Here is a 228733-nt window from a genome sequence, read left to right as displayed (position 1 = left end):
TGCGTCCGTCCACGCCCGCCCCGCCCCAGGCCAAGCGGGCAGTTGTCTCCGGGACCTTCGGGTCCGCCCTCGAGTGGTTCGACTTCGCCGTCTACGGCGCGATGTCCGCCACCGTCTTCCCGGCGCTGTTCTTCAACGAGCTGGACCCGGCGATGGGGATCCTCGCCTCCTTCGCCACGTTCGGCGTCGGCTTCTTCGCCCGTCCGCTGGGCGGCATCGTCTTCGGTCACCTCGGCGACCGGATCGGCCGCCGCACGGTGCTGCTCACCACGTTCATCTCGATGGGCGTCGCCTCCCTGATCATCGGTCTGCTCCCGCCGTACTCGGCGATCGGGCTCGCCGCGCCGCTGCTGCTCGTCGTCATGCGGTTCATCCAGGGCTTCGCCCTCGGCGGCGAGGCCACCGGCGCCCAGCTGATGACGATGGAGCACGCCCCCACCGACCGCCGTGCCTTCTACGGCGCGCTCATGGCCATGGGGTCGCCCATCAGCCAGGTGGCCGCGAACCTCATGCTCGCCGTGCTCTCCGGGGTGCTGAGCGAGGCGGCCTTCATGTCGTGGGGCTGGCGCGTGCCGTTCCTGCTCAGCATCGCCCTGGTCGCTGTCGGCGTCTACATCCGCCTCAAGGTCGAGGAGACGCCCGTCTACCAGGAGGGCATGAAGGAGCTCGCGCAGGAGACCAGCAGCCCGGCCCAGGTCATCAAGACCCACTGGGTGACAATGCTCCGCCTGATCCTGGCCTTCTCGCCGATCGTCCTGACCTTCTACATCGTCTCCGTCTTCGGCATCAGCTACCTGACGACCCACGGCTTCACGCGCAGCCAGACCTTCACCATCATCATGATCTCCAACTTCCTCTCGGTGATCGCCATCTGGTGGGGCGGGCGTCTGGCTGACGTCTACGGCCGCCGCAAGATCCTCATGGTGGGCTCCATCGGCACGCTGATCGCCTCCGTGATGTTCTTCGCGGTCGTCGACCTGGGCAGCTTCCCCGTCACCCTGCTGATGGTCGCCTTCGCCCTCGTCTCCGCGCAGTTCGGGAACGCCGGCCAGGGGGCCCTGTTCGCGGAGGCCTTCCCCACCCACGAGCGCTACACGGGCTCCGCGCTCGCCCTGACCGGCGCGAACCTCATCTTCGCGGCACCCGCCCCGTTCATCGCCTCCTGGCTGACCGGGCTCAGCGGCGGCAGCACCATCAGCATCACGATCTTCTGGGTCGTCACGATCGTCGCCGCCATCATCAACATGCTGCTCATGGGGGACGGCAAGACCCTCGAGGGCGGCACCCACCGCTTCGGCCGGTACGTGTCTGCCGACGAGGTGGCGTCCGGGGCGGCTGCGCCCGCCGCCAGCACCACGCCGATGGAGGTGGCCCGATGATCGTCGAGCAGCGCACCTACGTCCTGCACACCGGCGCCAGCCTGGCCGAGTACCTCGACGCGTACGAGAACATCGGCCTGCCGGCCCAGAAGCCGATTCTCGGTGGGTTCCTCGGGTACTTCGTCACCGAGTTCGGGCCCCAGAACGAGCTCAACCACTTCTGGGCCTACACCGACCTGGAGGACCGACGGGCGCGGCGGGCCGAGCTCGCCAAGAACGAGCGGTGGCAGGAGTGCCTGTCCATCATCCGCCCGATGATCATGACGATGGCGAACAAGATCATGTACCCGACGACGTTCTCGCCGATCAGGTCGCTGCCCGTCACCGTCACCGACGCCGACACGGCGTTCTCGAACAGCTGACGCCCGCGCGTCACCGAAGGAGAGACAAGCATGGCAACCCTGACCGAGCCCCTCGTCCACGAGCCGTCGACGACGGCGACCCTGACCCAGACCGCCATCGTCACCGGCGGTGCCGGTGGCATCGGCGCGGCGATCTCGCGCCGCCTCGCCACGGCCGGCTACGCCGTCGTCGTCGCCGACGCCGACGCCGCGGCCGCCCAACGGACCGCGGCCACGCTGCCCGAGGTCGACGGCGCCGACCATCGCGGGTTCTCCGGCGACCTCACGGAGAGCGACGTCAACCGGGCGCTTGCCGAGGCCGCGGCCGCACAGGCGCCCATCGGCGTCATCGTCAACGCCGTCGGGATCTCGCCCAAGCGTGACGGGCGCAAGATCTCCTTCTTCGAGATGAGCGACGAGGAGTGGAACCGGGTCATGGCGGTCAACGTCAGCGCCCCGTTCTTCCTGATCCGGGAGGCCTACCGCTACATGCCGACGGACGGGACGGCGAGCATCGTCAACCTGCTGTCGATCACCGCCAAGCTCGGCACCGGCGGGGCGCCGGACGCGATCTTCCCGCCGTTCCTGCCCTCGACCGTGGCGTACGCGGCGTCGAAGGCTGCCCTGCAGAACCTCACGGCGAGCCTGTCCCGCGAGCTGGCCGGGTACCGGATCCGCGTCAACGGGGTGGCCCCCGGCTTCGTGCAGACCCCGATGATGGGCGAGGTGCCGCCCGAGGGTCCGCTGCTCGACCAGGTGCCCATGCACCGGTTCGCCCGGCCCGAGGAGATCGCCGACGCCGTCGCCTTCCTCGTCTCCAACCAGGCGTCCTACATCACCGGCACGAGCCTCGACGTCAACGGCGGCTGGCTCACCTGCTGACGTCCACCTCCGGCTGACCGGCCGCCCCCCGACGTGCGGCCGGCCGTGTACCCCTGCGAGCGGCCGGCCGTACACCCAGAACCGAGAGAGCGAGTTTTCACCATGTCCGTCACCCACACCTTCGACCTGGTCGTCGTCGGCTCCGGCATCGCCGGGCAGACCGCGGCGACCGCCGCCGCCGAGGCCGGCCTGAGCGTCGCCCTGCTGGAGAAGACCGAGAAGCTGGGCGGGTCCTCCGCGATGAGCGGGGGCTGGTTCGCCTTCTCCGGCACTCCGGAGCAGTCCGAGCAGGGCATCGAGGACTCCGCCGAGCTGTTCCTCAGCGACATGCTCGAGGCCGGCGAGCACCTCAACGACCGGGCCCTGCTGGAGGCCTACCTGGCCAACCAGGAGAACACCTACCGGTGGCTGAAGGACCACGGGGTCCAGTTCCGCGAGGTCGAGATCAGCTCCGGGATGTCCGCCCGGCGCGGCCACAACGCCGCCATCAAGGACGTGCTGGCCACCCTCCACCGCGACTTCGAAGCGGCGGGCGGCGAGACGCACCTGGAGCACCGGGCGGTGCGGCTGGTGCGCGATGGTGACCGGGTGACCGGCGTCGTCGCGGACACCCCGGACGGCGAGGTGCTGTTCGGCGCCCGGGGCGGGGTGGTGCTGGCCACGGGCGGGTTCTCCCGTGGGACGGACTTGCTGAAGATCTTCGCCCCCGAGCAGCTCGCCGCCATCCCCTACGGCGGGAAGGGCAACACCGGCGACGGGCTCAAGATGGCGTGGAAGCTCGGCGCGGGCATGGCCGACATGTCGTTCGTCTCCGCCACCTACGGCTCCCACCCGGAGACGGGGGAGGAGTTCCACGAGCTGCTCACCGCCTACTACATGGGCGCGATCATCGTGAACAAGGACGGTCGCCGGTTCGTGGATGAGTCCGTGGACTACAAGACCTTGGGCCGGGTGGTCCTCGACGAGCCCGAGGGCCTGGGCTTCGAGGTGTTCGACGCCAAGGTGCGGGCGAAGTCCCACCGCGGCATCCCGCTGAAGGACATCGACACCCTGGAGGAGATCGGGCACGTCTTCAGGGCCGACACCATCGAGGAGCTCGCCGAGGCCGCCGGCATCGACCCGGACGCGCTCGTCCAGACCGTGGCCCGGTACAACGCCGCCGTGGCGGGCGAGGCCGAGGACGAGGTGGGGCGCACGAACCTGTGCAACGGGGTGGGCGACCTGCTCCCGATCGACACCGCCCCGTACTACGCCTACCCGGCCAAGGCGCTGATGACCACCACCTACTGCGGGGTGACCATCAACCCGTCCGGCCAGGTCGTCGACGTCGACGGCGACGTCATCGAGGGCCTGTACGCGATCGGTGAGGTCACCGGCGGGTTCCACGGCGCCGCCTACATGACCGGCACGTCCCTCGGGAAGGGGGCCGTGTTCGGCGGCATCGTGGCCCGCCACGCCGCCGGCAGGCTGACGGCCGACCGGCTCGTCACCGACCGGACGGGCGCGGCCGAGCCTGCCGCCCCGGATCGGGTCGACGCCGTCCCGGTCGCGTGACCCTCCCACCTGCCGTTCCCGCCACTGATCGCTGCGCAGCCAGGCGCCCAGCGTCGAAGGAGCCCGAAGTGATGAACCACCACCATGTCGACGAGGTCCGCACAGCGGACGTCGTGGTCGTCGGGTCCGGCGTGTCCGGGTCCGCGGCCGCCATGACCGCCGCGCGGGCCGGGGCCCGGGTGGCCCTGCTGGAGAAGCAGGACACCTTCGGCGGGTCGGCGGCCCTGTCGGCCGGGATGTTCTGGACCGCCCCCACCGTCGAGGCCTACCAGGCGCGCATCCCGCTGGGACGGCTCGACCTCGGCCGCCGTCTCGTGGCGGACTACGAGGACGCGCTGGCCGAGCTGCGCGCCTCGGGGGTGCGGGTCTCTGACGAGCCCAAGCGGGACATCATGACCTTCGGCATCGGCTACTCCACCGACATCAAGGCGATCCTCGCCTGGTGCCGGGACGAGGTCGTCGTCGCCGGCGGGGAGGCCCGCACCGGCACCGCCGTCGTCGCGCTTGTCGACGACGGAAGGCGGGTGACCGGCGTCGTGGCCCGCGAGGCCGACGGCCGCCTGGTGCGCTACGACGCGTCCGCCGTCGTCCTGACCACCGGTGGGTTCCAGGGCGCCCGGGACGAGCTGACCCGGCACATCGGGCCGAACGCCGACCGGCTGCTGCTGCGCTCGAACCCGGGCAGCGTGGGCGACGGGCTGCGCCTGGCGCGTGCCGCCGGGGCCGGCGGGACGACGGCGATGAGCACCTTCTACGGCCACCTCATCGGTCACCCGGTGAACCGGTTTGAGCCGCAGGACTTCCTGCCCTCGTCGCAGTACTACTCCGGCTCGACGGTGCTCGTGAACCTGCGCGGGGAGCGGTTCGTCGACGAGACCCAGGGCGACGAGCTGCTCAACCAGGCGGTGACCTTCCAGCCCGAGGCGCGCGGCGTGCTGATCTTCGACGACCACGTCCGCCGCACCGAGGGCACCGAGGAGCCCTTCCCCGGCCTGGGCACGATCGACCGCTTCGCCCTGGCCGTGGAAGCGGGCGCGACGCACGCCGTCGCCGACACGCTCGGGGACCTGCTCGACGTCGTCGCCTCCTGGGGCGTCGACCGTGCCAACCTGGGCGACACCCTCGAGCGGTACACCGCCGTGGCCGGCGCCGGCGGGGGAGTGGCCCGCGGGATCCCGGTCGCGGCCGGGGCGCGGGCGCCGCAGACCGGGCCTTTCTACGCGCTGATGGTCCAGCCGTCCATCACCTTCACCTTCGGCGGGATCCGAACCAACGCCGACGGCGAGGCGCTCGACCACGACGGCCGGCCCGTCCCCGGTCTGTACGCCGCGGGCGCCGACATCGGGGGACTGTCCAACTACGGCTACGCCGGCGGACTGGCGCCCGGCTACATCACCGGACGCTGGGCAGGCGCGGCCGCCGCACGGGCCGCGCGCACCGCCGTCGGGAGCTCCGCGGAAGGACTGGACCCGGCCGTCGGGACCGCTGCCCTCGCCGGCGCCCGCTGACCCGAACCACGAACGAACGAGGAACACATCATGATCTACACGGCAGACGTCCTGGTCATCGGCGGCGGCGGGTCGGGCATGAGCGCCGCGATCTCGGCCGCGACGTCGGGGGCCTCCGTCATCATCCTGGAGAAGTGCGCCGAGGTGGGCGGCTCGACCGCGATGTCGGTCGGTTCCTTCACGGCCGCGAACACCTCTTACCAGTACCGGGCGGGGGTGAACGACAGCATCGACCTCTTCGTTGAGGACATGAAGGTTGCCAACGGGGAGTTCGAGGCGCGCGAGAACAAGGAGCTGCGCCGGATCCTGGCCGAGAACGCCGGGCCGACGGTGGAGTGGCTCTCCAGCATCGGTGTGCAGTTCCTCGGCCCCACCCCGGAGCCGCCGTACGAGAAGCCGCGCATGCACAACGTGCTCCCGAACTCCAAGGCCTACCGGGAGGCGCTGCTGCGCGAGTGCAGGAAGCGCGGGGTGGCCATCTACACCTCCATGCGCGTGGAGAAGCTGCTGCGCAACGCGGCCGGCGAGATCATCGGCGCCTCCGCGAACGGGCAGAACTACTTCGGCCGCCGCGGCGTCATCCTCGCAACCGGCGACTACTCCGCCTCCACCGAGCTGAAGGCCAGGTACGTCGGCGAGGCCGCGGCCAAGGTGCCCCCGGTGAACCCGAACAACACCGGTGACGGGTTCTACCTGGGCACCGAGGCCGGCGGCGTCATGATGCAGATGGACCGCCTGTACGAGGGGCTGCGGTTCGCGCCGTCCACCCGCCCGGACCCGATCAAGATGCTCCCCTCGGTCCCCGGGCTGACGAAGCTCATGCGAGTGGTGGTCGAGCGTCTCCCGAAGAGCCTGCTCGCGTACGTCATCCGAGGCGCGCTGACATCTTGGATCGGCCCGAACAACACCATGTACGGCGCCGGGGCGATCCTGGTCGGCCCGGACGGGCAGCGGCTGGCGAACGAGGACTCCGACAAGCTGATGGCCCGCGCGGTGGCGGCCACGGACGCCAACACGGGGTACATGATCTTCGACGCGAAGGTCGCCAAGAAGTTCTCCGCATGGCCCAACCCGGTCTCCACCTTCCCCGGTGTGGCGTACGCCTACGTGCAGGACTACAAGCGGTTCCGTCCGGACGTCTACCACCAGGCAGACACGCTCGAGGAGCTCGCCGCCAGCACGGGCATCGCCCCGGCGGCACTCAGGGCGTCGGTGGCGCGGTGGAACGAGCAGGTGCGCGCCGGCGTGGACGCCGAGTTCGGCCGCGAGCGGCTCGGAGAGGGCGTCACGGAAGGGCCCTTCTACGCCCTCGGCCCGATGAACGCCTACGTCACCCTCGCCGACGGCGGACTGGCGGTGGACACCCAGCTCCGCGTGACAACCGAGGACGGAGAGGTCGTCCCCGGGCTGTGGGCCGCCGGCTCCACCGGGCAGGGCGGGCTGCAGCTCCTCAACCACGGCCTGCACATCGGCTGGGCCATGATCTCCGGCCGGCTCGCCGGGAGGCACGTGGCCCAGGCCCAGAACCGCGTCGACCTCAAGGTCGCCGAGCCGGTCCTGGCCCGCTGACACCCGAGGGGCCGCCGGCCACGTGAGCCCGGCGGAGAGAGGACGGCATGGACGCGATCGAGGCCAAGGACCGCCGCGACGGACTGGTGGCAGGGCTCGTCAGCTACGTGACGTGGGGCTTCTTCCCGCTCTACCTCATCCTGCTGTGGGGCGTGCACCCGCTGGAGATCGTCGCCCACCGGGTGGTGTGGGCCGTCGCCGTGATGCTCGTGATCATGGCCGTCACCCGGCAGTGGGGGGCGCTGCTCCGGGCGCTCGCCGATCGCGTCTCCCGGAACCGGCTGGCCGTCGCGTCCGCCCTCATCGGCGTCGTGTGGTTCTTCTACGCCTACGGTGCGCTGACGGGACGCGCCGTGGACGTGGCGCTGGGCTACTTCATCTGCCCGCTGGTGACGATCCTCCTCGCGGTGGTCGTCAACCGCGAGCGGCTGCGGCCGGCGCAGTGGGTCTCCGCCGGCATCGGCGCCGTGGCGGTCGTGGTGGTGACGGTCGGGTACGGGAAGCTGCCGTGGATCTCGGTCACCGTGGCGCTCGCGTTCGGGCTGTACAGCCTGGTGAAGAACCGGGTCGGGCGCGGCGTGACTCCCACCGTCGGGCTCACGGTGGAGTCCCTGCTCCTGGTGCCGTTCGCGGCCGTCACCGTCGTCGCGATGTCCCTGGCGGGGACGGCCACCTTCGCGGGCGACGGGTGGGACGTCACGGACCTGTTCCTCGTGCTCTCGGGCCCGATGACGATGTTCCCGCTGCTGACGTTCGCGGCTGCCGCGAACCGGCTGCCGCTGTCCCTCCTCGGCAACCTGCAGTACCTCAACCCCGCGCTGCAGCTGGTCTCCGCGGTGCTGGTGCTCCAGGAGGACATGCCCGTGGCGCGGTGGGCCGGGTTCGGGCTGGTGTGGGTGTCGCTGCTCGTGCTCGTGGTCGACGGTGCTCGCGCAGGTGCCCGGGCGCGAGCAGGGCGGCCGCAGCCGGCGGGCGCGCCCGAGGAGTCGGAGGCTCAGGGCCCGGGGCGTCCGCCGACGCACCGGGCCCTCGCCTGACTGTTGTCCGCCGTCGGCCCTACTCCCGCGACTGCTGGACCGGCATGGTGTCCCACACCGAGACGTCCGCGGAGTCGATCGAGCCGTCCGCGATGGCGCGGGCCGTGGCCTCGAGCGTGACGACGGTCTGCCGGATCAGGTAGCCGTTGCTCTTCTGGCCGAGCACGCGCGAGGGGTCCTCGTGGTCGGACATGCCCCGCATCTCGAACAGCAGGGTGGCGATGCCGTACTGCGACGCGACGCCGTTTCGGGCGATCGTGTCGGCGCTGCCGCCGACGTCGTACATGGCGACGTGGCCCCAGCCGTAGGAGTTCACCGCGTCGTGGACGACGGCGCCGAGCCGCTTGGAGTCCTCGACCACCGCGGGGTCCACGGTGGGGCTGGTCGGGTAGAGGATGGCGCCGGAGACGAGCCGGCCGTCGGCCTCCCGGTCGGTGCCCTGGTGGTGCAGGTCGACCGCGTAGTCGATGTCGTAGGCGGCGAGGACGTTGGTGTGGAGCGCCTGGGTCTCCGGCTGGGACCTCGCCACGTGGTCACGGTTGAGGTCGATCTCGTTGGCGTTGTACCGGGTGAGGTGGCGGTCGCCGGCGGCGAGGTAGCCGTCGAGGGAGAAGTTCACGTCGCCCATCGCGCCGTCGGCGTTGAGCATCGGGACGATGAGGATGTTGACGTCCTGCAGCAGCCCGGCGTTCTTCCCCGTGCCGAGGGACCGGATGAACTCCATGGTGGCCTCGGTGGTGAGCTGCTCGTTGCCGTGCTGCTGCGTGAGGTAGAGGATCGTCGGGTTGTCCGGGTCCGTCAGGTACTTCACGAGGTGGAGGTCGCGGCCCTTGACGCTCTGCCCGATCACCTCCAGCTCCATGGCGTCCTGCCGGGCGTCCTGGTCCTGCAGGAAGGCGACGAGCTCGTCGTAGGTGGTGAGGATCGACGTGTTGACCGTCTCCTTTCCGCCGTAGTTGGGCCCCTCGCCCGCCAGCGCCGGCGTGCAGAGGCCCGCGCCGAGTGCGAGCGAGCCGAGCAGGACGACCGCCGATGCAGACTTCTTCATGCGTGCTCCCCATGGTTCGGACGGTGCCGCGACGGGCGCGGCCGTGGCCCCGGATCCTGCGGGCGGCCCTGCCGCCCCGGCTGCCGGGTGGAGGTCATCGTGGCCCGGGCGGGAGGCGCCGCGGCAGGGGTGCGGTGCGGCCGGTAGGGGACATGGCCGCTAGTGCGCGGCCCCAGGGTGCCCGGCCACGAGGTGCCCGGCCTCACGTCCGTTACCCCTAGTAATTAGCATTGCTAATGACCTAGACTAACTAACCGTATGAGTGAGACGACCGCAGCCCCGCACCGCGCCGACCGGCGCCCCGACCTGGCGACCAACGTGCGCATCGCCGTCCTCCGCCTCTCGCGCCGGCTCCGCACCGAGTCCACGCTCGAGGTGACGGAGGCGCAGCACTCCGTGCTGTCGGCGCTGTACCACCTGGGCCCGATGACGGCCGGGACGCTGGCCGAGCACGACCACGTCCAGCGCCCCTCCATGACCCGCACCATCGCGTCGCTCGAGGAGCGCGGGCTCGTCACCCGGGGGACGGACCCGCGCGACAAGCGCTGCGTCGTCGTCACGCCGACCGAGGCCGGCAACGAGCTCGTCCGGGAGATCAAGCGGCGGCGCAACGCCTGGCTGGACAAGCGCCTGGCGAGGCTCACCCCGGACGAACGGCAGGTGGTCGCCGAGGCCGCGACGATTCTGCGAAGGATGGTGGAGGAGTGAGTCGCACCTTCTACTCGCTGCGGTACTTCAACTACCGCCTGTGGTTCGTCGGCGCCCTGGTGGCCAACATCGGCACCTGGATGCAGCGCGTCGCGCAGGACTGGCTCGTGCTGGCGATCCTCCCCGAGGGCTCGGGCTTCGCCGTCGGCATCGTCACGGGCCTGCAGTTCCTCCCGATGCTCCTGCTCAGCCCGTACGCCGGCCTGCTCGCGGACCGCCTCGACCGCCGCAAGATGCTGATCGCCACCCAGGGCTCCATGGGCCTGCTCGCCGCCGGCCTGGGCGTGCTCGTGCTCACCGAGACGGCGCAGCTGTGGCACGTCTACGTGTTCGCGCTGCTGCTGGGCGTGGTCGCGGCGCTCGACTCTCCCGTGCGCCAGACCTTCGTGGCCGAGATGGTCCCGGCGGCCGACCTGCCCAACGCCGTCGGGCTGAACTCGACGTCGTTCAACGCCGCCCGCCTCATCGGCCCTGGCGTGGCGGGCCTGCTCATCGCGGCCGTCGGGCCCGGCTGGATCTTCATCATCAACGCGGTCTCGTTCGCCGCGACCATCTTCTCCCTGACGCTCATGCGCACCCGCGAGCTCAACCAGCTGCCGCACGCCACCCGGGGCAAGGGTCAGGTGCGCGAGGGGATCGCGTACGTGCGCCGGCGCTCTGACATCATCACGATCCTGGTGGTCGTCGGCGTCGTGGGGGCGTTCGGCCTGAACTTCCAGCTCACCTCCGCCGTCATGGCGCGCGAGGCGTTCGGGCTGGGCGCCGGGCAGTACGGCGTCCTGGGCTCGATCCTGGCGATCGGCTCCCTCAGCGGCGCGCTCATGGCGGCCCGACGGCGGAACCCGCGGGTCGGGCTGGTCATCGCCGCGGCCCTGGCGTTCGGCGTCACCATGGGGCTGCAGGCGCTGATGCCCACCTACGAGCTGTACGCGCTGCTGTGCATCCCCGTCGGGTTCTTCTCGCTGACGATGATGACCGCCGCCAACACGACGGTGCAGATGAGCACCGAGCCCGCGATGCGGGGGCGGGTCATGAGCCTGTACATGATGGTCTTCCTCGGCACCACGCCGCTCGGTGCGCCGATCGTGGGCTGGGTGGCGGAGGCGTTCGGCCCCCGCTGGTCCGTGGGGATCGGTGCGATCGCGTCGATCCTCGTGGCCGTCGTCGCCGCCCTGTGGGCGAAGCGGTCCTGGGACGTGGAGGTGCGCTACTCGCTGCTGCACCGCCCGCACCTGGTCATGACCGGGCCGCGGGAGCGGTTCGCCCGCGAGGCCGAGCGCGCCGAGCGTGAGCAGACCCGTGCGGCGCTCGCGGCGCAGGAAGCCCGCCACGGGAGCGAGACGGCGTAGCTGACGGTGCCGCACGGCGGCACGTCGGTCCCGCGGGCTCTACGGCACGTCGGCCCGGACGTCCTACGGGACGTCCGCCCGGACGTTCTACGGAACGTCCGCCTGGACGAGCGTGCCGGCGCCGCGCCCGCGCAGCGCGCCCTCGTCCGCGCGGACGAAGTACGCGTCGCCCCGCTCGAGGACGGCGGAGTCGGTCCGGGAGCTCACCTCGACGCGGCCGTCGAGGCACACCAGCACCCGCGGCCCGCGGCCGGGGAGCGGGTGGTCCGGGCCGCCGTCGGTGTCGGTGAGGGTGGTGACGGCGAGCTCGAAGTCGTCCACCGGGGCGTAGAACACCCGGGTGGCGCCGTGGAACACCTCGGGCGCGATGCGGATGGGCGGCGCGGCGACGTAGTCGACGCACTCGAGCATCTCCGGCACGTCGACGTGCTTGGGGGTCAGGCCCGCGCGCAGCACGTTGTCCGACGCGGCCATCAGCTCCACGCCCAGCCCGGCCAGGTAGACGTGCACACCGCCGGCCGGCACGAAGAGGGCGTCACCGGGCTGCAGCGTGACCGGGTTGAGCAGCAGCGAGACGACGACGCCGGGGTCGCCGGGGTAGGCGTCGGCCAGCTTCACCACGGTGGTGTCCGCGCGCGGCGACGGCGACCCGTCGGCCAGGCGTCGCGCGCACGCCCGGGCCACCTCGTGGACCGCCTCGGCGGACGGGCGGGTGGCGTCGTCGAGGAGCGAGGTGAACGCGGCCCGGACCCCCTCCGCCGTCGGGTCCGCGCGCAGCATGGCGTGGAGCTCCTGGGCGAGGGGGGCGTCGAGCCCGGCGAGGAGCTCGGCGGCCCGGCGCGGCGCCCGGAAGCCGCACATCGCCCGGAAGGTGGTGAGGGCGAAGACGAGCTCGGGCTTGTGGTTGGGGTCGCGGTAGCTGCGCGTGGGGTCGTCCAACGCGATCCCGGCCGCGGACTCCGCGGCGAAGCGCTCGCGGGCGCGCTCGAGGCTGGGGTGCACCTGCAGCGAGAGCGGCCTCGCGGGCGCGATGAGCTTGAGGAGGAACGGCAGCTCGGGGCCGAAGCGGGAGACGACGTCCTCGCCGAGGGCGCCGACCGGGTCCGCGGCGATGTGCGTGCGCAGGTCCGGCCCGGTCTCGCCGAACGTGGCGGGAAGGCGCGCGGGGGCGTCCGGGTGGGCACCGAACCACAGCTCGGCGACGGGGGAGCCCGTGGGCTGCCGCCCCAGCAGCGAGGGGATGGCGTCGGGCGAGCCCCAGGCGTAGTCCCGCTCCACGCCGACGATGCGCTGCACTCTCTTCATCCCCCTGTCGATGCCGTCCCGGCATCATAGGGAGACCCGGCATCGACGGGGCGAGGGAAGGCGGCGTGGTCCTGGTCACGTGGTCAGAACGCGATGACCACCTTGAGCGGGTCCCCGTCGCGCTCGCGGACCACGCGCAGCGCCTCGGCGATGTCGTCGAGCGGGAACTCGTGCGTGACGAGCTCCTCGCCCCTGAGCCGGCCCATCTCCGCCAGCGCCACGGCCCGCTTGACGTTGTTCCCGCCCTCGCCGCGCGTGGTGTACATGGTGACGTCGTTGCGCACCGCCGCGGTGAGGTCGAACGTGACCGGCTCCGGGTAGAAGGCGACGAAGAGGATCTTCCCGCCCCGGCGCACGGTCTCCACGCACTGCTGCGGCGTGACCGTCGCCCCGGAGGTCTCGATCACGAGGTCCGCGCCGCCGCCGGTCAGCTTCCTCACCGTCTCCACGACGTCGGCCTCACGGCTGTTGACCACGTGGTCCGCCCCGAGCCGCCGGCCCATCTCGAGCCGGCTCGGCCGGGTGCCGACGAGGATGACGTTCCTCGCCCCGAGCTGCTTGCACGCCTGGACCGTCATGAGACCCACGGGGCCGGGCCCGAAGATCACGACGTTGTCGCCGGCGACGTACCCGCCCGTGGCGTCGAGCCCGTACAGGCCGGTGCCCGCGGTGGTGATGAGCACCGCGTCCTTGAAGGAGACGCTCTCGGGCATCTTGTAGACGGAGGCCACGTTGTGCAGGGCGTACTGCGCGAAGCCGCCGTCGGTCGTCATCCCGGAGGCGCGGTGGCCCTTGGCGCGGTTCCCGTAGTTCAGGCAGGCGGTGTACAGGCCCACCAGGCAGTTGTCGCAGCGGCCGCAGCCGTGGTGCGCCTCGATGCACACCCGGTCCCCGGGGGCCACCTCGTCCACGGTCTCCCCGACGGCGAACACGGTGCCGGTCCACTCGTGCCCCGGGGTGTACTCGCCGTACGGGGGAGTGCCGGGGAAGTGGCCGTCGTAGATCTTCAGGTCGGTGCCGCACATCCCGCACATCGCGACCTTCACCAGCACCTCGTCGGGGCCGGGGCGGGGGACGGGCTTGTCGACCACCCGGATGTCGCCCGGCCCGAACAGCACGGCGGCCCGCATCGTGTCGGGGATCTGCTCGTCGGTGCGCCGCCCGGGGGCGGCTGACGTCGTGGTCATCTCTTCACCTCACGGCGGTGGGGGCTCCCACCATGTCGGTCAGGGTCTGCGCCGCGGTCACGGCGAACTCTTCGTCGTTGATGGACAGGTCGAGCAGCGTCAGGGGGATGTCGCTCCTCAGGCGGGCGCTCAGGACGTCCACGAGCGCCTGGTTGGCCGCCGGGTCGTGCAGGATCCCGCCCGGGCTGCCCACGTGGGACCAGCCGCGCAGCGGGACCAGGACGGCGGCCGGGCCCGTGGCGGCGTTGAGCCGGGCGGCCATGAGCTCGCCGACGGCGGCCAGCTCCTCCGCCGTCGCCCGGACGTTGGTGTTGTAGGGGTTGTGGACGTGGGTGGGGCGGCCGCGGTAGCGCTCCGGGATCTCGTCGAGACCGCCGAAGCACAGGTACTCCAGGCCGCCGGGGACGACGACCTGCGGGATGCCGGCCTCGCCCGCCGCCGTCAGGCGGCCCGGCCGCACGGGCGCGTAGATGTCCCGCGGGTGCAGCTCGCCGAGCAGCTCGTGCGTGGTCATGTCGAGCACCGCCTGGATGGTGCCCTGGCGGATCAGGCGCTCCATCGCCGAGCCGCACGCGCCGGAGGCGTGGAACGGCACGATCTCGTAGCCCTGCTCCCGCAGGACGGAGATCGCCCGGACGACGGCGGTCTCGGTGTTCCCGAAGGCGGTCACCGCCACCGCGCTCGCCCGGGGGCGGGCCTCGGCGCGGTGCCGCGCCCCCGCCCGCGCCATCGCGACGATGCCGGCGGCGCAGGTGTCCAGGATCGAGGTGGTGACGATGTTCGGCCCGCCGAGCAGGTCCGCCACGGAGAACTGCATCGCGATGTCGGAGTCCATGACGTACTTGCGCACGTTCCCGGAAGCCACCGTCGAGATCAGCAGCTTCGGCACGCCGACGGGGACCGCGCGCATCGCGATGGACGCCACCGCGGTGCCCTGGTTCCCGCCGACGCCGATCATCCCGTCGAGCCGGCCGCTCTCGTACCAGCGGGTCAGGTGGGCGGCCGCCCCCGCGCCCATGGCCGCCATGGCCTCGTCCCGCGGCCCGGCCCGCAGCCCCGCGACGTCGCGGCCGGCGGCCCCGGCCACGGCCGAGGCGGGCACGGTGGCGAGCGGCTCGTCCGCCGTCGTCAGGCCGATGTCGACGACGACGGGCTCGCCGCCCTCCGCCGCGACCCGGTCCCGGAGGAAGCGGGCCTCCTCCCGCTTGGTGTCGAGCGTCGCCAGGACGGCGACGACCGGCGTCGTCGCGGGCCCGGCGGGCGGGGCGGCGGCCACCTCAGGCGTCCTCGGCCAGCGGCGCGAGGTCCTCGGCGAGGTGGACGTGGTCGTGCGGGGAGAGGGCGACCGCCTGCGCCGCCAGCAGCGCCACCCGCGCGTTGTCCTCCAGGTACTCGGTCCGGTAGTAGGCGGTCCGCAGGTCCGGCCCGACGGCGACCGTGCCGTGCTCGCGCATGAGGGCCACGCGCAGCTCGCCGTCGGAGAAGAGCTCGGTGATCTGGTTGGCCAGGTCCTCCGAGCCGGCCGGCAGCAGGTCCACCAGGGCGATGCGCCGCAGGTGCCCGCGCGCCGCGGTGTGGACGACCGGCGGGACCCGGTTCGCGACCGCGAACGCCACCGCGTACGGCGGGTGCTGGTGGACCACCGCCCCGACGTCGGGCCGGGCCCGGTAGATCGCCGAGTGCCACCGCCACTCCTTCGACGGCTGCCGCCCGGGCTCGAGGACCTCCCCGTCCAGCGTCATCACGGCGGTGTCCGCGGTGTCCATGTCGCCCTGGCAGCAGCCGGTCGTCTTGATGAGCAGCAGGTCGGTGCCCGGGACGCGCAGGCTGTTGTTCCCGCTCACCCCCGGCACCAGGCCCCGCTCGTAGCACCGGCGCGAGACCGCGACGAGCTCCTCGCGCAGCAGCCTCAGGAGCCGCGGGTCGACGGCGTCGAGCGGGCTCTGTCCGGCCATGTGCACACCTCCTCGGTGCTCGGCCCCGCCGGTTCAGGCGCGCTCGGGGTAGTCGCTGTACGCGACCTCGACCTCGAACTTGCGCACCTCCTCGACGTAGGCGCCGAGGTGGTCGGCCATCCGCTCGAACATCGCCAGGCCCTTCTCCTTCGTGGCGCGGAAGGGGTTGCCGATGGTGGCGGTGTCGGAGTACTCGTGGTGGTCCATCGGGACCCAGATGTTCTCCGAGTTCTGGAACTTCACGGTGCCCACGCCGTCGATCTTGGAGAACGAGCCGCCCATGTAGGCCGGGGCGTGGGCGCGGTCCTCTACCGCGCGCTCCATGTGGACGAGCCCGTCCGCCGTCGCCATGAGGCAGGACGTCTCGAGCTCGGAGGAGTGCCAGCCGGGTGTCTCCTCCGGCGGGTTCTCGAAGAGGTCCGCGACGACGTTGGCCTCACGCTCGGTCGGCGTCTTGTAGAAGGAGATGTACGCGCCGGTCTGGTAGCGCAGCTGGCGCATCACCTCGTCGATCGGCTTGGTGTTGGAGCCGTGGTGGCTGACGAAGATGACCTTCTTGACGCCGTGGTAGATGAGGCTGCGGGCCACGTCGTTGAGCACCCGCCGGTAGGTCTCCGCCTGGAGCGTGATGGTCCCGGCGCCCTCCTCGTTGCGGCCCATGTGGTGCGGGGAGTAGCCGAACGGCTCCAGCGGCGTGAACAGGACGTCGTGCTTCTCGGCGGTCCGGTAGACCACCTCCATGGTCACGTAGCTGTCCGTGCCGAGCGGGATGTGGGCGCCGTGCTTCTCGGTGCTGCCCATCGGGACGAGGACGGTGTCCTGCCCCGGCTCCTTCAGCCGCTCGGCGACCTCGGAGAACGACATGCCGAGCATGTTGTGCTTGCGCTCGGAGCTCGCGTCGTTCTTGGCGTAGTCCTTCGTGGTGGACATGTGGATCTTCCCTCTGTCGTCGTTGACTCTCGGGAGACACCACGCGAGCGGTCAGTTGCGCCGCGCGCCGCAGCTCTCCCTGATGACCATCCGCGTACGGACGCGGAGGTGCTGCGGCCGCGCGGGGCGGCCGGATCCGTCGAGCAGGAGGCGCATGGCCTCCGTGCCGAGCCTGTGCGCGGAGACCGAGACGGTGGTCAGTGCCGGTCTGAGGTACTCCGCCATGGGGATGTCGTCGAAGCCGACGAGCGCCACGTCGTCCGGGACACGCAGCTGCATGTCCCGCAGGGCGGCCAGCGCCCCGATCGCCATCCGGTCGCTCGCCGCGAAGATGGCCGACGGCGGAGCGGCCGCGTGCATGAGCCGCCGGGTCGCGTCGTACCCGCCGGCCTCGGTGTAGCCGCCGCGCTCGACGTGCTCCGGCCGGTGCTCCACGCCCGCCTCCTTCAGCGCCCGGCGGAAGCCACGCAGGCGCTCGTCGGAGGCGGTGGAGCCGGGGTGGCCGGCCACGTAGCCGATGCGGCGGTGGCCCAGGGCGATCAGGTGGCGCCCCACCTCGTGGCCCGCCTGGACGTTCTCCACCCGGACGGTGGAGAAGCGGCGGGTCGCGCGCCCGATCATGACCACCTCGGTGCCGAGGGCGTCGAGGTCGCGGTCCGGCAGGACCACCTCGTCGCCGCCGCCGATGACCGCGAGGGCGGCCACCCGCTTGGCGAGCAGGGCGTCGATGGTGGCGCTGGCCCGGGCCGGGTCGCGGTCGGTGCTGCAGGAGAGCACCTGGTACCCCTTGGCCCCGGCGACATCCTCGATGCCGCGGGTGACCTCGGGGTAGTAGGGGTTGGACATGTCCGGCGCGATGACGCCGACGAGCCGGCTGTTGCGCTGGGTCAGTCCCTTCGCGATGCCGTTGGGGCGGTAGTTGAGCTTCTCGATCGCCGCGAGGACCTTGGCCTTCGTCTCGGCGCCGATCGGGTAGTCGCCGCCCGAGGCCACCCGCGAGACGGTGGCGACGGAGACTCCCGCCTCGGCCGCGACGTCACGGATGGTGGCAGGCATGGTCCCTCGATTTCTGTAACCGGTTTCTATGACGTCGACCGTAACGACCCGCCGGGAAGGGTGTCAAGGGTCTCGTGGCGGACGAGCTCGGTGAGCGCCCGCCCGTACACCGCGTCCGGCGCCAGGTGGCGCAGGTCCTCGGCGAGGCACTCGGCCAGGCTGCGCAGGGGGAGCAGGACGGTCTGGTCGGGGGAGCCGGGCAGGTGCAGCGTCGCCGTCGTGCCGTCCGGCTCCCGGCCGAGGGTGACGGCGCCCGCGCCGGTCTCCAGGCCCACCTCCGAGATGCTGCTCGAGCGCAGCGTCCGGGTGTGCACCGCGCAGCCGAGACTGCTGGCCAGCCAGCCCGCCACGAGGTCGACCGTGGGGCGCAGGCCCTGGCCCGCCACCCAGGCCGCCCGGACGTCCTCCACGGCCACCAGGTCCAGTGCGGACGCGAGCTGGGCCCGCCACGGAGTGCTCCGCGCCCACGACAGGTCGGTGTCGCCGGGCGTGTAGACGCGCGCCATCCTACGGATGGTGGCCGCGGGGTCGGTCGAGGAGAGGCTGTCGGTGATGCGTCGCTGCGCGAGGGCGCCGACCGGGTCCTTGGCCGGTGCGGGCGGCGGGTCGGCCGGCCACCACACCACGGTCGGCGCGTCCGGCAGCAGCAGCGGCGCGACCAGCGTGTCCGCCGCCACCGCCGCGCGCCCGCCGGCGCGCAGGACCACGATCTCGCCCGCCCCGGCGTCGTGACCCACACGGATCTCGGCGGCGAGGCCGTCCGGCGCAGCGCGGTCCGTGACGAGGGCGACGATGCGGCTCGGGTGCTCCAGGGAGGCCGTCCGGGCCGCGGCGAGCGCGCCCGTCAGCCTCTCCTCCGTCGTCGGGACCACGAGGGAGAGGACGTGACCGAGCGCGACCGCCCCACCCTCCGCGCGCAGCCGCACGAGAGTGGCGTCGACGTCGCTCGCCGTCGTGCCGGAAAGGGTGATGATCACGCCGGGCTCCCGTCACCGAGTCGTTGCTCTTGACACTGGAAGGGGTCGTGCCGCACGTTTGTGTAACCGGTTAACTCTAACCGGGTGCTCCGGGGTCCGGCGCACGGCCGGCCTCCTCAGCGACGACGAAGACGCAGGAGGAGCTTTGACCTACAGTCTTGAGGTCGAGGACGTCAACGTCCGTTTCCGCGACCACGTCATCATCGACGGGCTCACCCTGCGGGTGGAGAACGACGAGTTCGTCAGCATCGTCGGCACGTCCGGGTGCGGCAAGACCACCCTCCTGCGCACGATCGGCGGGCTGCTCCCGCAGGCGCAGGTGGGGCGGATGACGCTCCACGGCACGGAACTGCGCACCCCCGAGCCGCGGGCCACGATGGTGTTCCAGCACTTCGGTCTCTTCCCGTGGAAGACGGTCGAGCAGAACATCCGTTACGGCCTGGACGTCCAGGGCAGGTCGAACGGCATGGACGCGCGCGTCGAGCAGCTGCTCGACGTCATGAGCCTGACCGCCGCACGAGACAAGTACCCGTACCAGCTCTCGGGCGGCATGAAGCAGCGCGTCGGTATCGCGCGGGCCCTGTGCCTGGAGCCCGAGCTGCTGCTCCTCGACGAGCCGCTCAGCGCCGTCGACGCCATCACCCGGGAGATCATGCAGCGCGAGGTGCTCGGCATCATCGAGCGCGAGACGCGCACGGCGCTGCTGGTCACCCACGACCTCGACGAGGCGATCATCATGTCCGACCGCATCATCGTCCTCGGCGGCCCCCCGGCGCGCGTCGTGCTGGACGTCCGCTCACCCATGCCGCGCCCCCGGGACATCGACTCGGTGCGCAGCCACCCCGACTACATCCCGCTGCGCTCCCAGCTCTGGGACAGCCTCCAGTCAGGGCGGGTGGCAGCATGACCGGTGCCACGACCCCCGCGGACCGGGACCGGTTCACACCCGCCGACCGGGACGGGTCGGCGGCGACCACGCCGCGTGCCGGCTCGCACAACGGCGCGGCGTCTCACGACGGCGCAGCTTCCTACGGCGGCGCCACCTCGCACGACGGCGAAGGGGCACGGCCCGGCGCGACGCTTGCCGACGGCACCGTCTCGCGGCCGGGTGGGACGGATCCTGCCGGCACGGCGCCGGCGGGCACCGCGCCGGCGGGCACCGCGCCGGGGAGCGCCGGCGCGCCCCACGACATGCTGGCCCACGTCCCGCCGCCGCAGGAGATCAAGGCCCGCCGCACCGTGCGGCTGGGCACGATCTCGAAGAGCCGGAAGCGCGCGATCCGCTACGGCTCGCTGCTCGTCATCCTGATCGCCTGGGAGATCTACGGGCGCAGCGTCAACCCGATCGTCTTCACCTACCCGACGGCGATCGTGCGGGCGTTCTTCGACATGATCGCGGACGGAACGCTGACCGCGGCGCTCGTCGACACGGCGACCGTGCTGCTGATCGGCTCGGTCATCGGCACCGTCGCGGGGGTGGCGCTGGGTCTTCTCGCCGGGCGCAGCGAGGTCGTGCGGCAGGTGATGGACATCCCGATCAACGCCCTCTACGCGCTGCCGGCCGTCGCGCTCATCCCCGTCATCGTGCTGTGGTTCGGGTTCGGGGCCTCGGCGAAGGTTTTCGTCGTCGCGTTCTTCGTGTTCTTCCCCGTCGTCATCAACACCCAGCGCGGCGTGGCCGAGGTCGACCCGGAGCTGCTGGAGGTCACGCGCTCGTTCTGCTCCACCGAGAGCCGCGTCTGGCGCGACCTCCTCCTTCCCGGGGCGCTGCCGTACATCTTCACCGGTATCCGCCTGGCGATCGGCCGTGGGCTCGTCGGCGTCATCGTCGCAGAGTTCTTCACCGCGATCTCCGGTCTGGGCAACCTCATCGTCACCAACGCCAACACCTTCGAGACGGCGCGGATGTTCGTCCCGATCGTCATCCTCTCCCTCATCGGCGTGGTGCTCACCGCCGCGCTGAGCGGCGTGGAGAGACTCCTCGCCCCGTGGCGCCGCGAACGGTGAGAGGCCGTCCCGCTGCGCCTGCTGCCACGAAAACCACACGGAAGTGGGTCTGTCATGAACGACAATCTCGGACGCCGCCGTCGTCGTCGCGTCGTCGCGGCGCTCGCCGCCCCGGTCCTGCTCGCGCTCGCCGCCTGCGGCGGCGGTGGGGGAGGCGGGGCCGCGGGCGGGCCCAGCGGCACCGGCGGCAGCGCCGCCGGCGGGACCACCACCCTGCGCATCGCCATGCCCACCAGCACGACGAGCTTCGCCAACTCCGACGTCGCCGTCGCCGACGCGATGGGGTACTTCGACGACGTCGGCCTCGACGTCAAGATCTCGAACCTCCGCTCGGGGTCCTCGGTGACCACGGGCGTGGTCGGCGGGCAGTTCGACATCGGCGGCGCCAGCATCGAACCGGTCGTCAACGCGTTCGCGGGCGGCGGGGAGGTGAAGGTCATCGGCAGCTACACCGACCGCCTCGAGGTCGAGATGGTGGTGCCCAAGGAGGTCCAGAAGGTGGAGGACCTCAAGGGCAAGCCGGTCGGCATCCAGGAGATCGGCGCCTTCCGCGAGGTGATGACGCGCATGGTGCTGGAGAGCGCCGGCATGAGCCCCTCCGACGTGCAGTACGTCTCCGTCAACGCCAACGCCTACATCGGCGCCCTCGTCCAGGGGCAGATCGACTCGGCCATCCTGCACCCGGAGCAGGCGATCGAGGCGAGCAACCAGGACGCCGGCCTGCACTCCCTCGTCAACCTCTACGAGGTGGAGCCCGACTACTTCTACGGCGTCTACTTCGTCGACGCCGGGTGGCTGAAGCAGAACCAGAAGGCCGCCGAGGGGTTCGCCGAGGCGATCACCCGGGCGCACCGCACGATGTACGACAACCGCCAGGACGTGGTGCCCGTCATCGCCAAGGCCACCGGCTTCGACGAGAAGGTCATCGACGGCGCGTGGAAGGTCTACATGGAGGACGTCCAGGCGTACCCGAAGAACGTGGGCCTCGACAAGGACCGGCTCCAGTACACGGTCGAGCGGATGAAGGAGCTCGGCACCCTGCGTGGCGGGCAGGTCCCGGACGTGGAGAAGCTGGTCGACCGTGCGCCCATGGAGGCCGCCGTGAAGAAGCTGGGTGAGGTCCAGGAGCGTTCGTGACAACCCTGGGGCCGCGGCTCGGCGTCCTCGCCGACGACTACACCGGCGCCGTGGACGTCGCCGCGACGCTGCAGGAGTCCGGTGTGCCCGTCGAGCTGCACCTCGGGGTGCCACCGCCCGACCGGGCCTGGGACAGGAGCGAGGTGGTGGTCGTCGGGCTGAGGTCCCGCTCCGTCGACGTCGCGACGGCGGTGGCGTGGTCGGGCGCCGCCGCCTCCTGGCTGGTGGGCCTGGGAACCGCCCAGCTGTTCCAGAAGTACAGCTCGACGTTCGACTCCACCGACGCCGGCAACATCGGCCCGGTCGCCGACGCGCTGCGGGCCGCGCTCCACCGCAGCGTCCCGGACCCGCAGCTCGTGCTCTTCTGCCCGGCGGTGCCGCACTACGGGCGCACCGTCTACCAGGGCCATCTCTTCGTCGGGGACCGGTTGGTCTCCGAGGCGGGGACCCACCCGCTCACGCCCCGTGACGACCCCGACCTCGTGCGTCGGCTGTCCCAGCAGACCGCCGAGCAGGTCGGCCTGCTGCCGCACCAGACGGTGGCCGCGGGCGTCGCCGCCGCGCGGGCTGCGCTGGACCGGCTGGTGGCCCGCGGGGTGCGGTACGTCGTCGCGGACGCGGTGGACGACGGCGACCTCGCCGTGCTCGGGCAGGTCGCCCAGGCGCACCGGCTGGTGACCGGCGCGGTGGGCCTGGCGAGCGCCCTGCTCGCCGGCGGCCGGGAGCTGCCGGAGCCTCGCGAGGGGGCCGAGGCGCCCCGACGCTCGGGGCCGTCGCGGCCGGAGGCGCCGCCCCACGCCCTGCCCGGCGCCTTCGTGGCCGGGAGCTGCACCGTCGAGACGCTCGAGCAGGTGCGCCGCTTCGAGGAGCGGTGGCCGGTGCTGCGGTTCCGGCCCACCGAGGTCGCGGACGGGCGCGACGTCGTCGCGGAGGCGCGGCGGCTCGCTGTGGACCAGCTCGCCGACGGCCCGGTCGGGGTGGCGGCCGGCGCGCCGGCGGACGTCGTCCGCGCCGAGCAGGAGGCGCTCGGCCGTGCTCGCGCGGCCGAGCTGACCGAGCGGACGCTCGGCGAGGTCGCCGAGGCGCTGGTCGAGCTGGGGGTGCGCCGGCTCGTGGCGGCAGGCGGGGAGACCGCGGGCGCCGTCGTGGACCGCTGCGGTATCTCGCGGGCGGCCGTGGGCGCCACCGAGGCGCCCGGCATCCCGTGGTTACGTGTCGACGGCGACGGCGATCCGCTGTGGGTGCTGCTGAAGTCGGGCCCCCTCGGCGATCCCGACCTCCTCCTCCGCGCGCTCGATCCCGCGGGGACTCGCGCCGTCGGCAGCGAGACGGGCACGGTCGACGCCGCGCTACGTCGTCGGACCCGTCGGCCGTCCGTCTGAACGAGAGCCGCGGAGCTCTGAACGAGAGCCGCGGAGCTCGCGCCGAGCGCTCGTGCGTTGACGGTGCCGGGTGATACGCGCGTCCGAAGGCACGCCGGTGACGCCCGCTAACGAGGCCGCCAGCCCTGGTCGTAGCTCGGATGGTCGGCGTAGACGGCGGCGAGCGCGCGGATCGTGGGGCACGGGAAGCCGTCCGTGGTGTCGGCGACGTTGCCGCACGTGAGGCAGCCGTGAAAGCCCCAGATGTCGGAGAGCCCCTGGTGCAGCTCCACGATGGCACGCTTGGCGCGCAGCTCCGCCCGGCCGCGGCGCAGCGCCCCCTCGTCCTGCTGGGCCGAGGTCTCGTCGAGGCGCAGCGACTCCTCGTCCTCGGCGAGGCGGTCGCGCAGGAACTCGGTGACGTTCATCCCCCTGATGGTCTCAGGTGAGCTCGGCGAGCACCTGCGCGGCGGTGGCGACGGCGACGGCCGCGAGCAGCAGCCCGAACGCGAGGGACAGGGTCCGCGGGCGCACGCGGGCAGAGACACGTGCCCCGAGCTGTCCCGCCACGATCGAGGCCGCCGTGAAGGTCGCGACGAGCACCCAGTCGACGTCGGGATGCGTTCCCAGGCGCGCCACGAGCCCGACCGCCGAGTTCACGACGATGACGAGGAGCGACGTCCCCACCGCCGCGCGCATGCCGAACCCGAGCGCCAGGGTCAGCGCCGGGACGACGGCGAACCCGCCGCCGACCCCGAAGAAGCCGGTGAGAACGCCGACCAGGCTCGCCCAGAAGACGATCTGCGCCGCTCGTCGCCAGACAGGCCCCGGAGCTGGAGCGGGCGAGCGGATGGCTGCGGAGGAGCTGGTGCCAGCGGGGGAACCGTCGGCTGCTGGGGAACCGCTGGCAGCTGGGGAACGGGCGGCCGTCGGACCGGTGCTCGTGTCCCGTGGCCGGCGCGCCCGGGCGAGCATGAGCGCCGCGACGACGAGCAGCAGCACCGCGAAACCCGCCATGAGGGTGGTGCCGCCGACGAGCCGCGAGAGCGCCGCACCCGCCACCGTGCCCACCGTGGCGAGCAGCGCGAAGGCCGCCCCCGCCCGCCACCGGACGTTCCCGGCGCGTGCGTGGGGGATGAGGGCGGTCAGCGAGGTGAAGCCGACGATCACGAGCGAGCTCGTGGCCGCGACGTGCGGATCCTGGTCGAGGAGGTAGACGAGGATCGGGACCGTCAGCACCCCGCCGCCACCGCCCAAGGCACCGACGACGAGTCCCACCACCGCCCCGACGACCAGAGGCGTGATCACCCCCGCCACACGACCTCCGACCCAGGTGCGGTCTCACGGCTGCTGGTCGTGGGAGGGCAGGCCATGGCGCCACGGTATCCAGGCGCTCGAGCTGTCGCGCCTGGTGGTCGGGGTCACCGTGGCGTCCTGTGGTTCAAGGACACGCGGGTCCGGTGGTGCGAGATCACGGTCGGGCTCGCCGCGCACCCGGGCGCCGTCGTTGGAAGCTGGCCCCGGGGATTCGCGGGACCGGTCGCGCCGCGCCCCGTTCCCCGGGTGTTCATGATGTTCTTCCACGCGGACGTCGCGCGTCATGCGTTCGGCGCGGCCGGAAGCGGACATGGCCACTTGTGGCCGTCGTAGCGCAGCGTGCAGCGGTGGTGAAGGCACCCGCTCGGCCTCCGGTGCGTCGGCCCGCCGAGCCGCCAGGACTGCTCTGCCGGCCGGCCAGGCGCCCGGCGGCCAGGCGAATCCCGCTTCCCGACGACGACACAGTCTTTTCGGCGACACAGTCTTTTCGCAGTATCCAGGTGGGCCCGCACCGTGCGAGGTCAGCTGGCCGAAATCCCGGCACGCGCAAACCGGCGCGCTGAACGGGACGGGTGCGTGCTGTGCTGGCACGGCTCGCGCTCAGCGCGCACGATCGCGCGCCGCAGGAGTCACGAGCTCTCAGCTGGCACCGATCGCGCTGAGCTGGAACTCGCGAAAATACTGTGTTCGCCGAGCCGCCGAGCCGCCGAGCCGCCGGGCCGCCGGGCCGCCGGGCCGCCGGGCCGCCGGGCCGCCGGGCCGCCGGGCCGCCGGGCCGCCGGGCCGCCGGGCCGCCGAACCGTGCGCGGCGAGTCGCCTCGGACTACGGGCTCGGCTGCGTCGTCGTCCCTTCGCTCTTGCGGCGGAAGGGCCTGGTCGCGGACCTCACGGCCGAGTACGCGACCGCGCCGGCGAGCACCCACGGACCGGCGACGACGATCGGGTCGAGCCACAGGTGCTTGACGTCGGCACGGTTCTGCCCGAACCGGGAGGCGATCGGGCGGTGGCGCAGCTCGGAGAGGACGCCGGTCTGCGTGACCGGGTTGTCCGGCCGCAACGTCAGGAAGGACCTGAGGTGGCTCTCCTGGGCGTCGACACGGTCGGCGGCGAGCAGCAGGAGCCAGTGGGCGGCACGAGCCTCGCTGAAGCGGCGGTAGGCGTACTTCCGGATCACGCCGGAAAGGCCGCGCGGCGGCGCCGACGTCCCGAAGACGGGCGGGAGGAACTTGTGCTCCATCGACCGCTCCCGCGGCCACTTCTCGGGCTGCCGCTCGGGGAAGTCCCAGTGCGCACCGGTGGGCTCGAAGCGCTCACGCGGCACGGACGGCCGGTCGGCGGGGTCGAGGTCGGCGCCCCACCCGGGGATGCGGGCACGCAGCTCCTCGGACGACGGGGCGAGCGCCGGCTTGTCGGCGGTGTAGGTCATCGTGGAACTCCTCTCAGGCGGCGCCAGGCACGATCAGCGGCTTGATGACGCCGTCGAGCTTGGCGGAGAAGATGTGGTACCCCTCGGCGATGTGCTCGAGCGGGATGCGGTGGGTGACGAGCTCGCTGGGCTTGAGGTACCCGTTGCGGATGTGCTCGAACAGGCGGGGCAGCGCTGCCCGGAAGGCTCGGTCGGCCGTCGCTCGATCCGCCGTCGTCCGGGTGCGGCACGGTCGAGGAGGGAACGGATCGGGCGTCGTCCGGGGACGGACGGACCGGCGGCTCAGTCGCGGACGCGGCGGAGGCTGTGGTCTGCGGGGTCCGTCTTCTCGCTGGCCATGGCCTCCAGGCGGGCGAGGTCGTCCGGGTGCAGGTGCGGGGTGTCCCGCAGGGCGTCGAGGAGGAGGTCGATCTGGTCCTGGAGCGCCGGCACGTACTGGTCGAGCCCGTGCTGCTGCACGTGCGAGATGAGCATGCGGAGCACCCGCAGCAGGGCGGCGGCCACGTTGGGCTGGGACGGGGCGGCCTGGCGGAGCTGGTCGAACCCGTGCTCGATGTACTCCTCCTGGTCCAGGTCCCACGGGCGCACCAGGACCCGGCCGTCGTCATGCACCACGGCGCGCGGGAGCGGCGGCACCAGCAGCAGGCGGCGCAGGAGGCTGCCGATGCGCAGGATGATCTCGATCGCGGTGCTCGGGTCGTTGATCGCGGAGCTGAGCGCCCGCAGGCCGATGTCGACCAGCTGACGGATGGCGAAGTCGACGTCCTGCTGCATCGTGCGCGCGTCGCTGATGACGATGTCTCCGCCGACTCGCCGGGCGACCGCCTCGCCGTCGTCCGGCCGCGGCCAGATCAGCACGAGCGGCTCCCCGCGGTGGATGTAGGCGCCGATCCGGGTCTCGAGCCGGACGGTGGTGCCCGGCGGCACGGCGGCGAGCAGACCTTTCGTGTCGACCTGGCTGATCCAGCCGTCGAGCGCCGCCTCGACGGTGAACGCGTCGGGCGGGACGGGGGCCTTCTCGAGCTCGTGGTCCGTGGCCCGCTGCTCCTCCTCGAAGGCCCTCAGCATGGCGTCGATGACGGCGTGGCCCTCGGCCGCGATGTCTCGCGCGACGTGCCCGACCTGCAGCCGGCGGGCGAGGTGGTCGAGGTGGGCGATGATCAGGACGACGGTGACCACCGTGAGCACGACGGCGACGGTCAGGGAGATCCGTGGCGCCGGTTCGCTCGCCTCGCCGCTGATGTTGGGCAGCGTCAGGACGCAGTAGACGAACGTGGACACCAGCATCCCGATGACCACCTGGCTCACCCGGTCGCGGATGAACGAGCGCATCACCCGCGGGGAGAACTGGCTGCTCGCGAGCTGCAGGCTGACGACGGTGAGGGAGAAGACCACGCCGACGGTGGTGATCGTCGCCCCCGCCACGGTGGAGAGCAGCCAGATGGCGGCGTTGCTGCTCATCCCCAGGGTCATCGGGATCGGGTCGGCGCCGAGCGACCTGTCGAGCGCCGCGGCGACGAGCGCGAGGACGATGCCCACCGCCACCAGGAGCAGCGGCAGGAGGAACAGGCTCTCGCGGAACCGGTAGGAGCCGGCGGAGAGCGCGAGCCGCAGGGCCGGCCCCGGACGCCCTCTCATCGCAGACCTCTCTCGACCAGCATGACCGGGATGACGGTGCACCTCCTGCGCGCGGCGGTCCGGAGACGCCGGACCGGGGCCGGCGGGTGCCGTGCCTCCGCTGGCAGGGTAGGCCGACCGCGGAGCGGCGGCCATCAGAGGTGCGGACGGTCACAGCCCCGGGGGGCCACCGGTTGCCGGGCGTTCGTCGGGGCCGGACGATCTCCCTACGGACGCGCGTGCACGAGGTGGGTGGGACGGATGGATGCCGACGAGCACGCAGGCCGGGTGCACCGCTTCCTCGACGACCGGGCGGGCGACGTGACCGGCATGCTGCAGGACTGGGTCCGCATACCGTCCGTCGCCGGCGGTGACGACGGCGCAGCACAGGTGGAACGCTCCGCCGTCTGGCTCGCCGACGCGCTCCGTGACACCGGCTTCCCCGAGGTCGAGCTGTGGCGAGCCGACGGGACCACGGCCGTGCACGCGCAGTGGTGCGCCGCCCCGGGTGCGCCGACCGTCCTCGTCTACTCGCACCACGACGTACGTGCCGCCAAGAGGCAGAACTGGGAGGTCACCCGGCCGTTCGACCCGGTGCTCAGGGACGGGCGCGTGTACGGCCGCGGGACCTCCGACGCCAAGGGGCAGGTGCTCGCGCACCTCTGGGGCGTGCGCGCCCACCTTGCCGCAACCGGTGCGGACGCCCCGGCCGTGAACCTCAAGCTGCTCGTCGAGGGCGAGGAGGAGACCGGGTCGGCCCACCTCGCGGAGCTCCTGGCGCAGCACCGCGACCGTCTGGCCGCGGACCTGGTCGTCTTCTCGGACACGCTGCTGTGGAGCGCGGACCACCCAGCCGTGTGCACCAGCATGCGCGGGACCATGCTCGCGAGGCTGGAGGTGCGGGGCACGGAGGTGGACGTCCACAGCGGGGACGTCTCGGGGGCTGCGCCCAACGCGGCCCTCGAGCTCGCTCGACTCATCGCCGGGCTGCACGACGGCGAGGGCAGGGTCGCCGTGCCGGGCTTCTACGACGCCGTCGCAGAGCCCGACGCGAGCCGCCGGGCCGAGCTGGCTGCGCTGCCGTTCGACGAGGCCGACTGGTTGAGACGGTCCGGCACGGGCGCCGTCGTCGGCGAACCGGGATACACGGTCCTGGAACGGCTGTGGCTGCGGCCGGCGGTGGAGGTCCTCAAGGTCGCGGCCGGGGATCCCGGCGACACCGCACGCGCGGTGATCCCCTCGACCGCGTCGGCGGACATCAGCATCAGGTACGTCCCCGACCAGGACGCCGCCACCATCGCCGACGAGCTCGAGAGATGGGTGGCCCGCACTATCGGCCCGGGCGTCCGCTACGAGCTCTCGGTCTCCGAGGGGACGGCGCAGGACCCGTACGTCACCCCTGACGTGCCGGCCGTCCAGGCGCTGTCCCGTGCCATGGCGCGGGGCTTCCGCAGCGACGGCGTGGGCCGGATGGGCAACGCGGGCGGCGGTCCCGCCGTCCTCCTCGGCGAGACGATCGGCGCGCCGGTCGTCTTCTTCGGCACCGGACTGGTCGAGGACCGCTGGCACGACAGCGACGAGAGCGTCTCGAGCTCGGTGCTGCACGCCGGTGCGGCGACGCTGGCGTGCCTCTGGGAGGAGCTGGGGACGCGAGCGCCTGGCGGGCCGTCGGTGCCGTAGACCGTCGCTGCCGCGGACCGACGACCGTCAGAGCTGGCCGGCGCCGCCGGCGACCGTGCCGTCACGGCGGTCCGGCCACAGGGCGATCGCGAAACCCGCGAGCGCGCTGACGACGTGCAGCCAGTTGTCCGCCTGGTTGATGTTGAGGATGTCGGCGTCCGGGTTGTTCACCACCAGGAAGCCGTAGACCGCCGTGGCGCCGTAGCCGATGCCCAGCAGCCAGCCGTACAGGCGGGCCCCGTTGCGCGTGCGCCAGAGCAGGATGCCGGCCAGGCCGATGATCACGTGCACGATGTTGTGCAGCGGGTTGATGGCGAAGCCGAGCAGGGTCTGGGAGTGGTCGTGCACGGTGAAGTTGTCGAACCCCGTGACGAAGAACCCGAGGATGCCGACGAGCAGATAGACGACCCCGATGATCAGGGCCAGCGTCTGGTAGGGGGCTTTCGTGCGATGCGCCGTGGGTGTCTGAGACATGTCGCCCTCCGCACTCGACGATGAGTTGTCAGGACCAGCCGTCCCTACAAGGGTCACCCGCCGTGCGCCGCTCCGCATCCGGGGACGGCCCCGCCGTGCGATCGACTCAGCTGTCCGCGAGCTCCGCCCAGACGTGCTTGCGCGGGGTGCTGTTGGTGTCGACGTACCAGCCCCACCGCACCGAGAGCATCGAGACGATGAGCAGGCCGTTGCCGCCCGCCCTTCCGGGCTTGGGCAGCTGGGGCCGGGGGGCCTGGTCGGCCCGTCCGTCGGCGACGTCGACCATCCACCCGGAAAGCAGGCGGTGGAGGCGCACAACCCCGGGCTCGACCCCGTACTTCAGCGCGTTCGTCGCAAGCTCGGTGGTCACGAGAGCGAGGTTGTGGTGGATCGTGGAGCCCGAGAGCCGGTCGGTGTTCAGCTCCACCGAGCGGGCGGCAGCCTCGAGGACGGCACGCCGCAGCGCCGGCAGCTCGTCCGCGTCGGTGAACTCCCAGCGTCCGGCAGGGCGCGCCACACGGACGTCGGGCCGGTGGTCCGTCGTCGGCGGAGTGCGTTCAGGCAGCTGATCGGTGCGCATTTCAGGTCCACGATACGGGGGGACGGGCGGTCAGGGCAGGTTGAGGGGCGTCTGGGCTCGTCGACCGGGTCGTGCTCGGTCGCTCCCGAGCGTACGTGGCGGCTCGGTTCCTCGCCCGTCGGGCGGCGGTCGGTGAAGGTCCGCGCGGTTCGCGACATGCGCCCGGTCAGACGGCGTCGCGCTGGCTGCCGAGCCCGACGACGTCGGGGGAGGGATCGTCGTCGGGGAACCCGGGGTCCTTCTCGACGACGTCGAGCACCTCGTCCATGCGGGTCACCTCGAGGAGGAAGCGGACAAACTCGGGGGGCTCGATCAGGCGGGTCCGGGAGATCGAGCTGGTGGCGAGGCGGACCAGCTTGCTCAGGCCGCTGGAGTCGAGGAACGTCACGTCACGCACCAGGACGTCGACGGGCATCGCCAGCGCGAGGACGTTGTCGACCGCCGCGGAGAGCTCCTCCGCGAGGCTCATGTCCACCTCACCGGCGAGGACCAGGCGGGACCGGGTCGGCGACGTGCGCACGGTGACCGATCCGATCGGCTCGCTCATACGGTCTCCCAGTTCCTCGTGGCTCCCGGACCCGGTCGGTCCACAGCCTTATGGTGTAAGCACCTCACCTTACGGTGCTGAGCCCCAAAACCTGAAACACCCGGGGCTCACCGCCGCTGGCTGGCGCTGCCGGACCCGTACCCTGAGGTCCCATGAGTCATCCCAAGGACCTCCACGACCAGATCCTCGCCGAGGAGGCCGAGTTGCGGCTGGACGGGTTCGGTGTCGACGACGCCTGGGCGCTCGGGTCGCAGATGCGGCAGGCCGCCGCGGACCGCGCTCTGCCGATCGCCATCGGCATCGTCCTCGGCCGCCAGCGCGTCTTCCACACGGCACTGCCCGGCTCGTCCGCGGACAACGACGACTGGCTGGAGCGCAAGACCGCCGTCGTCCTGCGCTACGGCCGCAGCTCGCTCGGGGTGGGCGAGCAGTTCCGCGTCGGCGGCAAGGACTTCGACGTCGCCAGCCGGCTCGACCCCGCGCGCTACGCCGCGCACGGCGGCGTCTTCCCGCTCGTGCTGCGCCGGGGCGGCGCCCTCCTCGGCGCCGTCGGCGTCTCCGGCCTGCCGCAGCGTGAGGACCACGCGTTCGTCGTCGAGCAGCTGCGGGCGTTCTGCGCTGCCTGAGCCCGCGCGGTCAGGCCTGCTCGTGCCCGAAGATGAACTCCTTCGCGTGCGCGACGGCCTTGCGGAAGGCGTCGTTGCGCAGGACCGCCTGCTCCTCGGTCAGGGCGTCGCCGGCCTCCACGTACTCCGTGAGACCCGGGCGCAGCACCCAGATGTCACCGGACGGGGGCAGGTAGAACACCCCGAACGAGCGGTGCCGGCCGTTCTCGTCGGCCCAGATGGGGACGACCGCCACGGCGGCGCCGGTGTCGACGTTGACCCACTGCGCACGCGGACGGGGCTGGTCCTCGAAGAACACCCCCGGATCGAGGAACGGGGCGGAGCCCTTTCCCCACTTCTGCTCGAAGCGCTCGTGGAAGATGGGGAACAGGGTCGCGTCGTACCGACGCCAGCTGGACATGATCCTCTCCTGTGAGTGACGGTCCGGTGAGCAACTAGATAGCACTGGTCGGCGCTCGTCGCGAGAGTTCCGAAGCGCGCGGTTCGCGTCCGTCGCCTCCGGTGTTCCGGACCGGTGGTCGCCGGTCCGTTTCGGGGGGCGTCGTGCCCGTGAGCACGGGAGACTGGCGCCATGCCCGGCTCCCGATCCCTCCTCGTCCTGGCGAACGCCGCCGCCGGCTCGGCCGACGACGCCGCGGTAGCCGCCGCGCTGGGCGTGCTCCGGGCGGGCGCCGAGATCGAGGTCGTCGTGCCCGACGGGCCCGAAGACACTCTCGAGGCGGTGAGCCGTGCCGCCGGGCGGGAGATCGTCGTCCTCGGCGGCGACGGCTCCGTCCACGGCTGTCTCGACGCGCTCGTGCGCCTGCGTCTGCTCGTCGAGGCCGGCCCGGTGTCCGTGGTCCCGCTCGGCACGGGCAACGATCTCGCCCGCGGCCTCGGCCTCCCGCAGGACCCGGAGGAGGCCGCGCTCGTCGCGCTCCAGGGCGTGCCACGGCCCATGGACCTCCTTCGCGACGACGTGGGCGGCGTCGTCGTCAACGTCGTCCACGCCGGGGTCGGGGCCGAGGCGACCGCCGGCGCGGAGAACGTCAAGGGCCCGCTCGGCACCGCCGGGTACGCGATCGGCGCGATCCGGGCGGGCGTCTCGGCTACCGGCTGGTGCATGCGGGTCATGGTCGACGGCGAGGTGGTGCACGACGGCGGCGAACGGCTCCTCATGGTCACCGTCGGCCTCGGGCCGACGATCGGCGGCGGCGCCCGCGCCGTGCCGCAGGCCACCATCGGGAACGGCATGGCCGACGTCGTTCTCTCCGCGGCCACCGGACCGCTCGCCCGCGCGGCGTTCGCGCTCCAGCTGCGCCGGGGGCACCACCTGCGACGGAAGGACGTCCGGGCGGTCCGCGGCCGCACCGTCACGATCGAGGCCGTCGACGGCGACAACGCCTTCCGCGTCAACGCAGACGGCGAGGTGGCGGGCCCGGTCACGTCGCGCACCTGGGAGGTGCTGCCGCACGCGTGGAGCTGCCGGGTGCCGGCCGCGGCGGGGCTCACCGCGGGCCGCTGAACGCCCGCCGGGCAACCCGGCGCCGAGGTCGTTGGCCGTCCGGCCCGGCTCGCCGGCTCGCAGGCTCGAAGCGTCGGCTCGGCGCGTCGGCTCGACGCGCCGACGCCGCGCCACGCCGGAGGTTGTGGCCGCGGGCCCGTTTCCGTGAGCCGTGTCACCGGTCGGCGTTACGCTCGGGGCATTCACCGCCGACCCGGTCCGGTTCGAAAGTCCCCGGTGCCGGACCCACAGGAGGACCCATCGTCATGCGCCGTGCACTCACCGGACTTGCGTCCGTCGCCGCCCTCTCCGTGGCGGTGATCCCCGCCGCCCACGCCGCGGGCCCGAAGATCGGCGTGAACGTCGTGCTGAGCACCGACCTCACGCCGCGCATCGAGCGCGAGCTGCGGACGTTCGGCGCGATCAACGAGACGTACCCGGAGATCGACGCGCTGACGATGAGGATCTCCGCAGCGGACCTCGCCGGGCTCCAGGCGCTGCCGTACGTCGACGCCGCCAACCAGGACGTGCAGTACGTCGGCAAGCCCGTGGCCCCGGCGCCGTTCACCAGCACGGTCGACGGCATCGCCACCTGGAACACCGACCAGATCGACGTCTACGAGCAGGGCGAGGAGGGCATGCCGGACACCCGTGAGGTGGAACAGACGGGTGAAGGCGTGTACGTCGCGGTCCTCGACACCGGCCTGCACTCCAGCTGGCCCCACTACTTCGGCACGGAGGCGGTGGCGGCGGACCTGGGCATCGCCTTCGGTGGTGGCGGCGGCGAGAAGGGCAGCATCTCCACGCAGCCGAACAAGTGGTCCACCGACCAGAACGGCCACGGCACCCACGTCACCAGCTCGATCCTCGGCTACAACATCGGCGGGTTGCCCGTGGCGGGCGTCGCGCCGGAGGCCACGATCATCCCGGTGAAGGTCCTCAACCAGAACGGCTCCGGCTGGTCCTCCATGGTGGCGGCCGGCATCGACTACGTCACCGACCTGAAGGTCTCCGGCGCCCTCGGGAACGCTCCCGTGGTCATCAACATGTCTCTCGGCGGGCCGGCGCCCGACGCCCTCACCCAGGCCGCGATCGAGCGGGCCGTCAGCAGCGGTGTCCTCGTCGTCGCCTCCGCCGGCAACGAGGGGACGGCCGGCATGGGCTACCCGGGCGCCTACCCGGAGGTCATCTCGGTGGCCGCGTCCGGCTGGACCGGGCAGTGGACCTCGCGGACGTGGTGGAACACGGGCGACGTCGCCGACCCCACCTCTGCCGAGGACGCCTACATCGCTGACTTCTCCTCCCGCGCGCTCCCGGGCCAGGACCTCGACATCGCCGCGCCGGGCTCCTGGGTGCTCGGCCCGTACCAGACGAACTCGCAGCTGAGCCACTACTACCTCAGCGGCACCTCGATGGCGTCGCCGCACGTCGCCGGAGCCGTGGCCCTGATGGCCGAGGCGAACCCCGGCCTGACCCAGGCCGAGGCCGAGCAGGCCCTGGAGGCCACCGCGGTCCCGCTCGCGGCCGGGTCGCGACAGGTGCTCGACCCCACCGGTGCGACGACGACGATCACCTGGGGTGCCGACGCCACTGGTGCGGGCCTCATGGACGTCCCCGCCGCGATCGCCGCCGTCTCCGGCGCGGAGGCCGCTCAGCAGCCGGCGGCCACGGCGAAGAACGGGCGGGACTCCGCGCCCGGCCGCAACCGCTGAGACGCTGAACCTCGCGTCGGCCGCCCCGCTCCCGGGGCGGCCGACGTGCTTACCGAAGGTTTGCCGGGCCGTTCGCACGTCCGTCGAGGCGAGATGACTTTTCCGGCACCTTCCACCGTTGCCGGAGTTTCGCCATCCCTGCTGGCGCCAATCCCGCGCAGTTAGAACCTGCGCGCTCAACTGGCCCACGACGTGCTGTGCTCGCACCGATCGCGCCCTGCTCGCCGATGTGAGCAGCGGTGGTCCCGAGCGTGGTGTCCTCGCAGCGATCCCGCTGAGCTGGAACCCACCAAAAAGGTCACGTCGCTGCACGCCTCGAAGATCATGGCCGAGCGCCCGGCATGCGACGGACGAACCCGGGTGCGTCGCCCCGGGGCGAGCACTCGGCCCCGCCCGCGCCCCGGCTCGCGACGACGACGACAAAGGGGCGCTCACCGTAGCGATCCCCGCGACGGCGACCGCAAGGTTTTCGCGACAACCGGGCCAAGGATGGGTCAAGCCACCTGGTCGCCGACCAGCCGGTCGGTGCGGCGCGCGGCGAGTCGCCCCGACGTGCCGCCCTCAAGGTGCCGTATCGGCCAGCGTCGCTGAGAATCGAACCCATGAATGTCGTGCTCGCCGGTCGTTACGAGCTGGACCAGAGGCTCGGCCGGGGCGGGATGGCTGAGGTGTGGCGAGGTCGCGACCTCGTCCTCGGCCGCCGCATCGCCGTCAAGACGGTCAGCGTCGCCGACGCCACCGACCTCACCCTCGGGGACCGCCTGCGCCGTGAGGCGGTCGCCACCGCGGCGCTCGACCACCCGGACATCGTCACGGTCCACGACGCCGGTGTCGACGGCGAGACCGCCTTCCTCGTCATGGAGCTGGCGACCGGTCAGACGCTCGCCGCCCTCCTCGCGGAAGGGCCGCTGCCGCTCGCGGAGGCCGTGCGCATCGGGGCACGCGTCACCGGCGCGCTCGCCGCCGCCCATGCCGCCGGCATCGTCCACCGAGACATCAAGCCGGCCAACATCATGGTCGACGGCGAGAGGATCACCGTCGTCGACTTCGGCATCGCGGCGATCGAGTTCCAGGCCGTCACCTCGCTCACCGCGCCGGGCACCACGCTCGGCACGGCGGAGTACATGGCGCCCGAGCAGGCCCGCGCCGAACCCGCCACCTCGGGCACGGACATGTACTCGGTCGGCTGCCTCCTCACCACGATGATCGCCGGGCGGCCGCCGTTCACCGCGGAGTCGGCCGTCGCGATCCTGCACCACCACGCCTACATCCAGCCGCCGCGGCTGCGCAGCCTCCGGCCCGACGTCCCCGACGAGCTCGACGCGCTGGTCGGGGCGCTGCTGGACAAGGACGCGGACGCCCGACCCACCGCTGTCGAGACCTACGAGTGGCTGGTCCGGATCGCCGAGGCGCTCCTCGCGCCCGCGCCGGTCCGGCCACCGTCGGGCGGGGCCGGTCCTGCCTCCCCGGCCGCGGCCAGCACTGCCGTGCCGCCCGTGCCGGTGGCGAAGTTCTCGCCACCGACCGCAGCTGGTCCCGCTCTCTCCGCGGCCGCGCAGACCCGGGAACCGAGGACGGGCACGACCACTCGTCTCGACGGGGTCAGGACCGCCACCCTCGCCGGTGTCGCGGCGTCCGCCCGCGAGCCTCAGCGGCGTGCCCGGACCCGGCACGTGCCGCGACCGCATCGCCGCCGGGTGCTGGTCGGCACTCTCGCCGCCGCGCTCGCAGGAATCGGTGTGTCCGCCACGGTGACGGGATTCGCGCCGGCGGAGCCTGTCGGCAAGCAGCTGGTCGCCAACTCGGCGAAGGTGACGGTCGTCGGTCCCGCCGTCGCCGGGGAGATCGAGGCGCCGCTCGCGACGGCGGTGCCGGCCCTGCCCGCCACAGACGAGCCCGCGCACCGCGTGGCCGACGAGCAGCATGCGCCGGCCGATGAGGCTCCGCCCGTGGCGGCGACCAGGCAGGAGCAGGGGGGCGTCAACGCCAACGCCGTCGAGAACAACGGCAACGGGAACGGCAACATCGGCAAGGGGCAGGTCAGCCCGCCCGGACGCGGCAACGGCGCGAACGGGAACGGGAACGGCTGAGGGGCGTCACACGCTTCGGCCGGTCGCGCTCAGGCGAGCCGGCTGCGGCCGGTCCCGCTCAGGCGAGCCGGTTAGGGCCGTCGGGCTCAGGCGGCCAGCTCCGGCCGGCAGCGCTCAGGCCAGGCGCTCGACGACGTAGTCGACGCACGCTGTCAGTGCCCGCACGTCGTCGGGCTCGACCGCCGGGAACATTCCCACCCGCAGCTGGTTCCGGCCCAGCTTGCGGTACGGCTCCGTGTCCACGACGCCGTTCTCCCGCAGCTGCGCCGCGAGCGCCTTGGCGTCGACCGAGTCGGCGAAGTCGATCGTGCCGACCACGGGGGAGCGGTGCGCGGGCTCGGCGACGAACGCCGTCGCCACCTCGCTCGCCTCGGCCCACTCGTAGAGGATTGCGGCCGACCTCGAGGTGCGCCCGACCGACCAGGACAGGCCGCCGTTCTCGTTCAGCCAGTCCAGCTGCTCGGCCAGCATGACCAGCGTGCCCACGGCCGGGGTGTTCAGCGTCTGGTCCTTGCGGGAGTTCTCCACCGCGAGCTGAAGGTTGAGGAAGTCCGGCACCCACCGGCCGGCCGTGACCTCGGCGATCCTGGCCACGGCGGCGGGAGAGACGACGGCGATCCAGAGCCCGCCGTCGGACGCGAGGACCTTCTGCGGCGCGAAGTAGTAGACGTCGGTGGCGGCGAGGTCCACCTCGCGGCCCCCGGCGATGGAGGTGGCGTCGACCACCGTGAGCGCGTCGTCGGCTCCGAAGCGGGCGATCGGGGAGACCACCCCGGTGGAGGTCTCGTTGTGCGGGTAGGCGTAGACGTCGACGCCCTCCACGGTCTCGCACACCGCGAGGCGGCCGGCGGGCGCGGTGCGGATGTCCGAGGCCGCCAGGAACGGCGCCCGGTCGGTGCCCGTGGCGAACTTGTGCCCGAACTCGCCGAAGTCGGCGTGCTGGGCGCGCTCGCGGACGAGGGAGAACGTCGCGGCGTCCCAGAAGGCGGTCGAGCCGCCGTTGCCGAGGATCACCTCGTACCCGTCCGGCAGCCCGAGCAGGGCGGCCACGCCCTCCTTGACCCGGCCCACCAGCGAGCGCACGGGGGCCTGGCGGTGGGAGGTGCCGAGCACCGTCTGCCCCAGGGCCGCCACCGTGTCGGTCTGCGCGGCGCGCACCTTCGACGGCCCGCAGCCGAAGCGGCCGTCGGCGGGCAGGAGGTCCGTGGGGATCGCGATCGTCTCCATGGGGGCTGATCCTCCCACCAGCAGCCGGGCCGCCACACCGCGGTCCACCTGGCAGCGCCGGACGTGTTCAACGGCACACCCGATACCGCCACCCGGCCCACGCGAGCGGAACGCCGCCTCCCTAGCATGGGAGGCACGGGCGACATCAGCGACGGCACTGCCGCACTGGTCCGGCCCGGTCGAGGCCGCCTGAGGCCGTCGACCCGGACGCCGATCCCGTCACCGATCAGGACCGGGGCGCGCCCGCGCCCGGGATCACGGATGAGCGACCCCGTCGAGGGGTCTGGAGGCAGAATGACCCCGAAGCACCTGGCCGAGGCCGCCGCGCGCACCCTGGAGGCGCCGGTGACGACCGTGTCGGTCGCCAGCATCGTCGACCACACCCTGCTCAGGCCCGAGTCCACCGCCGACGACGTCGCCGCCCTGGTCGCCGAGGCCCGGCGCCTCGGCACGTACTCGGTCTGCGTCTCCCCGAACCAGCTGCCGCTGGGCGACACCGGTGACGTCAAGGTCGCCACCGTCTGCGGCTTCCCCTCCGGTGCCCACCACGCGGACGTCAAGGCCGCCGAGGCCGCCCGGTCGGTGGCTGACGGCGCCGACGAGATCGACATGGTCGTCAACCTGGCGCTGGCCACCACCGGCCGCTACGCCGAGGTCCAGGCCGAGATCGCCGCCGTGCGCGCCGCCGCCCCCGCGCCGGTGGTGCTGAAGGTCATCATCGAGTCCGCCGCCCTCACCGACGAGCAGATCGTCGCGGTGTGCCGGGCCGCCGAGGCCGCGGGCGCCGACTTCGTCAAGACCTCCACCGGGTTCCACCCGGCCGGCGGCGCCTCGGTGCACGCCGTCGAGCTCATGGCGCAGACCGTGGGCGGCCGCCTGGGCGTCAAGGCCTCCGGCGGCATCCGCACCGCAGAGGCGGCGCTGGAGATGATCGCCGCGGGCGCCACGCGCCTCGGGCTGTCCGGCACCGCGACGGTGCTCGAGGGCCTGACCCGCTGACGCTTCCAGGAGCAGCAGGGTGGGCCGCCGGGTAACCGGCGGCCCACCCTGCTCTCACGGTCCGACGGACGTGGCGGCCCGGGACGGCCGTAACCCGACCGTCCGTACCGCCCTACCGGGTCCTGGGCTCCTCGCCGCCCTCGAACTCGATCTGCTCCTTGCGGACGTCCTCGGTGACCTGCTCCTGCTCGGTGACGGTCTCGGTGTCGAGGCGCACCCGTTCGACCGGGCGGGCCTCCTTGGACACGACGGGGACCTCCTCGTGGAGGACCACCTCGTGCTCCTCCTCCGAGATGGTGGGCCCGTCCGTGGCCGCCCCGACGTTGGCGTCGGTGATCGGCTCGCGCTCGATTCGGACCTCCTCGTGGGAGACCGGCACGGAGACGGTCTGCTGCTCGGTGACCACGTACTTGCGCAGTCGGGCGCGGCCGGCCTCGCGGCTTGCCGTGCCGACGTTGAGCTGCTCCTCGGAACGGGTCATCGCGGTGTCGGTGGTGGGGCCCGACGTGTCGTAGCCGGTGGTGCCGGCTGCGTCGGTGGTGCCGGTCCCGGCAGTGGCGTCCGCGGTGCCGATGCCGGCGGCGGGCGCCGCGTACCCGTCGCTGAGACCGTAGTAGCGGTACAGCTCGTCCTCCTCCGTGGGGGAGAGGTGGCCGTCCGCCTCGACGCGCGGTGCGCCCTTCACGAGCTCCTTGTCGTAGGGCACCTGCAGGTCGTCGCCGGCGACAGTGGCTCGGTCGAGGGGGACGAACGAGTGCGAGGTGCCGAACAGGCCGGTGTTGACGGTGGCCCACTGCGGGGTGCCGCTCTGGTCGCCGAAGTAGATGTCGCCGAGGGTGCCGAGCTTCTCACCGCCCGTGCCGACGACGGTCGTCCTGCCGGTCATGAGGGTCTGGTACTGGTCGTTGGAGATCACCATCTGTCCTCTTCCTTGGGGGATGCGCAACGCTAGGTACCGATCCGGTCGCCCGCATCGGGACGTCGGTCACCGGAAACGGCGCGCTGGTCGTGCCTCGGGCTGGAGCTCGATGAGAACCGGAAGGTCGGGTCTGCCGAGGACCTGCCGGACGTGCGGGACTACCTCTCCCTCGAGTCGGGCGCGCACCTGCGCGAGGTCCGCGCGATGGGCCAGGGTCGCCGTCAGGTCGAGGCGGGAGCCGCCGCCGTGCGAGCGCAGCCGAGCGGTGGCCCCCTCGACCCCGGCGATGCTGGTCGCCTCCTTCTCCACGGCGTCGGTGATCACGCCCGCCGGCACGGTGGTGATGCCGTCGCGGGGGTCGGTGGTCAGGTCCAGGGCGGCCACGCGGTTGGTCCTGGCCTGCGCCAGGAGCCAGCGCAGACCGAGGAGGGCCACCAGGAGCGCCGCGACGGCGAGGATCCACCAGAACCACGGGTTCTGGCCCGCGAACGTGCGGACCTGGAGGGGCAGCACCGGCCCGGTGGCAGGGCGGTCGAGCAGCGCGTAGCTCAGCAGCAGCCCGATCACGCCGCCCGCCAGCAGCAGCACGCCCAGGAGGGCGAGGATGACCCGGTTCGCCCGGCCCGGCCCCGTGCTCATCGTCGCCCCTTGCCGGTGACCGAGACCGCGGGGCGCAGGCGGTCGAGCCCGAGCTCGCCGAGCTCTCGTGTGACGGTCTCGGTGACCTCCGTGGGCAGCTCCGGCTCCGAGCGAGTCGGGGTGCTGGCTCTGACGCGCGCCCGGCGCCGGGTGATGGCCACGGCGGCGCCCTCGACCCCGCTGACCCGGTTCGTGGAGGCGGCGAGGATGCGCTCGACGCTCCGGCGCGACGCGTGCGTCTCCACCCCGGCAGGCGTCTGCCCCTCCCGGGGCGGCAGCGCAAGGGTGCGGGGCCGGCCCCTGCGGAGCGCGACGAGGACGAGGAGCAGGCCCAGCAGCACCATGGCGGCGAGCACGGCCCGGGTCGTGGGGCTCTCCCACACCTGGACGCGCAGCCAGGCGGCCCACTGCCGGTGGGGGACCAGCAGCGCCGGCTGCCGGAGCTGGGCGAGCCCGATCTCGGCGGCCGCCAGCAGGCCCCCGAGGAACAGGACCAGGGCGAGCAGCACGGAGACGATCCGGACGAGCAGGCTCATGGTCACCTCACCCTGGGGCGGGCCGCCGTGGGGATGTCGGTCCCGGCGACGTCGATGTCGATGTGGTCCACCCGCACCCCGGTGATCCCGGTGACCTCCTCCCGGATCCGGCGCCTGACCTCGCCGACGACGGTCGGGACGGGGGCGGGCCAGCGGACCGCGATGATCACCTCGATCGAGGCCGTGGTGCCATAGACGTGCGCGGTGACGTTCGCGGCCTCCTCGGTGTCGGCGTCACCGACCTTGACGCCCAGCACCCGGCGCGGTGCGGCCGCGGCGTCCGGGACGAGCGTGACGGCGTAGCCGGCGACGCGCTCGACCACCCGGTCGGCCACCCTCAGCTCACCCCGGTCGGCGGGGTCCGGCAGGGAACCACCGGTGCGCTGCGCGGTCGCACCGGCCGGGCCGGGGAGGGTGTCGGTCGTCATCGTGACCGGCGGCTGCCGCCGCCCAGGTACGGCGTCAGGTCGATCTCGCCGGCGACGACCTTGCCGACGAGGAACCCGATGGCGCCGAGCACGGCCGTGCCGACGAAGGCGTAGAAGCCGCCGACGACCCAGGCGATGCCGAGCAGCAGCCCGGTGAAGAGCCCCACGACGGTGGGTGACATGACGGACCTCCAGGGAAGGGGCGGAGCAGGTGCGGGGAGTGTCGCCGCGGGTCCTCATCGGACCCGGCCGGTGGTGCGCCGTCGACGGCGCCGAAGGACGGACCGCCGACGGGGGTGCGAGGTCCGGCGTCGCCGACGACGGCGGAGCCAGGCCCGGACGGCCCGCAGGCCCCGCGGGGGAAGGACGAGGACGACCTCCTCGGCGGGGCGGTCGAGGAGCTGGAGCTGGCGGATGAGCTCCTCGGCGTCGCCGCCGAGGTCCGGGTGGTACGCCCGGAGCACGGCGCGCCGACGGCGACGTGCCTCGCGGTCCGCCTCGGCAGGCATCGCCCCGTCACCCCTCCATGTCGATGTCGGCGACGTGGACGTCCACCGCACGGCCGCGCGCGAGCGGGGCGAGAGCTGCCCGGACCTCGGTGTCGAGGGTGGGGACCCGCACGCCGGGCCGCGCCACGACGGCCACCTCGATCGCGGAGTCGGTGAGGCGGACCCCCGCGACCCGACGGCCGGGCAGGTACGTCGCCACCGGCGGGATGCCGCCGGCGTGCATCCGGGCGACGCCGGCGCAGCCCAGCACCGCGGCTGCCACCGTGTCGGCCTCCGTCACCTCGAGGGGCGGGTCCTTCCCGGTCGTCGCCACCGGTCGGCTCACTGCACGCGTGGTGGTTCGGACTGCTCGGCCGGCTCGTCCGTGGGCAGGTGGATGTCGTTGACGGAGACGTTGACCTCGGTGACCTCCAGGCCGGTCATGCCCTCCACCGTCCGGATGACGTTCTGCCGCACCGAGCGGGCGACGTCGGCGATGGAGACGCCGTACTCGGTGACGATGTCGAGGTCGACCGCGGCCTGCGTCTCGCCGACCTCGACGCTGACGCCCTGCCCGGCGGACTGGGAGGCCCCGGGGATGCGTTCGCGGAGCGCGCCGATGGTGCGGGCCGCGCCGCCGCCGAGATCGTGGACGCCCGAGACCTCCCGGGCGGCGATGCCGGCGATCTTCTGGACCACACCGTTGGCGATGGTGGTGCGTCCCTTGGGGGACTGCAGCGCACTGGGTGCGGCCTCGGTCATCTCGCCCGAGCCGGTCGGACGGCTGCTGGTGGAGCTGGTGGGGGTGCTCACTGGATCTCCCTCGATGCCCTGCCGCGCGCACAGGCGGCGGCCTGCTTACCGTGAATGGACGCTCACCCTCTTGGACACCGACGTCGGCGAAGGGTTACAGGCAAAGTTGGGCGACCGTCGCACACCCCGGCCGGGCGCCGGCGATCCCGCCGCCGCCGGGTGGCAGGCCGCGCTCGTGCGCCAGGCCAGGGCCGGGGACGAGACCGCATTCGAGGCCCTGGTGCGGACGCACCAGGACCGCGCCTTCGCCGTCGCCCTGCGCATGACCGGCAACGCCGAGGACGCCCGGGACGTCACCCAGGACGCCTTCCTGCGCGCGTGGCAGGGCCTGGCGAGCTACCGGGAGGACGCCGCGTTCGGGACCTGGCTGACCCGCATCGTCATCAACCGCTGCCACAACCTGCGCCGCGCCGCACGCCCGACCGCGGCCCTGGCCGAGCACGACGTCACCGACCCGGCCCCGCAGACGGAGGCGCGGGTCGAGCACGCCGCGCGGCACTCCGCCACAATGGCTGCCGTGCTGGCCCTGCCCTTCGACCAACGTGCCGCCCTCGTGCTGCACACCCTCAACGGCTACTCCCACGCCGAGGTGGGGCGCATCCTGGGCACGAGCGAGGCCGCGGCGAAGGTGCGCGTGCACCGGGCCCGCAGGGCGCTGATCGACCAGCTGCAGGACTGGAGGTGAGCCGCGTGCCGACGTCCCGCCTGCCCTGCGGCGCCTCCTACGACGACCTCGTCGTCCAGGTCACCGAGCGCGCCCCCGCCGCCGACCCGGGCCATCAGGGCACCTGCCCGCACTGCCGGGCGACGCTGGCCGAGCTACGCCGGCTGTGGGCGCCCGTCGACGACCTCGCGGCCGAGGACGTCAGGGCGCCGGACGCCCTGCTCGCCGCGGTCATGGCCCAGGTGCGGCACCTGGCCGGCGACAGCTGGTACGCCACCATCGACACCGGCCGCGGCCGGACCCGGATCGCGGCGCGCATCGTCGGGGCCGTGGCACGGCTCGCGGCCCAGGAGGTCCCCGCCGTCACGCTGGCGCTCGGCGCGGGCCGCACCCCCCGCACGGCCTCCGCCCGGGACGTCGCCGGACCCGCGGGCGAGCCGGCGAGCGACGTCGGTGTCGCCGGCCCCCACGTCGTCGTCGACGTCCAGATCGCCGTGCAGCTCGGTGCGCCTCTCGGCGAGGTCGCCGACCAGGTCCGTCACCGCATCGCGGAACGGATCGCCGGCGATCTCGGGCTCACGCCGGTCGAGGTCAACGTCACCGTCGTCGACGTCCTCACCCCCTGACGTCCTCGCCCCCCGAGCGGGTGAACCGGCGACTCAGCCGGAGAGCGAGGCGTGCACGTCCAGCACGTGCGCGGACCACCCCGCCGAACGACCGCACAGGTACAGCGCGCACATCAGGGGAGCGGCCACCCCGAGGTGGTCGAGCAGGATCGCGCCCCAGAACATCGTGTTCGCCGCGGACTCCTCCGTCGTCCGTCCCTGCTCGAGGAGCATCTCGTGCGCCGCCCGGGCGATGGCCTCGCCCGCCTCCAGGTGCCGCGCGCCGACGTCGACGCACGCGTCGCGCAGCAGGCGGGCCCGCAGGTCCGTGGGCAGCCCGTCGGTGAAGCCCGGCAGGGAGCCGCCGTTCGCGTCGGCGTAGGCCTCGACCACGCGGCGGGCGTCACCCGCGCGGTCCACCTCCTCCACGACGGCGAGCCCGCGGGCCACCGCGCCGCCGAGGAACGGCCCCCCGCCGACGGCGACGCTCGCGGCCAGGCAGGAGGCGGCGTCGGCCCCCACCTCCGCGGCCAGGCGGGCGGTCTGGGTGGACGGCGTGACGCCGTTCTCGGCGACGGCGAGCCAGAACGTGTCGAGCGCGCGCACCGCCGTGGGGTCGGCCTCGCCGCGCCAGCGGACGAGGAAGCGCTCCGTCGCGGTGTCGGCCAGGTCCACCTCCCGCTGGGGGACCGCGGGGACGTCGTAGCCGCGGGCGGACTGGGCCACGAAGCTCAGCATCATCGCCGACGCGCGGGCGAGGTTCTCCCGCGCCAGCGCCTGGTCGATCTCGGGCAGCGGCCGGTACGACCACGCCGGGGTGAGCTGCGCGAGCGCCGAGAGCACGTCGGCGCGGGTGTCACCCGTGCGCACGGGCAGGTTGAACGGCTCGGCCCGCGGCAGGGGGTCGCCGTCCCCGGCGAGGAGGCCCCACACCCGGTCGAAGGACGTGCCGGCCAGCCCGCCGACCGCCCGTCCCCGGTAGACCGGGCCGCCGTCGTCGTCGACGGAGAAGATCGGCGGGCGGGCGCCGTCCGCGTCGCTGGGTGTGGTGGGCGTCACGGCCGCAGGATAGGCACCGGCCCGGACGCGGACGAAATCGCCGACGCGCGCCCTCCCTCCGTCGGCCACCCGTTTGGACGTCGCGGACCGCCGGTCGGCCCAGTTCGTAAGGTCGGTCGCACCGCCCCTTGCGCACCGGGTCGGCCCGAGAGCACGAGACCGGAACGAGGACGAAGCCCGATGACCGCCACCGAGCACCCCTACGACGTCGAGGCCACGCGGAACGCCGCCGACCGGGCACCGGACGCCGGTCTGCTGACGGGCACGGCTCCCGCGGGGGAGGAGGGGTCGAGGGTGCGCCGCGTGGCGCTCACCGGGGCGGCCGGGAGCCTGGGCTCCGACGTCGCACCCGGGCTGCTGGAGCTCGGGTACGAGCTCGTGTGCATCGACCGGCGCGCGCCGGAGCACCCGGCCGGCGCCACCTGGGTGCGTGCGAGCGTCAACGACCGCCCGGCGCTCGCCGAGGCCATGGCGGGGTGCGACGCCGTCGTCCATCTGGCCGGCATCCCGCAGGAGGACGACTGGGAGCCGATCATGACGGCGAACATCGACGGCACCCAGGCCGTGCTCGAGACCGCGAACCGCCTGGGTGTCCGACGTGCCGTGCTCGCCAGCTCGATCCACGCCGCCGGGTTCGTGCCGGTGCCGCCGGACGGGGAGCGCGTGCCCGACGACGTGGTGATCCGCCCCAACACCTTCTACGGGGTGACGAAGGCTGCGGTCGAGGCGCTGGGGAGCCTGTACCACGACCGCTACGGGATGGATGTGATCTGCCTGCGCATCGCCTCGCGTCAGGCGCGGCCCACCGACACCCGCATGCTCAGCACCTGGCTGTCGCCGGCGGACGCGGTGCGCCTGCTGGACGCCGCCCTCTCGCCCGCGGCCACCGGCTTCCGCACGGTGTGGGGCGTCTCGGCGAACGCGCGCAGCTACCTCTCGCCCGACGGCGGGGCCGCCATCGGCTTCCGTCCGGTCGACGACGCGGAGGCCTGGGCCGCGGAGCTGCTCGCCGCACGGACCGAGCCCCCCGCAGGTTCCACGGACTGGAACGCCAGCTTCATCGGGGGCGTCTTCTGCTCTCCTGAACCTCCGAGGTACGCGCCACCGACCGCCGACGGCCAGGTGCGCTGATGACACCGGTGCATCAGGAGGAGCAGGAATGACCGAGACGACGGCGGCCGTTGACGCCGGCCACGCCTTCCAGACCCAGGGAGTCTCCAAGGTCTTCGTCGGCCGTCAGAACGTCCACGCGCTCTCCGACATCAACCTGAGCTTCGAGAAGGGCTCCTTCACCTGCATCGTGGGGCCGTCGGGCTGCGGGAAATCGACGCTGCTCCGCATTCTCGGCGGCCTCGAGACGGCGACCGCCGGAACGGTCACGGACAGCCTGCCCGCGTCGAACGTGCCCAAGTCCGCCTTCGTCTTCCAGGAGCACGGTGTCTTCCCGTGGTTCGACGTGCTGCAGAACGTCGCCTTCGGCGAGCAGATGGCCGACGTCCCGCGCCGCGTGCGCGAGGAGCACGCCCGCCACTGGATCGCCGAGGTCGGGCTCAGCGGCTTCGAGCGCGCCTATCCGCACCAGCTCTCCGGCGGCATGCGGCAGCGCATCGCGATCGCGCGCGCCTTCGCCACAGGGTCGCCGTCACTGCTCATGGACGAGCCGCTCGGAGCGCTGGACGCGCAGACCCGCACGATCATGCAGGAGTTGCTCGTCCGGCTGTGGGAGGGCGAGCGCAAGACCGTCGTGCTCGTCACCCACTCCATCGAGGAGGCACTGCTGCTCGGTGACCGCATCGTCATGATGACCGCCCGCCCCGGACGCGTGAAGGAGATCCTGGACGTGCCGTTCCCGCGCCCGCGCGAGCTCGCCCTCGAGGGCACCGCGGAGTTCGCCGCGGCCAAGCAGACCATCTGGGAGTCCCTGCGCGACGAGGTCCAGGCGTCGGTGAGACTCGCATGAGCGCCCCGACGACGCCCACGACCTCGCGGGCAGCCTCGCCGGACCCGGGGGCCGCCACCGCCGAGCTCGAGGAGGCCATCGCGCGCGACTTCCGACGCGAGCGGCGCCTGCGGATGCGCGACGTGCTCCTCGCCGTCCTGACCCCGATCCTCCTGCTCGCGGCCTGGGAGGGCGCCGCCCGCAGCGGCGTTCTCGATGCTCGCCTCTTCACCCCGCCGACGGCGATCGTCGGCAAGGCGTGGGAGATGGTCCAGGACGGCACGCTCTGGCAGCACTCGATCGCGACGGTCGCGCGCCTGGTCGCCGGCCTGGTCGCGGGCTCGTTCTTCGGCGTCGCGTTCGGCCTGCTGATGGGCGTCTGGCGCCCGCTGCGCGCCGCCCTCGGCCCGACGTTCACCGCGCTCTACGCACTGCCGAAGATCGCGATCCTCCCGCTGCTGCTCCTCATCTTCGGGCTCACGGAGACGCCCAAGGTGCTGTCGGTGGCGATCTCGGTGTTCTTCGTCGTCCAGATCAACACCCTCGCGGGCATCGTCTCCATCGACGCCCGCATCCTCGAGGCGGCCCGTGCCTACCGGGCCACGGGCTGGAAGCTGTTCCGCCACGTCCTGCTCCCCGGCGCGCTGCCGAACATCATGACCGGCCTGCGCGTCTCCGCCGGCATGGCGGTCATCGTCATCACGGCGGTGGAGTTCGTGGCGTCCAACGACGGCCTCGGGTACCTCATCTGGAACTCCTGGCAGCTCTTCCAGCCGGAGAAGATGTTCGTCGGACTGATCGTCGTCTCCCTCATCGGGGCCCTGGTCACAGGGCTCGTCATCCTGCTCGAGCGAGCACTGCTGCCGTGGAAGCGCACCGGCGGCGCCAACAGAAAGGCGAAGTAGCCCATGAAGAAGATCCCTCTCCTGGCGTCCGCGCTCACCGCGAGCCTCCTGCTCGCGGCCTGCTCCGGGGGTGCGGCCGACGAGGGCGCCAGCGCCGGTGGTGCAGGCGACCTGCAGACAGTTGACGTCGGCCTCGTCCAGCTGGCGATCTTCGCCCCGCTCTATGTCGCGGACGCCAAGGGCTACTTCGCCGACGAGGGCATCGAGCTCAACCTGGAGACCGTGAAGTCCGGCCAGGACGCCATCCCGCTCGCGTCCTCCGGGCAGCTCGACGTCGTCGCCGCCGGTTTCTCGGCCGGCATGTTCAGCGCCATCGAGTCCGGCCTGGACGTCAAGGTCGTCGGCTCCATGGGCGTCTCGGACGGCAACACCGAGTCCTCGCCCACCGACCTGGTGGTCAGCTCGAAGCTGGTGGACTCCGGCGAGATCGCCTCCGTGGCCGACCTGGAGGGCCGCAAGGTCGGCGCGGCGGGCGGCCCCGGCGGCACGGGCGCCTACCTCCTCGCCCTCGCGCTCGAGGAGGCGGGCCTGACGATCAACGACGTCGAGATCGTCAACCTGGGCAACCCCGACATGCCCACCGCGATCGCCAACGGCAGCATCGACGCCGGTCTCATCAGCGCCCCGTTCTCCACCCTCGCGCTCGAGGACGGCACGGGCGTCTCGTACGGGGTCCCGCCCGAGGGCACCTCCGGTACCGGCGTGATCTACGGAGGGGACTTCGTCTCGTCCGATCTGGCCCAGCCTTTCTTCAACGCCCTGGCGCGCGCCGCGAAGGATCTGCAGGGCGAGGACAGGTACTCCGACGAGAACCTCGAGATCATCGGCGCCGCCACCGGCCAGACCGCCGAGGAGGTTGCCGCGGTGCCGCTGTACACGTGGCTGCCGGACCTCGCGCCCCTTCCCGACCAGCTGGCCGGGATGGAGCGGATCTGGATGGAGTCCGGCGCGCTGGAGTACGCGGAGGCGCTGCCCCAGGCCGACTACGTCGACCCGACGTTCTCCGAGAACGCCGAGTGACCCCGTCCTGAGTCAGCGGGGGCCCGGCGTCTGCCGGGCCCCCGCCGTCGTCCGCCTCGCCCCCGGGGCTGGACGAACGCCCCGGTCGCCGTGGTTCGTCCCTATCCTTGGGGGTCGGAGGCTTGGGCGCCGGCTCAGGCGGTGCCGGCGCTGGCAGAAGGAGCGGCTGATACGTGAGCGACCTGATCGACACCACGGAGATGTACCTCAAGACGGTGTACGAGCTTGAGGAGGAGGGCGTCGTGCCGCTGCGCGCCCGCATCGCCGAGCGTCTCGGGCACTCCGGGCCGACCGTCTCGCAGACCGTCGCACGCATGGAGCGGGACGGGCTGCTGGTGCTGACCGGCAACCGCCAGCTCGAGCTCACCGACGAGGGCCGCGAGAAGGCCACGAAGGTCATGCGCAAGCACCGGCTCGCGGAGCGGCTGCTCGTCGACGTGGTCGGCCTGGACTGGCCCCACGTCCACGAGGAGGCGTGCCGCTGGGAGCACGTGATGAGCGAGCGGGTGGAGCGCCGCCTCCTCGACCTGCTCGACCACCCGCACGTCGACCCCTACGGCAACCCGATCCCCGGCCTGGCGGACCTGGACCGGAGCATCGTGCCGACCCCGCCGCAGCCGGCGGTGCGATCCCTCTCCGACGTCGTTGCCGAGCTCCAGCCCGCCGGTGCCCCCTCCGCCGCGGCCGGGGGAGCCGAGGCCGACCACTACGTCGTGGTCCTCGAGCGGATCGGCGAGCCGCTGCAGGTCGACGTCGACCTGCTCGCCCGCATGGCCGAGGCCGGGCTGCGTCCCGGCCGGCGGCTGGAGCTGCGGATCCGTGGCGGCGTGGACCTGGTGTCCCTGCACGCGCCGGGCGCCGAGGTCGAGCTCGACGTGCCGGAGGAGATCACCCGGCACCTGTTCGTCACCCGCTGAGCCTTCGTGACCCGCTGAGCCGTCCCTACCCCGCTCAGGCGTCCCTACCCCGCTGACCGTTCACGGGCTGAGGCTGCTCACGTGACGGCCCTCGTGGCCCGCTGCCCCGCTCCTCGCCGAGCTCCTAGGCGAACCGGGACATACGGGGACATCTGTCCTGCTGCGGGCGTGCAGATGATCGCGACGTGACGACGACGTTCGCCGGGTCGGTGCCGTGGGCTATGTCACAGGACGTCGTCCGGTATCCCGTCACGCGGGCTCTCGGAGCGAACCCCTCGCCCCTCCGACTCCGCACTCGCGCCCGCGCGACCTGGGCCTTTTGTCCTGGCCCGATACGGCGGCGGTGTGTCCGGGAAACGGGGCCTGACCGGTGAGGTGAGACACGGTCGTGATCCAAACGTGACATCCGGCGATCTCCCTGGGTAGTGTCCTACTCGCTTCACGAACCCTCCTCGTGGAGTCTCCGGGCGGGATGCCGAACCCTGCCGCCGCCCGGGGTCGGTGCGAGATCCCGCGGCAGGGACGGGGGACCCAGTGTTCGTGGCCCGGATCGTGGTCCGGGTCTTGGGGTGAAGTGCGTGGCCGGTCCTTCGGGGCCGGGTGCGTGCCGGGCGTTCTCCCGCCCGAACCCGACAGCTCACCTCGTAGGCAGCCAGGAGAGGCCTTCGTCTTGACCAGCACCGCCATGACCTCCGCCGCGCGTGCGCGGCACCGCGCCGCCCGGCGCCCGTCCACCCCGCTGTCGTCCCTGGTCTCCGGTCCCACGGCCCGCCGCTCGCTGCTGACGGTGGCGTCCTCCGGGCTGGCGATCACCATGGCCGCGACCACCGCCGCGGCGGCCCCGGAGTCCGGGTCCACCCAGGCCCTGCCCCAGGTCGACGTGACCTCGCTGACCTCCGAGGCGCTCTCGGCGATGGTGACGACCCCGTCGGTGTCCGTGCCGGCGGACGTGACCTGGTCGGTGGAGGAGGTCGCCGCCGAGGCGACCCCCGCCCCCGAGCCCGAGCCCGAGCCGGCCCCGGTCGTCGAGCGCGCGTCCGCGCCGGCCCGCACGGCCGAGCGGGCCCCGCTGCCCGCGGCGGCCGCCCCGGCCGCGGCCGCGGCCCCCGCCGCCGCCCCGGCCGCGCCGGCCCCCTCGGCGTCGGCGTCGGCGATCGTGAACATCGCCCGCCAGTACGTCGGCACCCCGTACGTCTCGGGCGGGACGACCCCGGCCGGGTTCGACTGCTCGGGGTACACCCAGTACGTCTTCGCCCAGGTCGGCATCAGCCTCCCGCGCACCTCCGGGGAGCAGCGCTACGCCGGGACCGTGGTCTCCGCCGCCGAGGCCCGTCCGGGCGACCTGGTCTGGGGCCCGGGGCACGTGGGCATCTACACCGGCAACGGCCAGCACATCGCGGCCCGCAGCCCGGGCACCGCCCTGTACGAGTCCCCGATCTACATCTCCAACCCGGTCTTCATCCGCGTCGCCTGACGCACCCACCCGGGTGACCCGCGGCCCACGGCCGCCCACCGCACACGCCGGCGGCCCGCCCCCTCGAGGGGCGGGCCGCCGTCGTCGTGTCCGGCCGCGGAACGCCGGCTCCGCCCAGGCCGCGGAACGCCGGTTCCGCGTGCTCGGTCTCCGCCACCCGGGCTCCGTCGCTCTCGACCGGGCCACACCGCCGTCTCTGAGCGCCGGAGCTCCCTCGGCCGTTCGGCGACATGCCCTCCAAGGTCCCGGTGTCGAGGTCGTCGGGTGCCGATAGGGTTCCGGAAAAGGCACCTGATGGTCAACGCTCGGTCAACGAAGGAGGCGGAACCATGACCCGCGAAAAGGTCGTCGTGGTCGGGGTGGACGGTTCGGAGGCGAGCCTCGGTGCCGTGGACTGGGCGGTCGCCGAGGCGGGACGCTCGGGGTGGCGCCTGCACGTCGTGTGCGCCTACGCGCTGCCGTCGTTCACCGCCGCCTCCCTCGACGGCGGGTACGCCGCGATGGACGACACCGCGATCCAGCAGGGCGCCCAGGCGGTCGTCGACGAGGCGGTGGCCCGCACAGCCGGGTCAGGCCTGGTCGTGACCTCCGCGCTCGAGACCGGCGACCCCGCCGGAGTCCTCGTCGACCTCTCCCGCGAGGCGAGCATGGTCGTCGTCGGCACCCGCGGCGGCGGCGGGTTCACCGACCGGCTCCTGGGCACCGTCTCCTCCGCGCTGCCCGCTCACGCCCACTGCCCGACCGTGGTGGTGCCGTTGCGCGCCGGCCGAGAGTTCACACCCGTCCGGCGCATCGTGGTCGGCGTCGACGGCTCCGAGTCCGCCCGCATCGCGCTGCGCCGCGCCGTCGACGAGGCGATCCTGTGGGACGCGGAGCTCACCGCCGTCGCCGCCGTCCCGATCGCGACGGGCGCCGGCGCGATGGCCTGGCTCCCGGCCGCCGTCGACCGTGACGAGGTGCTCGCCGATGTGCGCGAGGGGCTGAGCGTGGCCGTCGAGTCCGCGGTCGCCGGTCGAGAGGTTCGCGTCCGTCAGCACGCGCTGGACGGCAACGCCGCCGCGCTGATGGCCGAGTTCTCCACCGCCGTCGAGCTCATCGTCGTCGGCTCCCGCGGCCGCGGCGGCTTCGCCGGGCTGCTGCTGGGCTCGACGAGCCAGGCGGTGCTGCACCACGCGATCTCACCCGTCATGGTCGTGCCGGCCCGCGCCGGGGACGAGGGGCGCGGCCCCGCCGACGTGCCCTGGAACCGCTGAGCGGGCGGTCGGTCAGTCGCGCAGTGCGCGGGCGGCGTCCAGCCAGCCCGGGTCGAGGTCGTCCCGCCCTGCACCGGCGACGTCGATGACCCAGCGGGCCCGGTCGACGTCGCCGGTGAGCACGTCGACGACGCCGTCCCACGCTCGGCGAAGCAGCCCGCGCGCCGACTCCGCCTGCTCGGCCACCCACTCCCGCGCCGCGTCGATCAGCGCGAACGTCTCCCGCACCTCCTGAGCCTGCGTCCGCAAGTCCGTCTCCAGCGCCCGGACGAGGGACACGGTGCGCTCCGTGTCGGCGGCGGTGCGGGCCAGGTCCTCACGGAAGCTGTCCGCCGCGACCGACGCCCACGGGGTCTGCTCGCCGGCACGCAGGAGCTCCTGCCCGACGGCACGGGCGCGGGCGGCGACGTCGGCCATCTCGTCGGCCAGCGCCTCGAGGCGCAGCGGGAGGTCCCGGTCGCTCACGGCGTCGGCTCCTGCGTCGCCTCGTAGGACCACGTGGCGGACGCGGTCCCGGTGAAGAACGGCGCCAGCCCGTCCCGGGCCTGCGCGACCGCAGGGTCCTGCGAGGCGTCCACGACGGCGCCGGTGCGGCGGTAGAGCTCCAGGTCGTGGGCGGTGGCCGGGTTCTGGGCGCCGTGCAGGTCGGCAGGCACCTCGCCGGCGATGTCGCGGACGACCGTGGTGACATGGTGCCGGGGCGCGTTGGATACGCCGTCGAGCCGGGGCACCGGGTCCTGCTCGTGCTCGAGGGCGAGGACGTGGACGGACTCCGGCACGTCGGCGAGGGAGATGGGGGAGCCGCCCACGAGCACGTGGGAGTACCGGAAGGCCGGGTCGGGGTCGCTGGCGAGGTTGACGGCGACGATGCCGGCCTGGCTGTGCCCGGCGAGCAGCACCTCCGGTCGCCCGCGCTCCCCGGGCGGGATCCCGGCCGCCTCCATCGCGTCGGCCAGGGCGAGCTCCACCGCGGCGCGCATCGCCGACTCCTGCCCGGCGATCTCCTGGAGGTTGGTCTTCACGTCGGCGGGGTTCGTCGTCGAGCGTGGCTCCCAGGACTCCGTTCCGGGGATCTCCACGACGAACCGTGACTCGCCCGCCGGTCCGACGACGTGGGTCACCCGGATCTCCTGGCTCTCCGCGGGGCCGGACATGGTGTCGAGGTTGGCGAAGACGTCGGCCACGGAGCGCGGTGCGGCCCCCTCGAGCCGGCGGCGGCGGGAGATGGCCACCGGACCGTGGTGGAAGAGGCCGGCGCCGGTCCCGGCGGCCAGCAGCAGCGCCACGACGGACTCGTAGGAGAGCGGGTGCTCCTGGAGCCCGAACAGGTCCCCGGGGCTGTTGACCAGCGCGGGGACCCCGGCGAGCACCGTGTCCGTGACCCACGGCTGGTCGAAGAGCAGCTGGGCGCCGCCACCCACCAGTGCCGGGCCGAGCGCCGCGGCGAGCTGCGCGAGCCAGGCGTCGACGTCGTCGCGGGCGCCGCCCGGCAACGCCCTCGTCGCGGCCCAGCCCGCGCCGCCGACGGCGAGGGCGCCGAGACCGGCGAGGAGCAGGGTCGAGAGGATCGCCTCGCCCGCCGCGGCACGAAGGCCTTCGGCGGCCTCGGCCAGCGCGGCGTCGACGGCGTCGTACGCGTCCGCGGCGCCGCGCAGGTAGCAGCCGGTCGCCTCGTACTCCAGGGCCAGCCACGCCAGTCCCGCCGGCGGGAGCTGGGCGGCGACGGCGGACGCCTGGATGCGGGCCAGGCCGACGGGGGCGTAGAGGCCGGAGGCGAGGACGGCCGGGTCGAGGGGGACCCCGGCCACCCGGGCCGCGAGGTCGCGCACGTCCTGGGCGAGGTCGTCGAGCACGCGCGCCTGGGCCCGCATGTCGGTGGTGCGGGCATCGAGGGACCCGCCGCCGCCGGAGACCGTCAGCGCGGTCACTCGATGTCAGCCGTCCGGCCGGCCTGCTCCCGGGCGAGCCCCGCGAGGGCACCCAGCAGCTCGGCACGCAGGGTGCGGCGGCCGCTCAGCTGCAGCCCCACGGCCTCGGGGGTCGCCTCCGTCAGCCGCACGATCTCCTCCGCCGTCCACAGCCACGAGCTGCGGTACGGCGGCGTCCGGTGCTCGGTGCCCAGAACCGCGAGGTCGACAGCCCCGGTGAGCCGGCGGGCGACCGCACCGAGCGCGACGAACGCCTCCTCCGGCAGGTCCGCGAGGTGGTGGGCGACGTCCGGACGGTCGTCGCGGAGCGCCTGGACCATCGCGACGGAGCGTGGCCACGGCACGGTCACCGGCGCCCCGGGCCAGTACCGCTCGCCGGGCGGCGCCGGCGGCACGGCGCGCAGGAGGTGGGCGAGCAGATCCTCGGACCGGAGGAACGCAAGCTCGACCGCCGGCTCGTCGACCGCCGGCGCCCCGACCGCCGGTGCCTCGACCGCTCGCTCGCCGAGCACGGGGCCGTCGGCGTCCATGTCCGCCGTGCGACGTCGCCGGGCGAGAGCGACGGCGCGCGTGCCGTCCCAGGCGGCGACCTCGGTGACCGCCGTCGAGCCGTGGAGAGAGCTGACCCGGGCCCGCACTCCGGGCCTGCCGAAGAGCGCCAGACCGGTGACGACGGCGGGCAGCAGATCAGCCGGCGTACCCGCACCGTCGGGCGGGACCGTCACGGCCAGGCCCTGGGCGGCGAGCCGTTCCCAGGCGGCGGCCCGCTCGGCGGGGGAGAGGCTGGCCGCAGGATCGGGCGTGAAAGCGCTCGGAACTGCGAGGGCCGGGCCCTGGTCGAGCGCGCCGAGCAGGACGTGCCAGGAGGCAAGATCAACAGACAGGAGGAGGGGGCCCGTGATGTCGTGCAGCCGCAAAGCTCTGACCCCCAACGGAGCCCCCTCCCGGGTCGACGCAGAGGCGTCGTCCACCGGACGCCCCCTGCGTCCGCTGTGGCTCTATGTCTACCCGGGTGTCCGGTGGGCCGCCATGGGGAGAACTCCCCATGGACATCCCGTGTCGGAGTCACCTCAGGACACTGGTCGTCGGATACGGCCCTCAGGCTGGCCGGACAACCGCTCAGCAGTCCCCTCAGTGGCACACCGACGCCCCCGCACCCGGTGGGTGCGAGGGCGTCGTGGGCGACGGCGAGCCTCCCGTGCGCGCTACCGCTTGGGCTGGCGCAGCGGGATCGACGGCCGCCGCGGCGGTGCCTGGCGCGGGGCCGGCTGGCGCACCGGCGTGCTCTTGCGGCGCCGCAGGTCGGTCGTCGGGCGATGGGGCTGCTCGGCGATGTCGGCCATACCGCGGCCGAGGCTGTTGAGCGCGAAGGCGTGCAGAAGCGGTTCCAAGGGGTACCTCCTGAAGGGGCGGGGCCCGGACGGTCACGGGCCAGGGGCGATCCGTGCCACGTGTGCCGTGGCCGCCTGGGGCAGGGTCCCGTCGGTGAGAGTTGGACGGTCGCCGCAGGTCGGGCGCTGCCGGCGCCAGAGCGCCGGCCGGCTTCAGGAGTTCTTCTTCATGGCCGCCAGCCTGGCAGGAGGCGGAGCGGCACGTCGAGCGATTATTCGGCCGCCCGGCGCTCCCGGAGCACCTTCGTGAGGATGTCGAGCGCGAGGTCGAGGTCCTCGCGCTCGATCGTCAGCGGGGGAGCGAGCCGGATCGTGGACCCGTGCGTGTCCTTCGCCAGCACCCCGTGCGCGGCGAGCAGCTCGCACGTCTCCCGACCGCTCAGGCCCAGCGACGGCTCGACGTCGAGGCCGGCCCACAGCCCCACCGTCCGCACCGCCGCCAGCAGCCCCTCGGCCACCATTGCCTCGAGGCGCGTCCGCAGCTCCGAGCCGAGCGTGGCGGCCCGCGCCTGCAGCGTGCCCGGCACGAGCAGGTCCACCACCGCGATGCCGACCGCGCACGCCAGCGGGTTGCCGCCGAACGTGGAGCCGTGGGTGCCGGGGGTCAGGACGCTCAGCACCTCGCGCCGTCCGACGACGGCGGAAACCGGGAGGATCCCGCCGCCGAGCGCCTTGCCGAGCGTCGTGAGGTCGGCGCGGACGCCGGCGAGGTCCTGGGCGAGCGTGGTGCCCGTGCGGCCCAGGCCGGACTGGATCTCGTCCAGGACGAGCAGCACGTTCCGCTCGTCGCACAGCGCCCGCAGACGGGGGAGGTAGTCGGCGGGCGGGATGATGACGCCGGACTCGCCCTGGATCGGCTCGACCAGCACCGCGACGGTGGTCTCGTCGACGGCCTCGGCCACGGCGTCGGCGTCGCCGAAGGGCACGATCCGGAAGCCGGGCGTGTAGGGCCCGAAGCCGTCGCGCGTCTCGGGGTCGTCGCTCATCGAGACGATGGTGGTGGTGCGGCCGTGGAAGGCGCCGGACGCGACGACGATGCTCGCAGTGCCGTCGGGGATGCCCTTGACGTCGTAGCCCCACTTGCGCGACGCCTTCACCGCCGTCTCGACAGCTTCCGCGCCCGTGTTCATCGGCAGAAGCATCTCGGTGCCCGTGAGCGACGTGACGGCGCGGGCGAACGGCTCGAGCAGGTCGTGGCGGAACGCGCGCGAGGTCAGGGTGATGCTGTCGAGCTGCTCCTGGGCGGCCGCCACCAGTCCGGGGTGGCGGTGCCCGAAGTTCAGCGCCGAGTAGCCGGCCAGGCAGTCGAGGTAGCGCCGGCCGTCGACGTCCGTGACCCAGGACCCCTCGCCGGAGACCAGGACGACGTCCAGCGGGTTGTAGTTGGGCGCCAGGACGCTGAGGTTCGCAGCGTGCTTCGTCACCCCGGGAGTGGCCGTCCGGGGGGTGGCGCTCGGGACATCGGCGTGCTTGCGCAACGGTTCCTCCTCGTACCGATGATGGTGCTGACGCTAGGGCCAGCGGCGCCGGTTGGGAAGGACATGGGAGCGGCGTGGGTCACAATCCGGCCGCGATCCCTACTCAGGCCCGGGTCTGCTGCGTTACGGTGGGCGCCGGCCCGCATCTGTGCGGTCCGTGTCCGATTCAGGAGCGTTCGTGCTGAACCCGTGGAACCTCACCGTGCGTCACGCCGTCGACCTTTGTCGTCAGGCGAGCATGATGTGTGCGCCCGCGGCCTGCTGTTGTCGCTGAGTCCCGCTGATCGCGACTCGTTGACCGGCGCGTGAGAGTCCACGCGCCCCTCGCACCGCTCCTGGCGCTCCTGCGCCTCTGACCGTTGGGGCCGGCTCCCTTCGCCGTCCTCGCTGCCTTCTCCTCCGCCGTCGCCGTGCGGCGTCCTTCCCCGTGCGCCCCCTGCGCGCCCGGGCCCCTCCCCATCGAAAGGTCACACCCGTGTCCTCCACCCCGTCCCCGACGGCGACCGAGCCGAGGCGTCGGCTCCGTCTGCCCTCGTTCAGCACCCAGATCCTCCTCGGCCTCGTGCTCGGCGTTCTCGCCGGGTGGGCGGCGCTCGAGATCGGCCCCACCGCGGCCGGCGAGGACAACTGGCTCACCGTCACGCTGACCACCATCGGCAGCTCGTTCGTCAACCTGCTCAAGGCGGTCGTCCCGCCGCTGGTCTTCACCGCCATCGTGGCCTCCATCGCGAACCTGCGCGGGGTCGCCAACGGCGCCCGCCTGGCCGGTCAGACCCTCCTCTGGTTCGCGATCACCGCGCTCGTCTCCGTGGGCATCGGCATCGGCCTCGGCCTCCTGCTCCAGCCCGGCGCGAACGCCGCGGTGGACGCCGCGGACGCGGCCGCACCGAGCCGGACCGGCACCTGGCTCGACTTCCTGCAGGGCCTCATCCCGGCCAACTTCCTGGGCCTGGGCGCCTCCTCCAGCCTGGAGACCGGTGACGACGGCGCCATCGTCGGCATCACCACCGGCGTGAGCTTCAACGTGCTGCAGATCATCGTGATCGCCCTCGCCGTCGGTGTCGCCGCGCTGAGGTCCGGCAAGAAGGCCGAGCCGTTCCTGGCCTTCAACAAGTCGCTCCTGAAGGTCATCCAGACGGTGCTGTGGTGGATCATCCGCCTCGCCCCGCTGGGCACGCTCGGCCTCATCGGCCGCGCCATCGCCACCTACGGCTGGAGCTCGCTGACGAACCTCGGCACCTTCGCCGTGGCCATCTACGTCGGTCTGGCGCTCGTGCTGTTCGTGCTCTACCCGGTGCTGCTCAGGGCCCACGGACTCTCGGTCGGCCGGTACTTCCGCGGCGCGTGGCCGGCCATCCAGCTGGCGTTCGTCTCCCGGTCCTCGATCGGCACCCTGCCCGTCACCGAGCGGGTGACCCACCGCAACCTCGGGGTGCCGCGCGCCTACGCGTCCTTTGCGGTGCCGCTGGGCTCGACCACGAAGATGGACGGTTGCGCCGCGATCTACCCGGCGATCGCCGCGATCTTCGTCGCGCAGTTCTTCGGCGTGGACCTGGGCGTGACCGACTACCTGCTCATCGCCTTCGTCTCCGTGGTCGGCTCCGCCGCCACCGCCGGCCTGACCGGGGCGACCGTGATGCTGACCCTCACCCTCTCGACGCTCGGCCTGCCCCTCGAGGGCGTCGGCCTGCTCCTCGCGATCGACCCGATCCTCGACATGGGCCGCACCGCGACGAACGTCGCCGGCCAGGTCCTCGTGCCGGTCATCGTGGCCAAGCGGGAGGGCATCCTCGACCTTGAGCAGTACGCCTCCGCCGACGCCGAGGACCTCTTCGAGGACGACGACGAGGACGAGCCCGAGCTCGTCGCCGCCGGCACCGGCAACGACGGCGCAGCCGCCCCCGCGCTCGCGGCCAGCCGGGCGTAGCCCCGCCGCGCCTAGCCCCGCCGCGCCTAGCCCCACCGCGCCTAGCCCCGCCGGCGCGCGGCCCCGGGCAAAGCCCCATGCCGGGCCGCGGGCCGGGCGCAGTCCAGATACGCAGACGGGCCGGCGGCGGAGAGAATCTCTCTCCGCCGCCGGCCCGTTCCGGCTTCTCAGGCCTTGACGGCGAGCACGGGCGCGGAGGTGTTGAGCAGGATCTTCTGGGAGTTGCTGCCGAGCACCAGCTTGCCCACGGGAGTGCGCCTGCGCAGGCCGATCACGACGAGGCTGGCGCCGACCTCCTGGGCGATGGCGCCGATCTCGTCGGCGGCGTCCTTGCCCCGCACGAGCTGGCGCACGGTGCCGTCGATCCCGGACTCGGCCAGCTCCCGGCGCACGGCCTCGAGCTCGTCCTCGCTGGCGAGCAAGGGGTCGCGCACACCGTCACCCTCGGAGACGTTGAGGACGACGACGTCCTCGTCGTGCGCGCGGGCCTCGGCGATCGCTCGCTGGAGCGCGGCCTTGCCCTCGGGCTTGGTGGTGTAACCGACGACGATGGTCATGCGGGAGTCCTTCCTCGGACCGGGCAGGATGATCACCTGGCGTTACGGGCATCATGGCGCAATCCGGACCGCTTTCGCACAGGACCTGCGTCCCGGTGTCTCGGTGTCGGCACCCGCCGGGCGTCTCGGTGTCGGCACCCGCCGGGCGTCTCGGTGTCGGCTCCCGCCGGACGTCGCACGTCGGTACAGCGTCGCCGGCCTCCCGCCCCGTGCCCCGGGCCTGGAATCCTGGCCGTGGGCCGTGGGCCGTGGGCCGTGGACCACGGGCCGTTAGACCCGGTTCCAGGGCTCAAGGGACGAGCTTCACCAGGCCCGTGACGCCGGACGCGGCGGCGTCATCAGGTCGCCCGGCCGGATGCCGAGCGCCTGCGACAGCCGGCCCACCTCGTCCAGCGTCCACGGCACCCTGCCCGTGGAACGCAGGGAGACCGCCGACCGCGAGATCCGCACGATCCCCGCGATGTCGTTCTGAGCCAGGCCGTGGCGTGCCGCCTCCAGCCGGATGTTGGCGGCCACGACGGCAGCGAGCCCGTCGTCGTCGACGTGCGGGAGCTGGAACGGGTCGGCCATGGGAGTCATTCCGGGCTCCCGCGGCGGCCGTCGCCCGCCGCGCGAGCGCCACGCTCGGCAGCCGCGATCGAATGGCGTCGCTCGGCGGCGGCGATCGGATGGCGTCGCTCGGCCGCGGCGTTCGAGGTGACCTTTTCCGTGACTTCTACCCTCGCGCGAATCCGGGCAGCCTGCCTCGCACGGATTGCGCGCCGCTCACATCTGACACCGGGGCACGAACGCCACCAGCTCAGCGAGCACGAGGTGAGCGGGGCGCGCGGGTTCTCGCGCCGGTGGACTGATGAGCGCAGAGCTGGCTCCAATCGCGCTGTGCTGGATGTCGCCGAAAAGGTCATGTCGCCGCACGAAGTCGGCGAGGGGGTCGTGTCGCCGCATGATGTCGGCGAGGGGGTCGTGTCGCCGCATGATGTCGGCGAGGGGGTCGTGTCGCCGCATGATGTCGGCGAGAAAGTCACGTGACTTCGGCGTCGCGTCCCGGAAAGTAGATCTTCGGTCATGGCGGCGATAGTGGCTGGGCCGCTGCCCTGCCGCACGAGCGATGCACAGCCCGCCGACGCGACGAGCCCGATCCACAGGTCAGGTGCCGGAACCCGCGAGATGCCGTTCGACCTTGCGCAGCGCGAGTGCGGTCATGCCCTCGAGCACCGGAGTCAGCAGCAGGCGCGTCAGGGCACGGGGCAGAGGGCCGCGCAGCCACACGTCCTCCCGCCAGTCGGCCACACAGGTCCCGGGGCCGGCCGGCGTGACCGTGATCGTCACGTCGCCCAGGAGAACGGGTCCCAGCTTGCGCACCCTGAGCTCGCCGTCCTGGCGGACGGCGTCGGGATGACGTACGTGCTCGACCCTCATCCGGTCCGGGAAGAAGCCGGCCGTCACGGCCGTGAGCACGTCACCGCGCCGGGCGGGCGGGGGAGGGGCGTCGGTGGTCGTCAGCGGGATCCACCGGTGGTGCCCGCGGAGGTCCGCAAGGAGCGCGAACGCCTCGGGAGCGGGGGCGGGAAGGGTGCGGCGCACGCGGTCATCTTCACCCGGGCCACTGCTGCGCGCCTCCGATGGCCTGCTGAGACGCGTCACCCGACCGGTCGACACGGTGCAAACCTTCAGGAAAGAATCGCGACCTAGGTCCACGGGCCTGCAGCAGGTGAGCGACGGGGCAGCGGAGCTCCGGATCTCCTGCGGCCCCGACGAGGAGGACGTCTGATGCGAGACCCGGAGCAGGCAGCGGAGCACCTCGCGCGCGCCGTCGAGCTGGCCACCGCCAACGTGGCCTCGGAGGGCGGACCGTTCGCGGCCGTCGTCGTCACGGCGGACGGTCGCAGGTTCGAGGGCACCAACCGCGTGACCGCGACGCTGGACCCCACGGCGCACGCCGAGATCGTGGCCATCAGGACGGCGTGCCGGGAGACCGGGTCGCCAGACCTGGCCGGTGCCACCTTGTACAGCAGCTGCGAGCCGTGCCCGATGTGCCTCAGCGCGGCGCTGTGGGCGCGGGTCGACGCGGTCTACTTCGCCGCCGACAGGCACGACGCCGCCCGCGTCGGCTTCGACGACGCCGAGTTCCACAAGTACGTCACCAACCACGACCAGCGCGACCGCATGCCCCTGATCGAGCTGCGGCCCGACAACGCCACCGCCCCGTTCGAGGCATGGGAGGCGTTCGAGGACCGCGTGCACTACTGACGAGGTGCGGCCGCGCTCACGAGGTGCGGCGCAGCAGGTCGTGCTCGGCGATGAGCTCGCGCGACAGGGTCTTGTACCCCTCGTGCTCGAAGAAGATGGTGATCCTGTCCTCCTCGTGACGCATCACCACGCCGTCGCCCCACTCCGGATGGACGACGGCGGCCTGGAGCGGGAACGGGTCGGGCTCGCCTGACCGGCCGCTCCCGTCGCTCCGCTGCTCGCCGCCCGGGCCGAGCCCGTCGCCGTCGGCACCGGTGCCGCCGGTGCGCTGGGAGTCGACGTCGTGCTCCGAGACGCGCGGGCCGTCGACGTCGTGCTCCGAGACGGGCGGGCCGTCGGCGTCGTGCTCCGGGGCGCGCGGGCCGTCGACCTCGTCCGAGCTCAGCGACGCGGCCGGAGGGAGCGCGACGGTGGCGGGGGCCACGGGCGGCGACTCCGCCGTCGGCGGCGCCGAGACGGCCGACGGGGCCGACCCGCCGCTCGCGGCGACGGCCGGCGACGCGGACGGCCCCAGGTCGATCCCGCCGTCGTCCAGACAGACGTCGCAGGCCCCGCACGAGCCCTCGTGCGGCTCGCCGAAGTAGCCGAGCAGGAACTGGCGGCGGCAGCCTTGCGTCTCCGCATACCCGCGCACCATCTCCACGCGCGAGCGCTCGATGCGCTCGCGTGACTCGGTGAGCTCGACGACCTCGGCGACCACCGAGCGCGGGGCGGCGCGTCCCTCGGCGCTCACCCCGCGCCGGGTGCGCCGCGCGGCACCGACCTCCTGCAGCAGGTTCACGATGCCGGTGACCTTGCGGGCGGAGAGGCCGGTGCGCTCGCGCAGGGCCGCCAGCGTGAGCGGTCCGGTGGCTCGCCGGGCGGTGGTGAGGACGGCACGGAGGGCGTCCTCGTCGACCTTGGCGGAGGCGAAGAACCGGCGTAGGCCGAGGTCCTCGGGTCGGTAGTGCAGGACTGCCCGTGCCTCCTCGCCGTCGCGTCCGGCGCGGCCGATCTCCTGGTAGTACGCGTCGAGGGAGTCCGGCGCGTCGACGTGGACGACGAAGCGCACGTCGGGCTTGTCGATGCCCATGCCGAACGCCGACGTCGCGACGACCACGTCCACCTCGCCGTCGAGGAAACCATGGTGGACCTCCTCCCGCCGCCGTGCCGGCAGCCCGGCGTGGTAGGCCGCGACCGTGCGTGCAGGCACGCCGTCGCCGCCCTGGGCGAGCCGTTCGGCGAGCGCCTCGGCGTACCGCTCGGTGTCCTTGCGGGTGGCCACGTACACCAGGCCGGACCCAGGGAGCGCGGGGACCTGCTCGAGGACGGCCCGGCGCTTGCTCTCCGCGTCGGTGTGGCGCACCACGGACAGCTGCAGGTTCGGACGGTCGAAACCGCGCGCCACCACGAGCGGCTCGCGCAGCCTCAGCCGCTCGATGATCTCGGCCTGGACGGGCGTGGCGGCGGTGGCGGTCAGCGCCACGACGGGCGGGCGCCCGACGCGTTCGGCGACGTGCCCCAGGGCAAGGTAGTCGGGCCGGAAGTCGTGGCCCCAGGAGGAGATGCAGTGCGCCTCGTCCACGACGAACAGCGACGGCCCGAACGCGCGGATGCGGTCGACGACCTCGTCCTTGGCGAGCTGCTCGGGCGAGAGGAAGAGGAACTCGGCGTCCTCCTTGCCCACGGCCCGCCATGCGCGGGCGTTCTCCCCCTCGCCCTGGGCGGAGTTCAGCGCCACGGCCTCGGGAGCGCCCTGCGCCTCCAGCCCGGCCACCTGGTCGGTCTGGAGCGAGATGAGCGGGGAGACGACGACGGTCGGACCCCGGCGCAGCACCGCGGGCACCTGGTAGATGCCGGACTTGCCGTACCCGGTGGGCATCACGGCCAGGACGTCGCGGCCCTCGACGACCGCGACCATCGCCTCCTCCTGACCGGGGCGGAGCTGCTCCCAGCCGAAGGAGTCGCGGGCGACGGACCGGACGGCGTCAGCGGTGGCGCTCATGCGAGCTGCCCGACGAGCGCGGCGTCGGCGTCGGCCAGGACCAGCTCGCCGTTGATGCCGATGGCGGCGCGGGACCCGAGCTCGGCCGCGCCCAGCACCTGGGCGGAGAGGTCCGCGACGTTGCCGACCGCCCACAGCCCCGGGACGGAGGTGCGGCCCTCGGGGTCGGTCGCGAGGAAGGTGCCGAGGTCGTTCTGGGTGGTCTGCGGTGCCAGCTCGTCCCACGGCCCCTGGTCGAGCACGAAGCGCGGCGAGACGAAGAGCGCGTCGCACGGCAGGACGGAGCCGTTCGCCAGCCTCACGCCCGCGAGCCGGTCGTCCTGCTCCTCGACGCCCTCGACCCGTCCGGGCACGACGGTGACCCCCCGGGCGGCGAGCAGGGCGCGCTCCCGGTCGCCGAGCTCGTCCGCGTCGACGTCGTGGAGCACCACGGTGACGTCGTCGGAGAGCTGGCGCAGCAGCAGGGCCTGGTGGACGGCGCCCTCGGCGCTGCCGGCGACCACGCCGAGCGCCTGCCCGCTGACCTCGTGACCGTGGCAGTAGGGGCAGTGCAGGACGTCGCGGCCCCAGCGGCCGGGGAGCCCGTCGATCTCCGGCAGGACGTCGGTGATGCCCGCCGCGACGACGACGCGCCGGGCGACCACCGGGCCGCCGTCGGCGAGGATGACGCGGAACCACGGTCCCGGGACGCCGTCCGGGGCGTCCTCGGTCGTGGCCCGGACCACCTCGTCCCGGGCGATCTGGACGCCGTAGCGCTCCACCTCGGACCGAGCGAGCTCGAGCAGCTCGGCGGGGTCGATGCCGTCCCGGGTGAGGAAGCCGTGCAGGCTGGCGGAGCAGGCGTTGCGGGGACGGCCCGCGTCGACCACGAGCACCCGGCGGCGGGCGCGCCCGAGGACGAGGGCCGCGGAGAGGCCGGCGGGACCTCCTCCGACCACGACGACGTCGTAGCGGGGGAGGGAGGCGGTGGGGGCGTCTGTCACTGGTTCACTCTGCGGCCCGAGGGCCGGGGCGGCAATCGGAACGGGCATGCCCGAGAGGCCGGGCTCCGCCGTCGGCTCATAGGGTGGGAAGCATGACGGAGCAGCCAGCGGCAGCCGTACGGACCGACGAGGGAGCGCCCGCGCCGGCGCACGGCCGGGAGTGGTGGCGCACCGCCGTCGTCTACCAGATCTACCCGCGCTCCTTCGCCGACTCCGACGGCGACGGCGTGGGCGACGTGCGTGGGATCATCGGCAGGCTGGACTACCTGCAGCAGCTCGGGGTCGACGTCGTGTGGCTCTCGCCGATCTACTCCTCGCCGCAGGACGACAACGGCTACGACATCTCCGACTACCAGGACATCGACCCCACGTTCGGGACGCTCGCGGACGTCGACGAGCTGATCGCCGGCCTGCACGCCCGCGGCATGCGCCTGGTGATGGACCTGGTGGTCAACCACACCTCGGACGAGCACCCGTGGTTCGTCGAGTCGCGCGCGGGCAAGGACTCGCCGAAGCGGGACTGGTACTGGTGGCGCCCGCCGCGCCCGGGCACCGTGGGCGGCACGCCGGGGGCCGAGCCGACCAACTGGCACTCGTTCTTCTCCGGGTCCACCTGGGAGTGGGACGAGGCGAGCGGGGAGTACTACCTCCACCTGTTCTCCCGCAAGCAGCCGGACCTCAACTGGGAGAACCCCGAGGTTCGCCACGCCGTCTACGACATGATGCGCTGGTGGGTGGCCCGCGGCGTCGACGGGTTCCGCATGGACGTCATCAACCTCATCTCCAAGGTGGTGGGCGAGGACGGCTCGCTGCCCGACGGCGCGGTGGACCCGGCGCTCCCGGCGGGGGTGCGGTTCGGCGACGGCTCGCCGCACTACACCAACGGGCCGCGGCTGGAGGAGTTCCTCGCCGAGATGCACCGCGAGGTCCTCGCCGACGGCGGCCGCGACGGCGACGTGCTGCTCACCGTGGGGGAGATGCCCGGCGTCACCCTGGAGCTGGCGCGCTCCGTCACCGACCCGGCCAGCCGGGAGCTCGACATGGTCTTCACCTTCGAGCACATGGGCGTCGACCACGGTGAGCGCGGGAAGTGGCAGCTGCGGCCGCTCCACCTGCCCGACCTCAAGGCCAACATGGCCGCGTGGCAGGAGGGCCTGGCGGACGCCGGGTGGAACTCGCTGTACTGGAACAACCACGACCAGCCCCGCGTCGTCTCGCGCTGGGGCGACGACTCCGCCGAGCACCGGGTGAGCTCCGCCAAGACCCTCGGCACGGTGCTGCACATGCTCCGCGGGACGCCGTACGTCTACCAGGGCGAGGAGCTCGGCATGACGAACGTCGGCTGGGCGGAGATCGAGGACTACCGCGACATCGAGACGCTGAACTACTACCGCGAGTCCGTCTCCGGCGGCGCCTCCGACGGCGAGGTCATGGCCGGCATCGGGCCGGTCAGCCGTGACAACGCCCGCACGCCGATGCAGTGGGACAGCGCCCCGAACGCCGGATTCACCACCGGCACCCCGTGGCTGTCGGTGAACCCCTCCTACGTCGAGATCAACGCGGCGGACGCCGTCGCGGACCCCGACTCGGTGTTCCACCACTACCGCCGGCTCATCGAGCTGCGGCACGCCCTGGACGTGGTGGTCGACGGCCGGTTCGAGCTCCTGCTGCCGGAGCACGAGCAGGTGTTCGCCTACACCCGCACGTCCGACGGCGGTCCCACCTCCCGCGGGCGCACGCTCCTCGTGGTGGCCAACTGGTCGAGCGAGCCGGTCGCGGTGACGCTCCCCGGGCAGGCCCGGGCGCTCGCCGGGGAGCTCGTCCTCACCACGCATCTCGACGGCGCCCCCGCCGACGGCGAGGCGGTCACCCTGGCGCCGTGGGAGTCGCGGGTCTACCTGGCCTGACCGCGTGGCCGGCGATCGCGCCGGTGGGCTGCAGTCACCGCGCCTGGCGGCTGCCGTCCCGCTCCGCGCGGCGCGCCGAGCCGGCGCGGCGGACCCTCAGCGGCGGGGCCGGAGGCCCTTGGACCAACGGGCGGACCAGCTCGACCATCTTGGCGGAGGCTGCGATGCCCAGCTCGCGGCGCAGCCGTTCGGAGAAGTCCCGGTAGACCGTCACCGCCTCCATGTGGTTCCCCTCCTGCAGGTGCACCTGGATGAGCGTGCGGTGGGCGCTCTCCCGCAGCGGCTCCAGGGTGGCGGCCGTCATCGCCGCCTCGAGGGCGGCGTCGAGCTGGCCGGTCCCGATGAACTCCTGGGCGAGCGTCTCGAGGCAGCGCAGCTGCTGCTGGTGGAGATGGGCGCGCTGCTCCAGGACCCAGTCGTCGTACCAGCCGGGCAGCAGCGGACCCCGCCGCAGCACGTCCAGGGCGGTGGCCGGGCTCTCCAGCGGCTCCCGGTCGACCACCCGGTGCGTCAGCGCCCGGAGCTCGTGGACGTCGACGTGCGTTCCCGGCGCCAGGCCGAGGAGGCCGTCGGCCTCGGTGAGCAGTCCCTGCGCGAGGTGCTGGATCCGCCAGATCGCGGCCCGCAGGGACGCCTGCGCCCGCCGTTCCTCGCTGTCCGGCCACAGCAGGCCGCTGAGGTGGGCGCGCGGCCGGCGGCCCTGGAGGGCCAGCGCGGCCAGCACCCGACGCTCGCGGGACGGCACGGCGACGGCACGCTCGCCGTCGAGCAGGCGGAAGCCGTCACGCAGAAGGAGGGACCACCGTCGGGTGGGCCGGGGCGGCGGGGCAGCGGGCATCAAGACTCTCCGCAAGGATGTGTGGCCCCCATGCCCCCGGTCGGGACCCTGGACCGGATGAACAGCCGGGTCACAACCTCCGTCTCGTGTGCGGACGTCGACGACTTCCGTCTCACCAACACCATCTTCACCAGGGCTGGGCACTGTCAAGGCATAACCGGCAGGTTCACCCCGGATCACCCGACGCGCGGAGACGGTCATCCGCCGAAACCCGCGCGCCGCGCCGCGGACTGTGCTCGCGACAGCGAGCCGGGTGCGCCTCGCCGCCGCGTGCGGTGGCGTCACGGTGCGCGGCTGGTGCGCTCCGGGTGCGGTCGCGGTGACGCGAACGGCACGCCCGGATAACGGGACCGGAACGCCGGTGCCGCCACCCTCGGCGAGTCCGGCAGCGCAGCGGTGACACCGACGTCTCGCCCAGGAGGTCCGACCATGAGCCCTCAGCAGCAGCCCGGGCCGTTCCGCCTCGCGACGACGGAGGGCCGGATCGGTCCGGTGACGTCGCCCCTGCCGCCGGTGTCGCCGGCCGGTCCGTCCGGCGAGCGGACCGCTGCCACGCAGCCGTCGGCGTCCTCTCCCGATCGGTCGGTCGGCGCCCCGCAAGCACTCGACGTCGGCATCACTGACGTGCCGACGACCGACGTGCTGGCGGCAGACGAGCCGACGACGGACGTGCTGGCGGCCGATCCGGGAGTGACGGACCCGCCGTCGGCCGGGACGACGCCCGTGCCGCTCGACGCGTCCGCCTTCACGGAGGAGATGATCGCGGGGAAGCGGCCGGCACCCACCCGCGGCTGGCAGCGGCTCGTCCACTCACTGACCCGCGGGCAGGTCAGCCCCGGACCCGGGGCCGCCGAGCGGGCGCGGCTCGAGACGCTCGCGCGCGTGCGCACGCCGATCGAGGGGTCGCGACGGGTGGTGGTGATGTCCCGCAAGGGCGGCGTCGGCAAGACGACGGTGACCCTCGCGCTCGGCTCCACGTTCGCGGTCCACCGCGGCGACCGTGTGGTCGCCGTCGACGCCAACCCGGACGCCGGCAACCTGGCGCACCGCGTGGCCGGACGGGACGGCGCCCGTGGCCGGTCGATCACCGACATCCTCGCCGCCGCGGACCGCATCGGCACCTACTCCCAGCTGCAGGCCTTCCTGTCCCAGTCGCCGGAGTCGCGCCTGGAGGTGGTCGCGTCCGACGACGACCCGCACATCAGCGACGCCCTCTCGCGCAGCTCCTACCACCGGGTGATCCAGCTCCTCGACCACTTCTACAACCTCATCGTCCTCGACACCGGGACCGGGATCCTCGACAGCGCCAACCAGGGCCTCATCTCCGAGGCCGACCAGCTCGTCCTGGTGCTCCGGCCCGGCCTGGACGGTGCGCGGGCGGCGGCGCTGACGCTGGACTGGCTGGACGAGCACGGCTACGCCTGGCTGGTCGAGCGCGCCGTCGTCGTCCTCAACGGCGTGCGGCGCGGCGTGGGGATGCCGCTGGACCAGGTCCGCGCCCACTTCGAGCAGCGCTGCGCCACCGTGCTCGAGGTGCCGTGGGACCGAGCCCTGGAACAGGGCGGGCAGAGCGAGCTCTCCCGGCTCGCGCCGGCGACCCGTGACGCGCTGCTCGAGCTGGCTGCCGCCGTCGCCGACAACTTCGATGAGGTGCGCGGCACCCGCTGACCCGGCCACCACCGGGGTGCCGGGTACCCGTCCCGGCGCTCGCCGTCGGGGGACCATCGTCTCGGTCGAGGGCAAACCGGGCGTGCGAACCTGGACGTAGCGGACGGGCCGCCGTCGGAGCGCCCGCCCGGAACGAGGGGTGGTCGCCATGGGCGCACTGGTCGTGTACGAGTCGATGTTCGGCAACACCCGTGCCGTCGCCGACGCCGTCGCCGAGGGCCTGCGGAACTTCATGCCGGTCGAGGTCGTGGAGGTGAGCGAGGCGCCGGAGCTCGAGACGCTCGAGACGGACCTGCTCGTCGTGGGCGCCCCCACGCACGCCTTCGGGCTGAGCCGGCCGGAGACCCGCCGCGACGCCTACGAGCGGGTCGGGCACCCGGTCGTCTCGGAGACCACCGGCGTGCGCGAGTGGCTCGCGTCGGCCTACAGCGTGCGGGAGCACCTGCCCGTCGCGGTGTTCGACACGCACGTGCAGGCCCGGGTCCCCGGGTACGCCCACGCCGCGGCGGCCAAGCGGCTGCGCCGGGTCGGTGCCGAGCCGCTGGGGCCGGGGCTGAGCTTCCGCGTCCACGGGTACGAGGGACCGCTCCTCGACGGCGAGCTCCACCGGGCCCGTGCGTGGGGCATGGAGCTGGCGCGTCTGATGGGGGAGCGGGTCGCGTAGCCGTCCCGGGTTTGGGCGAGGGGGCGGCCGGGCCGGTAAAGTCTTCCCCGGTCCCCGCCCTCGTAGCTCAGGGGATAGAGCACCGCTCTCCTAAAGCGGGTGTCGGCAGTTCGAATCTGCCCGAGGGCACCGAGCGTGTCGTCACGATTCCCGGACCGAACGCAGCAACGGTTCCGCGTCGGTCGACCCTTAGAAGCGGGAGCAGGTGTCACTCCGCCGGCGCGGGCTCCGGCACGATCTGCGGCGGGACCTCGGACGTCCCCTGCTGTCCGGTCCCGCTGCCCGGGGCCTGGTCCCCGGGTGCCTGGTAGTCGGGCACCGGCGGCTGCTCGGGCGTGACGCTCCCGGGCGGGGTCGGCGACGGCGACGGGGTGGCCCCGTCGGTGTCCTCGCCCGGCGTCGCGTCGGACGTCGGGGTCGGCGCCGGGGTCTCGCCGGAGTCGCCGGGCTGCTGGTCGCCGGTGTTCGACCCTGTCTCGTCCGTCGTGCGGTCCGGGGCCGTCCCCTCGCGGTCGGTGCCTGGCACCGGGTCGTTGCCCGCGTTCTCGCCCTGGTCCGTGGTCCCGGTCGTGTCCGTGGCCGACCCGCCGCCGAAGAGGGAGGTGCCGGCACCGTCCTCGTTGCGGACGACGTTCGCGAGCGGTTTGCCGGCCGCCAGCTCGATGAGGGTGACGGCGGCGAGGACGGCCGCGAAGAACGCGAGGACGGTGACGATGATGCGGCGGCGGCCGTACCGGTCGACGACCGCCTGCCAGGCCGCCCGGAGGCGGGCGAGCCTGCCGCCGGCGGCATCCCCGGCGGCATCTCCGGCGGCGGTCGCGCCGGCGTCCGCGGTGTGACCGGCCTCCGCCGGCTCGGTGCCGACGCCCCCGGTCACGGCCTGCGCGGACGCAAGGGCGACGGTGGACGTGGGCCGCCCGTCGGCCGCTCCGCCGTCGGCGGGCACCTGGAGGACGGCCGTCGTGCCGACCCGGGTACGGGCGCGAACCTTCTGCACGGGCGGTGCCGTGGCCACCCGCTCCGCGGTCCGGCGCAGCGAGCTGCTGTAGAGGTAGTTCGCGAAGACGGTGACGATGCTCGAGAGCGCCGCGCCGATGAGGGTGCCTGCGACGCCGAGGGTGGAGAGCAGGGCGGTGGCGGTCACGGCGGCGAGGGCGCTCGCGGTCACCTGGACCCCCGACGGCCGGTCCGACCCGCCCTTCGCAGGCTCCTCGCCCGCCTCGTGCACGTCGTCGTCGTACCCGGACCGGTCCGGGGACGGCACCTCGTGCTCCCCGAGTGCGTCGTCCCGCTCGGTCTCGCGGTCGCCCGGGAGCTCTTCGGTCGGGTGGCCGTCGCGGTGGATGTCCCTCGTAGGTTCGTCTCCCTGGCGCGGGCCGGTGGCACGGTGCTGGCTGTCGACAGTCATTACCCCAACACGTTACTGACGTTCCACCGGCAAGTGTCAGGTCGGGCGAGATCGGGTGCTGTCGGTTTGCTCACTCGGCCACGCGCGACGCTCGGTAGTGGGACGCCACGCCCGTTGACGACCGCCTGGCGCGGGACGTGGCAGCCTCCTGCCACGTCCACTTCCGGCCGCGTCAGAAGCGGGTCAACCGCTCCTGCGGGCGGCTGCCGCCGGTTACCTTCGTCGTGTCCCGGGCTTCCGGAGGGACGTTCCGCGAGGAGCGTGGGGGCCCGGGGCCGGATCTTCCCGGTGCCGGCACCGCTGCAGGGCGCGTGCCGGCGCTGGGACGTGCTTGCGCGCGGAGCGTTCGAGGCGCCATGATCTGCGCCAGATGGAGCGCGTCGCCTGCCCCCCCCTGCGCGCCGCGCTCCATCCACCACCGCCGGCGTGCCGGCCTCGTCGGCGTCGCCCGACGTCCCGGCCGGTACCTGTGAACGACGTGCCCGACTTCCCACAGTGACGTCACGGCGCGGCTCCTCGCTCCGCGCGCCCGCGCTGCCTACCGTGGAGAAATGACCCCTCCTGCGCTCTTCTTCCGCGGCGGGTCTCAGCGCCGTCATGCCGCCGCCCCGACCGCTCAGGACAGCCGCCCCCGCAACTCCGGGGCCGTCCGCCCCGACGCGCCTGCGCCCGGCACGGCGTTCGGGCGCGGCGCCGCCCGCCCGGTCGCGCCCGGCCAGCCCCGGCCCAGGCCGGTCACGGCCGAGCGGGCCGACGCGGTGGAGAAGGCCGTCGCCGGCTGGCGACGCTCCCTCGTCAAGCTCGGGGGCACCAGCACGCTCGCCGACATCACCCTGCTCGGCGACGCCGTCATCGACCTCACGGCAGCCCACCCGTCCGGCATCGCGCAGCTTTACGCGGGGCGCACCACCCGGCTGAGCAACCTCGTGCGGGAGGGCAGCGCGCAGCTCGCCGCCCGGCGTGCGGCCCGTGTGGTGCGCGCCCGCGCCGAGGAGATGGCCCAGCGCTACGGGCTGGCGCCCACCTACCTCGCCATCGGCGTCGCGACCTGGACCGAGCTGCCCGAGCCCACCGAGCCGGACCGCACCGAGGACGGCGCGGTCGCGCTCGAGGTCTCCACCGACCCGGGCAACGCTCACGCCGACCACGGCGCGTCCCCCGCCGGTCACGCGCCCGCGAGCTCCGGGACCGTCCCCGCGTCCGGGGGGTCCGACGGCGCAGCCGCGTCGGCGGACGCGTCCCGGCCCGTCGCGCCCACCTCGGCCGTGCAGGTGCTCACGGCCTCCCCGGAGAGTGCTGCTTCGTCGCCCGACGAGCCGGCCGGTGACGAGCGGGCCGCCGGCGCGCCGGTCGACGGGCCGACCGCCGACGGGTCGGTCCACCCGGCGCAGCCGGAGCCCCCGCTCACCCGGGTGCGCACCATCCACGCCCCCGTCCTCCTGCGGGCCGTGCGGCTGAACCCGCACCCCGGCCCGGAGGCCGACTTCGACATCGACCTCGAGGCCGCGATCGAGGTCAACCCGGTGCTCGTGCGGGCCCTGCGCGCCGCCGGGGTCGCGGTCGACGTCACCGCCATCGCCCGCGCCGCCTACACGGAGCACGGTTTCTCCCCGCGTGGGGCGCTGCTGCGCCTGGCCGAGCTCGGCCGGGAGCACCTGGCCGGCTTCGAGCTGTCGGAGCGCATCGTCGTCGGCCCGTTCGTCCACCCCGGCCAGGTGCTGGTGGACGACCTGGACGCGATGCGCCCGTACCTGCCGGGCTCCGACGTCGTCGCCGCACTCGCCGGCGACGAGGACGCCCGCACCTCCCTGGACGTGCCGCTGCCTCCCCAGGTGCCCACCGACCGGGCACCGGAGGACGAGCGCGGCGTCGGGGACCTCGACGTCGACCAGGCGCACGCCGTCGACGCGGTGGCCTCGGGACGGCACGTCTTCCTCGACGCGCCGCCGGGGGCCGACGTCGCGGGCACGCTCGCGGCCGTCGTCGCCGACGCCGCGGCCTCCGGACGCCACACCGTGTACGTGCCGGGCACCCGGCGGACCGGCCGCATGCTGCTCGCCCGGCTGGAGGAGCTGGGGCTGGGGGACCTGGCCCTGGACCTGTCGACGGACTCCCGGTGGCGCTCCACCGCGGCCGAGCGCCTGCGACAGGGCCTGAACCCTGCCCCGGTCGAGGTCGACGACGACGGCGTGCGCGCCGTGCGCCGCGAGCTCACGGAGGTCCGTACCCGCCTGGGCAGCTACGTCTCCGGGCTGCACGCCGCCCACGAGCCCTGGGACGTCTCCGCGTACGACGCCCTGCAGGCGCTCGCGCGCCTGACCTCCGCCCGGCCGGGCCCGCGCACCCGCGTCCGGCTCGACGGCGCCACCCTGCGGCGCCTCGGGGGCGGCGGGCTCGAGGACGTGCGCGAGTCCCTCGCCCGCGCCGCGGCGCTCGGCGCGTTCACGCTCCGCCCGCACGACACCCCCTGGTACGGCGCCCGCCTCACCGACGGGCCCTCCGCCTCGGCGGCCCTGGAGCGGACCCAGCGCCTCGGCGAGCTGACGCTGCCCACCCTGCTCGGCCAGGTGGACCGCGTCGCCGCCCAGACCGGCCTGGAGCGCGCCACCACCCTCGACGCCTGGAGCGAGCAGCTGCGCATGCTCGACGGCGTCGCAGAGGCCCTCGACGTCTTCCTCCCGCAGATCTTCGAGCGCTCCGCCGCGGACATGGTCATCGCCACCGCCACCTCCGCGTGGCGCAAGGAGCGCGGCGTGTCCATGAAGGGCTCGGTGCGCCGTCGTCTCCGCAAGCAGGCGAAGGACCTGCTGCGGCCCGGGCGCCCCGTGGCGGACCTGCACGCCGAGCTGGTCCGGGTCCAGGAGCAGCGGGAGATCTGGCGCCGCCACAACACCGCCGGTGGCTGGCCCCGGCTGCCCGACGGCCTCGCGGAGATCAAGGCCACGGAGGCCGAGGTCCGCGCGGACGTCGAGGCGCTCCAGCGCGTCATCGGCGCCGGCGCGGGCAAGGACGACCTGTTCGCGGTCCCGCTCGCCGAGCTCGCCGAGCGGATGAAGGAGCTCGGCCTCGACGCCCCCGCGCTCCGGCTGCTGCCGGAGCGCACGCGACTGGTCGGCGAGCTGCGCGACGCCGGCCTGGGCGGCCTGGTGGACGACCTCGCCCAGCGCCGTGTCCCCACCGCCCTCGTCGGCGCGGAGCTGGACCTCGCGTGGTGGAGCTCGGTGCTCGAGCAGATCCTGCGCACGGACCCGGCGCTCGCCGGCCTCGACGGGCCCGCCCTGAGCGCCCTTGCGGCCCGGTTCCGCGAGCTCGACGAGGCCCAGGTCGCCTCCCTGGTCGGCCCGGTGCGGCGCGCCGTGGCCGCCCGGGTCCGCACCACCGTGCGCGACCACCGCGACGAGGCCGTGCGGCTCTACGAGGCGCTCGGCACCGACCACGGGGCGAACCTGCGCGAGACGCTCGGCGCCTACCCGCACGTCGCCGGCGCCGCCCGGCCGGTGTGGCTCGTCGCCCCGATGCTGGTCCCGCCGGTCGTGCCGGAAGGGCCGACCATCGACCTGCTCGTGCTCGACGGCGTCCAGCACCTGCCCGTCGAGCAGGCCGTCTCCCTGCTCGCCCGGGCCCGTCAGGTCGTCCTCGTCGGCGACTCCCGCCGCGGCGGCGACGGCCTGGTCGGCGCCCTCGCGCCGCTGCTGCCCGCGGTCACGCTGCCCACCGGCCGCGCCGAGCGCGACGAGGGCATCTCCGCCTTCCTCGCCGCCCACGGCTACGACGGCGTCATCCGGTCGGTGCCGGCCCCGCCGTCGGCCTCACGGATGCGGCTGGACATGGTCGAAGGCTTCGGCATGCCCTCGCCGGGCGGCGACGCGGTCGAGTCCGTGCAGACCGAGGTGGACCACGTGGTCGACCTCGTCGTCGACCACGCGCTCTCGCGGCCGGAGCAGTCGCTCGCCGTCGTCGCCCTCAACCCCCGCCACGCCGAGCGCGTGCGCGAGGCGGTGGGCGCCGCGGTGACGGGCAGCCCGGCGGTCGCCGACTTCTTCCGGGCCGACCGCGACGAGCCGTTCACGGTGGTCGACGTGGACGCCGCCGGCGGGCTGCGCCGCGACGTCGTCATCCTCTCGGTCGGGTACGGCAAGACCCCGCACGGGCGGGTGCTGCACCGGTTCGGCACCATCTCGGGGCCGGACGGGCTCGCCTGCCTCGTGGACGCCCTCGACGCCGTGCGCCACCAGCTGGTCCTCGTCAGCTGCATCGGTCCGGGGGACCTCGACCGCTCCCGGCTGCGCCAGCCGGGGCCGCAGCTCCTCGCCGACCTCATCGAGCAGTCCGCCACCGGCGACCTGCCCCGCGCGGAGGCCGACTCCGAGCCGGCCGAGAGCCCGGACCAGCTCCTCGTGGACCTGGCGGAGCGTCTCTGGCGCCTCGGCCTGACTGTGGTGCCGCGCTACGGCGTCGAGGGCGGCGTGCGCATCCCGCTCGCCATCGGTCACCCGGAGCTGCCGGGCGAGCTGCTCGTCGCGGTGCTGACGGACGACGACGAGTACGTCGCCGAGCAGTCCCTGCGGCGCCGCGACCGGCACTGGGTGCAGCGGCTCGCCGCACGCGGCTGGCGGGTGCGCATGGTGTTCTCCACCGCGGTGTTCATGGACCCGCAGGCCGAGGCGCAGGCCATCCTCGACACGGTGCTCGAGGTCGTCGAGGAGCGTCGCGCGGCGGCGCTGGCCGCCCAGGCCCCGGCCCCCGAGATGACCGCGCTGCCGCACACCTACGACACCACCGGTTCGCGGGCCGCCGGCTCCGCCGACGGAGCCGCCAGCCCCGATGCGGCGTCCGACGGCGGACCGGGCGCCGGTCCCGACGGCGCCCCTGCTGCCGGGGCCGACCGTGGCCCGGACGGCGGACCCTCCGCCGGTGATGCCGCCGCCGTGACCGGCGGTGCGCCGCGCGGCGGCCTCGGCGAGGGGCCGGACGGGGGTGCGGGTGACGCCGGTGCGGAGGGCGCGGAGGCGCCGCGTCCCCGTGCGGTGCCGGTGCGCGAGCGCGGGCCCCGCCCTGCCGTGGTGCGGGGACTGCCGCTGGCGGCCTACAGCGACGACCAGCTCGACGACCTCGTCGCGTGGATCGAGTCCGACGGCGCCGGCCGTGACGACGTGGAGCTCGTCGAGGAGCTGCGCGCCGAGCTGGCGCTCAAGCGTCGCGGCGCCCAGGTGGACGCCGTCCTTGGCCACGTGGTGCGACGGCGGGCACGATGAGCGGCGAGGCCGGATGAGCGACGAGAACGACGAGAGCAGCGGGACCCCGCGTCCGCGTCCACGCCGGCGGCACCGCCGTGTCGTGGCGTTGTCGGACGTGGATCGGCGCCGGCTCGAGGCCGGCGAGATCGCGAGCCCCGTCGACGCCCTGCACACCGGCGACGCCGGACCGGTCGAGGTGTCCGGCACACCGGAGAGCGGCGAGGGGCCGAACGACGCCCGTCTGCTCCGTGACGTCCCGCCGCACTGGGGCAAGCGCTGACGGACGCGCCGGCTCCTGCGAGCATCGCCGTGATGCGACCTCTCCTTCGCCGGTGGAGCACCGCAGACGCTGCGGCACTGCATGCTGCCGTCGCCGAGAGCCCCGATCTGGCGACGCACCTGGGTGATGCCGACGTCAGGGGAGTGGGTGACTGCGCGGCGTTCATCGACGCTCAGCTCGCGCGCTCGTCCCCGTCGTTCCACAACTTCGCCGTTGCGGTCGACGGCACGGCCGTGGGGAACGTGGGGATCAGCAACATCGAGACCGTTCACGACACTGCCTGGGTGTACTACTGGCTGACGAGGGTCAACAACCCGGCGTCCTGCCGCGTGGCGGCTGGAGCTGGGTTCCCGGCGGACGGCGTTCGGAGAGCGGGCCAGCTGGAGGACGCGCGCGCTAGCTCGACCGGGTGATGGTGACGGTCGACCCACCGTTGCCGCTGCCGCCGCCGTCACCCGTGCGCGCACCGGTGCCGCCCCGCTGCTGAGCCGCCAGGAGGTCGCGGATCTCGGTGAGGACGCGGACGTCCTCGGCCGGTGCCTCCGGATCTGCGTCCTCCACCTTCCGGCGTGCCGCGAGCTTGTTCAGCGGCATGACGACGAAGAGGTAGATCGCAGCGGCGACCAGGAGAAAGTTGACCAGCGCCGTGATGACAGCACCGGGCTGCACCATCGCGCTGCCGAGCCTGAACTGCAGGAAGGTGGTGAAGTCCGGCTTCCCTACCAGGCCGGCGACGAGCGGGTTGAGCAGCGAGTCGACGATCGAGTTCACCACCGATGTGAACGCCGCACCGATGACCACGCCGACCGCCAGGTCGACCGCGTTCCCGCGGGAGATGAACTCCTTGAAGCCAGCCAGCATCCGATGTTCCTTTACGTCGTTCGCGCGACGCACGGTCCGGCGTCACGGGCTTCTGAGGACGGCGCGCAGGGGAGCCCAGGCGCTCGATCCGACAAGAACCGTAGCGACCCGCTCGCCCGCCGCAACGTAGAGGTACGTGACATCGCCCATGCCGGGCTCCAGCAGCCCGCCCCCGGACTCCGGCGTCCAGATCGCCAGCACGACGACGTCCCGCGCGACGACCTCCGCCTCCGCCTCCACGCCCGTGACGTCGCTCCCGGCCGCGACGAGGTCGATGCGCTGGCCCGGTTCGGCGAGCCGGGCCGTGGCGGCGTCAGCCACCGGCACAGGGACGACCACGGTGCCCGCCGGCACCGCCGACGCCAGCCCCGGACCGGTGAGCATCGCGGACTGCAGCGCGGTGCCCGCCGCGAGGCCGACGGCGAGCGGGCGGCCCACGGCCTCGTCGGGGTGACGGAGCGACCCGGCGGGCCGGCTTCCGGCGGGGAGGTCGCGGACGCGCACGTCGTCGGCGGTGAGGACGTGCCCGGCGGGCACGTCACCGGTGAGGGTGAGCACCCGCTCGACGGGCGGGTCGGGCGGGCGGAGGGCGGTGACGGTCACCGCGGCCGCGCAGGCGAGGCACAGCGCGGCGAGGAGGTGGCGACGTCGCCACAGGAAGCGCCGCGCGCGGGCGGCGGGGGAGCGGGACGGCGGGACCGGGGAGCGAGCGCGCATGCCCGGACGCTAGGTCGGCGCCCTGCCAGGCGGCGACGTCGTCGTCGCTGCCTGTGGAGACAGTGGCGGGCGCCGGGGGTGTGGAGAGACGGGCCCGCGCGGGGGTGTGGACGGTTCCGGGCTCCGGAGGCGGCCCGGAACGTCCCTCCCCGACCCGGCCGGGACAGAGCCCGGCGGGTGGATCAGCTTGCCGCGGCGGCCTTGGCGGGCGCGGACGAGGAGCCGGAGCTCGAGCCCGAGGAGGAGCTGCTCGACGAGGTCGACGAGCTCTCCTTGGCGGGGGCGGCGCTCGAGGAGGAGCTGGCGGAGGAGCGGGAGTCCGTCCGGTAGAAGCCTGAGCCCTTGAAGACGACCCCCACCGAGTTGAACAGCTTGCGCAGCGACCCACCGCACTCGGAGCAGACCGTGAGGGCGTCGTCGCTGAAGGACTGCTTGACCTCGAACTCGTTGCCGCACACCGTGCACCGGTAGGCATACGTGGGCACTGATGACCTCCGTCGGGACGAGGGCGGATTCTGGCACTCCGCCGCACCGAGTGCCAATCGTACTCCTTTCACCGGTGCGGCCGCGCGGTGACGCTGCCCACCACGGTTACGCTCGGCACGTGGAAGGTGGTTCTGCCCTGCGCAAGGTGCTCATCGTCGTGCCCGCCGTGATCGTGGTGGTCCTCGTCGCCGGTCTCGTCCTCGGCGCCGGCCTGGTGCGCCGCCCCCTGCCCGACCACACGGGCACCCAGCGGCTGCCTGGTCTCGACGCCAGCGTCGAGGTGGTCCGGGACGACCGCGGCGTCCCGCAGATCTACGCCAGCACCGACGCGGACCTCATGCGCGCCCAGGGGTACGTCCACGCCCAGGACCGCTTCTTCGAGATGGACTACCGCCGGCACGTGACCGCCGGCCGCCTCTCGGAGCTGGTGGGGGAGAACGAAGCCGCGCTCTCGGCCGACCTCGTCATCCGTACCTTCGGCTGGCGCGACGTCGCCGAGAAGGAGTGGGACCTGCTCAGCGACGAGTCGCGCTCCCTGTACGAGGCCTACGCCGAGGGCGTCAACGCCTACCTGCGCTCGCGCGAGGCCTCGGAGCTGGGGCTGGAGTACACGGTGCTCGGGACCACCACCGAGCTGCGGGACATCGAGCCGTGGAGCCCCGTCGACTCCCTCGCGTGGCTCAAGGCCATGGCGTGGGACCTGCGCGGCAACTACGACGCAGAGCTCGGGCGCGCGGCCGCGCTGCGCACCCTCGGCGACGTCGGCCGCACGGAGGAGCTCTACCCCGACTACCCCTACGAGACGCACACCCCGATCGTGGCCCCGCCGGTCCAGACCGATCTGCCCGCCGCCGAGGACCCGGCCGAAGCGGCCGAGGGGGACACCGCGGCCGCCGGGGCCCCGGGATCGACGGCGCAGGGGGAGACCGCGGCCGCTGCCACCACCGCGGGCACGACGGCGGAGGGACAGACGGTCGCTGCGCCGTCGGCCGCAGAGACGCCGACGGCCGCCGAGACGCCGACGGCCGCCGAGACGGCGACGGCCCTGGGCGGACGCGGCGCCGAGCAGGCCCTCGCCAGCGCCGCCGCGGCGCTCGACGCGGTGCCCGTCCTCGTCGGCCAGGGGGAGGGGATCGGCTCGAACTCCTTCGTCGTCTCCGGCGAGCACACCGCGAGCGGCAAGCCGCTGCTGGCCAACGACCCCCACCTCGGCCTCGACGCGCCGAACCTCTGGTACCAGGTCGGGCTGCACTGCACCGGCGAGGCGGAGAACTGCACCTTCGACGTCGCCGGCTTCTCCTTCTCCGGGCTGCCGGGCGTCGTCATCGGCCACAACGACCAGCTCGCGTGGGGCCTGACGAACCTCGGCGCCGACGTCACCGACTTCACCCTCGAGCGCCTCTACGACGACGGCACCTACCTGCGCGACGGCGCCCGGGTCCCGCTCGACACCCGCCGGGAGACCATCGAGGTCAACGGGGGCGAGCCCGTCGTCACCACCGTGACGACCACCGTGCACGGGCCGATCGTCTCCGAGGTGCTCGCCGACACCGGCGTGGCCGGCAGCGTCCCCGTGCCCGAGGGGGCACCGCCCGCCGGGTTCTCCGGCTACGCCGTCGCCCTGCAGTGGACCGCCCTGACCCCCGGCCGCACCGGCGACGCCGTCTTCGCGATCAACCGCGCCCGCAACGCCGACGACATCGCGGCCGCCGCCGCCCTCCTGGAGGTGCCTGCGCAGAACATCGTCTTCGCCACGGCCGACGGCGACATCGGCTACCAGGCGCCCGGGAAGATCCCGGTGCGCGCCGTGGTGCCCGACTCGCCGGTGCCCTCCGACGGCTCCTGGCCCCGGCCGGGGTGGGACTCCCGGTACGACTGGCAGGGCTTCGTCGCCCCGGAGGACATGCCGCGCGAGGTCAACCCCGCCGAGGGGTTCATCTCCGCCGCCAACCAGGCCGTGATGCCGGTCGGTGAGGGACCGTTCCTCACCACCGACTGGGACGCCGGCTACCGCAGCCAGCGGATCCGCTCGCTGCTCGAGCAGAAGATCGCGGACGGCGACCCGATCGACGTCGGGGACATGAACGACATCATGCTCGACGACGCCAGCCCGTTCGGTCCCGCGGTCCTGCCGGCGCTGCTGAGCGTCGACGTCGACGACCCGTTCGTCGAGGAGGCGGTGGACCTGCTGCGGGAGTGGTCCGCCGAGGGGTTCCCCACCGACACGTCCTCGGCGGGCGCCGCCTACTTCAACGCGGTGTGGACCAACCTGCTGGAGCTGACCTTCACCGACGACCTGCCCGCCTCCCAGGCGCCCGACGGCGGAGCGCGGTGGCTCATGGTCGTCCAGCGTCTCCTCGAGGACCCGCAGGACCCGTGGTGGGACGACCGGACCACGGTCAACATCGTCGAGGGTCGTGACGAGATCCTGCGCCAGGCGCTCGTGCTCGCCCGCCAGGAGCTGACCAACACCATGGGCAAGGACCCCGGCGGCTGGGAGTGGGGCAAGCTGCACCCGTTCGCCCCGAAGCACCCGGTCCTCGGCGGGGAGGGCGTGCCCGCGCTGGTGCGCCGCGTGTTCAACCCCGGCGCCGTCGAGGTGGCCGGCGGGACCTCGATCGTCAACGCGACGTCCTTCAGCACCGCCGTGACCGACGACCTGGGCCGGCCCGACTTCACCGTCACGGCCGGGCCGTCGATGCGGATGGTGGTCGACCTGGGTGACCTGGACCGCTCCACCTGGGTGACCAGCACCGGCACCTCGGGCCATCCCGGCTCCGACCACTACACCGACCAGATCGACGCCTGGGCCGCGGGGGAGACGTTCCCGTGGCCGTTCAGCCGCGACGCGGTCGAGGAGTCCCGCTCGGTGACGATGACGCTGCAGCCGCCGGAGTGACCGGCGCGGCCGGTCTCAGAGCTCGGTGGGCTGCTTCGGGGGGCTGTGCAGCGCGCTCGCCTGACCGGCCAGCGCGTCGTTCTGGAAGCGCGACCCCTCCAGGAGGAACCACCGCTCGGGCGTGATGACCGCGGGGACCGCGACGTCGTGCTCGTCGGCCGGCAGCAGCACGTCCGCGATCAGCTCCTCGTCGAAGACCATGCCGAACACCTGGGTGCCCGGCCGGACGAGCTTCAGCACGCGGTCGTACCAGCCGCCGCCCTGACCCAGCCGGGTGCCGACGGCGTCGATGGCCAGCGCGGGGGCGACGACGACGTCGGCCTCGGCGACCGCCTCGCCCGGCAGCACGGGACCGGAGGGCTCCGGCGGGCGCCCCGGTGCGCGCACCGCCAGGTCGTCGGTGCCGCGGTACTCGGCCCACTCCCGGTTCAGGCCGGGGCCCAGGACGGGCAGCAGCACCCGGGTGCCCCGTTCACGCAGCGCCTCCAGCAGCGGGAGGGAGTCCGGCTCGGTGGAGCGGGAGACGTAGGCGGCGACGCACGCGGCGTCCCCGACCGCCTCGAGACCGTTGGCGGCGAGGGCCCTGCCGGCCCGTGCGCGCTCGCCCTCTGAGCGCTGCGTGCGGGACTCCCGGACGATGAGCCGGAGCACCTGCTTCGCGTCCTCGGTCTCGTAGCCATCCGTCCTCGGGAGCGCGAGCTGCGTGCGGTGCATGGTCGTCAGTGTCGCAGCCGTGCGGCACGGAAACCACCAGTTCCGGAGGTTTTGCCCGACGTGTTCGGCGGGTTTCGCCCATCGCGGAAGGCGGCGTGCCCTGCCGGTGCCGGACGGCTCCGCGTCGTCGCGGCCGTTAGCCTCGGGCTATGTCAGCACACGAGAACGCGCCCGTCGTCCGGGTCCGCAAGGCCGTCGTGCCGGTGGCGGGCCTGGGCACCCGTTTCGCCCCCGCCACCAAGGCGATCCCCAAGGAGATGCTGCCGGTCGTGGACCGGCCGGCCATCGAGTACGTCGTCGAGGAGGTGGCCGAGTCCGGCATCGACGACGTCCTGCTCGTCACCGGACGCGGCAAGGGTGCCATCGAGGACCACTTCGACTCCGCCCCCGAGCTGGAGGGGTCCCTGGAGCGCAAGGGGGACGCCGCCCGGCTGGCCTCGGTGCGCCGCTCGAGCGAGCTCGCGCACGTGCACTTCGTGCGGCAGGGCGAGCCCAAGGGACTGGGCCACGCCGTGCTGCAGGGCAAGGACCACGTGGGCGACGAGCCCTTCGCGGTCCTCCTCGGCGACGACCTCATCGACGCCCGCGACACCCTGCTGACCGACATGATCGCCGTCCAGGAGCGACTTGGTGGCTCGGTCATCGCCCTGCTCGAGGTGGACCCCGAGCAGATCAACCTCTACGGCGCCGCCGCCGTCGAGCCCACCGACACGGTCGTGGGCACGCTCGGCGAGGGCGACGTCGTCAAGGTGAGCGAGCTCGTCGAGAAGCCGCCGGTGGAGGAGGCCCCGTCCAACCTCGCCGTCATCGGCCGCTACGTGCTCCACCCCGCCGTCTTCGGGGTGCTCGAGCTGACCGGGCCCGGCCGCGGCGGCGAGATCCAGCTCACCGACGCCCTGCAGACCCTCGCCCGCATGGACCCGGCCGAGGGTGGGGGCGTCCACGGCGTCGTCTTCCGCGGCCGCCGCTACGACACCGGGGACAAGCTCGACTACCTCAAGGCCGTGGTGCAGCTGGCCGCCGACCGGGAGGACCTCGGGCCCGACTTCTCCGCGTGGCTGGAGTCCTACGTGCACGGCCGGCGCGTCGAGCTGGGCTCCACCCCTGCGGCGGGCCCGGAGGCGACGGAGCCGCACGCGCCCGTCGGGCCGTGAGGACCGTCCAGGAGCACCTCGCGGCGTGCCTGGCGGCCGTCGGGCCGCTGCCGCCGCTCGAGGTGGTCCTGCCGGACGCCGTCGGCTGCATCCTCGCCGAGGACGTGCTGGCCACCTCCGACCTGCCGGTGGCCGACCTCGCCGCGACGGACGGCTACGCCGTCCGGGCCGCCGACATCGCCGGGGCGCGCCCGGACGCGCCGGTGACCCTGCGGGTCATCGACGAGCTGCGCGCCGGCGCGGTGGACCCCATCCACCTCGTGCCGGGCACCGCGGTGCGGATCGCGTCCGGCGCCCCGCTGCCGACGGCGGCCGACGCCGTCGTGCCGATCGAGCAGACCGACTTCGGCCAGGCCACGGTCGCCGTGCGCACCGCGTCGGTCGAGGGCGAGAACGTGCGCCGGCGCGCAGAGGACCTGCGCGCCGGCGAGGTCGTGCTGCCCGCGGGGGAGCGGGTCGGGGCCCGGCAGGTCGCCCTGCTCGCCGCCGCCGGGCGCGGCCGGGTGGCCGTCCACCCGCGCCCGCGCGTGGTGATCGTCTCCGTCGGCGACGAGCTGGTCGAGCCCGGCCGCCGGGCCGAGCCGGGCCAGGTCTACGACGCCAACGGCCACGCCCTGGCCACGGCGGTGCAGGACGCCGGCGCGGCGACGTACCGGGTCGCCGCCGTGCCGGACGCCCGGCGGGAGCTGCGCGAGACCCTCGAGGACCAGCTCGTCCGCGCCGACCTGGTCCTCACCACCGGCGGGCTGAGCTACGGCGGCAACGACACCGTCAAGGAGGTGCTCGCGCCGCTGGGGACGGTGCGGTTCGACAACGTGGCGATGTGGCCGGGCCGCCAGCTCGGCGTCGGCCACGTGGGCGACGGCACGCCTATCTTCGCGCTGCCGGGCGACCCCGTCGCGGTGCAGGTGGCCTACGAGACCTTCGTGCGCCCGGCGCTGCGGGCGATGGCCGGCTACGCCGACCTGTACCGCGACTCGGTCCCGGCGGCCGTCACCGACGGCTGGTACTCCCCGTCCGGCCGGCGGGAGTTCGTCCGTGTCCACGTCACGGGCAGCCCGGCGGAGGGGTACCGAGCCGCGCCGGTGGGCGCGCCCGCCTCGCTGCTGGTCTCTGCGCTCGCGCGGTCCAACGCCCTCGCCGTGGTGCCGGAGGACGTCACGGACGTGCGGGCCGGCGACCGGCTCCACTGCCTGCTCCTCGACTCGTGAGCCGATCGTCGACGGTGGGCGCGTCGTGAACGTCGCCGTGCAGTGGCCGGTCACCCTGGTCGAGGACCGGGTGACGCTGCGGCCGCTGCGCCAGCGTGACCGTTACGTGTGGGAGGCGCTCCGGCGCGCCAACGCCGCCTGGCTCGAGCGGTGGGAGGCGACCTCGCCGACGGGAGAGCCGCCGACGAGCTTCCGCTCCTACGTGCGCTCGCTCGACCGCAGCGCACGGGCCGGCACCACGCTGCCGTTCGTCATGGAGCTCGACGGCGAGCTCGTCGGTCAGCTCACGCTCTCCTCCATCACGCGCGGGTCGTTCTGGTCGGCGACCATCGGCTACTGGATCTCCCAGCACGTCGCCGGGCGCGGCGTCACGCCCCTGGCCGTGGCCATGGTGAGCGACTTCGCCTGGTTCGAGGCGGGGCTGCACCGCATCGAGATCAACATCCGGCCCGAGAACGCGGCCTCCCTGCGGGTGGTGGACAAGCTCGGGTTCCGCGACGAGGGCCTGCGCCGGCGGTTCCTGCACATCCAGGGGGACTGGCGCGACCACCGCTCCTTCGCGCTGACCGCCGAGGAGGTCCCCGGCGGGCTGGTGCGACGGTGGCGGGAGCGCGGCGGGACGCTCCGCTGAGGAGGGGCGATGGCGGAGCCGGGGTGATCGACGGCTGCCGGAGCGGCAAGTTTTCGCCTCGGAGGCTCCAAAAGCACAACGGTGCAAGACACACCGGACCTTGATCACGTGGCGGACGCCTTCGCGCACCTAGCGTTGAGCCGTGGAGCTTCAGGGGTATGTGGTCGTCGCACTGACCCTGATCCTCCTTGGCTACCTGCTCCCGCACGTGGTGCGGACCCGGCAGCTGCTGCTCGAGTCACGCGTGGAGGACCGGTTCTCCGGCGACCTCCGGATCGTCGCCACGGCGGGGAGTCCGGACACGGCCCAGAGTCGGGCCGAGCACGCGCGGGGCCACAGCAGCAACGCACGTCCGTACCTGCACGACCCCGCACGACGACCGGAGGCACCCATGAACAGGCCCCGCGCCCGCAGCGAGCGCGCCACCGAGGACGCACGCGCCCTGGCCGCGGCCAGGGCGGCGCGTGCCGCCCGGGTCTCGCGCCGTGCGGCCGCCGCCCGCCGCCGACTCATCCTGACGGTCCTGCTCCTGGCGGCCAGCGCCGGCGCCTGGACCGCGGTGGGTGTCGCGGGCCTGAGCTGGGCCCTCGCCGTCGTCCCGACCCTCCTGCTCGTCACCGTCCTGGTGCTGGGCCGGCGCACCGCCGTGCGGGTCGCCGAGCTCAACCGCCGCGACCGGGCGGAGATGGCCCGGCTCGAGGCGCGGCTGAAGGCCGTCTCGCGCCGCGCGCAGGCGACGCCGCCGCGCCGTTCCACCAGCGGTGCCACGTCCGCCCGGGGGACCGGCACGGCGGGCCGTGCCGCGGTCTCGCGCGGCGCGACGACCCGTGACGCGGCCGCAGCGGCAGCCAGCGCTTCCGGCGCGGCGGTGGAGCACGACGACGCCCGCATCGCCGACGCCGAGAGCAGCAGCGCCGTGGTGGCTGACGCCCCGGTGGCCGACGCGCCTGACGCTGAGGTCCGAGGCGACGCCGCCCCCGTCCAGGCCGGCGAGGTCGTCCAGCCGCAGGCCGCAGAGCCCGTGTGGCAGGCCCCCCCGGCGGGGCCCGGTGAGGACGACGTCGAGGCGCCGGTCCTGCAGGCGGACGTCGCGCGCGGGGGAACGTCCGTCGCGGTGGCCGAGGACATCGTGGAGGCGGAGGTGGTCGAGGACGAGGCGCCGGTGAACCACGGCGCCGAGGAGAGCACCCCGGACGACCGGCCGTGGACCCCCGTGCCGGTCCCCGCGCCGTCGTACACGCTCAAGCAGGAGGCGCCGCGCCGCGACGTCGCCCCGTTCGCGCAGGAAGCGGCGCCGACGGCGGCCGTGCCGCAGCGCCCCACCGTCGCCTCCCCGGCGAGCGCCCCGGCACCGGCCGTCGAGGAGCCGGTCGCGATCACCCTCGACCTGGACGCCGTGCTGGCCAGGCGCCGCGCCGCCGGCGAGTGAACCGGCGGAGAGTGACGAAGGCAACGCCGGGATACGGGCGGCCGATTTAGCGTGCGCGGCGGGGCCGGTGCTATCGTGTTCCGGTACTCGCGAGAGTGCGATGGGGCTATGGCGCAGTTGGTAGCGCGTCTCGTTCGCAATGAGAAGGTCGGGGGTTCGAATCCCCCTAGCTCCACCCGGTGAAGGCCGCTGAACCGCACGCAGGTGCGGTCAGCGGCTTTCTGCTTCTCAACGAGGGCGCCGGGCACGGGATCGTGACGAGGACCTCGTCGCCCAGCACCGGCGCACGGGGACGTTCGTCCCGTAGGGTTGACGACGGCTCACGAGCCGCAATGGCGCATCGATGACACGACACGCGAGGTGCTCCGCAGCAACTTCTGACACGGCACGGTCGACCGCCCCGTCCCCGTACCCCACCGTCAGGAACACCTCCTTGTCCTCTCACCACGCCCAGGCGCAGGGCACCTCCCGCGCCGCGATCGGCATGATCGCCGTGGCCGCCGCGGCGGCCTTCCTCGCCACGTTCAACGAGACCTTCCTCAACGTCGCCCTCACGCCGATCATGACGGACCTCGGCGTCGACGTGTCCACCGTGCAGTGGCTGGCCACCGGCTGCCTGCTGGTCGCCGCCGTCTTCGTGCCGGTCTCCAACGTCCTCTACCACCGCTTCCCCACCCGGCCGCTGTTCGTGGGCGCCGTGGCATTCCTCGTGGTCGGCTCTGTCGTCGGGGCCCTCGCCCCGAGCTTCGGCGTCCTGCTCGCAGGCCGCCTGCTGCAGGCGATCGGGACCGGTCTGCTCACCCCGATCGGCATGAACATCACCCTGGCGGTCGCCCCGCGCGAGAAGCTCGGCCTGGCCATGGGCATCATGGCCGCGATGACCACGCTCGGCCCCTCGATGGCGATCGTGGTCTCCGGTGCCCTGCTCTCCATCGCCCCGTGGACCACCCTGATGTGGGTCTTCGGCGCGCTGTCGCTGATCGTCCTGCTGGCCGGCGCGGTGCTGCTGCGCAACGTCGCCGAGCTCGGCCGCCCCGTGCTCGACGTCCTCTCCTTCCTGCTCGTCGCCGTCGGCCTGGTGGGTCTGCTCTACGGCATCTCGACTGCGTTCAGTGGCTCCGCACCCGTCGCCGCGCTCGCCGCGGTGGTCGGCGTCCTGGCGCTCGCGGCGTTCGTCGTTCGCCAGAAACGGATCGAGCACCCGCTGCTGAACCTGCGGCCCTTCCGCAGCACCCCCTTCGTCCTCGGCGTCTCCATGACCATGCTGGGTCTGCTCTTCGTGTTCGCCATGAACGTGGTGATCCCGATCTTCCTGCAGTCCGTGAAGGGGCAGACCCCGCTGGGTGCCTCCCTCATCCTGGCCCCCGGCATCCTCATGACCGTGGTCCTGGGCCCGGTCGCGGGTCGACTGTTCGACCGGCACGGCGGTCGCGTGATGATCCCCGCCGGCTTCACGATCATGGCCGTCTTCGCCCTGCTGGTCGGCGCTGCCGCGGGCCACGAGTCGGTGCTGCTGTTCGCCGCGCTGTACGTGCCCGCGGTGCTGGCGACCTCGCTGGTCATCGGCCCCTCGCAGACGTTCGCGCTGTCCAGCCTGGACCGTGAGAGCAGCCCCCACGGCGTGACCGTGGTCAGCACCAGCTTCCAGATCGCCGGGTGCCTGGGCACCTCGCTCGCCGTCGGCGTGTACAACGCGATGACTACCCTCGGCGTCGAGAACGGATCCGATCTGCTGGCAGCGTCGACCCTCGGTTTCCGGGGCGCCGCCGTGCTGGTCGCGCTCACCTCGGTGATCGGCGTCATCCTCGCTCTCGCGGCCACCAGGGCCGCTCGCGCGGCCCGTGCCGCGCGCGCCGCCGACGCGGAGGAGACCGCCCGGTCCGGCCGTGCGCGCACCGTCGTGGACCTCATGAAGAGCGATGTCTACGCCCTGAGCACCGAGCAGAACGTGCTCGAGGCCCTGCAGATGTTCACCGCGCGCGGGATCTCCGGGGCCCCGGTGCTGCACCCCGACGGGTCGCTGGCCGGCTTCCTCTCCGACGGCGACGTCATGCGGTACCTGTCGGCCAAGCACCCCAGCTCGACGAACATCTACTCCTTCGCGATCGGCGAGTCCGACGATCTCGAGGACGCCCTGGCGGACCTGGTGTCCCTGCCCGTGATGCGCCTGGCCACCCCCGAGGTCGTCACGGTGGACGCGAACGCCTCGATCGCCGACGCCGTGGCCGTGCTGTCCGACAAGCACCTCAAGAAGGTGCCGGTGCTCCGCGGCGAGAACGGCCCGGTCATCGGCATCGTCAGCCGCTCCGCGGTGAACCGACTGGCAATCTCGTCCTACCTCGCCTCCCGCGAGGGTCAGGTCCAGCGGGCCGACGGCGAGACCAGCACGGCCGAACGCGTGCCGCAGCTCGTCTGAGCCGGAGGACGTCTCGTCGGTCACGACGAAGCGGGTGGGGTGCCGGGTGGCACCCCACCCGCTTCGTCGTCCCGGCGGGGCCGGCGCCGCCGGCGCGACCGTTCGTCAACTTCCTCCGACGCGAGGTTCTAGCCTGGATGGCAGAGGTCCTCACGACGAGGAGGGCACATGCCGCGGACCCAGGACCTCCTGCGGCGCTTCCGCCCGGCCGGTGCGCCGGGCGCCGCGGCCGCGGCCGGGGTGCCGGCCGACCGGGTGGCGGAGCTGACCAGCGAGCTCGAGCCGGTGCTCCAGCTCCTGGCCGAGACGCAGGACGAGGTGGCGCGGATCCGTCACGAGGCCCAGGACGCCGCCGACAGACGACGGCGCGAGGCCGCGGCCGAGGCCGGTGCGCTCGTCGCCCGCGCGCACCGCGACGCGGCGGGGGAGCGTGCCGACGCCGCGCTGCAGGTGAGCAGGGAGGCCGCGCGCGAGCGGGAGGAGCGGCTCCGGGCCGCCGAGGAGGAGGCCGCCGCGATCCGCACCCGGGCCGCAGCCCGCATGGACGACATGGTGGCCCGCGCGCTCGCCGAGGCTCGCCGGGCGCTGGTGGCCGAGGCGGGGCCGTGAGCACCGGCTGGGTGGCCGGTGCCGTCCGCGCCAAGGCGCTGGCGCGCCGCCGGCTGGGTGCGGCGGGCGCGCGTGAGCTCGCCGGCCACCCGAACCTTGCCGCGGCGGTCCGGACGCTCGCGCGCGGGCCGTACGGCCACGACGTGCGGCCGGGCCAGAGCCTCGCCGAGGCTCAGCACGCCGCCGGTGCGGCCCTGCTGTGGAACGCCCGGGTGCTGGCGGGCTGGCTGCCGCGGGAGGGCGCCGAGACGGTGCGCGTGCTCATGGCGGGGTTCGAGGTGGCGAACGTCGACGCCCACCTCGCAGCGGTCGCCGGCGTCCCCGGCGCAAGCCGGGCTGCGGACCGCCCGGTCGGAGCGGCGTCCGGTGCCGCAGCCTCGTCCGACGCCGCGTCGGCGTCCGCCGCACCGGCGTACGACCTGGGCACCCTCGACACCGCCGGGCAACGGGCGGCCCGCACCACCACGCTGGCAGGCGCCGCCGAGGTGCTGGCCGCCTCGCCGTGGCGGGTCCGCGCACCGGCCACCCGACGGGCGCTCGCCCTCGGCCTTCGTATCGCCTGGGCGGACGCCGTCGTCTCCGCCGCGCCCGACGCCGCGGGCTGGGCCCGCACGGGCGCCGTCCTCGTGCTCGCCCGGGAGGTGCTGGCCGAGGGGCGGTCGCTGCCGCCGTCGCTGCTGCCGCGCACCCGGCAGCTGCTCGGCGCCGGCCCGGCGGAGGCGATCGCGGACGGCGCCCCGGTGCCCGGCCTTCGCGCGCGCCTGCCGCAGGAGGAGCGCTGGGTGCTCGAGGGCGTGGACGAGGTCGACGACCTGTGGCGGGCCGAGGTCAGGTGGTGGCACCGGCTCGAGGACGACGGCTTCGCCCTCCTGCGCGACTCCCGCCACGGCCCGCGGCCCGTCGTCGGCGCGCTGGCGGTGCTCGCCGCCGACCTGTGGCGGGTGCGTGCCGCCCTGGAGACCGCCGCGCGCGGTGGCACCGGCTGGGCGTTGGAGGCCTTCGATGCCGTGGCGTGACCTCGCCGAGCCGGTGCGGATGCAGCGCGTGGCGCTGGTCGCCCCGGCCACCGCCCTGCGCGCGATGCTGGTGGAGGTGGCCGACGCCGGCACCGTCGAGCTCGAGCGGCCGGGGGAGCGGGCCCGCCCCACCACGGCGGGCCACCCGGCACGACTCGCCCGCGAGCCCGCGGACCCCGCCGCCCTGGAGGCGGCCGGCCGCTCCGACCTCCTCGCCGGCGAGCACGAGCTCACCACCTACGCCCGGGCGGCCGTCCTGCGCGGCGAGGTCGCGGCGCTCGCCGGCTGGACGCCCGCGACCGAGCTGCCCGGGCTCGGAAGCCGACTGGCCCCCGTGGGCGGCGCCGTCGTCCCGCTGGCCCCGCCCCGCGGGATCGACCCGCCCACCCTCCTGCGCGACGGCGGCACCGCCCGGCGGTCCTTCACGCCGCTGGTGGAGACCTACGGCACCGTGCCCTACGCCGACGTCGACCCCACCGTCGTCGCCGCCGGCGCGTACATGCTCATGTTCGGGATGATGTTCGGCGACGCCGGCCACGGACTCCTGCTCGTCCTCGCCGGCCTCCTCATCCGCGCCGGCCGGCCGGCCGCCCTGGCACGCCTGCGGCGGGTGTGGCCGTTCGTCGTCGGCGCCGGGCTGTTCGCCGTCGGGTTCGGCGTGCTCTACGGCGAGTTCTTCGGGCCCACCGGGGTCCTGCCCGTGCTGTGGGTCAGCCCGCTGGACGAGCCGCTCACCCTCCTGGCCGTGGCGCTCGGGGTGGGCGCGGTGCTGCTCGCCGTCGCCCAGGGGATCGGCACCGTCAACCGGTGGCGGGAGGGCGGCTGGGCGTTCGCGCTCAGCTCGGCCTCCGGCGTCGCCGGCGCGGCGCTGCTCGCCGGGCTGGGCGTCGTCGTCCTCGGCGCCGTCGGCGAGCAGGGGCGACTGGTCGGCGTCGGCGTCGTCGTCATGGTCGCCGGGGTGGTGCTCGCCTTCCTCGGGTTCCTGGCCGCGTCCGGCGGCGGCGGGGCCGGCGTGACGCAGGCCGCCGTCGAGGTCTTCGACGCCGTCCTGCGGCTCGGCACGAACCTCGTCTCCTTCGCCCGGCTGGCCGCCTTCGGGCTCACCCACGCCGCCCTGGGGATGGTCGTGTGGGACGGCACGACGACGCTGGCCGGTGCCGGGACCCTCGGCGTGGTCGGCGCCGTGGTGCTGTTCGTCGTCGGCAACGCCGTGACCTTCACGCTCGAGGCGCTCGTCGCCGGGGTGCAGGCGCTGCGCCTGGAGTACTACGAGCTCTTCTCCCGGATCTTCACCGGCGAGGGACGGGCCTTCCGGCCCTGGCACGTCCCGCTCGACGGCGTGGAACCTGGAGGCGACACCCCTCCCGTCCCGCGGAGCTCGCCATGATCGCCTGGGTCCTCGCCGTCCCCGCCGTGCTGGGCGTGTACGCCGCCACGCACCTGCTGCTGCGGCACGGCGGCCGGGCGGCGGTGCGGACCCTCGTGGCCGTCGACGTCGCCGTTCTCGTGGGTGCCCTGGTCGTCCTGGGCCTGGCGGTCACCGGATCCCCGGGGGCCGCGGAGCCGGCCGCTCCGGCCGCAGAGGTCACCACCTCCAGGGCGGAGGACGTCCCGACGGCGGCAGAGCCCGCCGCGGAGTCGGCGACCTCGGCCGCGCCCGCCCAGGGGACGAGCCAGGCCGGCGGGGACAGCTGGGCGGCCCTCATCGGGGCGGCGATCGCGGTCGCCGGCTCCTCCCTCGGCGCCGCCGTCGCGGTGGCCTACACCGGGTCGGCGGCCCTGGCCGCGATGAGCGAGCGCCCCGAGATCTTCGGCCGCGCCATGGTCATCGTCGGCCTCGCCGAGGGCATCGCCATCTACGGCCTCATCGTCGCGATCATCCTGCTGGGGCGGGCATGACGGGGCGCGTGGCGGTCCTGGGGGAGGGGACGGCGGTGAGCGCCTTCGCCCTCGCCGGCGCCCTCGTCCTGCCGGCCGACGACGACGCCGCCGTCCGGTCCGCCTGGGCGGTGCTGCCTGCCGACGTCGAGGTGGTCGTCCTCACCGCGGCGGCCGCGCAGGCGCTGGGACCGGTCCACGACCGACCGCTCCCGCTGACGGTCGTCATGCCGGAGGCCGGGCCGTGACCACCACCCAGGGCGCCGCCGGACCGCCCGTCACCCCGGAGCGGCCCGGGACGCCGCCCGACCCGCTGGCCCCGGTCCGGGCCGCCCTCCTCGAGCAGGCCCTCGCCGACGCGGCGGCCACCGGCGCACGCGCCGACGCCGACGCCGAGGCCCTGCTCGCCCGCGCCCGCAGCGAGGCCGAGGCCGTGCGCGAGGCGGCCCGCGCCGAGGGCCGGGCGGACGGCCTCGCCCTGGTCGGCGCGGAACGGGCCCGCGCCCGCAGGGAGGCGCGCGGCGTGGTCCTGGCCGCCCAGCGTCAGGTGTTCGAGGACCTGACCGCGCGGGTGCGCGACGCCCTGCCCCGGCTGCGCGACGACCCGGCCTACCCGGCCTGGCACGACCGCGCCGTCGCGCAGATACGCGCAGCCCTGGGGCCCGACGCCGCCGTGACCAAGCTGCCGGAGGGCGGGGTGTCCGCCGAGGCGGCCGGGCGGCGCGCCGTCGTCCCGCTCGCCGCGCTGGCGGGGCGCGCGGTCGAGGCGGTCGGGCCCGAGGGGCTCTGGGCGCCGTGAGCGTCGTGCGCGTGTCCGGGTCGCTCGTCGAGGCGGAGCCGGTGCCCGGCGTCGCGATGGACGACGTCGTGCTGCTCGGGCCGGCGGGCGTCCCCGGCGAGGTCGTCGCGATCACCGGGCACCGGCTCACGATCCAGGCCTACGAGGACACCGGCGGGCTCGCGCCCGGCGCGGCGGTGCAGTCGCAGGGGGCGCCGCTGTCCGCGCCGCTCGGACCCGGGCTGCTCGGCGCCGTCTTCGACGGGCTGCTGCGCCCCCTCTCCGCCGCCGGCCCCTGGCTGGTCCCCGGCTGGGGCGCCGGCCAGAACGACGCGCGCCGCTGGGAGTTCACGCCCGCCGTCACCGCCGGCGCCGTCGTCGAGGCAGGCCAGGAGGTCGGCACGATCGACGACGGACCGGTCCGGCTCCGGCTCGGGGCTCCGGTCGCCGGGGTGGTGGGCGACGTGGCGCCCGCAGGACCGGTAGCGGCCGACGCCGTCGTGGCGACGGTCGGCGGCCGGCCCGTGCCGGTGACCACCCGGTGGGCGGTGCGCCGGCCGCGCCCGTACCGCGAACGGCTCACCACGGCCGAGGGCCTGCACACCGGCCAGCGGGTCCTGGACCTGCTGTACCCGGTCGCCCGCGGCTCTAGCGCCGCGGTCCCGGGCGGTTTCGGCACCGGCAAGACGGTGCTGCTCCAGCAGATCGCCAAGTGGTGCGACGCGGACGTCATCGTCTACGTCGGCTGCGGGGAGCGCGGCAACGAGATGGCCGACGTCGTCGCCGAGCTCTCCGAGCTGCAGGACCCGCGCACGGGGGACCGGCTCGCCCGGCGCACCGTCATCATCGCCAACACCTCCAACATGCCGATGATGGCGCGCGAGGCGAGCGTCTACACCGGGGTGACGGTCGCGGAGTACTTCCGGGACATGGGGTACCACGTCGTGGTCATCGCGGACTCCACCTCCCGGTGGGCCGAGGCGCTGCGCGAGTTCGCCTCGCGCACGGGCGCCCTGCCCGCCGAGGAGGGCTACCCCGCCGGGCTGCCCTCGGCGCTGGCCGCCTTCTACGAGCGGGCCGGCCACGTCGTCACCCTCGGTGGACGGCGCGGCTCGGTGACCATCGTCGGGGCGGTCTCCCCGGCCGGCGGGGACCTCACCGAGCCGGTCACCGCCCACACCGAGCGCTTCGTCCGGTCCGTGTGGACGCTCGACCGGGACCTCGCCTACGCCCGCCACTACCCGGCCGTGACCTGGGAGGGGTCCTTCTCCCGCGACGCTGAGACCCTCGGCCCCTGGCACGCCGAGCAGGGGGACCCGGCGTGGGCGCGCCGGCGCGAACGGGTCGTCGCCCTGCTCGCCGACGCCGACCGGCTGAGCGCCCTCGCCGAGCTGGTCGGGGTGGGGGGCCTGCCCGGGGTGGAACGGGTGAGCATGCTCGGCGGGCGGCTCCTGCGCGAGGGCGTCCTCCAGCAGAGCGCGCTCGGCACCAACGACGCGCACTGCTCCCGGGAGAAGGGGGCGGCGCTGGTCGACGCGGTGCTCGCCGTCGTCGACCGGTGCGAGGCGCTCGTCGCCGCCGGGACCCCCGCGACCGCCGTCGAGGAGACCGACTTCGGGCCGCTGCTGCGCGCCGCCCGGGAGACCGGGCCCGACGACGCCGCCGGGGTCGCCGCGCGGCTGGAGGCCGTGCTGGCTGGGCTGGGGGCGCCGACGTGACGGCGCTCGTCGAGTACACCGACGTGGCCGAGCTGCGCGGCCCGCTGCTGGTGGTGCGCGGCGTCGCCGGGGTCGGGTGGGACGAGTCCGCCACCGTCGCGGCCGGGTCCGGGGCGCCGCGGCACGGCGCCGTGCTGGAGGTCGACGGCGACCTCGCCGTCGTCCAGGTCCTCGAGGGGACCGAGGGGCTGCGCCCGGGCGGCACGCGGGTGCGCTTCGCCGGCGAGGTCCTCCATGTGCCGGTGGGGGAGGCCTGGCTCGGGCGCGTGTGCAACGGCCGCGGGGAGCCGCTCGACGGCGGACCGCCCGTCCTCGCCCGGCGGCGCGCGCCCGTCTCGGGCTACCCGCTCAACCCCACGTACCGCGAGCCGCCCGCGGAACCCGTCATCACCGGGGTCTCCGTGATCGACGCCCTCACCACCCTCGTGCGGGGCCAGAAGCTGCCGGTGTTCTCCGTGGCCGGTCTGCCCCACCTGGCGCTGGCCACCCAGATCGCCGCCCAGGCGACCGCGGGCGGGGAACCGTTCGCCGTCGTCTTCGCCGGCATGGGGCTGACCCACCTCGACGCCGCCACGGTGCGGGACGTCCTCGAGGAGCGGTCCTCGGCCGGGGACCTCCTGCTGCTGCTCAACACGGCGGACGACCCGGTCGTCGAGCGGATCCTCACGCCGCGGATCGCCCTCACCGTCGCCGAGCACCTCGCCTTCGAGCTCGGCCGGCACGTGCTCGTGGTCATGGCGGACATGACGAGCTACGCCGAGGCGCTGCGGGAGGTCTCCGCCGCCCGCGGCGAGATTCCGGGCCGGCGCGCCTACCCCGGCTACCTCTACAGCGACCTCGCCTCGATCTACGAACGCTGCGGGCGGATGCGCGGCTCGCCGGGCTCGGTGACGATCGTCCCGGTCCTGACGATGCCCGCCGGCGACATCACCCACCCGGTGCCGGACCTCACCGGCTACATCACCGAGGGACAGATCGTGCTCTCGGCGCAGATGCAGGCCAGGGGCGTCTACCCGCCGGTGGAGCCGCTGAGCTCCCTGTCCCGGCTCATGCGCAAGGGCGCCGGGCCGGGCCGGACCCGGGAGGACCACCTGGACGTCGCGGCGCAGATCCTCGCGGCGCTGGCGCGCGCCCGGCAGACCCAGGAGCTCGCCGAGCTCATGGGCACGGACGCGCTCTCCCCGACCGACCAGCTCTACCTCGCGTTCGAGCGGGAGCTCCGCGAGCAGCTCCTCGACCAGCGCGGGGACGAGGCGCGCACGCTCGAGCAGACGCTGGAGCGGGCGTGGCGCGCCCTGCTGACGCTGCCGCGCCGCGAGCTGACGATGCTGCCCAGCGCGCTCCTGGCCGAACGGGGGGTGTGAGCGGTGCCCGGCGCACTGCACGCCCCGCCCGGCCGCGCCGGGCGCCTGTGGCTCCAGCACCGGCTCGCGACCGCCAGGCACGGCGCCGAGCTGCTCGACCACAAGCTGCGGATCGTGAGGGGCGAGCGGGAGCGGTACATGCTTCTCCGCGAGCGGACAGCCGACGCCTGGGCGGGGACGGCGGCCGAGGCGCAGCGGTGGTCGGTGCGCGCCGCGCTGCTCGCGGGCGAGGAGGGCCTAGGGCGGGCCTCGGCCGCTTCGCCCGCCACTGTGGAGATCGCCTGGGAGGAGCCGATGGGCGTGCGCTACCCGGCCGGCGCGCGCTGCATCGTCCCGGAGCCGGCCGAGGATGCGGCCCCGCTGGACACCGCGGCGCTCGCGGCGGCGCGCGCGGCGTGCGGCCGGGCCCTCGAGGCCGCGGTGGCCCACGCCGCCGCCGAGGCCGCCGTGCGGGTGCCCGAGGAGCAGGAGCGGGCGACGCGACGGCGGATGCGTGCGGTCCGGGAGCGCTGGATCCCACGCCTCGAGGCGGCCTTGGCCGAGGCCGAGCTGCGCCTGGAGGAGGACGAGCGGGCCGAGGGCCTCCGGCTGCGGTGGGCCGCCGGGCACGGCCCGGGGGAGCGGCCCAGCCCGGGGGAGCGGCCCGGCCCGGGTGAGGGGAGCGGACGGTCATGAGCGGTCAGGTGTTCGGCCGGATCCTGGTGGCGGTGGACGACTCGCCCGCCGCCCTGGCCGCCGCCCGGCTCGCCGTCGCGCTCGCCGCCCGCACCGGTGGGGGCGTGAGGTTCGTCCACGTCGGCGGGAACGGCGAGGTGACGAGCGCTCTGCGGGCGATGGGTCGTGACGGGGCGCTCGCCGCCCGGCGCAGCGCCGCCGTCGACGCCCTGCTGCAGCACGTCGCGGCACAGGCGGAGCACGAGGGGATCACGGCGGAGACCGGCAGCGGCTCGGGGCAGCCGGCCGCCCTCGTGCTGGCCGAGGCCCGCCGGTGGCACGCCGACCTTGTGGTCCTGGGCCGGTCGGACGCGGGTGGGCCGGGCCGCACCCACATCGGCTCGGTGGCACGGGAGGTGCTGGAGTTCGCCGACGTCCCGGTGCTGGTGGTCCCGCGCCCCTGACATCCCCGGCGCCGGCGTCACTCCACGGTGAACGGCGCGCGGATGCCGTCACCCACCATGCCCGGCTTGCACGCCGTCTGGTACATGCCCGCGACGGCGTTGACCTTGAGCTCCCTGGTCAGGCCCGGGCCGATGTTCTCCACCTCGCCGACGACCTGCTGACCGTCCTCCTCGTAGAGGTAGAACTCCGTCGGCTCGGTGCCGTCGTTGGTGACCGAGAGAAGACGATCGGGCCCTCCGGGGCCGTGCCGGCCGAGACCTTGCACGAGTCGGCGGTGCTGCTCACCGTGACGGTGGTGGCTCGGCCGGCCGCGGTCGCCTCGGTGGAGGCGCCGTCGGTCGGCGCGCCGTCGGTGGAGGCACCACCGCCGGCGGAGGTGGCTCCGCCCGCGGGACCGGCCGGGCCGCCGGAGTCGTTCGGCGTGCAGGCGGCTGCGGTGAGCGGGAGCGTCACGGCGAGCACGGGAACTGCGGTGCGGCAGAGCGACGGGGCCACTGGACCTCCCGGGGCCGGGGGACAGGACGCGAAGTGCGCACGCCTCCAGAGCGATATGGGGCCGCGGCGGTCAGGCGACGACCCTCTGCGGAGCGGCCGCGCGCGAGGGAGCGCCGGCGCCGGGCCGACGGAACGCGGAGCGGGCGAAGAGGATGAGCGTCGGCACCACGTAGAGCACCCAGGCACCGGCCTCCAGCCAGGTGGTAGCGGGGGAGAAGTTGAAGATGCCCTTGAGCAGCGTGCCGTACCAGGACGACGGCGGGACCTGGCCCGAGACGTCGAAAGCCAGTGAGTTCAGCCCGGGCAGGATGCCGGCCTCCTGCAGGTCGTGGACGCCGTGAGAGAGCACGCCCGCGGCGACGACGATCAGGAAGAGTCCGGTCCACGAGAAGAAGGCCCTGAGGTTGAGGCGCAGGGCCCCGCGGTAGACCAGCCAGCCGAGCACCACCGCGACGGTGAGCCCGAGGACGGCGCCGAGCAGCGGCCGCGTCGATGTCCCGGTCGCCTGCGCGCCCGCCCACAGGAACAGGGCGGTCTCCAGGCCCTCACGTCCCACGGCGAGGACGGCCATGACCGCGACGGCCCACCTGCCGGCGTCGACGGCGTCGTCGAGCTTGTGCTGCAGGTCGGCCTTGAGATGGCGGGCGGTCCGGCCCATCCAGGTGATGAGCCCGACGGCGACGATGGAGAGTGTGCCCCCGATCGCCTCCTGCGCCTGGAACGTCAGGCCCTGCGGACCGAAGGTCAGCAGCGCCCCGAACCCGAGCGAGACGGCGACCGCGATCCCTATGCCGGCCCACAGCTCCGGCAGTCGCTCGCGCCGCCCGGTCCGCACGAGGTACGCCACCAGGATGCCGACGACGAGGGCTGCCTCGAGCCCCTCACGAAGGCCGATGAGGAAGTTGGCGAGCATGTCCACCCCTGGGGGGTCCGACTCAGGTATGCCTTACCTAAGTTCCTCCGCACCGTATGTCGCCCGGCGTGCGCCCCGCAAGAGTCTCGGCCGAAGGACCTCAGGTGTGCAGCGTCCGGGGCCTGCCGACGCTCAGCCCGACGGCCAGGAGGATCGCGGCGACGACGGCGACGAGCAGCAGCACGGACGCCCCCGGGCCCGTGAGGTCGCGGATGGCGCCGGCCAGGACGAGGCCCACGGCGGCGAGCCCGTACCCCACCGCCTGGGACATGGACGAGAGCTGGCTCGCGGTGGTCGGGTCCGCGGCGCGCAGACCGACGAGCGAGAGGGCGACCACGAACGCCGACCCGGTCCCGAGCCCGACGAGGGAGACCCACAGCCAGATCAGGCCGGGCGCGAGCCAGATGCCCGTCATCGCCACCAGCACGAGCACCGACACCAGGCTCGCGGCGAGCCGCTGGTCGCCGCCCACCCGCATGAGCGAGGGCACCGCCAGGTTCCCCACGATCCCCACGGCCAGGAACAGGAACAGGTGCCAGCCCGCCGTCGCGGGGTCGATGCCGAGGTCCTGCTCCACGGTCGGGAGCCAGTTGAGCATGGTGTAGTACACCGTCGACTGCAGCCCCATGTAGGCCGCGACGAGCCACGCGAGCGGGCGGCGGTACACCGAGGCGTGAGGGGACGACGGCGCAGCCGCGGCGGAGGAGCCTGCCGGGGCGGGGAGTCGCACGGCCGCCGTCGTCCTGCGTAGGCGCGGGAACCACACCGCGAGCGCCAGCGCGACCGGCACCACCCAGATCCCCACCGCGAGCTGCCAGCCACCGAGGTCGGCCAGCGGGACCGCCACGCCGGACGCGGTGGCCGCGAACACGCTCTGCGTGGCGACGTACCAGGCGGTCGTCGCGGGCACGCGAAAGGGGAAGTCCTTCTTCACCACCACCGGGAGCAGCACGTTCCCGACAGCGATCGTGGCGCCGATGAGCGCGGTGCCCACCCAGAGGCCCGCGGCCGGACCGGGTGCCGAGCGCAGCAGCGTCCCGATGGCCAGGACCACCAGCGCCACCGCCACCGTGCGCTCCACCCCGAAGCGACGCCCCAGCGGGTGCACCAGCGGCGAGACGACCGCGAACGCGACGATCGGGACGGCGGCCAGCACGCCGAGGGCCGCGCTGCCCAGTCCGACGTCGGCGCCGATGACCGGCAGCACCGGGCCCACCGAGGAGATCACCGGCCGCAGGTTGACGGCCACCAGGAGGATGCCCGCGAGCAGCAGCCATGCGGGCAGCCGGCTCGAGGGACGGGCGAGACCACTCACGTTCTGGGGGCTCCATTGGCTCGGCTGGCGGACGACGTCGTACCGCGGGGCGGTACGGCCCGCCCACCGTAGCGGCAGCGCCCTGAAGGGCGTGCGGCCGACCACGTCGCTGCTCGACCGCCCGACCGCTCGACCGCTCGACCGCCCGCCCGCCCCGCCCGGCTCGACTGCTCGACCGCTCGCCACCATCTGCGGCCCTCCCGGCACTTCTGGACGGGTTGTGAGACTGCTGCACTGCGCGCAACGACGTGAAGACGTACAGAACGGCTAGGAGTCGTCCTGGTGTGGCCGGAATCCGAGTCGTCCTGGTGTGGCCGGAATCCGAGTCGTCCTGGTGTGTCCCGGATCCGAGTCGTCCTGATGACCGGACTACGCTCGCGGCTGGTGCCGCCGACGCCGGGGTGACGTGCACCCATGGACTGCTCCGAAAGCGCAGGATTCCGCGGTTGAGGGCAGCCTTACCTTGCTATACAGAGGGCCGGGAAAGGCCTACAAATGAGGTATGGCCAGCGTCGTCGGGTTCCTTCGTGAGTACCGGGTGGTCACCGCCACCCTGCTCGTCGGTCTGCTCGGAGGGATCCTCGAGCTGGCCGGCCCGCCGGACGCGGCACGCTGGACGATCTCCGTCTTCGCGCTCGTCGTCGCCGCGCTCCAGGCCCGCGGCATGATCGCGGACCTGCGCGCCGGCAGCTACGGCATCGACCTCCTGGCCGTCACCGCCATCGTCTCCACGGTGCTCGTGGGCGAGTACTGGGCGGCGCTGGTGGTCTGCCTCATGCTCTCGGGCGGTGAGGCGCTCGAGGACTACGCGGCCGGGCGCGCCCGCCGCGAGCTGTCCGCGCTCCTGGAGCGGGCCCCTCAGATCGGCCACCGCTTCCTGCCCGACGGCACGGTGGTCGACGTACCGGTCACCGAGCTCGTCGTCGGCGAGGAGGTGCTCGTCAAGCCCCACGAGCTCGTCCCCGTCGACGGTGTCCTGCTCTCCGAGGACGCCACGTTCGACGAGTCCTCCCTCACCGGCGAGTCCCTGCCCGTCGACCGTCGCCGCGGTGACGACCTGCTCTCCGGGTCGGTGAACGGCGGCGAGGCCGTGCGGGTCCGGGTCACCGCCGCCGCCGCAGACTCCCAGTACCAGCGGATCGTGGAGCTGGTCCGTGAGGCGCAGGACTCCAAGGCCCCGTTCGTGCGCCTGGCCGACCGGGTCGCGGTGCCCTTCACCGTCGTCGCGTTCCTCATCGCCGGCCTCGCGTGGTTCCTCTCCGGGGAGGCGACGCGCTTCGCCGAGGTGCTCGTGGTCGCCACGCCCTGCCCGCTCATCATCGCCGCGCCCGTCGCCTTCATGGCCGGCATGTCCCGCTCCGCGCGCAACGGCGTCATCGTCAAGGGCGGCGGCACCCTGGAGCAGCTCTCCCGCGTGCGGACCGTCGCGTTCGACAAGACCGGCACCCTCACCTACGGCACCCCGCACGTGGCCCGCGTGGACGTGGCCGACGGCCTGGGCCCCGACGAGATCCTCTCGCTCGCCGCCGCCGTCGAGCAGTACTCCTCCCACCCGCTGGCGGCCGCGATCGTCGCCGCGGCGCGCGAACGGAGGCTGACCGTCCCCGCCGCGACCGACGTCGAGGAGGTGACCGCCCACGGCGTCCGCGCGCGGGTGGACGGGCGCGCCGTCGTCGTCGGCAAGGCCTCCTTCGTCGCGGACGAGGTGAGCGGGGTCCGCGACGTCCCGCTCGAGCCGGGGCAGACCGGCGTCCACGTGGGCGTGGCCGGGCGCTACGCGGGCGTCGTCGCGCTCGCGGACGAGATCCGCGCCGAGACGTCCGAGACGCTCGCCGGCCTGCACCGCGCCGGCGTGCGCACGACGATGATGCTCACCGGTGACGCCGAGCCGACCGCCCGCCACATCGCTGCCGGCATCGGCATCGACGACGTGCGCGCCGGCCTGCTCCCGGAGCACAAGGTCGACGCCGTCCGGGCGGTCACCGCACGCCCCGTGATGATGGTGGGCGACGGCGTCAACGACGCCCCGGTCCTCGCCGTCGCCGACGTGGGGGTCGCCATGGGGGCGAAGGGGTCGACGGCGGCCAGCGAGTCCGCGGACGTCGTCATCATGCTCGACGACCTCTACCGGACCGTGCGCGCCGTGCAGATCGGCCGACGCACCATGCGGGTCGCGTGGCAGGCCATCGGCATCGGCCTCGGCTTCTCCCTGGTCCTCATGCTCGTGGCCGCCGCGGGCCTGCTGCCCGCCATCGTCGGCGCGTGGATGCAGGAGGTCGTGGACCTCACCTGCATCCTGTGGGCCCTCCTCGCCTCCCGCCCGGGCCGCGAGGAACGCGCGGAGCAGAACCGCGTGGAGGCGCTGCGTGCCGAACGGGTCCGGACGGCGGGTGCGCCGGTGGGGCGGACCGAGCTCGCGCGCCAGTAGCGTGTGTTCGCGTCGGTGGCCGTCCGGGTCGCCGGCGTGCCGCCCGTGCACCGGTCAACGGAGGTCCCGATGCTCCCGCTCGTCCCCGCGCCCACCCACCTGCGCCTGCAGGAGGGCCCCGGGTTCCGCCTCGTCGCACCCGTCCGGCTCGTCGCGCCGGACGCCGCACGGCTCGACGCGGCGGCGGTGGCCGGCCTCGCCGACTTCATCGGCGAGGCGTCCGGCGGGCCCAGCGTGCTCGTCCACGGCTCGGCCGACGGGTCGCCGACGGTGGTGCTCGAGCTGACGGAGGACGCCGGCGAGCGGACCGACGTCGAGCCGTCGCCGCTGCCGCTGACCCGCGAGGCGGCCGCCGCGGAGGCCTACACGCTGACCGTCGACTCCGACCGGGTGCTCGTGCGGGCGGCCCGGCCGGCCGGGCTGTTCCGCGGCGCGACCACCCTCATCCAGCTGCTCCAGACCGCGCTCGTCCGCGAGGAGGGCGGGGCACCGGTCTTGCCCGCGCTGCACATCGAGGACTCGCCCCGCTACGCCTGGCGCGGGGTGATGATCGACGTGGTCCGCCACTTCTTCGACGTCGACGTGCTCAAGGAGGTCATCGACCTCGCAGCGCTCTACAAGCTCAACGCCCTGCACCTGCACCTGACGGACGACCAGGGCTGGCGGCTCGAGCTCGCCTCCCGGCCCCGGCTGACCGAGCTGTCGGGCACCAGCCAGGTGGGCGGCGGCCCGGCCGGCTTCCTCACGCGCGCCGACTGGGAGGACCTCCTCGAGCACGCGGCCGCCCGGCGCATCACCCTCGTGCCGGAGATCGACGTCCCCGGCCACGTCAACGCGGCCCTGCACGCCTACGGCGAGCTGACGCCGTCGGGCGAGCCGACGCCCGTGTTCACCGGGGCCCACGTCGGCTTCTCCAAGATCACTCTCAACGAGCCGGCCACCCTGCCCTTCGTCCGCGACGTCTTCACCGAGTTGGCGGAGCTGACCCCCGGCCCGTACGTCCACGGCGGCGGCGACGAGGTCGACACCATCACGTCCGCGGACTACGCGGACTTCGTGGAGGTGCTCGGCGAGATCGTCACCGGCACGGGGAAGACGCTCGTCGTCTGGCAGGAGGCCGCCGCGGCCGACCTGCCGGACGGTGCCGTCGTGCAGCTCTGGGCGTCCACGCTCGACCCGTCCGGGGTGCGCGAGGCCGCGGGGCGCGGGCACGACGTCATCATGTCGCCCTCGAACCACGTCTACCTCGACATGAAGTACACCCCCGACTTCCCGCTCGGCCTGGACTGGTCCGGGTGCGTGGACGTGCGCCGCTCCTGGGAGTGGGACCCGGACACCCATGTCGACGGCGTCGAGGCCGCGCGGGTCCGCGGGGTGGAGGCGCCCCTGTGGACGGAGACGGTCGCCACCCGCGAGGACCTCTTCACGATGCTGCTGCCGCGGCTGGTGGCGGTGGCCGAGGTGGCCTGGAGCGATCAGGCCGTGCGGGAGCGCGACGGGTTCGACGGGTTCTCGCGCCGGCTGGCGGGGCAGGTCCCCGTGTGGCGGGGACGGGACTGGGCGTTCCACCCGTCGCAGGACGTGGACTGGGACCAGGCGGGCGTCGCGCCGGCCTGAGGGCTGGCGCCCCAGGCGCCCGCGCCCTGGTGACTGCGCCGCCCTCCGCCTAGTATTTCGGCATGCCGAAACTTTGGTCTCGGGTGGGCCGACGACGCCTCGCCGTCGTCGTGGCCCTCGGCATGCCCCTGCTCGCGGGCTGTGCCGTGACCGAGGGGGCCGCGGAGCGGCCGGACGCCGGGCCCGACGACGGCCGCCCGCTGGTCCTGACGACGTTCACGGTCCTGGCAGACATGGCCCGCAACGTCGGCGGGGAGCACGTGCGCGTCGAGTCCATCACCGACGTCGGCGCCGAGATCCACGGGTACGAACCGACCCCCGACGACCTGAGGCGCGGTGAGGGAGCGGACCTCGTCCTCGACAACGGTCTCGGGCTGGAGGCCTGGTTCGCGCAGTTCATGTCGGACGTCGGCGCGAGGCACGTCGTCCTCAGCGAGGGCGTGGAGCCGATCCCGATCGCGGGGCGGAAGGACGCCGTCAACCCGCACGCGTGGATGTCGCCGCGGGCGGGCCAGATCTACGTGCAGAACATCGTCGAGGCCCTGAGCGAGCTCGACCCCGCCCACGCCGACGACTACGCCGCCGACGGGCGGGCGTACGCCGCCGAGCTGGAGAAGGTCCGCGAGGAGCTCGTGGCCGAGCTGGCCACGCTGCCCCCGCAGCACCGCGTGCTCGTCACGTGCGAGGGCGCGTTCTCGTACCTGGCGCGCGACGCCGGCCTGGAGGAGGCGTACCTCTGGCCGGTCAACGCCGAGCGGCAGTCCACCCCGCGGCAGGTGGCCGCGGTCATCGACCGCGTGCGGGCCGACGACGTACCCGCCGTCTTCTGCGAGTCCACGGTCAACGGCACGGCGCAGCGCCAGGTGGCCGCCGAGACCGGCGCCCGGTACGGCGGCACCCTCTACGTCGACTCCCTCTCGAAGCCGGACGGGCCGGTCCCCACCTACCTCGACCTGCTGCGGCACGACGCCGCGACCATCGTCGCCGGGCTCACCGGGAAGGAACCGTGATGGAGACAACTCTCGCCCCACCCAGCCTGGAGGTGAGCGGGCTGACCGTGCGCTACGGCGCCGTCACCGCGCTCGACGGCGCCACATTCTCCCTCGCTGCGGGGCGGGTCACCGGGCTCGTCGGCATGAACGGCTCCGGCAAGTCGACCCTGTTCAAGGCCGTCATGGGACTGGTGCGCCCGGACGCCGGGACCGTCCGGGTCCACGGCCGCGGCACCGAGCACGCGCGCCGTCACGGGACGGTCGCCTACGTGCCGCAGACCGAGGACGTCGACTGGACCTTCCCCCTCTCGGTGCGCGACGTCGTCCTCATGGGCCGCTACGGACACCTCGGCCTGACCCGCCGGCCCCGCCGCGCCGACCACGGCGCCGTCGACGCCGCCCTCGCCCGGGTCTCGCTCACCGACCTGGCGGACCGCCAGATCGGTGCGCTCTCGGGCGGGCAGCGCCGGCGGGCGTTCGTCGCGCGCGGTCTGGCGCAGGAGGCGAGCGTGCTGCTCCTCGACGAGCCGTTCGCCGGCGTGGACCGGCGCACCGAGGCGACGCTGACCACGCTGCTGCGGGACCTCGCCGCCGGCGGCCGCACCGTGCTCGTCTCCACCCACGACCTGCAGCGGCTCGACGAGCTCTGCGACGACGCGGTGCTCCTGCACCACCACGTCATCCTCCACGCCGCGCCCACCGAGGTGCTGCGCCCCGAGAACCTCGCCCGCGCGTTCGGCGTCGACCCGGCGGAGGTGCCGCGATGATCGAGCTCCTCGCCGAGCCGCTGGCCTACGGGTTCATGCAGCGGGCCTTCGCCGTCTCCGTCGTCGCCGCCGTCGTGTGCGGGGTGCTGAGCTGCTGGCTCGTGCTCATCGGCTGGTCGCTCATGGGCGACGCCGTCTCCCACGCCGTCCTGCCCGGCGTCGTCCTCGCCTACCTCCTCGGCACCCCGTTCGCCGTCGGCGCGCTCGTGTTCGGCCTGCTGGCCGTGGGGCTGATCGGGGTGGTGCGCGACAGATCGGTGATCCGGGAGGACGCGGCCATCGGCGTGGTCTTCACCGTCCTCTTCGCGCTGGGGCTCGTGCTGATCTCCGTGGTGCCCAGCCAGACCGACCTTAACCACATCCTCTTCGGCAACCTTCTCGGCGTCTCGACGGCGGACCTGGCGCAGGTCCTCGTGCTCGGGGCCGTCACGCTCGCCGTGCTGCTCCTGAGGCGGCGCGACCTCACGCTCTTCGCCTTCGACCCCACGCACGCCCAGGCCATCGGGCTCAGCCCCCGGCGGCTCGGCGCGATGCTCCTGGGCCTGCTGGCGCTCACGGTGGTCGTCGCGCTGCAGGCCGTCGGCGTGGTGCTCGTCGTCGCGATGCTCATCATCCCGGGCGCCACGGCCCGGCTGCTGACCGACCGGATCGCGCGCATGCTCCTCGTGGCGCCGGCCCTGGCGGCCGTCTGCGCCGTCGTCGGGATCTACGCCAGCTACTACCTCGACACCGCGTCGGGCCCGATGGTGGTCCTCGCGCAGGGCGCCGCCTTCACCGGCGCCTACCTCTTCGCGCCGCGCGGCGGGCTGCTCCGCCGTCGGCGGCGGGCAGCGACCCACCGTCGCGTAGCGTGGGCGCCGTGATCGACGAGCTGACCGCCGCCAACCAGGACTACCTCAAGGTCATCTGGTCGGCGCAGGAGTGGTCGGACGACCCGGTCACCACGACGTTGCTGGCCCGGCGGATGGGCTTCTCGCCGTCGACGGTCTCCGAGGCCGTCAAGAAGCTGACCGCGCAGGGGCTGCTCGCCCACGCGCGCTACGGGGCGATCGAGCTCACCGAGGCAGGTCGGCAGGCCGCGCTCGCCGTCGTGCGGCGGCACCGGATCCTCGAGACCTTCCTCGTGGTGGAGCTCGGCTACGGCTGGGACGAGGTCCACGACGAGGCGGAGGTGCTCGAGCACGCCGTCTCCGACCGGCTCGTCGACGCCCTGGACGCCCGGCTTGGGTACCCGGGGCGGGACCCGCACGGCGACCCCATCCCGAGCCGCGAGGGCTCGGTGCCCGCCCCGCCGGCCAGCCAGCTCCACCTCGTGCCAGGCGGTGCCCGCGTCCGCGTGGCCCGCATCTCAGACACCGACCCCCAGGTGCTGCGCTACTTCGACGACCTCGGGGTGGCCCTGGACACCGAGCTGCACGTGGTCGACCGCCGCGACTTCGCCGGCACCCTCACGGTGCAGATCGGCGACGAGCCGGGCCCCGTCGAGATGGGGCTGACGGCGGCGGAGTCGGTGTGGGTCGTGCGGCCCTGACCTTCGGTCGCGGACGGTGCGCCCGTGGCGTCCGCCGGGTCAGCGGTCGCGGCCGGTGAACGTCTCCATCGAGCGGTGGACCCCGAACACGGAGGCGAGCGCGTCCCACGCACGTGACGGCAGCACCCCGCGCGCCGCCCGGGCCACGTGGACCGTGGGCGGGGTGACGATGTGCGCACGTCCGGCCAGCATCGCCCGCCATGCCTGGGCCACCGCACGCTCCGGGGTCAGCACCGGGGTCAGCCGCACCGGGCGGGTGCCGGAGAACATCCCCGTGTCGACGTAGGAGGGGCTGAAGGTCGTCACCGCGACCTGCTCGTGGCCCGCCTGCGCCAGCTCGAGCCGGAGCGTGTCGGACCACGTCAGCAGCGCCGCCTTGGAGGCCGCGTAGACCGACATGCGCGGGTTGGGGACGATGCCCGCGGCCGAGGCGACGTTGAGAACCCGCTTGGCCCTTCCGCCGTCGTCGATCATCGCGGGGAGGAGGTGACCGACCAGGCGCATGGGCGCGAGGGTGTTCACGCGCAGGGTGCGGGTGGTGTCGTCGGCGGCGAGTTCCCAGAAGAACTTGTTGCCAGTGATCACGCCGGCGTTGTTGATGAGCACGTCGGGGACCAGGCCGTCCTCGAGGAGGCGGGCGGCGGCGTCGTCCAGCTGGGTCGGCTCGGTGAGGTCGACGACGTCGGTGCGCACCTGGAGCCCGGGCCGGGCCAGTGCCGCGGCGGTTTCGTCGAGGGCCGCGGGGTCGCGGCCCCACAGGACGATGACGGCGGCTCCCTCGTCGGCGGCACGCTCGGCGAACAGGCGGCCCATGCCGCGGGTGGCGCCGGTGATCAGGACACGGGCGCCGCGGACGGAACGGCTCACAGGTACTCCTCGATGTCGGGGCTGCCCATCCTCGCAGGTCAGCGGGCACGGTCGTCGCCGCAGCACGTCAGGCGCTGCGACTCTCGGTCAGATCCAGCTCGGCAGCCACATGTGCCAGTGCCAGAAGTCGTAGGAGACCGTCTGGCCCGTCCAGATCGGCCACCAGAACGCGGCGGCCAGGACTGCCAGGCCGACGACGACGCCCAGCACGACCCAGGACCGGCGGGTCAGCCGGACCGACCCCTCGTTCGTGAGGAGCAGGTCGAGCGTCGACGGCGCTCGCGGAACGCTTGCCCCGGGACGGGCGCCGGTGGGTGCCTCGCCTCCTGTCGCGGACGGAGCTCTGCCGGCTACCGGGGCTCCGGCTGCCGCCGGGGCCGTGGCGGTCACCGGCGCACCGGAGAGCCGCTCGGGCGAAGGCTCCGCCGTCGTCCTGGGGTCTGCTGTCCCATGCTCCGCCGTCCCGTGCTCCGCCGTCCCGTGGTCCGCCGTCCCGGGGCCTGTCGTCCCGTGAATTGCCGTCCCGTGGTTTGTCGTCCCGAGGTCCGCCGTCGTCCCGTCGTCCGGTGTGGGCACCCCGTGCGACTCGGTGTCACGCGCCGCGGCGCCGCCCGACGCGCGCAACGGTCGGGGCGGGCGCACGAGACCCATGACCCGGCCCAGGACGTACACGAGGCAGAGGACCACGTACGGGACGAAGGCGACGGCGTAGAACGTGAAGATCGTGCGGTGCGCGTAGGCGAACCAGGGCAGGTACATGGCGGCGTACCCGGCGAGGATCGCCCAGGCGCGCCAGTCGCGCCCCCGCACGGCGATGTAGATCAGCACCAGCAGGGCGAGCGCGGCGAGCCACCAGACGACGGGGTTGCCGATCGAGGTGATCGCCTCCACGCACCGCTGCGCGCCGCAGGCCTCGGGCGGCGGGGCGGGGTCGGGCCAGTAGAAGGAGGTCGGCCGCCACTGGATCAGCCAGCCGACGGGGTGGGAGGCGTAGGCGTGCTCGGGCGTGAGGTTGTTGTGGAAGTCCCACATCACCAGGTGGTACTCCCACCAGGAGTTGAGGGAGTCCGGCAGCCACGAGCGCGGCACGGTCGCCCCGCTCGCCCGCAGGTCCGCCGCCCACTGCCGCCGGTAGGCGTCGGGGTGAGTGAACCAGGAGAACCAGGTCGCCACGTAGGTGAGCGCCGCCGTCGGGACGAGCGCGAGGAACGCCGGCAGCCCGCCGCGGAGCACGCCGTCCGCGAGCCAGGAGCGGGCCCCGACGGCGCGGCGGGCGCACGTGTCCCAGACGAACACCATGACGCCGAAGACCGCGACGGCGTAGATACCCGACCACTTCACCCCGCACGCCAGGCCCAGGGCGACGCCGGCGCCCACCAGCCACCACCGCGGTCCTACCTTGGGGGCGAGCCGGTTCGTCAACGTCGCCCGGGCTCCGGTGGCCGCCTCTTCGGCGGCCACCTGCTCCGCCGTCCGACGGGCGAGGACGGCCCGCGTGGCGTCTCGGTCCTTCAGGACGAACCAGAACCCGACCAGCACCCAGAACATGAGGAAGATGTCGAGCAGCGACGTGCGTGACTCGGTCAGGTGCATGCCGTCGATCGCGAGGAGCAGCCCGGCCACCGTCGCGAGCAGGACGGAGCCGAACATCCGGAACGCGATCCGGGCGAGGAGCAGCACGGAGATCGTTCCGACGACGGCGGCCGCGAACCGCCAGCCTGCGCCGTTGTCCGCGCCGAAGAGCCGCAGCCCGACGGCGATCATCCACTTGCCGACCGACGGGTGGACCACGTAGTCGGCCACCGTGGAGAGGTCGGAGTAGTCGCCCCGGACGAAGCGGTCGTTGGCGTCCTCCGCCTTCCACTCGCCCTCGTAGCCGAGGGTGAGCATCGAGAACGCCTGCTTGACGTAGTAGGTCTCGTCGAAGATGAGGCGGGACGGGTGGTTGAGGTTCACCAGGCGCATGACGGCGGCCAGCACCGTGACCAGGAGCGGCCCGAGCCAGCCCCACAGCCGCACGGTGGGGTCGAGCCGTGCGGCGAGCGCGGGCAGGCCCAGCCGGCTGCGGAGGTCGGCCTCGATCTCGACGGCGGATCTCGGGCCCCGGGCGGCGTGGGACCCCGGGCCGGTCGCGCGGCGCTCACGGAAACCGCGACGCAGCACCGACCGGGCGAGGTCGCGCCGCTCGTCGTCGCTGAGGTGCCCGGTGCCGCCGTCGTCGGTCGGGGCGTCGCCCAAGGATCGTGGTGACCGTGCCGACTGGGTGGTGCCGCCCACGTGGGGCGTCCGGTCAGGCATGGTCACCCGGCGAGTGTAGGGCGATGGGGGAGACTGGGGAGCGTGACTGTCCCCGCCGCTCCCGACCCTGACGTGGCGACGCCGTCGCAGGATCCCGCGGACGCGCCCGCCGTACCTGACGCGCCCGCCATACCTGACGCGCCCGCCATGGCCCCGGGCGTGATCCTGCTGGCCGCCACCCCCATCGGCGACGCGGCCGACGCGCCCCCCCGGCTCCGCCGAGCCCTCGCCGAGGCGGACATCGTCGCGGCCGAGGACACCCGACGGCTGCGGGCGCTCGCCGGCCGTCTCGGTGTCCAGGTCACCGGTCGGGTCCTCAGCTACCAGGAGCACAACGAGAACCAGCGTGCGCCGGAGCTCGTCCGCGCCGCCCAGGAGGGCGCGAAGGTGCTGGTGGTGTCCGACGCCGGGATGCCGTCGGTCTCCGACCCGGGCTACCGCCTCGTCACGGTCGCCGCGGACGCCGGGGTGCGCGTGAGCGTGGCGCCGGGCCCGTCCGCGGTACTCACCGCGCTGGCGATCTCGGGTCTGGCCACCGACCGGTTCTGCTTCGAGGGCTTCGTCCCCCGCAAGGGCGGGGACCGGTCACGCGCGCTGCAGGCGCTTGCCGACGAGCCGCGCACGATGGTGTTCTTCGAGTCGCCCCACCGGCTCGCCGCCACGCTCGCGGACATGGCGGAGGCCTTCGGTCCCGACCGCCGGGCCGCCGTGTGCCGGGAGCTGACCAAGACGTACGAGGAGGTCCGACGCGAACCCCTGGGCGACCTCGCCGCCTGGGCGCAGGACGGGGTCAAGGGCGAGATCACGGTGGTCGTCGCGGGTGCGGAGCCGGCGACGCCGTCGGTCGCCGACCACGTCGGTCGTGTCCTTGCGCTCGCCGACGGCGGAGCTCGCCTCAAGGACGCCGCGGCGACCGTCGCGGGGGAGACAGGGCTGGGCAAACGCGACCTGTACGAGGCCGCGCTGGACGCGCGGCGCTGACGGCGGAGCTCGCAGCGTTCGGACGCGGAGATCAGGGCACCTGGCGGCGCCATCCATAGCTGCCGCACCGGGACCGCTCGCGGCTCTGCGACGGCCGGTCAGCCCGTGCGGGACTGCCCTGGACCGGAACGGGCGAACGCCAGACTCTCCTCGATCACCGAGACGACCGCCTCGAGCTCGTCCTCGTCCCGAGGACCGTAGATCAGAACCCTAGTGACGCCATGGAGTCATGGCCCACTGCATGAGGGAGCCGCAGTTCGACGTCGCCACATGGCGTGCCGCGTCGTCCACAGCTCCGCCTGATGATGGCTTGTCCCCAGCAGAGGGGCGGTCCGGGGCGGATGTCGGTGGTCGAACGTATGTTTGATGCATGAGCGATGATGCTGAGATTCCGGGGGACGACGACGTCGCAGGGGCGGCCGGTCCGGACCGGTGCCTGTGGTGCCGGCTGGGGGTGGGCTGCGCCCGGCACGCGGGCTCGGCCGTCCCGGACGCGCCGGTCGATCAGGACGACCACGACAGTGGGCCGGCCGGCCCAGAGCGCACGGCCGGGCCGGCGGATCGCCGGCAGCTCGTGCCCGCCCTACGCCCGGTGGGTGCGGTGCCGGGCCGGGTCGGGGGGCGTCCGGTCGGGGCGGTGCTCTCGGAGTCCGAGGAAGGCGCGGGCCTGCTCGCGCACGCGGCGCCGGACGGGGAGCTGCTCGGCCTGCTGCTCGCGGTCGAGCCCGACGAGGTCGACGACTACACCGCGGTCGAGGTCGTGGCCGCCTTCCGCCGGGTCGAGGCCGCCGCCGCGGCCGGCGCGGCCCGCGCCGCGGCCGCCCTCGCGGGACGGGACTCCATGCACGGCCGAATGCCCACCCGTCGCGGCGTGAGCGACGTCGACCTCGCCGCCGACGAGCTCGGCATGCGCCTGGGGGTCACCCGGCAGGAGGCCGGCAAGCTGGTCGACCTCGGCCAGGCCTTCACCGGCGTCCTCGCCCCCACCGGGGACGCGCTGGCGGCGGGGCTGATCGACGCGCGCAAGGCCCGCATGATCGCCACCGCCCTGTCCGGCCGGCCCGGCCCGGTCGCCTGGGGCGTCCAGGACACCGTCCTGCCCACCGCGCCCCGGCGCACCCACCCCCAGCTCCAGCGCGACCTGAACGCCGCCCTGGTCGCCGCCGACCCGCCCGACGCCCACGACCGGCAACGCCGCGCCGCCGCCGCCCGCAAGGCCACCCACCTGCGGCCCGGGCGGGACGGCACCGCGACGATGCTGCTCGACGGCCCCGCCCACGAGCTCATCGTCCTGGACGCGACCCTGCAGGCCGCCGCGGTCGCCGCCCGCGCCGCCGGCGACGCCCGCACCACCGACCAGCTGCGCTTCGACGCCGCGGTCGCCATGGCCGCCGGCGCGTTCGCCGCCGGCCGCATCGGCGAGGCGCCCGGACCGGGCGGCCCCACCGGTCCGTTCGCCCTGTCGGACAAGATCACCGTCAACCTCACCGTCCCCCTCGCCGTCGCCCTCCCACCGGACCTGCCCGCCACCGGAGTCCTCGTCGGCACCGCCGCCCAGAGATCCCAGGGCGCGGCCGCCTGCGGCACCGGCGCGGAACCAGACGCCGGTGCTTCACCGGGCCCGGCCGGCACCGGCAGCCCGGGCGACAGCGGCGGCCCGCCCGGCGGTACGTGGGGGTCGGCGTTCTTCCCGCCCGCCCCGGACGGGGACCCGCTGGACACCTACGGCGACGAACCCGACGGGCCGATCGCCCACCTCGACGGCGTCGGCCCCATCACCCACGAGGCCGCCCGCGCCCTCGCCCTGGGCGGGACCTGGCGCCGCGTCGTCGTCGACCCCTTCACCGACACCGTCCTCGACGTCGGCCGCACCACCTACCGGCCCCCGGCCGACATGGCCCGCCTCGTCCGCGAACGCGACCGCACCTGCATCGCCCCCGGCTGCACCGTCCCGGCCCGCCACTGCCAGCTCGACCACTCCGTCTCCTGGGCGAGCGGCGGCCACACCGCCGTCTACAACCTCGCACCCATGTGCGAGCACGACCACCCCCGCAAGACCTGCGGCGCCTTCCACGTCGAACAACCCCAACCCGGGACCTTCATCTGGACCACCCCCAGCGGCCACCGCTACCGCCGCACCCCCGACGGACACGTCACCACCCTGCCCCGCCACGAACACCCCGACGACGAACCACCCTTCTGACGGGGCCCACGAACCCCGGCGCCTCGTCGACGGATTCTTCCGGTACGCCGAACGGATTGAGGTAGAAGCTAGGAGTCCGACCCGAGCCCCGACTCCTCGAGCGTGATGCCGGCGGCGGTCATCTGCTCGCGGGCGAGCGCGCCCAGCTCAGGGCTCACCGGGACGGTGAGATCGGTGAACACGCGTGTCTGCAGGCCCAGCTTCTTGGCGTCCAGGGCTGTCTCCTTGACGCAGTGCGACTCCACGAGCCCCACCACGTCGACCGACGCGATGTCGGCATCGCGGAGGATCTGGGCGAGGGTGCGTCCCTCCTCGTCCGTGCCCTCGAACCCGGAGTACGCGGCGGCGTACTGCCCCTTCTTCACGGAAGCGTCGAACGCGAGCCCCGAGAGCGCCGGGTGCAGCTCGGCCTCCGGGGTGCCGGCCACCCCGTGCGGGGGCCAGGTGTCGACGAAGTCCGGGTCGTCCGAGAAGTGGGAGCCCGGATCGATGTGCCAGTCCTGCGTCGTCACCACTGCCGCGTACTCGTCACGATGACCAGCGGTGTAACGCGCCACCCGCTCCGAGACGGCGTTGGCTCCTGGGGAAGGTAAGGCGCCCCCCTCGCAGAACGTGGGCTGGACGTCCACGAGGATGAGGGCCCGTCCGCCCTGGTCGGCGTTCTGGCTCACAACGACCTCCGATCCCGGCCCGCCTGGGGGAGGCGGGGCGCTTTGCGGCTCATTCTCCCGGTGGACCGCCTGGCGCCAAAATGCGCGGCGACCGGGAAGACCCGCGGCACGCGAATATTCGCTTTTCAGACACCGGCACGCCGACCACAATCGAGTGGTCGCCGACCGCCGACGAAGCATGCCGCGGACTCGCGAGTGATTCGAGGCGCGGAAGTGTCCCGAGTGCACGACGCGCGCACACGACGCAGTCGGGGCGACCGACCGACCGACCAAGGTCGCCATCTGTGTGCAGTACGGGCGAACCGTCTGCCTCAGTGATGAGCCATCCGTAGAACCCAGACCGGAGGACCTGTGCCTGACAACCGCCTCGCCACCGAGGTAGCGCCTGACGGCGTGGAGAGCGGCGCCGTTGCTCCGACCGACCGTCTGGAACCGTCCACCCGGCTCGTCATCTCGCTCCTGCTCGTCTCGGCGTTCGTGGTCATCCTCAACGAGACGGTCATGGGCGTGGCGCTGCCTCGCATCATGGACGGGCTCGGCGTGCCGGCGACCTCGGCGCAGTGGCTCACCACCGCGTTCATGCTCACCATGGCGGTGGTCATTCCGATCTCCGGCTTCCTGCTGCAGCGCTTCAACACGCGGCCGATGTTCCTCGCAGCCATGTCGCTCTTCAGCCTGGGCACCTTGCTGTGCGCGATCTCGCCGGGGTTCGCCGCGCTCGTGCTGGGGCGGGTGGTGCAGGCCACCGGCACGGCGATCATGATGCCGCTGCTGATGACGACGATCATGACCCTGGTCCCGCCGAACCTGCGGGGCCGCACCATGGGGAACATCTCGATCGTGATGTCCGTGGCGCCGGCACTGGGCCCGACGATCTCGGGGCTCGTCCTCAGCGTGCTGGACTGGCGCTGGCTCTTCTGGCTCGTGCTGCCGATCGCCCTGTTCTCGCTGGGCCTCGGCGCTGCGCGGATCCGCAACGTCACCGCCACCCGACCGGGCTCCATCGACGTGCTGTCGGTGCTCCTGTCCGCGACGGCGTTCGGCGGGCTCATCTACGGGCTGAGCGCCATCGGTTCCGCCGCCCACGGGGCGCCGACCCTCCAGCCGTGGATCCCCCTGACCACCGGCGTGATCGCGCTCGTCGCCTTCGTGCTGCGGCAGCTCGCGCTCCAACGTTCCGACCGCGCGCTCCTCGACCTGCGGACCCTCCTGGCGCCGATGTTCGCGATCGGTGTCGGTCTCATGTTCGTCCTCATGGCGTCCCTCTTCGGCACGATCATCCTGCTGCCGATCTACGCCCAGGACGTGCTCGGCCTCGACCCGCTCTCCACCGGCCTGCTCCTGCTCCCGGGCGGTCTCCTCATGGGGCTGATGGGCCCGGTGGTCGGGCGCGTCTACGACCGGCGCGGGCCCCGGGTGCTCGTCGTCCCCGGTGCCGTGCTCACGAGCGCCGCTCTCTGGTCCCTGACCTTCCTCGGCGAGAGCACGCCGTCGCTCCTCGTGCTCGGCATCCACGTGGTCCTGAGCGTGGGGCTGGGGCTGATGTTCACGCCGTTGTTCACCACATCGCTCGGTGCCGTCCGGCCAGAGCTGTACGCGCACGGCAGCGCGCTGGTCGGCACTTTGCAGCAGCTGGCCGGCGCGGCTGGAACTGCCCTGTTCGTCGTCGTCATGGTCACGCGCGCGTCGGGCCTGTCGGCGGACGGGCTGGGCCCGGAGGCGGCCCTGGCGGGCGGGATCCGCACGGCCTTCCTCTGCGGGGCGGTGCTGTCGCTCCTCACCGTCGTCGCCGCCCTCTTCCTCCGACGGCCGGAGGAGATCAGGTCCTCCACCCGTTGACCCCTACCCGCGGGGCGGGTTACCAAGGAAGGCATGCGAAAGGTCGACGACGCCCTCATCGCACCGCGACGCAGCGTCGCCCCCGCCGGACTCACGTCCGCCGGACGACAGCTCGCCGCCGCGGTCGCCGCCCTGCTCATGCTGGTCGCCGCGGCGGTCACGGCGACGGCCGAGCCACGCGACGCCGACCGACCTCCGGGTGATCGGACAGTCCGGTCCCAGGCGGTCCCGTCCCTGACCTGGGGCAGCTGCGGGGCAGGCCTCGAGGCGTTCCAGTGCGCGACGGCGGAGGTCCCGTCCGACTACGACGACCCCGCCGCCGGCACCACGACCATCGCGCTGACCCGACTCCCGGCCACGGCGCCCAGCCAGCGCATCGGCAGCCTCTTCCTCAACTTCGGCGGTCCCGGCGGGCCTGGCGTAGCCACCCTCCACGCCCTCGGCGGCGACTTCCTGGCCCCGTCGGTCCGGGCGAGGTTCGACGTCGTCGGCTTCGACCCCCGCGGCGTCGGCGCCTCGGACCCGGCCACGTGCTTCCGCGACGCCAAGCAGGAGTCCGCCTTCCTCTCCACGCTCCCGGCCTTCCCGGTCACACCCGAGGAGGAGCCCGGCTACATCGCGTCCATGGCCGCCCTCGGCACCTCCTGCACCGTGCTCTCCGCCGATCGGATCTCGGTCGCCTCCACCGCCAACGTGGCCCGGGACCTGGACCTGCTCCGCGCCGCCGTCGGCGACGAGAAGCTGACCTACATCGGTTACTCGTACGGCACGTTCCTCGGTGCCACCTACGCGAAGCTCTTCCCCGACCGGGTCCGTGCCCTCACGCTCGACGGCACCGCCCTGCCCGAGGTGTGGGTGGGTGAGGGGGACGACCGCGTACTCACGCGGCGCCTCGGCCAGCACGTCGCCGGCGAGGAGGTGTACGGCGAGTTCCTCCGGCTCTGCAAGGAGGCCGGCCCGAACGGCTGCGCGCTCGCCGCGCTCGGTGACCCCGGCGACGTCGTCGAGTCCGTCCTGGCCCGCCTCCGCACCGAACCGGCGAAGGTCCCCGGCCCGGACGGGACGACGACGGAGTTCGGCTACGACGACGCGGTGTCCGTCCTGTTCCAGACGATGTACGACCCGAGGTTCTGGGCCGACGTCGCCGCAGCGTTCGCGTCGCTCGCACCGCAGCCCCCGACCACCCAGTCCGAGAGCGCTGACCCCGGTCACCACGCCGTCGGTGACCTGCTGCGACGCCTGCGGCTGATCGAGGACTACCCGTCCGTCGGCGGCGCGTACGCCAGCCTCTGCGTCGACACCGAGGACCCGGCGGGCCCCCTCGGCTACCCGGCCCAGGCCGACGAGGCCGAGCGGGAGGCGCGCCACTTCGGCCGCATGCGCGTCTGGGCGACCCAGCCGTGCGCGTTCATCCCGGTCATCGACGAGGACGCCTACACCGGTCCCTGGGACCAGACCACCGACGAGCCGGTGCTGGTGATCGGCACGCGGTTCGACCCCGCCACCCCGTACCGGGACACGGCGCCGTACGCCGAGCACTGGCCGGACGCGCGGGTGCTCACCGTCGAGGGGTACGGCCACACCACCATCGTGCCGAGCACGTGCGCCAGCGCGGCGATCGCCACGTACCTCGTCGACCTCGAGGCGCGGGACGGGGCCGTCTGCCGCCAGGACGTCAGGCCGTTCGGCCCGGCCCCTCAGGACCTGCGCTCGGAGCGCGCGGTCCCGCACCTGCTCGGCATGCGCTGACGGACCCCGCGCTCAGACCGGCCGCCTTCTGAGGCAGCCACGTCCTGAGGCCGACGCCGTCCTCAGGCCAGCCGCTCGCGCAACCACGCGATGTCGGCACTGTGCTCGGCGACCCCGCCCGGCGTCTCGACGACCACCGGCGCGCCCGCGGCCCGCACGACGTCGGCGAGCTCGTCGGGGTCGAGGCTGCCCTCGCCGAGGTTGGCGTGCCGGTCCGCGCCGGAGTCGAAGGCGTCGCGGCTGTCGTTGGCGTGGACCAGGTCGATGCGGCCCGTGATCTCCCGCGCCCGATCGACGATGCCCGACAGGGGCTCGCCCCCCGCGTAGGCGTGGCAGGTGTCGAGGCAGAACCCGACGGTGTCGCCGCCGTCCGCCTCGAGCACGGCGCCCCACAGCTGCTCCAGCCGCTCGAGGCCGCGCGCCATGGCCCGGTTCCCGCCGGCCGTGTTCTCGATCAGCAGCGGGACCGGCATCTCCAGCCCGTCGATGCACTTGCGCCAGTTGTCGAAGCCCTTGGCCGGGTCGTCGTCCTTGAGCACGTGACCGCCGTGCACCACGAGCCCGGCCGCGCCCACCTCGGCGGCCATGTTGAGGTGCTGCTGGAGGAGCTTGCGGCTGGGGATGCGGATCCGGTTGTTCGTCGTCGCGACGTTGATCACGTACGGCGAGTGCACGTACAGCGTGACGCCGGCCTCCGCCGCCGCGCTCCGCAGTGCCTCCGCGCCGCCGGGGTAGCGCACCTCGGGCCCCTTCCAGCCCTGCGGGTCACCGAGGAAGAACTGGGCGAGGTCCGCGCCGCGGGCCAGTGCCTCACCGACGGGGTCCTCCTGGTCGACGTGCGCTCCGATCTGGCTCATGGTCACCGACGATATCCCGGCCCGGTGACACCCTGGGAGCCGGCCTTGGGGCGGGGACGCAGGCACGACGGCGGGGGAGCCTGCGCCGTCGGAAGAGTGACGACGGCGGAAGCGGACGCCGTCGGCAGGGGCGCGCGCCGTGCCAACTAGGCTGGGCCCATGACGCGCATCCTCTCCGCCGTGGCCTGGCCGTACGCCAACGGGCCGCGCCACATCGGTCACGTCGCCGGCTTCGGCGTCCCCTCAGACGTCTTCTCCCGCTACATGCGCATGGCGGGCCACGACGTGCTGATGGTCTCCGGCACGGACGAGCACGGCACGCCGATCCTCGTCGCCGCCGACGCCGCCGGGGTCAGCGCCAAGGAGTTCGCCGACCGCAACAACCGCGTCATCGTCGAGGACCTCGTGGCCCTCGGCCTGAGCTACGACCTGTTCACCCGCACCACCACCCGCAACCACTACGCCGTGGTGCAGGCGATGTTCCGCACGGTCCGGGACAACGGGTACATGGTCGAGCAGGTCACGCAGTCCGCGATCAGCCCCTCCACCGGCCGCACCCTGCCGGACCGCTACATCGAGGGCACCTGCCCTATCTGCGGCTACCAAGACGCCCGCGGCGACCAGTGCGACAACTGCGGCAACCAGCTCGACCCCACCGACCTCATCGACCCGCGCAGCAAGATCAACGGGGAGACGCCGGAGTTCGTCGAGACCACCCACTACTTCCTCGACCTCCCGGCGCTCGCGGACGCGCTCGGGAAGTGGCTGGACGACCGCGCCGCCTCCGGCACGTGGCGGCCGAACGTCATCAAGTTCAGCCAGCACATCCTCGAGGAGATCAAACCGCGCGCCATGACGCGGGACATCGACTGGGGCATCCCCGTGCCAGGCTGGGAGGACCAGCCCACCAAGCGCCTGTACGTGTGGTTCGACGCCGTCGTCGGCTACCTCTCCGCCTCCGTCGAGTGGGCCAGGCGCACTGGCGACCCCGAGTCCTGGCGGCAGTGGTGGAACGACCCCGAGGCGCTGTCCTACTACTTCATGGGCAAGGACAACATCGTCTTCCACTCCCAGATCTGGCCCGCCGAGCTGCTCGGCTACAACGGCGAGGGGGAGCGGGGCGGGGCGCCGGGCACCTACGGCACCCTCAACCTGCCCACCGAGGTCGTCTCGAGCGAGTTCCTCACCATGGAGGGCAAGCAGTTCTCCTCCTCGCGCGGCGTCGTCATCTACGTCCGCGACGTCCTCGAGCGCTACCAGCCGGACGCCCTGCGCTACTTCATCTCCGCAGCCGGCCCCGAGACCCAGGACGCCGACTTCACGTGGTCCGAGTTCGTCCGCCGCACCAACGGCGAGCTCGTCGCGGGCTGGGGAAACCTCGTCAACCGCACGGCGTCGATGATCGCCAAGAACTTCGGCGAGATCCCGGCACCGGACGAGCTCGAGGAGATCGACACCGACCTGCGTGACCAGATCCGCGCCGGGTTCACCACCGTGGGCGACCTCATCGCCCACCACCGCCAGCGCGCCGCCCTCAGCGAGGTCATGCGCCTGGTCGGTGAGGCGAACACCTACGTCACCCGCACCGAGCCCTTCAAGCTCAAGGCGCCCGAGCAGCGGCCGCGCCTCGCCACCGTGCTGCACACGCTCGCGCAGGCTGTCGCCGACCTCAACGTCATGCTCAGCCCGTTCCTGCCGCACTCGGCCAACGACGTCGACCGTGTCCTCGGCGGCACCGGCACCATCGCCCCCATGCCGCGTCTGGAGGAGGTCGAGGACCTCGACGGCGGTGACCCGTACCCCGTCATCACCGGCGACTACCGCCGCGGGGACAACATGGCCCCGTGGACGCCCCGGCCCGTGGTGCCCGGGACTCCGGTGGCGAAGCCGACGCCCGTGTTCACCAAGCTCGACGACGACGTCGTCGAGTCCGAGCTCGCCCGCCTGCGCGGCAGCCGGCCCACGGCGTGAGGCGGGCGGTGAGCCGGTCGCGCGTGAGCGAGTCAGCGGTGAGCCAGGCCGCGGCGAGCCAGCCCGCGGTGAGCAAGAAGCAGCAGAAGAAGCGCCGCGGCTGGCCCGAGGAGCCTCAGCCGCTGCCGTCGCCGGTGGTGGACAACCACGCCCACCTGCCCGTCCTGGACGACGACGGCGCACCCGTCGACGAGTTCGACGTCGCTCTCCCGCCGGGCGAGGCGCCCCTGACGACGGCGGAGCAGGTGGCCCGGGCCGCCCGCACGGGCGTCGCGCGCATCCTCACCGTCGGCTGCGACGTCCCCTCGCTCGCGGGGTCGGTCGCCCTGGCGCACGCCCACCCCGAGATCGCCGCGGCGCTGGCCATCCACCCCAACGAGGCGCCCCTGCACGCGGACGTGCGCGAGATCGCGCCGGACGGGCTCGACCCGGCGGTGCGCGACCACCACGCCCTCTCGCTCGACGACGCCATCGCCCGGGTCGCCGAGCTCGCCCGCGACGAGCGGGTCGTCGCGGTGGGCGAGACCGGCCTGGACTTCTTCCGCACCGGCGACGAGGGCAGGGACCACCAGCTGCGTGCCTTCCGCGAGCACATCGCCCTGGCCAAGGAGCTCGGCAAGGCGCTGCAGATCCACGACCGCGAGGCCCACGCCGAGGTGGTCGAGACCCTCCTCGCCGACGGCGCCCCCGAGCGCGTCGTCTTCCACTGCTTCTCCGGGGACGTGGACCTGGCCCGCACCTGCGCCGAGCACGGCTGGTACGCGTCCTTCGCCGGACCGGTGACGTTCAAGAGCAACGACGCCCTGCGCGCCGCGCTGCGGGAGCTGCCGCCGGAGCTGGTGCTCGTCGAGACGGACGCGCCCTACCTCACACCCGCGCCGTACCGCGGCCACCCCAACGCCTCCTACGTCATGCCCATCACGGTGCGCACCATCGCCGAGCAGCTCGGGCTGGAGCTCGGCGCCGCCTGCGAGCGGCTCACCGCGAACACCGACACCGTCTACGGCACCTGGTAACCGCTCCGGGCGGGCTCACCCGCCCCACCCCCTCAGCGGTGAGACGTCAAGTCCTCCGTGAGTTGTCAACTCCTCCCCGAGACGTCACGTTTCCACCTGGACCGGCCAATGACTCTGGTCCAGGCGTCGTCGCGACTCGGGGAGAAGTTGACCTGTCGGGAAGAGGTTGACCTGTCGGGGAGAAGTTGACGTCTCGCGCCGGGGCGGGTTCAGGTGGTGAGTTCATGACTTCTCGCACGTGCTGACCGCTCCCACGTGCTGGCTCTCGCACGTGCGGGCCGGCCCCTCCTGGAAGTGACGGGCAGATCACGTCCACATCTGGTTACGGCCGACTTTGCAATAGATAACAAATCGGTTACGGTCGCATCCGGCCCGGTCTCCCCTCCAGACAGGACAGCACTTCGTGGCACGACACACCGCGGAGCGTAGCGACGCTGCGCTCCTGAACGACACGACGCCCCTCATCGGTGTTCCCGCCCCCGGGACCCGGCGCGCCCTCCGTCTCGCGGAGGAGCAGCGCAGGGCGGCGGAGGAGGGTGCGACCTCCGGTTCCATCGCCCTCCCCGCGCTCGCGGTGAAGGCCATGCGAGGCGGTGTGCTGGGCGCCGTCGTCCTCGGCACCGGCGCGTTCGCCGTCACGCAGGGCTCCGCCGAGGCCGGCGTCGCCGACGCGGACCTCGCCGCCATCGAGGCCGGCACGCTCGCGCTGCGCGACGGTGACACCGCCTCCCGTTCCGAGGCCGCCGGCCGGCTCGCTCTCGAGGCCGACGGGGCCCGCACCTTCACCGTCGCCGTCGACGGCGAGACCCGCGAGGTCACCACGACGGCCGGCACGCTCGGCGAGGCGCTGCGCGAGGCCGGCATCGTCGTCGGGGAGGACGACGTCGTCACGGCCAGCCTGAGCGCCGCCGTTCCCGCAGACCAGACGGTCGAGGTCCTGCGTGCGAGCGCCGAGCACCTCACCGAGGAGACGGTGGACAAGCACGGCGTCGTCGAGAAGAAGGACGGTTCCCTCCCCGAGGGGGAGCGGAAGGTGGAGACGAAGGGCGTCGACGGCGTCACGACCAACACCTACCGCGTCGTCACGGCGGGGGGCGAGGAGGTCAGCCGCGAGCTGGTCGCCACCGTCGTCTCGAGCGCCAAGGTCGACGAGGTCGTGCTCGTGGGCACCAAGCCGAAGGTCGCCGAGGCCCCGGCGCCGTCCGTGAGCGTCTCGGGCGACCCCCGCGCCATCGGCCGTCAGCTCGCCGCCGCCCGCGGCTGGGGGGCCGACCAGTTCCAGTGCCTGGACAGCCTCTGGACCAGGGAGTCGAACTGGAGCGTGACGGCCGACAACCCGACGTCGAGCGCGTACGGGATCCCGCAGGCGCTGCCCGGCTCCAAGATGGCCTCTGCCGGTGCCGACTGGGCGACCAACCCGGCCACTCAGATCACCTGGGGCCTGGGCTACATCGCTGACCGCTACGGCACCCCGTGCGGCGCCTGGGGCCACTCCCAGAGCGTCGGCTGGTACTGAGCCGGTACCCCGCCGCGTCGCAGATCGGTGGCGCGGCGCACACGCGGCCGTCACGTGTGGGCCACGACACCTGGACGCGGAGATAACGATTCGGTTACGTTTGACCCCGGTCCGCCGTGTCGGACCGTAGGACGGGCCCTCGCGGCCTGTATTGACCGCCGGATCAGGCTGACGGTCGGGCGTGCCTCACCAGGCACGTGGCGAGCCCCCACTCGCCCCGCCCGCCGACTTCCCTGTGCCCGGGCCGCGCGACAAAGGACGAACGTGAGCGCGCCGAACCCACTCCAGCCCACCACCGATCCCTACGCCGCGGACTCCGCCCCCAGCGTCGAGACCGCCGCCCCGGCCAAGAAGCGCCGGCTCCTTCCCCTCATCGCCCTCGGTCTGGCCCCGGTGCTCGTCGCCGGCGGCGCCGTCGCGGCCCACGCCCACAAGAGCGTCGACCTCGAGATCGACGGCGAGACCCGCACCGTCTCCACCTTCGCCGGCTCGGTCGAGGGCCTCCTCGCCGAGCAGGGCATCACCATCGGCGAGAACGACCTGCTGGCCCCGGGGCCGGAGAGCTCTCTCGACGACGGGGCGGACGTCGTCGTGCGGACCGCCCGCCAGGTGACGGTCGACGTCAACGGTGAGCCGCAGGTCGTCTGGACCACGGCGCTGACCCAGGGCGACCTCGTCGGAGGCCTCTTCGAGTCCGGTCGCGACGTCACCCTGGCCGCCTCCCGCTCGTTCGAGCGTGACGCGCTGAACCTGCCGCTCGTCATCGACGGCGAGGCCGACGTCGTCGCCGACGGCGAGACCACCCGGGTCCAGCTCGACGGCGAGGCCCATGTCCAGGACGCCCTCGAGGCGGCCGACGTGGAGGTATCCCGCACCGACCGCATCGAGATCGGCGCCGCCGACGACGGCACCGTCCAGGTCACCGTCACCCGCGTGGCCGCGGGCGAGCGCACCGAGACCGAGCCAGTCGACTTCTCCACCGTCGAGCGTCAGGACGGCTCGCTGTACGTCGGCGAGAAGAAGGTCGTCCAGGAGGGCGCCCCGGGCGAGCGCACCCGCACCTTCGCGACCATCACGGTCGACGGCAAGGAGGTCACCTCCACGCTGCGCAGCGACGAGGTCACCACCAAGCCGGTCGACCACGTCATCGCCGTCGGCACCAAGGAGCGCCCGGCGCCCAAGCCGAAGCCCGCCCCCAAGCCGGCTCCGGCCCCCGCCGCGGCCAGCGCGCCCGCGCAGCGCTCCGCTCCCTCCGGCGGCGCCCCGACCTCCGGCGTGTGGGCGCAGCTCGCCCAGTGCGAGTCCGGCGGCAACCCGACCGCGGTGAGCGCCAACGGCCTGTACTACGGCCTGTACCAGTTCTCCGTGCAGACCTGGCAGGCGATGGGCGGTTCCGGTCTGCCGTCCCAGGCCTCGCCCGCCGAGCAGACGCAGCGCGCCCAGGCGCTCCAGGCGCAGTCCGGCTGGGGCCAGTGGCCCGCCTGCGCGGCCAAGCTGGGCCTGCTCTGACGTAGAGGACGCCTCTCGGCCGCCGCCTCCCGCCCGGACAAGTGGTTCCCTGCGAGCAAGCTGTTTCCAACGGTACTGCTCGGCAGAGGCGCTCCTGCTCAGCCATCCGGCGGGACGGCCATCACTCCTACGGCGCCCCACCCGTTCCCGGGTGGGGCGCCGTCGGTGTACCGCTCTCCGGCTGCGGGGAACCGGACATCCGTGTGAGCGTGGGGCCATGAGCACGCCCCTAGAGGACTACGCGCTGCTGTCCAACCTGTCCACCGGGCCCCTCGTCTCGCGGGACGGGAGCATCGACTGGCTCTGCCTGCCGCGCTTCGACTCCCCGGCCCTCTTCACGGCCATCCTGGGCGGTCCCGACGACGGGCGGTGGAAGCTCTCGGTTGTCGACGGCGAAGTGGTCGAACGTCGATACCGGCCGCAGACCTTCATCCTCGAGACGACCTGGCGGACCCCGGCCGGGACGGCGCGTGTCACCGACTTCCTGCCGCCCGCGAAGTCGCACGCCGACCTCGTCCGGCGCGTGGAGTGTCTCGGCGGCACGGTCGAGGTCGAGCACGACCTGCGACTGCGGTCCAACTACGCCAGGTCCACCCCCTGGGTCCGGACGGGTGTGGTCGGCGGTAAGGAGATGCTGCTGTCGATCGCCGGCCCGGAGGGGCTGCTCCTCAGCGGCCCGCTCCTCGAGCGCACCGACGGTGAGGCGGGGGCCGGGCACGGTCCGGGCCACGGCGGCGCTCCCGCCCCGCAGCTGTGCGGCAGGTTCCGGCTCGACGCGGGGGAGCGTCTCGACTGGGACCTGTCCTGGTTCCCGTCCCACGTCGAACCGCCGTCACCTGCCGACCCGGACCGGTCTCTGGCGGAGACCGAGAGGTTCTGGACCGACTGGTCGTCCCAGCTCACGGTGGAGGGCGACTACCGCTCGGAGGTCGAGCGTTCGCTGCTCGTCCTGCGGGCCCTCACCCACGGCCGCACCGGCGGCATCGTCGCCGCGCCCACGGCCTCGCTGCCGGAACACTTCGGTGGCAGCCGTAACTGGGACTACCGGTACACCTGGCTGCGGGACGCCGCGCTGACGATCGAGGTCGCCGTGGCGCACGGACTCACCGAGGGCGCGGCACTGTGGCGGGACTGGCTGCTCCGGGCGGTCGCCGGCGACGTGCACGACATCAGGATCATGTACGGGCTGGCGGGCGAGCGAGACCTGCACGAGCTGGAGCTCGACCACCTCGCCGGGTACGAGAACTCCCGGCCCGTCCGTGTGGGCAACGGTGCCGCCGACCAGTACCAGGCTGACGTCGTCGGCGAGGTGATGATCGCCCTCGGTGCCCTCCGGGACGCCGGCGTGGCGGAGGACGAGTACACGTGGGGGCTGCAGAGGAGCCTGCTGGAGTACTCCGAGGCGAATCTCGACCGCAAGGACCACGGCGTGTGGGAGATGCGCGGAGACCTGCACTACTTCACCCACGGCAGGGCGATGATGTGGGCGGCCTTCGACCAGGGGGTGCGCGCTGTGGAGCACCACGGGCTGGAAGGTCCGGGCGAACGCTGGCGCGAGCTGCGTGAGACGTTGCGGCAGGAGATCTTCCGTCACGGCTATCACGACGAGCTGGGAAGTTTCACCCAGACCTACGACAACACCGAGGTGGACGCCTCCCTGCTCCAGCTGCCGCACACGGGTCTGGTGCCCTACGACGATCCGCGGATGCTCGGTACGGTCGCCAGGATCGAGAAGGACCTGCAGCATCCCAGCGGCCACGTCCACCGGTATCGCACCGAGTCGGGGATGGACGGTCTCGAGGGCGAGGAGTACCCGTTCTTCCTCTGCTCGTTCTGGCTGGTCGAGCAGCACGCCCGCAGCGGACGGGTGGACGACGCGGACGCGCTCATGCGGACGCTCCTCGCGGCCGCCGGCGACCTCGGGCTGCTCAGCGAGGAGTACGACCCGGCGTCGGGCCGCCTCGCCGGGAACTTCCCCCAGGCGTTCAGCCACCTCGGGCTCATCAGGGCGGCGGACGCGATCGCCGCGGCCCGGGCGGGCACGTCCCGCGGTTAGGCTCGCGCAGTGACCGACGACCCCGCCGCACCGACCGAGCCAGCCGGCCTGCTCGGTCCCGCCGACGTCCGCCGCCTCTCCGCAGCCCTCGGCGTGCGCCCGACGAAGACCCTCGGCCAGAACTTCGTCCACGACGCCGGAACCGTGCGCCGCATCGTCCGCTCGGCCGCCGTCGGCCCGGACGACGTCGTCCTCGAGGTCGGCCCCGGCCTCGGCTCCCTCACCCTCGCGCTGCTCGAGACGGGGGCGCGCGTGATCGCCGTCGAGATCGACCCGCCGCTGGCGCGGGCGCTGCCCGTCACCGTCGCCGCCCGCATGCCTGAGGCCGCCGGCCGGCTGGCCGTGCTGCAGGCCGACGCGATGACCGTCACCGGGCCCGAGGTGTTGCCCGCACCCGGGGGAGGGGACGGCGTCGCCCCCACCAAGCTCGTCGCCAACCTGCCCTACAACGTCGCCGTGCCCGTGCTGCTCACGCTGCTGGAGAACCTGCCGAGCCTGCGGGAGGTGCTCGTCATGGTCCAGGCCGAGGTGGCCGACCGGATCGCCGCCCCGCCTGGCTCGCGCACGTATGGGGTCCCCTCGGTCAAGGCCGCCTGGTACGCCGAGGCAGCACGGGCGGGCACCATCTCGCGGACGGTCTTCTGGCCCGTGCCGAACGTCGACTCCGCTCTCGTGCGCCTCACGCGGCGCGAGCCCCCGGAGACGACGGCGACGCGCGAGGACGTCTTCGCCGTCGTCGACGCGGCCTTCGCGCAGCGCCGCAAGACCCTGCGCGCAGCCCTCGCCGGCTGGGCGGGGTCCGCGCCCGCCGCCGAGGAGGTGCTGCGTGCGGCCGGGATCGACCCCGGGCTGCGTGGGGAGCGCCTCGGCATCACCGACTACGCCCGCATCGCCCAGCACGCCCGGTCAGCGGGTGCGCCGGGCGCCAGGTCTGGCACGCTGGGCGCGTGAGCGCCGTCCACGTCCGGGCACCGGGCAAGATCAACCTCGCCCTGCGCGTGGGCGCTCCGCGTCCGGACGGTTACCACCCGCTGGCCACCCTCTTCCAGGCAGTCTCCCTGTACGAGGACGTCGTCGCCCGCCCCGCGGACGACATCACCCTCGAGATCCACGGCCGCGGTGCCGACCTGCCCACCGACTCCGGCAACCTCGCCGTGCGGGCCGCCGCGCTGCTGCGCGAGACGTCCGGCACCGAGGCCGGCGTCCACCTGACTCTCACGAAGCAGGTGCCGGTGGCCGGCGGCATGGCGGGCGGCTCCGCGGACGCTGCCGCCACCCTGCTCGCGTGCGACCAGCTCTGGGGCACCGGCCTGGGCCGGGAGGAGCTCGGCGAGCTCGCGGCCGAGCTCGGCGCCGACGTCCCGTTTGCGCTCACCGGCCTCTCCGCGATGGGCACCGGCAGGGGCGATCTCCTCACGCCGGTGATGAGCAGGGGCCAGTACCACTGGGTGCTCGCGGTGCAGTCCGAGGGCCTGTCCACCCCCGCCGTCTTCCGCGCGTTCGACGAGATCCACGGGTACGGCGCCGCGACCGCCGGCACGCGGGGGAGCGGCGCACCGGAGGCCGACGCCGGTGGCCCCGGTCCCGACGCCGGTCGCCCCGGTCCCGACGCCGGTCGCCCCGGTTCCGACGCAGGCCCCGGCCAAGCGGGGGACGAGGCCGGTGAGACGGACGCCGACGCCGACGTGGCCGGCCCCGACGACGCACCGCGCCTCGACGGCGAGATCGTCTCCGCGCTGCTGGGGGCCGACCCGCTCGTCCTGGCCAGGTCGCTGCGCAACGACCTCGAGGAGGCCGCGCTGTCGCTGCGCCCCGAGCTCGGGGACGTGCTGGCCGCCGCCGACCGGGCCGGCGCCCTGGCGGCGATCGTCTCCGGGTCCGGGCCGACGGTCGCCGCGCTCGCGCTGGACGCCCCGCACGCGGCGAGCGTCGCGGGAGTGATGCGCAACGCCGACGTCGCCGCCGAGATCCTCACGGTCACCGGCCCCGTGGCGGGCGCACGGGTGCTCGAGCACGTCGGCCGCCGCCCCTAGCCGGTCGCGGCCGGGCGGCGATGGCCGGGGGAGCCCGATGACCGCCGTCGTCCCGACGTTTGCGACACTGGAGCACGTGCTCGCACTCAACGACCCGTCCGCCGCCCACGGAGGCCCTCAGTGGCCCATCTGATCGGCATGGAGGGCATGGGCGTCGCGCTCGGCGCCCGCCCCATCTTCGCGGACGTCACCCTCGGCCTCGACGACGGCATGCGCGTCGGCGTGCTCGGCCGCAACGGCGCCGGCAAGTCCACCCTGCTGAAGATCCTCGCCGGCACCGCTACCGCCGACACCGGCCGCGTCACCCGGGCCGGCGGCACGCGCGTGGCCGTGCTGGACCAGGCCGACGCGCTGCCCGCCGGCACCAGCGTGCGCGACATCGTCCACCCGGGCGTCGACGAGCACGTCTGGGCCTCGCAGTCGAGCGTGCGGGACATCCACGCCGGCCTCCTCGCCGACGTCTCCCTCGACGCCGACGTCGCCCCCCTCTCCGGCGGGCAGCGCCGCCGGGTCGCGCTCGCCCGGGTGCTCACCGAGGAGGCCGAGGTGCTCGTCCTCGACGAGCCCACGAACCACCTCGACGTCGAGGGCGTGGACTGGCTCGCCCGGCACGTCCAGGAGCGTTACCGCCGCGGCGAGGGCGCCCTCGTCGTCGTCACCCACGACCGCTGGTTCCTCGACGCCGTGTGCACCCGGGTGTGGGATGTCGTCCCCGGGCACGACGGCCCCGGCGGCCGAGCCCCCGTCCCGGGGCACATCGAGGTCTACGACGGCGGGTACGCCGCGTACGTCCTCGCCCGCGCCGAGCGGCAGCGCACCGCCGCGCTCGCCGAGGAGAAGCGCGCGAACCTGCTGCGCAAGGAGCTCGCCTGGCTGCGCCGCGGCGCACCGGCCCGCACCTCCAAGCCGAAGTTCCGCCTCGACGCCGCCGCCGAGCTCATCGCCGACGAGCCGCCCCCGCGCGACCCTCTCGAGCTGACCCGGCTCGCCACCACCAGGCTCGGCAAGGACGTCCTTGACCTCGAGGACGTCACCGTCACCTACCCGCTCCGCCCGGGAGAGAGGGCCGACGGCGCGACCGGGGCCGGGACGCGCACGATCCTCGACGGCATCACCTGGCGCCTCGCGCCGGGGGAGCGCGTCGGGCTCGTCGGCGTCAACGGCGCGGGGAAGTCCACCCTGCTGCGCCTCCTCGCCGGCACGCAGGAGCCGACCGCCGGCCGCGTGAGGCGCGGCAAGACCGTGCAGGTGCGCACCCTGTCGCAGGAGACGCGCGAGCTCGACGAGGTCGCCCACCTGCGCGTGATCGAGGCGGTGGAGGAGGTCCGGGGCCGCGTCGAGGTGGGCGGCAAGGAGCTCACCGCCGGCCAGCTCGTCGAGCGGCTCGGGTTCACCCGCGAGCGCGCGTGGACGCCGGTCGCCGACCTCTCCGGCGGCGAACGGCGCCGGCTGCAGCTGCTCCGGCTCCTCGTCGCCGAGCCCAACGTGCTGCTGCTCGACGAGCCCACGAACGACCTGGACACCGACACGCTTGCCGCGGTCGAGGACCTCCTGGACGGCTGGCCCGGCACCCTGGTCGTGGTCTCCCACGACAGGTACCTCCTCGAACGGGTCACCGACCACCAGCTGGCCCTGCTCGGCGACGGCCGCCTGCGCGACCTGCCGGGCGGGATCGACGAGTACCTGCGCCTGCGCCACGAGCTGGAGGGGACCGGCCAGGCCGGGGCGCCCGGGCAGGCCACCGGGGCTGCGCCGTCGGGAGGAAGCGTGACGTCGGAGAGCGCCCGGACGGCGGCGAGGACGGGCACGGCGGCGACGGCGGACGAGGCCCCCAGCGCCGCCGACCAGCGGGCGGCACGCAAGGAGATGGCGCGCCTGGAGCGTCAGCTCGCCAGGGCGTCGGCCCGCATCGAGCAGCTGCACGCCCAGCTCGCCGAGGCGTCGGCCGGCGGCGACGTCGAGACGCTGACCCGCCTGGCCGCCGAGGCCAGGGAGGCGGAGAAGCAGCACACGGCGCTCGAGGAGGAGTGGCTCGTGGCCGCCGAGGTCGCGGAGTAGCGCGGCGGCCGCTTCAGGGAGCGCGGAGGCGCCTCGGGCGAGCGGCCCGAGGAGCGCCGCCTCGGTCGAGCGGTCTGGGAGCGCCGCCTCGGGCGAGCGGTCTGGGAGCGCCGCCCGACCGGGGTGCGTCCAGGTGCCTGTGTTAGCGTCGCCCGCTCGTCCAACCGAGAGGGATCTGACTTGACCATGCGGAAGAAGACGTTGCTGGCGGCGCTGCTCGGGCTGTCGTTGTTCGGCCTGACCGCCTGCGCGGACGACGGCGGGCAGGCGACCCCTGAGGCCACCTCGAGCGAGCAGAGCACCGCCGAGGGGCAGGCGGGCGAGCAGCCGGCGATGCCGGAGCCCGACCTCGAGGGCGTCCCGGACGTCGTCGCCGAGGTGGACGGCCACGAGATCGGCAAGGAGGAGTTCGTCCAGGCCTACGAGGGGCAGTTCCAGCAGATGGCGCTGCAGGCCCAGATGTCCGGGCAGGAGATCGACCAGGACCAGCTCAAGCAGCAGACCGTCGAGTCGCTCGTGGGCACCCAGCTGCTGATCCAGGAGGCCGAGCGGCGGAACTTCACGGCGTCCGAGGAGCAGGTCGACGCCACCCTGGAGGAGATCGCGAAGGCGAACGGGATGGGCTCGGCCGACGAGCTCGTCACCGCCCTCGGCGAGCAGGGGCTGAGCGAGGAGGAGGTCCGGACGCAGGCCGCCACCCAGACCCAGCTCGACCAGCTCGTGGCCGACGAGGCAGGGGACGTCACCCCGACCGAGGACGAGCTGCGCAAGCTCTACGACGAGTCGGTCGCCCAGCTCCCGGCCGCGCCGGAGGGCGAGGAGCAGCCCACGCCTCCCACGTTCGAGGAGGCCCGGCCCCAGCTCGAGCAGCAGCTGAAGTCCCAGAAGGAGGGCGAGGTCGTCCAGGCGCTGGTGACCTCCCTGCGCGAGGGGGCCGACGTGAAGGTCAACCTGAAGTGACGGGGCGGCCTCAGCTCTCGAACGGGATGAGCAGGGAGCGCAGCGAGTCGCTCAGACGCTGACGGTCGCCCTCGGGCAGCACCGCCAGCAGGGCACGCTCCGACTCGAGGAGCTGGGACATCGCCGCGTCCACCCGCCGCCTGCCCTCGGGTGTCAGCCGGACCTTGACGACGCGCCGGTCGGAGGCGTCCGCGGCGCGGACCACCAGGCCGTGCGCGACCATGCGGTCGATCCGGTTGGTCATCGTGCCGGAGGAGACCAGCGTCTCGGCGATGAGCCGGCCCGGGGTGAGCTCGTACGGCTCGCCCGCGCGCCGCAGGGCGGAGAGGACGTCGAACTCCCACGCCTCCACCCCGTGCTCGGCGAACGCGGAGCGCCGGGTCAGGTCGAGGTGGCGGGCCAGCCTCGTGACGCGGGAGAACACGTGCAGCGGCATCGGCTGGAGGTCCGGACGCTCGCGCTGCCACGCGTCGACGATCCGGTCCACCTCGTCCCGGGGCCGGTCGTCGCCGGGGGCAGTGCCGTCCCCGGTCGGCTGCGCTGCACTCATACCCGGAGATTACTCGACGTCGAGATAAATCGCCCGGAGCCTGCGACACCCGCGCGCAGCCCTCTTGAGGGGAACTTGAGGATGCGGCCGCCACTCTTGACCGAATCTTGAGTCCAACGCCCTCCCGGGTTGAGGGGTCGGCGAAAAGATGACGCCATGTCGCCCCTCGTCACCTATGCCGCAGCCGTGGCCCTCACCGGGCTCAGCTGCTTCCTCGGCGACCGCACCCTCTTCCGCCGGCTGCGCGTCTCCGAGGCCGGCGTCATCGGGTTCGCGTCCGTGACGCTGGGCGTTGTGGCGCAGATGCTCGCGGCGCCGCACTGGGCACTGACGGTGGTGCCGCTGGCGGTGTCCCTGGCGCTGCTGCTCGTGCTCATGGGCACGCGCGTGCTCGAGGGGATGCTCACCTACCTGGCCGCCGGGGTCTACTACGTCGGCATGCACGTGGTGGCCAGCAAGTTCTTCGACCTCGACGTGCTGATCCCGAGCTGGCCGCTCAGCTGAGGAGGCCGGCGGGCGCCGACTGACACCGCCCGCCCGAGGGCGTCCGGACGAGCGCGCGCGGCGGAGGCCGGTCAGCGCTTCTCGAGCGTCGTCGTCAGGCGCGGTGACCGCTCCAGCCCCGACAACCCGTTCCACGCCAGGTTGACGATGTGCGCCGCCACCTCGGTCTTGGCCGGGTGGCGTGCCTCGAGCCACCACTGGCCCGTCAGCGCGATGAGGCCGACGAGCATCTGTGCGTACATGGGGGCCGCCGCGGGGTCGAGCCGCCGGGCGCGGAACTGCGCGGCGAGGATGTGCTCCACCTGGCTGGCGACGTCGCCGATCAGGGAGGAGAAGGTGCCGGTCGCCTGGGCCACGGGGGAGTCGCGCACCAGGATCCGGAACCCGTCGGTGTTCTCCTCGATGTAGTCCAGCAGCGCCAGCGCGGACCGCTCCACGATCAGCTTGGGGTGCCCGCCGGAGCTGAGCTGCTCGGTGAGCATGCCGAGGAGGCGCTGGACCTCGCGGTCGACGACGACGGCGTAGATGCCCTCCTTGCCGCCGAAGTGCTCGTACACCACGGGCTTGGACACCTTGGCGCGGGCGGCGATCTCCTCCACGCTCGTGCCCTCGAACCCCTTGCTCGCGAAGAGCGCGCGCGAGACGTCGACCAGCTGCTCACGTCGCTGGCTGCCGGTCATGCGGACGCGAGAGGTCTTCGGCTTCGGGGTCACCTCGCACATCATGCCGTGCCGGTGCCCGGCCGGTGCCCGCGAAGTGCGGCGCACCCCACAGTTTCGGCCGTCGCCGTCGCTGCTGGCACACTTGGTCGGGCGCGTCGCGCGCGCGTTCCGCCCTGGTGTAACGGCAGCACGCAGGCCTTTGGTGCCTTGCGGTCCGGGTTCGAATCCTGGGGGCGGAGCCCGATGCAGCCCCGCCGGGGACACGGACCGGTCCGCCCCGTAGGACGGACGGCCGGGGCGGGCGCTCCTCGCGCCCCGCTAGAGTGACCCGTGCACGACGCCCGGGGCGACTCCGGGCGGTGATCCACTCCGAGGGAGCTGGCGTGAGCCTGACCCGTCCTGCTGCTGTCGTCGTCCTCGCCGCAGGTGAGGGCACCCGGATGAAGTCCCGCACCCCCAAGGTGCTCCACGGCATCGGCGGCCGGAGCCTCCTGGGCCACGCCCTGACGGCCGCCCGGGCCCTCGAGCCCCACCGGCTCGCCGTCGTCGTCCGCCACGAGCGCGACGCCGTCGCCGCCCACGCGCTCGAGATCGACGACGACGCCATGGTCGTCGACCAGGACGAGGTCCCCGGCACCGGCCGTGCCGTCCAGTGCGCGCTCGGCGCGCTCGACGCCGCCACCCACGCGGCCTCGCTGGTCCACGACGAACCCGGCCACGGCGGGGAGCTGGCTGCCCGCGAGCTCGAGGGCGCCGTCGTCGTCATGGCCGGCGACACCCCGCTGCTCGACGCCGGCACGCTCGCCGAGCTGCTGCGCGCCCACGACGAGGACGGCAACGCCGTCACCGTGCTGACCACGACCGTGGAGAACCCGTTCGGGTACGGGCGCATCCTGCGCGAGGAGGGCGCCGTCGTCGGTGTCGTCGAGGAGCGCGACGCCACCCCGGAGCAGCGTGAGATCCGCGAGATCAACACCTCCACCTACGTCTTCGACGCCGCGGTGCTGCGCGAGGCGCTCGGCGCCGTGGACCAGGACAACGACCAGGGCGAGGTCTACCTCACCGACGTCGTCGCCCTCGCTCACCGCAAGGGGCTCAGCGTCAGGGCGATCTCCGTCGACGACTCCTGGCTCGTCGAGGGCGTGAACGACCGCGCGCAGCTCGCCGCGCTCGGCGCCGAGCTCAACCGCCGCACCGTCGAGAGCTGGATGCGCGAGGGCGTCACGGTCGTCGACCCCGCGACCACCTGGATCGACGTCGAGGTTGAGCTCGCCCGCGACGTCGCCATCCTGCCCGGCACCCAGCTCCACGGCGCCACCCGGGTCGGCGAGGGCTCGACCATCGGCCCCGACACGACGCTCACGGACGTGACCGTCGGCGCCGGCGTCACCGTGGTCCGCACGCACGGCTCGGACGCGGTGCTCGAGGACGGCGCCACCGTGGGCCCGTTCGCCTTCCTCCGCCCCGGCACCCATCTCGGGCCCAGGGGCAAGATCGGCACGTTCGTCGAGACGAAGAACGCCCAGATCGGCGCCGGCTCGAAGGTGCCGCACCTGACCTACGTCGGCGACGCCGAGATCGGCGAGGAGTCGAACATCGGCGCCTCCTCCGTGTTCGTCAACTACGACGGCGTGCACAAGCACCGCACCGTCATCGGCTCCCACGCCCGCACCGGCTCGGACAACATGTTCGTCGCGCCCGTCACCGTCGGCGACGGCGCCTACACCGGTGCCGGCACCACGATCCGCGAGGACGTCCCCCCGGGCGCCCTGTCCGTCACCGGCGCCTCCCAGCGCATCATCGAGGGCTGGGTGCTCCGCCGTCGTCCCGGCACGCCCGCCGCGGCGGCCGCCGAGAAGGCTCTCTCCGACGGCGGGGCCGGGCTCTCCCCGCAGGCGCGCGCCGAGCGCGAGCGATCCGCCGACGGCGGCGCCACCACTCCCCGGGACCAGCAGGCACCCGGCAACACCGACGAAGGGGACACCCAGCGATGACGGGGATCACCGCCCACGGCGAGAAGCGGCTCGTGCTGGCCAGCGGACGCGCGCATCCGGCGCTGGCCAAGGAGGTCGCACGCGAGCTCGACATCGAGCTCCTGCCGACCACGGCCTACGACTTCGCCAACGGTGAGATCTACGTGCGGTTCGCCGAGTCCGTCCGCGGCACCGACGTGTTCGTCCTGCAGTCCCACACCACGCCGATCAACCAGTGGGTGATGGAGCAGCTGCTCATGGTGGACGCGCTCAAGCGGGCGTCGGCCAAGCGCATCACCGTGGTGGCGCCCTTCTACCCCTACGCGCGCCAGGACAAGAAGCACCGCGGCCGCGAGCCCATCTCCGCACGCCTCATCGCGGACCTGTTCAAGACAGCCGGCGCGGACCGCCTCATGAGCGTCGACCTGCACGCCGCGCAGACCCAGGGCTTCTTCGACGGGCCGGTCGACCACCTGTGGGCCCAGCCCATCCTCACCGACTACGTGCGCAGCCGCGTGGACCTGAACAACACCGCCGTGGTCTCCCCGGACGCCGGCCGCATCCGCGTCGCGGAGCAGTGGGCGGCGAAGTTCGGCGGCGTGCCGCTGGCGTTCGTGCACAAGACCCGGGACATCACCAAGCCGAACCAGGCCGTCGCCAACCGGGTGGTCGGTGACGTCGAGGGCCGCACCGCCGTCCTCGTCGACGACCTCATCGACACCGGCGGCACCATCGCCGAGGCGGTCAAGGTGGTCCTCGCGGCCGGCGCGTCCGACGTGATCGTGGCCGCCACGCACGGGGTGCTCTCCGACCCGGCCGCCCAGCGGCTGTCCGAGTGCGGGGCCCGTGAGGTCATCGTCACGGACACCCTGCCGATCCCGAGCGACAAGCAGTTCCCGCAGCTGACGATCCTCCCCATCGCCCCGCTGCTGGCGCGTGCCATCCGCGAGGTGTTCGACGACGGCTCGGTGACCTCGCTCTTCGACGGCGTGGCGTAGGCCCCCGTCCCGCCGGCACCCGGCCCGCCCCGCAGACGTCCAGGCCGGGTCCGACCTCTGCGTGCACGTTGCTGTCCTTGGTGCACGTTCCTTCGTTCGGTGCCTGTTTCAACGGGCACTGAACGAAGGAACGTGCACCGAAACCGGAGGCTGAGGTGTCCGCGGCTCCACGTGCCTAGGTCCATGCGCGCCCGCGGGACCGACGGTTCTCCGACATGTCCGTACCCACCGTTGTCCACACGCCGGTGGGATCCATCGTTGTCCACAGAGACCACCCGCATCGGACCGTGCGCACGGCACCGTGCGGGGCATGGAACCGACTCACTCCTCCGGACTTGTCCTCAGCGCCGACCTGACCGCTCAAGGGCTCGGGCCGGGGGAGATCCGGCGAGCGGTCCGGGACAACGACCTCACCCGTGTTCGCCGGGGCGCGTACGTGCCCGCCACCGCCTGGAACAGCGCGCGCCCTGAGTCCCGGTACCGGTACCTGGTCCACGCGACGGTCGCGGCGACCCGGACGCCGGTCGTGCTGTCGCACGAGTCCGCCGCCGTCCTGCACGGATTTCCACGGATCGGCTCATGGCCCACGGTTGTGCACGCGGTGCGGGAGCGGACGACGGGCGGTCGCTCGAGCACCACGGTCATCCGCCACGGTGTGCCCCGGATGCCGGAGGTCGTGACGGTCGACGGGCTGCACACCACCAGCGTCGCCCGCACCGTCATTGACCTCGCGCGCACCTCCAGCTTCCTCAACGGCGTCGTGGCGGCCGATCACGTGCTGGCGAACGGGCTGGCCACGAGAGAAGAGCTCGAGGTATCTCTGCTCGACGTCCGGAGAATGCACGGGCACCGCAGAGCCGAGCGAGTGCTGAGGTTCGCGGACGGTCGCGCCCAGTCGGTCGGCGAGTCGCTGAGCAGGGTGCGCATGCACGAGCTACGGCTCCCGGTTCCCGACCTGCAGGTGGAGTTCCGAGACGCCGCCGGCTTCGTCGCCAGGGTCGACTTCTGGTGGGAGCGGTTTCGCCTCGTCGGGGAGTTCGACGGACGGGGCAAGTACGTCCCGGGCGACGCCGACCCGCGGCTCGACACTTCGGAGATCGTGTACCGGGAGAAGTTGCGGGAGGACCGACTGCGGCGCCTCGTGTCCGCAGTGGTGCGCTGGGGCTGGGCAGAGGTGTGGAACCGGGAGCTCTTCGCCGGGACGATGGCGCGTGCCGGGCTGCACAGCGAGAGGTAGCTGGTCGAGATCATGCCCCAATGCGGTGCACGTTCCTTCTTTGCGTGCACGCTGCAACATGCGCGTAACGAAGCAACATGCACCGAAACGGTGCGGACAGACCGCCTACCCGGCGGGGAAGGTGCGCCGCAGGAAGTCCACCGTCTGCGCCCACGCGGTCGCCGAGGCCGCCGCGTGGTGGAACAGCGGGTGCGGGTTGTCGAACGCATGGCCGGCGCCGTCGTGCAGGTGGAACTCCACCTCCGGGCCGTCGACCGCTGCACGGATGGCCTCCACGGTCTCCGGCGGGATGTACGCGTCGGCGCTCCCGAAGTGGTGCAGGCTCGGCGCGGTGACCTGCTCGGCGAGGCCGAGCAGGTTCGGCAGCGCCGACCCGCAGTAGGACACGAGCACGTCGACGTCCGTGACCGCGGCGACGTTGAACGCCAGCCCGCCGCCGAAGCAGAACCCCATGACCCCGACGCCGCCACTCACCTCGGGCCGTCCGCGCAGCGCCGCGACGGCGTCCACGGCGTCCGCGACCGCGGCGTCCCAGTCCACCTGGCCGACCAGTTCCATCGCCTGGTCCAGGAAGTCCTCGCGCGACTCGTCCACCGTCGTGCGCCCGAGCCGCCAGTACGTCTCGGGCGCGAGCACCACGTACCCCAGCGCCGCCAGGTCCGCGCCACGCGCCCGGATGTACTCCGAGACCCCGAAGATCTCCTGCAGCAGCACCAGACCCGGACCGCTTCCCGACGGCGGCAGCCAGAGGTGGGCGGGCATCTCGCCGTCGGCGGTGGTCACGTTGACCGGTGTGGGCACGGTGCGGGTTGGTGTGCTCGTCATGCGGCCGCTCTCCTTCGGGTGCTCGATGCCTGCTAGCGCACCAGTGTGCCCGCTGAGGGGCCGTGGCGTCGGTCGGCAGGTAGCGGCGCCGGGGCCCTGGCGTCAGGCGACAGGTGGCGGGGCTGGGTCGTGGCGCCGCGATATTGCCGCCGAAGCACCCCGTCGCGGGGGCGCGGATGGATACCGTGCGGGGGTGGACCGCGCAGGAGTGGACCAGGCGTCGGCGGGACGGGCAGAGGTAGGGCCCGCACCGCCGGACGGCGTCGGCGTGGACACCGCGAGCGCGCTTCAGGACGCCGTGGCGGAGCGCGTCGAGCACGAGCCGGTCGGGTACTCGCAGGCCGTGGCGGAGGGCGTCGAGCATGAGTCGGTCGGGTACTCGCAGGCCGCGACGGAGCGCGTGGTGGTCGCCGTCGTGACCTACAACAGCGAGCCGTTGCTGCCAGGCCTCCTCGAGTCCCTGCCCGAGGGCATGGGTGACGTGCCCTGGGAGCTCGTGGTCGCGGACAACGCGTCCTCGGACGGCAGTGTCGCCGTCGTCCGGGAGCTGGCGCCCGAAGCGCGGATCGTCCAGATGGGGCGCAACGCGGGCTATGCCGCGGGGGTCAACGCGGCCGTGGCGGCGGCGGGGCCGCACACCGCGATCCTCGTGCTCAACTCCGACGTGCGCCTGGGGCCGGGGTGCGTGCCGACCCTGCTGCAGGCGCTCCGGGAGCCCGGCACCGGCATCGCGGTGCCCCGGCTCGTCGACGCCCACGGCGAGCTGATCGCCTCGATGCGCCGAGAGCCCACGCTGCTGCGTGCCCTCGGCGACGCCGTGCTCGGAACCGGGCGCGCGGGACGCAACGACGCGCTCGGAGAGATGGTCACTGACGGCCGCCGGTACGGCTCGGAGCAGACCACCGACTGGGCCGAGGGCTCCACACAGCTCATCAGTGCCGCGTGCTGGCGGCGGTGCGGACCGTGGGACGAGTCGTACTTTCTGTACTCCGAGGAGGTGGACTTCGGCCTGCGCGCCCGGGACGCCGGCCTGGTCACGCGGTACGTGCCGAGTGCCGGCGCTGTCCACCTCGAGGGCGGCTCCGGCAGCTCGCCGGGCCTCTGGGCCCTCCTGGTGACCAACAAGGTCCGCCTCTTCCGGCGTCGCCACGGACTCGCGCGCGCCGTGCCGTTCTGGCTCGTCGTCCTCCTTCGGGAGGCCAGCCGTGCCGCGCTCGGCCGGCAGAACAGCCGCGCCGCGGTGCGCGCGATGGTCAGCCCCCGCTGGCTCGGGGGCCGGCCCGGTCCGCACCTGCTGACCTGAGTGCCGCCGCCCGAGGGCGGCGGGCCGGTGGACGGCAGCCCGGGGGACGGCAGCCCCGCGGACGGCAGCCCGGGGGACGGTAGCCCGGGGACGGCAGCCCGGGGGACGGTAGCCCCGGGGACGGCAGTGCGGGGCACGCCCACGAGGCAGCACGTGCCCCGGCCGCTCACCGCAGACGCTTGACAGCTCCCTTGACGGACCGCTCCAAACGGCGCCCCAGCGACGGGGCGGCCAGCACCTCCGCGCGCAGCGAGGCCGGCGTGTCGGTCGCCCGGACGCTGAAGCGCGGCTGCAGCCACGCGCCGCGCCGCGCCGGGCGACGGTCGCTCGTGTGCACGGCGGCGTACCCGAGCGACCGCAGGCTCGCCAGCACCCTGCGGTCGTACTCCCCGCGCGGCAGCGCCGCCTCGTCCACGGCGGTGCCGGACAGGCGCGCGAGGTGCTCGCGCGCGTCGACGAGCTCGCGCCGGCGTGCGCCGTCGTCCATCCCGCGCCAGCTGCGGTGGTCCATGCCGTGCGTGCCGATCCGCATGCCGCGCGCGAGCAGCGCGCGGACGTCGTCGTCGGTCAGGCTGCCCGGGGTGCCGAGGCGGGCGGCGACCAGGAAGAACGTCGCGGTCAGGCCGCGCTCCACCAGCGGCTCCAGGCCGTGGTCGACGTCGGAGGCGTTGCCGTCGTCGAAGCTGAGGCGGACCTCGGGCCAGGTCGCGAGCTCGTCGAGGATGCGCAGGTACCGCTGGGTCGTGACCCAGTACCGCGCCTCCCCGTCCTCGAGCTCGCGACGCGGCGTGCCGATCCCGTGGAAGCAGACGTTCAGCACCGTCCCGTCGGCCACGGGCGCCCTCGCGCTCACCGGCTGCCCGCCGCAGCACCGGCCGCGCGGGTGGACTCGTCGCGCTCCCACACCTGACCCGCGCGCACGCGCGCGAGCGCCCCGGCACCGAGGGTCAGCAGCACGTAGACGATGCCCGCCGGCACGAGCCGGGGCTCGGGGACGACGACGTCGCGCAGCCAGGCCCACCGGTCCGAGCCCCGCACCTCGCCGGTCACCTCGCCGGTGCCGGCGGCGTCGCGCAGCTGCCGGGCGCCGGACCAGACCCGCACGAGCCGGCGCGTGAGGTCGCGGGTGCGCAGCGGCGCCGGGACGACCATGACCACGGAGTCGACCTGCCGCTTCTCGTGCCGGGCGAACTGGGCGTCGACGAACATGTCGTCGGAGACGAGGTCCGGGAATTCCCCGAACCGGGCGCGCCCCTGCTCGGACAGGGCGAACATGCCGCGGCCGAAGAGACTGCCCTCGAACGTGGGCAGCCGAGTGTTCACGGCGTAGTAGGCGCGGACCGGCCACGGGCGCCCCCGGGTGTCCACGGCGCGGCGAGGGGCGACGGCGAGCGGCAGGGCGCCGTCGTCCGTCACCTGCTCCGGTGTTCGGGTCTCGTCACTCGGCGCCTGCCGCAGCGCCCGGCAGAGCTCACGGACCATGTCGGGGCTCGCCTCGAGATCGGCGTCCAGATACACGCGCGGGAAGGCGGTGGTAGCCCGGTCGCCGACGTTGAGCGCCCTGGACTTGTTCGCCTCCCGGATCTCCACCACCCGCACGCCGGGATGACCGGCGGCCACCTGAGCGGTGCGGTCGGTGCAGCCGTTGGCGACCACCGTGATCTCGAGCTCTCCGGGCGTCGCGCCCGTGAGCAGCGCGCGCAGGCACCGTCCGATGACGTGCTCCTCGTCGTGCGCCGCGATGACCACGCTCGCGGTCGGTCGGGGAGCTGAGGACATCGGTGGGGGAGGTGCCGACATCGTCACGTCGTCCTTCCTGCGCCGAGCGCACTGACCTCGCCGGCCGCTCCCGCGGCGCCGGGCGTGACGGCCGCGGGCGTCGCGACGCCGGCCGCGACCACCGGCTTCCCGAGGCCCGCCGCCCCGGCACGGAAGCGGGCGATCGGCGAGGGCAGGGGCCTGCCGGTCGCGACGCCGTCGTGCCAGAGCGCACCCGCCACCCCGACAAGGAGGAAGAGCATCACGGTGACCTGGGCGAAGCTGAACAGGTCGAAGAAGGCGCCGGAGGCAGCGATCGCCAGGATCCCGGCGAAGACCGCCTGGGCGCGTGAGGCCGCCACCGCGTCGCCACGCCGGGCGGCGCCACGGGCGCTGGCGAGGGCGAGGAAGACCCACGCGAGGATGCCGGCCACCAGCACCAGCCCGCCCTCGACCAACGACATGAGGTACTGGTTGTCGAGAAAGATGTACTCCTCGGGGCGGAACGTGCCGAGCCCGTAGCCGAGGATCGGCTGTTTCTCGATCATGCCCGTCACCGCGGCGATGCCGTCGGTCCGCGAGCTGATGCTCGTGTCGGTCTCCGCGTCCGTGAAGGCGCCGAGCACCGTGCCCAGGAGCCCCGGGATCGCGGCACGGAACAGCAGCAGCCCCGCCATGCCGAGGACGAGGGCGGTGGCCCGCTGCCGCGGGCTGAGCACGACCGCGTAGGCCGCCACCGCGAGCATCAGCACGAGGACGCCGGAACGTGAGATCGACAGGGGGATGGACCCGATCACCCCGAGGGTGCTGAGGGTGGCGAGCTGGCGGCCCAGCCTGGAGGGAACGTACCGGGCGAGGTGGAGGCCGAGCGGCACCGCGGCCCCGGCGATCACGCCGAACTCGATCGGGTGCACGGTGGTGCCCTGGACCCGGAAGAAGTCACCGCGCGTCAGCTCGTCGTGGTTGCCGCGCGCGTCCAGACCCGGGAGCTGCAGCAGCTCCTCCCAGCTGAACGGCACGACGAACTGGGCGACCGCGATGAACGAGCTGAAGACCGCGCCCACGAAGATGCCCAGCAGCAGCGCGTCGCACAGCCGCGGCGAGGCGCTGGAGGCGACGCCGATCGCCAGCACCACGAGGGGGAAGAGCACGAGCGCGTAACGCAGGACCCCGGCCGCCTCGACGTCGCTCAGCGTGCGCAGACCTGCCGCGGCGAGGGAGAACGTCAGCCCGAGCAGCAGCAGCCAGCAGCCGACCTCGGCCGGCGACGTACGCCGCGGTCGCTGCCGGACGATCCAGCCCAGCGCGAACGCCCCCGCGATCCAGAAGACCAGGAGCCGCCCGGGCCAGCCGTTCGAGTGCAGCGGGCCGGCGATCACGAGGCTCGACGGGATGACGAAAGCGACCAGCGGCAGCGCCAGGACCGCGGCCCACGGGCCGGGCGGACGCCGTCCCGGGAGCGTCGGTGCCAGGGCGCCCATCAGGGCTCCGGGACGAGGGCCGCTTCCTCGGGGACGCCGCGTGCTCCGTTGGTCGGTGCGGCGCCGGACGCCCAGCGTCGGTCACCGGCCACGGGCACGGCCCGTCCCTGCCTGTCGGTGCGCCCGTTGCCCGACGCGTGCGCGGCCGGCTCGCCCGGTGTCGCGGGCGTCAGTGGGGTGCCGGGCGTCGCGGGCGTGGCGGCCGTCGGCCGGGCGACGGCGGAGGGGTCGGCGCCGGAGCGCACGCGCACCGGCTCGTCCCGGACCGCGGCCGTGCCGCTGTCGCCCTGACCTCGCCGTGCCGCGCGGCCGGCGACGACGATGGGCCGGGTGGTGCCGTTGGCCGGGGCGCTCCGCGTGGTGCGCGTGACCGCTGCGGCGCCGTCGGGCGGGCTCGTCGGCGCGGCACCGGCCGGAGCGGCGCGTCGCGCAGCCCGGGTGGCGGCCGGTGCCGGTGCGGCGGCCTCCGCGACGACGGCGGAGCCGCCGGCGTCGTCAGGCGCTGCGGGCGCCGCGGCCCCCTGGCGGCGCGCCTTCCGCCGGGCGAGCAGCAGGTCGAGCGTGGTCGCCAGCCCGGCGGCCACGGCGCAGCCCATCACGGCGATCGCGCCGGCGACACGCAGGCGGCTGGGCGTGACGTCCTCGACGGTGCCCGGCGGCACGGCGGGCGCCGTCCGGTAGCGCGTCTCCACGGGGGCGCCGGCGGTCTCCTGGAACTCGTTGAGAACCACGGAGGCCTCGGCCGTGACGAGATCGAGCAGTCTGCGGACGTCCGCCGGCGTGTTGGCGGAGGCCGTGATCTCCAGGATCGGCTGGGAGTTCGCCGTCTCGGCCAGGATCGTCTCGTTCTTCTCCAGGTCCAGCCGCTCCCGGAAGGCCGTGCTGTTGATGTTGCGCTTGAGGACCGCGACCGCGAACTGTGACCCGCCCTGCCCGGCGTAGGGGTTCTTGTCCTGGGCGAGCTCGTCCTCGGGGTCCGCGGAGGCCGCGAGGGTCTGCTCGAGGCTGGGCAGGACCACCAGCGAGACCATCCCCGTGTACACGGGCTCGACGGCCTTGTACGACTGGAACGCCAGCAGACCCGTGACCGCGACGACGAGGACCGTGACGTACCAGCGTCGCAGTGAGGCGCCGAGGATGCTGAACAGATCCATGTGATTCTCTCTCCTGCGCGCAGATGTGTGGCGCGGACGGTCGAGCAGATGCCTTTATCACTCGCTCGCCGACCGTACTCCGCGGCATGCCGCGTTGTGTCCGGATTGAGACCTCAGATCAGGGGGTCGGCGCGTGTCCCCGTCGAGCGAGGCTCACAGGTACCAGACCCGGTACCGCAGGCTGCCGGCCACCTGCCCGGCGGCCGCGGACGCGTTCTCCAGCCACCACCAGCGCACCTTCGGCAGCACGGGGACCAGCGGGAGCGCGACGGCGAGGCGCGTCCAGCGCAGCCCGACGCCGACCGTCCGCGGGCGCGGCATGCCGCGCTCGCGGTACTCGCGGAACAGGCGGGCGCGCGCCCGGCCGAGCCGGTACGCCTTCCTGGCGACGGCGGACCTCGTGTCCCGGTACCGGTAGTGGACCACCGCCGCCGGCGCGTACGTCAGGGAGTGCCCGGCGAGCTGCAGCCGCCAGCAGAGGTCGGTGTCGTCGGAGGCGTAGGTGAAGGTCTCGTCGAACCCGCCGACGTCCTCGAACGCCGACCTCCGCACGCCGAGGTTCGCGCTGATCGCACGTGGCAGGAACCCGGCGGAGACGGGGAGATGGTCGGGGTGGCGGGGCAGGTAGGACGCGCGGCCAGGGTTGAGCCGCTCGCTCTCGATCGCTCCGCCCGCCGCGTCGGCGCGCTCCAGCGCCGCGCACATGGCGCCGACCCAGCCCGGCCCCGCCTCGTCGTCGGCGTCGCAGAACAGCAGGAGGTCCGACGACGCGGCGGCCGCGCCCGCGTTCCGCGCGGCGCTGGTCCCGGGGCGCTCGCAGCGGATCACCCGGAGCCGGGGGATCTCGGCGGCGAACTGCTCGCAGACCTCGACGGTGGTGTCCGTCGAACCGTTGTCGACGACGACGACCTCCCAGGGGGCGTCGTACGTCTGCGCGCTGAGGGCCCGCAGCTGGGTCCCGATCGTCGCCGCCGCGTTCAGGGCGGGGATGACGACGCTGGCACGCACCTCGTCCATCTCGCCGAGCGTACGGATGAACCGCCGGTGCGTGGCCGGATTGGCGTGTGCACAGCAGGCCCGGCGAGAACGCCCTAAGTGCGCGTTTGCGCCGGTCATCGCGCACTTAGGGCGTTCTCGTCCCCACAAGCGAAGTGAGGGCGTTCTCGTCGGCACGAGTGAAGTGAGGGCGTACTCATCCTCGCGAGGGAAGTCACGGCGTTCTCCTCGGCGAAACCGGTCGACGGGACGGTCCCCCGCGGGATCATGAGGCCCGAGCTCGGCCACCGCCGACCGAGCCGCTGTCCCACGAGCTGCGACCTGGAGGGCCCCGATGTCCCGACCGGCAGGTTCCGACGGCGCGACGTCCGCCGGAGGTGGGGCCAGGCCGGCGGTCTCGGTCGTCATCGCGAGCTACAACCGGGCCGCCACGATCGAGCAGGCGGTCGCGAGCGTGCTGCGGCAGACGTTCACGGACCTCGAGGTCGTGGTGGTCGACGACGGCTCGACAGACGACACCGTCGCCCGGGTGCGGTCGATCGAGGACCCGCGCGTGCGGGTGCTGACCAGCTCGACGAACGCGGGGGTGAGCGCCGCGCGCAACCGAGGCATCGCGGAGTCGACCGGCGAGTGGGTCGCGTTCCAGGACAGCGACGACGAGTGGCTCCCCACCAAGCTCGAGAAGCAGCTGGCACGTCTCGCGCCCTGCGGGGCCGCGGACGACGGCCATCACGCTTCACCTGCCTACGTCGGCTCGTACTGCGGCATGCTCGTCCTGGGCGGCCTGCAGTCGGAGGACGGCGCCCGCATGCGCGTGCAGTACGTCCCCGAGTCGCGCCTGGGCCACCTGGACGGGGAGATCCTGCCGACGCTGCTGCGCACGAGCGTGATCAGCACGCAGACGATGATCGCCCGCCGCGACCTGCTGCTGCGTGTCGGGGGCTTCGACGAGGAGCTGCGGTCCCTCGTCGACTGGGACCTCGCCATCCGGCTGGCGCGCCTGGGCCCCTGGGCCTTCGTCGACGAGCCGCTCGTGCTCCAGCGCTTCTCCCATAACAGCCTCACCCACGACGTCCAGCGGCGTCTGCGCTCCACGATCCGCGTGGTGGGCAAGAACCGCGACCTCCTGGGCGCCCGGCCCGCCGTCCTGGCCGAGCACTACCGCACCATCGCCGGCGCCTACCGGCGGCTCGGGCAGTACGCCCAGGCGCGGGAGTACCTGCGCGGTGCTCTCGCCCTGCGCCCGGCCGACGGCGCCCTGTGGGCGGCGGCCGCCCTGACCGAGACGCTCGCGCTGCGGGGGCGGCTGCCCCGGTGACGGCGAGCCGCGGTGAACGCCGCGCTGCTCGTTGAACGCGGTGGTCCGGTCAGCGCGGTGCCTTCGGCGAACACCGCACCGCGGGCTACACCCCCGGCACCCGCGTGATGTCGCGGTAGAAGGTGTTCGTGGCGGCCAGGTCCGCCGGCGGCGCGAACGCCTGGAGCCGCCCGTTCTCGATGACCATGACCCGGTCGCACGTGGCGAGGGCGGAGATCCGGTGGCTCACCATGAACAGGGTGATCCGGCCCTTCAGCGCCTCGAGCGACTGGTGGACGAGGTTCTCGGAGCGGACGTCCAGCGCACTCGTCGCCTCGTCAAGGATGAGGACCTCGGGGTCGCCGGCCAGCGCGCGCGCCAGGCAGATCCGCTGCCGCTGACCGCCGGAGACGGCGGCGGCGCGCTGACCGACGACCGTGTCGTACCCCTCGGGCCACGACATCACCTCGTCGTGGAGGTTGGCCTTGCGGGCGGCGTCGACGATCTGGGCGTCGGTCAGCTCGGGGCGGTAGAACCGGATGTTGTCCGCGACCGTGCCCCACACCAGTTGCGCGGTCTGCGGCACGTACGCGATGCGCCGCTGCCACTGGTCGCGCCGGAAGCTGCGGGCGTCGACGTCGTTGACGAGCAGGGCGCCGTCGCTGGGGTCCCGCAGCCGCAGCAGGATCTGCACCACCGAGGACTTCCCGGAGCCCGAGGGCCCGGCGATCCCGATCGTCTCGCCGCGCTCCACGGTGAAGGTGACGTCGTGGAGCACCTGCGGGCCGGTGGGGTAGGCGAAGTCGACGGAGACCAGGCTCAGCCGGCGCACAGGAGGCAGGTCCTGGTCGCCGTCCTGCTGCGGGTGGCCGGAGTACTGGCCCAGCGCGTCCGCCAGCCGCTCCATGAAGGGGATCTTCTCGTCCATGCTCGTCGCCACGGACTGCACCTGCTGCCCGAAGGACAGCGCCCGGATGAGGATCAGCACCACGGCGCCGAGCGAGGCCAGGTTGCCCACGTCCATCAGCGAGATGACGATCAGGGCCAGCACCAGGAGCAGCAGCGCGACGCTCTGGAAGAGCGCCGGCACGGCCTCCGCCAGGAACCGGCTGCGTAGCAGCGGCGCCCGCACCCGGTCCACGAGCCGGTAGAAGGTCTCACGGTACGTGGGGGAGGCGCCGAACACCTGCGTCTCCTCCGCCATCAGGACGACCTCCTGGACGCCCTTGGAGTACTCGATGTTCTCCGCGCTCAGCTTCCGGGCCTGGTCCCGCAGCCGCCGCGCCAGCGGCCGCAGCCCCGCGAAGAGCAGGAGCGACGCCACCGCCAGGGCGACGGCTGCCGGCAGGTTCAGCAGGAAGGCCGAGACCACCAGCGTCACGAAGGTGACGAAGATCGAGACGCCGTTGCCGAGCGTGATGATCGCCTGGCTCACGATCGAGATGTGCGCGTTCATGAGCGACTGGAACTGGCCGTCCCGCTCCGACGCCTTGATCTCCCACGCCGCGCCGACGAACGCGTCGAACAGCTTGCGCCGCAGGTCGGCCATCGCCTGCGCCCCCACCCGGGCGGGGATGTAGGCGAGCAGGATGGACAGGCAGCCCCGTACCACGGCCATCGCCACGCCGACGGTGAGCACGGTGGGCAGGGGCGCGTCCAGGGCGATCGGGCCCAGGTCCGCCTGGACGTCCCGCGAGCCGGTGGCCAACGAGGCGGCGACGGTGGCGATGAGCGCGATGAGGCCGGACTCGACCAGCCCGGCCACGAGGGAGAGGCCGGCGAGCACCACGATGGCGAGCCGGGAGCTGCGGAAGAACGGGGAGAGCCGCAGCCACGCCCCCCACGTCTTGCGGGCCACCTCCAGCGGGTTGGCGCGCCTCGCCGACTCCTGGTCCCTCGGGTCCGACGATGGTTCGGCCACGGCTTCCTCCAGGCCCTGCGGCGGTGCCGGCGCCCCGTTGTGCGGACGCGCTGACGAGCGGGAACGGACGCCCCCGCGGCGGTGCGGAGCGTCCGGCTGCCCACGGAGCGTAGCCCGCACGTCCGTCCGGTGAGGGCGAACCGAGCGGCCGACCGGAGACGAAATCAGGTGGGCAAAGCCCGGTTTCGTCCCGGCGCCCGCACCTACAGTTCCGGGCATGGAGCTGACGGCGCTGTTCTCCGAGGACACCCGCGTCCTCGAGCTGGGCGCGTCCTCGCCCCGCCTGGCCGAGGCGCTCGCCGCGGCCGGGTTCCGCCGCTACCTCGGCCTCGTCGAGCCCGGCTCCCTCGAGGACGTCCGACGGCGGTCGCCGGGCCGGGAGGACCGCCTGCACCCGCTGGCGGGCCCCGAGGTCGCGCAGCGCTGCTCCACCGACGTGCTGGTCCTGCGCGAGCCGTACGTCCGGCTCGCCTGGGCGGTGCGCGACCTGTCCGCCCGGTACGTCGCGGTCGAGGTCACCCCCGGTGCGCGGGCGGAGCTGCGCGCCGCCCGGCTCGCCGCCCGGCTGACCGGTGACGCCACCGACCTCGGCCGGCACCGCTGCGGTGGCGCCGACTTCGACGTCGTCGAGCTGACGACGCCGCCGCGGCCCCGGACCCGGTGCTACCTCTCCGAGGTCGTCGGCGTGGCGGGCCTGCCCCGGCTCCTGGACGACGCCGGCGTGCACTACGCCGTGCTGCGCTGGTTCGAGGCCCTGCCCGACCTCGCCCCCGGTGAGGACCTGGACATGCTCGTGGCCGACGACGACCTCGAGACCTTCCGCGCCGTCCTCGCCCGCGAGCCGGGCACCATCCCGGTCGACCTGTACAGCGAGTCCGGCCTGCCGGGCTCGGACTTCCGCGGCGTCGCCTACTACCCGCCCGACCTCGCCCGCGGCCTGCTCGACCGGGCGACCGTCCACGCCAGCGGCTACCGGGTGCCCGCCCCCGGGGACCACCTCGCCTCGCTCGCGTACCACGCCGCGTACCACAAGGGGGAGCGCTCGGGACTGCCGTCCAGGCTCACCGCGACCGCGGCGGACCCGGAGCACGACTACGTCTCGGCGCTGGGCCGGGTGGCCGCTGCGCAGCACGTGGACCTCGACCTCACGCTCGAGGGGGTCGACGCCCACCTGCAGCGCGTGGGCTGGAAACCCTCGCCCGACACCCTGCGCCGGCTGGCGGAGGACAACGCGTGGCTGCGCCGTCGTCTCCGGCACGGGAGCGCCTCGCCGGAGAGCGGCGGGGAGGAGATCGGCAGCCACGAGCACGGCGCCCACGAGACCGGCGGCCACGATCACGGCCGCCACGAGAACGCCGCGGAGGCAGAGCTCCCCGAGCTGGCCGTCTTCTTCGTGCGCGAGCGCGCCGAGTCGGTGCTGGGGACGGCCGACGTGCTCTCGGTGCTGGCCGGCCTGGAGTTCGAGGTGCTGGCCGCGGACGCGCTCGACCCCGCCGCCCGCGCCCGGTGCACCCGCGCGGTGCGCGGCGGGAACTGGGGGCGCGGCCCGTTCGCGGTCAGCGGCGGCGAGCCGGTGCGCGCCGTCGTCGCCCTGCACTACGGGCCCCGCCCGCCCGACCCGGTGGTGGCTGCCCGGTACCCGAGGCTGACGAACTCCGACGTCCTGCTGGCCAAGAACGTGCTGCGCGACCATGTCCTCGCGGCTGTCGGCGAGCGGGAGGCGTTCAACCCGGTGCACTCCTCCGACGACGAGGACGAGGCCTGGGAGTACCTCGCGGCCGCGCTGCCGCACCGGCTCGAGGAGCTGGCCGCCGTCGTGCGCGGGCGCAAGGACGCCTACCGGACGACGGTGCCCGTGGTGTCGGTGCTCAGCCGTGGCAGGCGGGCGAAGGTGGAGCTGGTCGACAACGGCGGGGGGCAGGAGGTCCGCAAGACCTTCGGCGCCCACGCTGTGCGTCACCTCGAGCGGGAGGTCCGGGCCCTGCGCGAGCTCGGGGCCCACGTGCCCGCCGTGCCCCGCCTGCTCGCCACCGGCGAGAACTGGTTCTCCCTGCCGTACTACCGCAACGTCCTGCGGATCCCGGACCGTCCCGACGGCTCCCTGGTGCCGCTGCGGCACGCCCGGCAGATGGTCGAGGTCCTGCGTCAGGTCCACGCCCGCGGGGCCGACCTCATCGACGCCAAGCCCCAGAACTTCCTCCTCGACCCCGAGCACGGCCTGAAGGTGGTGGACCTGGAGTTCTACCACCGCTACGACGGCGAGCCGCCCGAGTTCCCGTCCATCTACGCCTTCGCCGGGGTGCCCGAGGACTTCGACGGAGACGTGCCTTACGGGGAGATCTCGTACGCCGCGCGGTGGTACCCCTTCGTGGGGCTGAGCCTCGACGCGCTGCTCGAGGACCCGGTGTGGCTGCAGCACGGCAGGCGGACGCTGTACCGCCTGCGCTGGGTCGCGGGCACGCCGCGGCGGGTCGCGCGCTCCGCCGTCGACGAGGGACTCGGCCTGGCGCGCCGGACCCGTCGGTTCCTCGGGCGCCACCAGCGGCAGTGGGCGCGCCGGCGCGCGCTCGTGCTGGTGCGGGCGGGGACGACGAGGCAGCAGCAGCTCGACATCGCAGGTCCGGGGGTCCGCACCGAAGGGATCAAGGCATGAACGAGCACGCAGGCGCGGTCGGGACGCAGAGCCCCGCGACCGCCGTCGGGACGCAGAGCCCTGCGACCGCGGTCGGCACGGAGAGCCCCGCGCCCGCCGTCGGGACGGAGCACGAGCCCCGCCACGACCGGCCGTTCGTGTCGGTGGTGATCCCCGTGTACAACGACGTCGACCGGCTGCGGCTGTGCCTGGACGCGCTCGCGGCCCAGGACTACCCGGCCGACCGGTACGAGGTGCTCGTCGTGGACAACAACTCCGACCAGGACCAGTCCGCGGCCATGCCCGACGACGAACGATTCCAGCTGCTCCACGAGGAGCGCCGCGGGTCGTACGCGGCACGGAACACGGCGCTGCCGCTGGTGCGCGGCTCCGTCGTCGCCTTCACGGACAGCGACTGCCTGCCCGCGCCCGACTGGCTCAGCCGGGGTGTCGCGGCGCTGCGGGCGGACCCTCGGCCCGACGCCGTGGGCGGCGCCATCCGGATCTTCTTCGACCACGGACCGCGGCCGCGGTCCGGGCCCGAGCACTTCGAGGCGTACAACGAGTTCCAGCAGCGCAAGTACGTGGAGGAGTGGTCGTTCGCGGCCACGGCGAACCTCTTCGTCGACGCCGCCACCCTCGCCCGGGTCGGCCCGTTCGACGCGAGCCTGCAGTCCGGGGGCGACCTCGACTTCGGCACCCGGCTGGGCCGTTCCGGCGCCCGCCTGGTCTACGACGACGACACCGTGGTGAACCACCCGGCCCGCAGCACCTGGCAGGAGCTGGGGCGCAAGACGCTGCGGGTGGCCAACGGCATCGCGGACCGCAACGCCCACCAGGGGCGCCGGCACGCGCTCGGCCGCGCCGTGAACGAGGCCCGCGGCGGCGTGACGATCTGGTTGCGGGTGTGGGACGGGTCGCGGCCGGCTCCTGCACGGGCGGCCGACAAGGTGCGCTACGCCGCCGCCTTCAGCTACGTACGGGCACTGCGGACGGCGGTCCACCTCGGGCGGTTCGCCACCGGCCGGTGAGGGGCCTGCCCATCGGGCGGTAGCCCGCCCACGGGGCAAGGCCCGCCCACGGGCCAAGGCCCCCCACGGGGCAAGGCCGCCCACCGGGCAAGGCCCCCCACGGGGCAAGGCCGCCCACCGGGCGGCGCCGCCGCCCGACCCTCAGCGACCCACCAGTCCCTCGGGCAGCGGCTCGTGCGCCGGCGAGAGGAACCCGGCGCGCGCGGCCCTGACCTTCAGCCGGGCCTCGGCGTCCTCCCAGAGCTCTCCGAGAGGACGGTCCAGCCCGGAGCGGGCGACAGGATCGTTGCCCGGCTCGGGCGTGATCTCCCCGAGCACCGGGCCGTCCGCGCTGTCGAGCATGTCCACGCGCAGGTACGGGCGCGGGATGGCCGCGCTGACGCGCGCGGCCACCTCGAGGAGCTCCTCGGCGTGGAGCGGCGGAGGGATGGTGTGGTCCTGCTCGTCGTTGAAACCGTTCCCCAGGTCGGTCCAGTCCGGGCCGAACACGCGCCACCGGGCCACCGGCCTGCCGTCCGCGTACCCGTGCGACTTCGCCTCGATGAAGCCGATGCGCCCGAAGAACGTCGAGACCTTGTAGTCCGGGGGCTGGGCGCCCGGGAAGCGGGGATCCTCGATCAGCTCCTCCAGGAGGACCGCGGCGGACACCTCCTTGCGTGCGGCGAGGGACTCCAGCTCCGTGACGACGCCCTGCTCGGTCAGGTCGCGCCCCGTGACGAGGTCGAGCCAATCGCCTCCCCGGCGGGTGAGCAGAAGGACGCCGGCGCTGGACGCGCCGCGGGTCGGCTTGAGGACGAACCGGTCGGGGAGCGCGGACCAGTCGATCTCCCGCACGTGCTCGTGGACGGCGAGCAGGCGCGGGGTGCGCACGCCGAAGCTTCGGGCCCAGGCGTGCAGATCGTCCTTGCCGTCCACCTCGAACGCGGGGTCCTTCACGCCGAGCTCGCGCATGAGGCGCCGGACCCGCGCGGCCTCCCGGCTCTTGTACGTGAACGACGGCTGCCGGAGGCGCGCGGTGGTCGCGTTCCGGTACATGCCGACCGCCCGCATGCGGACCCGCTCGGCGAACCCCGGCTCGGTGGCCATGGAGGTCCGCGGCGGCGGGGCCGGCATGGAGGTCTCCGGCGGCGGAGCGGCCCCGCCCGCCTGCGAGGCGACGTCCGTTGTGCTTCCGGCCGAGCCGTCGTGAGCACCCATGCCCGCTCCTTCGTGGGCCGGCCTCCGACGGCCGGGTTGCAGGCAGGATAGGCAGGCTCACCGCGGTGCCAGGCCGTTTTGGGGACGCCGCCGCCCGGTTGTCGCGGCCCGCCCCGCCGTTCGCCCACGGGCACCTCGCGCCCGACGGCAGACTGGGGCGCACGGCCCGGCCCGTCACCGTGGCCCGCCCGGCGGCCCTCACCGTCGCGGGACGCACAACGCGAAGGAACGCTCGGCCGGCGATGCGGTGGCACCGCCGTCGTGCAGGAAGGAGCGCCAGGTGGGAGTGCTCGTCACCCGTGCCCGTGCCAGCCATGACCGCGCGGGCCGTGCCCGCCGCCGGACGCGGCGCGCCGTGCCCGCCGTGTGCGCCGCCGCCCTCGCCGCCGGGCTCGCCGCCTGCACCCCCGTCGTGAACGTCCCGATGCCCCGCCCCCCGGCCGACACCCCCGGGTCCGGGTTCTGCGAGGAGTTCCCCGCCCTCCCCGACGCCAGGCCGACGGCGGAGAACACCGGGGTCCCGGAGGGCACGAGGCTGCGGAAGTCGGGCAGCCTGGTGCTCGACATCCCCGGCGAGGTGGTCGACGCCATGGACATCACCGGCGGGGTCGTCGTCGCGGCCGACGACGTGACCATCCAGAACAGCCGGATCACCGTGACCGACTGGTACGGGATCACCTACGAGGAAGGCGTGACGGGGACGAAGATCCTCCACAACGAGATCCGCACCGACGACGGCGGCTACGTCGCGATCGCGGCGCAGGACGCGGTGGTCTGCGGCAACCACATCCACGGCTTCGAGAACGCCATCACCATGGGCGGCGGGACGGTGGTGCAGGCGAACTTCATCGAGGGGTTCCGGGGGCTGCCGGAGGCGGACGACCCCCACTTCGACGGCGTCGAGATCTACTACGGCAGCGACTCGAACCTGTGGGGCAACAACATCGTTCTGACCGACCCGGACGGGAACTGGCTCGAGGACACCGGCGCCATCAACATCACCGCCCACTGGAGCGACATCGAGAACGTCGAGATCCGTGGCAACTGGCTCGGCGGCGGCAGCTACACCCTCTACGCCACGGCCGTCGACTCCAACGTGCTGGACGACATCCGCATCGTCGACAACCGCTTCTACGGGGCGCCCCCCGGCGGCCACGCCGCGTGGGGGCCGATCACCACGGACGACGGCGACGAGGGGATCAGCCTCCTCAGCGGCAACGTCTGGGACGACACTGGCGACCCGCTCTGACGTGAGCGCGGGACGCCGCAGCGCGCGGCGGACGAGCTCCGTCGTCGTCGGGCCGGGCGGCCGGACGACGGGCCGCCGTTTCCCCACGGGCGGGCCGGTGCGCGCCGTACCTTGGCCGCATGCCGGTCGGTCCACCTGTGGAGCTGGGCCCCATCCAGGCGGCGGACGTGGCCGCGGTGGGTCGGTTCCTGCACGCCCACCTCAACCCCCGGCTGGACGCCCGCGCGTGGGCCGATGCGCTCGTGCCGCCCTGGTCCGTCAAGGACCGGCCCAACCACGGGTTCCTCCTGCGGGCGGGCGACGAGATCGTCGGGGCGTACCTCGCCTTCTACTCGGAGCGGCTCATCGAGGGCCGGACGGAACGGTTCTGCAACCTCGCGGCGTGGTGCGTCGCGGACGAGCACCGGGTGCACGGGCTGCGACTGCTGCGGGCCGCGCTGCGCCAGCAGGGGTACCACTTCACGGACCTCTCCCCGAGCGGAAACGTCGTCGAGGTCAACACCCGGCTGAAGTTCACGACGCTGGACACCACCACCGACCTCGTCCCCAACCTGCCCTGGCCGCCGTCGCGCACGGTGCGGCTGCTGACCCGGCGGGCGGACATCGAGGCCACGCTCACCGGGCGGGCCCTGCAGATCTACCGCGACCACGCCGGCGCCGCGGCGGCCCGCCACCTCGTCGTCGTCAGGGACGGCCGGCCCTGCCACGTCATCTTCCGCCGGGACCGGCGCAAGAACCTGCCGCTGTTCGCCTCGATCCTCCACGTCGGCGACCGGGAGGTCTTCCGAGACGCCGACCGGCACGTCTTCGCGCACCTGCTCACCCAGGGCGCCGCCCTGACGCTCGCCGAGCGGCGGGTCCTCGGCTACCGGCCGGCCGCCTCGGTCCCGCTGAGGAGGGCGCGGCCCAAGATGTTCCGCAGCCCGACGCTGCGCCCGGACCAGATCGACTACCTCTACAGCGAGCTCACCTGCGTGCCGTGGTGAGCACCGCAGGAGGAACGGGAGTGACGATGAGGACGAGCCTGCACGACCTGCTCCGGGAGCAGGCCGGCCGCCGGGCGGAGGCCCCGGCGGTGTCCTTCAAGGACACCACCGTCAGCTACGGCGACCTGTGGCAGCAGGTGCGCGCGGTCGCCGGCGGGCTCCTGGCCCTGGGGCTCGGGCGGGAGGACCGCGTCGCGGTCTACCTCGACAAGCGCGTCGAGACGGTCGCGGCGATCTTCGGCGCCTCGGCAGCCGGCGGTGCCTTCGTGCCGGTCAACCCGCTCCTGCGTGCGCCGCAGGTGGCCTACATCCTCGCCGACTGCGACGTTCGCGTGCTGGTCACCTCGCCCGAGCGCCTCGCGCAGCTCGAGGCCGAGCTCGCCGGCTGCGCGGCGCTGGAGCACGTCGTCCTGGTGGGGGGCGCCGACGGGGGAGCCGACGTCTCGCACGACGGCGGGCCGGGGGCGGCCTACGAGGTCCACCGGTGGAGCGACCTGCTCGGCCGGGTGGCTCCCGCGTCCGCGCCCCAGCCGATCGATCACGACGTCGCCGCGATCCTCTACACCTCCGGCAGCACCGGGCGGCCCAAGGGGGTGGTGCTGAGCCACCGCAACCTCCTCGTCGGCGCCGAGAGCGTCAGCCACTATCTCGGCAACGACTCCGGCGACGTGATCCTCTCCGCCCTGCCGCTGAGCTTCGACGCCGGCTTCAGCCAGCTCACCACGGCCTTCGCCGTCGGGGCGCACGTCGTGCTCGTCAACTACCTGCTGCCCCGCGACGTCGTCCGGGCGTGCGCGCGCCACCGCGTCACGGGCCTGACGTGCGTGCCGCCGCTGTGGATCCAGCTCGCCGAGCACGACTGGCCCGAGGAGGCCACGCGTCACCTCCGGTACTTCGCCAACACGGGCGGCCGGATGCCGCGGGTGACCCTCGACCGGCTCCGGAGCATCTTCCCGGGCGCCCGGCCGTTCCTCATGTACGGCCTCACCGAGGCGTTCCGGTCCACCTACCTCGACCCCGGCGAGGTGGACCGTCGCCCCGACTCCATCGGCCGGGCGATCCCCAACGCGGAGATCCTCGTGGTCCGGCCCGACGGCACCCGGTGCGCGCCGGGGGAGGAGGGCGAGCTCGTGCATCGCGGCGCGCTCGTCGCCCAGGGCTACTGGGGCGACCCCGAGCGCACCGCCGAGCGGTTCCGGCCCGCCCCGGGGCGCCCGCCGGGCTCCCGCGAGGTCGCCGTCTGGTCGGGGGACACGGTCGTGGCCGACGAGGAGGGCTTCCTCTACTTCGTCGGGCGGCGCGACGAGATGATCAAGACGAGCGGCTACCGGGTCAGCCCCGCCGAGGTGGAGGAGGTCGCCTACGCCACCGGCATGGTCCGCGACGCCGTCGCCCTCGGGGTCGAGGACGCGCGGCTGGGCCAGAAGATCGTCCTGGTCGCCACCCCCACGGGCTCGAACGGGCTCACGGAGGCGTCGCTCCTCGAGGTGCTGCGGCGGCGGCTGCCGCTGTACATGGTCCCGTCGCAGGTGCTCGTCCGGCCCGAGATCCCCCGGTCGCCCAACGGCAAGTTCGACCGCAACCTGCTGCGCGAGGAGCTGGCATGAGCGCCCCCACCGTCACCTATCGCGAGACCGTCGCCGCGTTCGGCACCGCCGGCGGGCAGCTCACCGTCGGCGGCGTCCCCGTCGAGCGGCTCGCCCAGCGGGTCGGCGCCACCCCGTTCTTCGCCTACGACCGCGCCCTCATCACCCGGCGGGTCCAGCTGCTGCGCGAGAACCTGCCGCAGCAGGTCCAGCTCAGCTACGCCGTCAAGGCCAACCCGATGCCCGCCGTCGTCCAGCACCTGGCCACGCTGGTGGACTCGCTCGACGTCGCGTCCGCGCTCGAGATGGGCACCGCCCTGGACACACCGATGCCGCCGTCGCGCGTGAGCTTCGCCGGCCCGGGCAAGACGGAGGCGGAGATCCTCCAGGCCGTCGCGGCGGGCGTCACCCTCGAGATGGAGTCCGCCACCGAGGCGCGCCGGGTGGTCCGGGCGGGGGAGCGGCTCGGCGTCCGGCCACGGGCGGCGATCCGGGTGAACCCCGACTTCCAGATCAAGGGCTCGGGCATGCGCATGGGCGGCGGGCCCCAGCAGTTCGGCGTCGACGTCGAGCAGGTGCCCGCGCTCCTCGCCGAGCTCGCGGCCGCGGACGTCGAGCTGCTCGGCTTCCACGTCTTCGCCGGCTCCCAGAACCTCAGTGCCGAAATCCTCGCCGAGGCGCAGCGCCGCACCGTCGACCTCGTCCTCTCCCTGGCCGGGCGCACACCCTGGCCCGTGCGCTACGTCAACCTCGGCGGGGGGTTCGGCATCCCGTACTTCGACAAGGACTCCCCGCTCGACCTGCCCGCCGTCGGGGCGAACCTCGCCGACCTGATGACCGAGCGCCTGGAGCCGAACCTGCCGGACGCGCGCGTCGTTCTCGAGCTCGGCCGCTACCTCGTCGGTGAGGCCGGGGTGTACGTCACCCGCGTCGTGGACCGGAAGGTCTCGCGTGGACGGACCTACCTCGTCGTCGACGGCGGCCTGCACCACCAGCTCGCCGCGTCGGGGAACTTCGGGCAGGTGATCCGCCGCAACTACCCCCTCGCCGTCGCCAACCGCATGGACGAGGCGCCGGGGGAGGAGGTCACCGTGGTCGGCTGCCTGTGCACGCCGCTGGACCTGCTCGGGGACAAGGTGCTCCTGCCACCCGCGGAGGTCGGCGACCTCGTCGCGATCTTCCAGGCAGGCGCGTACGGCCTGACCGCCAGCCCGACCGCCTTCCTCGGCCACCCCCACCCGGCAGAGGTGCTCGTATGACCCCGCAGAAGGAGAACGCCATGACCACCGACGACCAGCGCGCCACCACCGCCGTCAGCGACGACACCCTCGACGGCGTCGTCGCCGTGCTCGTCGAGACCCTCGGCATCGAGGACCGCGCGGCCTCCATCGACGCCACCACCCCGCTCTTCGGGAGCATGCCGGAGCTGGACTCCCTGGCGGTGCTCTCGCTCGTGACCAGCCTCGAGGACCGCTTCGGCTTCGAGCTCGACGACGAAGACTTCAGCGGCGAGATCTTCGAGACCGTCGGCACCCTCGCCGCGTTCGTCGAGCAGCAGCGTGCCTGACCCGGCGCGTGGCGCTCGTCACCCGGTTCCGCGCCGGCTCCCGCGCGGAACCGGGGGAAAGTCCCCCGGCGACGTGACGACGGCGGTCCCTGGGGCGCCGTCGTCCGGGCGGGACGAGACCCCGCGAGTTACGGCAGCGCTCCGGACCCGTTAGGATGGGCAGGTTGCCTCGGCGAGGGACGCCGGACGGGCTTGCGGCCCACCCGGGCGATGCACGTGACGTGCACGCCTCCGGATCCGTGATCGACGCGGTGGCGCCTCGTCGCGCCGTCCGTACGGTGTCCCACGCTGAGGCCCCACCGCCCACTGAGAAGCACCGTCCAAGGAGAAACCCCGTGGCCGACACCGCCAAGCTGACCGCAACCCCCCGCACCGAGTTCGGCAAGGGCGCGGCCCGCCGCACCCGCCGCGCCGGCCTCATCCCCGCCGTCCTGTACGGGCACGGCGCCGAGCCGCAGCACCTCGCGCTGCCCTCCCACGACACCTTCCTCGCCGTCAAGGACCACGCCAACGCGCTGGTGACCCTCGACATCGACGGCAAGGAGCAGACCGCGCTCGTCAAGGACATCCAGCGCGACCCGGTCAAGCGCCACATCGAGCACCTCGACCTGGTCATCGTGCGCGCCGGCGAGAAGGTCACCGTCGAGGTCCCCGTGCACGTCGACGGCGAGTCTGCCCCCGGCACGATCCACCAGGTCGAGCTCATGACCCTCACGGTCACCGTGCCGGCCACCCGCATCCCGGAGGCCGTCACGGTCCCGATCGAGGGCCTGGAGGACGGCGCGATCGTCCGCGTCGCCGACATCCCGCGCCCGGAGGACGCCGCCATCGAGGACGACCCCGAGTCCGTCGTCGTGGTCATCTCCGTGCCGCGCGCGAGCGCCGAGGACCTCGAGGCCGACGAGGCCGCCGCGGAGGCCGGTGCCGCCGCGGGCGCCGAGCCGTCCGAGGCCTGATCCACCCGGTCCGTACCACCGTCGCGCCCAGGCCACGCCTGGGCGCGACGTGCATGTGGGGCCGTCGCGCTGCCGCGGGGCCCTCGAAGGAGGAGCAGCATGGGGCCGTGGCTCGTCGTCGGGCTGGGCAACCCCGGTCAGCAGTACGCCGGCAACCGCCACAACGTGGGCCAGATGGTCCTCGACGTGCTCGCCGGCCGGATGAACGGGTCCTTCACCAGTCACAAGGCCCGCGCCCAGGTGCTTGACGGCCGGCTCGGCATCGCGCCGGGCGGCGCACCCGGCCCGCGTGCCATCCTCGCCAAGCCCGCCTCGTACATGAACGTCTCCGGCGGACCTGTCGGAGCCCTGGCGAAGTTCTACGACGTGCCGCCCGAGCGCCTCCTCGTCGTCCACGACGAGCTCGACCTGCCGGCGGACACGCTGCGGCTCAAGCTCGGCGGGGGCGAGGGCGGCCACAACGGCCTGAAGTCCATCTCCTCCGCGCTCGGCACCAAGAACTACCTGCGGCTGCGGGTCGGCATCGGGCGCCCGCCCGGCCGCATGGACCCCGCGGACTACGTGCTGCGCGACTTCTCCGCCGTCGAGCGTCCCGGCCTGGCCGTGACGCTCGAGGAGGCCGCGGACGCGGTCGAGGAGGTCGTCCAGCTCGGGCTGGAGAAGGCGCAGCAGCGCCTCCACACCGCCTGAGGGGGCCACCCCTCACTCACCCCGGGCCCTGGCCCGGCTTCACCCGCCACCTCTCCCGCGGGGGCCACCTCGCCGCCGGACACTCGTTCGCGCGGCAGTGGGCCGCGTGCGCCCCGGCGGCGTCGGGGCCCGGCGGGAGGAGCGGTCCATGGTGCGACGAGGACGACGGCGGCACGGGCCACCCAGCATCGACGTCGCCGGACGGGCCGCTCTGGCGGCGCTCGCCGCGCTCGCCCTCGCGCTCGGCGTGGCCCAGCCCGCCGGCGCCGGGACCGCCGACCCGACGGCGGAGCCCACGGCCTCGTCGACGGCGGAGCCCACGACGGCACCTCCGCCGGCGGAGCCCGCGAGGGCCCCACAGACGGCCGCGACCACGCCGTCGGCACAGGCCGGTGCGGCGGCGCCGGCGGCACCGTCGACGGAAGGTCCTGCCCCCACGCCGTCGGCACCGGCCGGACCGGCAGTGCTGGCGGCCGGTGCCCCGACCGTGGCCGGCTCGGGGACCGGCGCCGCCGTCGCGCTCGAGGGAGAGTCCGGGACCGTGGTGGCCCCCAACTTCTCGCCGACGACCGGTCCCGAGGCGCCGGACGACGTCGTCCCGGAGCTGTGGTGGCGCTGGACGGCGCCGTCCACCGGCCCGTACCGCTTCCACACCCACGGCAGCGAGCTCGACACCGTGCTGACCGTCTTCACCGGAAAGGTGGGCGCGCGCGGCGGGACCGACGGTCTGACGCAGCTGCGCACCGACGACGACGCAGGCAGCGTCGTCACCTCCGAGGTCACATTCCCGGCGAAGGCCGGCGAGGCGTACCTCATCCGTGTGGCGGCCAAGCGAGGGGACGCCGGCCTCGTCACGCTCGGCTGGACGGCGCAGGCGCCCACCCCGTCAGGCCCGCAGCCCCGCACGGCCGGGCCCTCCGCAACGTCGGCGGAGCCCAGCGATCCCGCATCGACCATCCTCGGGCCGTCGGCCCTCGCCGGGCCGACCGCAGCGGCGCTCGGCGTCGAGGGCGGCTTCCCGATCTCGGTGAACACCGGCGAGAAGCCGCAGTCGAAGATCTGGCGCCACGACGGCACGTGGTGGGCGGTGCTCGCCTCGACCGACATCTCCCCGGCCGGCACCTGGCTCTGGCGCCACGACGCCGGCGGGTGGACGAACGTCCTGCGCCTCACCTCCGACGCGACCCTGCGCGCGGACACCAGGCGCGTCGGCGACGTCACCCACATCCTGCTGCACGGACCCTCGCCCGTCCTCGTCTCGGTGGAGTACGACGCCGCCGCGAAGACGTACAAACCGTGGAGCAAGCGGCCCACCGCGACGCCCGTGGCGCTGTCCGGCAGCGAGACCGCGACCATCGACATCGACTCGACGGGGCGGATGTGGCTGGCGTCCGACAGCCAGACCAGCGTGGAGGTGCGCTACGCGGACGCGCCGTACACCTCCTTCTCCTCCCGCGTCGTGCTGGCGTCCGACATCACCGAGGACGACATCGCGGTCGTCACCGCGATGCCGGGCGGACGGGTCGGCGTCCTGTGGTCGAACCAGGCGACCCGGCGGTTCGGCTTCCGCACGCACGCCGACGGCACCGCACCGTCCACCTGGACGAGCGACGAGGTGCCCGCGGGTCAGTCCGCCCGCAACCTCGGTGGCGGCATGGCCGACGACCACCTCAACGTCGCCGTCGCGAGCGACGGGACGCTCTACGCGGCGGTGAAAACGTCGTACGAGACACCGGGGGAGCCGGTCATCGGCCTGCTCGTGCGGCGGCCGAACGGCACCTGGGACGGGCTCCGCGAGATCGACGACATCGGGACCCGGGGCATCGTCCAGCTCGACGAGTCGACCGGGACCCTCCGCGTCATCTACACGCAGAGCACCAACTTCGACAACATCCTCATGAAGTCGGCCTCGACGAAGGACCTGGCGTTCCCCGCCTCGGCCACCACCGTGATGGCCGGCAACTTCAACAACGTCACCAGCACCAAGGAGAACGCCAGCGGGTCGCTGATGATCATGGCCTCGTCGGTGACGAAGGCCTGGTCCACCGTGCTCGGCAGCGACCCCGGGCCGGCGCCCGAGCCCGACCCGCAGCCCGATCCCGCCCCGGCGCCCGGTGAGGTGCGGGGGCAGTGGTTGCTGGACGAGGGGTCGGGGACGGTGGTGGCGGACTCGTCGGGTCTGGGGAACGACGGGACGGTGCAGGGGACGGTGGCGTGGGGGCCGGGCCGGTCGGGGTCGTCGTTGGTGCTGGACGGTTCGGGCGGGTACGTGCAGGTGCCGGACGCGGACTCGTTGGACGTATCGGCGGCGATGACGGTGGCGGCGTGGGTGCGGCCGCAGGTGCTGGCGACGCAGTACGTGGTGAAGAAGGCCGTGGTGGGCTCGCGGGACGGGTTCGAGCTGTCGATGTCGAGCACGGGGCGGGCGTTCTTCCGGGTCAACGAGGTGACGTCGGGGGACAGGTTCCGGGTGAGTGCGTCGTCGGCGCACGCGTTGGGGTCGTGGGTGCACCTGGCGGGGACGTACGACGGGACGACGATGCGGTTCTACGTCGACGGGGTGCTGCAGGGGTCGGTGGCGGGTCCGGCGGCGGTGGCCACGAACGCGCTGGGCCTGGGGATCGGTGCGGAGCCGGGCGGGAACCGTAAGTTCCGCGGCGGGATCGACGAGGTCCGACTGTACGACCGCGCCCTGAGCCCCCAGGAGATCACCGCCCTCATGTCTGCGCCCGCACCGGACCCGCAGCCCGCGGCACCGGTGGTGGTGGACGGCTCCGTGAGCACCACCGCCGGCACGGCGGTCGACGGGACGCTCAAGGTCGGCTCGAGCTCCGGCGGTCCGCTGCAGTTCGAGATCGTGACACCTCCGCACCTCGGCACGGTGACGCTGACCGACGCGGCCAGGGGAACGTTCCGCTACGTCCCGGCCGCCGGCGCGGTCGGGCAGGACTCCTTCACGTTCCGGGTCCGGGACGGCCAGCTGTGGTCCGAGCCCGGAACCATGACCGTGACGATCACGGCCCCGGCGCCCGCGCCGTCCGGGGTGCGGGGGCAGTGGTTGCTGGACGAGGGGTCGGGGACGGTGGTGGCGGACTCGTCGGGTCTGGGGAACGACGGGACGGTGCAGGGGACGGTGGCGTGGGGGCCGGGCCGGTCGGGGTCGTCGTTGGTGCTGGACGGTTCGGGCGGGTACGTGCAGGTGCCGGACGCGGACTCGTTGGACGTATCGGCGGCGATGACGGTGGCGGCGTGGGTGCGGCCGCAGGTGCTGGCGACGCAGTACGTGGTGAAGAAGGCCGTGGTGGGGTCGCGGGACGGGTTCGAGCTGTCGATGTCGAGCACGGGGCGGGCGTTCTTCCGGGTCAACGAGGTGACGTCGGGGGACAGGTTCCGGGTGAGTGCGTCGTCGGCGCACGCGTTGGGGTCGTGGGTGCACCTGGCGGGGACGTACGACGGGACGACGATGCGGTTCTACGTCGACGGGGTGCTGCAGGGTTCCGTGGCGGGTCCGGCGGCGGTGGCGACGAACGCGCTGGGGCTGGGGATCGGTGCGGAGCCGGGCGGGAACCGTAAGTTCCGCGGCGGGATCGACGAGGTCCGACTGTACGACCGCGCCCTGAGCGCCCAGGAGATCGCGGGCCTGGCAGGCAGGTAAGAAGAGACAGAAGAAAGCGCAGCACGCAGAGGGGAGCCGCACGCTCGGCGTGCGGCTCCCTTGCTGTGCGGGCGGGCTACCTTTCCGGTGCGGCCGTCGCAGGAGCCCGGCCAGCTGACAGGACTCAGCGCCAGATGCCCCGCGTGTCGTAGACGACCTTGCCGGCCAGCAGCGACCGGTTGAGGCTGCGGAACTGGTCGTGGTCCACCAGCACCACGACGATGTCCGACCTCTCCACGGCGCTGGCGGTGCGCTGCAGCGAGACGTTCGAGCGCTGGGCGAGCTTCTCCGGCAGCGAGTTGACGTAGGGCTCCGCCACGGCGATCTCGACCTCGGGGAGCGTGTCGGAGAGGGTCTCGATGACCTCGACGGCCGGGCTCTCGCGCAGGTCGTCGATGTTCGCCTTGTACGCCATCCCCAGGCACGCGATCGTCGGGTCGCGGAAGCGCGCCGCGGTGTTGACCACCTGCTGGGCGACGTGGTGCGGCTTGCCGTCGTTGATCTCCCGGGCGGCCCGGATGAGCCGGGAGGTCCCCGGCGCCGAGCCGACGATGAACCACGGGTCGACCGCGATGCAGTGCCCGCCGACGCCCGGCCCCGGGGTGAGGATGTTGACCCGGGGGTGGCGGTTGGCCAGCCGGATCACCTCCCACACGTCCAGGTGGAGCTCGTCGCTGATCACCGACAGCTCGTTCGCGAAGGCGATGTTGACGTCCCGGTAGGCGTTCTCGACCAGCTTGGCCATCTCCGCGCTGGACGCGTCGCTGAGCAGCAGCTCGCCCTGGCAGAACACGCGGTAGATCTCGGCCGCCCGCTCCGCGCACCGGCGCGTGATGCCGCCGACGACGCGGTCGTTGGTGACCATCTCGATCATGATCCGCCCGGGCAGCACCCGCTCCGGGCCGTGCGCCACGTGCACGTCCGGCACGCCCTGGATCTCGTGCGGCAGCGTGAGGTCGGGGCGCAGCTCCGCGAGCCACTCGCTCACCCGCGCCGTCGTCCCGGGGGGCGACGTCGACTCCAGCACCACGACCTCCCCGCCTCGCAGCCTCGGCGCGATCTGCTCCACCGCCATGCGGACGAAGCTGAGGTCGGCGGTGTGGTCCGGGTTGAACGGCGTGGGGACGGCGATGACGTACGCGTCGGCCTCGGGCGTCTCCGTCGTGGCCGTCAGCTTGCCCATGGCGACGGCACCGCTGACGGCGGTGGCCAGGTCCGGCTCGACGAAAGGCAGCCGGCCCTGCGCGACGGCCTCGACGGTGGCCGGGTTGACGTCCACGCCGACCACGTCGACACCGCGCGTCGCCAGCACGACGGCGGTCGGCAGTCCGATGTAGCCCAGGCCCAGGACGGCCACGCGGCCGTCGAAACGGTGGTTCATGGAAGGCTCGTCTCAGGAGGAACGGACGGCGCGCTGGAGCGGCGCCGCGGGACGGATCAGCTCGCGCAGGAGGAGCAGCAGGAACCCGGTGTTGGTCCGCAGGTACCGGCGCCACATCCGGCGCGGCTCCTGCAGGAGCCGGTACGCCCACTCCAGGCCCAGCCGCTGCCAGCGCTCCGGCGCCCGACGGGTGATCCCGGCCAGGACGTCGAACGACCCGCCGACGCCGTGCAGCACCGGGACCCCGAGGGTCGAGCCGTGCGAGGCCAGGAAGATCTCCTTCTTCGGCGAAACCATGCCGAGGAAGAGCATGTCGGCACCGGAGTCGCGGATCTCCCTGGCGACGTCGGCGGCCTCGTCGTCGGAGAAGTAGCCGTCCCGGGCGCCGGCGATCCGCAGGTTCGGGTACCGCTCCTCCAGGTTGCCGAGCAGACGGTCGAGGACCTCGCGCCGGGCGCCGAGGAGGTAGACGCTGTAGCTCTGCTGCTCCGCCAGCTCGAGGAGGGCGACGAAGAGGTCGATGCCGGCCACGCGCTCCGGCAGGGGAGAGCCGAGCAGGTGGCTCGCCCACACCACCGACTGGCCGTCGGCGAGGAGGAGGTCGCAGTCGAGCAGCGAGTCGCGCAGCAGCGGGTCGCGGCGCAGGTTCACCACCTTCGCGGCGTTCAGCACGCCGATGAGCAGCCTGCGCCGCTCGCTGAGCGCGTTGGAGCACTCGGCGACGACGTCGGCGCGGGTGGCCGCGTCCAGGGGCAGGCCGAAGAGGAGGCGGGTGGAGGCGGAGGTCGCCCGCACGAGGTCGGTCATGATCGGTCCTCCGTGACGGCAGGTCGGACGTCCGCGCCGGACCGGTCGACGTCGTCGGCCGGCCAGGCGTAGAGGAGCCACCCGAGCTCGTACGGGCGGCACTCGTGGTCCACCCGGGTCGGGGGCAGCAGCCGGTCCAGCCCCGGGAGGTGCAGGCCGGTGCGCAGCGACGTCGTCACGGCCGAGAGGCGGCGGGCGGCCTTGGCGGGCTCGCGCCGGTAGACCTTGCGCCACACGACGGCGAGGTCCTCGGCGACGAGGTCCTCGACGACCTCGGGATGGGTGCGCAGCCAGGACAGACCGAGTGCCACCTCGGTCATGTGGTCCTCCCCGCCGGCGCCGCGCAGCTCGATGAGGGCCATGGGCCCCATCGCGTGCTGGTGGACGCTGTAGACGGGGAAGCCCTCCACCACGGAGCCGTCGCGGACGTCGTAGTGCCACCACCACTGGCCGGCCGGTCCCTGGAGCTCGCAGATGCGGCGGGCGCACCGGTTGGCGGCCGCGAGCGCCTCGGCGTCGTCGCGAGCGGTCGCGAGCCGGGCGAGTGCCTGGACCGGGTACACCTGGTCGGCGAAACAGCCCACGTGCGCACGCCAGCGCCCCTGCGCGGAGGCCGGCAGGACGTGCGGGAAGATCCCCTGGTCGCCCTGCGCGGCGAGCAGCCGGGCGCGGACGGCGGAGACGATGCGCCCCGACGCGGCGGCGCCCGGGGCGGCGAGGGCCGCCGTGAGCATCCACGACGCCTGGACGGTGGGGACCGGCGTCCCCCTGCCCAGGAGGTCCGCCAGCCGGTCGAGCAGCGCCTCGTCCGGGGTGCCGGTGACCTCGGCGACCGCCCAGGCCGCGAGGGCGACCGCGCCGGGGTCGCGGTGGTCCAGCGCCTGCGCGGCGACGACGGAGGTGAGGTCGCGGGCGGTGCGCCCGCCCAGCGCCTCCCGCTGCTCCGCCGGCCGCAGCCGCGACGTCCCCAGCGCGACGATCGCCGAGTAACGCAGGTTCGTGCCCTCCTGGCGCAGCACGGGGCCGTCCGGGGACGGCAGCCCCCGCATCGTCTGCACGAAGCTCTGCGCGTCCTCGTCCCACATCCGGGGCAGGCCGCGCACGGCGAGCTCCGTCAGCTGGGCCACGCTGGCTCGTGCGCGACGGGTCGTGACGGTCAGGTGCGGGGCGGTCATCGAGTGTCCCTCCATCTCCCGCTCGGCGGCGGGCGTCCACGGGGCGACCCGGCGCTGCGCTTTCCAGGCCCGGTGTGCGTCGAAACTATTGAGCCGGGGTCGGCCGGGGTCCGTTTCACGGCATGAACCGGTGGGACGGGGGAGGGTGGGACGGGGGTGATGGGGCGGCCGCGGAGGGCGGCCGCGGAGGGCGGCCGGGGACGGCGGGCCGTAGACCGCCCGGGGAGGGCGCCCCGTTCGGCCGTGCGTCGGCCGGATCGGTGCCACGATGCAGCCACCCGGGGGCCGGAGAAACGTAAGGGCAGGCCCATGTTCAGAGTGATGGTCGTCTACGGAACCCGACCCGAAGCGATCAAGATGGCGCCGGTGGTCACGGCGCTGGGGCGCACCGAGCAGCTCACCCCGATCGTGACGGTCACCGGGCAGCACCGGCAGATGCTGGACCAGGTGAACGCGCTGTTCGGGATCGTCCCCGACCACGACCTCGCGATCCTGAGGGACAGGCAGTCGCTCGGCGGCATCACCGTGCGCGCGCTCGAGGGGCTCGGGGCGGTGATGCAGCAGGAGGAGCCGGACGCCGTCGTCGTCCAGGGCGACACCACCACCAGCTTCGTCGCGGCCCTGGCGGCGTTCTACCAGCATGTCCCCGTCTTCCACGTGGAGGCCGGGCTGCGCACCGGGGACCGCTACAACCCCTTCCCGGAGGAGATCAACCGGCGGCTGACCACCCAGATCACCTCCGTGCACCTCGCGCCGACGCCGACCAGCCGGGACAACCTGCTGGCCGAGGGGGTCGATCCGGCAGCGGTGCTCGTCACCGGCAACACCGTCATCGACGCCCTGCTCGACGTGGTCGCCCGGGAGCTCACGACGTCGCACCCGGCGCTGGCCGGGCTCGCCGGCCGGCGGACGGTGCTCGTCACCAGCCACCGGCGTGAGTCCTGGGGGGCGCCGATGGCGAGGACGGCGGCGGCCCTGGCGCGGCTGGCGCGGGGCTTCCCGGACGTCGCCTTCCTCCTGCCGGCCCATCTCAACCCGGTGGTGCGCGAGACGCTCCTGCCGCCGCTCGCCGGGCTGCCCAACGTCGTCGTCACGGAGCCGCTGGACTACGCGGATTTCGCGTACGCGATGCAGGCGTCCACCGTGGTCCTCACCGACTCCGGCGGGGTGCAGGAGGAGGCGCCCAGCCTCGGCAAGCCGGTGCTCGTGATGCGCGAGACGACGGAGCGGCCCGAGGCGGTCGAGGCCGGCACCGTGCGGCTGGTCGGCACGGACGAGGACGTCATCGTCGAGGCCGTGACCACCCTGCTGACCGACCGCGTCGCCTACGAGGAGATGTCACGGGCGGTGAACCCCTACGGGGACGGCCGGGCCGCCGGCCGGGTGGCGGGCGCCGTCGGCCACTACTTCGGCGTGGCGGAGAGGCCGGTCGAGTTCCTCCCGGTGCCGGCGGCTCTCTGAGCGGCGCGGGGCGCGACGCACGACCGGCCCGGCGCCGGGTCCGCAACGTCCCCGCACGGGTTCCGCACACGAGCGCATCGCGCCGCGGGAGGCCGCCCGGCGGCGAAGGATGTCCTGCAGGAGCGGGGCCGTGAGCGGCCCGGCGGTTCTCCAGGAGGAGCGGTCGATGGGTGAAGAGAGCCTCGGCGACGTCGGCTACGTGCCCGGTGGGTTCGACATGTTCCACATCGGGCACCTCAACATCCTGCGGGCCGCCCGGGCACGGTGCCGCAGGCTCGTCGTCGGCGTGACCACCGACGAGGCGCTGACGGCGATGAAGGGCCGGGACCCGGTGGTCCCCCATCCCGAGCGGATGGAGATCGTGGCCAGCCTGCGGTTCGTCGACGCCGTCGTGCCCGACGTGGACCAGGACAAGCGGGTGGCCTGGCGCGCCGTCCGCTTCGACGTGCTCTTCAAGGGCACCGACTGGCTGGGCACCGCCAAGGGGGAACGGCTGGAGGCCGAGATGCGGGAGGTCGGGGCCAGGGTCGTGTACCTGCCCTACACCCCCACCACGTCGTCGACGATGCTGCGCGCCTTCCTGGCGGCGGAGGTGGCGGCCGCGACCGGGTAGGCGCAGCTAGGGCACCGGCTCCTCCGCGGCAAGAGCCCCCAGCGCCCGCAGCTCCCGCCGCGAGCGCAGGCCAAGCTTGCGGTAGACGTGGGTCAGCCGCAGCTCGACCGTCCGGACGGAGATGTACAGGGCGCCGGCGACCTCCTTGTTGGAGGAACCGCGGTGCACCAGGCGCGCGACCGCCAGCTCGTCCGGCGTCAGCCTTCGCAGGTCCGTCGCCGATCCCGCCTGACGCTGGAGCATGGCGAGCCGGCGGTCCGGTGCCGCCGCGCGGGCGTCCGCCCCGCACTCCCGGTACAGCTGGCCGGCCCGCCGCAGCAGCTGCGAACGGTACGTGTCGCGCTCGGCGGGCAGACCGGGTGACGACCGGGCCTGGCGGGCGTACTGCTCCGGCGTCAGGGCGGCGACGCGGTCGGCGGAGAGCTCAAGGAGCTGCGCCTCGTGAACAGCGGGCACCGTGGTGCGCGCCGTGCGGACCGTCGTCGCGACGGTCTCCACGACCGCCTCGGCCGGGGCCCGCACCAGGGCCACGGCGAGGGAGAGGGCGACGGTGCCCCCGGACCCGGACCCGGACCCGGACCCGGACCCGGACCCGGACCCGGACTCGACCTCGTCGGGGTCCGCCGCCGGCCACTGGCCCAGCCACCGGAGGTGGACCAGATCCAGAGCCGTCGACGGCGAGACGAGGCCGAAACCTGCGGCCACCGCCCGCGAGTAGTGGTCCACCGCCCCGGCAACGTCCCCGTCGAGGTGCGCGCGCAGGCCGAGGGTCTCGTGGAGCGCCGCGGTCCGGAGCGGCACGTCTTGGGGCCCCTGCAGCTCGGAGAAGTCCTCCAGCCAGCTCTCCGCCTCGCTCCGGCGGCCCCGCAGGAAGGAGACCTGTGCCAGCAGGGCGGTCCCGGCCGCCGGCACGTGCAGCGGAAGCCCCTCCCCGACGGCGGAGGCGGCGACCTCGTCCGCGCGGCGGTACTCGCCTACCGCGAGGTGGAAGCGCACGGACAGCGTCGCCAGCTGCGCCCGGAGCAGCGGCGCCGGGAACCGCTGCAGGCGCGCGCGCAGGTCGGGCATCGCTGCGCGGGCCCGGTCCCAGGAGCGGCTGCGGACCAGCTGCGCGAGCTCCTGCAGCTCGAGATGCCACCCGGTGACGTCCAGGGCGGAGCGCCCGACGGCGAACGCGGCCAGGGCGTCGCGGCGGCCCGGGGCGGGCGGGCGCCCCTCCACCATGGCGCGCGCGAGGCCCAGCTCGGCGGCGAGCTCGGCGTCAGGGGCGGCCCCGTCGGCGAGCTGCGCCTCCGCGTGGTGGAGGTACCGGTGCGCGGCGGACAGGTCCCCCTGCTCGGCGCACAGGCGGGCGGCCAGCGCGGCGAGCGAGACGGCGTCCCGGGACCTCTCCGCCCCGAGCCGCGACAGGCACGAGTCGACGAGGTGGTGCGGGACGGTCCGGTCCCGGTGGTTCGCAGCGATCAGGAGCTGGGGGAACAGCTCGGCCGGCAGGCCGGGCGCCTCCCCGACGGCGCTGCCGAGCAGGCTGACGGCACGTCCCGCGTGCCCGCGGTACAGGGCTGCCCCGCCACCGAGCAGGAGCAGGTCCACCGGCGGCGTGGCCGGGGCCACCGCCCCGGCCACCTCCTCGACGAGCGAGCTCACCGCCGCGAAGCTGCCGCGGTCCAGGAGGGCGCGGGCGGCCGCGGCGAGCGCGGCCAGCTCGTCCGCGGACACGGGCCTCCCGGCTCGGAGGACCTCCCGATGGCGTTCGAACGAGTCCACGGGCAGACGGTCGGCGAGGGTGCGCCGCGCAGCGTCGAGCTCGTCCGGGCGGCTCAGCGCGCACGCGGCGGACAGCAGGCGCGGGTCCCTCGAGGTGACACGGCCGTGCTCCGCACGCAGGGCGGGCGCGCCGTCGGGTCCCGCCACGTCGGCGATCGACGCCCCGGCAGCCTGCTCGATCGCGCCACGCCCAGCGGTGACCGCGACGGCGGTGCACAGCACCGCCGTCCGCGCGCGCGGTGCCAGCGACTCCCACCAGCGCCGGTAGGTCGCCGTCGTGACGGTCGTGCCGGGGAGCGGGTCGGGCAGCGGGTCCAGACCCGCCAGCTGGTCGGGCGCCAGCCGGGCGCACACCTCGAGGAGGTCGCCCGGGACGCCCCCGGTGCCCTGGCCGAGCGCCGCCGCCACCGACCACGGGACCCGGCCGCCCGTGGCCTCCCGCACGAGGGCGACGGCGTCGGCGGTGGTCAGGGGCGGGAGGCGGCGCACCCACAGCGGGCCCACGGGGCTGTCCTCGTACCGGCTGCGCGGGAGCACGTGACTGGTGGCCACCACCAGGACCGGCACGGCCGCGATCCCGGCCGCCAGCGAGGTGAGGGCGGCGAAGACCGAGCGGTCCGCCACCGGCACGTCGTCGACCGTGACCAGGAGGGGGCGTTCGGCGCCGAGCGCGCCGAGCGCCTCGACGGCGCCGCGGAGGAGGTCGGGGTCGTCGAGGAAGGGCAGACCGGCATCACCGGGTGCCTCGGCGGTCGAGGCGGCCGCAGCGGCTGCGGCAGCCACTCCGGCGGCACGCCGGACGGACTCCGCGCCACCTCCCGAGGCGACGGCAGCCAGTGCGGCGGCGTCGCCGTCGAGCAGCCCGCTGGGCACGTGCACGGCGCGGACGTCCGCCACCGCCTCGCCGACCCGGGCGATCGCCTCGTGCAGCAGGGTCGTCAGGCCGATGCCGGGAGGGCCGGCCAGGACGACGACGCCGCCCCGGCCGGTGGCAAGACGTTCGACCATGTCGTCGATCCGGTCGAGCTCCTCCGACCGTCCGACGACGCGCGGCGCGGCACGGGCGCGGTCGTCGAGCACCTTCGACAGCGTACTGAGACCACCCTCGCGGCATGCCGGTTCGGGGCCCGTGCCGGCACCCCGCACCGGACCGCAACATCTCCGCACGTCGGGCCGCGACGTCCGGCGTCGCCCGGCAATCCGCTCCGCCCGCGCGGGTGCCCGCCTACCGTTACGGGCCACGGCGTGCGGCGCGCCGGGCGGCACGAGGAGCAACCATGGCCCAGAGGACCTCCACGACGTTCACCGAGTCCGTCCGCTCGCTGCGGGCGGCGCAGAAGTCCAACCGCGGCGCCCCGCTCTACTCACGTCTGGTCAACAGGCCGCTGGGGCGGATCTTCGCCGCGGCGGCGCACCGGCTGGGGATGACCCCCAACCAGGTGACCGGCGTCAGCGCGCTGCTCACCTTCACCGGCATCGCCCTCGTGGTGCTGGTGCGGCCCACGCCCGCGACGTCGGTGACGGTCGCCGTCCTGCTGGTCCTCGGCTACGCCCTGGACTCTGCGGACGGTCAGCTGGCCCGGCTGCTCGGCGGCGGGACGCCGGCGGGGGAGTGGCTCGACCATGTGGTCGACTGCGCCAAGACGGCGACGATCCACCTGTCGGTGCTGGTCTCCCTGTACCGCTTCGCCGAGCTGCCGACGGATCTGCTCCTGCTCGTCCCTCTGAGCTTCAGCGCGTTCGACGCGGTGTGGTTCTTCGGGTTCATCCTCACCGACCGCCTGCGGCGCCCGGGCGGACCGGCGCTGGCGTCGTCGGAGCGCTCCCGTCCCTCGGTCGTCCGGTCCCTGCTGGCCCTGCCGACGGACTACGGCGTCCTCTGCCTCGTCTTCCTCACGCTCGCCTGGCCGGAGGTCTTCCTCGTCGCCTACGGCGTCCTCATGCTCGGGACGGCCGGCTACCTCGTCCTGGCGCTGCCGAAGTGGTATCGCGACGTGGCAGGCCTGAGCTCGTGACGGCGGGCCGCCCGAGCCCGGGCCGCCGACGCCCGGAGGGCCGCGGGGAGAGCGGGCCGGCGACGAGGCGCCGGCACAGCTCCTCGTAGCTGTCGGCGACGTCGTCCCAGCTGTACGTCCGCGCTCGCTCGCGGGTGGCCTCCCCGCGGGCCCGCTGCCCGGCCGGGTCCTGCTCCGCCCGTTCGAGCGCCTCCCGGACGTCGGCGCCGCTGCGGAAGTAGCTGCCGGTGTCACCGAGGACGTCCCGGTTGAAGGAGACGTCGAACGCCAGGCACGGTGCCCCGGCGCCGATCGCCCGCAGCAGGGACGGGTTCGTGCCGCCGACCGAGTGGCCGTGGGCGTAGGAGTAGCAGCCCGCGTACAGCTGGTCGAGGAGGTCGTGGTCCCACACCCCGCCGAGGAACCTGACGCGGTCGTCGCCGAGCCGGTGCAGGTGCGCCGTGTACCGGTCGGCGTACGGGGCGGAGCCGACGACGACGAGGGGAAGCCGGGCGGCTCTGCGGCGGTAGCCCTCCAGGATCGTGTGGACGTGGTTCTCCGGCTCGAACCGCGCGACGACGAGGTGGTAGCCGCGCAGCGTGAGTCCCAGCTCCTCCAGCCGGTCGTGACCCGGTCGGATGATCGGTGCCCCGTAGGAGATCAGCTCGGTCCGGGCGCCGAACTCCGCGAGGTAGTAGTCGGCGATGCCGGGCGCGTCGGCGATGACCGCGTCGGACCAGCGGACCGCGAGGGCCTCGGCCGCCCGGTAGTAGCGCCGTCCGGAGGGCCCCCACTTGCTCCGCAGCCACTCGAGGCCGTCGACGTGGGTGGCCACCGGGATGTTGCTCGCTCTGATCGCGGGCAGCCACGGCGCGTTGGCGGCGTTGAAGACGACGGCCACGTCGGTGCGATGGCGTGCCAGGTGCGCGACGGAGAGGCCGGTGTGGCTGACGGTCTCCAGCGAGCGCCGGTGCAGGGCCGGCAGGTGGACGAGCTCCATCCCGTCGTGGCGCTCGCGGACCGTCTCGTCGCCGGTGCTCCGGCAGTAGACGACGACCCGGTGGCCACGGGAGGCGAGGCGTGAGCCGACCTCCTCCACGCAGGTCTCGAACCCGCCGTACCGTGCGGGCACCCCGCGGGTTCCGACGAGGGCGACGTGGAGCGCAGCAGACTGCTTCGTCATGAGAGGTTCCGATCTCGGGAGGGGCGAGACAGACAGTGGCCCCCGACGAGCGGCCCCCCGAGCCAGGAGACCCGGCCCGCCGCACCGTTCACACTGCTTGAGCGGACGGTTCAATAACGAATTGATAACGAAAAGCCTAGGGCGATGCCGACGCCGTGGGGGCGCGCTCCGAAATTGATTCTCTCGCATCGACTCCGCCGAGCCCGCCGGGCCTGCCGCGAGGGCCGGAGAGCCGGCCGATCAGCTGGTCCAGGCGCCCAGGTGCCGGCTGCCTGCCGGCTGGCCGACCTGCTGGGCGACGTCCTCGGGGAGGGGCTGCGCGACCGTGCCGGACAGCCGCTCCAGCCCCGGGCGGAGGCCGAGGTCCTCCGTCAGCACGGAAGGGCCGGTGAGCTCGACGCCGGTCTGCTCCTGCAGTGCGGTCTCGCGAAACTGTGGCACGTCCCGGAAGACGTACGGGTCCTTGTCCCGGCGGGCCCACACGACGAGCCACCGGGGTGAGTCGGCGTCCGGCCGCTGGTACACGTTGCCCAGAGCCGTCACGTCCATCTCGGCCGCGGTCCAGCGGCCGCTGAAGTCCTCGACGCACAGCAGGCACGTCCGCGGCTGCTTCTCGCGGGACGTCAGCGGGGCGGTGCCCGTGTGGGCGATGACGTTGTTGCGGATGGCCACGGTCTGGGTCCGCCAGGTCAGCGGCGAGTCCGGGTCGCTGTAGCTTCCCCTCGCGCGGATGTCCCGGTCGTCCTGCACGACGTTGATCGACCTGTTGTTGTCCGCGAAGGTGTTGTTCCACACCTGCACGTCCTCCGTGTCGGTGAGCTTCAGACCGTTCCGCTGGTTGCGCGCGATGACGTTGCCCGCGATGGTCGCCCGGCCGGAGAGCTCGACCGAGACGCCGTGGCCGACGTTGTCGAGCACCCGGGTGCGCAGCAGCTGGATGTCGTGCACGGACTCGTCGAACCACAACCCGTTCGCCAGGTTGCCCTCGAAGACGCTGTCCCGGACCACGACCCCCGCCGAGCGCCCGATCTTCGCGCCGCCCGCCGCGGGGGAGTGGTTGAACCGTTCCGCGTTGTTGCCGCGGGCGGTGACCCGCACGAGCTCCAGGCCGTCCGCCTCTGTGGCGCTCAGGCCCATCATCCCGCTGTTCTCCAGGACCATGTCCTGCAGCTTCACGCCGGTGCTGAGCACGTGCACGGCGGTCGTCGCGCTGCCCGTCACCGTGACGTCCTCGAACGTCACGTCCGGGGCCTCGACGGTGACCGCGCCCATGTGCGGGACGGACGGCGCGTAGTTCCGGACGCCGATGCCGCGCACCAGCATCCCTGCGCTGCGGACACGCAGAGCCCGGGCCTCGGTGCTGGCCGTGACAGTGCGTCCGCCGGGGTCGGTGCCGAGGACCAGCTCGTCGCGGCCGGTGTCGACGTAGAACGTCCCGGGCCGCACCTCGGCCCGCGACCCCACCTGGGCCTGGCGCTCGCCGTCGACCCAGACCTGGTCCGGGTGCGCGGCCATCGGATGCTTCGGGTCGAGGAAGCCCCAGCCCGGCCTGTCGTTGTCCGGCTTCCCCCAGCTGTAGGTCGGGCTGCTGTCGAACTCGGCGGTCCAGCCTCCCGAGACCCACCCGGCGCCGTCCCGGACCCAGTCGGTGACGACGACGGAGCCGTCCAGCCACACCTCCTCGCCCGGCGCCGCGACCAGCCTCAGGCCGGGCCGGCCCTCGATCTTGAGCGACTCCCGGTAGGTGCCGGCATGGACCACGACCGTGTCGCCGTCGTCGGAGGCTCTAACGGCGGCCCCGATGGTACGGAGCGGCCGCTCAGCGGTCCCGTCGGCCCCGTCGTCGTCGCCGTCGGGGGAGACGTGGAGAGTCCGGACCTCTCGGGGCGCCCCGGGCACCCGGACGCCGCCGTCCGCCGCGGGCGTGGTGGAAGGGTCGGCGCTCGTCAGCGCCAGGACGACACCGACGGACCCGAGGAGCAGCGCGAGCACGACGGGCACCGCCCACCTGCGCATCCACGGCCGGTGGCCGGGACCCTGCGAGGCGTTGCGGCCCACGCGTCCATCCCGCCAGCCTCCCTCGAGGCGGTCGGGGGAGACGGCGGCACCGTGCGGATGCCCTGCGGACGCATCCCTGGCGGCGGCCGTGGCTCAGCCCTCACCCGGTCCCGGGCTCCGACGGCGCTCCTCGTACGCCAGCACCGCACGCTTCGCCGTGCGGCGCGTCAGGAGGTAACCGTCGCGGGCGAGCATCCCCGCCACGCCCAACGGCGTGCGGGCGACCCGGATCTCGAACAGGGGCCTGGGACGCGCGCCGAAGTCGGCCTTGTACGGCTCGTCGCCCACGGTGAGGTCGAAGTACCGCCGTCCCTGGCCGATCGCGTCGCGCACCAGCTCGTCGACGATCAGCAGCCCGAGCGAGTAGTTGCGCAGCCGCTCCACGTCGTAGCCGACGAGCAGGAACAGCTCTCCCGTGCCGTCGACCAGGTCGAACGCCACCGCGACCGCCTCGCCGCCGACCTCCAGCACGACGAGACGCCCGGGACCGCCGCGCACGCTGTGCCGTGCGGCCGCGCAGTAGAACGCGTAGAAGTCCTCCTCCTGGACCAGGTCGGTGCCGCGCCGCTCCGCGAACCGGGCGGCGCGGAAGCGGCGCAGCCGGTCCATGGCCGGCCCCACCTCGGCCGGGTCGGTGACGACGCGGAGCCGGCGTTCGCCCTTGGGGCGCAGGCGCTTGTACTTGCGCTCCAGGTGCCGGGCGAACGGAGGGGGCAGGCCGGCGCGCCACTCCTCGACCGTGCCGGCCAGCTCGATGAGGTGCGTGCTGTAGGCGTGCCGTTTCGCCCGCGCCCCGGCGAGCACGGCGAGGAACGGGTCGGGGGAGTCGACGACACGCTCGATCCGCAGCAGGTCGAACCCGCCGAGGGCGGAGCGGACCCGCCGTGCCAGCCCGTCCCCGGCGAGCAGCGCGGCATGCTGCGGGTCGAGCAGCGGTGCCGCGTAGTCGTTCACCCCGAGGTCGGCGAGCTCAAGCAGCCGCAGGGGGCCCTCCCGACGACGCACCATCGGGAGCGCCAGCACGAGCCTGCCCCGGTCGTCGCGCACGGTGACGACCAGCTTCCGCGCGCCTCGCCGAGGAGCGAGGGTCTCGTAGAGGGTGGTGAGCCACCGGCCGTGCTGGAACGGCGTCGCGCCCGCACGGTTGTACAGGTCCTCGTACTCGTCGGAGGTGAAGTCGAAGTCGTCCTCCCGGCGCACCGTGTACGGCTCCATCCGTCGATGGTGCCCCGGCGGTGCCCGCGGCCGTGGGCTGTTGAGCCGGGGAAGTCCGGCCGGAACCGTGCCCGGCAATCCCGCTCCGCGGCCCAGCTGCCCACGTTAGCCTCGACGTGGTCAGAGTCGACCGACGAGAGCGGGAACCGGTATGTCCTTCGCGGAGTACGTGGTCCTTCTGCAGAGACGCTGGCGGATCTGGGTGTCCATGATCCTCGTCGGGCTGCTCGTCGCGCTCGCGCTCAACCTGGTCTCGCAGAAGAAGTACACCGCTACCGCCACCTCCTTCGTCACGGTCGCTGACGCGGAGGCCACGGGGTCGGGCGAGATCTTCCAGGGATCGCAGTTCACGGTGCAGCGCATGGCCTCCTACTCGGCGCTGAGCCGGAGCCCGCAGGTCCTGCAGGCCGTCATCGACGAGCTCGACCTCGACGTCTCGCCGCGCGCACTCCGGCAGATGGTGGAGGTGACCAGCCCGGCCGACAGCGTCCTGCTCCAGGTGTCCGTCGAGGACCACGACCCGCGGCAGGCCGCCGACATCGCCGACGAGATGTCCCGGCAGCTGGGGGTGATGATCGAGGAGCTCGAGACCCCGCGCGGTCTGGCCTCGTCGGCGGTCAAGGTCACCCTGACCCAGGAGGCCGAGGTGCCCGCCGAGCCCTCCTCGCCGCGCGGGATGCTCAATCTGCTCCTTGGCGTCGTCGCAGGCGCCGCGCTCGGCGTCGTGCTCGCGCTGCTGAGGCACGTGCTCGACCGGCGGCTCAAGACAGCTGAGGACGTCCGCGCGATCACCGACGTCTCTCCGCTCGGTCCCACGGTCGCCTCACGAGAGGCGCGGGCCGCGCCCCTCGTCGCGCTGGACTACCGGACGGCGGCGGCGGAGCAGTACCGCACCATCAGGAGCGCGCTGAACCTGGCGGACGTCGACCACGAGCTCCGCCACTTCGTCGTGAGCTCGCCGATGCCGGGGCACGGCGGGACGACCGTCGCCGGCAACCTGGCGATCAGCTGGGCCCTGGCCGGCGCCGAGGTGTGCCTCGTGGACTCCGGCCTGCGACGCCCGGCCGTCACCCGCCTGTTCGGGGTCGAGGGCTCGGTCGGCCTCACGGACGTGCTGGTCGGCGACGTCGACCTCGACCAGGCGCTCGTGCCCTGGCAGGACGGGACGCTCAGCATCCTCCCCGCCGGGTCCCTGCCCCCCGACCCGGTGGCGCTGCTCGGCTCGCAGGCGATGGCGGGCCTCGTGGCCGAGCTCCGGTCACGCTTCGACGTCGTCATCTACGACTCCGACCCCATGATCGCGGCCACGGACGCGATCGTGCTGGCGCGGGCCCTCGACGGCCTGGTGCTGGTGGTCCGTTCCGGCACCACCACGAGGGACCACCTCGCGGCGTGCCTGGAGAAGGTGCGCGAGGCCCGGGTGCCTCTGCTCGGGACGGTGCTGTTCGCCGTGAGGATGTCCCGCCGGGCCAGGCGCTCGTACCTCGCCGTGGACCGCGAGGGACCACGCGCCGAGCTGGCGGGGTGCGGGGCGGCCGGCGGGCGATCGGCCGGCCGGAGGTCACAGCCCGCCGAGCAGCCGCCCGAGCCGGAGCAGCTTCTGGAGCCGAAGCGACTGCCCGAGCCGGAGCGGGAACCGGAGTCACGAGCGCCGGACGCCGGGTCACCGGTCCGGCCGCAGGCGCATCTCAGCCCGCAGGTCCGGGCGCGGGTCCGGCCGCAGGGCCGGCCGCAGTCCGGGTCCCACGTCGAGTCCCGCTAGGCCGGTCCACGATCCGGTGGGCGAGCATGGACATGGTGAAGAAGACGATGAAGGCGGGGGCGGTGTCGAACATGCCGCTCTCGAGAACGCTCACGATCGACACCAGCAGGGCCGGCGCGGCCACCAGCAGGCGCTCCGGCTGCGACAGCCGGAAGGCGCGCACGATGGTGGCGAGCACGAACAGCAGCAGGACGACCATGCCGAGGTAGCCGACCTGGAGCATCGCGGACACCCACGTGCTGTCCAGCATCTGCTCGTCGCGGTACAGGGCGGTGACCGGGATCTTCTTCAGGGCGAGGCCGCTGCCGACCAGCATCTCGGACAGGGTGTCGTTGTAGTCGAACGCGGCGCGCCACGCCACGGTGCGCGAGTTGAGCGTGGTGACGCCCGCCAGATCGCCGCGCCCGGCGAACGCGGCGACGTACGGGGTGAGAAACGTGACGGCGAGCGCCACCGGCACCGTCGCGGCGATCCCGGCGACGACCCGGGGAGGCACCCGCGGGGCGAGGAGGACGAGCAGCACCAGCACCACAACCAGCACGGTGAAGCCGGTCCGTGCACCGGTCAGCCAGATCACGGCGAGCAGCGGCCCGAGCGCGAAGAACTCCAGGCGCGACGCGGTGCCGTGGACCGACTTCCAGAACAGCACGATCACGGGCACGCTGACCAGCAGGCAGATCTCGTTGGCGTTCAGCGGCGGGATGCCCCCGTAGAGGCGTCCCGTCTCCGCGAGGGACCCCAGGCCCGTCAGCGACCCGAAGCCGGCCAGCAGCAGCATGGCGCTGCTCAGCGAGCTGACGACGGCGTGCCAGGGGTGGCTGACGGTGATCATCACCAGGGCGAACGCCAGGAGCGCCAGCCGCGCCGCCAGCACGACGGCCGGCAGGCCGTCGGCGTTGAGCACCCCGCCGACGACGGAGATCAGCAGGTAGGTCCCGAGCCAGAGCACCGGTGCGGCACGCATCCGGCTCCAGGCGCCCGGGGGGCGGCGCATCAGCAGCGTGATGACGACCGCGATCACCGTCAGTGCCGCCTTGGCGACGACGACGGCGTCCACACCCCCGGAGTAGAAGGACCCCTTGCGCCACGGCACCGCCGAGACGACGAGCAGCAGGCAGGTGAGGAAGAGCGGGAACGGCCGGAGCGTCAGGGTCCGCACCGTCGGGCCGGGCTCGGCCGCGCCAAGCACTGCCGGACCGGGTGCGCCGGGCACCCCGCCCGCGCGGCGCGTCTCCGGCCCGGGGGCAGGGATCGGCGGCGACAACCGGGTCGCCTGCGTCATGGCGCCGCTCCCGCGCGGCGCGGACCCGCGAGGCGGGCGTGCGGGCGCAGCAGCAGCTGCCGGCACAGCACCCCGCCGACGAAGGACCCGACCGAGAGCAGCCAGGGCATCCAGTGCGTCGCCACGCCCGCGGCCATGAGGGCGACGACGACCAGGAGCAGGGCCAGCGCCGAGTCGGCCACCCGGATCAGCAGCACCCACTGCTGCCTGCCCTGCACGGCCGCGAGGCTGCCGTAGGGCAGGATCGCCGCGCACGACGCGGCGTAGCAGGCCCAGCCGAGGGCGGCCACCATGCTCAGCTCGAACCGGTCCGCGGTGAGCAGGCCTCCCAGGCGGGGCAGGAGCAGCGCCGTCGCCCCCGCGACGAGCACGGAACCGACGAGCATGACGGCGGCGGCCCGGTCGGCACGGCGGAGCAGCGCACGCGCCCCGGTGGCCCGGTCGGCCGCGTAGGAGGAGAAGAGGTAGGACCCGAAGCCCTGGACCAGCAGCATCGCGGGCGCCACGAACACCCGGGCCGCCTCCAGGGAGCCCACGGCCGCGGCCCCGGCGGCGACGAGCACCACCGACCGTGCGACGTTCAGCATCGCCGGCCGGACGAACTGCTGCGTCGCGCGCCACGACCCGTAGCCCAGCACGGCCCGCCAGTCGCCCCAGCCCGGGGCTGGGAGTGCGCGCTCGCGGGCGGGGAGCCGCACCAGCGCGAGCAGCCCGGCGATCACCTGACCGACGGCCAGCGCGGCGAGGAAGTGTCCGAGTCGCAGGGGACCGGCCAGGCTGGCGGCGCCGAGGAGCCCGAGCATGGCGAGCAGCCCGGCCGAGTCGATGAGCACGAGGCTCCAGAACCGCAGGTTCGCCATCAGCAGGCGTCGCCCGAGGTCCGCCGCGACGAACGCCGCCAGGGCCAGGGCGAAGAGCACCGCGGTGCCGGCCGGCAGCGTCACGAGGGCCAGCGCAAGACCGAGGAGGGCCAGAGCAGCGACGATCGTCCAGGCGAGACGGAACAGGGCGGCCCGGACGGCGGGGTCGTGCCTGTCCAGCACCGTGAGGGAGTCGCCGATCAGTCCGGTGGTCAGCGCCGTCGCCATGACGACCGCGCCGAAGAGCAGCGCGAAGGTCCCGAAGCCCGCCGCGCCGAGCTCGCGGCTCGCGGTCGCCTGCAGGAGCAGGCTGCCGAGAGCCAGGGTGGCCTGCCCGGCAAGGGCGCCGAGCGCCCGGACCGGCAGCCGTGAGATCACCGAGCGGCGCGGTGCTGTCGAGGCAGACGCCGCCCTCACCCGGTCCTGCGCCGTCGCCGGGCGCGACGCACCAGCCTCCGTCGTCGTCGTCGGCGCCGACGACGGCATCCCTGAGGCCTCGGCCGCTCCGGCGGACCGCCGTCCCGTGCTCCCGCGTGTGATCACCGCGACGAGGAGGGCGCAGGCGACGAGCGGAGCCACGAGGGCCCGCGTCGTCAGGAGCCGCGTCCGCAACATCGTTCTCCGCGGGATGGGGGAGGTCTGCCGGTGCTGGGCCCACGGTAGGGCGGCGGTCTCCCTCGCGAAGGTGGTCTGGAGAGTGAAAGGGAGGCGGACGTCGCGCCCCGGGCCCACCCTGCCGAGCGGCCGGGACCGCGGGCAGGGCCGTGAAAGTGCGAAGATCGCTGACATGTCGATGGGTGGGATGCACGGGGGGATGGGCGGCCCTGGGGGCTACGGGCGCACGCTGCGCCAGGACTCCTCGGTCAAGGACCACCGCCTCACACCCGGGACCACCCGGCGCGTGCTCGGCTACGCCCGGCCCTACCGGGTGCAGATCGCGTGGTTCCTCCTCCTGGTGGTGGTCGCGGCGCTGCTCGTGGTGGCCACCCCGTTGCTGCTGCAGCGGATCATCGACGACGGCGTTGCCCACGGCGACCGCCGCCTCGTCGTGGTCCTGGCGTCCCTGGTGGCGCTGGTCGCGGTCGGGGAGGCCGTGCTCACGCTGGTCCAGCGGTGGTTCTCCGCGCGCATCGGGGAAGGCCTGATCTACGACCTGCGCACCGACGTCTTCGCCCACGTCCAGCGCCAGTCCGTCGCCTTCTTCACCCGCAGCCAGACCGGCTCCCTCGTCACCCGGCTGAACTCCGACGTCATCGGCGCCCAGCGGGCCTTCACGTCGACCCTGTCCGGGGTGGTCTCGAACGTCATCTCGGTCGTCGTGGTCCTGGCGACGATGCTCGCGCTCTCCTGGGAGATCACCCTCCTCGCGCTGACGGTCGTGCCGCTGCTGCTGCTCCCGGCACGGCGTGTGGGGCGCCGCCTCGCAGGGCTCAACCGTCGCGGCATGGAGCTCAACGCCGAGCTCGGCAACCGGATGACCGAGCGGTTCAACGTCGGTGGCGCCCTCCTGGTCAAGCTCTTCGGGGCGCCCGAGCGCGAGGAGGCCGAGTTCGCCGAGCGGGCCGCCGCGGTCCGGGAGATCGGCATCCGCACCGCGATGAGCAGCCGGGTCTTCTTCGCGGCGCTCGGCGCCATGGCCTCCCTCGCCACGGCGCTCGTCTACGGCTTCGGCGGCCTGCTCGCCATCGACGGCGTGGTCACCGTCGGGACGCTCGTCGCCTTCGCCGGCCTGCTCGGGCGTCTCTACGGGCCTGTCACAGCCCTGAGCAACGTCCAGGTGGACGTGATGAGCGCGCTCGTCAGCTTCGAGCGCGTCTTCGAGGTGCTCGACCTCGAGCCTCTCATCACCGACGCCCCCGACGCCGTCGACCTGCCCCCGGGGCCTCTGTCCGTCGAGCTCGACGACGTGCACTTCTCCTACCCGGCTGCGGGCCAGGTGTCGCTGGCCTCCCTGGAGGGTCTGCCGTCCGCGGGCACCCGGACAGCTACGGGGGGTCCGCACGACGGCGCGGCCCGCAGTCCCGAGGGTGGGAACGGCAGGATCGGGCACGAGGACGGTCCGGAGGAGCCGGACGGCGGGGCGGGGCCGGTGCTGCGCCGTCCCGACGAGGAGGTCCTCAAGGGCATCTCGCTGCGCGTGGAGCCCGGCTCGATGCTGGCCCTCGTCGGCCCGTCCGGTGCCGGCAAGACGACGCTGTCCACGATGGTGGCGCGGCTGTACGACCCCACCGCCGGCGTCGTCCGCGTCGGCGGCCTCGACGTGCGCCGGGTCCGGCAGGCCAGCCTCCACGCGGCCGTGGGCGTGGTCACCCAGGACGCCCACCTCTTCCACGACACCGTGCGCGCGAACCTGCTCTACGCGAGGCCGGACGCGAGCGACGAGGAGCTGTTCGCAGCCCTGCGTGCCGCGAACGTCGAGCCGCTGGTGCGCCGGCTGCCCGACGGGCTCGACACCGTCGTCGGAGACCGCGGGCACCGGCTCTCCGGCGGGGAGAAGCAGCGGGTAGCGATCGCGCGGCTGCTGCTGCGCTCGCCGCGCGTGGTCGTCCTCGACGAGGCGACGGCGCACCTGGACTCCGAGTCCGAGGCCGCCGTGCAGCTCGCCCTCGACACGGCGATGGAGGGCCGGACCTCCATCGTCATCGCGCACCGCCTCTCCACCGTGCGGAAGGCCGACTCGATCGCCGTCGTGGACGCCGGCCGGGTGGTGGAGCAGGGCACCCACGCCGAGCTGCTGGCCCTCGGCGGGCTCTACGCCGAGCTCTACGAGACCCAGTTCGCCACCCAGGACGCGTAGCAGGGCAATCCCCGGGGCCGTCGGCGCCGTACCTCCCTGCGACGGCGCGACGAAGGAGCCCGGGATGTTCGACCTGATCGACGGTCTGCCCCTCCACCCCCTCGTGGTCCACGCGGTGGTCGTCCTGCTGCCGGCCGCCGCCCTGGGCACGATCGCGATCGCCGTCGTCCCCGCCTGGCGCCGGCGCTACGGGGAGCTCGTCGGGCTCGTCGCCCTCCTCGCGACGGCGCTGGTCCCCGTGGCCACGCGCACCGGCGAGGCCCTGATGCGCCGGGTCGGTCCGCCCGCCGGGGACCACCAGGCCCTCGGCGGCGAGCTGCTGTGGTTCGCCCTGCCCCTCCTGCTCCTCGTCTGGCTGCTCCTCCTCGCCGAGCGCCGCGCCGCGGCGGCCTCACCCCGTCCGGGGCTCTCGCCCCTTCCGGGGAGCTCACCCGGACCCGGGGCCGCGGCACGGGGCGTGCGCGCCCCCGCCGCCCACCCGCGCCCCGGCGCCGCGCCCGGCGAGCCGGCACGCCGCGGAGGGGCGCTCGTGACCGTGCTGGCCGTCCTCGCCGTCCTCGCCGCCCTGGCGGCGCTGTTCCAGGTGTACCGGGTGGGGGAGAGCGGGGCGCGGGCGGTGTGGGGCCAGGTCCCAGCCGTGCAGACCCGCTGACGCCGGGTCCCGCGAGGGTGACGCCAGCTCTCACCGACCGACCGGGACCCGCCTGAGCAGCCCCGCCCGCCGCGACGTAGACTTCCCGCGGACCCCGTCTCCTCCCGGACGCGGGGCTCGCGTGCTGCCCACGCCGCCTCCGGCACCCGCCGGTCCGGGGACGACGCCGCGGCGCGCCCTCCGCCGTCGTCCGTCACGAAGGACCCATGAAGCTCACCGGACTTCTCCCGCTGCTGCGCCGCGACCCCGCGATCGCCGATGCCGTCAGGCTGGCGCGCGAACCGGTCCTGCCGCCCCTGCTGCACGTCAACGTCCCGCTCGGTGTGCGTGCGCCCCTCGCCGCGGAGCTCACCGCCACCGGCCGCCCCCTCGTGGTGGTCACCGCGACCGGCCGCGAGGCCGACGAGGCCGCCGCCGCGCTGCGCCATTTCCTGCCCGACGACGACGTCGCCGTCTTCCCCGCCTGGGAGACCCTCCCGCACGAGCGCCTCTCGCCCCGCAGCGACACCGTCGCCCGGCGCCTCGCCGTGCTGCGCCGGCTCGCGCACCCCACCGCCGACGGCGGGCAGTCCGGCGAGATCAAGGTGCTCGTCATGCCCGTGCGCGCCCTCCTGCAGCCGGTCGTGCAGGGGCTCGGCGAGCTCGAGCCCGTCTCCCTCGCCGTCGGCCAGGAGGCCGACCTCGAGCAGGTGGCCGCCGACCTCGCCGCCGCCGCGTACACGCGCGTGGACATGGTCGAGCGGCGCGGCGAGTTCGCCGTGCGCGGCGGCATCCTCGACGTCTTCCCGCCCACCGAGTCCCACCCGATGCGCCTGGAGTTCTGGGGCGACGAGGTCGAGGAGATCCGCTGGTTCGCCGTCGCCGACCAGCGCTCCCTCGAGATCGCCGAGCACGGCCTGTGGGCCCCGCCGTGCCGCGAGCTGCTCCTGACCGAGAAGGTGCGCGAGCGTGCGGCCCGGCTGGTGGAGGACCTGCCCGGCGCCGCGGACATGCTCGAGCGGATGAGCCAGGGCATCGCCGTCGAGGGCATGGAGTCCCTCGCGCCGGTGCTCGTCGACGGCATGCAGCCGGTGCTCGACCTCGTCCCCGACTCCTCGCTCGTCGTCCTGTCCGACCCCGAGCGGGTGCGGCGCCGCGCCCACGACCTCGTGGCCACGACCGAGGAGTTCCTCGCCGCCGCGTGGGCGTCCGCCGCGCAGGGCGGGAAGACCCCGCTCGACCTGCGCGCCGCCTCCTTCGCCCAGCTCGCCGAGGCCCGCGCCCTCGCGCTGACCCGCGGGCTCGGGTGGTGGTCCTTCTCCGCCCTCCCCACCGACGTCGAGCTCTCCGACCCCGAGCTGGCCGGGGCGGACGAGGCCCCGGCGACCACCGGGTCCGCGCTCGCGGTCGGGGCCCGCGACGTCGAGCGCTACAACGGCGACGTCGAGCGCGCGCTCAAGGACCTCGCCGACCTCGTCCACCAGGGCTGGCGCCTCGTCCTCACCACCGAGGGCCCCGGTCCCGCCCGGCGCATGAGCGAGCAGCTCGCCGCTGGTGACGTGCCCGCCCGGCTCGTCGAGAACGTCCCCGAGGAGCCGCCCGCGGCCGTGGTCCTGGTGACCACCGCCGCGTCGGGGCGCAGCTTCGTCGCCCCGGAGCTGAAGTTCGCCCTGGTCGCCGAGGCGGACATCACCGGCCGCGCGGGCACCTCCACCCGCGACATGCGGCGCATGCCGTCGAAGCGGCGCAACGTCGTCGACCCCCTCGCGCTGCGCGCCGGGGACTACGTGGTCCATGAGCAGCACGGTGTCGGGCGCTTTGTCGAGCTCGTCCAGCGCACGGTCGGCTCGGGCCGGGACGCGACCACGCGGGAGTACCTCGTCATCGAGTACGCCTCCTCCAAGCGGGGTCAGCCCGGCGACCGGCTCTTCGTGCCCACCGACTCCCTCGACCAGGTGACGAAGTACACCGGCGGCGAGGCCCCGACGCTGAGCAAGATGGGCGGCTCGGACTGGGCGAAGACCAAGGCCTCGGCGAAGAAGGCGGTCAAGAAGATCGCCGCCGAGCTCATCCGCCTGTACGCCGCCCGCATGTCCACCAAGGGCCACGCCTTCGCCCAGGACACCCCCTGGCAGCGCGAGCTGGAGGACGCCTTCCCCTACATCGAGACCCCCGACCAGGTGGTCACGATCGAGGAGGTCAAGGCGGACATGGAGAAGCCGTACCCGATGGACCGCCTCATCAGCGGCGACGTCGGCTACGGCAAGACCGAGATCGCGGTGCGCGCGGCGTTCAAGGCGGTCCAGGACGGCAAGCAGGTGGCCGTCCTCGTCCCGACGACGCTCCTGGTCCAGCAGCACCTGGACACCTTCTCCGAGCGCTACGCCGGCTTCCCGGTCACGGTCCGCGCGCTCTCGCGCTTCCAGTCCGACGCCGAGGCCGCCGACGTCAAGGAGGGGGTGCGCTCCGGCAAGATCGACGTGGTCATCGGCACCCATCGCCTCCTGACCGGCGAGGTGCGGTTCAAGGACCTCGGCCTGGTCATCGTCGACGAGGAGCAGCGCTTCGGCGTCGAGCACAAGGAGACGCTCAAGCAGCTGCGCACCAACGTCGACGTCCTCGCGATGTCCGCCACGCCGATCCCGCGGACCCTCGAGATGGCGATCACCGGCATCCGCGAGATGTCCACCCTCGCCACCCCGCCCGAGGAGCGGCACCCCGTGCTGACCTTCGTGGGCGCGTACGAGGAGAAGCAGGTCGCGGCGGCGATCCGCCGCGAGCTGCTGCGCGAGGGCCAGGTCTTCTACGTGCACAACCGCGTCTCCTCCATCAACAAGGCCGCCGCCCGCCTGGCCGAGCTGGTGCCGGAGGCGCGCGTCGCCGTCGCCCACGGCAAGATGGGCGAGCACCAGCTGGAGAAGGTCATCCAGGACTTCTGGAACAAGGAGTTCGACGTCCTGGTCTGCACCACGATCGTCGAGACCGGCCTGGACATCTCCAACGCGAACACCCTCGTGGTGGAGCGGGCCGACCAGCTCGGCCTGTCTCAGCTGCACCAGCTGCGCGGGCGTGTGGGCCGCGGGCGCGAGCGGGCGTACGCGTACTTCTTCTACCCCACGGAGAAGCCGCTGACCGAGACCGCGCACGACCGGCTCGCCACGATCGCCGCGCACACCGACCTCGGCGCCGGCATCCAGGTGGCCATGAAGGACCTGGAGATCCGCGGCGCCGGGAACCTGCTCGGCGGCGAGCAGTCCGGGCACATCGCCGGGGTCGGGTTCGACCTGTACGTGCGGATGGTGTCCGACGCCGTCGCGGAGTTCCGCGGCGAGAAGGAGACGGAGAAGGCCGACGTGAAGGTCGAGCTGCCGATCGACGCCCACGTCCCGCACGACTACATCGCCCACGAGCGCCTGCGCCTGGAGGCCTACGCCAAGATCGCCGCGGCCGGGGACGAGGCGTCGATCCAGGCGGTGCGCGAGGAGCTGACGGACCGGTACGGGCCTGTGCCCGAGCCGGTCGAGCGCCTCTTCGCCGTCTCCGCGCTGCGCGAGAAGGCACGCTCGGTGGGGCTCGCCGACATCACCGCCCAGGGCAAGTACCTGCGCTTCGCCCCGGTCGAGCTGCCGGAGTCCGCCGAGCTGCGGCTCAAGCGGCTCTACCCGGGCACCGTGCTCAAGCCGGCGGTGCGCGCGATCCTCGTGCCGTTCCCGATGACGGCGAAGCTCGGGGGGAGGCCGCTGCGTGACGCCGCCCTGCTGGAGTGGGTGGACGAGCTCATCGAGTCGGTCCTCAAGGCGTCCGTCGCCGCTGCGGCGAAGGTCGGGACGACGGCGTAGCGTCCGGGCGCCCCTCGGCGTCAAAGAGCCTCGGCGCGGCCTCGGGCGTGGCTAGCATGACGGTCCCGCCGGCCGGGTCCCGCCCGGCCCGGTCCCGCCCGCGGTCCGCGCACGAGAGGTGCGGGCGGCGTACGAGAGCCGAGGTGAGCGCGTGCGACTCCAGGTCCGGCTCGACCCGCGCGCGCTGCGCCGCTGGCACCACGAGCTGGTCGCCGAGCTGGCGCGCCGACCCGACCTGGAGGTCACCGTCCGGTGGGGCGACGGTCCGTCCGGGCCGCCGTCGGCGGAGGTCGAGCGGCTCCTCCTCCTCGAGCGGAGGCTGCACGGGCTCCCGGTCGGGCGCGCCGCACCGGTGGACGGGGGCGCCCTGCGTCCCTACCTCGACGGGGACTCGCGTGCCGACGTCGTGCTGGACCTCGCCGGCGGTGCGGACGGCGACGCGCGGGACGGCCCGGACGCTCGGGACGACGGTGTCCGCACGTGGCACCTGACGTTCGACGGCGGAGCCGGGGAGGAGGCCGCGCTGGCCGCGCTGCTGGCGGGCCGGCCCCCGGTCGTGCGGGTGGTCGACCTCGCGGCGGGCCGCACGCTCGCCGCGGGACGTCCCGGCAGCGAGACGCCGGGCGTGGTGGTCGCCGCCTTCGAGGATCTCCTGGCGCGTTGCACGCAGCTCGTCCTCGCGGCCCTCGACGGTCCGCGGCCCGGCGCCGGGCGCCCCGCCGCGCCGGACCTGCCCGCCGACGGAGAGTCGCCGGAGCTCCGCCCCGGACGGGCGACGTCGCACGCGGCCAGGTCGGTGCTGCGCGCCGCCGTGCACCGCGTCTACCGCCAGCTCTACCGTGCGCCGCACTGGCGCGTGGGCTGGCGCCGGGTGGACGGTCCGGACGTCCTCGACCTGGGCGCGCACCCGCCCGGGGGCTGGCACGAGCTGCCGGACGACGGGCAGCACTTCTACGCCGACCCCTTCCCGCTCGCCGTCGACGGCCGGACGTACCTGTTCGTCGAGGACTTCGACCACGGGCTCGGGCGCGGGGTGGTCTCGGTCGTGGAGTTCACCGACGACGGCCCGGCCGGCGTCCCGCGGCCCGTGCTGGAGCACGCGGTGCACCTGTCCTACCCGTTCGTCCTGCACGAGCACGGCGAGTTCTGGATGATCCCGGAGACCTCGGCCGCCGGGACGGTCGAGCTGTACCGGGCGGGCGGCTTCCCGGAGGGCTGGTCCCTGGAGGAGGTGCTGCTCGAGGGGGGCGAGGTCAGCGACGCGACCGCCTTCCGGCACCGCGGCCGCTGGTGGCTCAGCGCGACCGTAAGGGACGGTGGCTCCTACTCCGACGCGCTGCACCTGTGGTCCGCCGACCGGCTCCAGGGGCCGTGGCGGCCGCACGCGGCCAACCCGGTGCTCGTCGACATCTCCTCCGCCCGCCCGGCGGGGAGGGTGGTGTCCCGCGGCGGCCGGCTCGTCCGGCCCGTCCAGGACGGGCGCGGCGGGTACGGTGCCGCCCTCGCGCTGGCGGAGATCACCCGGCTCGACGACGAGGCGTTCGAACAGCGCGTCGTCGCCAGGCTCGGGCCGGGACCGCAGTGGCCGGGGCGCCGGCTGCACACCCTCAACCGCGCCGGCTGGCTCGAGGTGATCGACGGTTCCGGCTACTCGCCGCGGTTCCGCCACCTCCGCCTGCCGGGGCGCCGCTGACCGCGTCCCCCGGTCCGGGCGACCAGGCGGGCGAGCGTGGAGACCCGGGCCCGGTACTCGGCGGTCGCGAACCGTGACGTGGCCTCCTGCCGCGCGGCCGCGGCGAGCCGGGCGGCGAGGTCGGCGTCGTCCGCGAGGGACGCGACAGCGGCGGCCAGCGCCTCGGCCGACCCCGGCTCCACGAGCAGGCCCGTGCGGCCGTCGTCGAGGACCTCGGCGAGCCCCTGCACGTCCGAGGCGACCACCGGGCGGCCGGCGAGCATGCCCTCCACCGCCACGTTGCCGAAGGACTCGCCGAACGAGGGCACGAGAACGACGTCGGCGGCGTCCAGCACCTCACGGGTCTCAGCGACGTAGCCGTGGAACGTCACCGCGCCCGCCAGGTCGGGCCGGTCGGCCCGGGCGCGGAGCTCGCGCTCGTACCACTCGTACCCCGGGAACGTGCTGCCGCAGATCTCGAGGGTCGCCCGGCGTCCCTGCCCGCGCAGGAGCGTCAGCGCCTCCAGGGCCACGTGCACGCCCTTGCGGGGCGAGAGCCGGCTGACGAGCACGAGCCTGAGATCGTCCTCGGGACGCCGCCGTCGCAGCGGCGCGGGCGGACCGGGGTCCGGCACGCCGTTGTGGACCACCACCGTGCGTGCGGTGAGGCGGGGGACCGTGCCCGTGAGGACCGCCCGCGTGGATTCGCTGTTGGCGATGACGCGGTCGGCGAGCAGCAGCGGCGCCGTCAGCGCGAGCTGGACCGGCCGCGCCAGCCGCTCCGCCTCGTGGCTGTGGCAGAGCGTCGGGACCCCGGCGAGCCTGGCGGCGACGAGCCACAGCGGGATCGTGAGGGTGTTGACGTAGACGGCGGCCGCACCGGAGGCGCGGAGCCGGCCACGCAGGCGCCAGACGGTCACGGGGGAGCGGAGGACGAGCTGCGCCAGCGCCCGGGGGCGCAGCAGGGCCCTGCGCAGCACCGGAAAGGCGTGGACGCGCACGATCGCCCCGCGCTCGAGGAGGAGGGGAGACAGGGGGCCCTCGGCGGGGAGGACCACCTCGACCTCCCAGCCGTCCGCCACCAGTCCCGCGACGCTCTCGAGGAGCTGTCGGTCGGAGCCGTACACGTCCGGCGAGGGGTGGACGACGACCATGCGACGACGCACCTCACCTGCCATGGCACCTCCGCACTCGTCGGGCCCGGGCCCTCGCGCCCGGCCGTGGTGGGCAGCCATCATGACCGGTCCCGGCGGGTCCGCGGGGCCGATCGGGGTGGCTTCTGACGGGCCGGTGCCGGCCGCGTCGCGGACCGTGCGGGTCTGCGCCGGTCTCGATCCGGTGACGGCCGCCGCGCCTGCTTGCGAAGCCGGCCCGTCGCGCGGGACCCTGTGGCACCCTCAGGTGCGAGACCGGGGGTGCCCGTGGTTCGTCCGCGGGCCGGACGAAGGAGCTCGGACATGGGTCTCGGTGCATCGATCAGGCGTGACTTCACGCTCATGGCCATCCTGCTGATCCCGGTGGCCATCGCGATCAACGTCGTCGGCGGTCAGCTCGCCAAGACCCTGCAGCTGTGGATCTTCCTCGACTCGATCGGCACGTTCCTCGTGGCGATGCTGGCCGGCCCGTGGATCGGCCTGGTGACCGGCGCTCTCAGCGTGCTGCTGCTCTCCGTCGGTGACCCCACCATGGCTCCGTGGTCCGTCCTCGCCGCCGCGATGGGCTTCCTCGTCGGCTGGCTCGCCCGCCGCGGCATGTTCGTCACCTGGGGTCGAGCCGCTCTCAGCGCGCTCCTCGTCACGATCATCTCCGTGGCCGTCTCGGTGCTGCTCAGCTACTACCTGTACGGCGGCTTCACCACGTCGGGCGTCTCCATCCTCACCGGAGCGATCAACGACTACTCCGACCTGCCGCTCTTCTGGGCGATCGTCGCCTCGCACACCCCGGCGGAGCTCGTCGACAAGTTCCTGTCCGTGGGCATCGCGACGCTGGTCGTGCGCTCGCTCTCCAACCGGGCGCTTCTGCGCTTCCCGAACGGCGAGATCTTCGTCGACGCGCGAAAGAAGAAGACTCGGGGCGCCGCGAGCACCGTGTCGTGACGACGGCGGAGAACAGTCCGGCCGCACCCGCCACCCTTCCGCCGGGGGTCGAGCTGGTCACCGAGGCCAACCGGGTCCGGGACCTGAACCCGACCAGCGTCGCGGTGCTGGGGCTCGTCCTCGCGGTGATCTCCCAGCTGTTCGGCTGGTGGTCCGTCGGCGCGGTGGTCCTCGTGTCGCTGGTGATCGCCGGTGCGGCCGGCCGGCTGGGCCAGTTCCTCAGGGCCTGGGGCTCCACGGTGCTGCTGCTCAGCGCCGTGATCGTCGCGCTGCAGGGACTGTTCATCGGCGGGCCCACCGTGCTGGCCAGCGCCTGGATCCTCGACGTCACGCTCGAGGGCGTGGAGCGCGGGGTGACCTTCGCCGCCCGCATCCTCGGGGTGGGCACCCCGCTCGTGCTCGCCGTCCAGCTCAGCACCCGCCGCCGGGTCATGCTCGAGCTCGAGCGTCGGCGCGTGCCGCCCAAGGCCACCTACGTCGTCGTCGCGGCGCTCAACCTCATCCCCGAGATGCGCAAGCAGATGGACGCCATCCTGGACGCCCAGCGCGCCCGCGGCGTGGAGACCGACGCCAACTGGTTCGTGCGCACCCGCGCCTTCGTGCCCACGCTCGTGCCCCTCATCCTCAGCTCCATCCTGTCCGTGGAGGAGAAGGCGCTGGCGCTGCAGTCCCGGGGCTTCACGCTCCCGGGGGCGCGCACCTCGCTCTACGCCGTCGTCGACACGCGCCGGGACCGCACCCTGCGGGCGGTGCTGTGGGGACTGCTGCTGGTCGCCGTCGTCGGAAGGATCGTGCTGTGGGTGCTGTGAGCGCCACCGTCGAGGTCACGGACCTCACGTACACCTACCCCGGCGCGGACGAGGCGACGCTGCGCGGGGTCTCCCTCACGGTCGAGCCCGGCACGCTGTGCGCGGTGATCGGGCCGAACGGCGCCGGCAAGACGACTCTGTGCAACGCGATCCGCGGTTTCGTCCCGCACTTCTACAAGGGTGAGCTCTCCGGGACGGTCCGCGTGGCCGGCCAGGACGTGCCGGCCGCGGACGAGGACGAGCTCGCGCGCACCGTCGGCTACGTCTTCCAGAACCCGTTCACCCAGATGAGCGGCATCACGGACACCGTCTACGACGAGCTGGCGTTCGGGCTCGGCAACCTCGGCGTCCCGGCCCTGCAGATCCGCGAGCGCGTGGAGGAGGCGCTGGAGCGCGCCCGGATCGGCGACCTGCGCGACCGTCACCCGTTCCAGCTCTCGGGCGGCCAGCAGCAGCGCGTCGCGCTCGCGTCCGTCCTCGTCATGGACCAGCCGGTGCTGGTCATCGACGAGCCCACCAGCCAGCTCGACCCGCGCTCCACCGAGGACGTCTTCGAGCTCGTCGCCGCGATGAAGGAGGCCGGGCGGACGGTGGTCCTCGTCGAGCACAAGATGTCCCTCGTCGCCGAGCACGCCGACCAGGTGGTGGTCCTCGACGCGGGGGAGGTGGTGCTGGGCGGCACCCCGCACGAGGTCTTCACCGACCCCCGCACCGCCGCGCACGGCGCGCTGCTGCCCGAGGCGGTCGAGCTGGCGGCGGCGTTGCGCACCCGCGGCGTCGACGTCCCCGGCGCCCCGCTCACCGTGGCGGCGCTCGCCGCCGCGCTCGGTGGTGCTGCCGGCGGTACGGCCGGCAGTGCGGCCGACGGCGGAGCCCACCGGGACGACGGCACCGTCGGCGGTCTGCCGCGCCGGGCGGGGGAGGCCTGATGGCGCTCGTCGAGCTCTCCGACGTCTCCTTCAGCTACCCCGGCGGCACGCTGGCCGTCGAGGGGGTGTCCCTCGCCGTCGACGCGGGGGAGTCGGTCGCCGTGATCGGCCAGAACGGCGCCGGCAAGACCACCACCGTGAAGCTGATGAACGGGCTGCTGCGGCCGACGTCGGGCACGGTGCGGGTGGACGGCGTCGACACCCGCACGCGCACGGCGGCGCAGGTGGCCCGCCGGGTCGGGTACGTCTTCCAGAACCCCGACGACCAGATCTTCAACAACTCCGTGCGCCGGGAGATCGGCTACGGGCTGCGCCGGCTGCGGCTGGAGGCTGCGGAGTCGGAGCGCCGCCTCGCGGAGGCTGCGGAGCTGACCGGGCTGGTCGACCTGCTCGACGAGAACCCGCACGACCTACCCCTGTCGGTGCGCAAGTTCGTCACCATCGCGTCCGTGCTCGCCGTGGACCCGGACGCCGTCGTCCTGGACGAGCCGACGGCCGGGCAGGACCGGGCGGGGCTCGAGCGCATCGCCGCGATCGGCGCGCACCTGGCCGCGCGCGGGCGCGCGGTCGTGACGATCACCCACGACATGGAGTTCGTCGCCCGCCACTTCACGCGCGTGGTGGTCATGGCGCAGCGGCGCGTGGTCCGCGACGGCGCCGCGGCGGAGATCTTCGAGGACACCGCCGCGATGGCGGCGGCCCGGCTGGCACAGCCGGCGGTCGTGGAGCTGGCCGGACGGCTGGGGCTGCGCGGGGTCGGCCTGAGCGTGGAGGCGCTCGCGGAGGCCCTGCGCGCACGGGCCTGAGGCTCGCGTCCGGCCTCGCCGCGACGCGTCAGTGGCTCTGCGCAGACGAAGTGGTCCGAGGCCGACTTCAGCTGCGCGGGGCCACTTCCGCGAGGGCGTGGCCGGGCGGGCGTGGTCGGAGCGCCTGGTCGGCAGGGCAGCCGGGCTTTCCGGACGCGTGCACGGGGTCCCGGCCGGGTGCCCCTACGATGGTGGCGGTTCAGCAGATGGAAGCCCGGACCGCGCCCAGCGCCGGGAGACACGGAGGTTCACGGTGGCCATCACGCGCCCCACGCACCTGGTCCGCAACGCCGCCGCGCTCGTCACGGCCGGGCTCGTCCTGGCCGGCTGCGCCGCCCAGCCCGGCACCGCGGCCACGGTCAACGGCACGACGATCAGCGAGAACGACGTCGACGACGCGACCGTCGAGTACATCGCGCTCACCGGGCAGGAGACGACCCCCGTCGTCGTCCTCAACACCCTGGTGCAGGCGGAGCTGCTCGACCCGATCGCCTCCGAGGCGGGCTACGCCTACTCGGACGCCGAGGTCCGGAACTTCTTCCTGGAGCAGGCCGCCCTCTCCGGCGCCCAGGAGCGCCCCGACGTCGACTCCAGGTCGTTCCTCGACCTCGGCCGCTACCTGCTGCAGTACAACGAGATCTCCACCTCCCCGGACGCCCAGTCCATCCTCACCGAGCTCGGCACCGCCCTGCAGGAGGCGGACCTGACGGTGAACCCGCGCTACGGCCAGACCAACGAGTCGGGCGTCATCGTGCCCACCGCCAAGGAGTGGATCCAGCAGAGCGAGCAGGCCCCCACCCCGGCAGGCTGAGCCGGCCGGGCCCGCACGCTCCGCCGTCGTCCCTCGCCGTGGCGACCCTCCACGCACGGCCGCGAGACGACGCTCACACCCCGTCGGGCGCCTCTCCGGGCGGATGGTCCCTCGCTGTCGGGTTTGCCCCGTACTACGGTTGACGAGGTTTGCGAACCTGCATCACACCACCGACTGAAGGAGTACCTGTGGCCAGCATCGAGGCCGTTGGCGCCCGCGAGATCCTTGACTCGCGCGGCAACCCCACCGTGGAGGTCGAGGTCGCGCTCGAGGACGGCACCGTCGCTCGCGCGGCCGTGCCCTCCGGCGCGTCCACCGGCGCGTTCGAGGCGGTCGAGCGCCGCGACGGCGACAACTCCCGCTACCTGGGCAAGGGCGTGCAGAACGCCGTGGACGCGGTGATCGACACGATCGCCCCCGAGGTTCTCGGCATCGACGCGACCGAGCAGCGCATCATCGACCAGACCCTCATCGACCTCGACGGCTCCGCCAACAAGGGCAAGCTCGGCGCGAACGCCATCCTCGGCGTCTCCCTCGCCGTCGCCAAGGCCGCCGCCGAGTCGGCCGGACTGCCGCTCTTCCGCTACGTCGGCGGCCCGAACGCCTACCTGCTGCCCGTGCCGATGATGAACATCCTCAACGGCGGCTCGCACGCGGACTCCAACGTCGACATCCAGGAGTTCATGGTCGCGCCCGTCGGCGCGCCCACCTTCAAGGAGGCGCTGCGCTGGGGGACCGAGACGTACCACTCCCTCAAGTCCGTGCTGAAGTCGCGCGGCCTGGCCACGGGCCTGGGCGACGAGGGCGGGTTCGCCCCCAACCTCGGCTCCAACCGCGAGGCCCTCGACCTCATCCTCGAGGCCATCGAGAAGGCCGGCTACAAGCCGGGCGAGGACATTGCGCTGGCCCTGGACGTCGCGTCCACCGAGTTCTTCTCCGACGGCGCCTACCAGTTCGAGGGCAAGGCCACCTCGCCGGCGGAGATGGTCGCGTACTACGCGCAGCTCGTGGCCGACTACCCGCTGGTCTCCATCGAGGACCCGCTGAGCGAGGACGAGTGGGACAGCTGGGCCCAGCTGGTCTCCGAGGTCGGCTCCCGGGTGCAGATCGTCGGTGACGACCTGTTCGTCACCAACCCCGAGCGCCTGGCCAAGGGCATCGAGCTGCGCGCGGCGAACTCCCTGCTCGTCAAGCTCAACCAGATCGGCTCCCTGACCGAGACCCTCGACGCCGTGACCCTCGCCCAGCGCAACGGCTTCACCGCGATGGTCTCCCACCGCTCCGGCGAGACCGAGGACACCACCATCGCCGACCTCTCGGTCGCCGTGAACGCCGGCCAGATCAAGACCGGTGCGCCCGCCCGCGGCGAGCGCATCAACAAGTACAACCAGCTCCTGCGCATCGAGGAGGAGCTCGACGACGCGGCGGTCTACGCCGGTCGCAGCGCCTTCCCCCGCGCCGCCCAGGCCTGAGCAGCAGCCCCGGACGCCGGGAGCCGCGCGCGTGAGCTCGTCACCCTGACGACTCACGCGCCGCGGCTCCCGGCGTTCGCCGTACCGGTGCGAGACGATGGAGCCCATGAGCAGCCGCCGACCCGCCGCACCCCGCGCGGCCGGTGCACGCTCGCAGGCGGGACGGCCCACGCAGCCCCGCACGCCGGGCAGGTCCGGCGACAGGCCGGGGGCGCGCACGTCCGCCGGCCGCCCCGCCGCCCCGCGCGCGTCCGCGCCACGTTCCGCCGCCGCCTCCCGCCCCGCCTCGCGGGCCTCCACGTCCAGGGCCGCCAGGACCCCGCCCCGCCCCACGGCGGAGGCGACGCCGCGCCGCTTCGTCACCTTCGGGTCGCAGGACCCCGCCGGAGAGCCGCGCCCGACCGTGAGCTTGCGCGCCCTCGCGCTCTTCCTCGTCGTGCTCATGGCGTTCGCCGTGCTGGCGCCGACGCTGCGCTTTGCCGTCGCGCAGCAGGAGCAGCTGCGCGAGCTCAACGCGGCCGTCGCCGACGCCGAGGAGCGCAACGCCGACCTCGAGCGCCAGCTCGCACGCTGGCAGGACCCCGAGTACGTCCAGGCCCAGGCCCGCGACCGGCTGGGCTACGTCATGCCGGGGGAGACGCCCTACGTCGTCGTCGACCCGGAGACCGTGACCGGCGGTGAGAGCCCCGCGGAGGCCGAGGCGGCCGAACGGGTCGCCGAGCGCGCCGCGGCGACACCCTGGTACCTGCGCACCTGGGAGTCCGTGCAGGTGGCTGGTGAGTCCGTCGTCGGCGACGAGGACCCGTCCGGCCTGACCCCGCCCGCCGAGGACCCGACGCCGTAGGACAATGGGCCGGTGACCGACCAGAGCACCACCGTGACCGACCGTGACCTCGAGGTCCTCGCCGAGCAGCTCGGACGGGTGCCGCGCGGCGTGGTGGAGATCGCAGCCCGCTGCGTCTGCGGCCGCCCCCTCGTGGTCCGGACGGCCCCGCGCCTCGACGACGGCACCCCGTTCCCGACGTCGTACTACCTCACCTGCCCGCCCGCGGTGAAGGCCGCCAGCACCCTCGAGGCCCAGCAGGTCATGGAGGGCATGAACGAGCGGCTGCGGACGGACGAGGACCTCGCCGCCCGGTACCGGCGGGCGCACGAGGACTACCTCGCCCGCCGTGCGGAGCTGGGCGAGGTCGAGGAGATCGCCGGCGTGTCGGCCGGCGGCATGCCGACCCGCGTCAAGTGCCTCCACGCGCTGCTGGGGCACACGCTCGCCGTCGGGCCGGGCGTCAACCCGTTCGGTGACGAGACGCTGCGCCTGCTCGAAGGGGTGTGGAGCCCCGACCGCTGCTCCTGCTGAGCGTCGCGGTGACCGGACGGTTGACCGTGACGACGACCGTGGCGGGTGTCCGTGGCCACACTCCGGGCGCCTTTTCGTCGCGGGGGCGCCTCACGTAGGGTGGCTCGCGGTGCGCCGGGAAGTCTGGTCGGCAACGTCCTTGTCGACCGACCCAGAAGGGGTGCAGCATGCCGCACCGCGAGCCGCAGGAGCACCATCACATCCCCACCGCGACGGCCCACAGCGCCCGTCGCCGCTTCCTGCTCCGCCTGCAGGACGAGACGTTCGCGGGCTCGCTCCTCCTCGGTGCGGCACTGCTGGCCCTGCTGTGGGCGAACTCGCCGTGGCGCGAGAGCTACCAGGCCCTCGCCGGCCTCGAGGTAGGCCCGGCCGCGCTGCACCTGGACCTCTCCCTCTCCACCTGGGCGGCCGACGGCCTGCTCGCCATCTTCTTCTTCGTCGTCGGGCTCGAGCTCAAGACGGAGTTCGTCACCGGCTCGCTGCGCAAGCTCGACGAGGCGTTGCTGCCGATGCTCGCCGCCGTGCTGGGCATGGCCGTGCCAGCGCTGATCTACGTCGCCGTCCAGACCGCCACAGGTTCCGGTGCCGTGGACGGATGGGCGATCCCCACCGCCACGGACATCGCGTTCGCGGTGGCGCTGCTCGGCATCTTCGGCCGCGGGCTGCCCCCGGCGCTGCGGGTGTTCCTGCTGACCCTCGCGGTGGTGGACGACCTCCTCGCCATCACCGTCATCGCCGTCTTCTACACGGAGGAGATCAGCTTGCTCCACCTGCTGGCCTCGCTGGCCCTGATCGCCCTGTTCGGGTTCCTCGTCCAGAGGCGGGTCCTGCACTGGTGGCTGCTCGTACCGCTCGCGGTGGTCGCGTGGGTGTTCATGCACGAGTCCGGCGTCCACGCCACGGTGGCGGGTGTGCTGCTCGGAATGACCGTCCCGGCCAGACTTCGGCGGGGTGACCCGGCGCAGCTGACCCACGTGTTCGTGGAGCGCGTCCAGCCCATCTCCGCCGGGTTCGCGCTCCCGGTGTTCGCCTTCTTCGCGGCCGGCGTGTCGGTGATCGACTCCGGCGGCGTGAGCGAGATCCTCGGTGACCCCATCACCATCGGTGTGGTCGCCGGACTCGTGCTCGGCAAGGTGCTCGGCATCTGGGGCGGGGTCGCGCTGCTGGTGAGGACCACACGGCTGCGGCTGGGCCACGGCGTCGACCTGTCCGACCTGCTCGGCGTCGCCATGCTCGCGGGGATCGGCTTCACCGTCTCGCTCCTCATCGCCGAGCTGTCCTTCGGGGCGACCGCGGAGGGCGACCACGCGAAGTTTGCCGTGATCGTCGGTTCGGTGATCTCCGCAGCCCTGGGAGGGATCACCCTTCGTGCGCGGGCCCGGGTGCGGGTTCGCGGGCGGGGTGCCCGCGTCGCCCACCTCGAGGGCTGAGACCGCCGCGGAGCGACGGCAGGCTCGCGGCGGGACGGACCGAGGGTGCGCGGCGGACGGGCCTATTGCGGCGCCGCCCGCGGGCGACCACGCGGTCCGGTGCCGAGCCCTACAGGCGCGACGTCCGCGGGACGGCGCGGACCCGGAGGAAGTGCTCGATGTCGTACCGGCGCCACACCCGCTGGTACCGCGGCTCGAGCATCGGCATGACGACGGCGGCGTCCAGCACCTCCGGCCCGGACACGTCGTAGGTGGTGCCGCGGCACGTCAGGACGGCGCGCCCGGCGGCCCGGACGTTGCGCAGCCAGTCCACCTTCTGCCCGTACGGCAGCGGGACGACGAACCCGCCGTCGACCGGCACCGCCACGACCGGTGTGGCGAACGCCCGCCCCGAGCGCCGTCCGGTGTGCCGGAGCACGGAGGTGTACCAGTGCCGCCGCCCGGCGAGACGCAGCATGGCGGGGTTGAGCACCCTCTTGTTGAAGCGCGCGACGGCGTGCTTCGTGCGCGGGCCGCCCGAGCGCAGCAGGACGAAGAACGCCACCAGCGCGGCCGCCCCGGCCGCCGTCGTGATCAGCAGCCCCCGGCGGACCCTGTGCCCCATGGCGAGCTCCTCGGCCGTCGCACGCGCGCCCCTGGCTACTCCGGCTCGGTGACGTCCGCGACCTGCGCCCCCAGCGCCGTGACGACGTCGTCGGCGTCGACGGTAGCCGCGACACCGTGCGCGCCGGCGCCGATCGAGACCGTTCCCGAGATCGTCTCGTCCATGATGACCGGCCATGCGGTGGTGGCGCCGAACGGGGTGATGGTGCCGCGCTCGTAGCCGGTCACGTCCTTCGCGGTGGCGGCGTCCGGCATGGACATCCGGTTCACCCCGAGCAGGGCCCGCAGCTTGGGCCACGAGATCGTGCGACCGCCGGGCACGAGGACGAAGAGGTAGTCACCCTCGCCGCGGCGCACGACGAGCGTCTTGATGATCGCCGAGGGGGCCACGCCTCGTGCGGCGGCAGCCTCTGCGAGGCTGGAGACCCGCCCGTGCCGGGTGACGGTGAAGCTGATGCCGGACTGCTCCAGCGCTGCGACGGCGCGCTCCTCGCTCATGGTGGCCAGCGTAGGTGCGACCCGGAGCGCCGTGGCAGGGTTGTCCGGTGACTCGTGTAGCGGCCATCGACTGTGGCACCAACTCCATCCGTCTCCTCGTCGCCGACATCGAGCCGGACGGCACCGGCGGTCACCGGCTGACCGACGTCGAGCGTCGCATGGAGATCGTCCGCCTCGGCCAGGGCGTGGACCGCACGGGCCGCCTCGACCCCGCCGCGCTCGACCGCACTCTCGCCGCCGCCCGCGACTACGCGGCGCAGTGCCGCGCCCTCGGCGTGGAGCGCACCCGTTTCGTCGCCACCTCGGCCACCCGGGACGCGGAGAACCGGCAGGACTTCGTCGACGGCGTCCGCGACGCGCTCGGCGTGGTCCCCGAGGTCGTCTCCGGCGAGGAGGAGGCAGCGCTGAGCTTCGCCGGCGCCGTCAGCGTCCTCGACCCCGCGCACGCCGGCCCGTACCTCGTCGTCGACATCGGCGGCGGCTCCACCGAGCTCGTCCTCGGCGACGGCACCCCCCGGGCGGCGCTGTCCATGGACGTCGGCTGCGTGCGGCTGACCGAGCGCCACCTGCGCACCGACCCGCCCACCCCGCAGGAGGAGGAGGCCGCCCGGGCCGACGTGCGCCGCATGCTCGACGACGCCTCCGCCGTCGTCCCGCTCGGGCGGGCCCGCACGCTCGTCGGTCTGGCCGGCTCGGTCACCACGGTCACCGCCCACGCGCTCCGACTGCCGGCGTACGACCCGGCCGCGATCGACGGCGCCGCCCTGGAGGCCGACCGGGTCCTGAACTCGTGCTCAGCACTCCTGCACGCCCCCCACGCCGACCGTGCCGCCATGGGGTTCATGCACCCGGGCCGGGTGGACGTCATCGGGGCGGGGGCCCTGATCTGGTCGGAGATCGTCGCGCGGGTCGCCTCCGAGGTCGCGGCCGGCGGCGGTGCGCTCGGCCCGGTGGTGACGAGCGAGCACGACATCCTCGACGGGATCGCCCTGTCGCTCGTGCGCTGAGCGGCGGCAGGACGACAACGGGGAAGGCCGCTGCTCCTGGAGAGCAGTGACCTTCCCCGTCATGGGCGGTTCGGTCAGTCGGGATCTCGGCGCCGGTCGGCCGGCCGTCTGCGCCGGCCGGCGTTGTCCGTCAGGCGTGTCCGCGGGGGTGCTGCGCGGCGCGCCCGCGCACCCGCACCGCCGCCCGCACCCGCAGCAAGATCGCGCCCAGCACGGCGGCGATGAGCGAGCCGAGCAGGACCGCGACGCGCGCGTGCGCGGACGCCGGGTCGGAGGCGTCGAAGGACAGGCTGGCGATGAGCAGCGAGACCGTGAACCCGATCCCGGCGACCATCGCCACGGGGAAGATGTCGGCGAGGTCGATGCCGTTCCCCAGCCGCAGGCGCGTCAGCTTCGTCAGGAGGGCGACGCCGCCCCAGATGCCGAGCAGCTTGCCGATCGGCAGGCCGACGTAGACGCCGATCGCGACCGGGTCGGCGAGCATCCCGCCCAGACCGCCGGAGTCGACGACGGAGACGCCGGCGGCGAAGAACGCGAAGATCGGCAGCACCAGCCCGGCGGACCACGGCTGGATGCGCTCCACGAACCGGTGGGTCATCGCCTCCCCCTCGCCGGCGCGGGCGAGTGCCGGCACGGTCAGGCCCATCAGTACGCCCGAGATCGTGGCGTGCACGCCCGAGGCGTGCATGAGCGCCCAGGCCACGACCGCGATCGGGACCAGCAGCCACCACCTGGTGACGCGACGGTTGACGAGCACCGCGAAGAGGGCGATGAGGGCGAGGGAGCCGAACAGGGCGAGGAAGTGGATCTCCTCGGTGTAGAAGATCGCGATGACGGTGATGCCCAGCAGGTCGTCGACGACCGCCAGGGTGAGCAGGAACGTGCGCACCGCCGGCGGCAGCCCGCGGCCGAAGATGCCCAGCACCGCGACGGCGAAGGCGATGTCGGTCGCCACCGGTATCGCCCAGCCCTCGTAACGGCCGGACCCGGAGACGACCTGGACCGCGGTGTAGACGAGCGCCGGTCCGATCATCCCGAACACGGCGGCCAGGACCGGCACGAGGGCGAGCTTCATGTCCCGCAGCGCCCCGGTGACGAACTCCGTCTTGAGCTCGAGGCCGACGACGAAGAAGAAGATCGCCAGCAGCCCGTCCGCCGCCCAGCCGGACACCGGGAGCGACAGGTGCAGGGCCTCCGGCCCGATCAGGTAGCCGGAGAGGGCCTGGTAGCTCTCCCGCCACGGGGAGTTGGCCCAGATCAGGGCGACGACGGCGCCGGCCAGGAGCACCATGCCCGCGAACGTCTCGTTCTCGAGCTTGCGGCGGTAGGTGCTGAAGATCCCGGGTCTCGCCCCGTCCTTCGTGGTGCTCATCGTTGTGCGTACTCCCTGCGCTGGCTCGCCGGGCACGCGTGGGCAGCGTCGACCGGCCTGGATCTGGCCCACGATAGGGCGCGGACCTGCGGCGACCCCAGGATTGCCGTGAGTTGCCGCCGCAGCGTGGCGGGCCGGCACCCGAACGGTACGCGACCGCGGTCGTACCCGGAACGGTGCGCGACCGCCGTCGTCCGGTGCGGCAGGATGGGACCTTGCGCCCCCATAGCCCAACTGGCAGAGGCAGCCGGCTTAAACCCGGCCCAGTACGGGTTCGAATCCCGTTGGGGGCACCCGACGTGGCCGTTCTCACGGGCCCAAAGTCCTGCTCGAAGGGCGTTCTGGGGGATAGGACTCCTACGATGGAACGCATGGCATCCTTCCTGCGTTCCGTCGCCGTCAGCACCTCGGTGGCCGCCCTCGCCGGTGCCGGCGCTCTCGCTGCCAAGTCCCTGCAGGGACGTGGGGAGGGGTCGGTCCGACCGGTCCTCCACGGCGGCCGGACGCCCCGAATCCTCATCGCGGGCGGCGGCTACATCGGCCTGTACACGGCCACGACGCTGCGCAAGTACATCGGTCGTCAGGACGCGGAGATCGCCGTCGTCGACCCGCGCCCGTACATGACGTACCAGCCCTTCCTGCCCGAGGCGGCTGCCGGCTCCATCGAGCCGCGCCACGTCGTGACGTCGCTGCGCCGTGAGCTCAAGGGCACCACCGTGCTCACCGGGTCCATCGCGGAGATCCGGCACGCGGAGCGCAAGGCCGTCATCAAGCCGGTGAACGACGACCCCGCCTACGAGGTCACCTACGACCACCTCGTCGTGGGCCTCGGGTCCGTCGCCCGTACCCTGCCGATCCCGGGCCTGGCCGAGAACGCCATCGGCTTCAAGCACATCGAGGAGGCGACGGCGCTGCGCAACCGCGTCCTCAACAAGCTCGCCGAGGCGGCCTCCACCTGGGACCCGGAGGAGCGCCGGCGGATGCTGACCTTCGTCTTCGTCGGCGGCGGGTTCGCCGGCATCGAGGCGATCGGCGAGGTCGAGGACATGGCCAAGGCCGCCACCAAGGAGTACGACTCCATCGACGAGGACGACCTGCGCTTCGTCATCGTCGAGGGCGCCGGCCGGATCCTGCCCGAGCTGGGTGAGGAGCTCGGCGGCTACGCGATCGAGCAGCTGCGCGAGCGCGGCGTCGAGATCCACCTCAACACCTTCCTCAACTCCTGCGTCGACGGGAACGTCGAGCTCTCCACCGGCGAGAAGTTCGGAGCGGACACGATCGTGTGGACAGCCGGCGTCAAGGCCAACCCGGTCCTCGCCGAGACGGACCTTCCGCTCGACGCCCGCGGCCGCGTGCGCACGAACGCCAAGCTGCAGGTGGTCCAGGAGGACGGCACCGTCGTCGAGGGCGCCTGGGCGGCCGGCGACAACGCCGCCGTGCCGGACCTGACCGCGTCCGACCCGAAGGCCACCACGGCCCCCACCGCGCAGCACGCCGTGCGCCAGGGCAAGCTCCTGGGCGAGAACCTCGTGAAGGTGCTGCGCGGCGAGCAGCCCGAGGACTACCGCCACGAGAACATCGGCACCGTGGCCTCCCTCGGCCTGTACAAGGGTGTCGCGCAGATCATGGGCTTCAAGTTCCGCGGCCCGCTCGCCTGGTTCATGCACCGCAGCTACCACGTGCTCGCGATGCCGTCCTTCGAGCGGAAGGTCCGCATCCTCGCGGACTGGACCGAGGCGCTCTTCTTCCGCCGCGAGCTCGTCTCCCTCGCCGCGCTGCAGAACCCGCGCGCCGCGTGGGAGGCCGCCGCGGCGTCCGGCGGCAAGCCGGCGGCGAAGGACACGGCTCCCGCCGCTGCCGGCGCGCCGATCGCCGACAAGAAGTAGCCGAGAGGCAGCAACCCCCGCCGCAGGCGGGGGCGCGCCGAAGGGGCGCCGACCGACTGTCGGCGCCCCTTCGGCGTCCCTGAGCCAGGCGGCAGCAGGGCCGGTTCGCCCCTCAGCCGGGCCGGACCAGCCCCGTCTCGTACGCCAGCACGACGGCCTGCACCCGGTCCCGCAGCTCGAGCTTGGAGAGCACGTTGCCCACGTGCGTCTTCACGGTGGTCTCGGAGACGCTGAGCCGCTCGGCGATCTCTCCGTTGGACAGCCCCTCCGCGAGCAGGGTGAGCACCTCCAGCTCCCGCGCGGTCAGGCGCCCGAGCCGCGGGTCTCGCCCGTCCGGGCCGCCCGGTCGGCCCGCGGGAAGGTGCCGCCCGAACAGCTCCAGCATGCGCCGGGTGACGCGCGGGGAGACGACGGCGTCACCGGCCGCGACGGTCCTGATGGCCTGGACGAGGTCGGCGGGGCGGGTGTCCTTGAGGAGGAAGCCGCTCGCGCCGGCGCGCAGGCCGGCGAAGGCGTACTCGTCGACGTCGAACGTCGTGAGGATGAGGACCTTCGACGCCGGCTGCTCGGCCACGATGCGCGCGGTCGCGTCGAGCCCGTTGGTCCCGGGCATGCGCACGTCCATGAGGACGACGTCGGGGGAGAGGGCGGCGGTCATCCGCACGGCGGCGTCGCCGTCGGCCGCCTCACCGACCACCTCCAGGTCGTCCTCGGCCTCGAGGACCATCCGGAACCCCATGCGCAGCAGCGCCTGGTCGTCCGCCAGCAGCACGCGCACGCTCACGCTCGTCCCTCCCCGTTCCGGTGCAGCTCGGCCCGGACCCGCCACCCGGTCGGTGTCGGCCCGGCGTCGACGTGCCCGCCGTAGACCGCGGCCCGCTCCCGGATGCCGATGAGGCCCCGGCCGCTGCCGACCATGGCGTCGCCCGCGCTGCCGGAGTCATTGTCCACGGTGACGACGACGGAGCCGTCCACCCGCGCGACGTCGACGTCGATCCGGGGGCTGAGGCGGGCATACCGCAGCACGTTGGTCAGGCACTCCTGGACGATGCGGTACACGGCGAGCTGCAGGCCGACGTCGTCGGGCAGCGGCGGGCCCGACTCGCTCAGGCGCACCGGCAGACCGGTGACGCGGAACCGCTCGACGAGGTCGGCGATGTCGTGCGCGGCGGGCTGCGGCGCGAGCGGCGCGTCGTCGCCGCCGAGGGCGCCCGGGCGGCGGCCGGCTCCCGACGCCGGGCCGTCCTCCCGCAGCACCCCGACCATGCGGCGGGTGTCCGCCAGCGCGGAACGGCCGGTCTCGGCGAGCTGGTCGAGCGCCTCGCGGGCGAGGTCCGGCCGCCGGGCCATCGCCGCCGACGCGCCGTCGGCCAGCGTGATCATGACCGAGAGGGAGTGGGCGACGACGTCGTGCATCTCCCGCGCGATCCGGTTGCGCTCGGCGGAGACGGCGAGCTGCTCGCGCTGGTCGCGCTCGAGGACCAGCTGGCGCGTGCGCTCCAGGAGGCTCTCCACGTGGAGACGCCGGCCGCGGGCGCTCGTCCCCAGGGCGACGGCGACCATGGACAGCACCAGCACCGTGATCTCGACGACGACCAGGGTCTGGAGCTGACTGACCTCGTGGACCTGCTCGGAGTCGGACGTTGTCGCGCTGACCACCGCGGCTCCCTGGGCCGTGACGTCCAGCCAGAGGATGAGCGAGGCGCCGGCGACGACGTTGAGGAGCGCCAGGCAGCCCCAGGCGGTCGACGCCGGGCGGTAGGCGGCGACGGCGTAGAGCGCCAGGACCCCGGCGATCTCGACGCCGGAGGTGTCCTGGCTGACGGCGAGCGAGACGGCGAGGAGTACCGCCGTCGCGGCGAGCACGCGCACGGGCGCCCGGCGGCGCCACCACAGGGCCGCCGCCGTGAGGAGGACGACGGCGAGGACGGCACCCTGCTCGACCGGGTCCGGTCCGGCGTCGGCCAGGAGGAGGTGGGGGAGGACCTCCCCGGCCAGGGCCGGGAGGAGGTAGACGGCGACCACGACCGCGTCGACGATGCGCGGGTTCCGTGCGAGGAAGCGGCGGACGGGTCCCGCCCGGCGGACGGCCGCCTCGTCGGCCGTGGCCGCGGGCGGTGCCCCACCGGCCGCCGACGTCGCAGGATCCGGCAGGTGAACGCGGGAGGACGCGGCGGCGTGCGCCGGAGGAAGATCCTGCGGCGCACGCCCGGCGTCGGTGCTCACCTGCCTCAGGCGTCCCGGCGGCGCAGGGACCAGGCGCCGGCGACCAGCGCCACGACGGCGTAGGCGCCGACGACGGCCACCCCCTGCCAGGCGCTGAGGTTCTCGTTGGCGCCGAAGAACTCGCTGATGCCGAGGAAGGCCATCGCGGCGTTCAGCGGCAGGTACTGCATGACGTCCTGCACCCAGTCGATGTTGATGAACTGCAGGATCATCGGCAGCAGGAGCAGCAGCCCGAGCACCGCGGTGATCGTGCCGGCGGTGTGGCGCAGGACGGCCCCGAGGCCCAGGGCGACGAGGGCGGCGACGACGAAGAAGTACGCCATGCCGCCGAACGCCTGCCAGGTGAGGGGGTCGTCGAGCGCGGGGACCAGGCCGTGGTCCGAGAGGAACGGCATCGACACCAGGTACGCGGCCACGAGGCTCACCACGCTGACGACGAGCGTGACGACGACCAGCGCGATGGCCTTGGCGGCGAGCACCGGGAGGCGAGCGGGGACCGCGGCGAGCGTCGAGCGGATCATGCCGGTGGAGTACTCGCCGGTGATGAGGAGGGCGCCGAGGACGCCGATGGTCACCATGCCAAACTGGTAGCCGCCGATGACGAACTCCGCGCCGTGGAGCTGGTCGACCGGCAGCGCCATGGGCGGCTCGAGCAGGTAGTTCACGGAGGAGGCCTGGGCGAGCGCCAGCAGCGCCATGACGGCGACGGTGATGCCGAGGGTCCACCACGTCGAGCGCAGGGAGAGGAGCTTGATCCACTCGCCGCGCATGACGCCGCCGAAGGTCAGGCGCGCGTCGACGGTAGAGCGGTGGTCCCGAGGGCGGGCGGGTGTGGCGGTCGGACTGGTGGTCGTGGTGCTCACTTGCGGGCCTCCTGCGCGGCGGCGGGGCTGGTGGGGACGGACTGGGTCTCGGAGCGGTACTCGACCGCGTCCTGGGTGAGGTTCATGTAGGCCTCCTCGAGGCTCGCGCGCTGCGGCGTGAGCTCGTGGAGCACGATGCCGTTGGCGGCGGCGGTCTCGCCGACCTGCTCGGCGCTCACGCCGTGGAGCTCGAGGACGCCGGCCTCGGAGGAGGTGACGCTCGCCCCGGAGGCGCGCAGCCGCTCGGCGAGGTCGGTGGCCTGCGGGGAGCGCACGCGCACGGCGGTGCCGGTGACGGAGTCGATGACGTCCTGGACGGGGCCGGCGGTGATGATCTTCCCGCGGCCGATGACCAGCAGCTGGTCGGCGGTCTGCGCCATCTCGCTCATGAGGTGGGAGGAGAGGAAGACGGTACGGCCCTCGCTCGCGAGGTAGCGCACCAGGGTGCGCACCCACTTCACGCCCTCGGGGTCCAGGCCGTTGACGGGCTCGTCCAGGATCAGGGTGCGCGGGTCGCCGAGCATCGCGGAGGCGATGCCGAGGCGCTGGCCCATGCCGAGGGAGAACCCGCCCACGCGCTTGCCGGCGACGGCGGAGAGGCCGGTCATCTCGATGACCTCGTCCACCCGCCTGCTGGAGATGCCGTGGGTGGCGGCCATGGTGCGCAGGTGCGACCGGGCGCTGCGGCCGGGGTGGACCGCCTTGGCGTCCAGCAGGACCCCGACCTCCTTCAGCGGCGAGCGGTGCTGGGCGTACGGCCTGCCGTTGACGGTCACCGTGCCGGAGGTCGGCCGGTCGAGACCCACGATCATGCGCATCGTGGTGGACTTGCCGGCCCCGTTCGGGCCCAGGAAGCCGGTCACGGTGCCCGGCTGGATCGTGAAGCTGAGGTGGTCCACGGCGGTCTTGCTGCCGTAGCGCTTGGTGAGGTCGTGCGCCTCGATCATCGGTGGCCCTCCTGCGTCAGGTGGCGGCCGGCGTCTACGGACGGCGACCGTCGTGCTGGGGTCCACGCTACGGAGACCGTGGCGCCGGCGAATCGGCGGGGAGGCTGATTCCTGCGCGGCGGCCGGCTCCGCCGTCGTGCCGAGCTTCTCCTCCTCAGGGATGAGAACTGGCCGTGCACGATCTCGACCCGTCCGGCAGTCAGGGCGATCTCGCGCCCGTGCGGTGACATTCCGCCGGAACGGCACCAGATTCTTCGCCGGATCGGGAACACGGACGTGTAGCGTCCCGTTGTACCGGACAGCAGTTACTCCACGCGTGCGTGCCTCCTCGGCCCGTACGATGGAGCGCAGGCCAGCGACAATGGTCCGGGTCCGACCACGCGGACCCGGTTGCCGCGACCAGGAGGCACATACGTGAGCAATCCCGTCTTCGAGAAGAGTCCGTACTTCGGGGCGAACGCCCAGCGGACCCCGAACGGCTACCCGACCTATCCCGGCTACGCCCCGCAGGGTGGGACCGGCTACGCCCCGCAGCCCGGCCAGGGCCAGCCCGGCTACGGCCAGCAGGGCTACGGCCAGCCGGCCGGCGGCTACGGCGGCTACCAGCCCGGCCAGGTCGAGGACCTGGAGCGCGCCTACCGCCAGCCGGCCGCCGCGCCGGCGGACACCGGCCGGATGACGTACGACGACGTCATCGTCAAGACCGGCCTCGTCCTCGGCGTCATCATCGTCGCCGCGGCGTTCAACTGGCTGGTCATGGACGCGAACATGCTCCTGACCTTCGGTGGCGCCATCGTCGGTCTCGTCCTGGGGCTGGTGAACGCCTTCAAGCGTGAGCCGTCCCCGACGCTGATCATGGCGTACGCCGCTGCCGAGGGTCTGTTCCTCGGTGGGATCTCCGCCGTGTTCGAGGCCCAGTGGGGCGGCATCGTCCTGCAGGCGGTGCTCGGCACCACCGCGACCTTCGTGGCCGCTCTCTTCCTGTTCAAGTCCGGCACCGTGCGGGTCACGCCGAAGCTGACCCGGTTCGTGCTCATCGCGCTCGTCGGCTACGCGCTGTTCTCGCTGGTCAACGTCGTCCTCATGTTCACGGGGCTCTCCACCGACCCGTGGGGCCTGCGCACCGGCGTGACGCTGTTCGGCATCCCGCTGGGCGTCCTGCTCGGCCTCTTCGCCGTCGGCCTCGCGGCCATCTGCCTGATCATGGACTTCGACGCCATCAAGCGCGGCGTCGAGGCCGGTGTCCCCGGCCGCTTCGCCTGGTCGGCCGCGTTCGGTCTGGCCGTGACGCTCGTGTGGCTCTACATCGAGTTCCTGCGCCTGCTCGCCATCCTGCGCGGCAGCGACTGACGCTCGACCCTGCTCGCCACGACGGCGGCCGTTCCCTCACGGGGCGGCCGCCGTCGTCGTTCTGGAGCCTTCCAACCGGCGAGTGGTCAACTCCTCCCCGAGTGGTCAACTCCTCCTCGAGTGGTCAACTCCTTCTCGAGTGGTCAACTCCTTCTCGAGTGGTCAACTCCTTCTCGAGTGGTCAACTCCTTCTCGAGTGGTCAACTCCTCGCCGAGTGGTCAACTCCTCGCCGAGTGGTCAGACGCGAGGCTCACTCCACGCCGACGACGTCCACCACGAAGACGAGGGTGTCGCCGCCCTTGATGCCGGCCTGGGGCACGCCGCGCGGGCCGTAACCGTGCTCCGGCGGGATCGACAGCATGACGCGGGAGCCGATCTGCTGGCCGACCAGGCCGTCGTCCCAGCCGCCGATGACGACGCCCATCCCGATGGGGAAGGAGATGGTCTCCCCGCGGTCGTAGGAGTTGTCGAAGACGTGGCCGCCCCAGGTCTGGCCCAGGTAGTTCACGATGATGGTCTGGCCGGCCTCGACGGTGTCACCGGTGCCCTGCTCGAGCACCTGCACCTGCAGGCCCTCCGGTGCGCCGGAGTCGGGAAAGGTGAGCTCGGGCTTGTCGCCGAAGCCGCCGGAGGCGGTGGGGAGCGCGGTCATGAGGTCCTCTCGGTCAGGCCCGACGGCGCCGGGCAGGACTCCAGCGTACGTGCCGACCCCGGCCGGGCCGCCCGCCGGACAGAGGACCGGTGGGCGTTCCCACACCACCTCCTGCGGCGCACACTCGTGGTGACGAAGGAGTCGAGATTGATGAGGTCCAGGCGTTCCTGAGCGAGGTCATGCCCACGCTCACCGAGGCAGAGCTCGCGCTGCACCGAGGCGATCCGGGGCCTCGTGAGGAGCTCTGGTCGCACGACGATCCGGTCACGCTGTTCGGGGCGGTGCTGACCGAGTCCGGGTGGGGCCCGGTCGAGGCCTCGTTCCGCTGGCTGGCGGAGCGCTTCTCCGACGTGGAGGCGTGGTCCTACGAGGTGGTGGGCGCCGGAGCCAGCGGCGACCTCGGGTACGTCGCCGGTGTGGAGCACACCCGCGTCCGGGTCAACGGTGCGGACCCGGAGACGTACGACCTTCGGGTCACGGCGGTCTACCGCCGTGAGGCTGGCCGGTGGCGGCAGGTGCACCGGCACGGGGACCCGCTCCCGCAGAGCGACTCCGCCCGGCGGCAGATGCGCCGGATGACCGAAGGCCGGGCCGGTCCTGAACCCTGACCCTGCTGGGCACGTCGGAGTGTCGGGGCCGTGACTCCAAGAGCCGTCCGGGGGCTTGTGCAGGCACTGCTGCGTGTAGTCGACGGCGGCTCCTGAGCTCGTACCGCGAGGGCGCGGAGCGCCGGCCCGCCGGTGACCGGAGGTAGCGTGGCGGACATGACTGACACGTCCTTGACCACCCCTTCCTCGTCAACCGTCCCTCTGGACGGAAGGGTGTTCGCCGGCGTCACGAACTCACCCACCGGTCAGGTGAGCGGCTCCACGCGTTTCCGGTACCACGAAGCCGACGAGATCATCTGGGCGGAGTACGACGGCGGCGACATCGTGCGAGGGTTTCTCGTCGGGACGCGTCAGGACGAGCGCCTGCACTTCCGCTACAGCCACCTGAGCGCCGACCGCACCACCGCGAACGGTGTCTGCGAGAGTCGGATCGTGGTGCTCGAGGACGGACGCGTACGCCTCGAGGAGTCCTGGGCCTGGGAGTCACGTCCCGAGAAGGGAACCAGCGTCGTGGAGGAGGTCCGCTGACCGGCCGCTGACCCGCACACGAGAGCCCCGCCCATCACTCGGGCGGGGCTCTGCGCGTGTGCGGCGTTCGGCCTCTCTCAGTCGGTAGGCGGCGCGACGTCGACCTGGGCCGGCAGCTGGTCCTGGCGCACCAGACCGACCGGGCACGTCAGACCGTTGGGGCCGTGGTTGCAGTAGCCGTTCGGGTTCTTGTGCAGGTACTGCTGGTGGTAGTCCTCGGCGTAGTAGAACCGGCCCGGGAACGGCAGCAGCTCGGTCGCGATGGCGCCGTGCCCGTGCTCCGTGAGGACCTCCTGGAAGGCGTCGCGGGTCGCGCGGGCCGCGGCCTCCTGGCCGGGGGTGGTCCAGTAGATCCCGGAGCGGTACTGGGTGCCGATGTCGTTGCCCTGCCGGTTCGGGGTCGTGGGGTCGTGGTTCTCCCAGAAGGCCTTCAGCAGCAGCTCCGGGGAGGTCTTCGCGGGGTCGTAGACCACCTTCACCGCCTCGGTGTGACCGGTGAGACCGGTGCACACCTCCTCGTAGGTGGGGTGCTCGGTGAACCCGCCGAGGTAGCCGGCGGCGGTGGAGACGACCCCGGGCTGGCGCCAGAAGATCCGCTCCGCGCCCCAGAAGCACCCCATGGCCACGTACATGACCTCGGAGCCGGCGGGCCACGGGCCCTGCAGCGGGGTACCGAGCACCTCGTGCGTGACGGGCACGGGGTAGCCGGGCGTGGGGCGCCCGGGCAGGGCCTCCTCCGCGGTGACCATCTGCGTCCTGCGGCCGAGTCCGAACATGTGCGTCCCTCCTGAGATTGCGTCCACCGGTGCGAACGCCCGGGGCGGCGGCGTTCTTCCCGATCTCGCGCCCAGCATGCCCCGTCCGGCCGACTCGCCGGGCCGACCAGGCGGCTGCGGGGCCGGGAAGACAGGCTGGCCGTAGGCTGAGCGGAGTCAAGAACCTACCTCTCCACGGTGATAGCGGGGACCATGCCTGAACAGAGCAACGACGAGGGCGGGCGCCGCCGCAACCTACGGATCCGGCTGCGGCGCTCGGAGGACGCCGCAGCTGTGCCCGCCGTCCCGACGGCCGACGCCGGAGGCGTGCCGGAACGTCTCGGGCGCCGCCCGGGGCGTGGCGGTGCGGCAGCTCCCGGAACAGCCTCGCGGCGCGCCCCGGCCTCGACGCTGGTGGACGGCGTCCCACGCTCGCTGCGCGTGGCCGCCGGCTGGTCCTGGCGGCTCATCGTCGTGGCGGCGGCGATCGCGCTGCTCGTCTACCTCGTCGCCACGTTCCAGACGATCGTGGTGGCGGTGCTGGTCGCCCTGCTGCTGGCGGTTCTCCTCGAGCCGATCTCGGTCTGGCTGCGCCGGGTCCTGCACTTCCCGCGCACCCTCGCGGCCCTGACGGCGCTCGTGGGGCTCGTGGCGTTCGTCGTCGGTCTGCTCGTCCTCGCCGGCCGCTCGATCGTGGAGGGCTTCGGCGCCCTCGCCGAGCGGGTCGGGGTGGCGACGCAGGACGCCATCGACTGGCTGGCGAACGGCCCCCTCGGCATCGACGAGCAGCAGGTCCAGGGCTACCTCGACCAGGCCACGAGCCAGCTGCAGGCCAACTCCGACCGGCTGGTCAGCGGCGTCGTGGGTGTCACCAGCTCGGTGACGTCGGTCGCCACCGGCGCGGTGATCGCGCTCTTCTGCCTCTTCTTCTTCCTGCGTGAGGGCCGCAGGATGTGGCACTGGTTCGTCCGCCTCGCCCCCGTGGGAGTGCGCGACAAGATCAACGAGGCGGGCATCCGCGGGTGGATGACGCTGGGCGGCTACGCCCGGACGCAGATCCTCGTGGCGTTCGTCGACGCGGTGGGCATCGCCGCCGGAGCGGCGATCCTGCAGGTCCCGCTCGCCCTGCCCATCGGCATCCTCGTCTTCCTGTTCTCCTTCATCCCCATCGTCGGTGCCTTCATCTCCGGTGCCGTCGCCGTCGTCGTCGCGCTGGTCGACCAGGGGCTCGTCACCGCGCTGATCATGCTCGCCATCGTCCTCGCCGTGCAGCAGCTCGAGGGCAACGTGCTCCAGCCGTGGCTGCAGGGCAACGCCGTCTCCCTGCACCCGGTGGCGATCCTCCTCGCGGTGACCGCCGGCACCGGGATCGCCGGCGTCCTCGGTGCGCTGTTCGCCGTGCCGGTCGTGGCCACCATCAACACGGTGGTCCTCTACCTCTACGGGCACGACAAGTACCCCAGCCTCGACAGCGACATGCACCGGCCAGGGGGGCCGCCCGGTGCCGTCTTCGAGTCGATCGCCACCTCCTACGCCCACATCGCCGACTCCGACAAGGGGGCGGACGAGGACGGCCCGGTCACCCCGGACGACGGCGGAGCCCGTCCGGGCCCGGACATCTCCGACGGCGGGGCCGGGGACGCCGGCCACCGGTTCCAGGGGCCGCGGTGACCGCCTCCTGGCGGGCGGCGCCCGCGACCGCGGCCTTCGACCGCGCCACCTTCGCCGCTGCCGCCGAGGTGATCTCCGGCGTCGCGCACCGCACGCCGGTGGAGGAGTCCACGACGCTCGGCCGCGTCGTCGGGAAACGGGTCCATCTCAAGGCCGAGAACCTCCAGCGCACGGGGTCGTTCAAGATCCGCGGCGCCTACGTGCGCATCAGCCGCCTGACCGAGGAGGAGAAGGCACGCGGCGTCGTGGCGGCCTCGGCCGGCAACCACGCCCAGGGGGTCGCGCTGGCGGCTCACCGCCTGGGCATCCCGGCCAAGATCTTCATGCCCGTCGACGCCGCGCTCCCCAAGGTCGCCGCCACCCGGCAGTACGGCGCCGAGGTCGTGCTCGTGGGCGAGAACCTCAACGGCTCCATGGCGGCCGCGCTCGACGAGGTCGAGCGCACCGGGCGGGTGCTGATCCACCCCTACGACCACCCCGACATCGTGGCGGGCCAGGGCACCATCGGGCTGGAGATCCTCGAGCAGGTGCCGGACGTGCGCACCATCGTCGTCCCCACCGGAGGCGGGGGGCTGCTCGCCGGCGTCGCCGCGGCCGTCCACAGCGTCGACCCGGGGATCGACGTCGTCGGTGTGCAGGCCGCCACGGCCGCCGCGTACCCGGCGTCGCTCGCCGAGGGCCGCCCGGTGCTCCTCGAGGACCTGCACACGATGGCGGACGGCATCGCGGTCGGGATGCCCGGCGACGTCCCTTTCCGGCTGATCCGGGAGCACGTGCGGGAGATCCGCACCGTCACCGAGGAGCAGCTCTCGCGCGCCGTCCTGCACGTCGTCGAGCGTGCCAAGCTGGTGGTCGAGCCGTCGGGTGCGGCGGGGGTGGCTGCCCTGCTCGCGGACCCGGGCGCGTTCCGCGGCCCCGTGGTGGTCGTGCTCTCCGGCGGCAACGTCGACCCGCTCGTGCTGCTGCGGATCATCCGCCACGGCATGACCGCGGCCGGGCGCTACCTGCAGATGCGCGTGCTCGTCCAGGACTCCCCGGGCAGTCTGGCCGGGCTGCTCAACAAGCTCGCCGCGTCGGGCGGGAACGTCGTCAGCGTCGAGCACACCCGGACCTCCGCGGGGCTGGCCGTCGACGAGGTCGAGATCTCGGTGGAGCTGGAGACCAAGGGCCCGGAGCACTGCCAGAGCGTGCTCGAGGCGCTGCGTGCGGCCGGCTACACCATCCTGGCGCCCTGAGGGACGAAAGACCTGAGGGACGAGGGACCTGCGGGACGAAAGACGGGCCGCCCCGGTGGGGCGGCCCGTCCTCGATACGTCTCGCTCAGCCCTTGAAGGGCTTGACCTCGCCGATCTTGACCTCGATCTGCGCACCGTTGGGTGCCTCGTAGGTCACCGCGTCACCGGCAGAACGGCCCACCAGGGCCGCGCCGAGCGGCGACGACTCGGAGTACACGTCGATGTCCAGGTCCACCGCACCCTCGCGTGACCCGAGCAGGAACTTGCGCTCCCGGCCGGCGATCGTCGCGGTGACGACCATGCCGGACTCGACGATGCCGTCGTCCGGCGGCGGCTCGCCCACGTGCGCGTTACGGAGCAGCTCGGTCAGCTGGACGATCCGCGCCTCCTGCTTGGCCTGCTCCTCACGAGCGGCGTGGTACCCGCCGTTCTCCTTGAGGTCGCCCTCCTGACGCGCGGCGTCGATCTTCTCGGCGATCTCCTGCCGCCCGCGGCCCGTGAGGTGCTCGAGCTCAGCCTTGAGCCGGTTGTACGCGTCCTGGGTGAGCCAGGTGGTGCTCGTCTGTGTCACGGCTCCTCCTCCGAATACGTTCGTGCCCCGGTCGCAAAGCGTGTGCGGCCGAGGCAACGGGACTGATTTCGCCCGGGCGCTCGCACCACGTGCGCCGCTCCGGGGCGGCGTGTAAAGAACCAAGTGTAACAAACGCCCGCCCGTGCTCCCCGTTTCCCGCGCCGTGCCGGGCACGGCGCGGGGTAGCAAGGTCTTGCGATGGCGTGCCTCGCCGGTGCCGGTCCCGGCCGGGGTCGGCCGGCGGACCGGTCCGGACTGTCCGTCGGCCGGGTCAGCCCGCGTCGAGGGTGCGGCACTGCTGGACGCTGCCGGACGTCGCGAGCTCCGTGGTGGCGACGTCGACCTGGTGGGACGTGAGCTGCTTGTCCACCGGTCCGATCTCCACCTCGCGGTACCCCACCTCGGTGAAGGACTCGTTCAGCGCCACCAGCGTGCAGCGAACGGTCGACCCCGGCTCCGCGCGCAGGTTGAACCGCACGGTGGTGGTGCCCGGCCCCTCCACGGTGAAGCCGAGGTTCTCGGCGACGACGGCCGGCTTTGTGAGGTTGGACGCCTGGATGCCCAGCCCGCCCGCCACCAGGAGCGCAGCCACCACCCCGCCGACGACGAGGCCGCGCCGGCCGGACCCGGCCCCGCCGTAACGGGCCGCCATCACGGCCGGGTCGCCGGCGGGGCGCTGTGCTGCGGGCTCGGTCACCGAGGTTGCCTCCTTCTCCTGCCCCCGGCCTCGTCGGGTATGACGTAGGCACCCTGGGCGCTGATGCGAGACCATTGTCCCTGGAAACGACGACGAGAGAGGCGCCGCGAGGCGGCGCCGACCTGGAGGAACTGACGGTGACCCACGAGGCGTTGCGGCTCATGGCCGTGCATGCGCACCCGGACGACGAGTCGAGCAAGGGGGCGGCGACGTCGGCGCGTTACGCGGCCGAGGGGAACCGGGTGCTGGTGGTGACGTGCACCGGAGGGGAGCGCGGCGACATCCTCAACCCCAAGCTCGAGGGCGACCCGGAGATCCTGCGGGACATGCCGGGCTACCGCCGTCGGGAGATGGCCACGGCCGCCGAGGCGCTCGGTATAGAGCACGTGTGGCTCGGGTTCGTGGACTCGGGCCTGCCCGAGGGGGACCCGCTGCCGCCGCTCCCGGAGGGCTGCTTCGCGCTGGAGCCGCTCGAGGTGCCGGTCGGGGCGCTCGTGCGGCAGATCCGGGACTTCCGCCCCCACGTCATGACCTGCTACGACGAGAACGGCGGATATCCGCACCCGGACCACATCATGGCCCACAAGGTCGCCGTCGCGGCCTACGAGGCGGCGGCCGACCCGGACGCCTACCCGGAGGCGGGCGAGCCGTGGGCGGTGCAGAAGCTGTACTACGACATCTCCTTCTCGGTCGCCCGGATCGAGACCGTCCACCGCGCGCTTCAGGAGCGCGGGGTCAGCTCGCCCTTCGAGGAGTGGTTCGAGACGCGCCGCAACCGGCCTCGCCGCGAGGCGACGGCGCGGGTGGAGTGCGCCGACTACTTCCCCCAGCGGGACGCCGCGCTGCGGGCGCACGCCACGCAGATCGACCCCGACGGCTTCTTCTTCCAGGTCCCCCGGGACATCGAGAAGGAGGTCTGGCCGTTCGAGGAGTTCGAGCTCGCCCGTGCCCGCGTCGAGGTCGCGGACGGCGTCGAGGACGACCTGTTCGCGGGGGTCGTCCCGGCGGGCCTGCCCGTCTCGGGCGTCGCCTCGGGCGTCGACGGCCCGGCCGATGGCAGGGTTGAGCGATGACCTTCCTGCTCCTCGCCGCCTCGCCCACCCCTGCGCCGGCGCCCAGCGAGATGGAGCCGTGGGAGGTCAGCCCCGGCCTCATCGGGTTCCTCCTCGGCTTCTTCGTGCTCGCCATCGCCGTCGTCCCGCTCTTCCGGTCGATGGCCAAGCACATGCGCCGCGTGGACCACAACGAACGGCTGCGCCAGGCCGCCGAGGAGGGGGCCGCCGCCCGGGCCGGGGCCGACCCCGGCCACGGCTACCCCGTCGAGGGCGCCGCGACGCGCGGCGCGGTCCCCGAGCGCAGGGTCGTCGAAGGGGGGCCGACGTCTGCGGGCGGGACGGGCACAGGCGGTGGAGCCGGCCGGGCCGTCGGGCCCGACCGTCCGTCCGGCGAGGGTTCGCTGCCGGACGACGCCGGACCCGCCTGACGGGCGCCGGTACCGCTCACCGGGCGCCAGGACCGACGTGCGTCGGGACCGCCCGCCGGGCGCGGGGTCGCCCGACGAGTTCTGCGCTCAGCCGCCGCGGCGGCTCTCGGTGGACGAGGCGTCTGCCACCGCGGCCGCGTAGGCGGCCTCGGACTCGCGGTACTCGGCGGCCCTGTCCTCGACGCCGGACGCGGCCTCGCGCAGGCTCTCCTCGCTCATGGTGGCGGCGAGCCGCCGCCTCTGCTCGGCGACGTCCCAGCTCACCCCGGGCCAGTGCAGGTCGAGGTCCACCAGCGTCCGGGTCAGCAGCTCGGTCACCGCGAGCCGGGCGTACCACTTCCGGTCAGCGGGGACGACGTACCAGGGTGCGACACCGGTGCTGGTGCGCGCGAGGACGTCGGCGTAGGCGGACTGGTAGGCGTCCCAGCTGCGGCGGGTGTCGACGTCGCCGGGGTCGAACTTCCAGTGCTTGTCGGGCCGGTCCAGGCGCTCCATGAGGCGTAGGCCCTGCTCCTCGTAGGACACCATGAGCGCGACCTTGACGACCGTGGTGCCGGAGGCGGCGATCTCCTCCTCGAAGTGGTTGATCTCGTCGAAGCGCCGCGTCAGGACATCCTCCTCGACGAGGCCCTGCACGCGGGGGACCAGCACGTCCTCGTAGTGGGAGCGGTCGAACACCCCGATCAGGCCCGGGCGGGGCAGGGCGCGCCGGACCCGCCACAGGAAGTGGTGCTGCCTCTCCTCCTCGGTGGGGACGCCGAACGCGCGCAGCGCCACGCCCTGCGGATCCACCATGCCGATCACGTGCCGGACGATGCCGCCCTTGCCCGCCGTGTCGAGGCCCTGCACGACCAGCAGGACGGCCCGGTCCCCGCCGGTGCGTCCGTGGGCGAAGAGGCGCTCCTGCAGCTCGGAGAGGAGGCGTCCGCGCCGGGCCGTGAAGGCCTTGGCCTCGTCCTTGCCGCCGGCCCAGCCGGGCCGGCCGTGACGGTCGAGAGCGGAGAGGTCGAGGTCGGGTCCCGCGCGCAGGACCGTCCGCGGGTCCCTGGTCCACAGGTTCTCGGCGTCGCCCATCTCGGTCCCTCCGTGCGGTGGTGCCGCGAGGGTACCGGCGGCGTCGTCAGGCCGCCTGGTAGGCCGCGACGGACACCGCCGCGTAGTGGCAGCCCCAGCCGATGACGGTCCCGACGTGGAAGAGCTCGTGGAAGCCGAACCAGCGCGGGCTGGGGTTCGGGCGCTTGAGGGCGTACGCCGTCGCGCCGAGGGTGTAGGCGAGGCCACCGAGCGCCACCAGCCAGAACACCACGGGGCCGCCGGAGCGCCAGAACGCCGGCAGGAACCCCACGGCCACCCAGCCGAGGCCGAGGTAGATCGGCACATAGACCCAGCGGGGTGCGTCGAGCCAGAGCAGCCGGGCCGCGATGCCCAGGACCGCACCCACCCACACGACCGCGAGCAGGACCGTGGCGGTCGAACGGTCCAGCAGCAGGACCGCGAGCGGGGTGTAGGTGCCGGCGATGAGCAGGAAGATGTTCGAGTGGTCTGCGCGGCGCAGCACGGCGGCGGCCCGGGGCGACCACGTCCCGCGGTGGTAGACGGCGGAGGTGCCGAACAGCACGACGCCCGCGAGAGCGAAGACGGCGGTGGAGACCCGAGCCTGCGTGGTGGGGGAGAGGATCACGAGGACCAGGCCGGCCACCAGCGCGACGGGGGCCGTGCCGGCATGGATCCAGCCGCGCAGGCGCGGCTTGACCGCCGCGGCGATCGTCTCGCCGACCGAGGGCTCGTCGACGTCGTGGGGCATGGGGGCCTCCCGAGTTGGACCGTGGCCTCGGGCGAGGCCGTGGGGCGCCGCCGGAGGCGGGCGCGCCAACCTACGCTACCGTAGGTTGAACCGTGCGCGCACCGGTCGGGTGCGCAGCGGTAGCCTCGCCCCAGCGAGGCCCCGGGCCCCGCCGATCTGCAGTGGCGACGTCGACCGCCACACGTCTCGAGGGGAGCGACGCGGCGGCATGCGAGAGCCGGACCTGCTGTACCAGCTGTACGAGCGACGTCTCGTCGCCGCCCTGCAGCCCGAACGCATCCCCCGCCACGTCGGGGTGATCCTCGACGGGAACCGCCGCTGGGCGCGCGCCGTCGGCACGCCGCCCGTCCACGGGCACCGCCGCGGGGCCGACAAGATCACCGAGCTCCTCGAGTGGTCCGAGGAGGTCGGCGTCGAGGTCGTCACGCTCTGGATGCTCTCGACCGACAACCTCCAGCGCGACCCCGGCGAGGTCGCCGACCTGCTCGACATCATCGCCACCGCCGTGGAGAGGCTCGCCGGGACAGGGCGGTGGTCGCTCCGCGTCGTCGGCTCGCTCGACCTGCTGCCCGAGCCGATGGCCGAGCGTCTGCGTGCGGCCCAGGCGCGGGCCGAGGACGTGGCCGGGATGCAGGTCAACGTCGCCATCGGCTACGGCGGGCGGGACGAGATCACCTACGCCGTGCGCTCCTTGCTGCGCGAGCGCGCGAAGGCCGGGGAGACGCTGGAGTCCGTCGCGGCGGCCCTGACGGTGGACGACATCGCCGACCACCTGTACACCAAGGGGCAGCCCGACCCCGACCTGGTCATCCGGACCTCGGGCGAGCAGCGGCTGGGCGGGTTCCTGCTGTGGCAGTCGGTGCACAGCGAGTACTACTTCTGCGAGGCGTACTGGCCGGACTTCCGGCGCGTGGACTTCCTGCGCGCGCTGCGCGACTACGCCCAGCGCGAGCGCCGGCTCGGGCGCTGACGGCACGTCCCGGCGGGCTGCTCGCCGGGCCCGCGCGCCCGGTCTGGGTGAGCGCCCCGGGCCGGGCGGGTGAGCGGCCGGTGTCGGCACGGTGAACTCCCTGCGTCGGACGGCACATTCCGGGCGTGTCCGGGCGCGCGGGTGTCAGTTCGGCGTAGCGTCAGCCGTGACGGACGGCACACCTGCCGTCCTCCGGGAGGTCAGCCCATGCAGCAGCCAGCTGCGGACGGGAGGGGCCGCCGGTCCCTCGTGGGCCGGCCCACCGCCCCCACCACCGTGCCTCGCCCGCGCGCCGTGCGCGGTCCCGGGGCGCGGCTGACTCGGCGCCTGGCGCCATAGGGAGCCCCCCGTGAGCATCGACCGCACCACCAGCGCACCGCAGCCCCTCGACGCCGGAGCCGGGGAAGCCACCCCGGGCGCCGACGTCGCTGCCGAGATCGGCGTGGCCGAGCCGACCGGCACCGCGTTGCGGACCTACGTGCTGGACACCTCCGTGCTGCTCTCCGACCCGCGGGCGATCCTCCGCTTCGCGGAGCACGACGTCGTCCTGCCCGTCGTGGTGATCACCGAGCTGGAGGCCAAGCGGCACCACGCCGAGCTGGGGTACTTCGCCCGCAGCGCCCTGCGGCTGCTGGACGACCTTCGGGTGACCCACGGCCGCCTCGACTCCGCCGTCCCGGTCGGGGACGACGGCGGGACCGTGCGCGTGGAGCTCAACCACTCGAGCGAGCTGGTGCTGCCCTCCGGGCTGCGGCTCGGCGACAACGACACGCGCATCCTCGCCGTCGCCGCCAACCTCGCCGCCGAGGGGCACGCGGTCACCGTGGTCTCCAAGGACCTGCCCATGCGGGTCAAGGCCTCCGCCGTCGGGCTGCACGCCGAGGAGTACCGCGCCCAGCAGGTCGTCGACTCCGGCTACACCGGGATGACGACGGCGGAGCTGACCGAGTCGGAGATGGCCCAGCTGTGGGACGAGGGTCAGGTCGCCGTCGCGGACCTGGCCACCCCGGGCTCGCTGACCCAGGTCCCCACCCACACCGGCGCCGTCCTGCACTCCCCGCGCGGCTCGGCGCTCGGGCGCGTGGCCGCGGACGGGACGCTGCGGCTCGTGCGCGGCGACAGGGAGGTGTTCGGGGTGCGCGGGCGCAGCGCCGAGCAGCGCATCGCCATCGACCACCTCGTCGACCCGGACATCGGCATCGTCTCGCTCGGCGGCCGTGCCGGCACGGGCAAGTCGGCCCTCGCCCTGTGCGCCGGCCTTGAGGCGGTGCTGGAGCGTCGGGAGCACCGCAAGGTCGTCGTCTTCCGCCCGCTCTACGCGGTCGGCGGGCAGGAGCTGGGCTACCTGCCGGGCGACCAGACCGAGAAGATGAACCCGTGGGCCGAGGCCGTCTACGACACCCTCGGTGCCGTCGTGGCGCCGGAGGTGCTCGACGAGGTAATCGCCCGCGGCATGCTCGAGGTGCTGCCGCTGACGCACATCCGTGGCCGGTCCCTGCACGAGGCGTTCGTGATCGTGGACGAGGCCCAGTCGCTCGAGCGCAACGTGCTGCTGACCGTGCTCTCCCGCATCGGGCAGAACTCGAAGGTGGTGCTCACCCACGACGTCGCCCAGCGCGACAACCTCAGGGTGGGCCGCCACGACGGCGTGGCCGCGGTGGTCGAGGCGCTCAAGGGCAAGGAGCTCTTCGCGCACGTCACCCTCACCCGGTCCGAGCGTTCCGCCGTCTCCGCGCTGGTGACCGACCTGCTGGAGGGGATCGACATCTGAGGCCGCCCCGGCCCCGGGCCCAGGTCCCCGCCCGCGCGGTGGAGGGACAGGGCGCCGTGCCGACCGGGCGCCGTCCGGTGACCCGGGTGCGTCGTCGGGGCGCGGGGATGGCATGCTCTGCCGGTGCCCGAGCTGTCCGCCCTCGCCTGGTCCCTCCTGGTCGCAGGCGCCCTGCTGGTCGGACTGAGCAAGACGGCGGTGCCCGGCGCGGCCACCATCTCCGTCGCGCTCTTCGCCGCCGTCCTGCCCGCCCGCGCCTCCACCGGGGCCCTGCTGGTGCTGCTGATGGTCGGCGACCTGTTCGCGGTGTGGAGCTACCGCGCGCACGCCGACCTCGCGACGCTGCGACGCCTCGTCCCCACCGTGCTGCTCGGCGTGCTGGCGGGGACCGCGTTCCTCGCCGTGGCGGGGGACGACGGCGTGCGGCGCACCATCGGGGTCATCCTCCTGGGGCTCCTCGCCCTCACCGTGGCGCGGCGGGCACGTTCCCGGCGTGCCCGCCGCACCGGCGAGGGATCACCTCGGCCCGCCGGCGGAGGGCTGCGCCGTCGGATCACCACCGGCACCTACGGCGTCCTGGGCGGGTTCACCACGATGGTCGCGAACGCAGGCGGCCCCGTGATGGCGCTGTACTTCCTCGCCTCGAGCTACTCGATCAACCGCTTCCTGGGCACGGCGGCGTGGTTCTTCTTCGCCGTGAACCTCGCGAAGACGCCGTTCTCGGTCTCGCTCGGCCTGATCACCGCCGACTCACTGCGCCTCGACCTCCTGCTGCTGCCGGCCGTCGTCCTCGGGGCGCTGGTGGGCCGCCCGCTCGCGCGCCGGCTCGACCAGCAGCTCTTCGAGCGGCTGGTGATGGCGCTGACCGTGGTCTCGGCCCTCTACCTCCTGCTGGGGTGAGCCGGGCCGGTCCGGCGCGGCCTCCTCAGCCCTCGAGCGGCCCCACGTGGTCGACCACGTGGGCCGTGCCGTCCGCCAGGGTGTACTCGACGCCGACGATCGCGCAGCGGCCCTCGTCGACCGCCGCCGCGAGCGAGCGGGAGTAGTCGCGGAGCATCTGGACCGTCGCGCGCACGTGCTCCCGGCGCAGCTCGTCGTCGTCGGGCAGGGGGACGCTGCGCACGGTGCCCCCGGCTCCCACATGGACGGAGCGGTCGGTGGCTGCGCCGTCGTCCGCGGGCGTCGAGGCGTCCCGGGCGGCCTCCGCCTCGGCCGCGGCGACGGCCTGGCCGGCGGCGAGCTCGGCGTGGGTGAGCAGGGACGGGATGACCCGGTCGACGACGGCGCGCACGAACCCCGTGGGCATGCGGCTGGTGAGCAGCGCCTCGGTGGCGGCGCCGACCGCGCCGCAGTGGTCGTGGCCCAGGACGACGACGAGAGGGGCACCGAGGACGTCCACGCCGTACTCGATGGACCCGATCACCGTGGTGTCGAGCACGTGGCCCGCGGTGCGGACCACGAACAGGTCACCCAGGCCCTGGTCGAAGATGATCTCGGCGGCCACCCTCGAGTCGGAGCACCCGAACAGCACGGCGTACGGGTGCTGCTCCCGGGCGACGGCCGCGCGGTGGGCCGCTCCCTGGGAGGGGTGCTGCATGGCGTCGGCGACGAACCGGGCGTTGCCCTCCTGCAGACGCTGCCAGGCCTGGGCGGGGGTCAGGGATGTGCTCATCCCCGCATCATCCCAGCGTGCACCCCCTCTCCGGTGGCGCGTTCCATCCGTTGGCGGTTACCTGTGAGCAGGAACGACAGCCGAGGGAGGCACCGTGCGACGACGCAGACGGGTGGCCGTGCTCATGGCCGCGGCGCTGGCTGCCGGGGTGTCGGCGTGCGCCGCGGAGGCGGGGCCGCCGACGCTCACCTGGTACATCAACCCTGACGCCGGCGGGCAGGCGAGACTCGCGCAGACCTGCACCGAGCAGGCGAACGGGGCGTACAAGATCGAGACGGTGCTGCTGCCCCGGGACGCGTCGTCCCAGCGTGAGCAGCTCGCCCGACGACTGGCGGCGAAGGACTCGTCGATCGACCTCATGAGCCTCGACCCGCCGTTCATCCCCGAGCTGGCCGAGCCGGGGTTCCTCGCCCCGATGCCCGACGACGTCGCGAAGAAGACCACCGAGGGTGTCGTCCAGGGCGCGATCGACGGTGCGTCGTGGAACGGCGAGCTCGTCACGGTCCCGTTCTGGGCCAACACCCAGCTGCTCTGGTACCGCAAGTCGGTGGCCGAGGCGGCGGGGCTCGACATGAGCAAGCCCGTGACGTGGCAGCAGCTCATCGACGCGGCCCAGAGCCAGGACAAGCTGCTGGCCGTGCAGGGCCAGAAGGACGAGTCGCTGACGGTGTGGATCAACGCGCTCGTGTCCTCCGCGGGAGGGCAGATCATCACCAACCCGGAGGCGCCGGCGCAGGACATCAAGCTCGGCCTGGAGAGCGAGGCGGGCCGGCAGGCCGCCCAGATCATCGGCGAGATCGGCAACTCGGGGGTCGGTGGGCCGGGGCTGCCCACGGAGGACGAGCCCACGTCGCTCACCATCTTCCAGGGGGAGGACGGCTCCTTCATGGTCAACTGGCCGTTCGTGTGGTCCTCCACGGTGACCGCGGTGGAGGACGGTTCCGTCGACAAGGCCGTGCTCGACGACTTCGGCTGGACCACGTACCCGCTGACCGCGGAGGGCGGCGAGGTGACTCCGCCGTACGGCGGCATCAACATCGGTGTCGGCGCGTTCAGCGACCACCCGGACCTCGCCTACCAGGCGGCCGAGTGCATCGTGACCCCGGAGCACCAGGCGGAGTACTTCGTCTCCGACGGCAACCCGGCCGCGGCGTCCCAGGCCTACGAGGACCCCAAGGTCCAGGAGGCCTACCCGATGTACGACGTCATCCGTGAGTCCCTCGACAAGGCCGTTCCCCGGCCCCAGACGCCGTTCTACAACGAGGTCACGTCCGGGCTCCAGGAGAAGTGGTTCCCGCCGGCCTCCGTCAACCCCGACACCACGCCGGAGGAGTCGACCCAGTTCATCACCGCTGTCCTGCGAGGGGAGAGGCTGCTATGACCACGTCAGTGACCCCGCCGGTGGCCGAGGAACGCGCGGCGCCCGGGCGGGCCCGGGCGCGCAGGAGCGACCGCGCCCGGCAGGAGGCACGGCTGGGATGGTGGCTCGCCGGCCCGGCGTTCGTGGTGATGCTCGCCGTGACGCTCTACCCGATCCTGCAGGCGATGTACGACTCGCTCTTCCGCTACCGCCTCACGGCGCCGGAGGAGAGGCAGTTCATCGGCCTGTCGAACTACGGCGTGGTGCTCGTCGACCCGATCTTCTGGCGGGACCTCTGGGTCACGGTCCTCATCACGATCATCACCGTGGTCATCGAGCTCGTGCTCGGCTTCGCCCTGGCGATGGTCATGCACCGGGCCATCCGCGGGCTGCGCGGAGCGCTTCGGACGGCGATCCTCGTGCCCTACGGCATCATCACTGTCGTCTCGGCGTTCGCCTGGTTCTACGCGTTCGACATCACCTCGGGCTACGTCAACCACTGGTTCGACTGGGTGCCCGGCATCAGCGAGAACCTCAACTGGTTCGCGAGCCAGGGAACGTCGCTGTTCGTCATCATCGCCTCCGAGGTGTGGAAGACCACGCCGTTCATCTCGCTGCTGCTCCTCGCCGGCCTCGCGCAGGTGCCGGGAGACATGGAGGAGGCGGCCAAGGTCGACGGCGCCACTCCCTGGCAGGTGCTGTGGCGGGTGATCCTGCCCAACATGAAGGCCGCGATCATGGTGGCGGTGCTCTTCCGGGCCCTGGACGCGTTCCGCATCTTCGACAACGTCTTCATCATGACCAACGGGGCCAACGGCACCGAGGTGCTGTCCCTGCTGGCCTACCGGACGTCGATCGGGCGGCTGGAGATCGGGCTCGGGTCGGCGGTCTCGGTGCTGCTGTTCCTGTGCGTGATCCT

Annotated in this window: 201 protein-coding genes, 4 tRNA genes, 2 pseudogenes and 1 riboswitch (2 of these 208 cut by a window edge); of the genes and pseudogenes, 123 read left to right on the top strand and 84 right to left on the bottom strand. The window is 73.6% G+C overall.

Annotation, left to right across the window (positions count from 1 at the left end):
* The 7 genes from ATJ97_RS07235 to rarD all read left to right on the top strand — a co-directional run.
* On the top strand, positions 1–1379 hold the 3' portion of the coding sequence (locus ATJ97_RS07235; RefSeq protein ID WP_098483161.1) for an MFS transporter. 37 nt of this gene lie to the left of the window's left edge; the window shows 1379 of its 1416 coding nt (coding positions 38–1416); its start codon lies beyond the left edge, outside the window; the stop codon is at positions 1377–1379.
* Complete coding sequence (locus ATJ97_RS07230) at positions 1376–1741, top strand: NIPSNAP family protein (RefSeq protein ID WP_098483160.1); 366 nt, start codon at positions 1376–1378, stop codon at positions 1739–1741. Before ATJ97_RS07235 ends, ATJ97_RS07230 begins: the two co-directional genes overlap by 4 nt.
* 30 nt (positions 1742–1771) lie before the next feature.
* Positions 1772–2602, top strand: a complete 831-nt coding sequence (locus ATJ97_RS07225) for an SDR family NAD(P)-dependent oxidoreductase (RefSeq protein WP_098483159.1) — start codon at positions 1772–1774, stop codon at positions 2600–2602.
* A 102-nt stretch (positions 2603–2704) separates the two neighbouring features.
* The gene (locus ATJ97_RS07220) at positions 2705–4156 is read left to right on the top strand and encodes an FAD-dependent oxidoreductase (RefSeq protein ID WP_098483158.1); all 1452 of its coding nucleotides are present in this window, start codon (positions 2705–2707) and stop codon (positions 4154–4156) included.
* 71 nt (positions 4157–4227) lie between these two features.
* A complete protein-coding gene (locus ATJ97_RS07215; protein WP_143426907.1) occupies positions 4228–5664 on the top strand; it encodes an FAD-dependent oxidoreductase in 1437 nt (478 codons plus the stop codon).
* Between the two features lie 30 nt (positions 5665–5694).
* A complete protein-coding gene (locus ATJ97_RS07210) occupies positions 5695–7233 on the top strand; it encodes an FAD-dependent oxidoreductase (protein WP_098483156.1) in 1539 nt (512 codons plus the stop codon).
* A gap of 47 nt (positions 7234–7280) precedes the next feature.
* Positions 7281–8270, top strand: coding sequence for an EamA family transporter RarD (rarD, locus tag ATJ97_RS07205; RefSeq protein ID WP_098483155.1), 990 nt, complete (start codon positions 7281–7283; stop codon positions 8268–8270).
* Positions 8271–8289: 19 nt separating this feature from the next.
* On the opposite strand, the gene ATJ97_RS07200 is transcribed toward rarD, so the two are convergent.
* Entirely contained in the window at positions 8290–9318 is a 1029-nt protein-coding gene (locus ATJ97_RS07200; RefSeq protein WP_098483154.1) for a M14 family zinc carboxypeptidase, read from the bottom strand.
* Between the two features lie 258 nt (positions 9319–9576).
* Between ATJ97_RS07200 and ATJ97_RS07195 the strand changes: the two genes are divergently transcribed.
* Positions 9577–10026 (top strand): MarR family transcriptional regulator, encoded by a 450-nt coding sequence (locus tag ATJ97_RS07195; protein ID WP_098483153.1) that lies wholly within the window; start codon positions 9577–9579, stop codon positions 10024–10026.
* A complete protein-coding gene (locus ATJ97_RS07190; RefSeq protein ID WP_098483152.1) occupies positions 10023–11375 on the top strand; it encodes an MFS transporter in 1353 nt (450 codons plus the stop codon). The genes ATJ97_RS07195 and ATJ97_RS07190 overlap by 4 nt, the downstream gene beginning before the upstream one ends.
* Before the next feature lie 87 nt (positions 11376–11462).
* On the opposite strand, the gene manA is transcribed toward ATJ97_RS07190, so the two are convergent.
* The 7 genes from manA to ATJ97_RS07155 form a co-directional block, all read right to left on the bottom strand.
* A complete protein-coding gene (gene manA / locus ATJ97_RS07185) occupies positions 11463–12671 on the bottom strand; it encodes a mannose-6-phosphate isomerase, class I (RefSeq protein ID WP_098483151.1) in 1209 nt (402 codons plus the stop codon).
* A gap of 92 nt (positions 12672–12763) precedes the next feature.
* Positions 12764–13867 (bottom strand): zinc-dependent alcohol dehydrogenase, encoded by a 1104-nt coding sequence (locus ATJ97_RS07180; protein WP_098483150.1) that lies wholly within the window; start codon positions 13865–13867, stop codon positions 12764–12766.
* Between the two features lie 4 nt (positions 13868–13871).
* Positions 13872–15143 (bottom strand): Tm-1-like ATP-binding domain-containing protein, encoded by a 1272-nt coding sequence (locus tag ATJ97_RS07175; RefSeq protein WP_098483149.1) that lies wholly within the window; start codon positions 15141–15143, stop codon positions 13872–13874.
* 1 nt (position 15144) lies between these two features.
* On the bottom strand, positions 15145–15822 hold the full coding sequence (locus ATJ97_RS07170; protein WP_098483148.1) for a class II aldolase/adducin family protein: 678 nt from the start codon (positions 15820–15822) through the stop codon (positions 15145–15147).
* A gap of 33 nt (positions 15823–15855) precedes the next feature.
* Positions 15856–16752: a creatininase family protein gene (locus tag ATJ97_RS07165; RefSeq protein ID WP_098483147.1), complete on the bottom strand. Its 897-nt coding sequence runs from the start codon at positions 16750–16752 to the stop codon at positions 15856–15858.
* Positions 16753–16803: 51 nt separating this feature from the next.
* On the bottom strand, positions 16804–17808 hold the full coding sequence (locus ATJ97_RS07160; RefSeq protein ID WP_098483146.1) for a LacI family DNA-binding transcriptional regulator: 1005 nt from the start codon (positions 17806–17808) through the stop codon (positions 16804–16806).
* Between the two features lie 26 nt (positions 17809–17834).
* Positions 17835–18785, bottom strand: a complete 951-nt coding sequence (locus ATJ97_RS07155; RefSeq protein ID WP_098483145.1) for a glucose-6-phosphate dehydrogenase assembly protein OpcA — start codon at positions 18783–18785, stop codon at positions 17835–17837.
* Between the two features lie 145 nt (positions 18786–18930).
* Between ATJ97_RS07155 and ATJ97_RS07150 the strand changes: the two genes are divergently transcribed.
* The 4 genes from ATJ97_RS07150 to otnK are packed head-to-tail and all read left to right on the top strand — an operon-like array spanning position 18931 to position 23311.
* The gene (locus ATJ97_RS07150; protein WP_170037204.1) at positions 18931–19692 is read left to right on the top strand and encodes an ABC transporter ATP-binding protein; all 762 of its coding nucleotides are present in this window, start codon (positions 18931–18933) and stop codon (positions 19690–19692) included.
* On the top strand, positions 19689–20792 hold the full coding sequence (locus ATJ97_RS07145; protein ID WP_170037201.1) for an ABC transporter permease: 1104 nt from the start codon (positions 19689–19691) through the stop codon (positions 20790–20792). Before ATJ97_RS07150 ends, ATJ97_RS07145 begins: the two co-directional genes overlap by 4 nt.
* A gap of 54 nt (positions 20793–20846) precedes the next feature.
* Positions 20847–21929, top strand: a complete 1083-nt coding sequence (locus ATJ97_RS07140; protein ID WP_098483142.1) for an ABC transporter substrate-binding protein — start codon at positions 20847–20849, stop codon at positions 21927–21929.
* Positions 21926–23311 (top strand): 3-oxo-tetronate kinase, encoded by a 1386-nt coding sequence (gene otnK, locus ATJ97_RS07135; protein ID WP_098483141.1) that lies wholly within the window; start codon positions 21926–21928, stop codon positions 23309–23311. Before ATJ97_RS07140 ends, otnK begins: the two co-directional genes overlap by 4 nt.
* A gap of 107 nt (positions 23312–23418) precedes the next feature.
* Here the strand turns inward: otnK and ATJ97_RS07130 are convergent, their stop codons facing one another.
* From ATJ97_RS07130 to ATJ97_RS07110, 5 genes and pseudogenes are all read right to left on the bottom strand, one after another.
* Positions 23419–23718 (bottom strand): DUF6221 family protein, encoded by a 300-nt coding sequence (locus tag ATJ97_RS07130; protein ID WP_098483140.1) that lies wholly within the window; start codon positions 23716–23718, stop codon positions 23419–23421.
* A 13-nt stretch (positions 23719–23731) separates the two neighbouring features.
* Positions 23732–24598, bottom strand: a complete 867-nt coding sequence (locus tag ATJ97_RS07125) for a sulfite exporter TauE/SafE family protein (protein ID WP_245862235.1) — start codon at positions 24596–24598, stop codon at positions 23732–23734.
* Positions 24599–25430: 832 nt separating this feature from the next.
* Complete coding sequence (locus ATJ97_RS07120; protein WP_098483138.1) at positions 25431–26033, bottom strand: hypothetical protein; 603 nt, start codon at positions 26031–26033, stop codon at positions 25431–25433.
* A 13-nt stretch (positions 26034–26046) separates the two neighbouring features.
* Positions 26047–26202: pseudogene (locus tag ATJ97_RS20295) on the bottom strand (glutathione-dependent formaldehyde dehydrogenase); the annotation flags it as partial.
* Positions 26203–26315: 113 nt separating this feature from the next.
* Complete coding sequence (locus ATJ97_RS07110) at positions 26316–27671, bottom strand: DUF2254 domain-containing protein (RefSeq protein WP_098483137.1); 1356 nt, start codon at positions 27669–27671, stop codon at positions 26316–26318.
* A 240-nt stretch (positions 27672–27911) separates the two neighbouring features.
* On the opposite strand from ATJ97_RS07110, the gene ATJ97_RS07105 reads away from it, so the two are divergent.
* A complete protein-coding gene (locus ATJ97_RS07105) occupies positions 27912–29330 on the top strand; it encodes a M20/M25/M40 family metallo-hydrolase (protein WP_170037198.1) in 1419 nt (472 codons plus the stop codon).
* A 27-nt stretch (positions 29331–29357) separates the two neighbouring features.
* Here the strand turns inward: ATJ97_RS07105 and ATJ97_RS07100 are convergent, their stop codons facing one another.
* The 3 genes from ATJ97_RS07100 to ATJ97_RS07090 all read right to left on the bottom strand — a co-directional run bounded on the left by ATJ97_RS07100 (position 29358) and on the right by ATJ97_RS07090 (position 30931).
* Positions 29358–29804 carry a DUF4383 domain-containing protein gene (locus ATJ97_RS07100; protein WP_098483136.1) on the bottom strand — a complete coding sequence of 149 codons (447 nt, stop codon included), beginning with the start codon at positions 29802–29804 and terminating at the stop codon, positions 29358–29360.
* Between the two features lie 106 nt (positions 29805–29910).
* Complete coding sequence (locus ATJ97_RS07095) at positions 29911–30384, bottom strand: ATP-binding protein (protein ID WP_098483135.1); 474 nt, start codon at positions 30382–30384, stop codon at positions 29911–29913.
* Between the two features lie 166 nt (positions 30385–30550).
* On the bottom strand, positions 30551–30931 hold the full coding sequence (locus ATJ97_RS07090; protein WP_098483134.1) for an STAS domain-containing protein: 381 nt from the start codon (positions 30929–30931) through the stop codon (positions 30551–30553).
* A gap of 152 nt (positions 30932–31083) precedes the next feature.
* Here ATJ97_RS07090 and ATJ97_RS07085 point away from each other — a divergent pair, with 152 nt between their 5' ends.
* A complete protein-coding gene (locus tag ATJ97_RS07085) occupies positions 31084–31557 on the top strand; it encodes a heme-degrading domain-containing protein (RefSeq protein ID WP_098483133.1) in 474 nt (157 codons plus the stop codon).
* A 10-nt stretch (positions 31558–31567) separates the two neighbouring features.
* Here the strand turns inward: ATJ97_RS07085 and ATJ97_RS07080 are convergent, their stop codons facing one another.
* On the bottom strand, positions 31568–31957 hold the full coding sequence (locus ATJ97_RS07080; protein ID WP_098483132.1) for a hypothetical protein: 390 nt from the start codon (positions 31955–31957) through the stop codon (positions 31568–31570).
* A 171-nt stretch (positions 31958–32128) separates the two neighbouring features.
* On the opposite strand from ATJ97_RS07080, the gene ATJ97_RS07075 reads away from it, so the two are divergent.
* From ATJ97_RS07075 to ATJ97_RS07065, 3 genes are all read left to right on the top strand, one after another.
* The gene (locus ATJ97_RS07075; protein WP_098483131.1) at positions 32129–33061 is read left to right on the top strand and encodes a diacylglycerol/lipid kinase family protein; all 933 of its coding nucleotides are present in this window, start codon (positions 32129–32131) and stop codon (positions 33059–33061) included.
* Positions 33062–33306: 245 nt separating this feature from the next.
* Entirely contained in the window at positions 33307–34752 is a 1446-nt protein-coding gene (locus ATJ97_RS07070) for a S8 family peptidase (RefSeq protein WP_098483130.1), read from the top strand.
* 602 nt (positions 34753–35354) lie between these two features.
* Positions 35355–36842: a serine/threonine-protein kinase gene (locus ATJ97_RS07065; protein ID WP_098483129.1), complete on the top strand. Its 1488-nt coding sequence runs from the start codon at positions 35355–35357 to the stop codon at positions 36840–36842.
* Positions 36843–36956: 114 nt separating this feature from the next.
* Here ATJ97_RS07065 and serC read toward each other — a convergent pair whose 3' ends face one another.
* Positions 36957–38069, bottom strand: a complete 1113-nt coding sequence (gene serC / locus ATJ97_RS07060; protein WP_098483128.1) for a phosphoserine transaminase — start codon at positions 38067–38069, stop codon at positions 36957–36959.
* Positions 38070–38363: 294 nt separating this feature from the next.
* Between serC and deoC the strand changes: the two genes are divergently transcribed.
* Positions 38364–39068, top strand: coding sequence for a deoxyribose-phosphate aldolase (deoC, locus tag ATJ97_RS07055; RefSeq protein WP_098483127.1), 705 nt, complete (start codon positions 38364–38366; stop codon positions 39066–39068).
* Positions 39069–39180: 112 nt separating this feature from the next.
* Here deoC and ATJ97_RS07050 read toward each other — a convergent pair whose 3' ends face one another.
* The 8 genes from ATJ97_RS07050 to ATJ97_RS19435 all read right to left on the bottom strand — a co-directional run bounded on the left by ATJ97_RS07050 (position 39181) and on the right by ATJ97_RS19435 (position 42891).
* On the bottom strand, positions 39181–39984 hold the full coding sequence (locus tag ATJ97_RS07050) for a DUF2382 domain-containing protein (protein WP_483866844.1): 804 nt from the start codon (positions 39982–39984) through the stop codon (positions 39181–39183).
* A gap of 69 nt (positions 39985–40053) precedes the next feature.
* The gene (amaP, locus tag ATJ97_RS07045) at positions 40054–40626 is read right to left on the bottom strand and encodes an alkaline shock response membrane anchor protein AmaP (RefSeq protein ID WP_098483126.1); all 573 of its coding nucleotides are present in this window, start codon (positions 40624–40626) and stop codon (positions 40054–40056) included.
* Positions 40623–41162, bottom strand: coding sequence for a DUF6286 domain-containing protein (locus ATJ97_RS07040; RefSeq protein ID WP_098483125.1), 540 nt, complete (start codon positions 41160–41162; stop codon positions 40623–40625). The genes amaP and ATJ97_RS07040 overlap by 4 nt, the downstream gene beginning before the upstream one ends.
* A 2-nt stretch (positions 41163–41164) precedes the next feature.
* Positions 41165–41590, bottom strand: a complete 426-nt coding sequence (locus ATJ97_RS07035; RefSeq protein WP_098483124.1) for an Asp23/Gls24 family envelope stress response protein — start codon at positions 41588–41590, stop codon at positions 41165–41167.
* Positions 41587–41772: a hypothetical protein gene (locus tag ATJ97_RS07030; RefSeq protein WP_098483123.1), complete on the bottom strand. Its 186-nt coding sequence runs from the start codon at positions 41770–41772 to the stop codon at positions 41587–41589. The genes ATJ97_RS07035 and ATJ97_RS07030 overlap by 4 nt, the downstream gene beginning before the upstream one ends.
* 54 nt (positions 41773–41826) lie before the next feature.
* Positions 41827–42099, bottom strand: a complete 273-nt coding sequence (locus ATJ97_RS07025; RefSeq protein ID WP_211287084.1) for a hypothetical protein — start codon at positions 42097–42099, stop codon at positions 41827–41829.
* Between the two features lie 7 nt (positions 42100–42106).
* Positions 42107–42424: a hypothetical protein gene (locus ATJ97_RS07020; RefSeq protein ID WP_211287083.1), complete on the bottom strand. Its 318-nt coding sequence runs from the start codon at positions 42422–42424 to the stop codon at positions 42107–42109.
* Positions 42421–42891, bottom strand: a complete 471-nt coding sequence (locus ATJ97_RS19435) for an Asp23/Gls24 family envelope stress response protein (RefSeq protein WP_245862233.1) — start codon at positions 42889–42891, stop codon at positions 42421–42423. The genes ATJ97_RS07020 and ATJ97_RS19435 overlap by 4 nt, the downstream gene beginning before the upstream one ends.
* A gap of 106 nt (positions 42892–42997) precedes the next feature.
* On the opposite strand from ATJ97_RS19435, the gene ATJ97_RS07015 reads away from it, so the two are divergent.
* Positions 42998–43576, top strand: coding sequence for an RNA polymerase sigma factor (locus ATJ97_RS07015; protein ID WP_170037195.1), 579 nt, complete (start codon positions 42998–43000; stop codon positions 43574–43576).
* A 5-nt stretch (positions 43577–43581) separates the two neighbouring features.
* Positions 43582–44181: an Asp23/Gls24 family envelope stress response protein gene (locus ATJ97_RS07010; RefSeq protein ID WP_143426901.1), complete on the top strand. Its 600-nt coding sequence runs from the start codon at positions 43582–43584 to the stop codon at positions 44179–44181.
* 33 nt (positions 44182–44214) lie between these two features.
* Here the strand turns inward: ATJ97_RS07010 and ATJ97_RS07005 are convergent, their stop codons facing one another.
* Entirely contained in the window at positions 44215–45219 is a 1005-nt protein-coding gene (locus ATJ97_RS07005) for a citrate/2-methylcitrate synthase (RefSeq protein WP_170037192.1), read from the bottom strand.
* 180 nt (positions 45220–45399) lie between these two features.
* On the opposite strand from ATJ97_RS07005, the gene ATJ97_RS07000 reads away from it, so the two are divergent.
* The 7 genes from ATJ97_RS07000 to ATJ97_RS06970 all read left to right on the top strand — a co-directional run bounded on the left by ATJ97_RS07000 (position 45400) and on the right by ATJ97_RS06970 (position 52727).
* Positions 45400–46350, top strand: coding sequence for an NAD-dependent epimerase/dehydratase family protein (locus tag ATJ97_RS07000; RefSeq protein WP_098485298.1), 951 nt, complete (start codon positions 45400–45402; stop codon positions 46348–46350).
* Between the two features lie 28 nt (positions 46351–46378).
* Positions 46379–47179, top strand: a complete 801-nt coding sequence (locus ATJ97_RS06995; RefSeq protein WP_098483119.1) for an ABC transporter ATP-binding protein — start codon at positions 46379–46381, stop codon at positions 47177–47179.
* Positions 47176–48063, top strand: coding sequence for an ABC transporter permease (locus tag ATJ97_RS06990; RefSeq protein ID WP_098483118.1), 888 nt, complete (start codon positions 47176–47178; stop codon positions 48061–48063). Before ATJ97_RS06995 ends, ATJ97_RS06990 begins: the two co-directional genes overlap by 4 nt.
* Positions 48064–48066: 3 nt before the next feature.
* Entirely contained in the window at positions 48067–49083 is a 1017-nt protein-coding gene (locus ATJ97_RS06985; protein WP_098483117.1) for an ABC transporter substrate-binding protein, read from the top strand.
* A 173-nt stretch (positions 49084–49256) separates the two neighbouring features.
* Complete coding sequence (locus ATJ97_RS06980; RefSeq protein WP_098483116.1) at positions 49257–50000, top strand: metal-dependent transcriptional regulator; 744 nt, start codon at positions 49257–49259, stop codon at positions 49998–50000.
* A gap of 492 nt (positions 50001–50492) precedes the next feature.
* A riboswitch (cyclic di-AMP (ydaO/yuaA leader) is annotated at positions 50493–50666 on the top strand.
* A 4-nt stretch (positions 50667–50670) separates the two neighbouring features.
* On the top strand, positions 50671–51474 hold the full coding sequence (locus ATJ97_RS06975) for a C40 family peptidase (protein ID WP_245862230.1): 804 nt from the start codon (positions 50671–50673) through the stop codon (positions 51472–51474).
* 329 nt (positions 51475–51803) lie between these two features.
* Positions 51804–52727 (top strand): universal stress protein, encoded by a 924-nt coding sequence (locus ATJ97_RS06970; protein ID WP_098483114.1) that lies wholly within the window; start codon positions 51804–51806, stop codon positions 52725–52727.
* Between the two features lie 12 nt (positions 52728–52739).
* On the opposite strand, the gene ATJ97_RS19430 is transcribed toward ATJ97_RS06970, so the two are convergent.
* The 5 genes from ATJ97_RS19430 to rocD all read right to left on the bottom strand — a co-directional run bounded on the left by ATJ97_RS19430 (position 52740) and on the right by rocD (position 57470).
* Entirely contained in the window at positions 52740–53192 is a 453-nt protein-coding gene (locus tag ATJ97_RS19430) for a hypothetical protein (protein ID WP_143426899.1), read from the bottom strand.
* Positions 53189–54655: a hypothetical protein gene (locus ATJ97_RS06960; protein WP_098483112.1), complete on the bottom strand. Its 1467-nt coding sequence runs from the start codon at positions 54653–54655 to the stop codon at positions 53189–53191. Before ATJ97_RS06960 ends, ATJ97_RS19430 begins: the two co-directional genes overlap by 4 nt.
* Positions 54652–55587, bottom strand: a complete 936-nt coding sequence (locus ATJ97_RS06955) for a hypothetical protein (protein ID WP_143426898.1) — start codon at positions 55585–55587, stop codon at positions 54652–54654. The genes ATJ97_RS06960 and ATJ97_RS06955 overlap by 4 nt, the downstream gene beginning before the upstream one ends.
* 273 nt (positions 55588–55860) lie before the next feature.
* Positions 55861–56046, bottom strand: a complete 186-nt coding sequence (locus tag ATJ97_RS06950; protein ID WP_098483110.1) for a hypothetical protein — start codon at positions 56044–56046, stop codon at positions 55861–55863.
* A 212-nt stretch (positions 56047–56258) separates the two neighbouring features.
* Positions 56259–57470, bottom strand: a complete 1212-nt coding sequence (gene rocD, locus ATJ97_RS06945) for an ornithine--oxo-acid transaminase (protein ID WP_211287082.1) — start codon at positions 57468–57470, stop codon at positions 56259–56261.
* Between the two features lie 529 nt (positions 57471–57999).
* On the opposite strand from rocD, the gene ATJ97_RS06940 reads away from it, so the two are divergent.
* Positions 58000–59451, top strand: coding sequence for a dicarboxylate/amino acid:cation symporter (locus ATJ97_RS06940; protein ID WP_098483108.1), 1452 nt, complete (start codon positions 58000–58002; stop codon positions 59449–59451).
* A 167-nt stretch (positions 59452–59618) separates the two neighbouring features.
* Here the strand turns inward: ATJ97_RS06940 and ATJ97_RS06935 are convergent, their stop codons facing one another.
* Positions 59619–60008: a universal stress protein gene (locus ATJ97_RS06935; protein ID WP_098483107.1), complete on the bottom strand. Its 390-nt coding sequence runs from the start codon at positions 60006–60008 to the stop codon at positions 59619–59621.
* Between the two features lie 303 nt (positions 60009–60311).
* A complete protein-coding gene (locus ATJ97_RS06930) occupies positions 60312–60587 on the bottom strand; it encodes a helix-turn-helix domain-containing protein (RefSeq protein ID WP_143426897.1) in 276 nt (91 codons plus the stop codon).
* A gap of 300 nt (positions 60588–60887) precedes the next feature.
* On the opposite strand from ATJ97_RS06930, the gene ATJ97_RS19705 reads away from it, so the two are divergent.
* Positions 60888–61037: a hypothetical protein gene (locus tag ATJ97_RS19705; protein WP_170037189.1), complete on the top strand. Its 150-nt coding sequence runs from the start codon at positions 60888–60890 to the stop codon at positions 61035–61037.
* A 117-nt stretch (positions 61038–61154) separates the two neighbouring features.
* Here ATJ97_RS19705 and ATJ97_RS06920 read toward each other — a convergent pair whose 3' ends face one another.
* Positions 61155–61592 (bottom strand): SRPBCC family protein, encoded by a 438-nt coding sequence (locus ATJ97_RS06920; RefSeq protein WP_170037186.1) that lies wholly within the window; start codon positions 61590–61592, stop codon positions 61155–61157.
* Between the two features lie 186 nt (positions 61593–61778).
* Between ATJ97_RS06920 and ATJ97_RS06915 the strand changes: the two genes are divergently transcribed.
* Positions 61779–62258: a nucleoside deaminase gene (locus ATJ97_RS06915; RefSeq protein ID WP_098483103.1), complete on the top strand. Its 480-nt coding sequence runs from the start codon at positions 61779–61781 to the stop codon at positions 62256–62258.
* Positions 62259–62274: 16 nt separating this feature from the next.
* Here ATJ97_RS06915 and ATJ97_RS19420 read toward each other — a convergent pair whose 3' ends face one another.
* Together ATJ97_RS19420 and ATJ97_RS19695 are read right to left on the bottom strand one after the other, a co-directional pair.
* Entirely contained in the window at positions 62275–64242 is a 1968-nt protein-coding gene (locus ATJ97_RS19420; protein ID WP_245862227.1) for a RecQ family ATP-dependent DNA helicase, read from the bottom strand.
* Positions 64239–65225: an NAD(P)/FAD-dependent oxidoreductase gene (locus ATJ97_RS19695; protein ID WP_245862224.1), complete on the bottom strand. Its 987-nt coding sequence runs from the start codon at positions 65223–65225 to the stop codon at positions 64239–64241. The genes ATJ97_RS19420 and ATJ97_RS19695 overlap by 4 nt, the downstream gene beginning before the upstream one ends.
* A 92-nt stretch (positions 65226–65317) precedes the next feature.
* Here ATJ97_RS19695 and ATJ97_RS06905 point away from each other — a divergent pair, with 92 nt between their 5' ends.
* Entirely contained in the window at positions 65318–67132 is a 1815-nt protein-coding gene (locus ATJ97_RS06905; protein ID WP_098483102.1) for a glycoside hydrolase family 13 protein, read from the top strand.
* A gap of 34 nt (positions 67133–67166) precedes the next feature.
* Here the strand turns inward: ATJ97_RS06905 and ATJ97_RS06900 are convergent, their stop codons facing one another.
* On the bottom strand, positions 67167–67970 hold the full coding sequence (locus ATJ97_RS06900) for an AfsR/SARP family transcriptional regulator (RefSeq protein ID WP_170037180.1): 804 nt from the start codon (positions 67968–67970) through the stop codon (positions 67167–67169).
* Between the two features lie 429 nt (positions 67971–68399).
* Between ATJ97_RS06900 and ATJ97_RS06895 the strand changes: the two genes are divergently transcribed.
* The 3 genes from ATJ97_RS06895 to ATJ97_RS06885 all read left to right on the top strand — a co-directional run bounded on the left by ATJ97_RS06895 (position 68400) and on the right by ATJ97_RS06885 (position 70431).
* Positions 68400–69638, top strand: coding sequence for a MinD/ParA family ATP-binding protein (locus ATJ97_RS06895; protein ID WP_098483100.1), 1239 nt, complete (start codon positions 68400–68402; stop codon positions 69636–69638).
* Between the two features lie 148 nt (positions 69639–69786).
* Complete coding sequence (locus ATJ97_RS06890; RefSeq protein ID WP_098485297.1) at positions 69787–70302, top strand: flavodoxin family protein; 516 nt, start codon at positions 69787–69789, stop codon at positions 70300–70302.
* A 56-nt stretch (positions 70303–70358) separates the two neighbouring features.
* Positions 70359–70431 (top strand) — tRNA-Arg (locus ATJ97_RS06885).
* Positions 70432–70510: 79 nt separating this feature from the next.
* Here ATJ97_RS06885 and ATJ97_RS06880 read toward each other — a convergent pair.
* The gene (locus ATJ97_RS06880) at positions 70511–71710 is read right to left on the bottom strand and encodes a hypothetical protein (protein ID WP_098483099.1); all 1200 of its coding nucleotides are present in this window, start codon (positions 71708–71710) and stop codon (positions 70511–70513) included.
* Positions 71711–72261: 551 nt separating this feature from the next.
* Here ATJ97_RS06880 and ATJ97_RS06875 point away from each other — a divergent pair.
* From ATJ97_RS06875 to ATJ97_RS06865, 3 genes are read left to right on the top strand one after another with little or no spacing between them, the layout of a single operon-like run.
* Complete coding sequence (locus tag ATJ97_RS06875; RefSeq protein WP_143426895.1) at positions 72262–76965, top strand: DNA helicase; 4704 nt, start codon at positions 72262–72264, stop codon at positions 76963–76965.
* Positions 76966–76978: 13 nt separating this feature from the next.
* Positions 76979–77227 (top strand): hypothetical protein, encoded by a 249-nt coding sequence (locus ATJ97_RS06870; RefSeq protein ID WP_098483098.1) that lies wholly within the window; start codon positions 76979–76981, stop codon positions 77225–77227.
* Between the two features lie 32 nt (positions 77228–77259).
* Positions 77260–77640: a GNAT family N-acetyltransferase gene (locus ATJ97_RS06865; RefSeq protein WP_143426894.1), complete on the top strand. Its 381-nt coding sequence runs from the start codon at positions 77260–77262 to the stop codon at positions 77638–77640.
* Here the strand turns inward: ATJ97_RS06865 and mscL are convergent.
* The 3 genes from mscL to ATJ97_RS20805 all read right to left on the bottom strand — a co-directional run bounded on the left by mscL (position 77624) and on the right by ATJ97_RS20805 (position 79290).
* Positions 77624–78088, bottom strand: a complete 465-nt coding sequence (mscL, locus tag ATJ97_RS06860; protein WP_098483096.1) for a large conductance mechanosensitive channel protein MscL — start codon at positions 78086–78088, stop codon at positions 77624–77626. The two genes, ATJ97_RS06865 and mscL, sit on opposite strands and share 17 nt — an antisense overlap.
* 42 nt (positions 78089–78130) lie before the next feature.
* Positions 78131–78805: an SAF domain-containing protein gene (locus ATJ97_RS06855; RefSeq protein WP_098483095.1), complete on the bottom strand. Its 675-nt coding sequence runs from the start codon at positions 78803–78805 to the stop codon at positions 78131–78133.
* 182 nt (positions 78806–78987) lie between these two features.
* On the bottom strand, positions 78988–79290 hold the full coding sequence (locus ATJ97_RS20805) for an FmdB family zinc ribbon protein (protein WP_098483094.1): 303 nt from the start codon (positions 79288–79290) through the stop codon (positions 78988–78990).
* A gap of 119 nt (positions 79291–79409) precedes the next feature.
* On the opposite strand from ATJ97_RS20805, the gene ATJ97_RS06845 reads away from it, so the two are divergent.
* Positions 79410–82190, top strand: coding sequence for a penicillin acylase family protein (locus ATJ97_RS06845; protein WP_245862221.1), 2781 nt, complete (start codon positions 79410–79412; stop codon positions 82188–82190).
* A 15-nt stretch (positions 82191–82205) separates the two neighbouring features.
* Here ATJ97_RS06845 and ATJ97_RS06840 read toward each other — a convergent pair whose 3' ends face one another.
* Complete coding sequence (locus ATJ97_RS06840; protein ID WP_098483092.1) at positions 82206–82904, bottom strand: 5-formyltetrahydrofolate cyclo-ligase; 699 nt, start codon at positions 82902–82904, stop codon at positions 82206–82208.
* A 149-nt stretch (positions 82905–83053) separates the two neighbouring features.
* Between ATJ97_RS06840 and ATJ97_RS06835 the strand changes: the two are divergent.
* The 16 genes and pseudogenes from ATJ97_RS06835 to ATJ97_RS06760 form a co-directional block, all read left to right on the top strand.
* A pseudogene (locus ATJ97_RS06835) lies at positions 83054–83977 on the top strand (UTP--glucose-1-phosphate uridylyltransferase); the annotation flags it as partial.
* 77 nt (positions 83978–84054) lie between these two features.
* Positions 84055–85269 (top strand): molybdopterin molybdotransferase MoeA, encoded by a 1215-nt coding sequence (locus tag ATJ97_RS06830; RefSeq protein ID WP_098483090.1) that lies wholly within the window; start codon positions 84055–84057, stop codon positions 85267–85269.
* A 25-nt stretch (positions 85270–85294) separates the two neighbouring features.
* Positions 85295–85900: a GNAT family N-acetyltransferase gene (locus tag ATJ97_RS06825; protein WP_098483089.1), complete on the top strand. Its 606-nt coding sequence runs from the start codon at positions 85295–85297 to the stop codon at positions 85898–85900.
* A gap of 142 nt (positions 85901–86042) precedes the next feature.
* Entirely contained in the window at positions 86043–87329 is a 1287-nt protein-coding gene (locus ATJ97_RS06820; protein ID WP_143426893.1) for a hypothetical protein, read from the top strand.
* Positions 87330–87431: 102 nt separating this feature from the next.
* Positions 87432–87504, top strand: a tRNA-Ala gene (locus ATJ97_RS06815).
* A gap of 258 nt (positions 87505–87762) precedes the next feature.
* Positions 87763–89745, top strand: coding sequence for an MFS transporter (locus ATJ97_RS06810; RefSeq protein WP_211287080.1), 1983 nt, complete (start codon positions 87763–87765; stop codon positions 89743–89745).
* A gap of 168 nt (positions 89746–89913) precedes the next feature.
* On the top strand, positions 89914–90354 hold the full coding sequence (locus tag ATJ97_RS06805; RefSeq protein ID WP_098483087.1) for a hypothetical protein: 441 nt from the start codon (positions 89914–89916) through the stop codon (positions 90352–90354).
* Positions 90351–91370 carry a hypothetical protein gene (locus ATJ97_RS06800; protein ID WP_098483086.1) on the top strand — a complete coding sequence of 340 codons (1020 nt, stop codon included), beginning with the start codon at positions 90351–90353 and terminating at the stop codon, positions 91368–91370. Before ATJ97_RS06805 ends, ATJ97_RS06800 begins: the two co-directional genes overlap by 4 nt.
* Positions 91357–92757 (top strand): V-type ATPase 116kDa subunit family protein, encoded by a 1401-nt coding sequence (locus tag ATJ97_RS06795; protein WP_098483085.1) that lies wholly within the window; start codon positions 91357–91359, stop codon positions 92755–92757. The genes ATJ97_RS06800 and ATJ97_RS06795 overlap by 14 nt, the downstream gene beginning before the upstream one ends.
* Positions 92754–93269 (top strand): ATP synthase subunit C, encoded by a 516-nt coding sequence (locus ATJ97_RS06790; RefSeq protein WP_098483084.1) that lies wholly within the window; start codon positions 92754–92756, stop codon positions 93267–93269. The genes ATJ97_RS06795 and ATJ97_RS06790 overlap by 4 nt, the downstream gene beginning before the upstream one ends.
* Positions 93266–93496, top strand: coding sequence for a hypothetical protein (locus ATJ97_RS06785; protein ID WP_098483083.1), 231 nt, complete (start codon positions 93266–93268; stop codon positions 93494–93496). Before ATJ97_RS06790 ends, ATJ97_RS06785 begins: the two co-directional genes overlap by 4 nt.
* On the top strand, positions 93493–94047 hold the full coding sequence (locus ATJ97_RS06780) for a hypothetical protein (protein WP_098483082.1): 555 nt from the start codon (positions 93493–93495) through the stop codon (positions 94045–94047). The genes ATJ97_RS06785 and ATJ97_RS06780 overlap by 4 nt, the downstream gene beginning before the upstream one ends.
* Positions 94044–95744 (top strand): V-type ATP synthase subunit A, encoded by a 1701-nt coding sequence (locus ATJ97_RS06775; RefSeq protein ID WP_211287079.1) that lies wholly within the window; start codon positions 94044–94046, stop codon positions 95742–95744. Before ATJ97_RS06780 ends, ATJ97_RS06775 begins: the two co-directional genes overlap by 4 nt.
* Positions 95741–97108, top strand: coding sequence for a V-type ATP synthase subunit B (locus tag ATJ97_RS06770; protein WP_098483080.1), 1368 nt, complete (start codon positions 95741–95743; stop codon positions 97106–97108). Before ATJ97_RS06775 ends, ATJ97_RS06770 begins: the two co-directional genes overlap by 4 nt.
* 3 nt (positions 97109–97111) lie before the next feature.
* Positions 97112–97783, top strand: coding sequence for a V-type ATP synthase subunit D (locus tag ATJ97_RS06765; RefSeq protein WP_211287077.1), 672 nt, complete (start codon positions 97112–97114; stop codon positions 97781–97783).
* A complete protein-coding gene (locus ATJ97_RS06760) occupies positions 97780–98226 on the top strand; it encodes a universal stress protein (RefSeq protein WP_098483079.1) in 447 nt (148 codons plus the stop codon). The genes ATJ97_RS06765 and ATJ97_RS06760 overlap by 4 nt, the downstream gene beginning before the upstream one ends.
* Before the next feature lie 17 nt (positions 98227–98243).
* On the opposite strand, the gene ATJ97_RS06755 is transcribed toward ATJ97_RS06760, so the two are convergent.
* The 3 genes from ATJ97_RS06755 to ATJ97_RS06745 form a co-directional block, all read right to left on the bottom strand.
* Positions 98244–98492 carry a hypothetical protein gene (locus tag ATJ97_RS06755; RefSeq protein WP_098483078.1) on the bottom strand — a complete coding sequence of 83 codons (249 nt, stop codon included), beginning with the start codon at positions 98490–98492 and terminating at the stop codon, positions 98244–98246.
* 300 nt (positions 98493–98792) lie between these two features.
* On the bottom strand, positions 98793–99635 hold the full coding sequence (gene efeU, locus ATJ97_RS06750; RefSeq protein WP_098485293.1) for an iron uptake transporter permease EfeU: 843 nt from the start codon (positions 99633–99635) through the stop codon (positions 98793–98795).
* Between the two features lie 100 nt (positions 99636–99735).
* Entirely contained in the window at positions 99736–100950 is a 1215-nt protein-coding gene (locus ATJ97_RS06745) for an MFS transporter (RefSeq protein ID WP_211287075.1), read from the bottom strand.
* A 502-nt stretch (positions 100951–101452) separates the two neighbouring features.
* On the opposite strand from ATJ97_RS06745, the gene ATJ97_RS06740 reads away from it, so the two are divergent.
* The 6 genes from ATJ97_RS06740 to ATJ97_RS06715 all read left to right on the top strand — a co-directional run bounded on the left by ATJ97_RS06740 (position 101453) and on the right by ATJ97_RS06715 (position 108285).
* Positions 101453–103378 (top strand): heavy metal translocating P-type ATPase, encoded by a 1926-nt coding sequence (locus ATJ97_RS06740; protein WP_098483076.1) that lies wholly within the window; start codon positions 101453–101455, stop codon positions 103376–103378.
* A 69-nt stretch (positions 103379–103447) separates the two neighbouring features.
* Complete coding sequence (locus ATJ97_RS06735; RefSeq protein WP_143426892.1) at positions 103448–104995, top strand: family 20 glycosylhydrolase; 1548 nt, start codon at positions 103448–103450, stop codon at positions 104993–104995.
* A gap of 62 nt (positions 104996–105057) precedes the next feature.
* The gene (locus tag ATJ97_RS06730) at positions 105058–106005 is read left to right on the top strand and encodes a metal ABC transporter substrate-binding protein (protein ID WP_098483074.1); all 948 of its coding nucleotides are present in this window, start codon (positions 105058–105060) and stop codon (positions 106003–106005) included.
* On the top strand, positions 106005–106754 hold the full coding sequence (locus tag ATJ97_RS06725; protein ID WP_098483073.1) for a metal ABC transporter ATP-binding protein: 750 nt from the start codon (positions 106005–106007) through the stop codon (positions 106752–106754). The genes ATJ97_RS06730 and ATJ97_RS06725 overlap by 1 nt, the downstream gene beginning before the upstream one ends.
* Positions 106751–107617: a metal ABC transporter permease gene (locus ATJ97_RS06720; protein ID WP_211287073.1), complete on the top strand. Its 867-nt coding sequence runs from the start codon at positions 106751–106753 to the stop codon at positions 107615–107617. Before ATJ97_RS06725 ends, ATJ97_RS06720 begins: the two co-directional genes overlap by 4 nt.
* On the top strand, positions 107605–108285 hold the full coding sequence (locus ATJ97_RS06715; protein ID WP_098483072.1) for a metal-dependent transcriptional regulator: 681 nt from the start codon (positions 107605–107607) through the stop codon (positions 108283–108285). The genes ATJ97_RS06720 and ATJ97_RS06715 overlap by 13 nt, the downstream gene beginning before the upstream one ends.
* 39 nt (positions 108286–108324) lie before the next feature.
* Here the strand turns inward: ATJ97_RS06715 and ATJ97_RS06710 are convergent, their stop codons facing one another.
* Positions 108325–109152: an SDR family NAD(P)-dependent oxidoreductase gene (locus tag ATJ97_RS06710; protein ID WP_098483071.1), complete on the bottom strand. Its 828-nt coding sequence runs from the start codon at positions 109150–109152 to the stop codon at positions 108325–108327.
* 87 nt (positions 109153–109239) lie between these two features.
* Positions 109240–111450 (bottom strand): dolichyl-phosphate-mannose--protein mannosyltransferase, encoded by a 2211-nt coding sequence (locus ATJ97_RS06705; protein ID WP_098483070.1) that lies wholly within the window; start codon positions 111448–111450, stop codon positions 109240–109242.
* Between the two features lie 147 nt (positions 111451–111597).
* On the opposite strand from ATJ97_RS06705, the gene rsmI reads away from it, so the two are divergent.
* Together rsmI and ATJ97_RS06695 are read left to right on the top strand one after the other, a co-directional pair.
* Positions 111598–112431, top strand: coding sequence for a 16S rRNA (cytidine(1402)-2'-O)-methyltransferase (gene rsmI, locus ATJ97_RS06700; protein ID WP_098483069.1), 834 nt, complete (start codon positions 111598–111600; stop codon positions 112429–112431).
* A gap of 370 nt (positions 112432–112801) precedes the next feature.
* Positions 112802–114634 (top strand): HNH endonuclease signature motif containing protein, encoded by a 1833-nt coding sequence (locus ATJ97_RS06695; RefSeq protein ID WP_143426890.1) that lies wholly within the window; start codon positions 112802–112804, stop codon positions 114632–114634.
* Between the two features lie 68 nt (positions 114635–114702).
* On the opposite strand, the gene ATJ97_RS06690 is transcribed toward ATJ97_RS06695, so the two are convergent.
* A complete protein-coding gene (locus ATJ97_RS06690; protein ID WP_245862219.1) occupies positions 114703–115305 on the bottom strand; it encodes an isochorismatase family protein in 603 nt (200 codons plus the stop codon).
* A gap of 351 nt (positions 115306–115656) precedes the next feature.
* Here ATJ97_RS06690 and ATJ97_RS06685 point away from each other — a divergent pair, with 351 nt between their 5' ends.
* Positions 115657–117144, top strand: a complete 1488-nt coding sequence (locus tag ATJ97_RS06685; RefSeq protein WP_425432737.1) for a DHA2 family efflux MFS transporter permease subunit — start codon at positions 115657–115659, stop codon at positions 117142–117144.
* Between the two features lie 33 nt (positions 117145–117177).
* The gene (locus ATJ97_RS06680) at positions 117178–118893 is read left to right on the top strand and encodes an alpha/beta fold hydrolase (protein ID WP_098483066.1); all 1716 of its coding nucleotides are present in this window, start codon (positions 117178–117180) and stop codon (positions 118891–118893) included.
* A gap of 62 nt (positions 118894–118955) precedes the next feature.
* Here the strand turns inward: ATJ97_RS06680 and ATJ97_RS06675 are convergent, their stop codons facing one another.
* Complete coding sequence (locus ATJ97_RS06675) at positions 118956–119750, bottom strand: deoxyribonuclease IV (RefSeq protein ID WP_098483065.1); 795 nt, start codon at positions 119748–119750, stop codon at positions 118956–118958.
* 159 nt (positions 119751–119909) lie between these two features.
* Here ATJ97_RS06675 and metG point away from each other — a divergent pair, with 159 nt between their 5' ends.
* From metG to ATJ97_RS06630, 9 genes are all read left to right on the top strand, one after another.
* On the top strand, positions 119910–121721 hold the full coding sequence (metG, locus tag ATJ97_RS06670; RefSeq protein WP_098483064.1) for a methionine--tRNA ligase: 1812 nt from the start codon (positions 119910–119912) through the stop codon (positions 121719–121721).
* A gap of 23 nt (positions 121722–121744) precedes the next feature.
* Complete coding sequence (locus ATJ97_RS06665; protein WP_245862216.1) at positions 121745–122737, top strand: TatD family hydrolase; 993 nt, start codon at positions 121745–121747, stop codon at positions 122735–122737.
* Positions 122738–123140: 403 nt separating this feature from the next.
* A complete protein-coding gene (locus tag ATJ97_RS20280; protein WP_245862213.1) occupies positions 123141–124253 on the top strand; it encodes a resuscitation-promoting factor in 1113 nt (370 codons plus the stop codon).
* Between the two features lie 264 nt (positions 124254–124517).
* Entirely contained in the window at positions 124518–125762 is a 1245-nt protein-coding gene (locus ATJ97_RS06655) for a resuscitation-promoting factor (RefSeq protein ID WP_170037177.1), read from the top strand.
* A 217-nt stretch (positions 125763–125979) separates the two neighbouring features.
* Complete coding sequence (locus ATJ97_RS06650; protein ID WP_098483062.1) at positions 125980–127818, top strand: glycoside hydrolase family 15 protein; 1839 nt, start codon at positions 125980–125982, stop codon at positions 127816–127818.
* Between the two features lie 9 nt (positions 127819–127827).
* On the top strand, positions 127828–128769 hold the full coding sequence (gene rsmA / locus ATJ97_RS06645) for a 16S rRNA (adenine(1518)-N(6)/adenine(1519)-N(6))-dimethyltransferase RsmA (protein WP_098483061.1): 942 nt from the start codon (positions 127828–127830) through the stop codon (positions 128767–128769).
* Entirely contained in the window at positions 128766–129851 is a 1086-nt protein-coding gene (gene ispE, locus ATJ97_RS06640; RefSeq protein ID WP_098483060.1) for a 4-(cytidine 5'-diphospho)-2-C-methyl-D-erythritol kinase, read from the top strand. The genes rsmA and ispE overlap by 4 nt, the downstream gene beginning before the upstream one ends.
* A gap of 120 nt (positions 129852–129971) precedes the next feature.
* Positions 129972–131909, top strand: coding sequence for an ABC-F family ATP-binding cassette domain-containing protein (locus ATJ97_RS06635; RefSeq protein WP_098483059.1), 1938 nt, complete (start codon positions 129972–129974; stop codon positions 131907–131909).
* Positions 131910–132095: 186 nt separating this feature from the next.
* Complete coding sequence (locus ATJ97_RS06630) at positions 132096–132869, top strand: SurA N-terminal domain-containing protein (RefSeq protein WP_098483058.1); 774 nt, start codon at positions 132096–132098, stop codon at positions 132867–132869.
* 10 nt (positions 132870–132879) lie between these two features.
* On the opposite strand, the gene ATJ97_RS06625 is transcribed toward ATJ97_RS06630, so the two are convergent.
* Positions 132880–133419 (bottom strand): MarR family winged helix-turn-helix transcriptional regulator, encoded by a 540-nt coding sequence (locus tag ATJ97_RS06625; RefSeq protein WP_098483057.1) that lies wholly within the window; start codon positions 133417–133419, stop codon positions 132880–132882.
* A gap of 156 nt (positions 133420–133575) precedes the next feature.
* Between ATJ97_RS06625 and ATJ97_RS06620 the strand changes: the two genes are divergently transcribed.
* Positions 133576–133923, top strand: coding sequence for a hypothetical protein (locus tag ATJ97_RS06620; protein ID WP_098483056.1), 348 nt, complete (start codon positions 133576–133578; stop codon positions 133921–133923).
* A gap of 71 nt (positions 133924–133994) precedes the next feature.
* Here ATJ97_RS06620 and ATJ97_RS06615 read toward each other — a convergent pair whose 3' ends face one another.
* Positions 133995–134603 (bottom strand): TetR/AcrR family transcriptional regulator, encoded by a 609-nt coding sequence (locus ATJ97_RS06615; RefSeq protein WP_098483055.1) that lies wholly within the window; start codon positions 134601–134603, stop codon positions 133995–133997.
* A 149-nt stretch (positions 134604–134752) separates the two neighbouring features.
* Between ATJ97_RS06615 and ATJ97_RS06610 the strand changes: the two genes are divergently transcribed.
* From ATJ97_RS06610 to ATJ97_RS06595, 4 genes are all read left to right on the top strand, one after another.
* A tRNA-Gln gene (locus ATJ97_RS06610) sits at positions 134753–134824 on the top strand.
* 144 nt (positions 134825–134968) lie between these two features.
* Positions 134969–136579: a bifunctional UDP-N-acetylglucosamine diphosphorylase/glucosamine-1-phosphate N-acetyltransferase GlmU gene (gene glmU / locus ATJ97_RS06605; RefSeq protein ID WP_098485288.1), complete on the top strand. Its 1611-nt coding sequence runs from the start codon at positions 134969–134971 to the stop codon at positions 136577–136579.
* Positions 136576–137556: a ribose-phosphate diphosphokinase gene (locus ATJ97_RS06600; protein WP_098483054.1), complete on the top strand. Its 981-nt coding sequence runs from the start codon at positions 136576–136578 to the stop codon at positions 137554–137556. Before glmU ends, ATJ97_RS06600 begins: the two co-directional genes overlap by 4 nt.
* Positions 137557–137866: 310 nt before the next feature.
* The gene (locus ATJ97_RS06595) at positions 137867–138793 is read left to right on the top strand and encodes a type IV toxin-antitoxin system AbiEi family antitoxin domain-containing protein (RefSeq protein WP_098483053.1); all 927 of its coding nucleotides are present in this window, start codon (positions 137867–137869) and stop codon (positions 138791–138793) included.
* A 105-nt stretch (positions 138794–138898) separates the two neighbouring features.
* On the opposite strand, the gene ATJ97_RS06590 is transcribed toward ATJ97_RS06595, so the two are convergent.
* Positions 138899–139618, bottom strand: coding sequence for a dienelactone hydrolase family protein (locus ATJ97_RS06590; RefSeq protein WP_098483052.1), 720 nt, complete (start codon positions 139616–139618; stop codon positions 138899–138901).
* Positions 139619–139811: 193 nt separating this feature from the next.
* Between ATJ97_RS06590 and ATJ97_RS06585 the strand changes: the two genes are divergently transcribed.
* Complete coding sequence (locus ATJ97_RS06585; RefSeq protein ID WP_211287071.1) at positions 139812–140921, top strand: glycosyltransferase family 2 protein; 1110 nt, start codon at positions 139812–139814, stop codon at positions 140919–140921.
* Between the two features lie 166 nt (positions 140922–141087).
* On the opposite strand, the gene ATJ97_RS06580 is transcribed toward ATJ97_RS06585, so the two are convergent.
* From ATJ97_RS06580 to ATJ97_RS06560, 5 genes are all read right to left on the bottom strand, one after another.
* Entirely contained in the window at positions 141088–141756 is a 669-nt protein-coding gene (locus ATJ97_RS06580; RefSeq protein WP_098483051.1) for a polysaccharide deacetylase family protein, read from the bottom strand.
* Positions 141757–141770: 14 nt separating this feature from the next.
* Positions 141771–142721, bottom strand: coding sequence for a glycosyltransferase family 2 protein (locus tag ATJ97_RS06575; RefSeq protein ID WP_211287070.1), 951 nt, complete (start codon positions 142719–142721; stop codon positions 141771–141773).
* Positions 142722–142723: 2 nt separating this feature from the next.
* Positions 142724–144160: an O-antigen ligase family protein gene (locus ATJ97_RS06570; RefSeq protein ID WP_098483049.1), complete on the bottom strand. Its 1437-nt coding sequence runs from the start codon at positions 144158–144160 to the stop codon at positions 142724–142726.
* Entirely contained in the window at positions 144160–145314 is a 1155-nt protein-coding gene (locus ATJ97_RS06565; protein ID WP_098483048.1) for a YveK family protein, read from the bottom strand. The genes ATJ97_RS06570 and ATJ97_RS06565 overlap by 1 nt, the downstream gene beginning before the upstream one ends.
* Positions 145315–145467: 153 nt before the next feature.
* Positions 145468–146331, bottom strand: coding sequence for a glycosyltransferase family 2 protein (locus ATJ97_RS06560; RefSeq protein WP_170037174.1), 864 nt, complete (start codon positions 146329–146331; stop codon positions 145468–145470).
* A gap of 313 nt (positions 146332–146644) precedes the next feature.
* On the opposite strand from ATJ97_RS06560, the gene ATJ97_RS19990 reads away from it, so the two are divergent.
* Complete coding sequence (locus ATJ97_RS19990; RefSeq protein ID WP_098483047.1) at positions 146645–147628, top strand: glycosyltransferase; 984 nt, start codon at positions 146645–146647, stop codon at positions 147626–147628.
* Between the two features lie 85 nt (positions 147629–147713).
* On the opposite strand, the gene ATJ97_RS06550 is transcribed toward ATJ97_RS19990, so the two are convergent.
* On the bottom strand, positions 147714–149528 hold the full coding sequence (locus tag ATJ97_RS06550; RefSeq protein ID WP_245862211.1) for an ABC transporter ATP-binding protein: 1815 nt from the start codon (positions 149526–149528) through the stop codon (positions 147714–147716).
* Positions 149529–149745: 217 nt separating this feature from the next.
* Between ATJ97_RS06550 and ATJ97_RS06545 the strand changes: the two genes are divergently transcribed.
* The gene (locus ATJ97_RS06545) at positions 149746–152181 is read left to right on the top strand and encodes a hypothetical protein (protein WP_098483046.1); all 2436 of its coding nucleotides are present in this window, start codon (positions 149746–149748) and stop codon (positions 152179–152181) included.
* Positions 152178–153191, top strand: a complete 1014-nt coding sequence (locus ATJ97_RS06540; RefSeq protein ID WP_098483045.1) for a glycosyltransferase family 2 protein — start codon at positions 152178–152180, stop codon at positions 153189–153191. The genes ATJ97_RS06545 and ATJ97_RS06540 overlap by 4 nt, the downstream gene beginning before the upstream one ends.
* A 141-nt stretch (positions 153192–153332) precedes the next feature.
* Here the strand turns inward: ATJ97_RS06540 and ATJ97_RS06535 are convergent, their stop codons facing one another.
* Positions 153333–154388: an ATP-grasp fold amidoligase family protein gene (locus tag ATJ97_RS06535; RefSeq protein WP_098483044.1), complete on the bottom strand. Its 1056-nt coding sequence runs from the start codon at positions 154386–154388 to the stop codon at positions 153333–153335.
* A 280-nt stretch (positions 154389–154668) separates the two neighbouring features.
* On the opposite strand from ATJ97_RS06535, the gene ATJ97_RS06530 reads away from it, so the two are divergent.
* The 8 genes from ATJ97_RS06530 to ATJ97_RS06495 all read left to right on the top strand — a co-directional run bounded on the left by ATJ97_RS06530 (position 154669) and on the right by ATJ97_RS06495 (position 165077).
* The gene (locus ATJ97_RS06530) at positions 154669–155637 is read left to right on the top strand and encodes a right-handed parallel beta-helix repeat-containing protein (RefSeq protein ID WP_170037171.1); all 969 of its coding nucleotides are present in this window, start codon (positions 154669–154671) and stop codon (positions 155635–155637) included.
* 119 nt (positions 155638–155756) lie between these two features.
* Positions 155757–156623, top strand: a complete 867-nt coding sequence (locus ATJ97_RS06525; RefSeq protein ID WP_211287068.1) for a hypothetical protein — start codon at positions 155757–155759, stop codon at positions 156621–156623.
* Between the two features lie 26 nt (positions 156624–156649).
* A complete protein-coding gene (locus ATJ97_RS06520; protein ID WP_098485283.1) occupies positions 156650–158230 on the top strand; it encodes an acyl-CoA ligase (AMP-forming), exosortase A system-associated in 1581 nt (526 codons plus the stop codon).
* Complete coding sequence (locus tag ATJ97_RS06515; protein WP_098483042.1) at positions 158227–159468, top strand: pyridoxal-dependent decarboxylase, exosortase A system-associated; 1242 nt, start codon at positions 158227–158229, stop codon at positions 159466–159468. Before ATJ97_RS06520 ends, ATJ97_RS06515 begins: the two co-directional genes overlap by 4 nt.
* Positions 159465–159776, top strand: a complete 312-nt coding sequence (locus tag ATJ97_RS06510; RefSeq protein WP_245862208.1) for an acyl carrier protein — start codon at positions 159465–159467, stop codon at positions 159774–159776. The genes ATJ97_RS06515 and ATJ97_RS06510 overlap by 4 nt, the downstream gene beginning before the upstream one ends.
* A gap of 335 nt (positions 159777–160111) precedes the next feature.
* Positions 160112–160732, top strand: coding sequence for a 50S ribosomal protein L25/general stress protein Ctc (locus tag ATJ97_RS06505; RefSeq protein WP_245862207.1), 621 nt, complete (start codon positions 160112–160114; stop codon positions 160730–160732).
* 99 nt (positions 160733–160831) lie between these two features.
* The gene (gene pth, locus ATJ97_RS06500) at positions 160832–161422 is read left to right on the top strand and encodes an aminoacyl-tRNA hydrolase (protein WP_098483040.1); all 591 of its coding nucleotides are present in this window, start codon (positions 160832–160834) and stop codon (positions 161420–161422) included.
* Between the two features lie 148 nt (positions 161423–161570).
* The gene (locus tag ATJ97_RS06495) at positions 161571–165077 is read left to right on the top strand and encodes a LamG-like jellyroll fold domain-containing protein (protein WP_170037168.1); all 3507 of its coding nucleotides are present in this window, start codon (positions 161571–161573) and stop codon (positions 165075–165077) included.
* Between the two features lie 124 nt (positions 165078–165201).
* Here ATJ97_RS06495 and wecC read toward each other — a convergent pair whose 3' ends face one another.
* Genes wecC through ATJ97_RS06480 form a run of 3 tightly spaced genes read right to left on the bottom strand, consistent with a single transcriptional unit; the run spans position 165202 to position 168440 of the window.
* Positions 165202–166458, bottom strand: coding sequence for a UDP-N-acetyl-D-mannosamine dehydrogenase (gene wecC / locus ATJ97_RS06490; protein ID WP_098483038.1), 1257 nt, complete (start codon positions 166456–166458; stop codon positions 165202–165204).
* Positions 166459–166470: 12 nt separating this feature from the next.
* Entirely contained in the window at positions 166471–167265 is a 795-nt protein-coding gene (locus tag ATJ97_RS06485) for a WecB/TagA/CpsF family glycosyltransferase (protein ID WP_098483037.1), read from the bottom strand.
* Positions 167262–168440 (bottom strand): hypothetical protein, encoded by a 1179-nt coding sequence (locus ATJ97_RS06480; protein ID WP_098485281.1) that lies wholly within the window; start codon positions 168438–168440, stop codon positions 167262–167264. Before ATJ97_RS06480 ends, ATJ97_RS06485 begins: the two co-directional genes overlap by 4 nt.
* Positions 168441–168749: 309 nt before the next feature.
* Here ATJ97_RS06480 and wecB point away from each other — a divergent pair, with 309 nt between their 5' ends.
* Together wecB and ATJ97_RS06470 are read left to right on the top strand one after the other, a co-directional pair.
* A complete protein-coding gene (wecB, locus tag ATJ97_RS06475; protein ID WP_098483036.1) occupies positions 168750–169901 on the top strand; it encodes a non-hydrolyzing UDP-N-acetylglucosamine 2-epimerase in 1152 nt (383 codons plus the stop codon).
* Between the two features lie 166 nt (positions 169902–170067).
* On the top strand, positions 170068–170514 hold the full coding sequence (locus ATJ97_RS06470) for an FAD synthase family protein (RefSeq protein ID WP_098485280.1): 447 nt from the start codon (positions 170068–170070) through the stop codon (positions 170512–170514).
* 6 nt (positions 170515–170520) lie between these two features.
* Here ATJ97_RS06470 and ATJ97_RS06465 read toward each other — a convergent pair whose 3' ends face one another.
* Positions 170521–173361 carry a helix-turn-helix transcriptional regulator gene (locus ATJ97_RS06465; RefSeq protein ID WP_098483035.1) on the bottom strand — a complete coding sequence of 947 codons (2841 nt, stop codon included), beginning with the start codon at positions 173359–173361 and terminating at the stop codon, positions 170521–170523.
* Between the two features lie 197 nt (positions 173362–173558).
* Here ATJ97_RS06465 and ATJ97_RS06460 point away from each other — a divergent pair, with 197 nt between their 5' ends.
* Positions 173559–174296, top strand: a complete 738-nt coding sequence (locus ATJ97_RS06460) for a CDP-alcohol phosphatidyltransferase family protein (protein ID WP_098483034.1) — start codon at positions 173559–173561, stop codon at positions 174294–174296.
* Here ATJ97_RS06460 and ATJ97_RS06455 read toward each other — a convergent pair.
* From ATJ97_RS06455 to ATJ97_RS06445, 3 genes are all read right to left on the bottom strand, one after another.
* Complete coding sequence (locus ATJ97_RS06455) at positions 174220–175458, bottom strand: DUF1972 domain-containing protein (protein ID WP_098483033.1); 1239 nt, start codon at positions 175456–175458, stop codon at positions 174220–174222. The genes ATJ97_RS06460 and ATJ97_RS06455 overlap by 77 nt on opposite strands.
* Positions 175459–175698: 240 nt before the next feature.
* Complete coding sequence (locus tag ATJ97_RS06450) at positions 175699–177459, bottom strand: right-handed parallel beta-helix repeat-containing protein (protein ID WP_170037165.1); 1761 nt, start codon at positions 177457–177459, stop codon at positions 175699–175701.
* 150 nt (positions 177460–177609) lie between these two features.
* Positions 177610–178731 carry a GNAT family N-acetyltransferase gene (locus tag ATJ97_RS06445; RefSeq protein WP_098483031.1) on the bottom strand — a complete coding sequence of 374 codons (1122 nt, stop codon included), beginning with the start codon at positions 178729–178731 and terminating at the stop codon, positions 177610–177612.
* A 151-nt stretch (positions 178732–178882) separates the two neighbouring features.
* On the opposite strand from ATJ97_RS06445, the gene ATJ97_RS06440 reads away from it, so the two are divergent.
* Complete coding sequence (locus ATJ97_RS06440; RefSeq protein ID WP_098483030.1) at positions 178883–180493, top strand: polysaccharide biosynthesis tyrosine autokinase; 1611 nt, start codon at positions 178883–178885, stop codon at positions 180491–180493.
* On the opposite strand, the gene ATJ97_RS06435 is transcribed toward ATJ97_RS06440, so the two are convergent.
* Positions 180420–181775, bottom strand: coding sequence for an O-antigen ligase family protein (locus ATJ97_RS06435; RefSeq protein ID WP_143426888.1), 1356 nt, complete (start codon positions 181773–181775; stop codon positions 180420–180422). The genes ATJ97_RS06440 and ATJ97_RS06435 overlap by 74 nt on opposite strands.
* Positions 181772–183250, bottom strand: a complete 1479-nt coding sequence (locus ATJ97_RS06430) for a hypothetical protein (RefSeq protein ID WP_098483028.1) — start codon at positions 183248–183250, stop codon at positions 181772–181774. The genes ATJ97_RS06435 and ATJ97_RS06430 overlap by 4 nt, the downstream gene beginning before the upstream one ends.
* 172 nt (positions 183251–183422) lie before the next feature.
* On the opposite strand from ATJ97_RS06430, the gene ATJ97_RS06425 reads away from it, so the two are divergent.
* The 4 genes from ATJ97_RS06425 (at position 183423) to ATJ97_RS06410 (ending at position 191595) form a co-directional block, all read left to right on the top strand.
* Entirely contained in the window at positions 183423–185432 is a 2010-nt protein-coding gene (locus ATJ97_RS06425) for an ABC transporter ATP-binding protein (RefSeq protein ID WP_245862205.1), read from the top strand.
* A 64-nt stretch (positions 185433–185496) separates the two neighbouring features.
* Complete coding sequence (locus tag ATJ97_RS06420; RefSeq protein ID WP_098483026.1) at positions 185497–186084, top strand: DUF2231 domain-containing protein; 588 nt, start codon at positions 185497–185499, stop codon at positions 186082–186084.
* Positions 186085–186290: 206 nt separating this feature from the next.
* Positions 186291–189902: a transcription-repair coupling factor gene (mfd, locus tag ATJ97_RS06415; protein ID WP_098483025.1), complete on the top strand. Its 3612-nt coding sequence runs from the start codon at positions 186291–186293 to the stop codon at positions 189900–189902.
* Positions 189903–190053: 151 nt separating this feature from the next.
* Positions 190054–191595: a glucosamine inositolphosphorylceramide transferase family protein gene (locus tag ATJ97_RS06410; protein ID WP_098483024.1), complete on the top strand. Its 1542-nt coding sequence runs from the start codon at positions 190054–190056 to the stop codon at positions 191593–191595.
* Here ATJ97_RS06410 and ATJ97_RS06405 read toward each other — a convergent pair.
* Positions 191550–192752, bottom strand: a complete 1203-nt coding sequence (locus ATJ97_RS06405; RefSeq protein WP_098483023.1) for a glycosyltransferase family 4 protein — start codon at positions 192750–192752, stop codon at positions 191550–191552. The two genes, ATJ97_RS06410 and ATJ97_RS06405, sit on opposite strands and share 46 nt — an antisense overlap.
* 279 nt (positions 192753–193031) lie before the next feature.
* Between ATJ97_RS06405 and ATJ97_RS19685 the strand changes: the two genes are divergently transcribed.
* The 9 genes from ATJ97_RS19685 to nhaA (ATJ97_RS06365) all read left to right on the top strand — a co-directional run bounded on the left by ATJ97_RS19685 (position 193032) and on the right by nhaA (ATJ97_RS06365) (position 201284).
* Complete coding sequence (locus ATJ97_RS19685; RefSeq protein ID WP_170037162.1) at positions 193032–193670, top strand: ECF transporter S component; 639 nt, start codon at positions 193032–193034, stop codon at positions 193668–193670.
* A complete protein-coding gene (locus ATJ97_RS06400) occupies positions 193667–194479 on the top strand; it encodes an energy-coupling factor transporter transmembrane component T (RefSeq protein WP_170037159.1) in 813 nt (270 codons plus the stop codon). Before ATJ97_RS19685 ends, ATJ97_RS06400 begins: the two co-directional genes overlap by 4 nt.
* Positions 194467–195408, top strand: coding sequence for an energy-coupling factor ABC transporter ATP-binding protein (locus ATJ97_RS06395; protein ID WP_211287066.1), 942 nt, complete (start codon positions 194467–194469; stop codon positions 195406–195408). Before ATJ97_RS06400 ends, ATJ97_RS06395 begins: the two co-directional genes overlap by 13 nt.
* Positions 195408–196214 (top strand): energy-coupling factor ABC transporter ATP-binding protein, encoded by an 807-nt coding sequence (locus ATJ97_RS06390; RefSeq protein WP_098483020.1) that lies wholly within the window; start codon positions 195408–195410, stop codon positions 196212–196214. The genes ATJ97_RS06395 and ATJ97_RS06390 overlap by 1 nt, the downstream gene beginning before the upstream one ends.
* Before the next feature lie 253 nt (positions 196215–196467).
* Positions 196468–197025: a SurA N-terminal domain-containing protein gene (locus ATJ97_RS06385; RefSeq protein ID WP_098483019.1), complete on the top strand. Its 558-nt coding sequence runs from the start codon at positions 196468–196470 to the stop codon at positions 197023–197025.
* 188 nt (positions 197026–197213) lie between these two features.
* Positions 197214–198497: a phosphopyruvate hydratase gene (gene eno / locus ATJ97_RS06380; RefSeq protein WP_098483018.1), complete on the top strand. Its 1284-nt coding sequence runs from the start codon at positions 197214–197216 to the stop codon at positions 198495–198497.
* 106 nt (positions 198498–198603) lie between these two features.
* Entirely contained in the window at positions 198604–199341 is a 738-nt protein-coding gene (locus ATJ97_RS06375) for an FtsB family cell division protein (protein WP_143426887.1), read from the top strand.
* Positions 199342–199353: 12 nt separating this feature from the next.
* On the top strand, positions 199354–199854 hold the full coding sequence (locus ATJ97_RS06370; RefSeq protein ID WP_098483016.1) for a DUF501 domain-containing protein: 501 nt from the start codon (positions 199354–199356) through the stop codon (positions 199852–199854).
* 167 nt (positions 199855–200021) lie between these two features.
* Entirely contained in the window at positions 200022–201284 is a 1263-nt protein-coding gene (gene nhaA / locus ATJ97_RS06365) for a Na+/H+ antiporter NhaA (RefSeq protein WP_098483015.1), read from the top strand.
* 109 nt (positions 201285–201393) lie between these two features.
* On the opposite strand, the gene ATJ97_RS06360 is transcribed toward nhaA (ATJ97_RS06365), so the two are convergent.
* Together ATJ97_RS06360 and ATJ97_RS06355 are read right to left on the bottom strand one after the other, a co-directional pair.
* Entirely contained in the window at positions 201394–201888 is a 495-nt protein-coding gene (locus ATJ97_RS06360) for a nitroreductase/quinone reductase family protein (protein WP_143426886.1), read from the bottom strand.
* Positions 201889–201923: 35 nt separating this feature from the next.
* Entirely contained in the window at positions 201924–202385 is a 462-nt protein-coding gene (locus tag ATJ97_RS06355) for an aminoacyl-tRNA deacylase (protein WP_098483014.1), read from the bottom strand.
* 47 nt (positions 202386–202432) lie between these two features.
* Here ATJ97_RS06355 and ATJ97_RS06350 point away from each other — a divergent pair, with 47 nt between their 5' ends.
* Positions 202433–203392 carry a Ppx/GppA phosphatase family protein gene (locus ATJ97_RS06350; protein WP_098483013.1) on the top strand — a complete coding sequence of 320 codons (960 nt, stop codon included), beginning with the start codon at positions 202433–202435 and terminating at the stop codon, positions 203390–203392.
* Between the two features lie 130 nt (positions 203393–203522).
* On the opposite strand, the gene nhaA (ATJ97_RS06345) is transcribed toward ATJ97_RS06350, so the two are convergent.
* Positions 203523–204764 (bottom strand): Na+/H+ antiporter NhaA, encoded by a 1242-nt coding sequence (gene nhaA, locus ATJ97_RS06345; RefSeq protein WP_098483012.1) that lies wholly within the window; start codon positions 204762–204764, stop codon positions 203523–203525.
* A 219-nt stretch (positions 204765–204983) separates the two neighbouring features.
* Between nhaA (ATJ97_RS06345) and ATJ97_RS06340 the strand changes: the two genes are divergently transcribed.
* Both ATJ97_RS06340 and ATJ97_RS06335 read left to right on the top strand, forming a co-directional pair.
* Positions 204984–205057: transfer RNA gene (locus tag ATJ97_RS06340), tRNA-Leu, on the top strand.
* A gap of 78 nt (positions 205058–205135) precedes the next feature.
* On the top strand, positions 205136–206650 hold the full coding sequence (locus ATJ97_RS06335; RefSeq protein ID WP_098485278.1) for an NAD(P)/FAD-dependent oxidoreductase: 1515 nt from the start codon (positions 205136–205138) through the stop codon (positions 206648–206650).
* A 112-nt stretch (positions 206651–206762) separates the two neighbouring features.
* Here ATJ97_RS06335 and ATJ97_RS06330 read toward each other — a convergent pair whose 3' ends face one another.
* From ATJ97_RS06330 to ATJ97_RS06315, 4 genes are read right to left on the bottom strand one after another with little or no spacing between them, the layout of a single operon-like run.
* Entirely contained in the window at positions 206763–207434 is a 672-nt protein-coding gene (locus ATJ97_RS06330; RefSeq protein ID WP_281254927.1) for a response regulator, read from the bottom strand.
* On the bottom strand, positions 207431–208876 hold the full coding sequence (locus tag ATJ97_RS06325) for a sensor histidine kinase (RefSeq protein ID WP_098483010.1): 1446 nt from the start codon (positions 208874–208876) through the stop codon (positions 207431–207433). Before ATJ97_RS06325 ends, ATJ97_RS06330 begins: the two co-directional genes overlap by 4 nt.
* A 5-nt stretch (positions 208877–208881) precedes the next feature.
* Positions 208882–209739 carry an ABC transporter permease subunit gene (locus tag ATJ97_RS06320; RefSeq protein WP_098483009.1) on the bottom strand — a complete coding sequence of 286 codons (858 nt, stop codon included), beginning with the start codon at positions 209737–209739 and terminating at the stop codon, positions 208882–208884.
* Complete coding sequence (locus ATJ97_RS06315; RefSeq protein WP_098483008.1) at positions 209736–210686, bottom strand: ABC transporter ATP-binding protein; 951 nt, start codon at positions 210684–210686, stop codon at positions 209736–209738. Before ATJ97_RS06315 ends, ATJ97_RS06320 begins: the two co-directional genes overlap by 4 nt.
* 414 nt (positions 210687–211100) lie before the next feature.
* Here ATJ97_RS06315 and ATJ97_RS06310 point away from each other — a divergent pair, with 414 nt between their 5' ends.
* Positions 211101–212036, top strand: coding sequence for a Bax inhibitor-1/YccA family protein (locus tag ATJ97_RS06310; protein ID WP_098483007.1), 936 nt, complete (start codon positions 211101–211103; stop codon positions 212034–212036).
* A gap of 251 nt (positions 212037–212287) precedes the next feature.
* Here ATJ97_RS06310 and ATJ97_RS06305 read toward each other — a convergent pair whose 3' ends face one another.
* Positions 212288–212689 carry an FKBP-type peptidyl-prolyl cis-trans isomerase gene (locus tag ATJ97_RS06305; protein ID WP_098483006.1) on the bottom strand — a complete coding sequence of 134 codons (402 nt, stop codon included), beginning with the start codon at positions 212687–212689 and terminating at the stop codon, positions 212288–212290.
* Between the two features lie 179 nt (positions 212690–212868).
* On the opposite strand from ATJ97_RS06305, the gene ATJ97_RS06300 reads away from it, so the two are divergent.
* Both ATJ97_RS06300 and ATJ97_RS06295 read left to right on the top strand, forming a co-directional pair.
* Positions 212869–213297, top strand: coding sequence for a YybH family protein (locus tag ATJ97_RS06300; protein ID WP_098483005.1), 429 nt, complete (start codon positions 212869–212871; stop codon positions 213295–213297).
* A 156-nt stretch (positions 213298–213453) separates the two neighbouring features.
* Positions 213454–213825: an avidin-fold protein gene (locus tag ATJ97_RS06295; protein ID WP_098485277.1), complete on the top strand. Its 372-nt coding sequence runs from the start codon at positions 213454–213456 to the stop codon at positions 213823–213825.
* A gap of 77 nt (positions 213826–213902) precedes the next feature.
* Here ATJ97_RS06295 and msrA read toward each other — a convergent pair whose 3' ends face one another.
* Complete coding sequence (gene msrA, locus ATJ97_RS06290; RefSeq protein WP_211287065.1) at positions 213903–214601, bottom strand: peptide-methionine (S)-S-oxide reductase MsrA; 699 nt, start codon at positions 214599–214601, stop codon at positions 213903–213905.
* Positions 214602–214793: 192 nt separating this feature from the next.
* On the opposite strand from msrA, the gene ATJ97_RS06285 reads away from it, so the two are divergent.
* Both ATJ97_RS06285 and ilvA read left to right on the top strand, forming a co-directional pair.
* Positions 214794–216251, top strand: a complete 1458-nt coding sequence (locus ATJ97_RS06285; RefSeq protein WP_098483004.1) for an AI-2E family transporter — start codon at positions 214794–214796, stop codon at positions 216249–216251.
* A complete protein-coding gene (gene ilvA, locus ATJ97_RS06280; RefSeq protein ID WP_098483003.1) occupies positions 216248–217486 on the top strand; it encodes a threonine ammonia-lyase in 1239 nt (412 codons plus the stop codon). Before ATJ97_RS06285 ends, ilvA begins: the two co-directional genes overlap by 4 nt.
* 85 nt (positions 217487–217571) lie before the next feature.
* Here ilvA and greA read toward each other — a convergent pair whose 3' ends face one another.
* Together greA and ATJ97_RS06270 are read right to left on the bottom strand one after the other, a co-directional pair.
* Positions 217572–218057: a transcription elongation factor GreA gene (greA, locus tag ATJ97_RS06275; RefSeq protein ID WP_098483002.1), complete on the bottom strand. Its 486-nt coding sequence runs from the start codon at positions 218055–218057 to the stop codon at positions 217572–217574.
* 271 nt (positions 218058–218328) lie between these two features.
* Entirely contained in the window at positions 218329–218754 is a 426-nt protein-coding gene (locus tag ATJ97_RS06270) for a DUF4307 domain-containing protein (protein ID WP_170037156.1), read from the bottom strand.
* 161 nt (positions 218755–218915) lie between these two features.
* Here ATJ97_RS06270 and mca point away from each other — a divergent pair, with 161 nt between their 5' ends.
* Entirely contained in the window at positions 218916–219827 is a 912-nt protein-coding gene (mca, locus tag ATJ97_RS06265) for a mycothiol conjugate amidase Mca (RefSeq protein WP_098485275.1), read from the top strand.
* Positions 219824–220237, top strand: coding sequence for a hypothetical protein (locus ATJ97_RS06260; RefSeq protein ID WP_098483000.1), 414 nt, complete (start codon positions 219824–219826; stop codon positions 220235–220237). Before mca ends, ATJ97_RS06260 begins: the two co-directional genes overlap by 4 nt.
* An 87-nt stretch (positions 220238–220324) precedes the next feature.
* Here ATJ97_RS06260 and ATJ97_RS06255 read toward each other — a convergent pair whose 3' ends face one another.
* Entirely contained in the window at positions 220325–221311 is a 987-nt protein-coding gene (locus ATJ97_RS06255) for a PPK2 family polyphosphate kinase (RefSeq protein WP_098482999.1), read from the bottom strand.
* 46 nt (positions 221312–221357) lie between these two features.
* Positions 221358–222041, bottom strand: a complete 684-nt coding sequence (trhA, locus tag ATJ97_RS06250) for a PAQR family membrane homeostasis protein TrhA (RefSeq protein ID WP_098482998.1) — start codon at positions 222039–222041, stop codon at positions 221358–221360.
* Between the two features lie 208 nt (positions 222042–222249).
* Here trhA and ATJ97_RS06245 point away from each other — a divergent pair, with 208 nt between their 5' ends.
* The 3 genes from ATJ97_RS06245 to ATJ97_RS06235 all read left to right on the top strand — a co-directional run bounded on the left by ATJ97_RS06245 (position 222250) and on the right by ATJ97_RS06235 (position 225682).
* Positions 222250–223011 carry an isoprenyl transferase gene (locus ATJ97_RS06245; RefSeq protein ID WP_098482997.1) on the top strand — a complete coding sequence of 254 codons (762 nt, stop codon included), beginning with the start codon at positions 222250–222252 and terminating at the stop codon, positions 223009–223011.
* Between the two features lie 442 nt (positions 223012–223453).
* Positions 223454–224782, top strand: coding sequence for an RNA 5'-3' helicase PhoH2 (gene phoH2 / locus ATJ97_RS06240; protein WP_245862823.1), 1329 nt, complete (start codon positions 223454–223456; stop codon positions 224780–224782).
* A gap of 123 nt (positions 224783–224905) precedes the next feature.
* Positions 224906–225682: a sulfite exporter TauE/SafE family protein gene (locus ATJ97_RS06235; RefSeq protein ID WP_098482996.1), complete on the top strand. Its 777-nt coding sequence runs from the start codon at positions 224906–224908 to the stop codon at positions 225680–225682.
* Between the two features lie 25 nt (positions 225683–225707).
* On the opposite strand, the gene ATJ97_RS06230 is transcribed toward ATJ97_RS06235, so the two are convergent.
* On the bottom strand, positions 225708–226454 hold the full coding sequence (locus tag ATJ97_RS06230; protein WP_098482995.1) for a carbonic anhydrase: 747 nt from the start codon (positions 226452–226454) through the stop codon (positions 225708–225710).
* Positions 226455–226578: 124 nt separating this feature from the next.
* Between ATJ97_RS06230 and ATJ97_RS06225 the strand changes: the two genes are divergently transcribed.
* Together ATJ97_RS06225 and ATJ97_RS06220 are read left to right on the top strand one after the other, a co-directional pair.
* Positions 226579–227835 carry an extracellular solute-binding protein gene (locus ATJ97_RS06225; protein ID WP_098485273.1) on the top strand — a complete coding sequence of 419 codons (1257 nt, stop codon included), beginning with the start codon at positions 226579–226581 and terminating at the stop codon, positions 227833–227835.
* A protein-coding gene (locus tag ATJ97_RS06220; protein WP_098482994.1) for a carbohydrate ABC transporter permease crosses the window boundary here: on the top strand, positions 227832–228733 show its 5' portion. Its footprint extends 61 nt past the window's final position; the window shows 902 of its 963 coding nt (coding positions 1–902); the start codon lies at positions 227832–227834; its stop codon lies beyond the right edge, outside the window. The genes ATJ97_RS06225 and ATJ97_RS06220 overlap by 4 nt, the downstream gene beginning before the upstream one ends.

The organism is Georgenia soli (assembly GCF_002563695.1).
GTDB lineage: Bacteria > Actinomycetota > Actinomycetes > Actinomycetales > Actinomycetaceae > Georgenia > Georgenia soli.
The sequence above is the reverse complement of the archived record's forward strand: the minus strand, read 5'-3'. Positions and strand labels throughout refer to the sequence as shown.

Bases quoted from the DNA above. Each gene is read 5' to 3' on its own strand.
- ATJ97_RS06995 (WP_098483119.1), top strand. From the start codon at position 46,379: ATGACCGAGACGACGGCGGCCGTTGACGCCGGCCACGCCTTCCAGACC.
- rsmI (WP_098483069.1), top strand. From the start codon at position 111,598: ATGGCCCCGGGCGTGATCCTGCTGGCCGCCACCCCCATCGGCGACGCG.
- ATJ97_RS06900 (WP_170037180.1), bottom strand. From the start codon at position 67,970: ATGCCCGCTGCCCCGCCGCCCCGGCCCACCCGACGGTGGTCCCTCCTT.
- ATJ97_RS06730 (WP_098483074.1), top strand. From the start codon at position 105,058: ATGCCGAAACTTTGGTCTCGGGTGGGCCGACGACGCCTCGCCGTCGTC.
- ATJ97_RS06570 (WP_098483049.1), bottom strand. From the start codon at position 144,160: ATGGGCGCCCTGGCACCGACGCTCCCGGGACGGCGTCCGCCCGGCCCG.
- mca (WP_098485275.1), top strand. From the start codon at position 218,916: ATGGCCGTGCATGCGCACCCGGACGACGAGTCGAGCAAGGGGGCGGCG.
- trhA (WP_098482998.1), bottom strand. From the start codon at position 222,041: ATGCCCCACGACGTCGACGAGCCCTCGGTCGGCGAGACGATCGCCGCG.
- ATJ97_RS07120 (WP_098483138.1), bottom strand. From the start codon at position 26,033: ATGACCTACACCGCCGACAAGCCGGCGCTCGCCCCGTCGTCCGAGGAG.
- metG (WP_098483064.1), top strand. From the start codon at position 119,910: ATGACGCGCATCCTCTCCGCCGTGGCCTGGCCGTACGCCAACGGGCCG.
- ATJ97_RS06225 (WP_098485273.1), top strand. From the start codon at position 226,579: ATGGCCGCGGCGCTGGCTGCCGGGGTGTCGGCGTGCGCCGCGGAGGCG.
- ATJ97_RS06630 (WP_098483058.1), top strand. From the start codon at position 132,096: ATGCGGAAGAAGACGTTGCTGGCGGCGCTGCTCGGGCTGTCGTTGTTC.
- ATJ97_RS07210 (WP_098483156.1), top strand. From the start codon at position 5,695: ATGATCTACACGGCAGACGTCCTGGTCATCGGCGGCGGCGGGTCGGGC.
- ATJ97_RS06990 (WP_098483118.1), top strand. From the start codon at position 47,176: ATGAGCGCCCCGACGACGCCCACGACCTCGCGGGCAGCCTCGCCGGAC.
- ATJ97_RS06595 (WP_098483053.1), top strand. From the start codon at position 137,867: ATGGAACCGACTCACTCCTCCGGACTTGTCCTCAGCGCCGACCTGACC.
- ATJ97_RS07165 (WP_098483147.1), bottom strand. From the start codon at position 16,752: ATGTCCACCACGAAGGACTACGCCAAGAACGACGCGAGCTCCGAGCGC.
- ATJ97_RS19685 (WP_170037162.1), top strand. From the start codon at position 193,032: ATGGGTCTCGGTGCATCGATCAGGCGTGACTTCACGCTCATGGCCATC.
- ATJ97_RS07030 (WP_098483123.1), bottom strand. From the start codon at position 41,772: ATGTCACCCACCGTCGTGGGGCTCTTCACCGGGCTGCTGCTCGGCATC.
- ATJ97_RS06295 (WP_098485277.1), top strand. From the start codon at position 213,454: ATGACTGACACGTCCTTGACCACCCCTTCCTCGTCAACCGTCCCTCTG.
- ATJ97_RS06510 (WP_245862208.1), top strand. From the start codon at position 159,465: ATGACCCCGCAGAAGGAGAACGCCATGACCACCGACGACCAGCGCGCC.
- ATJ97_RS06460 (WP_098483034.1), top strand. From the start codon at position 173,559: ATGGCCCAGAGGACCTCCACGACGTTCACCGAGTCCGTCCGCTCGCTG.
- ATJ97_RS06840 (WP_098483092.1), bottom strand. From the start codon at position 82,904: ATGCACCGCACGCAGCTCGCGCTCCCGAGGACGGATGGCTACGAGACC.
- ATJ97_RS06720 (WP_211287073.1), top strand. From the start codon at position 106,751: ATGATCGAGCTCCTCGCCGAGCCGCTGGCCTACGGGTTCATGCAGCGG.
- ATJ97_RS06705 (WP_098483070.1), bottom strand. From the start codon at position 111,450: ATGCCTGACCGGACGCCCCACGTGGGCGGCACCACCCAGTCGGCACGG.
- ATJ97_RS06260 (WP_098483000.1), top strand. From the start codon at position 219,824: ATGACCTTCCTGCTCCTCGCCGCCTCGCCCACCCCTGCGCCGGCGCCC.
- ATJ97_RS06895 (WP_098483100.1), top strand. From the start codon at position 68,400: ATGAGCCCTCAGCAGCAGCCCGGGCCGTTCCGCCTCGCGACGACGGAG.
- ATJ97_RS06390 (WP_098483020.1), top strand. From the start codon at position 195,408: ATGGCGCTCGTCGAGCTCTCCGACGTCTCCTTCAGCTACCCCGGCGGC.
- ATJ97_RS06535 (WP_098483044.1), bottom strand. From the start codon at position 154,388: ATGGGTGCTCACGACGGCTCGGCCGGAAGCACAACGGACGTCGCCTCG.
- ATJ97_RS06515 (WP_098483042.1), top strand. From the start codon at position 158,227: ATGAGCGCCCCCACCGTCACCTATCGCGAGACCGTCGCCGCGTTCGGC.
- serC (WP_098483128.1), bottom strand. From the start codon at position 38,069: ATGGAGACGATCGCGATCCCCACGGACCTCCTGCCCGCCGACGGCCGC.
- ATJ97_RS06245 (WP_098482997.1), top strand. From the start codon at position 222,250: ATGCGAGAGCCGGACCTGCTGTACCAGCTGTACGAGCGACGTCTCGTC.
- ATJ97_RS06675 (WP_098483065.1), bottom strand. From the start codon at position 119,750: ATGAGCCAGATCGGAGCGCACGTCGACCAGGAGGACCCCGTCGGTGAG.
- ATJ97_RS06865 (WP_143426894.1), top strand. From the start codon at position 77,260: ATGCGACCTCTCCTTCGCCGGTGGAGCACCGCAGACGCTGCGGCACTG.
- ATJ97_RS07105 (WP_170037198.1), top strand. From the start codon at position 27,912: ATGGATGCCGACGAGCACGCAGGCCGGGTGCACCGCTTCCTCGACGAC.
- nhaA (WP_098483015.1), top strand. From the start codon at position 200,022: ATGCCGCACCGCGAGCCGCAGGAGCACCATCACATCCCCACCGCGACG.
- ATJ97_RS06425 (WP_245862205.1), top strand. From the start codon at position 183,423: ATGTCGATGGGTGGGATGCACGGGGGGATGGGCGGCCCTGGGGGCTAC.
- ATJ97_RS06735 (WP_143426892.1), top strand. From the start codon at position 103,448: ATGCTCCCGCTCGTCCCCGCGCCCACCCACCTGCGCCTGCAGGAGGGC.
- ATJ97_RS07025 (WP_211287084.1), bottom strand. From the start codon at position 42,099: ATGCCTGCCGAGGCGGACCGCGAGGCACGTCGCCGTCGGCGCGCCGTG.
- ATJ97_RS07095 (WP_098483135.1), bottom strand. From the start codon at position 30,384: ATGCGCACCGATCAGCTGCCTGAACGCACTCCGCCGACGACGGACCAC.
- ATJ97_RS06455 (WP_098483033.1), bottom strand. From the start codon at position 175,458: ATGACGAAGCAGTCTGCTGCGCTCCACGTCGCCCTCGTCGGAACCCGC.
- ATJ97_RS07160 (WP_098483146.1), bottom strand. From the start codon at position 17,808: ATGCCTGCCACCATCCGTGACGTCGCGGCCGAGGCGGGAGTCTCCGTC.
- ATJ97_RS06790 (WP_098483084.1), top strand. From the start codon at position 92,754: ATGATCGCCTGGGTCCTCGCCGTCCCCGCCGTGCTGGGCGTGTACGCC.
- ATJ97_RS07170 (WP_098483148.1), bottom strand. From the start codon at position 15,822: ATGGCCGGACAGAGCCCGCTCGACGCCGTCGACCCGCGGCTCCTGAGG.
- wecC (WP_098483038.1), bottom strand. From the start codon at position 166,458: ATGAACCACCGTTTCGACGGCCGCGTGGCCGTCCTGGGCCTGGGCTAC.
- ATJ97_RS07080 (WP_098483132.1), bottom strand. From the start codon at position 31,957: ATGTCCAGCTGGCGTCGGTACGACGCGACCCTGTTCCCCATCTTCCAC.
- ATJ97_RS07075 (WP_098483131.1), top strand. From the start codon at position 32,129: ATGCCCGGCTCCCGATCCCTCCTCGTCCTGGCGAACGCCGCCGCCGGC.
- ATJ97_RS06855 (WP_098483095.1), bottom strand. From the start codon at position 78,805: ATGCGCGCTCGCTCCCCGGTCCCGCCGTCCCGCTCCCCCGCCGCCCGC.
- ATJ97_RS06650 (WP_098483062.1), top strand. From the start codon at position 125,980: ATGAGCACGCCCCTAGAGGACTACGCGCTGCTGTCCAACCTGTCCACC.
- ATJ97_RS06545 (WP_098483046.1), top strand. From the start codon at position 149,746: ATGGAGCTGACGGCGCTGTTCTCCGAGGACACCCGCGTCCTCGAGCTG.
- ATJ97_RS06695 (WP_143426890.1), top strand. From the start codon at position 112,802: ATGAGCGATGATGCTGAGATTCCGGGGGACGACGACGTCGCAGGGGCG.
- ATJ97_RS06590 (WP_098483052.1), bottom strand. From the start codon at position 139,618: ATGACGAGCACACCAACCCGCACCGTGCCCACACCGGTCAACGTGACC.
- ATJ97_RS07230 (WP_098483160.1), top strand. From the start codon at position 1,376: ATGATCGTCGAGCAGCGCACCTACGTCCTGCACACCGGCGCCAGCCTG.
- ATJ97_RS07110 (WP_098483137.1), bottom strand. From the start codon at position 27,671: ATGAGAGGGCGTCCGGGGCCGGCCCTGCGGCTCGCGCTCTCCGCCGGC.
- ATJ97_RS06760 (WP_098483079.1), top strand. From the start codon at position 97,780: ATGAGCGGTCAGGTGTTCGGCCGGATCCTGGTGGCGGTGGACGACTCG.
- ATJ97_RS07140 (WP_098483142.1), top strand. From the start codon at position 20,847: ATGAACGACAATCTCGGACGCCGCCGTCGTCGTCGCGTCGTCGCGGCG.
- ATJ97_RS06355 (WP_098483014.1), bottom strand. From the start codon at position 202,385: ATGAGCGAGGAGCGCGCCGTCGCAGCGCTGGAGCAGTCCGGCATCAGC.
- ATJ97_RS06445 (WP_098483031.1), bottom strand. From the start codon at position 178,731: ATGGAGCCGTACACGGTGCGCCGGGAGGACGACTTCGACTTCACCTCC.
- ATJ97_RS07215 (WP_143426907.1), top strand. From the start codon at position 4,228: ATGAACCACCACCATGTCGACGAGGTCCGCACAGCGGACGTCGTGGTC.
- ATJ97_RS06305 (WP_098483006.1), bottom strand. From the start codon at position 212,689: ATGACCGCGCTCCCCACCGCCTCCGGCGGCTTCGGCGACAAGCCCGAG.
- ATJ97_RS06935 (WP_098483107.1), bottom strand. From the start codon at position 60,008: ATGACCATCGTCGTCGGTTACACCACCAAGCCCGAGGGCAAGGCCGCG.
- ATJ97_RS06915 (WP_098483103.1), top strand. From the start codon at position 61,779: ATGCGAGACCCGGAGCAGGCAGCGGAGCACCTCGCGCGCGCCGTCGAG.
- ATJ97_RS06375 (WP_143426887.1), top strand. From the start codon at position 198,604: ATGAGCAGCCGCCGACCCGCCGCACCCCGCGCGGCCGGTGCACGCTCG.
- ATJ97_RS06785 (WP_098483083.1), top strand. From the start codon at position 93,266: ATGACGGGGCGCGTGGCGGTCCTGGGGGAGGGGACGGCGGTGAGCGCC.
- ATJ97_RS06360 (WP_143426886.1), bottom strand. From the start codon at position 201,888: ATGGGGCACAGGGTCCGCCGGGGGCTGCTGATCACGACGGCGGCCGGG.
- ATJ97_RS07145 (WP_170037201.1), top strand. From the start codon at position 19,689: ATGACCGGTGCCACGACCCCCGCGGACCGGGACCGGTTCACACCCGCC.
- ATJ97_RS07035 (WP_098483124.1), bottom strand. From the start codon at position 41,590: ATGACGACCGACACCCTCCCCGGCCCGGCCGGTGCGACCGCGCAGCGC.
- ATJ97_RS06480 (WP_098485281.1), bottom strand. From the start codon at position 168,440: ATGACCGCCCCGCACCTGACCGTCACGACCCGTCGCGCACGAGCCAGC.
- ATJ97_RS06230 (WP_098482995.1), bottom strand. From the start codon at position 226,454: ATGAGCACATCCCTGACCCCCGCCCAGGCCTGGCAGCGTCTGCAGGAG.
- ATJ97_RS06315 (WP_098483008.1), bottom strand. From the start codon at position 210,686: ATGATCGAGGCGCACGACCTCACCAAGCGCTACGGCAGCAAGACCGCC.
- ATJ97_RS07130 (WP_098483140.1), bottom strand. From the start codon at position 23,718: ATGAACGTCACCGAGTTCCTGCGCGACCGCCTCGCCGAGGACGAGGAG.
- ATJ97_RS06985 (WP_098483117.1), top strand. From the start codon at position 48,067: ATGAAGAAGATCCCTCTCCTGGCGTCCGCGCTCACCGCGAGCCTCCTG.
- deoC (WP_098483127.1), top strand. From the start codon at position 38,364: ATGACCCCGAAGCACCTGGCCGAGGCCGCCGCGCGCACCCTGGAGGCG.
- ATJ97_RS06890 (WP_098485297.1), top strand. From the start codon at position 69,787: ATGGGCGCACTGGTCGTGTACGAGTCGATGTTCGGCAACACCCGTGCC.
- amaP (WP_098483126.1), bottom strand. From the start codon at position 40,626: ATGAGCACGGGGCCGGGCCGGGCGAACCGGGTCATCCTCGCCCTCCTG.
- ATJ97_RS07180 (WP_098483150.1), bottom strand. From the start codon at position 13,867: ATGACCACGACGTCAGCCGCCCCCGGGCGGCGCACCGACGAGCAGATC.
- ATJ97_RS06870 (WP_098483098.1), top strand. From the start codon at position 76,979: ATGAGCGACGAGAACGACGAGAGCAGCGGGACCCCGCGTCCGCGTCCA.
- ATJ97_RS06575 (WP_211287070.1), bottom strand. From the start codon at position 142,721: ATGTCGGCACCTCCCCCACCGATGTCCTCAGCTCCCCGACCGACCGCG.
- wecB (WP_098483036.1), top strand. From the start codon at position 168,750: ATGTTCAGAGTGATGGTCGTCTACGGAACCCGACCCGAAGCGATCAAG.
- ATJ97_RS06795 (WP_098483085.1), top strand. From the start codon at position 91,357: ATGCCGTGGCGTGACCTCGCCGAGCCGGTGCGGATGCAGCGCGTGGCG.
- ATJ97_RS07065 (WP_098483129.1), top strand. From the start codon at position 35,355: ATGAATGTCGTGCTCGCCGGTCGTTACGAGCTGGACCAGAGGCTCGGC.
- ATJ97_RS06540 (WP_098483045.1), top strand. From the start codon at position 152,178: ATGAACGAGCACGCAGGCGCGGTCGGGACGCAGAGCCCCGCGACCGCC.
- ATJ97_RS07040 (WP_098483125.1), bottom strand. From the start codon at position 41,162: ATGAGCCTGCTCGTCCGGATCGTCTCCGTGCTGCTCGCCCTGGTCCTG.
- mfd (WP_098483025.1), top strand. From the start codon at position 186,291: ATGAAGCTCACCGGACTTCTCCCGCTGCTGCGCCGCGACCCCGCGATC.
- ATJ97_RS06405 (WP_098483023.1), bottom strand. From the start codon at position 192,752: ATGGCAGGTGAGGTGCGTCGTCGCATGGTCGTCGTCCACCCCTCGCCG.
- mscL (WP_098483096.1), bottom strand. From the start codon at position 78,088: ATGCTGGCTGGCTTCAAGGAGTTCATCTCCCGCGGGAACGCGGTCGAC.
- nhaA (WP_098483012.1), bottom strand. From the start codon at position 204,764: ATGAGCACCACGAAGGACGGGGCGAGACCCGGGATCTTCAGCACCTAC.
- ATJ97_RS06430 (WP_098483028.1), bottom strand. From the start codon at position 183,250: ATGTTGCGGACGCGGCTCCTGACGACGCGGGCCCTCGTGGCTCCGCTC.
- ATJ97_RS07090 (WP_098483134.1), bottom strand. From the start codon at position 30,931: ATGAGCGAGCCGATCGGATCGGTCACCGTGCGCACGTCGCCGACCCGG.
- ATJ97_RS07100 (WP_098483136.1), bottom strand. From the start codon at position 29,804: ATGTCTCAGACACCCACGGCGCATCGCACGAAAGCCCCCTACCAGACG.
- ATJ97_RS06255 (WP_098482999.1), bottom strand. From the start codon at position 221,311: ATGGGCGACGCCGAGAACCTGTGGACCAGGGACCCGCGGACGGTCCTG.
- ATJ97_RS06930 (WP_143426897.1), bottom strand. From the start codon at position 60,587: ATGACTCCCATGGCCGACCCGTTCCAGCTCCCGCACGTCGACGACGAC.
- ATJ97_RS07195 (WP_098483153.1), top strand. From the start codon at position 9,577: ATGAGTGAGACGACCGCAGCCCCGCACCGCGCCGACCGGCGCCCCGAC.
- ATJ97_RS06560 (WP_170037174.1), bottom strand. From the start codon at position 146,331: ATGGACGAGGTGCGTGCCAGCGTCGTCATCCCCGCCCTGAACGCGGCG.
- ATJ97_RS19420 (WP_245862227.1), bottom strand. From the start codon at position 64,242: ATGAGCGCCACCGCTGACGCCGTCCGGTCCGTCGCCCGCGACTCCTTC.
- ATJ97_RS06495 (WP_170037168.1), top strand. From the start codon at position 161,571: ATGGTGCGACGAGGACGACGGCGGCACGGGCCACCCAGCATCGACGTC.
- msrA (WP_211287065.1), bottom strand. From the start codon at position 214,601: ATGTTCGGACTCGGCCGCAGGACGCAGATGGTCACCGCGGAGGAGGCC.
- ATJ97_RS06525 (WP_211287068.1), top strand. From the start codon at position 155,757: ATGCCGGTCGGTCCACCTGTGGAGCTGGGCCCCATCCAGGCGGCGGAC.
- ATJ97_RS06805 (WP_098483087.1), top strand. From the start codon at position 89,914: ATGCCGCGGACCCAGGACCTCCTGCGGCGCTTCCGCCCGGCCGGTGCG.
- ATJ97_RS06740 (WP_098483076.1), top strand. From the start codon at position 101,453: ATGGCCAGCGTCGTCGGGTTCCTTCGTGAGTACCGGGTGGTCACCGCC.
- ATJ97_RS07085 (WP_098483133.1), top strand. From the start codon at position 31,084: ATGAGTCATCCCAAGGACCTCCACGACCAGATCCTCGCCGAGGAGGCC.
- ATJ97_RS06285 (WP_098483004.1), top strand. From the start codon at position 214,794: ATGCCTGAACAGAGCAACGACGAGGGCGGGCGCCGCCGCAACCTACGG.
- ATJ97_RS06875 (WP_143426895.1), top strand. From the start codon at position 72,262: ATGACCCCTCCTGCGCTCTTCTTCCGCGGCGGGTCTCAGCGCCGTCAT.
- ATJ97_RS06300 (WP_098483005.1), top strand. From the start codon at position 212,869: ATGCCCACGCTCACCGAGGCAGAGCTCGCGCTGCACCGAGGCGATCCG.
- ATJ97_RS06620 (WP_098483056.1), top strand. From the start codon at position 133,576: ATGTCGCCCCTCGTCACCTATGCCGCAGCCGTGGCCCTCACCGGGCTC.
- ATJ97_RS06565 (WP_098483048.1), bottom strand. From the start codon at position 145,314: ATGGATCTGTTCAGCATCCTCGGCGCCTCACTGCGACGCTGGTACGTC.
- pth (WP_098483040.1), top strand. From the start codon at position 160,832: ATGGGGCCGTGGCTCGTCGTCGGGCTGGGCAACCCCGGTCAGCAGTAC.
- ATJ97_RS07000 (WP_098485298.1), top strand. From the start codon at position 45,400: ATGACCGCCACCGAGCACCCCTACGACGTCGAGGCCACGCGGAACGCC.
- rarD (WP_098483155.1), top strand. From the start codon at position 7,281: ATGGACGCGATCGAGGCCAAGGACCGCCGCGACGGACTGGTGGCAGGG.
- ATJ97_RS06625 (WP_098483057.1), bottom strand. From the start codon at position 133,419: ATGAGTGCAGCGCAGCCGACCGGGGACGGCACTGCCCCCGGCGACGAC.
- ATJ97_RS06970 (WP_098483114.1), top strand. From the start codon at position 51,804: ATGACCCGCGAAAAGGTCGTCGTGGTCGGGGTGGACGGTTCGGAGGCG.
- ATJ97_RS07200 (WP_098483154.1), bottom strand. From the start codon at position 9,318: ATGAAGAAGTCTGCATCGGCGGTCGTCCTGCTCGGCTCGCTCGCACTC.
- ATJ97_RS07225 (WP_098483159.1), top strand. From the start codon at position 1,772: ATGGCAACCCTGACCGAGCCCCTCGTCCACGAGCCGTCGACGACGGCG.
- ATJ97_RS06880 (WP_098483099.1), bottom strand. From the start codon at position 71,710: ATGACTGTCGACAGCCAGCACCGTGCCACCGGCCCGCGCCAGGGAGAC.
- ATJ97_RS06485 (WP_098483037.1), bottom strand. From the start codon at position 167,265: ATGACCGACCTCGTGCGGGCGACCTCCGCCTCCACCCGCCTCCTCTTC.
- ATJ97_RS06420 (WP_098483026.1), top strand. From the start codon at position 185,497: ATGTTCGACCTGATCGACGGTCTGCCCCTCCACCCCCTCGTGGTCCAC.
- ATJ97_RS06615 (WP_098483055.1), bottom strand. From the start codon at position 134,603: ATGACCGGCAGCCAGCGACGTGAGCAGCTGGTCGACGTCTCGCGCGCG.
- ATJ97_RS19990 (WP_098483047.1), top strand. From the start codon at position 146,645: ATGTCCCGACCGGCAGGTTCCGACGGCGCGACGTCCGCCGGAGGTGGG.
- ATJ97_RS06335 (WP_098485278.1), top strand. From the start codon at position 205,136: ATGGCATCCTTCCTGCGTTCCGTCGCCGTCAGCACCTCGGTGGCCGCC.
- ATJ97_RS07220 (WP_098483158.1), top strand. From the start codon at position 2,705: ATGTCCGTCACCCACACCTTCGACCTGGTCGTCGTCGGCTCCGGCATC.
- ATJ97_RS06440 (WP_098483030.1), top strand. From the start codon at position 178,883: ATGTCCTTCGCGGAGTACGTGGTCCTTCTGCAGAGACGCTGGCGGATC.
- ATJ97_RS07070 (WP_098483130.1), top strand. From the start codon at position 33,307: ATGCGCCGTGCACTCACCGGACTTGCGTCCGTCGCCGCCCTCTCCGTG.
- ATJ97_RS06725 (WP_098483073.1), top strand. From the start codon at position 106,005: ATGGAGACAACTCTCGCCCCACCCAGCCTGGAGGTGAGCGGGCTGACC.
- ATJ97_RS06470 (WP_098485280.1), top strand. From the start codon at position 170,068: ATGGGTGAAGAGAGCCTCGGCGACGTCGGCTACGTGCCCGGTGGGTTC.
- ATJ97_RS06435 (WP_143426888.1), bottom strand. From the start codon at position 181,775: ATGACGCAGGCGACCCGGTTGTCGCCGCCGATCCCTGCCCCCGGGCCG.
- efeU (WP_098485293.1), bottom strand. From the start codon at position 99,635: ATGCTCGCCAACTTCCTCATCGGCCTTCGTGAGGGGCTCGAGGCAGCC.
- ATJ97_RS06905 (WP_098483102.1), top strand. From the start codon at position 65,318: ATGACGGAGCAGCCAGCGGCAGCCGTACGGACCGACGAGGGAGCGCCC.
- ATJ97_RS06680 (WP_098483066.1), top strand. From the start codon at position 117,178: ATGCGAAAGGTCGACGACGCCCTCATCGCACCGCGACGCAGCGTCGCC.
- ATJ97_RS06520 (WP_098485283.1), top strand. From the start codon at position 156,650: ATGAGGACGAGCCTGCACGACCTGCTCCGGGAGCAGGCCGGCCGCCGG.
- ATJ97_RS06600 (WP_098483054.1), top strand. From the start codon at position 136,576: ATGACGGGGATCACCGCCCACGGCGAGAAGCGGCTCGTGCTGGCCAGC.